Below are 230686 nucleotides of genomic sequence, written 5' to 3' on the forward strand. Positions count from 1 at the left end.
GAGCGATAAGTAATACTTACATATAACAATTGACGCTTAGAATCGAAACATAATTCATGAGGTTCTGTAACTGGAGAATCTATAACCCCTATTCTTTCAAAATTTTTCGTATTGAAGAAATGAATTTGATTACCGCTGGAGCTAACGACCGCCAAAATAGGATTATTTTCTTTAGAACTATTCATTAATTAAACCCTCCTTGTTATTTGTTCCAAATTTCTTAAGTTCCATAGAAATCAGTATATTTAAGTAATTTGTGTTATTACTAAGACAAGTTGTAAACAATTTTCACCTCCTTCTAATTAAATTAGCTTAACTTATAATAAGTTAAGCTAACTTTTATTCTGTAAAAATACGTTGAATTTAATAATCCAACGTATTTATCTACCTTCTCCAACTTTATCTTTTATACTTACATGTATTTTATTTAATAACTTTACTTCTCAATTAATGATGCACAAGAAGCACAGAAAGCAAGTAATTAGCGACATACCATTTCTTTGTCTCGTGCATTATCAGATACTCATAACATAAATAAACCAAGCTTAGCTGCCATTTAATTAGTTTCCCTTCGCTACCGTTTTTTTAAATTCATTCTGCGTACAGCTCTATTCTTTGAGGAATCGCCCTATAGATTAACAAATTTGATTCAGATTCTTGTTTTTTATTGAACTATTCCTGTGTTGAAAATCCAACTATAATTAGTTAGCTTAACTAACTATAATTATAAATACATCCACGTTTTATCGCAAGAGTTTTAAGAATCTTCGAATAAATGAATAGAGAGATAGAATTTCATCATAAGATACATGATCTTAAGTTAATAGTAATGCATAATGAGATTTTCGTACGTTAAGAAAAAACTTGCTACATATGTAGTAAAGTTTTTTAATTGTTTACTTCTCGCTCAGCTATCAGCTTTTTTTAACTAACACTTTAATTGTTTTAACAGCCTTTTGTTTAATTCCCACAAAGCTGTTTTGTTTCTACCTCATTTCAAGAATCTCTTAATCCAATTTAATAAAGTGAAACTTTAATCAGCCCTCACCAATCGGGCTGCGCGGCAAATAGCCGGATAAACAACAATTTCAGTTGGTAGCAGATTTGCTAAATCAGGAAATTGAGACGTATTCTACCATTACTTCTTTTGGAATCATACTCCCTCCTGTTCTTAATACAATATCCCTGTAAAAGCAGGCTCTACGTATTCTCCTAAATTATCAAAATCAACAATATCTAACACAACATCACGGAGTTTGCTCGCGACTTTGACATTGCCATCCACTACAAAAATCGCAATTCGTTTTTCTTCCATCTGTTTCATCCTTTCTACACCCTAGTTTTACAAAATAAGAAGTCATCCAAACTTATATTTATTACTTCCTGTTATCTCCTCACTACTGTTCTATGCATTATGTATATAAATTTTAATTGCCTACTAAAAAAATAACGTATTTGCAGGATGTATAAAAATTATACAAAAGGTAATAATTCATCGTTTACCCAACAATAGATAATATAGATAAAGAAAAGATACTAGAGAATATCACAGTGGAGTAATCTCTAGTATCTTTTCATAGTATTTTAGCGGCTATGCAATACGAAGGGATAAAAAAAAGACCTCTTACGGAAAGATAAGAGGTCATCAAGAAGATAAAAATGTTGTATTTGAAACACGCGAGTTTCTAATTAACATCATAACACAATATATTTATATATTCAATATATACATAAAAGTAAGGGATATATGTTCAAAAAACACACGGAATATTAATTTGGAACAGTATGTTTTATTCTTTTAACCTATTTCTTCTACAATGCCGTAATTGTAACAATGGATGGTCTCCTCTATATACTGATGAGCAATTGTAGCAAGTTTTTCTAAATTCTCTTCCGTTACCTCATGAATAAACAGAACAAAATTACTGTCGGATTCGGAGTCTGTTGAAATGGAACCATCGATCCGTTATGAAATGTTGAGCTTGCATCTCCTAGATTCCATGTAAATATTCGCTAATTCCAATCCCCTTTCGTGTCTATTTTATGTTTAATATAGTCTCGTACCGTACAAACGGGAAATGTTGTTAATTTGAAAAGAGAGAGGAATAAAATTTCTTTATCGCCTCTGTTCTTTCTTCTGTATGATAGAAAAAACGGAGAAAGGTAGAATTTTATCTATTCTCATAATTTGTTAGAAAATTCTAATTTGATTAAATTAAAAGAAAATGATATATTGATTTTATAATAACAATCCAATTAATGGATGACAACCTAATACCTGTAAGTAGACTATGAAAATGTCAGATAAACGGGAGGAATTTAATATGAAAAAATTATGTTCATTTGCTTTAATTGGTGCCTTAACCTTTTCGGGTTTTATCGTTTTAGACAGTACGCTACCTGATAAAGCGCGCGCTGAAGTAAATACGATTAAGCAAGCTTCAGCTGTTGTGGATGATTGGCCATGGCAAACGTATTTCTTATTGCATCACAATGCGGACTATATACAAGAATTAGCCCCTGGTAGGTTAAAACAAGGTGGTATGTTTGATACGACGGTATATATAGGCGGAAAAGATGTGGGTGTTGTAAAGATTTATAGATTGAACGGAGAAGGTGAATTGCAGCGCTACAAAACCATTTCTGCAGGTGAGGCTGGGCACCACTACTATTCTAGGTTCACAACACCTATTACAACAGTTTACACACCAGGTACATATGTAGCAGTACTGAAGATAGACACTTCATATTATTATGGTGGCTCCTTCCAAATTACAAAGTAAAACATATAGGTATATTTGTCTGAAACGCACTGGGTTACGGTGCGTTTTTGTTATCTAACGAATAAATGATCACGCGGGAATTCAAAGCATATTATCGAAACGGAGCTGAATGTGATGAAAATTGTAACAGTTAGTGCGGATGCAACAGTCCATGTTGGTATTTTAAAAGGGATGACAGGAAGTGTTACTAGTTATGATGCGGATACTGGGATGGCCGAAATCTAATTGGATCCATTTACAACGGTTATAATTAGGTCTGTATTTCTAACGCAATAAGGTTTGTATAGGATTCTTTAGAAAATTAATATTTGATTTTTATAGTGACTCAATACATTCTATGATTAAAACTGAGTTACATATTTTAAAATCATCACCAGGAGAATCTGCAAATTTACGGGTTCTTATTTAAAACATAATGCCAGAAAAGCTGAGGTGAATAAAGTGCAAAGTTTAAAATCTTTAAAACGTGACGTATACATTTTTCTTCCATTGTCTATTTATTTTTCCTCCATTTTTATTTCATTCTATATTATAGAGAATACATTCAACTTGCTAAGTTTTTTACCAGCACTTGGAACCCTGTATGTCTGGGTAACTAGTGTGATAGACATTAAAAATAAAAATTACAAAATAAAATAAAAAAGCAACTGAACTAGATGCTTTGCTCTTAATGTTATAGAATATTGACGCCCATGACCATACAGCTACCAAAAACAATACATACCAAACCTAAAAATATTAAAAACCCTGGCAAATCAATATGCTCGAGTAGCGCGCATATTAATAATAAAAAGGGATAGACTAGAATTTCAATCCAGGTAACGCCCCCTGCTTTCTTTATTTCTCGGTATGATACTATGCTGACAAGTAAAATGCCTAATACAATTAGCCCTATCCCTAACATCATCCATCCATTCACCCTTTTTAGAATTTTAAAATTTAGCTCTTCACTTTCATATACTGCTCTTTTACACGCACCAGTAAGTCCCTCAGTTTCTTCTCTACAGGATGTTCTTGATTTTCTGGTACTTCTCTCCCGTATGATGAGAAGCTTTGTGAGCATGCACTAGGTGTGACTTCCAATTTCGCGTATGAGAAAGTATGCTCATTTTCTTCACCGATGTTTTCAGTAGTGCTTCCATTTGAACCAACGCGTATGCAGCTTTCGTCAAGTTTGGTGCGCTTTCCTTCCTTGTTAACCGTGTAATAGGTATCGTTGACTTCCCCATATTTCATATTAGGTGTTGATGTTACTGCGGTCCCGTCTGCAGAAAAAGTAACAACACGAAACCCATCTTCTTCTGGCAACAACTCAGCTCCTGGAACATTGTATAGAACCAAAAGGTCTCCTTCGTATGCTTCTGGAATGAGATAAATGGTATCTGTAGTGTCTTTTCCGAATCGGATACAACCGCTTAAAAGAATCATACTAAAGATCCCACAATACATTATAACTTTTCTCATAGAGTCTCTCCCGTTATGTGTAAGAATGGTATAGTATGTATTATATTCCCTTGGATAGAATAAGTTTCTAGTTTGAAGACGATTTTACTATTGTTATATAAAATATTTATGTCAGTGGATGATTAGCACGAAGAGAAATGGAGTGAATTGATGAGCAGACGTTTTGCATTAACATATGAAAATAAGATTTTGAGAAAGATAATGATTACCGTAAGCATTATCACACTCGTTTTCATTACAACAGGGTGTGATTCAGTCCAAAATGATGCAAAGGATGTAACGGAGATTCCGCTAAACAGCAAACTAGATTCCCTTATTTCAGAAAGTATCATTGCCTGGAATCAAGACAAATTAAATCATACAAAAAAACAATTTGAGACGCATGTAATCTATGGAACTGAAATGAAGGATGAAAAAATGTATGTCTACCTTCATTCCCTCATGCAAGGATACAACCGCGAAACACAGACAGTTTCTCAAGCAGGACATTTACTTCCAGTCCGTGTGACGGTCACAAAAAATGGGGATGATTACCGTGAACCAGGAGATGGTGCTGAAAATGAACCTACTTTGCGCAACATGTTCCCGAAAAAGTATGCGGATCAAGCACTCACTATCTCAAATGAAACGATTCAATCATTAGAATCTCGTATGCAAGAATATGTTTCTAAGCGGCTGGAAGATACAAGTAATAAGAGACAAGATAGATAACAAATAAAATATTCATAATCGAATATTTTACAAAAAAAGGAGAGATATAATCTCTCCTTTTTCTACTTTATACCTAGCATTATTTGTTATATCCACCAAGTTGCTGTTCTGCCATAGCAACGAGACGTTTTGTGATTTCTCCACCTACAGAGCCGTTCGCTCTTGCAGTTGAATCCGCGCCTAATTGTACGCCGAATTCTTGTGCAATTTCATATTTCATTTGATCCAGTGCGCTTTCTGCACCTGCAACCACTAAAGAGTTGTTACGATTGTTTGCCATCACATATCACCTCCTGTACGTTTAATATGCTACGAAACAAAGAAAATATTATTAGTAAATAAATCCATTTATAACGTGTACTTTTCAACCATTTTACTTTCCCATTACAATTTCAGCATAATAACAGTACAAGTTTTCTTTATTTGCATGAGTTTACAGAATGTGAAATATGATTATGAAGAGTTTTATTTTACAAAAAAATTTATCGATGTAGTTGTATTGCAAGTTCTTCTAAAATATTGACAGATAATATGCTGTGTGTTAAATTCAAAATATTTAAATATTAAGGAGATGAGTGACAGATGTCAGTTAATAAGATAGAAGAATATTGGTATATGTACGCTAAAGAAAATGAGTTAAACATGAGTGTTCCAGATGCATGGATGTTTGGAGATGGTTCCAAAGAAATGGGAGATGAATTAGGAAGTTTAGTAGTTAAAGGAATCAAAACAGGAACATGCGCTGCACATTGTGTTTATGAGCTTGAAGGGGAAGAAATTCAAAAAGTTGGTCAGTACGATATTGTATTGGATGGAGACAATAATCCATTAGCAATTATAAAATATACAAAGATCGATTTACTAAAAATGAATGAAGTAACAAGTAATTTTGCAAGATCTGAGGGTGAAGGCGATTTAAGCTATGATTATTGGTATAGTGAGCACGTTAAATTTTTCACTTGGGAATTAAGTCGGTATGGACTTAATTTTACTCCAGACTTAATGCTAGTTTGTCAAACGTTTAAGGTAATGGATGTTTATAAAGATTAAACATGAATGAAAATCAAACATGTTTATTTTATATTATGTTTTTAAGCATTTCGTCATGTAAAAAAACAAAATCCCCTTCAGGAAAGCTGCTAAGCTAGCGTAAGGTGCTAAATTCCCTCAAAGTATCTCAAAAGCTGGATAATCATTTAATATTTCTGTACTCTCCAACTTACAACAAAACACATCGCAAAATATTTTTACGATGTGTTTTAAAAGGGAAATCATCATCAAGTTTTTCACCCATATTTTTATAAGGAGTTTTACCATTGAGGATAAACGCCTTCATTTCAAAACAGTTCTTTTCATTTGTATACGATATGTCTCACACATATAGTATACAAATTATTACACTTACTTTTCTTCACCGCTTGCTTGCATGGAATTAAAAGTCCAATTTAATTTCAACGCATCTCCTTGAAATACATTTTGTTCTTCACCGTTATCTACGAATGTAAACATTACATAAAATGTATCATCATCACCTGGAGCAAGTCCATTTCCTTCTCGATCTACAATACCGTTCTTTACAAGATTAGGAATATTTCCATTTTGCGTAGCTACCTTTAATTCAGATAATGTAGTAGACCAAATTGGAACCTCATTTTTATCCAAGTTCCACAAGAAATCAACACGGATATGATCACCAAAATCAGCATTTCCATTATCCCCTTTCGCATCGATTACACTGTAATCTGTCAGGAGTTTCACATCTCCTATTGCTAAGGTTCCTTTGTTTACTAATTGAAAACCACGTTCCATTTCATCACCTGGTTTCAGATTGTCGACATTAATAACAACTTCTGGATTCACACTCAAATCTAAAGTACCCGCTGCAAACGTGTTTTGTGATACTTCCTTATCACTAAAATATGCATATGTTCCCCCGCCAATTAAGGATAAGCCAAGCATTGCAGTTACAACACCCATACCAAGTTTTTTCTTCATACCCATTTCACAAGTCCCCCTATTGTTAAAGTTTAAACTACAAACCTTATTTCCATCCCACAAACAACAATAATAATTAAGCAACTTCCTTGTCCCATAATGAAAGCAAACTTACTTTAAACTAGTTACTTCATGTACCCAAACGACTATGACTCTTAAAATGACCGGTAATGTTACCGTAAATCATTACCGGTCATTTGTTAACCAATCCATTTCATTTAATATCCATTGTCTGATGCCTTTATTTACTCTAGAAGTTTGTCCACTTATTTTTTTGGTTCTAAACCGATAGAGCGTAAAATTTTCTCTAACGTCACTGGCCCTACATTTTCTTTCGGTTTCGCGTTTCCTTTAGCATCTGGGCCCTTTTTCAAGAAGTTTTTCTCAATTAAACGAACATCCGTTTCATCTACAACACCATCTTGATTTATATCTCCATCTTTTACAGATACTTTTCCTTTTCCATACGATAAAGCTGCTATTCTAGCATCTTGAATATCTACCATTTTATCGCCGTTTACATCACCTGCAAGGTTATCATCCATGTCAGCTCTAAAGTTTTGTCCCACTAATTCTCCATCCTGCATTTTCCCTATTTTTGTTGTTAATTTACTATTTAAATGACCTGGCATTTCTACGAAAATATCATATTCTTTATCGCTTACTGGAACACTATGAATTTCAAATTGTCCGTTATCACCAATCGTTCCTGTATATTTCTTTCCATCCTTGCCAACTGCATACACTTTTGCTCCTAGTTTTGTATAGTCTTTCTTACCTAAATACCCCTCTTCATTCAAGAAAGCTTCCGGGCCAATATATCCTGTAACCGTTGAATGTTTCGAAACAATAGCAAAAGATTTATCTTTAAACGCAGGAATCTCAATGCCTTCTGATGCACCAACTTTTGTATAAGAGAACTTATCTACTCCAAATGCAGTCAAATCATTAAAGTATTCATCGTTCGTCATCTCGAATGTAACATCTAAAAATGGTTTATCTCCATCTAATCCTTTAAATTCTTTTCCTTCCAATGATGCGCCAACTTTCACCTTGTTTTCCCAAGCTCCTGCTTCACTTATCTTCGGATCTTCTAATTTAAGGTTCAATCCATGTTGTTCTACATATTCCGTAAGTGCTGGATTTGGTTTCACATCTGTAAATTTAAATAGCTGCTTGTAATAAGGAATTTCAAATGTACCTGACATAAGCTGTTTTACATTATTAAGATTCAAAGTTAATGTAATTTTCTCTCCTAATTTGATTTTATCTTTGTCATAACTTGGAACAGCGTATTCTGTCCCTTCTTTTACAAAGACGTAATCTTTATATCCAGTTGCCATATTCCCTGCAGTTGCAAGATCATATCCAAATAATTTTAAATTTAACGGCTCATTTATTTCCTCTGGAAGTACTCCAAATTTAAAATCACCATTTGCTTGAATTGTATTCAACCATCCTGATGGGAAGGCTGAGTTTTGATAATATACAATTTGATTCGCTTTTTGATCATATTGCAAGCCTTTTGCCTTTAATGCATCTACTGTAGAATCATAAATATTACCATGCACCCATAATGCACGCTGGCCGTCTTCTTCTTTAAACATAGAATCATTGACTTCGTGTATACCAGGTTGTACATCCTTAAATTTCATTTCAGGTATTACATTATCAATGATAATGCTATCGCCTTTTGTATAAGATTTTCCTTCTTTATCATATCCAACGAAGTTCAATTCGTAATCTCCATCAGGCAACATAACAGGTTTATCCGCAATTGGATGAGCTGGATTTCCTGTGAATGGAAGTACATACCCTCCCATACCAGAAAACATCATATATTCAACATTCGGTGTTAGACTACTTGCATTAAGTGTACCAACGACTCCTAATGCCTTCCCTGTCGTTCGGTCCTTCACAATTGCATCAATGGTTTCGAGAGGACTATTTAATTTAAATGTCAACGGCGAACTTGGTCTTTCCATAAATGGATGGAATTTAGAAGCATCTGTTGCCATTGCATCTCTTAGTAAATCTACAGACGCAATCCCTTTTTCTGTGAATTTAACTGCAAATGGTACTTGATATACTTCTTTTTCATTGTTTTTATTTGAAATATGAATATAGCCCTCATATCTACCAAATTCAGCGTTTTCTGGAATGGTAATTTCAGGGTTAATTTCCTCTGATGCACCAGGAGCTACTTTAATAGAATCTGGTACGTTTAGCTTCACACCATTCTTCGCTGCATCTTGCACACCTACACTTGTAGGTGAAAATTTCACCTCTAATTTAAACTCTTTCCCATCTGTTTTACTGCTGTTCTTAATTAAAACTTTTCGACTATCTTTAATAGGCCCATTTTCAATTTGATTTTTATACCCAAATGCAATAGAACCTGTTTTTTCTTCAATTTCTACTTCTTCATCACCTACAACGTTTGATGTTTTATCAACAACCTCGATAGATGTATCTGCATGAACTGCACGATATGCATCAATTCGTCCTGAGCCCACCTCAAATACAGAACGCTCTTCTTTTAAGTCAACTGCGGTATTCATGAGTGCTTCTTTTACTTCAAATGGACTATAGTTTGGATGTTCTTGTAAAATGAGTGCCGCTACCCCTGTAGTATGAGGAGTTGCCATAGAAGTACCTGACATACGTCCATACGCTATCGGATAATTTTCTCCATCTTTTGGATCATTAATATATTCAGGAACAGTTGAGAAAATAGACACACCTGGTGCTACAATATCTGGCTTAATATCATCTGTCTTAGTTGCAGGACCACGGGAGCTGAAATCAGCTAAGTGATCTCCCTCTGTTTTTATATTACTTAGTTCCCCAAACGCTAACGACACATCTCCTTGTACAGCTTTTGCTTGTAATTTCTCACCATCTACTTTTGTTAAGCGGAACGATGGAATAGATGCAGTACTTTCCCCAAGATAACTTGTAATTTCACCATCTACATTGTTATATACGATTACCGCCTTTGCGCCTGCTTCCTTAGCATGCTTAATTTTCTCATCAAATGTAATCTCACCGCGTTGGATAAGAGCTAATTTTCCTTTTACATCTTTTCCTGTAAAATCATCTGATTTCCCGAGCCCTGCATATACAACTGATACGGATTGACCTTTCAAATCTTCAATCTTATCAGTAAAGCTTTTTCCAAGTAGCATCATCTTATCCACATGTAAATCACCTGCATCGACGGAAAACGTTGGGATTTTCATTGCAGCGTTACTGGCTCCAACTGTAATCGGAAGTGCCGCTGCACTAGGTGATCCAATGGTACCTTCTTCCGGACCACTATTACCTGCTGCTACAACTGTAACAACACCAGCTAACATCGCATTGTTCACTGCGACAGAAGTAGGATATAAAGGATCATTAATAGACGCACCTAGTGATAAATTGATAACATCCATATTGTCTTTCACTGCTTTATCAATCGCAGCAAGAATACCGCTTGTTTGTCCACTTCCATATGGGCCTAATACGCGATATGAATATAAATCTACATCTGGAGCAACACCCTTCACTGCATAATCCACACTATTCTGTTTGTCTGCAGCAATTGTCCCAGCTACATGCGTACCATGGGATGTATAATATGCACTCCCCTCATAAATCTCAGGATATCCTCCAGAATTTTGCCAATCCTTATACGTTGTCTCCATTGGATCAGCATCATTATTAACAAAGTCCCATCCTTTTATGGAGTTCGGATCTATTTTACTTGGATCTTCACCTTGTTTTGCACGATATCCTTTATATGCATCTTTCAAATCCGGGTGGTTGTAATCAATACCTGTGTCCAGTACACCTACCTTAATTCCTTTCCCTGTTATTTTTTCATCATGCAGCTTGTCCACACCAATTTGCGGTACACTATCCGCCATTTTCGGTTCAACAGCAGTCTTAGTTGTTTCTTTCGGCAAATCAATTTTAACCTCATGATCTTCCCATACGCGCTTAACGATACCGGTACGAACTAAGTCTTCGATCATATTTGCTGGTAAAGAAATCGCTACACCATTAAAAGCATTCTTATATTCTCTTGTTATTTTTGCAGATTTTACATTTGTCCCTTTCTCTTTATTCTTTTGAAGTTGCTCAAGCTCTGCTTTAAATCCTTTATGTGATGCCTCTACCTTTTGTTCCGCATTTGAAAGAGCTACTTTTCTCCCTTTAGCCGCTTGTTTTAATACCTCTATTTTGCTAGGCGCTTGCTTAAATTCTATAATCACATTCACATTATTAGGACTTGTTGTATTGATACCTGGCGAAATAACAAAACCTGGTTTTGTATCTAACGTTTTTAAGGCATTACGTTGTTCCTTTGTAAGACCTTTTAAGATAGCATTTGCATCATCAATTCCAGTTAAAGTAGATGTATTTACCTCTTCCGCTAATACATTATATGGAATTCCTTGAGACAATAACATTCCAACTGTTAACGTTCCAATAAGAATCTTTCCAAATTTCCCTCGTTTCATATTACATCTCCCCATTATTAATATTATTTTTTGAAACAAATTGATTCTTAAATTCCCATGTAGCATTGGAAACTCTATTAATCTTAATCTTTTGTATCATGAAAGATTTCCAACACTACTACCATCCCCATACCTCACATAGCTAACCACTCACTTTACTCTTTCTATAAGAGCCCTCCGTCATTTATTTCCAACAAAAGATTTTCACAAAATGAATTATTAACAAGATTAAAATGTAATTCTATTTTTATTATTCCACATTTTGATTATTCTGAAAATTGAACAAAAGGAGTATCTTTTCTCTAAGGATTCTATGCCTACATAGTACAAAAGAACTACCTTGTCCTTTATTCTTTGTAATACAGAATAAAGCGACACGATAGTTCTTTGATAGATTTCTTATTTAATCTAGCGGAACTAATTGATTTCGGACTGCATAAATCACTGCTTGCGATCGACTTTTCACATTTAGCTTTTTAAAAATTTTATTGATGTGAATTTTAACTGTTTTATCACTAATATATAAAACTTCAGCAATTTCTTTATTACTAAGTCCTTTTACTAGTTCAAAGAGAATTTCCTTTTCACGTTCCGTCAGTTCATTTTCATTTGATTCTACTTTCATTTTTTGCTGATGATATGTAATTAATTTTTTAGTCATACGCGGATGAATGACTGAATCGCCTCGATATAACATTCGAATTGCTGCTACTACCTGATCTGATGATGAATCCTTCAATAAATAACCATCAGCACCGGCCTGGAGTGCATCCATTAAATACTCGTCATGTTCATACATTGTAAACACAAGTACACGGCAACTCGGATATTTTTTTTTCACTAACTCTGTAGCTTCAATCCCATTTTTCCCTGGAAGATTAATATCCATCAAAATACAATCTGGTCGGCATTCTTCTACTTTTCCCAATACTCCATCCCCAGAGCTAGCTTCTCCAACCACTTTCATATCAGATTCATCCTCTAGTATGCTCCGAATTGCATCCCGTAAAAAAGCATGATCATCTACTACTAATATTTTAATCATTTTACGCACCCCTTGTTTGTGAATCTGGAATTAACAGTGTAATTTCTGTCCCTTTTCCTACAGAACTATCAATCTGTAAAGTAGCCCCTAATTGGTCAGCTTGTTCATTCATATGTAATATACCATAATGTGGCTCATTCTTCGTTTTAACCATAGACTCAAATAGTGAAAAGCCAACTCCATTATCCTTAACCCTTAAAAGCACGTGTTCACTTTGATAGCTGAGTAAAACATCAGCCTTTTTTGCCTGTGCATGTTTTACAATGTTTTGCAAACTTTCTTGTAATGTATCAAATATAACTCTTTCTTTTGAAAAACTAAGCGCACGTGCATGACCTCTTTCATGATATGTAATGTCTAGTTCATATTCTTGTCTTAAAGATTTTATTTTACTTGCTATCGCCTGCTTAAGTCCCAATTGTTGTGTCGGATATGGTTTTAAAGCATAAATAGAATAGCGAACTTCTCCTAGGCTTCCTCTTAAATCTTTTATGCTTTTCTCTACTACTTGCTGCATATCTTTTGGTTTATCACGGTATTTTTTCTGCGCGGATTCTAGTTGGAATATCACCCCGGCTAATGTTTGCGCAATACCATCGTGAATTTCTCGAGCAATTCTATTTCTTTCTTCTAAAATCATTCTTTTTTCCTGTTCAGAAATTAATATCCTTGTTTTAACTACGTTAGCTAATTGGTTAGAAAATGTAGCTAACGACTGTACATCTTCTGGAAAGAAGCCCGCATTTCTACTTTTCCCTGCAACAAACATTCCGACTAGTTCATCATTAACAATAAGAGGAAAATATACAAGTGAGCGTATGACACTTTCAAATATTTCATCTCCAGGAGCCGTACCAATTTTCCAATCATTAAATACAAGGTTTTTAGAAAGTCCCTCAAATGCATCATAATTTTCTAAATGATCAGAAATATCAAGACGAACTTTCCCATCTTTTAATAGAATATTCCAGTTTCCATCATCTTTTGTCCATATTACATATGCTTGTATGCCAAAAAAACCTTTAAGTGCTTGTTTAATATGCTTCAAGTTTCCTCCGGTTAATCCTCGACTAATTTCGGTCGTAATAAGAAATAACTCATATAATCGTTCTTTCTCCATCCTTATCCGTACAGAAAAAGAACTAATAACGGAAGTTGCTACAAGTGGAAAAAAGAAAAACAGTACTGTAACTTCGTTTACCTCCACACTATATGTACTAATTAGTACATGCATCAGTGCCGCATAAGAGAAACCAAAAGTTTCGCAAAGAAATACCGTAATAGTTTTTTTATACCATTGGTAAATTGAATATGGCTGCGGAAGAAGTATCATTAACAAATCGTAAAAGCGATTGTTGAAAAAACAAAAAAACACGCAAAATAATAACAAAGATATTAAATTCTCATACAGAACTGACATACCTATCTTATTAATTATTAAGGACATACATTTGTCTGAAAACCATTTGGCAAAGATCAAACTAAGTGCATGTTGAGTACTATTAAATAACATTCTTTGTATCGGTGAACGACGATGCAGGTGAATAATTAGCGTGACAAGTACAATAGCAACAATAGTTATATGGATTCCAAACTGCCAACTCATAGCGTAAATTATCGGAAAGGTAAGCGAACTAGTTCCTCTCCAAAATCTTACAGGAAAATACTCTGCAATCCCCATAAAAAGTAACAACAATATTAGTATTGTTAGATGAGAAGGGATTTTAATTTCAAGTAAAGATATAGTTATAGTAACCAAACCAAGAAAAGAAATAAAATAAAGATAAAAACTAGCAATCTTTTCTCTCATAAAGATAGAATTTACATCTTTCAAAACAACCCCTTCTTTCCTTATAAAAACTCCATTTTCTCTATTATCCAACAAAAAACCGGCACTGGCAAAATGGAAGGACATCCACTAGCCAATCACCGGCTGTGTACTACACCTAAAAAGGCAAGACACAATACTAGTATATATCAGTTTGTGAAGTTTACCCATTAGTCAAATGGTGTAATTGTACATACTTTTAGACTTAGGTCTACTAGTACAAAAGATGTATACGCAATTTAAATTTTGATTCACTAAAAAAATTCTAAGAAAAATAGGAAGGCAATCGTAGTAAATACTTATCTATATTAATTTCATCTAAATCTTTAGGTTATGTATGTGTCAAATACTCCCCATCTAATATTTGCAAATAACCCATGAGATAATCTCCTTATATACTATATATGAAGTTTATCACTTAATATTTATTGAAGAAAAGGCGATGCATACAATAATCAAATCTAATTAACATATTATTTGATTATCGGTAGCGAGATTAAAGAGACTCCCTACTCTCAGGAAGGAACCTCCAATTCATATTATTCCCCCTATTTCTATGTTTCTTATTTGATTCTAATTAACTAACTGATTAGGGTTATTGCAAATCAAAATAATAAAACCACATCTCCAATTATTAGATAACTATCTAATACATTGGAGGTGCGGTTCACTTAGGTCATTGATGTTTCAGCTATTCTCTTTATTTGAAAATTACATCTACCATATTAATTTAATATTATATTCCTCAAGCCAACTATTAACTTGAAGTAAATAATCTATTATACCTCGTGCATCATTACCTGAAATTACTTCGTCTTTTCCTTCTGCAATAGCACGAACTCTTTCTACATTAATTAATGGCAAAATAGGTGATTCAGGATTGTTCAACACATGTAACATCCAATCACTAATACCTTGTAGATAAGAGGCATCCTTAGTGCTTGGATATGCACTTTTTTTGCGATAACGTACATCCTCTGGAAGTACATTTTCAAAAGCTCTACGTAAAATACCTTTTTCAATATTGTCTATGCTTTTCATTTCGAATGGGACATTCCATAGGTATTCTACAAGCTGGTAATCGCAAAATGGAACTCGTACTTCAAAGCCATTCATCATACTTGTGCGATCTTTTCGTTCTAGCATAAATGGCAAGAAACGTGTAATAAACATGTAAGACATTTGACGTTGCTTCATTTGCAGATCACTTTCACCTTCTAAAAAGGGAACCTCAGCAACTGCATCTTCAAATTTTTGTTTTTGATATTTTTCAGGGCTAATCTTCGCTTTAAAATCCTCTGATAAAATTTCTGTACTATACCATAAATTAACACTCCAAGGGAATATCTCTGCATCTAGAAACTTCTCTTGATGGAACCATGGATATCCTGAGAATACTTCATCTGCGGATTCGCCTGAAAGTGCAACTGTTGCATCTTTTTTCATTTCCTTAAATAACAAATAAAGAGACGTTTCTAATTCTCCAACTCCAGGTAGATCACGCGCTCGCATTGGAGTTAATAAATGCTCTATTAAACTATCTGATCCTAACTCTATAGAATGATGCTTTGTTCCTACATATTCAGCCACACGTTTCACCCAAGGTTCATCACGATCAAAACGAAGGAAGTCTTGCTCAAAGTCTTTTTCATCATTGATGAAATTCAGGGAATATGTATGAAGACGTTCCCCTTTATTCCCAAATTCGTTTCCTGCTAAACCTGTTAAACCACTGGAATCTAAACCTCCAGAAAGCATAGATACCATTGGTTTATCAGCAATTAACTGACGTTTTACCGTATCTTGTAAAATGGAACGGATTGTCTCAACTGTTGTATCAATATCATCTACATGTTCTTTACTTTCAAGTTTCCAATACTGTGTCGTAGTCGAGCCATTAGAGGTAAACGTCATATAATGGCCAGCACGCACTTCATGTATATCCTTGAAAATAGCATGACCAGGAGTACGTGTTGGTCCAAGACAAAATATTTCAGAAAGTCCTTCTTTATTTACCTCAGCATCTACAAGTTGATGCGAAAGTAAAACTTTTAACTCTGAACCAAAGAGAATTGCGCTTCCCCTTTGAGCGAAAAATAACGGCTTCACGCCTAGATGGTCACGACCAAGCATCAATTTCCCAAATCTTTCATCCCAAATACCAAAAGCAAAAATCCCATTTAAGTGTTGAACACAATCTTCTTGCCATTCTAAGTAAGCGTGTAGTAATACCTCTGTATCCGATTTGGTCTGAAATTCATGACCTTTCTCCTCAAGTTCTTTACGTAATTCTTGATAGTTATAAATTTCTCCATTGAACGTAAGGCCAATCGTATCATTTCCATCTTTATACAGCATAGGTTGAAGGCCACCTTCAGGATCAATGACGATGAGACGTCGATGACCTAATGCCGCTCGTTTTGAAAACCAATGCCCATCTGCGTCAGGTCCTCGGTGAATGATAGCATCTGTCATTTTTTTTAACGTTTCTTGTTCATGAGACAGGTCTTTAGACCAGTCTATCCACCCTGCAATTCCACACATAGTGTCTACCTTCTCTCAAATAGTATAGAAACCGACTAAAATCAAATATCAGTCGGTTTTCCGTAAAAAAATCCGACTAAAAACATCTTTTAGTCATGTTTATATAATAAAATGAATTGAATAAAAAATCAAATAATTCAATCAAGAAAGAAATCACTTTCCCCTTCACTTGAATTCTCATCTTCCGATTAAAAAATTATTACCTCAAACTTTCAACTTTATCCCTAGGTTATAAAGTTGCATTCTATTATAGTTATATAATAGAAATAAGAATGGTGTATGTTATTCTATAAGAAGCAAATAGAGGACTTTCTATTAGGAGTTACAAAATTAAAAATGAACTGATACAGAATGTAAAAACTGAAAACTCGCTAAATATTTCAAGGATAGGGTGTAGACAATGATCAAATTAAAAAAAGAAAATAAAAAAATGAAAATCATTCAATCTGCCACAATACTGTTCTCTACGCGTGGTGTCCGTAACACAACGGTTGATGAAATTGCAAAGACAGCTAAAGTTGGTAAAGGTACTATTTATTATTACTATACAGATAAAACTGAAATATTATGCGACTGCTATATGCGTCATATTCAGCTCAAACGCTCACAATTATTTAATTTATATAAAGAAGAAAAAGATGTTTTACTTCGAATACAAAAAATTCTTCATTATATCAGCCTAGAATATCATCAAGATCCATTTGTTTCTACACTCTTTCAAGAATATAAAGAGTACCATTCACCTGAAATTACAACTTGTTTTAAACAATCTGAAGAAGAAGCAATTAACATGATAAGTAAATTACTCGAAAAAGGTTATCAGCAAGGGGCTTTGCATAAGGTCCCATTACCGCTTACAGCTTTTATGTTAGTACGAATGATTTTTAACTACGAACAGGATTATATAAAAGATGATAAAAGTGATACAGAATTTCTGCAGTTGCTAAAACATATGCTTCTTAAAAACTAGTTTTAACCACATACAAAAAATAAGTGCGGTGCAATTATATGAAGAAGAACGTGAATAATGGCGGTTTTTTATGAGTTCTTTTCACTCTAGACAAACATACGAAATATCCAACGCTTATGTAGAAATGAATGAAAAAATCATATAAATTTTTCTGAAATTAGAAAGCCTATACTTAAACCTACAATAAAATAGTTCAGTAAAAAGAGCGTGTTTTCATCTATCTAAACACGCTCTTACAAATATTTAAACCCTATATGAATTGCTTATTCCATTCTGATTTTCTTTTAACTAATATATCTCTTTATATACGATTATCATGCCAGAAGTTTATTGGAAAATGATTGTTCTCACCATAAGCTTCAAATTCATACCCTTTTTCTCTTAATCCTTTTATAATTGCTGGAACTGCCGCAACAGATTGTGGATGAATATCGTGCATTAAAACAATTTCCTTTGAAGACGTCGCACCTGCTAAGACATTTTGAACAATTTTTGCGGCCGCTACATCCACAGGTAGTTTATTATATTTCCAATCTAGAGAGTCAATTGTCCAATCCCATACTTTTAAATTATTTCTGACTACTTCATTTCGAAGTGATTCATTTAATCCAGGCATTGATCCATATGGTGGGCGTGTTAATTTCGGGGAGTTTCCAATAACATTTCTAATTAAAGATTGATCCTAATTCATTTCCTTCACATATTCCTGATTGGTGTATAAATTTTTAAAATCATGTGTCATACTATGCATACCCACATAATGGTTCTCTACATGCTCTCGTTTCACTAAATCTGGGAACCTTTTCACATTATCGCCAATTAAAAAGAATGTTGCTTTCACATCATTTTTCTTTAATACATCTAATAGGTTAGCTGTATATTTTCCTGGTCCATCATCAAAAGTTAAATATGCAACTTTTCTTTCTTTACCATCAAAACGATTAGGTATTGGTTTTTTTAATTCATTTTTAGGTAGACTGCTCACTTGTTGAACACTGTTTCCCTCTTCCGCATTTACCAGCTTAGGATTTGTAATAGATTGAAACATGTAATACCCTATTGCTACTAATGTAATAGCTAACAATACACTTATAATTCTTTTTTTCTTAAGCTTAATTTTCATATTATAATCTTCTTTCTATCAAATCATTCCACTTTATGTCGTTTAGTTTTACTATCCTATTAGCTTATTAAGTTTTTTAACTTAACCAATCTCAATTTTGGACTAATCATTTTAATAATCTATATAGGTGAAAATTAGTGCCCTGCACTAACGTTCATGGCATTTCCTATAATAGTTAGAACTACTGGAAATAATACTGGTCCTAAGGTAAGGATAATGTTTAAAAGTATAATAAAACTATATAGTAAGCTGTAATTTTTACTATTACCGTTTTCGAATACTAGGATGACTAATGTTATTACAGTAATTAAATGTAGTAATAAAATTATCAGCCAATAATACATCATTATAGTAAGATTCCACTTTCCTAATAGTTGGTATGTTACCCCTATTATTATCCCTAATATAGTAACATTAAAGGAAATAAACAAAGTTCTTTTTAGTATTTTAGGAAATGTTTTGTGATCCACAGTTTTATTATATAAACCGATTAAAATGCCCAAAGATAGATATGCTAGTAATAGCCCTACCCAATTCCAGATCCAATCTTGATCCCCCATTAAATTAAACAAAAGCGAAAGGATCCCTCCTACTGCAAAAATCGAGGAGATCATAATACTATTTAAAGCTGATTTCATACTTTTTTCACTTCCTTAAAAATTTTACAATACAGCATTGAAGTCTACTCTTAAGTTTTCCTTTACTTATTAGAATCCTTTTCATTAAAAATCTTGTATGGGAATCCCATCATATAATCCGGTCATCATACCTATTAGCATATACGAAGAATGGATAGCCCAGCAAAAATTACATGTACATGATCCCATACCATAATTTTTAAACTAAACGAAGCTCCACCAAATCCTACTCCACATGGTAGATATACAAATAGAGGATGCGATCCATCAACTTTTATTTGTATATCAATTATTCAGACGAGTAGCAACTACTGCATTACCTTAAAATACATGCTTTGATTTTTCATCGTTAATAAAATAGCACATTTGATTCTTATTAACTTATGTTCCTCCTTCTTCTACTGCTTTACTATAACCAGCTGTATATTCAAAAATAGTAGCCCCTTTATTTCTAAGTAAATCTTTTTCCCACTTTTTTTTTTTTTTTTCCATATGTACATACGATATTTTAAAATTAATCATAATTTATTATAATTAAGTATATATTAACAATATATTAAGTATAAGTAAATAAAATTAACTAAAATTTAACTTTATTTACTTATTTAAAGGGGATTACATATATGAACAATATTAATGTTGGTCAAAAAATTATGGCATTTAGAAAAGGTGCCGGATTAACCAGTAAACGTTTAGCAGAGTTAGCTGATATAACACCTTCCATGTTAAGTCAAATTGAGAAAGGAATCACAAATCCATCATTACAAACACTAAAATTAATTTCTGTAGCATTAAATATTCCATTGTTTAATTTTTTCTTAGAGGATACCAGTACAGAAGAATTAGTTGTAAGAGCTAACCAAAGAAAAAAAATAACTTTTCCTGAAAGCGGCAATGTTTCGTATGAGCTATTATCTCCTAATTTAGATGGATCACTAGAATTGGCTTTAATGAATCTGTTACCTCAAACTGCTTCATCTATGGAGCCTGTGGCACATAAAGGGGAAGAAATAGCATTTATTATGGAAGGACAAGTAAAACTATATCTAAATGATGAGGTTTTACTTCTCAATACAGGTGATAGTGTTAAAATCCCACCTTATGCAAAGCATAAATGGGAAAACACTTCTTTAAACAAGGTCACTGTTATATTTGGAGTAACTCCACCATCTTTTTAATTTCAAATACTAGCGAAGAAAAGTTAGAGAAAATAATCCTCTAACTTTTCTTGTATACATAACTTTATTTTAAGAAAGTAAAAAAATTGTCTCTCAATTATATGAGATTATAATCTAATCGATTAAAAGTAGTGAAATAGATCTTTTTAATTACATACTTAATTTACTTTTTAATGTCCAGTATTTTTCTCCATTCGCTTCAAAAGAGAATTCTACCCATCCATTTGGATCTTCACGATAAATAAAGATGGTTGTTCCAGAAGTTACTGTACCAACTTTATTCTCCTCGACAGCTACATCTGGTCTACTTTTAATTTTTAAATTAAATGGATAAGGTACCTGATAGTAAGTAGCTGATGATACAACATTTGAGCTTGAACCGTCTGCATACATTTTATATGGAATTTCATTAGATAATGCGTCGACATCTAATGTTTCAGGATTCTTTGGTAATTTTTTTGCATATGTATAGTCTTCTACACGAAACGGTTTAATACGTTCCATAATACCCGCAATTTTCTTAGCCCAACCTTTATCTGATGCATATTTCACGTTCATGCCAGTTAATGTTGGCCCGTTATAATACATACCACTTTCTTCTAAATATCTTTCTCGTACATAATTAGCGTTATAAGCAATGCTATCGCCGTAGCTTGGTAAATATTTCGCATATTTAAACGGATCTCCATCATATGCACGTAGACCGAATAGATTATGTTTTTGATATGCGATTTCTGATTTTCCGTATCCAGATTCTAAAATCGCATGCGCTGCTAAATAATGAGCACTCACGCCATATTGATTTTGCGCATTGATAAAATCTTGCCCATGTCCAACTAAAGGACTATCCGAATGATATTTCGCAATAAAACTATCAATCTCTTGAGCTGTAATTTTCGAAGTCACTGTTAAATTTAAATCTTCATATGAAGTAGCAGTAATAATCTCTTTTTCATCGTTTGAATTTTGTTGTAACATATCTGTTTTTGCAGTAAGTTGAGCAGCTTCAGCACGTGTTATAAATCTATTTGGTTGCCAACCGTTCTCAGTACCATTAGAAATTTTTAAATCTATTAAAATATTGGCATATTTTTCTCCCCAATGCCCTTTTAAATCTTCAAATCTAACCTGCTCGTTATAATTTGGTGTGTTTTGTAGTTTATATGCATTTACTAGCATCGTAGCCATAGCAGCGCGAGTTACTTTTCCGGATGGATTGAAGATTCCATTACCTTCACCTTTAACAATACCAGCTCTTTCAGCAGCAGCAATATAAGGAGTAGCCCAGTGGTTTTGTGAATCTGTAAAAGATGGTTTTGCATTAGGATCAATTTGTATCCCTAAAACTTTTGTCATAATTTTTGTAGCCGAAGCTCTGTCTAATGAGTCATTTGAACCAAAAGTTCCATCTGGATAACCATTCAATACCTGTTTATCAACTAAATAATTAACAGATTTATCAGCCCATACAGGAACATCAGGGAATTTATGAGTATCTGCTAAAATATTAGAAGAATAGGATAATATAGATCCTGCAAGGATACCTGTTGCAATTAATTTGTGCTTCATTAAAATAAACACCTCTACCATTGTATTTATCAAATTGGGATTTTCTATCTTTATATTTACATGTTTGTAATAATAATAAAATCGTATTATCACACATTCAATTTGATGTAACGAGTATAGTTACTTATATACGCAAGTGTCAATGAATGTCTTTTACAAAAATGTATAACATTTACATAATTTTAAATTTACATGATCTTATAATTGACTTATGTATAAATTTTGTAAAGGACCTTTTGATAGATTACTTATTAGCTTACCTGAAGAAATCTCTTTAGTTGTTAATTTGCCAACCTTTCTTGTTTACTATGAATCAATTAAAAAAAGAAGTTTTTTGTTTAAGAGCTACTTTAAAATCTTAAGTTGATGGATGTGTGAACGTACCGCTACTAAAATTCTTGCTTTTAAATCATTATTACTGTATTATGTTTACGTAGCAATATAAGGATTATAGTATGTAAAAAGGAATCAAATCTATAAGTAAGATTTAAATCCTTTTCCAAGTCAAAAAGACTTTGCCAAAATCTAATATAATTTATACTTGTCTTTTTAATATGTATCTAGTAAAAACATATTTTTTATCAATAGAATTCTGTTTTCAATATAAATTGAAACTTTTAAATAGAAGTTTATTTAATTTCAATGATAGGAATTATTGTTCTAAACAAGGAACCATACAAAGTGATCTGAAAAACCTGATAGATATTGTATGTAGTTTGCTCATCTCCAGGTACTACAATAAAAGAGCCTTACCTCTCTAGGTAAGACTCTACTAGTTTCGTTGTATAATATTTACATGATAACTAAGAAACAGAAAGCATATAACACCAAATAACAGCACCCTATTACTCCTCCTACAGCTAATACCTGTTTAATCCAACTCTTAAATTTTTGATTACTGTAAATCGCTTGCACTCTTTCCATATTTCCTCCTATTAAGGAGAACCCTTAAAGACTCTCACCTCGCTATAGTACCATTAAAAAATGAATAATAGAGATCTAATGTATAAATATGCAATATTGCATACGAAAATGTATTGTAATAATTGTAAGCGATTACTATAATGAATTTATAAAGATTTATCATATCTTAATACGAAAAAAGAGGAGAGAATAATATGGAAATCGCAATGGCAGTTTTAAAATTTATAGGTGGAGCAATCCCATTAATTCAAGAACTTCTAAAAGCATTTATGTAAATTCACTATTCAGCAATTATTTACAAAAATTATCATACAAATGATCTGTCTATCAAAAATGAATTGATTTACAGATCATTTGCGTGATCAAGGTCCCTTTAACATGATTAAGGGGACTTTTTTTAATTTCCAAATAATTAAGGTTACGTCACATCACCATCAAGTTAGCAAAATAAAATGAAACTTTAACTTGATGGTACTGGGGTAACAGTTGTGATTTAGAGATAAGATCAGATTATACAAAGATTACCCACTGATATGTGGAAGATAAAGAGATAAAGAATACACTTGCGAAATTTAAACGATTGAATTAAAAAACTTGATATTAGTGCGGTTAACAGAATATGAAAATTACTTAAAAATCGTGATATTAGCTAAAAAACACCAAGCCCCCCTCCCCTTCAGGGCCATCTTGGTATTTTTTACGTTCACATACAAATTATTATTTATATTGTTGCATGGGTTTCCTTTTAAATTATATACGTCTACTTTACCATCGATAAGCAATGACTCATGTCTCCCATTTAATCGTACTGATTATGTTTTAAAAACCATCTTGGCTAAAATGATAAAGTAATCTAGCAACTTAACCACGTATAATACTATCACCGAAACCATATATACGATTTCTATAACCTGCTACGATATTTTTCTCTTTTATGCTTTATATGACCAAATGATGATCAGTAAGAACATCTTTAAAAGTTGTATCTGCCCGTAATATTTGTTGCTGCAAGTACTGAACCTGTTAAAATCATTACTTTCATTTTCATGCTATTTTCCCCTTCTTATCCTAATTATTTTTCATTATTAATAATAAAAACATTAATTTCTCCCAGAATGCTATAGACTTACTAAAAAACTCTTCTTGCCTATAGAAGAGTTTTTACTATGATGTGACTCATACATCAAGGGTACTGTTAATTTTATATGGAAAATAAAAAGACTCCATTTTGAAAAAAGGTTAATCAAAATGGAGTTTTTTATTATAAATCTGAATTTATATATATCCTTCTACCTAAAACATCGTATTATCATTAACTGCTTCACTTGGAATCTCTTGAATTACATCCCAGTGTTCGACAATCTTTCCATCCTTGATACGAAATATATCCACTATAGCAACTCCCTTATCTTGAGAATTAGTACGAGAATGTACATGAAGAGCAACTGTATCCCCTTCAGCTAATTCTTTTTTTCAAAAAACATTTAAATTCTACCCTAACGCTTGCAGAATTCTAGCATCCATTACTTTTCTTCTTGTTCTTAAATTTGTCATTGTCCTTAGTAAATTAATCCCAAAACTTATCATAAACTAACGCTCACTTTTCAATATAAGTAGACATGAGTATACTTATATTGAATTCCTTGAAACTTAATAAGTCCAATATTTTCTCAAAAAAATAGCAATGTAAGCTACCTCCTTTTCTACCATAGTACTAAGACACCTCTTATACGATATATTCAATAGCAAACATTTAAGCATCAAAAAATCACTTAGCGAAATTTGTACTATCTTAGCTATATTTTGTCGCATTACAGAGGGTGGGTAACCACTATATTCCGAATATTCTGTATATTAATGAAAAAAACTCATTGTTAAATTTAATGTATCTAATTCCTGTTATTATCAGAATAAGCCTTTACATAGAAAAGGGGGATATTATGACTGTTCAAGAGAAGAGTAATGAGCAATTGATGGGATTATTACATGAATGGTATGAAGAAATTCGTTTATATCATGTAAAAGAAGCAAAACAAACATACCTAAAAGTAAAAGAAAGTTTAAAAGGACTAGAAGCAGACCACTATGTATCATTCTATTATTCCCTACTGAATTTTAGATATATGGTCTTGGTAGATGCAATGAGTATTACAAAAGATTCTTTTAATCAAATAGAAAAACTCTCTACTATCAAAGATGATTTTTTATTTTTAGCTTACTATTATCATTTCTTTAAGGCAATTCATTCTACAATTTTAGCAAATTATACTGAAGCGAAAACACACTATGAAAAGGCGGAAGAACTTTTAATTGATATACCTGACGCAGTAGAAAAAGCCGAGTTTGAGTATAGATTTTCAACTTACTGTTATCAATCTTATCAACCATTTGAAGCAATTCAACATGTAGTAAAGGCAAAAAAAGTATACCAGAATCATGTAGGCTATGAAATTAATGTTGCCTTATGCGACAATGTATACGGTTTAGCTTGTATAGATCTAAGAGAGTTTGAAAGAGCTGAAGAATGTCTCAATACGGTTATTGATGTTTTTAAAAAGTATAATGAAGAACAATTATTATTAAGAGTACGTCATAATTTGGGCTGGTTATATAATATTCAAGATTTATTTCCATTGGCGATCAGACAGAGTTCTGAAATTATAAATACCCTACCGAATCATTTTAAAGCATTATTTGTCTTAGCAAGAGCATATTATAATTTAGAAGGCATTGAAACAGCAAAATCATATATCGAGCAAGGAATGAAGTATACAAATGAATCAGGAAATGAGGAATATAAGCATCGTTTCGCAGTTTTAAATGAACTAATCACAGAACTACCTAGAATTAAACTAGAAAAAGTAGTTACTGATGCTATTTCTTATTTTGAAAAAGAGGAAATGTGGGATTGTGTAAAAGAATATGCAGGGATTTTAGCAATCCAATTTTATGAGGCAGATAATCATGTTAAGGCAAGCAAATATTTCTATATTAGTAATAATGCTGATAAGAAACATTTGAGAAAAGGAGCGTTAAAATAATGAAAAAGATTAAGAAAATTGTATTAAGTATGGTAGTAGTAAGTGCATTAGCATGTAGCATAATTAGTTTAAATGTATTACAACACTCTTCGTTTAATGGTGGAGATACGCCAGCACCAACAAAACTGATTGTCTCTGGTGGAGTATCTATTGATTAACCTAATACATTTCCTTTATTAAAATCCAGAAAATTCAACTTATTACCTTTTACAAACCGTTGAATGAAAATGGATAAAATCTCGAACCTCTAATCCGAAACATATTTGTTTCGGATTATTCACATTATCTTTTTTATATCCTCCCCTTCAAGCCCAGGAACTCCGTATTTACTAGGTAATGAACTCTATTAAACAATTATTAAATCTCTTTTCATCCAAGTTAAAGTAACTGTAAAGTTCATTTCATTCCTGCCACATTCTTATAAATATATGCATTTACAACAACTATTGATTATTTTTTATTTCATTAATTCTATAATTTCTTTAATACACTTACCATTATCCATTGTTATATCTAATTTCTAATTAAAACCCTTCTTTGTAAGTTTATACCTATATATCGTGTTAAATTGTGTATGGCAAGATAAAACAAGCTGTTAAATTTAAATTATTGTTAGGTAGTTTCTACAGTATGATATTATCACACAATTAGTTATACATATAAAAAAGGTTTCCTGCCTTGTAACAGAAAACCTTTTATGTATTATTAATCTACAAACCTAAAATTTCAACAATCTGACGTGCCTTAGCATTATCTATATAATAATGCATCTCTAACCCTCTTCTTTCTGAACGGAGTACGGTTCCCCTTAATTTTGATAGATGTTGTGAAACAGTAGATTGGGGGATTCTTAATATTTCCGTTAACTGTGTAACATTACACATTTTATGGTGCATTAATTCATTTACAATTTGTAATCGAACAGGATGTGCCATTACTTTTAATACATCTACATCGTCTTCGTGGATTTCAGCTAGATTTTTTCAGATATTAATGTTATCATTTCGCATTCTCCTTTATTATTAATTTCTATTTTCCTTTTATTCTTATAATTAATACTTATAGCTGATTACCATTTGTCCTGTTGAGAAAATATATTCTCTTTTTAAAACAAAAAGGACACTAATTCATTAAAACGTTTTTACTGCTTTAATGAATTGGTGCCCTCTAATTTTTTGAACCAAATATATCTTATTTTAAAGGATATTTTCGATTCTTTTTTCTCACATCTAGTAAAAATTTTGTATTTTCTTTAAAATCCACATTAAGAATATTCTTCAAATTCTGAAAGCATAAGTTTGCGACAAACTTATGCTTTCTATCACATTCCATACCAATCAAGATAGTTAACACTATTAATGTAGTACTAACTATCTTAATTAAATATTAGTAATAGTAAGTCTAAATATTATCAATTCACTTTATATTACATATATGTAAAAATAATAACATGATAAGCTTTTTCAAATTTTTCTCCTGATAAAGATTTGAAATTAGCATTTCATTACTCTCCTTACTGTTAATATGCCTAGAAAAAGAACCCCATAGGGTTCTTTTTCTGTTCATTCCCTAAAGTCCCATATTAATAAAAAAAGAAGAGGGATATATCCTCTCTTCACCAATAAAATCGAACATCTTTACACTTAAGGAAGGGCATACATTCATCAAGAGATGAAATGAACAATAATAGTTCACCTAGTGAATTATAACATAAACCCAATTCCATTAATAGATAATATTAACATTTATGGAATAATTGTGACAGAATTGTTAAATATCTTAATATTAAAAGGCTTTATATGTATGTAAATTGAAAGTGGATAGTGTAAGGATAAAATATAAGGGGGATATATCATGTTTAACAAAAAACAAACATTCGTAACAACGGTAACAGCTTTAACACTAGGATGTGGATTTACATTCGGATTAACACCGGCCTTTGCAGATTTTAACAAGATTTCCGCCAACAATATTCCTGTTCATTCTATTCAGAACCAAGAACAAGAACCTTTTACTGGATATGTCATTTCAGTAGAGAACAATTATTTAGTAGTTGCAGCTACGTCTACAAAAGATGAAGCTCTTGCTTATCAACATGATTGGTGGAATCTAGTTTCTCAAAATAAGATTTTAAGAGTTCCTGTTTCAGATAGTGAAAACTACACATTAGGTGAGAAATTAAATGTATATGCAGCTGCATGGACTAAATCCCTACCACCAATAGCTGTTATGCCCATAATTGAAAAAGTATTTCATTAAATTATATTTAAAATTAAGAAGGGCATCATTCTAATTAGAATGATGCCCTTTATCTCACCAACTTTTTTCTCTTATTAATCAAGCTGTCTAGTGATAAATAAGAAATGGTTACAGTAAGAAAACCCCATCGCGCCTTTTACAAAATAATTTTTTATTTCTCAACATAAAATGATTAGAATTAAATTCCTAATCATAGTACCTACAGTTGTCAATTATCCTCCCTTTTTGAAAGGTCCTATCTTTAATGACAATTCCATTCAAATTTTCCTAACCTAAAATATCCTCTCTATTTCGTTTTCTTTTTAACCCCAATAGTATATATCCTCTTTTAATCTATTATATTCAAGTTACATGCCTTCATTTAGAGATGCTAAATTAACAAATATCTACTAAATGTCTATTAAAAACTCATATTACAATCGTTATCCAGAACCCAAAATACAAACAGATAAAGTACTCTTATTTCCTATTAGTGGCTATATCAGCGTAATTGTCTCTTGTCAGAAGATCCTATAATATTATGTACAACGAAATTAATTTTTCACTAATAAATTGGTGGGTGATATAAGTAAATCCACCTAACGCATCATCAGCAATCTACGTATTAACGGATTTATTCTAAGTAGATTAAAATGAGAGATTGATATCAAATTTACAAAAGGAAAAGAGAACGTTTAATTTGATTAATGTTATAAAACATATAAAGGAGGTTAAAACGTGGTACTCTCAAGACAAGATTCCTGGACGAACGATAACGATTTACTTCTCGCATCCACAGTACTCCAGAATATTCGTAACGGTGGAACACAGTTAACTGCATTCAAGGAAGTAGCAAAGCTACTAAATCGGACACCTGCAGCTTGTGGATTTCGCTGGAATTCATACGTGAGAAAACAATACCAAGAGGAAATACAACAAGCAAAACAAAATCGAGAAGTGGGAAACAATATTTCTCCCTCTCAACAAAAAAAGAAACATACTCTTTATCTATGACATTAGATGATATTATTCTCTTTCTACAAAATTATAAAAAAACATATGAATTTACAAACTTACAAAGTCAAATAAAAACTTTAGAGACAGAAAATCATTCCCTTCTACAACGTGTAACTATGTACGAAGAAGAGTATCGTATGTTACTTAATCATATTGATAAGACAAGAAGTCTAGTTGAAATTAATTAAATAAAGTAGCAAATTACTTTTATACACTTAAGTCGTCACCTAAAAAACTCACTATATATAAATTAAGTTTAAACACTAATAAATAAAGTGCACGTTTACTCTTAATAAACGTGCACTTTATTTAATCCTTAAAACATAAAATTTAATTTTCAACTCATTAACAATATTAAAATTAAGATGTTTGTTTTATAGGTATTTGTTTACTTCTATTCTCAATAAGTCTATCTAATAGTAAGTAAACAAATCCAGAAATAATACAACCCACACCTAAGATTGTAAATAACATATGTCCTAAAAGCTGATCCAGTAATACACCGCCTAGAAGAGGTCCAAATACATTACCTGTAATCCATTGCAGATTAGCCGCCCCCATATAAGTCCCCCTCAAATGTTCTGGAGCTATATTAGCGACGAATGTCATTTGGATAGGTGACATAATCATTTCCCCTACTGTATAAACTGTATAAGCTATTAATAATGAGCCTAGAATAATTAAATCATTTGCGTCTATTACTTGAAACCACTTTGGTAACCATCCTATTGCTAAAAGGCCAACGCCAAAAAGAATAGCACCATATAGCATTGATTTACCAATTGGTTTGTGAGTTAACCACTTTGAAATAGGAAATTGGAAACATACAACCAATAAGCCATTTAAAGTCATTAAATATGGAAATGGATTACTATTTCCAAAAATCATTGTATTCTCATTACTAAAATGAAGTGGTAACATACCTTCCGATTGTGAGAATCCCATAAATATAATGATTCCCGTCACTATATAGAATAGAAATATTCTATCTCTTATAACAACTCTTAACGTAAATCTTATTGACTGTTTATGTGTTTCCTCATGTATCATTATATTTTTAGGCTTTGTTTCCTTTAGAAACAATAACATTAATATTGTATAAAACAGCATGGTTCCAGAAGTAATCAAAAATATGACATCTTTTGATACAACCACAACTGCTGCACCAATTATAGGGCCTATCGCAGCTCCTATATTATGAGCCATTCTAAGTAATCCATATGCCTCAGTTCTTTTTTCAGGTTCTGTTACATCGGTAACCATTGCAGATGCCGCTGGTTCAAAGAAAGAATTACATAGCCCTAAACCAATAGATAAAATGGCATACCCTATAAAACTATCAATAAACAAAAAAACAAGCATTAGTAGCCCATTACTGGCCATAGAGAGTACCATAGTTGGTTTCCGTCCATAAGTATCCGCTATATGCCCTCCAATTAATGAACCAAAACTCGCCGCAATTGGGGATAAAGCTATAACTATACCTACCTCAAGTAGAGAATCCACTTTATCCTTCAAATATAATGCAAAAAATGGCATTAACATCATCATTGCAATACCATTTAAGGCTTCTCCGATAAAGCGGATCCAGACATTAAGATCCATCCCCTTTAATTCTTTCCATGTACTCCTCATATAGTTACCTCGCCTATGCTCAAAGTATATTTTTATCCCAACAAAAGTTTTACTATATTATTATTAAAATCTAAATTTAGTCGGCTATGCTGACCCCCCCCCCCCGAAAAAACCTATCTTTTGATAAAGTAATATAAACTTGTCCCTATAATTTCTAGTGCCTCCTGCATACGTTGAGGAGAAATATTTTCTAAAACGGTATCTTGAGGTGTATGGAATACCTTTTCAACATGATAAATTAGGGGATTCCAACTCTCTACATCCATCCAAATAAATAGTGCTGAGGAAATTCCAGCTTCGTAAAATGGTACATGATCACTAGAATCAAACTTTCCAGTTAATACAACCGATTTCCCTAATGCTTTACTAGTAGCTACTGCGGTATTTGTTACTTCATTTTGAGAGCCATCTAGTGTCATTGCATATAAGTCCTTAGCCTGTTGGTAACTTGTCGCTATCATATCTGCATTAAAAACCCCTAGAATATGTTTCTTATCTGTTGTAGATAACTGATTAACATAATGGTAAGCACCTAAGGATTCATTTTCTTCTGCTCCAAACGCTATGAATTGAATTTCTTTATTAATCTCTATATCTTTAAAATTGTATGCTAACTCTAATAAAAGTCCTACGCCAGAAGCATTGTCATTTGCTCCAGGTGCTCCGATAACACTATCATAATGAGCACTCATTATTGCTACATCCTCATTATCTGTCTTGTATTTGGGCTTTTTTTTCGCAATAACATTTAATGAACTCAAATTCATTTCGTGTTTTGCCTTTAAACTAACTATATTTTTATTATGCACTATTTTATCTTTCATTCTAATTCCCTGATTATAAGCAAGCCCAAATACAGGTATTGATTGTTTCTTTTTTAGAACTGGGTTAAAGGCTTCTCCATAGTTGCCTCTATCCCCAATCGTACTATATAACAATACAGCTTTTGCTCCCTTTTCTGCTGCATACTCAACTTGTTCATTATATTTCTCATACGTATCAGCTTGTTCCAGTAATACTATTTTCCCATGAATTGGCTCAGGTGAATTTTTAATATCGTTCTCTTTTCCTATAGAAACTACCGGCCCTACGACAGGATCTTTAGGTATAGATGCATTAGATGCTGCTCCAACTTGCCATTCTTTTTCTCCATACACACTAAAAGAGATACTCCCAATATATTGATCTGGTACAGGAAAGGCCTGATACTCAACTTCATACCCTAATTTTTTTAATGTATCTCCAATGTATGTAGCTGCTTTATGTTCTTCCTTAGTCCCACTTGGACGTGGACCAATTTTCTCAGACAGAAAACGTGTATGTTCAATAGCTCGACTAGCACGAACCTTATCTGACATGAGAGAACTTTGGTCGTTCTTAGTCATAGCATGTACTAGTATTACATCCTCAGATAAATTACTAATAAGGAAAAGCAACAAAATCCCAAAAGTTACAATAAGCTTCTTTATAAGAGTTAGTTTTTTCATTTGTCCTCCCTATGATTAAAAAAGATTAATAGTAAAACCTTCCCTCCTAACACACTTACTTAGAAGAAAAGGTTCATTAAAATAATCTCTAACTCAAGTTACATGTAAAAATAAATAAACCGATAGTGCCTTTTATATCTCCAAATAATTCATTTTTGTTTGCATACCAGTAATATTTTTATGAAACCAATTAAGAGTCTCCCATGACCTCTTTCTATTCGTATAATCAGTTTCCTGAACCTCAAATACAATTCCTATGTTTTTATCCAAAGTATTGTTCTTCACTTTTAATAAAGTTTCATGTAATAAACTTTCATCAATAGATCCATTAGCCGGATTCTCTCCCTCATAGCAACGTATCTCACTATAAGGAATCGTTAAATGCTTAAAAGAACTAAAATGAAAATGTTTAATATAATCCATTAAGCTTAAATACTTATGAAAATCCTTATATTCAATTTCTTCTTGCCTTAATAATTTAGAAATACCTAAACGTGTAAGATAGGTTATAGACCAATGACATATATCCCATGTTATTCCAACGTTAGATAACTCCAGATTAACCAAATCAGTAAAATCTTCGGGATATATAAATATAGGATCAAAATCATCGCCCAAGTTTCCAATAATGGGTAGGTTTTCAACGCCAATCCATATATCAGTCCCTTTTATTTCCTCATCTAGCATATTAAAGAACTCTATAATCCTTTTTCTATTATCTAGAAGATTATAGTTTTGAAATTCCGCGACATTCATGAATTGATTAGCATGCACTGTTATACCTGATGCATTATACTTTATAGCAAGGTTAATAAATTCATATAGTTGCTTTTTAATAAATTCATCATTGAGATAGTCTGCATTATCAGTAGGAAAATGCAGCGTTAACAAGGATGGATTAAGGGTTTGAACAAAAGACAGGACCTCAGAAAACCTTTTTGTATATGAGTTATCAAATAAAGATGTCCCATCAAAAATATTTGCTTCTAATCCATAGCCTTTTTCAACCCATTTTAAGTCAATCTGTTTACTATCTAAACCAAAGAACGGGACCTGTGGTATTAACATATTCTCTTCACCTACCATGTCCCCCTTACTAACATAAATGCCTCAGCCGCTTGGTATCCAGATTTGGCACCCCATACAAATGCGTTATGTCTCATTGCTTCTATAGAGCGTGGATGAGGAAATTCCCTTAACTCAGATTCATAATGTCTCATCGCACTTAATTTCTCCTCCAAATGATCTTCAATATTCACAAAATAATTAGGAAGAAACTTATCTTTTTCATTATAATTCCACTCTGTAGAAGATAAAGTTTCATATGCAAATACCCATTTGATATTAGTATCTGGCAGAGGGCGTGTCGCTGTCATTACTGCTCTGTAAACAACAGTATGATCAATATTTATATCTCCACCATATTGAGTATAAATAATTGTAGGATTTATTTTTTTAATGTGATTTTCAATCTCTTTCACTACATCAAGTAAGGGTAATGTATCAAGACGATTATCAGGGAAATCTAGTCTTGCAAAACTTTTTACACCAAGTGTAGTACATGCCCCCTCTGTTTCTTTATAAGATAAGTTCTTAACCTCTAAATCTAGCTCTTTATATTCTTTAGCTCTAGAAGATTTTCCCTCTGCAAGTATTACAACATGTACATCATCACCTTGTTTCACATGTTTCGCTATTGTTCCACCAACACCAATTATTTCATCATCCGGATGAGCGGCAAATACAAGTACATTCATAAAATTTTAGACTCCTTTAATTAATTTTTCTGTTTCCTTTGGTCCACAATTTAGTAAAATATCTAAAATAGATAAATGTGGTATAAATTCCCCAAATAATTGCTTGTAGGAATAATCCCTTATTCTTTGGTAGATAATTTCTATATTTTCATTCTCAAAATCATTTTCGTCTAAATAATCTTGCCCTAAACTTCCAGAATAATAAGTACTGGCATTAAATTTCTGACACAACTCTAATACAAAATCACTTTTCTTACCTGTAATCCCCTCTAAATCTGATACATAATATAGTTCCGTATCAATGTTTAATTCACGGATAATAAAATGAATAAAATTCATGTTCATATCATTTAAATTAATCCAATCTTCTGAATAAAAATTTTCTAAATAATCCTTATATACATTAAAGTAAGGTGCATTAGAATAATTAATTCTTATTGCTTTCCAATGCTTCCGTTCCCAATCTTGAGTATTGTCTATCTTTAACTTATTAAATGGAATTTCTTTATAATTCTTCATTTGTATTGGAACAGTTAACCAAGACGCTCCTTGTGAAGTTTTAATACGATTCCTATTTAAAAAACCTTTTTTTTCAAATTGTGCTATATTATGAAATACAAACACATCTGATTTATGAATTTTTTCAAAAAAACCATACCAAGGTAAATAACTTGGTTGGTGGCCACTAATAATCATAGTTTAAATCCTTTCTTTTAAACAAAAACATTTTTTCAAAGCTGCCCCCCAGTATATCTTAGGTCTAGCAATCCCTTTATTATGTGAATATCCTAAATCCGCATACTTTAATTTATTATGAATTGCTAATTCAAACGCATCATTTAGTAGTAAATATGAAGATTGTGAATTTTTCCCTTCGGTATTGTTAATGTTAATCCAATAATATAAAACCTTTTTATCCATTATAAAAATGCTGGAACTAATTAATTCTTCTTCTAAGAATGCCCCTAAGAAAAGGATTTTTTCTTGCAAATTAAGAACTAAATGATAAAAAAACTCTCTACTAAATGAATAACTCGCTCCTATACTTGTATTATGTTCTTGATATAATTGGTAAAACTCATCTAATTCCGCTACAGTTATAGGACGAACTTCAACATTCTGTTTACGTGCATACCTAACACTTGTCCTAGCTTTTCCAGAACACGATGTCCATAAATCCTCAAACCTATTTGGTAGATCTAACATATAAGTTTCTTTATAATCCCACTTTTCTTTACTATAACTTTGAAAAGGATTTATCGTTATAGGTAATAAAAGCTTTTGAATTTTATTTTCAAACTTCTTATTTATTATGGATTCATAAACTGAAAAATCTATTTTATCTTGGCCAATTATTATTGGACCTCCATAACCAATTAAACTTCCCAAAAGCCTACCATCCTGTACATACATAGGAGTTAAAACTACTGTATCTCGTGTTTCTATTAGTACTGGGAAAAATTGAACACCAGGTAATAATTCCATTAACTTTCCCCATTCGTAACTATGAAATACAGAACCATTGTATTCTTCCATACAGGCATCCCAATATTGGGCGTCAGTACATATTTCGATTTCCATATAATCACCTTTTAATTCTTATTCTCTAAATATTTCAGAATTTGACTACATATATACTTAAGGTCCTTATTCACTAAAGGATATTTAAAAGGTATTGATAATACCCTTGGCCATAAATAATCTATATTTTCTGACTCAGTTGCGTATTCGAAAAAATAGGGATCTCACTCAGGGGTAAGTAATTCCAACAAGTTTGTATACCTTTTTCCGCTAAATGTACAGAACACTCATATCTATCAGATGATTCTTTGAATATAATGGTAAAATAGTTTAAATAAACATTCTGAGCTGAAAATATAATCTTAACGCCATACTTTTCTTCAATTTCCTGCAGCATTGTATAACACAGACTAGCGTTGCATATATTTATTTCTAAAATCTTCTTTGTTTTCTGTAGGTGTTTATCAATTAACAATGAACGTACTATAGACATTCTTTTTGGATTTATAACTTCCGTTTTCTCCGGTAAAGAATCTAATTTACTATTATTATAGGAGGGCAGAATCTCTAATTTCCTCCAATAATTAGTAAATAAACTCAGTACTCTACTCTTTTTTATTTTTATAGCTAATTGTGTTTTTAAATGATTCTTATAATCTAAAATTACTTCTTCCTTCTTTTCTTCACCCATGTCACATAATTCACTTATTGTACGATTAAGAAGTAACGCTCCTCCCCCAATACTTGGGATCGGTTTAGTTCCCCCAAAACTTAAAATACCAATGTCGCCTAAACTACCAACTGGCTTTCCATTTTGATAAGAAAACATTGCTTGTGCAGCATCATCGATGATATAAATATTATTTTCTCTAGCCCAGTCAATAATTTCTAAATCGTCATGACATCCATACAAGTGCGTAAGAATAATTGCCTTTGTATTAGCATTCCAATGTTTTTTTATTTTATTAAGAGAAATTGAATGATTAGTGTTTAAATCAATTAATACAGGTTTTGCTCCCACCGTTAATATTGCTTCTATTACATTAGGACAATTAAAGTTTGATAGAATTACTTCATCTCCCTTTGCCACTTTTAAGTACTTTAAACCAACTACTAATGCAGATGTACCGCTATTAGTTAATACAATTTCTGCATCCGGATAAAGAGCTTGAAGACTTTTTTTAAGTTTAGAATCATTAGGTCTATATACACTTTTCAAAAAAAATACATGATCAGATATACTCCAAGGAGAAGAATATATGGAATACTTAATTTTCTTTGGATTCTTAGGATATAGATACTGTGTTTCCATACTTCTCCCCTATTATTATCTCTAGTCCTTTATCTAATGAAATAATTGGTTGATAGTTTAAAAATAATTTAGCTTTCTCTATTGAAGGGATTCTTCTAAAGATTTCAATGCTAGAATTTCGGACTCCCTCTTCACCTAAATCAAGAAATTTAATTTTACTTTTATTGCCCATTAATTCATTAATTTTTATCGCTAGTTCTTCCATAGATATAGGTTTGTTATTGCCAATATTAAAATCTGCAAAGTTTTCTCCTTCATATTCAAAGGCTAGTATAGTTCCGTTAACAATATCACTTATATAACTAAAACATCTAATTTGCTGTCCATCTCCATAAATAGTAATATCTTCACCACTATGAGCTTGTTTTAAAAACTTAGAAATTACAAAGTTATCATTTTGTTGTGAACCGTATACATTAAAATAACGAACCACTCTAATTTTCAAACTATTACTAGCGTATTCTTTCAAATAATCTTCGGACATTAATTTAGCTTTTCCATAAGCTGATTTTGGAATTTTAATATCATTTTCTTTAAACGGAACACTCACTCCATCCCCATATACCTCCGAACTGGAAGAAAACAATAATTTTTCTATGCCATTTTCGTTACAAACCTGTACAATATTTTTCGTGCCTTCAAAGTTCACCCTCACTACATCTTCTTCATTTAAACGGCAATTATCAACACCCACTAATGCAGCTAAATGGATTACCCCATCGACATCAATAAGATTTTCTCTTAATGTTGCAATATCTAAAATATCAATTTCTTTAAAAGGAACATCAATACTTGGTTTAAATTTATCAAATATAACTACTTCATACCCCCTTGCTAGTAACTCCTTTGTAACATGCTTACCAATAAATCCGCTGCCACCAATAACCCCAATTTTCATAAATATTTACCTCCCTATTTTTAATTGATATAGACTTTTTAAAGACGTTATAATATGTTCAACCTCATTGTCTGTAAGAGCACTATACAGTGGTAATGAAATAATTTGATTAAATATCTCTTCCGTTTTAGGTAAATATACGTTAAATCTCTCTTCATAATACGGATGCATGTGAACAGGAATAAAGTGAACACTTAGCCCAATGTTTCTCTTTTTCATTTCTTGAATTACCTGATCTCTACTAACAGGAGAATTAGAATTAATTTTTATAACAAATAAATGCCATGCGTGTTTTACACTTGGATTGTTAGTATAATTAGGTAACGTTATATACTCTTGAACCTCTTTTAATTCCTCTTGGTACCTTTCAGCTATTCTCTTGCGTTTTTCAATCATTTCATCAGCTCTTTTTAACTGACTAATACCCAAACTAGCTTGTAGATCCATCATGTTATATTTAAACCCAGGTAATAGAACATCATAACGCCAGCTTCCTTCTTCACCATAACGATTCCATGCATTTTTGGTGATACCATGCCAACCATATAATCTAGCTTTTTCAGCAATCGATTCATTTTTAGTGACTAACGCTCCACCTTCACCTGTTGTTATATTTTTTGTGGCATAAAAACTGAAACAAATAACATCTCCATGTGTACCAATTAAAGTATTATCATATTTTGTTCCTAATGCATGCGCTGCATCCTCTATCAAAAACAGTCCGTATTCTTTACATAATTTTTGAAGTTCTTTTAATTTAGCCGGATATCCAGCAAAGTGAACTGCAATAATTGCTTTCGTTTTTTTAGTGATTTTTCTTTTAACATCTTGAAGATCAAGACATAAATTCTCTTCATCTATATCTACAAATACAGGTTTTGCACCTACATGCATAATAACGTTTACACTTGAACAAAAAGTAAAACTTGGAACTATTACTTCGTCTTCTAATCCAACTCCCAGAGACAGTAATGCTAAATGTAATGCGGCAGTCCCTGAATTACAACTTACTACATGTTCAGTATTCAGATATTCTTTTAAATTCTCTTCAAACTCTATCACTTTTGGCCCCTTTGAAAGCCATCCAGATTTAAGGGCAGAAACTACCCTATCTATATCTTCATCATTGATTTCCGGTCGATAAAAAGGAATAAACTCTACCATGTAATCACCTACAAACTTATAATATTTTTTTTATATACTGATTCATCTTTAAATATGTTTCTTGTGTCTAAAATTAAACAATTTACCTCGTTAAGCAATTTAAAATTAATGCAATCATGATCCGTATGAACAATAATTAAAGTGTATTTGTCTAATTGACTTAGGTTTAAATCTATAGATTTTTTCAATGTGTTATCGCCCACAATGAGTTCCTCTATAAACGGATCGTAATAATCCACGTTATAGTCTTCTATCATTAAATCATTCATAATATCCAAAGCTGGCGATTCCCTAGCATCATTAACATTCTTTTTATATGCAACACCAACCATAAGAATATCCTTACCATCTTTATCATCTAGTAACTGTAGTGCTCTATTAAGAACGTACTTAGGCATGTTTTCATTAATTTCTCTTGCCACATCAATCATTTTTGTTGCTAAATCCTTATTATTTGCAATCCACTTAAAATAAATAGGATCAATCGGAATACAGTGTCCTCCTACGCCAGGGCCAGGATAGAATTTTTGAAATCCAAATGGCTTAGTTCCTGAGGCATCAATTACTTCCCAAATATTTATGTTTAACTCATTACAAATTTGTGTCATTTCATTAATAAAAGCGATATTTATAAAACGATACGTATTTTCTAATAACTTAGCTGTCTCTGCTACTTCTGGACTGCTTACCTTATGAATATCCTTAATTAAGTTACTATAGAAAGCTGCTGCACAATCGGTACAATTAGATGTAACTCCACCTACGATTTTTATAATATCTTGAATTGAAAACGATTGATTTGCAGGATCGATTCGCTCTGGAGAGTATGCTACAAATATATCTACACCAATTTTAAAATTAGTTTTCTGTTCTAATTTGTATAAAACTTCTTCTCTTGTAGTACCTGGATAAGTAGTACTTTCTAAGATAATTAATGTACCTTTTTTAATATATTTAACTATTTCATCAACTGCTGAATGAATATATGTTAAATCTGGTTGTTTACTAGTTCTTTCTAATGGTGTAGGAACACATATAACTACAACATCACATTCGTTTATATAATCCATTTCTGTACTAACAAAAAATCTATTTGTATGTAAAGCATCTTGGATTTCAGTATCTTGAATATCACTGATATAGCTTATTCCACGTTCTAGTTTTCTTATTTTTACTGAGTTTTTATCAAAACCTCTTACCGCATAACCTACTTCTAAACATTTAAGAGCCGATGGTAGTCCAACATAACCTAGGCCTACATATCCAATACACGCATTTTTATTTGCAATTTTTTCAACTAATAAACTTTTAGTTTCATTATTTAATACTGTGACCATTACTTATCACTTCCCCAAAAGATTTGATATTAAAATGCTTACTAGCAAATAATAACTGTGCGTTCTAAAATCCCATGGATGCATATAAAATACTGAATTAGCAACAAACTACATTTTTGGCACTATCAATCCTCCTAATTTAATAAACATCTAAATTTGTAGAAATTCATGCGAAATATCAAGATGTAATTTATATCTATAATATTCACACGTTATTTTTTGGGATTCAATTGATATTTTTCTATTTTTTTACTTTCTCAATATATAATAATATTTATAATTCAGAAAATTCTTTTTAAAAAAACCAAATATTTTTATATCATTAAAACAATATAATAGTTGTTATATCTACATTTAGTACGATTTTCATCCTTGAATAAAGAAAAAATTATGCTTATAATTATCCAATAAATCCCATTTTTTAGTGATTTAAATGAACATTTAACCATAACTAAAATGGATGAGTTTCATATTTTTTACTTTTCATTAAAATTAATGGAAAAAAATCTATCTGAATTATAAAAAACAATTTGAAATATATTCAAATTGTTGACATAACAGATGAATTTATTAACACTTGTTGATTTTGTAATAATTCTCAAATACATAAACTCCTTAATGCTACCCAAAAATCATAATGACGCTTTACATCAAAAAAATTGCAACCCTCTACATTTAATGGGGGTTGCGATTTTTATGTACAAATAATTTTTATAAATTTTGCGTTAACCTAATCATATCCATACATTGAATACCATTTTCATATATTTCTTCATTATAATTTCGTAAGAAAAAGTCCTTATCCACACTGGTTATTCTAAAACCACATTTTTGATAAAGGCCTAGTTGCATTAAACTAGAATTTCCTGTGCCTATTTCTATAGTTTTATATTCTTCTTTTTTAGCATAGTCTATAGCAAACCTAAGTAAATATTTCCCATATCCTTTTCCTTGCTCTTTTTCGGAAACTGCTATATTTATAATCTCAATCGTTTCTGTTCGGGTAGGAATTAAAATCATAATACCTACAGTAACAGCACCTTTTTTTAAAACAAAACAATCTCCCTTTTTAAGATATCCATTAACTACTTCTGTTGAGGGATCAGCTAGTAACAATAACTCCATTTCTTCCATGTTAATACTTGTACTTTTTTCTATACTAATTCCATCCACATTATTTAATTCCATTTCTAACATCCTCCCAATCAATATTTTCAATTAATATCTTAAATGAATTCCTTCTTATAAGACAATATCAAAAACAATATTAATGTTTTTTAATAGACAGGGTGCTGGGAAATCTTTTTGAATTTTATAGAATGAATATAATGAAATATAATAAAGACTATAAATTTTCCACTTTAAATTCACTTAATCCGTATAATAGGTATGTTATTTTATTTCTGTTTTTTCATTTCTTCTTGCCATGTAGCACCAACACCACCTGATGGTGTATTCCACCGGTCTTCTTGTCGTTTAATACGCTCCATGTCTGCATCGCTCGGCTTAAATCCTTCTACTTCCTTATGTTGCTGTTCCTTATTATGATATTGTTCAACTTCTTTATTATTAGGTTTACAATTGGTAGTAGCTTCTTCGGGCTTATTATCTGCCTTTATACCTGCTGTACTAGATGCGGGCTTATCATTCGTTTCAATATTCTTGCCTTCGTTTATTTGAGGCTTGTAATTATTTGGATTATTCTCATTAGATTGCACGCCTACGTTTTTCTCTTCAGCCCAAAGATTATTTTTTTCACCCCATCCAACAGGAATAACTGAATACATTTTGTTATCTTGACCAACATAATCCGCACCAAGTAACTAATCATTTCATATTTATTTTTTCATTTACTTTTGTTGGAAACTCGTCTATCTTCACATCTTCCCAAGCTATTGCACTTTTTTTCAGTGTAATATACATGTAGAAATACTTCTTTACGAAGATTCAAGTTGTACCGCATGTATCATCTCACTATTTACAAAATAAAGTTAGGCTCAAAATTCTTACACTTGAACAACTGTTTTGTTTTCATACCGTTTATAAGCCTTTGTAGAGGAATAGTATTAGTATGTCCAAGTTTGATAACTTTTTTGCACCAAAACCTACAACTGATCTCATCACTACCATATCTTTATCAGTAATTATCTTCATTGTGGGTTCTTAAATTATACTATTTTCATAACATATGCAGAAGAAATATAACCTACTTGTTTTTAATCTGCCGTTTTAAATAGTGCGTTCTAAAAAACTACTCTTCTTCTAAAATAGCGTAATAATATTCATCCCACCATTCATTCCCATGTGGTATACACTTCCTAAAATAGCCTTCTCTTCTCATTCCAATCTTCTCCATCACTCGATATGATGGAATATTTTGTGGCTGACATGTAGCTATAATCCTATGTAATTTCATTTCCTTAAAGCCATATTTCAATGTAGCTTGTGCTGCTTCAGAAGCATATCCTTTATTGAAGTATTTTGGATTGAACACCCAACCAATCTCATATGTATGCTCACCAAAATATTTATGAAAAACTATATGACCAATCAGAATATCTTTATTAATTAATAATACAGGAAAGTTCTTAGCGTTTTCACCAATGTTTTCATTCACAAAGTTCCTTGTATTTTCTTCAGTAAAAACCCCTTCAGGTATGTATTTCATAACATTGATATCTGATGTATACTCATGAACAGCTTGCCAATCTTTGAACTCAAATTTTCGTATTAATAATCTTTCTGTTTTTATAAACATTTACTTTTCCCCCTCAAAAAATTGCAACTATATTTAAAATCCACTTTTAACCCTTAAAACAAAAAGAACTTGCAGGAATCTCTACAAGTTTTTTTATTTTAAGGTGAAAATACGGGCCAAACAAACAAACTATCTTACAGCTTGACTTTAGAAACTTTAGGGGTAATGCTTTGACAAATATACTATATAACAAATATTGACATCCACGGAATTTATTTTTGAAAATTGTGTGAATTAAGAAAGAAAGTAGTTTTTTTCTTAGATATTATTGTTAATAACTGATGGTATCATTATATTTCATTCTGCAACTTATTTAGAAGAGATATGTACATTTCGAAGAAGTTCTTCAATAAGTTTTGTTTTTTCATTTACCTTTGTGGCATATGTGAAATCACCATAACAATATGGATACCTAAAATTATTTTTATTTCCACCACAAGTATACATCGCTGGATTTTGATCAACCTTCATCTTAGAAAACGTTTTGGCTGAATCCTCCGAGTGTTGTTTAACTTCTTGACTAGCAATAAAATCAATATACCCTGGCCCCATATTATAGCTTTGAATAATTGTATCCATGCTAACATCCTTGTCCGTTCCATATTTGTACATTTTAGCAAAGTGTTTTACCCCTTGTTTAATGCTCAAGCTTGTCTCTTGAATTTCATTTGGTTTTAATCCAAGTGATTCGGATGACTGCATAGGGTCGTTTCCCTCACCTCTACTCTCTTGGTACATAATTCCTAATAAAACTGCAGTTTTCTCTCCTAAATTATATTTTTCTAATTCTTTTTTTAAGGTAGACTCATATTGCAATACACGTTTTTCGGTGGCTAGTGCTTTATTTTGTTGAATATTGGTTTTATGATTAAAATAAAGCATTCCAAGTATTATTCCTAAGCCTAAAATACTAATAAGGAACACTTTTATAATTTGTTTTTTACTTGTATCCTTCATATATTCCTCCTCGTATAAAAAATTCAATTTTTCAAAGGTAATTGGTTATTTACAAACTATGTAATGAACATCTATCTCCCGCCCTTTTTAGACTCAAACATCAATACTTTAAGGTTTCAAGTTTAATATAAAAATTTAAAGATAAGGTAAAGATAAGATAAAGATAAGATAAAGGGCATTTTTTATACGTACTTTAAAAGATATTGGTACAAAGGGATATGTGGGGAAATTTGTTGATACAAAAGGAATTAGTAATAATGGAAAGGTTAACGTACAAATTATTAATTATGGAAATATCATTCCAGAAGATCTACCCTATCTTTTCAATATACTTCATATAAAAAATTACAACATAACATATAATAAAAAACGGCAAACCCTCGACGTAGGAGAATCCACCATCACAAATAAATGATTATTTCACACCTAGTTTTTCTTTTACTTTCTTAGGAAGCTCGTCTTCCTGCACTTCCTCCCAAGCTGTTACACCTTTTTTATCTAAATGATATACACGTAGGAATAGACCTACGCTACCTTCTTTCTTCACCTTCCCATAGAATTTGTTAACATTATCATCTTTCTCCTAACTAACATCTGTTACTTTTACTAATTTCATATGAGAAATCCCCTCCAAATGTACACACTAAGAATGAGATTTGATAGAAGATGCTTGTCTACATTTTGACTTTTCCAAAATACGAATAATATACCATTCGTTAATGGTCTGATTCGACTTTTCCTATTGAAACTGGAATATTTGGTCAAATATATTAAACACGCAAATAACTTGATATCGTATCTCATGATTTTTAAGAATAATTCTGTTTTTCATTGTAGTAGTAAGGTTGTTTATCTCATATTGAATTACCTTTCATTTTTCTTACAAGCTCGCAATGTTTTTGAAAATACAGTTTATAAAGCCGAGAATTATGATTTTTTCAGAGATAGCATTGAGGGGTTTTTCATATGCACTGTACTATACTCCCGTACAGGTTTCATTTACAATTCATTGTATTTTCTTTACCGTTCACCAAGTTAAAATGGAACAAATTTATTACTTAGAGGGTCTATTATGTGTATTCCTAAAAATATGAAAGGACTTATTATTCCCAAAAGTAAAGTGATGTAAAAAAAGTGTGTATTGAAATACTTCATTTAAATGTTACGAGTTTAATACTTTCACAGGTAAACTATTACAAGTGTAAGCAAAAAAGAAACACCCTAAACAGTAACCGTTCATTCATATAAACGCTTTGGTTCTGCTTATCCTGTTAAAATTCAACTTCAGAAGTATTGGTATCCAACACCCACTTTAATTAACATCGGTATTTAAAATACCAAAACAAAATCCATATATTGTTGAAAGAGGTTGAAAATTCATGTACGTTTTAAACAAGTTCTTTACCTACAAAAAGATTGTACCTGTCGTATTACTTTCATGTGTAACACTAATAGGGTGTTCTAATAGTAATACTCCATCTGAATCACCTAAGCAAACAAAACAAATAAAGCAAATTAAACAAGAAAATACAGGTCATGATTCTTTTGCTAAGCTTGAAAAAGAATATAATGCTAAGCTTGGTATCTATGCTCTGGATACAGGTACAAATCAAACTGTTGCTTATCATCCAAATGATCGTTTTGCATTTGCCTCTACATCTAAATCATTAGCAGCGGGAGCTCTTTTACGTCAGAACTCAATAGAAGCTCTTGATGAAAGGATTACGTATACGCGTGAAGACCTTTCTAATTATAATCCAATTACAGAAAAGCATGTGGATACAGGAATGACGTTAAAAGAACTTGCAGATGCTTCTGTTCGATATAGTGACAGTACGGCACATAATTTAATTCTTAAAAAATTAGGTGGTCCATCCGCATTTGAAAAAATCTTGAGAGAAACAGGAGATACGGTTACTAAATCTGAACGATTTGAACCTGAATTAAATGAAGTACATCCTGGAGAAACGCGCGATACCAGTACACCAGAAGCGATCGCTAAGACACTTCAATCATTTACATTAGGATCTGCACTTCCAACAGAGAAACGTGAATTATTAGTAGATTGGATGAAGAGAAATACGACTGGTGATAAGTTGATTCGTGCGGGCGTACCAAAAGGATGGGAAGTAGCTGATAAAACAGGCGCAGGATCTTATGGAACAAGGAATGATATTGCGATTATTTGGCCACCAAACAAAAAGCCAATTGTTCTTGCCATCCTTTCTAATCATGATAAAGAAGATGCAGAATATAATGATAAGCTTATTGCTGACGCGACTAAAGTCGTATTAGATACTTTAAAAGTTACGAATAAAAACTAATAAATTAATAGCTTTCCGTGTTAGGGAGTATATTCTCTGATAAGAGTAACCATACATGAACGTCAAATGATGTTAGAAAACGAAAAAACACGCAGTTCCATTTGGAATTGCGTGTTTTTATTTTGCTAATTTATTGGGGATAACCGCTTGTGTCATCCAGTGCTGATTGGATTGCACATGGTCTTTTCGAACAAATTTCCCTACGGATTTTGAAAAATCATTATAGTGAAACGCATCCGTTAATCTAAGTACATACCCTTCCTGAATCCCTCCAAAGAGTGAAGTACCGTTGTAGCACGAACGAATTACCTTTTCATTATAGGGGCCACGATATAACACTGGAACGTGTGCAAGGCCTAACTTTTTACACCATGCAACTGTTGCATCCCACGATAAACATTCATTTTTCTCATTCCATATTGAAAAGACATAAAAATAGGAAGTCAGTGCTGTGTAGTGAATGCTATGACAAGCATATACATTTTCACCACATATACGCCATCCTTCTGGAATTCTATACCCCATACTTCCTTGTAACGTTTTTACCCATGTTCTCGATGGGTGATGACCACTTGATAACGACCTTGCATGAATAGCATCTTTATAAAGGGATGTATTTTCACCATCTAACTTTTCTAGTACGATTACTTCTTGAGTTTCAAATCCGTCCATATTTTGTAGAACACGGTCATCACTTGTTACCCCTATCGACCAAGGAACGTGCAATGTTCGTGGATATTTACAAGCATTTTTTCCCTTCTTTACTTCGCAAATGCATCTGCATCTCGGAAAAAATATAATTTCGTAAGCATCTCATCACCGCAGTAATGATAGATTTCACGTGCTGCCTCTTCCCCGCCATGTAACATCTTCATATGAAACTCTGTAATCATTAATACTTTCTCAATAAACTCCTATTCGAAACCAAGTTCCATTAAAAAGTGGCAAGCGATGTGAGTACTGACATATTCGTGACCATAATACGAATGGTACCCTTTGAGCTTTTTAAATACACGGCAAAACGGTTTACCTGTATCATGGAATGCTGCAGCACTTTGCAGAAGAAATAAATCTTCCCCTACATAATTCTCTGTTAAATGAGCGTATACCATATATGTGTGCTGACATAATGGTAAGGAATGATAGGGGTTTCCTTGATTATATTGAAACATATCAGAAAAGAACGGGATGTTCTTCATGACAAATTGAACACCACACCCATGCGTCTCCTCCTGTTTCACCATTACAGTTTACTCTAAGTCCCGCTTTACTTGTTCGTTTATGGTTTCTTGTAGTTCGAATAAGACGATGCACAATCCGCTCTGATTTTATGTAATCTATTAGCTTGAATCGTTACTTAAATATAAAGGGTTTCTCGGAAACCTATCTTTTTTTCCTAAGGCAGTGTAAATCGTAACCTCTGAATAACTCATGAATATCTTTATACCAATTGTGATATCTACAATTTTCTCCCCAAGCAGCAATCAACATATTTTCCATTAAAGTTTTTTATTTCCAATATTTCATCTAACTTCGTACGATTAATTACTTCCTGTAGTAGTCTTTCTACTGTATCTATTTTTATCTCATTTGGTTTTCTCAATATTTTTCACTTCTATTTTTTGATTGTTATGACTGGCACCTGCTCGGTGTCGGAAAATTCACTGTAACCATAATAAAGTAGAAAAAACAATAAAATAATTGTCCAAATAAATATAAAAACTTTATAACTATACTTCATATGAAAAACCTCATTTTCCCTATATAAGTGAATGTACATACACCTTATAAATCCAATTACATAAATTATTGGATATTTTAGCAGTAGAGAATCATTAAGTATTAGAAATTGTTATTCATAAACATATCCAAGAAATCTTCTAAAAAATATCATCTAGGCATTTTAACATTTTATCAAAATGCACAGATAATATTTTTACGTTTAGCTAAGTAATGCTTTTTATGTAATAAATCCTTATCTCTATTTCACCTTAATGTTTATATGTACAAGAGTCTGTGTAGCAACTAGACTGTACTTTAAATATGTACTAAATTGTGTGTGGGAAAGGAAGCACATTTTATTTAAAGTTTTTACTTTAAACCCCTTAATTAGTTGGTAGTCTTCTTCATTCAGACAGAAAGGAAATTTAAAGTGTGCACTTATTTTCAACTCAGACTCTTTACTACACACACTCCTATACACATAAAACATCTATAAATTTCGTAACATTACAGAAACAACAAGAAACATTACCGAAACAATAATAACATTAAGTAATAGTTTTGTAACACAAATGTAACACAATGCATTTAATCGTACAATACTTTTTTAGCTAATTATCAACAAAGTTCTGTTAATATCGTTCAAATTTAATAATGTTCCCATAAAGTATTACATATTGCTTGTGAAATGATTTTTCAAAATATAACGAATCATACCATGATGGAGGAATATTAATTCAATTTAAAAATAAATGGATTGATATCTTTCTAGCTTTTGTATCCCAATCATGTTGTAGAGCGGATTATGGTTATCCAATTAATGTAGGTGACCATGCACAAGCTAAGCCTTCTAAATAATTACTGTACCTAAAAAAAACAAGTAATTATACTTGTTTTTTTAGTTTACTTTCCAATATCGAAACAGTTTTATGTGCTTTCTTTTCCTGTCTACATTGGATGCATATCTTACTAAAGATAGCTTCTATTTTTTTTATGATTCTAGTGAAGTAATTAATTGCTGACGTTCTTTATCTCTATAAATTTTCATTTCATGTTTAAACTCGTAATTTCCTACTTCAAATCTAGCCCATTCCTTACTTGTCCAATATACTACATTTACATTTTCTCTTAAGATTGCAGAACACACATCCACTAATTCATCTTCGTAAAATGGAGCCTCTTTTGCTAATTCAAAAGCAAGCACTTTTGGATCCTTAGTTTTAATTTGAAGTTCCCTAGAGGTTTGCCCTAAATACTGCCATGGTGATGGTATTGATTGAACTTGGGCATTTCCCCTATCTTGAAACTGTGATGGAGAATCATTTGTTGAAGCAAATGTAGGTTTACTTACTCCTATTGCTGTTCCTAAAAAAATAGAACCAATAATAAGTTTTTTAATCATTTTTTCAGCTCCTTTAATAATTTTGGATATGCTTCATTTTTATACCACGTTCATGGTCATGTAAATGAAGAAAATTTGACATAATTATGCATTTTTCTCGAAAAATGCATATTAATTACGCACCTTAAATTTACCCAAAACAAAATTATTGGTTTAACGAAACTTTTTTGTCATAAGTATACACTTTTTGTATAAAAATTAGTTTTTAAAATATTTGCATACTTATTGATAAAGCTTCCTGCTATCCGTTATTCGAAGCCAGTTTATCTCCACCTACTCACTTCGCATTCCTTGAAGAAGGAATCCTCTTGACTAAAATGATAAAAAAAGTTGGGGATTCCCCCAACTTTTTAATACGTCTATTGTCTGATTAAACCTGTAGATGTAACCCGATATGTTCTTTTCTTTCCTATATATTCCTGTTTTCCATTCTCAAGGTTAGTTAAAGTCGCTCGTGTTTTTTCCTTCGCCACTTCCCCTTCTATATGAGTAAATTCTATATAATCTCCCTCTTTTACAGGTACTGTTTGGGTTTCAGCATTTTGTTGTCTATTTCCCATAATTTCCTTATTGTACAAAACGCTACCAAATGAATTCTGGACTTTAATACTTGCATATGTGCTATTGAAATAAGAATGCGGCACACCAGCTTCTAATTTGATTTTCAGCTCTTCTGCTGTTTTATTATAATCTACTTTTGCAATTTCTCGATCACTATATCCTTTTAGGGACCATGCAAATTGTTTTCCATCTAGAATTGTTGTCTCTGGCATTTTTTCTACTTTCTTTAATCCCTCTTTTGTAACCTCATACCTTGCTGACTTTCCAATAGTCTCATTTTTATTATTTTCAAGATTCGTTAATGTTGCGCGTGTTTTTTCCTTTGCTGCTTCCCCTTCTATATGAGTGAATTCTAAATAATCTCCTACTTTTACAGGTACTGTTTGGGTTTCAGCATTTTGTTGTCTATTTCCCATAATTTCCTTATTGTACAAAACGCTACCAGATGAGTTCTGGACTTTAATACTTGCATATGTGCTATTGAAATAAGAATGCGGCACACCAGCTTCTAATTTGATTTTCAGCTCTTCTGCTGTTTTATTATAATCTACTTTTGCAATTTCTCGATCACTATATCCTTTTAGGGACCATGCAAATTGGTTCCCTACTAAAATATCAGAATTTCCATTTGTAATTTCTACTTTTTTCTCTACAGTTCGATCAAATATGTCTGTTAATGTAATTTTAGCAAAAGCCGTTTGAGGCAATTGCATAGTTTGACTTACCTCAGTTTTGTAAGACTTAATATTATCGATTACTTTCAAAGGTTGTCCCATTAACTTTTCATTGTCATAGATTTCAATTTTCCCTTTAAACTGTGGAGTACTTTGTTCTTTCAATTTCCATGAAACATTTAATTTTCCATCTTCAAAGCGAGTATTTTGAATATCAAAATCTAAATTTCCCATTTCTGGTTGACTAGGCTGATTTATATTAAAGGTTTTTCCAGTACCAATAGTTGATTGAGTATTTCCTCCTGCCCTAACCCATAGATATTCTGAAGTTGCTCCTCCATCGTATTGATAGGACGTATCATGTTGCCCAGAGATACGCTGATTATTCCAAGAATTCCATTGTTTATCTGAAACTTTTCTGCTGTATCCATTTTTAAGACGTGCTTCTCTTACATCTTGTCCATTACCAGCCCAGTCCTCTTGAAACATCGATAAACCATAGTTAAATGCCACATTTGCAACTGGATGATCCATAATAGCAACTAACTTCCATTGATTTAATTTATTATCTTTTATCCACTGGCCAAACTTTGTATGGCCATCTTCTTGCCAAGAACGTAGAGTCATTCGATACCATTCACTATCTTTCCAATTATAAGTTGTTTGTACCTTTAGACCTGTTCCTTCTCCACCAAATCTACTGGCTTCTGAAGTCGGCGATAAATATTCAGCTTTTATTGCTTGGTTTGATGCTATTGGATCCCAAAGCGCAAAGTGAAGGGTACGTTTACCGAATTGATCAAAACCACTTTGTTGTTGGAAGCCCGCATAACCACCACCTTCTCCTCCCTGATTCCAGTTATGCACAGCCCAATATGTATAAGGTGCTGTTTGGACTGGTGACCAGTCTATGCTAATAATATCTGAAGCAGCAGTATTCTGTGGTGTTACATAAACTGATGGGGCATGAGATCGGGTTGCTGCCTCTGTACTAGAAATTGGTGCTCCATACATTGACAACATGGTACAAGCCGTTGAAACCATAACAATTTCTTTTATTTTTCCCCTTGTTTTTACTTTAAACATAACTTCCTATCTCCTTTTAAATTATTTTAGTTACATTAAATAATAACCCTATATATCCCTTTAAACAAATTACGTAATAAAGTAACATTAGCTTTAAAATCTAGATATATTTAATGTTTTTTTCACTGCTATTACTAATCAAATTATAGTATTTTGTATTAAAATCGTATGATTTAGGACTAAATATAAAGTGAAAATTTTATAAAATTTCATAAATATGTAGTTTTAGATATTTATGATGAAAGACCCACTAAATAACTTAATTGATTTTATGAAAGATTTCCTTACTTTATTGATTACACTATTAAACCTAGAATTGTTTACCAGAAAAATGTTATGTAAACTTTTAATTTGTCGATTAGAAAAAATAGTTTATCTATTTGCTGATATCTTATCATTAGTTAGAAAGAGCCTACTTAAAAACGTAGACTCCTTTAGGTATCCAAACGTTACATATATAACAAACATAAAAAAATAACATCGAATTCTTCTGTTAGTTTATTTAATATTTAATGACGTAGATAATGTATTCCAAGGTGCATTTGTAGATGTATTTTGATATTTAAATTGCCCATTTTGCTGTCCTGAAGCATCCCATTTATATTCCCATCCATCCACTGTTCTATCCCCATTTATATCAATCATCTTAGAATCTACTTTTTTTAGTTTTTGACCACTCATTTGAGCAATTGGATTTCTACCATATCCCATTTCATTTGTATAAATGTATAAATAGCTCCCTCCGTGATCTTTAGCTGTACTTAAATTATTAGGACCAATAAATTCAACCCCGCCTAATTGAGATTCAACTTTTACCACATTTAATGATGTTAATGGTGGTGCAGGTGCTGCGGATACATCAGTCGCTAAGCCAACTGTTGCTCCCACTAATAATGATGAAACTCCTATAATCATTCTTTTTAGCATACTCTCATCCCCTTTCGATTTAATACAAATTGATTCTATCATAATAATTTCATACATTTCCTTCCCTTTAAAAGAGTTAACAAAAAGTACCTATTTACATATGAAATTGTGCATATTCATTGCTTTTTACCATTTATACTTATCATAAATCATACTAAAGCATAATTAGTTCTCTCCCCTGATTGACTTACTACATTTGGCCCCATCTCAAGGTGACTATTCTAAGAACTAAAAAATGGTACATAGTTCACTGGTTTAACAAACAAATAATAGAATTGCAAAGTCAACTTAATTTAAGTTGGCTTTTCCTCTAATATTATAAGCAAGATCCACCACTTGCATCAATTAACTCACCAGTTATCCAACGACTGTCTGATGATGAAAGAAAACCTACAATATCAGCTATATCATTAGGTTCCCCCCACCTATTAAAGGTCGATAAACCTGCAGCATATTTTTGTCCATCTTGGTTGCCCAATGTCTCAGCATTCATTTCTGTGTTAATTATGCCTGGGAGAATTGCATTTACTGTAATACCACGAACACCAAGTTGTTGAGCTAAAGTATGAGTGAGTGTATTTATTGCCCCCTTAGATATACTGTAGGCAAAAACACTTGGGGAGGCTACCCTTGTGACAAAAGACGAAATATTTATAATCCTTCCCCCATCTTTTAAACGTGGCAAAGCCTTCTGAATAATGAAAAATGGAGCTTTCACATTAATATTCATAACCTCATCAAAAGACTCCTCTGTAGATTCCTCTAATGTTAAAACCTGCTCAATTCCAGCGTTGTTTACAAGGATATCAAATGTAGTATTACCTATATATTTTTGAAGAGATTGATCCATCATTGAATACAAGTTATTAATGCCATTAAAAGTACTTAAGTCTGCACGAATCGCAAATGCGGAACCGCCATCTTGTTTAATTTTATCCACTACACTTTCTGCTTCTTCTTTTCTTTTACTATAGTGAACAACGACTAACGCACCAGCATGTGCCAAATGTAATGCAATACTTCGGCCTATTCCTCTACTAGCCCCTGTTACTAATGCAATTTTCCCCTTCAATTTATTCATCTCATCATCCCCTTGTTTAAAAAATTCTACTTAGTTATATCACAAGATACCCTTTGAAATGTTGCTCACTAATTTGATATCCATAAAACCAAAAGGCCCACTCATAATTATAAGAGTCGGCCTTTTCACTTCACATATTCATTTGCTTTACATACAGCCTCTCTAACTGTTGTGTACTTTGTACTAAGTATAATAAGGAATCTTGATGGTATTATAGGTAAAGCCAGCTTAAACTAAAGTTAATTCATGTACATTTTGCTTAGAGTTTCTACCTTTAAACAGTTCGTTTAGGCTTCTATGCATATATTCAACAATATTTCAGCAATGCCTGTATTTTTCATCTTTCATATTTTTGTTTCTTAGGCATGAGCATACTTAGAAAAATCCTAAAAACTAGTTGATAATCTTTTAGAATTTAATTTTCCTATAATACTCTTTGCTATTTCTTCAATATTTTCATTTAGAAAGAAATGACTACCTTCAAAAGAATGAAAAGTACACGTTTTACTTGTATATTGCTTCCATTTTATTACTTGATCATATGTAGTAAATTCATCATTTTTCCCATTAAATATAAGAAAATCAATATCACATGGTTGTATATTATTTTCATGAATATATGTCTCGACAATCTTAAAATCTGCTCTTAAAATAGGGAGAAAAATCTCCATTAATTCTTCTGATTGAAGTACCCCAGATGGTGTACCTCCCATTGCAATAACTTCTCTTTTAAATTGTTCATTAGGAAGATTATATCGGATATTTTTTATTTTACTATTTGGATGGTTTCTACCGGATAAAACAAGAAATTCGGGTAATTCGTTATTAGAACCCTGTATTTTTCTAGCTACTTCATAAGCAATCAAACTCCCCATGCTATGCCCGAATAGAATGTACGGTGAAGCGTCTATTTGCTTAACTATACTAGTGTAGGCATCATTTACGGCCTCTTCCATACCTTGGTACAAGCTTTCTTCAATTCTATATCCTCTACCAGCTAATTCTATCGGGACTACTTCAATATATGGATTAAAGTAATTTTTCCATTTTGCGTAGTTAAACGCAGATCCCCCAGCATGTGGAAAGCAAAAAAGTTTAGTCTTCTGCATTGATTTTCTCCTTACTTTCAAATTTGTATATAGTTTGGCAAATTGTATAAATGTCTTTAATTATTATCTCTTGCGGAAATTCATCTCTTGTTGCACAAGCAGATAACTTATAATTTGGATCAATGTTATATTGTTTAAAGTAAAAGTTTTTAGGTATATTCTTGTATGAAATTGAAGTTCGTGATTCTTTTTTTATAGAGAATGAATTTAATGGGGTATAAAGCCCTTTTCCAATCGTTTTTATATAGCTTTCTTTTAATGTCCATAAATCATAAAAATAATTAATTTTTTCATCAGAATTCATATTAGATATATCATAAAATTCTTCCGCTGAAAAAAATTCTTTTGCTAATTTAAAACCCTCTATTTCTGAAACTTTTTCTATATCAATACCCACGTTAAAATTAGCAGTAGTACAAACCACCCATTCTCCTGAATGAGACACATTAAAATGAAAGTCAGAAATTTTTTCAACAAAAGGTTTTCCATACTTATTATATATAAATCTAATTTCTTTATTATTAATTTTATACTTTTGGCAGATTAGAGATCGGATTAGTAAATCTCCTATTAGAGTTCTATTAATGTCGCATGAATTTAATAAACGCTTCATTCGTTCTTTCTTCTCATTTGAAACTAAGTTACTAAGTTGCTTAAGCAAATGACTTTCAATATTCTTTGGTATTTTCACAGCTTGAATTTGTATAATAAATCACTTCCTTTTTTAAAGAATTACTTCATATATGAACGTTACGGAAATTCAAATTAACTTTATTCTATTGCATATACAATAGAATAGGTGCATATTTACATATCAATGAAAATATGCACCTTTCCTCAGTAATATCATCAGGCATTCGCTTCTATTACAAAGATTTCATAGTATTTACATCATACTATGGGTAACTCATAAAGATTTCTATGTCTCTACCAATTACTTTTTACATTATCCCCTTAAAAAGTAATGCTCTTAATATATTCATTATTCCCTACACTTGATATGCAGGTATTGGTCTACCCTTTTCGTTCATTGCATTGCATCTTTTATACTCTCTACTTTTCCGTTAATAAAATGGATTTCTCTTTTATTCCTTCAAATTCATTTAGTAGATACATAGCTATTTTTTCAACTGCAGGTGAATCCACTATTTCTTCATGTGATCCAGGGACTGAATACCTATTTACTCTACCTTTTAATAAAGGTCCCCAATCTGTAAACAACTCTTTTCCTTCCTCAGCACTAAAGTAGAGAACTTCTCCAGAGTATGGTATTAAATCATGCTCTGCCATTATGTTCAGGCATTTCCTATGCGCATTGATAACTTGCTTCAAATTGATAAGATCTGCATCAGGCGTGAGTACTCCTTCCATAATTAATTGCTCCACAAGCATATCTTGTTTATGGACAAGGTCTCCTTCCTGCTCAGTAAGATCTCTAGGAATGAAATGCTCATATATATATGAGAGCATATCCTCACTTGTTTTATGATCCTGCTTTGAAGGTACTTTAGTATCCATGAGTACCAACAACTCAACTTCCTCACCTTGATTCTTTAATACAGTTGCGATTTCATAAGCAATCGTACCGCCTAAAGACCATCCTCCAAGACGATATGGACCTTCTGGCTGAACACGTTTTATTTCTTCCATGTAAAGTTGAATTACTTCCGGCAAAGTTAACTCGTCAATTTCTTTCTTTTCTATAAGAGGATTCTGTAAACCATAAAATGAACAACGGCTCTTAAGCAATCTTGCTAGTTGAATGTAACAGAATACATTCCCCATAAACGGATGAACGCAGAAGAAAGGTCTTTTCTCTGATTCTTGTAGTGGAACTAGCGCTGCTACTGATTTCGTCATATCATGCTTATCACGAATAAGGCATGCGATTCCTTCCACTGTTGGATTCTTAATCAATGTAGACACCTTAAGCTCTTTTCCAAACTTCTCCCTAATTTTTGAAACTAATTTAATTACAAGGAGAGAGTGTCCTCCTCTATTAAAGAAATCATCATTTACATAGACATCTTCTATCTGTAACACATCCTGCCAGATTTTAATCAACTGATATTCAATTTCATCCCTTGGAATGATTGGTGTAGAAAAGTTATTTTCTCTTAAAATAGTTAAATTGTTCAATGCCTTTCGATCAACTTTTCCATTCGTTGTAAGAGGAATCTCGTCTACCTTAATAAAGTGTGCGGGAACCATATAATTCGGTACTTGTGTCTTGAGATATTCACGCCAATCATGCATACTACCATCTCCAACTACATAAGCAACCAATCTCTGCTTTCCTAATTTATCCTCTGTTACCAAAACTACTGCTTCTTTTACCAATGGATGCCTCTCTAGATTCGCTTCAATCTCTTCAAGTTCAATACGAAAGCCCCTAATTTTTACTTGATTATCAATTCTTCTCAAGTAATCTAAATTACCATCAGGTAAATAACGAACCAAATCTCCCGTACGATATAAACGCTCTTCTTCATTAAATGGATGACGGATGAATCTCTCTGCTGTTAATTCTGGGCGATTCAAGTATCCTCTCGCTATACCTGCACCCCCAATATATAGCTCACCTGTTACACCAACTGGAACAGGTAACAAATTTTTATCTAATACATAAGTTTGAACGTTCGGCAACGGACGGCCAATTGTTACTCTCTTACTATCTTTTTTGATATGATAGCATGTTGCATCAACCGTACATTCTGTAGGACCGTATACGTTATAAAAATCAATTTTTTCTGTCTCTACTAGCTGTTCCCATAATGACGGCATAATTGCTTCACCACCGACTAATATCTTACTTGGTACATGAACATCAGCACTTATTTCTAGCAATCCTCCATCTATAAGTAATTGAAGTAATGAAGGTGTCATATCAAACATTTCCAATTTATTCTCCCTAATATAGGACACAAATTGTTCCGGATTAGTGCGAACTTCACTTGGGATAATATATAAACTTGAACCATAAAGCAACATTTGTAATTGCTGAATAGATACATCAAAGGCAATTGACGCATTCAAACCGACGCGCATATTATTAGGTATTTCATGTGAGAAAACTTCTTTTTGTAAACCATAGGATAGGTTTATTACAGAATGGTGCTGTACTAAAGCCCCCTTTGGATTCCCTGTCGAACCAGAAGTATAGATAACATACGCTAAATTTTCCCCTGTTACCTCACATATTGGTGAAAGTTTGCTTTCTTGAGAAAGCATTGCTTGGTCCCTATCTAGGCAAACTGTCTTGATGTCTTTAGGTATCCAGCCTAGTAATACTTCATTTGTAACTAACACTTTAATTCCTGTGTCTTCTAAAATATATTGTAGGCGGCTTTCCGGATTCGATGGATCTAATGGAACATAGGCTGCTCCAGCCTTCCAAATTCCCATGAGACCAACAACCATCTCAACTGAACGCTCAAAGCAAAGGCCAACTAATGACTCTGTCCCAATTCCACATTTCTGTAAATGATGTGCTAATTGATTAGCTCTTTCATTCAGCTCTCGATATGTTAGTTGCTGTTTTTCATCTACCACTGCCAACGCGTCAGGCGTACGATTTACTTGCTCTTCGAATAGTTGATGAATTACATTTTGACGTGGATAGGATATAGTATTATTATTCCATTCTTCCAATAGCTTTCTTTGTTCAGCTTCCGTAATATATACTAGCTCCGATAGATTTTGATCAATGTTTTTGAGCATTTGCATTAACACTTGGTGTAAATGACCCAGCATTCGTTCAATGGTTACTCTATTAAACTTACTACGGTCATACATTAACTTTAACGATAACTGGATTCCTGGAACTACAGCTAACCCTAATGGGTAGTGGGTTTGTTCTACCCCTTCCAATTCACCAATTTCCAGATTTTCTGAAGACTCCTCTTTCACTGGATAATTTTCAAACACATATAAACTATTGAACAGCGGTATTCCTCTAGGAACTTCACTCCACCCCTGAATCTCTGTCAAAGAAGCATACTCATATTGTCTTCTTTCTATCTCTTCCTCTTGTATCTTCTGCAACCAATCTATTAATTTTATATCATCCATCAATTGAATTCGCGTCGGTGACGTTGTAATGAAAGGACCTACGATGTTTTCAACATCAATAATCTCCGTAGAACGCCCTGAGCTTGTTACACCAAAAACAATGTCATTTTCTCCACTATATCGGCTCATGAGATATGCCCATGCACCTTGAATTACTGTACTCAAAGTAAGTTTATTGCGTTTCGCCCATCCTTGTAACGCTTGAGTCTGCTCTTCTGATAAATACGTAACCTTCTCTGTGTAACCTTTTTCTTCCTCTTTACTTTCTAAGCCCAGTAAAGTTGGTGCAGTAAAACCTTTTAGCTTCTCTCTCCAGAATTGTTCCGCCTGCTCCTTATCTTGTTCTCTGAGCCATTGGATATATTTCTTATATGGTGAGGACTTAGGTAACTTCACAGCTTCTCCATTCATTCTCTTTTGATAGACTGTAAGTAATTCATTAAATACTAATGGTAAACTCCATCCATCCAGTAAAATATGGTGATGGGTCCAAACAATCCGATATTCTTCCTCACCTTCTTGAATGACTGTTACCCGCATCAATGGTGCTTCATCAAATTGGAAGGCTTGTTTTCGATCTAATTCCAAAAAGACTTTTCTTTTTTCCTCTATCTCTTCACTCGTCATTGTACGCCAGTCTTCTTTGTTCACTTTAAATGGGATATTTTCATACACCACTTGTACAGGTTCTTCAATTTCGTCCCATACAAATGCTGTACGAAAAATTTCATGCCGCTGAATTACAGATTTCCACGCCTGCTCAAATGTAGGAATATTCATTTTCCCTCGAATCATAAAACTCAATTGCACTATATACGGTGCAACATGTTCATCCCCTTGGTCATGCAATGTGTGGAAAATCATACCTTCTTGCAAAGGTGATAGTGGATATAAATCAGTAATCTGATTGTTCTTTCCGCGATGCATTTTGTTTAGTACATTTGTCAAACCTTCTTGGCTAAGATTAGCCATTGCAAAATCCGAAATGGTCAGTGCAGATTCTCTATCTGAAAATTGGATCAATGTACTCAGTTGATATAGCATATTCTGTGCAATACTTTGAATCGTTGATTTGGCAAATTGTCCAACATTGTATACCCAAGTGAATTGAAGTTTTCCATCCGTTACAACCCCAATTACATCAATTACATGCGATCGCTTGGAACCGGCAGCATGATCTAAACGCTTAAATTCGTTCTCTGGAATAAACATTGCATCGCTAGAAAACAATTGGTCAAATTGTCCAAGATAGTTAAAACTAATAGACGGTGTATATTGGAAGCTTAATTGCTCACACATTGTTGCGTTCATGTAACACAACACCCCATAATCAACACCCTTATTAGGAATTTTGCGAACTTGTTCTTTAACTGCTTTTAATGCTGCAATTGGCGTATTAGCATTAGTAATATTTAAATGAACTGGGTAAATACTTGTAAACCATCCCACGGTTCTCGATAAATCAACATCTTCAATAATCTCTTCTCGACCATGTCCCTCTAAATCTACGCTTAATATCGGCTGCCCCGTACATGCTGCTGTAGCTTGTACCAATGCTGCTAATAATACTTCATTGATTTGGACACGGTGAGTGCTTAAAGTCTCTTGCAATAACATACGGGTCTCATTCTCGTTTAACACCACAGTAATTTCCTCAGTTACTGCCCTTACTGGATTACTTATAGTACCATCTACTGGCAGTATAACTACGTCTTGTTCAGCCTGCTGCTCCCAGTAATGTAGCACTTCTTTTGATATTCCAGTTTCAGCATAATGTTGTAATTTCTCCGACCATTCTTTAAAAGATGTACTCTTCATAGGTAATTGAATTTTTTGTCCTTGGACTGCTTGCGTATACGCTGTTTGCAAATCTTCCAATAAAATTCGCCAAGAAACACCATCCACGGCTAAGTGATGAATTGTCCAAAATAATCGGCCAGTCTTCTCATCTTCATCAAAATACACCATTCTCATTAAAGGACCATCATGTAAATTCAATCTTTCTTGTGCAACATTAATCTCTTTTTGAATAACTTCATGCCAATCCGCTTCCGGCACTTCGTCTAATGAAATGACAGTCAGCATCAATTGTTCTTTAATTCCTTCATTCCACTGTTCCCAAGTCCCATTAGGTAAACGTTCATATCTTAAACGCAGGGCATCATGATGAAGTAGAAGGCTACGCGCTGCCTTTTCCAGTGATCCTATGTCCAATTTTTCTTTCGTTCTAAAGAACATGGATTGATTCCAATGATGTGGATTAGGATGATTTTGTGCAAAAAACCTTTGCTGAATAGGTGTAAGTATCGTCTCTCCAGTTATAATTCCTTGTTCAGCTTGTACACCTTGTTCTTCTTTGACTACTTGCGCCAACTCAGCAATCGTTTGGTGTTCAAATAGTTGTTTTGGTGTCAACTGTAAACCAGCTTGCTTTGCACGAGAGACAACCTGAATGCTAAGAATTGAATCTCCACCAATTTCAAAAAAGTTATCATAAATACCAATACGTTTTGAACCTAGCACACGTTCCCAAATGATAGAAAGCTTATGTTCACGTTCATTTCTTGGGGCCGCGTAGCCTTCTTGTGTTCCTTGATAATCTGGTATAGGTAACGATTTCCGATCAACCTTTCCATTTATGGTTAGCGGTAATTCTTTCATTTCGACAAAGTAGGAAGGTATCATATGGATTGGCAGTTTTGTTTTAAGATACTCTCGCCATTCTTCTAAACTACCTTCGCCCACTACATAAGCTACTAATCTCTTATCTCCCGACTGATTTTCCCTAACTATTACAACTACCTCTTTTACCAAGTCATGCTCTTGTAAAGTCGACTCAATCTCCCCAAGTTCGATTCGAAATCCTCTAATCTTCACTTGATTATCCATTCTTCCTAAGTAGTCTATATTACCATCTGGAAGATATCTCACAAGATCGCCTGTTCTATATAACCTCTCGCCTTCTTTGAATGGATGAGAAATAAATCGGTCGGATGTTAACTCTGGACGATTCAAGTACCCCCTTGCTAGACCTGCTCCTCCGATATAAAGTTCCCCCATCACACCAACTGGAACTGGTAACCTATTTCTATCTAATACATAAGTTTGGACGTTAGGCAATGGACGCCCAATTGTTACTCTCTTACTATCTTTTTTGATATGATAGCATGTTGCATCAACCGTACATTCTGTAGGACCATATACATTATAAAACTGTATTTTATCAGTCTCTACTAGCTGTTCCCATAATGACGGCATAATTGCTTCACCACCAACCAGTACCTTACTTGGAACATGAATGCCATCGCACGTTTCTAACAATCCGACATCTATAAGTAATTGAAGCAATGAAGGTGTTATATCAAAGATTTCTAACTTGTTCTCCCTAATATAAGCTACAAACTGCTCCGGATCACTTCGTACTTCATTTGGAATAATATACAAACTTGAACCATAAAGCAGCATTTGTAATTGCTGGATAGATGCATCAAAGGCAATTGACGCATTTAAACCGACATGCATGTTAGATGGTATCTCATGTTCGAAAACCTCTTTTTGTAAACCATGTGACAAGTTTAGTACAGAATGATGCTGTATCAAGACACCCTTTGGATTCCCCGTTGATCCTGAAGTATAGATAACATACGCTAAGGTTTCTCCTGTTACTTCACATTTTGGTGAAAGAATGCTTTCTTGTGAAATCATTGCTTGATCCCTATCTAGACAAACTATCTTCATTTCTTTAGGTATCCAGTCTTCCAATGACTCGTTCGTAACTAATACTTGAATTCCAGTGTCCTCCAAAATATATCGTAGGCGACTTTCTGGATATGATGGGTCTAATGGAACATAGGCTGCTCCAGCCTTCCAAATCCCCATAATACTAACAACCATCTCAACTGAACGCTCAAAGCAAAGTCCAACCAATGATTCATTCCCAATTCCGCATTGCTGAAGATAGTGGGCCAATTGATTAGCTTTTTCATTCAGCTCTCGATACGTTAACTGCTGTTTTTCATCTACCACTGCTACCGCATCAGGTGTACGATTTACTTGCTCTTCAAACAGCTGATGAATCGTACTTTCCTGTGGATATGCTACAGCATCATTATTCCACTCTTCCAACTGTTTTTGCTGTAATCCTGATAATATAGGCAACTTAGCTAATGATTTATCAGGATTCTCCACGATTACATTCAACCAGTTCCCAAAGTGTTCAGCCATGGATTCAATAGTTAAGCTGTCAAATAAATCAGTTCTATAAACAAAAGTAAGTAATAAACCCTCTTCCACTTCTGCAGCAGTTAAACTTAAATCAAACTTAGCGATAGGGGCATTACTTTCCATTACTTCTATATTTCTTCCATGTAGTTCTGGTAGCTTCTGTCCCGTATTTTGCAAAGTAAACATGGTTTGGAAAATCGGAGAATGGCTTGTATTTCGTTCAGGTTGGATAACCTCTACAATTTTCTCAAACGGAACATCTTGATACTCATACGCCTTCAATGCTTTTATCCGCACTTGAGACAACAACTCTTGAAATGCCGGTGCATTACTTAAATCAGCTCGATAAACCAATGTATTGACAAAGAAACCAATCAGTCCTTCAATTTCTCGATAATTTCGATTTGCAATTGGGCTACCAACAATAATATCCGTTTGTCCCGTATAACGAGCAAGGAAACTTTGATACGCTGCCAATAAGGTCATGAAAAGTGTGGCCCCTTCTTGACGACTTAGTTCGTTTAATTTATCCAGTAATGAGCGCGATAACAAAACATTATGAGTTAATCCATGGTGGGTTTGCACTGGCGGACGCGGACGATCCATTGGCAACATTAAGACTGGTAACTCACCGGATAATTCTTCCTTCCAATACGCAAGTTGTTGATATAGTAATTCATCTCTCAACCATTCTCTTTGCCACTGAGCAAAATCGGCATATTGAACTGGTAGTGGTTCCAGCTCTGCTTGTTTTTCACCAATCGCATTCTCATAAAATGCCATCCATTCTTGAAGTAAGATTTCCATCGACCATCCATCTGAGATAATATGATGCATATTACACAGAAGAATCCATTCTTCTTCTGAAATTCTTATGAGTTTCCCACGGAACAATGGCCCTTGTTCTAAATCAAATGGAGATTCGACTTCAGTTTGAATCCATTGCTCCAACTTTCTTTCTCGCTCCTCTAATGAAAGCTTAGTTAAGTCCATTTGCAGAAGCGGACGGAAAACGTACGGTTGAATCTGCTGGATAGGATGGCCATCCTCTTCATAAAATACAGTCCGCAAAGATTCATGACGCTCTATCAACTGATTCCATCCCAACTCCAATGCCTCAGGTAACCAATTCCCTGTAAGACGGCATGCCATTGGCATATTATAAAGTGCACTATTAGGTGCAAATTGATCAATAAACCATAAGCGCTGTTGGGCATAAGACAGTGGAATATTTCCCCCTCGTTCTATCGGCATCAATGGTGGAATTTCTCGTTTTTCGCTCCCCTTACGTAACTGATCTATTCGTTTCGATAATGCCTCGACCGTTGAATATTCGAACAGTTCACGTACTGGCAATTTGATTTGAAAGACCTCCTGTAAGCGTGAGACCACTTGTGTAGCAAGTAGAGAGTGACCACCGAGCTCAAAGAAAGAATCCTGAACATCAATGTCTCTTATTCCTAGCACTTGACTCCACACTGAAGCAATAAGTTCTTCCAGCGGAGTTCTTGGGTATACAGTATTTTCAGCGGATTGTTCACTAAGTATAGGCAATACCTTCAAATCAAGTTTTCCATTCGGTGTAAGTGGTAAAAATTCCATCTCAATAAAGTTTGTTGGAACCATGTAATTAGGTAAATGTGTTTGTAGATGTTCTCGCCATTCATGGACACTTCCTTCACCAACTACATAAGCTACTAATCTCTTATCACCTTGATTATCCTCTCGCACCAATACAACAGCTTCTTTCACAGAAGAATGCGCCTGCAAAACAGCTTCTATTTCTCCCAATTCAATCCGGAAACCACGAATTTTCACTTGGTCATCTATACGTCCATGGAACTGGAGATTACCATCAGAAAGATAACTTGCTTTGTCTCCTGTATAATAGAGACGTTCTCCTGACTTGAAAGGATGTGGAATAAATTTTTCCTTTGTAAGATCCGGACGATTAGCATATCCACGTGCAAGACTCTTCCCTCCAATATAGAGATCTCCAATTACACCAATTGGTACTAGCTGAAGATGAGAATCTAACACATAAACTTCTGTATTCGCAATCGGTCGACCAATCGATGGCGTACCTGTTGTCACTCCTACAGGTACATAACAATCTGTGGTAACAACGGTATTTTCCGATGGACCATACTGATTAATTACTGCAAAAGGAATATCGTTAGATGGATACTGTGTTAATTGATCCCCACCAGTAATGATAAAACGAAGATCCGTTTTATCTGGCCAAGATAATTTCAAGAGTCTTTCCAGAATAGGCGTAGGTGCAAAACTAGCTGTTATTCGTGAATCAATGAGCCAGTCCCTTAGTGCTTCTGGATTAATTCTCAGTTCCTCTGTTGACAAGTAGAGTGCTGCACCAGCAGTTAGATACGGCCAAATCTCCTGGACAGCCGAATCAAAAGCAACCCCTGCAATCTGAGTCGCACGATCCTCTGCTGAAATACGATAAACTTCTTGATGCCAAGAAACCATATTCATTAATGAGCGATATTCAACCATAACACCCTTCGGTTTTCCTGTAGAACCAGAGGTATAGACAATATAGGCTAAGTTCTCTGGATTTATTTGACGTGTAGGTGCAATTACGCTTTCCACCGTTAATTCTTCTAACCTCACCATTTCGACGTGTGCGAAATGTCCTTCTTGTCCTTCCGCCGTCACTACAAATTGAATTCCTGCATCTTCAATCATGTATTCTAACCTTGATTTTGGATACAACGGGTCTAAAACAACATAAGCTCCACCAGCTTTTAAAATGCCTAGTAAACTTGCCATTAGCTCTGCTGACCTCGGAAGATAAACTCCCACCACTGATTCTGGGGCTACTCCCTTTCGCTGTAAAACATTTGCCAACTGATTTGCTTGTATATCCAGTTCACCATAAGTCCACTGTTTTGTTTGATCAACTATCGCAATCGCATCAGGACGCATTGCTACTTGCTCCTCAAATCTGCCGCAAATAAGACCCTGATGGGACATTTCCATTACAGTGTCATTCCATGTTTCTAATAACAAATTACGCTCGGGTTCCGATAGCATGCTCAGGTCATGCAACGGATTTTGTGGGCGATGAGAAACTTCATATAGCCATTTCTCAAAGTGTCCTGCCATCCGTTCAATAGTAGTAGCATTGAATAAATCCTTATTGTATTCAAAAGTAAAAAGTAATCCCTCTTCTGTCTCAACTGCCATCACACTTAAATCAAACTTTGCAATTGGACTATGGCTTTCTATCATTTCAATACTTCTACTAGATAACACCGGAAACTCTTGTTTCATATTTTGCAAGATGAACATAGTCTGGAAGATTGGCGAATGACTTGTACTTCGCTCCGGTTGCACAACTTCTACAATTTTTTCAAATGGGATATCTTGATATTCATACGCCTTCAATGCCTTTTGACGAACCTGATACAGTACATCTTGAAATGTCGGTCCACCACTCAAATTAGTTCGATAAACCAGCGTGTTAACGAAGAAACCAATTAGTCCTTCAATTTCTCTATAATTCCGATTCGCAATTGGGCTTCCGACCAAAATATCTTCTTGTCCCGTATAACGAGATAGAAAACTTTGATATGCAGCCAACAGCGTCATGAAGAGTGTAGCCCCTTCTTTTCGGCTAAGTTCATTCAATTTATCATGTAGCGTGCTTGGCAAAACTAGAGTGTATGTCGACCCGTGATGAGTTTGTATTGCAGGACGCGGGCGATCCATAGGAAGTTGGAGTACAGGAAGCTCCCCAGACAATTCTTCCCTCCAATATTGAAGTTGTTGATCAAGCACTTCCTCCTTCAGCCATCCTTTTTGCCACTGAGCAAAGTCGGCATATTGAACCGGTAATGGTTCAAGTTCCGCCACCTTTCCATCCGTTGCTTTCTCATAAAATTCCATCCATTCTTCAAGTAGGATTCCCATTGACCATCCATCTGAAATGATATGATGTAAAGTACAAAGGAGTATCCATTCTTCCTCTCCCACGTGCAAAATACTCGTCCTGATTAATGGACCCTCTGTTAAATCAAATGGCACTTCTGTTTCTTGTTGAATGAAACGTTTAACCTCTTCTTCTCGGTCTTCAGAAGAAAGCATAGTTAAATCCGTTTTCGGAATTGATTGAAAAGCATACGGTTTAATTTGCTGTACGGGTTGACCATTCACTTCTTGAAAGACCGTCCGCAGTGATTCATGACGTTCTATTAGTTGATTCCATCCCGTTTCCAATGCTTCAAGTAGCCAATTCCCTGTAAGACGGCATACCATTGGCATATTGTAAAGGGCACTATTAGGTGTAAATTGATCAATAAACCATAAACGTTGTTGGGCATAAGATAGTGGAATAGCTTCTCCTCGCTCCATCTGTATTAGTGGCGGAATCTCTCGTTTTTTATCTCCTTTACGTAGCTGTTCTAATCGCTTTGCCAGTGACTCCACCGTTGTATATTCAAATAGTTCACGTACTGGTAATTCGATTTGAAAAATTTCCTGTAAACGTGACACTACTTGAGTAGCTAGTAGTGAATGACCACCGATTTCAAAAAAGGAATCCTGCACACTAATATTTTTTATTCCTAACACTTGGCTCCAAACGGAAACAATGAGCTCCTCCACTGGTGTTCGTGATGAAGTAATATCTTCACTTATGAACTGTTCTTCTAATTCCAATAATGCTTTCCGATTCACTTTACCATTTGGAGTGAGTGGCATACCTTCAATTTGGAAAAAGTATGCCGGAACCATATAATGTGGTAATTGCTTCTTGAGATATTCACGCCACTCTCCAGTATCCCCTTCACCCACTACATAAGCTACTAACTGCTTATCTCCTGGTCGATCTTCCTTCACCAACACGACTGCCTCTTTTACAGATGAGTGATCATGTAAAGCTGCTTCAATTTCTCCCAATTCAATTCGGAATCCTCTAATTTTAACTTGGTTATCTATTCTTCCAATATATTCTAAGTTACGATCATTCATATATCTCACCAAGTCACCCGTTCGATATAATCGTTCCCCGTCCTTAAAAGGATGCGGAATAAAACGTTCAGTAGTTAAATCCGGTCGATTGAAGTAGCCACGTGCCAATCCTACTCCTCCAAGGTAAAGTTCCCCTGCCACACCAATCGGGACCACTTGTTGATATTGATCTAACACATACAACTCTGTATTATCAATCGGACGACCAATCGGAATAAGCATTGCCTCTTTTTCTAAATCACAATCGTAATAAGTCACATCCACAGTCGCTTCAGTAGGACCATACAAGTTAATTAACTTTGTTTGCTGAACATTGTAAAAGATCCCCTTAAACCGGCGAACCTGCTCAGTGTTTAACGCTTCTCCACTAGTAAAAACTTGAATTAAAGACGATACATCCCTTTTCGAATTATATAGTTCCATATAATCTAAAAAAGTAGATAACATCGACGGAACAAAGTGCATGGTGGACACACGATATCGTTCAATATACTCATCAATCACCGCAGGATCTTTCTCTCCTCCTGGTGGAAGTAAACAAACACGTGCTCCTACAAATGACCACCAAAATAATTCCCAGACAGAAACATCAAATGAAAACGGTGTCTTTTGTAGGATTGTATCCTCCTCGGACAATGGGTATTTTTTCTGCATCCACTGTAGACGGTTGATAACGGAATGATGTTCAATCATTACCCCCTTTGGATTTCCCGTCGAACCCGAAGTGTATATAATATAGGCTAAGTTATTTGCTGTTACTCCACTCACCGGAGCTAAATTACTCTCTTTAGAAATCATTACTTGATCCCGGTCTAAACAAATTGCTCGAATATCTTTAGGTAACCAGTCCTGTAGTGCCTCTTTTGTTAACAGCACTTGAATTTGTGAATTCTCCAAAATGTATCTCAGGCGGTTTTCGGGATAACTTGGGTCCAGTGGGACATAAGCCCCACCTGCTTTCAAAATCCCAAAGAGACCAATAATCATATCAGGAGAACGTTCAATACATATACCGACTAATGATTCAGGTCCGATACCTCGTTTTTGTAGAAAATGTGCCAATTGATTCGATTTTTCATTCAGTTCTTGATACGTTAGCTTTCCACCCTCATAAACTACCGCCACTGCATTAGGTGTCCGTGCAACTTGCTGCTCAAATAGCTCATGAATCATACAATCATGACCATAAACTACGTCCGTATCATTCCATTCTTCTAAGAGTTGTTTTTGCTCAGTATCCGATAACATTGACAGCTTTATATATGATTCATCTGGATGATACGTGATTTCATTTAGCCAGTTCTCAAAATGTCCTGCCATACGTGCAATGGTACTACTATCAAATAAATCCGTGTTGTATTCAAATGAGGCGAATAGACCTTCTTCCACTTCATAGGCAGTTAAGCTCAAATCAAATTTAGCAATAGACATATTACTTTCTACCATTTCAATACTTCTATCAGGCAAATCTAGTCGTTCTTGTTTTATATTTTGTAGCGTAAACATGGTCTGAAATATAGGGGAATGACTCGTGCTTCGTTCAGGTTGCACAGCTTCTACCACTTTTTCAAATGGTATATCTTGATATTCGTAAGCTTTTAACGCCTTTTTCTTTGTTTGGTTCAAAATCTCTCGAAAAGTAGGGATGCCACTCAAATCTGATCGGTAAACCAACGTATTAACAAAGAAACCAATTAATCCTTCTACTCCCTTATGGTTCCGATTTGCAATCGGACTACCAACTAGAATATCTTTTTGTCCCGTATAACGAGCAAGAAAGCTCTGGTATGCGGCCATTAAAGTCATAAATAAAGTAGATCCTTCTTGTCGACTTATATCCTTCAATTGACTAAGCAATTTATAAGGAAAAATTACGTGATGCGTAGCCCCAGAGTAAGTCTGCTTAACCGGTCGAGGTCGATCCACTGGCAGTTGTAAAATAGGAAGCTCACCAGATAATTCTTCTTGCCAATACGTAAGCTGACGATTTAGCACATCACCTTGCAACCACTCCTTTTGCCACTTCGCAAAGTCTGCATATTGAATGGATAATGAACTTAATTTAGCAGGATTTCCGCCCGTTTCTTCTTCATAGAAAGCAAGTAATTCATTCATGAATATACCAATGGACCAAGCATCAGAAATAATATGATGCATCGTACACAGTAATAACCATTCATCCTTCTCTAATTGAACAAGCTGATTACGAACTAAAGGACCATTCATTAAATTAAATGGTTCTTGCGCTTCTCTCGCAATTAAACTATCTACCTCTTTTTCTTTTACTTCTAGAGGAAGTTGAGAGTAATCTCTTACAGGTAATGCTCTAGGAAGGAATTCGACAATTTGTTGCACAGGTTGTTCTCCTACTTCTTTAAAAACAGTTCGTAATGATTCATGGCGTTCAATGAGTCGATTGAATCCCTTTTCTAATGCTTCAGGTATCCAATTTCCTTTTAGATGCCATACCGTTGGAATATTATATAAAGAACTATTTGGATTAAATCTGTCCATAAACCACAAACGTTGTTGTGCATAAGACAACGGGAGTGCTTCTTTATTCTCCTTTTTTTGCATTTGCTTCTGAAGCCATGCTCTCTTCTCAGGAGAAAGTGAACTCAGCTTTGCAAGTAAATCACTTCTCATTTTTTTACCCCTTCCTCAATCAAATTACTCTCGAATATCCCTTGTGCTTCTTCCTCTGATAGCTCTTCTAATTGCTTAAGTAGTTCCAGTAATTCTTCATCATTACTCACTTCTGCTTCTTTTTGAATATAGTCTTGAAGACTTACATTCTCCTTACTACCATTCTGCATTTCTTGATTTTTGTTATCGAGCAATTGATCAATCTGTTCTGCCAATTGCTCCACCGTATGAAACATAAATAAATCATGCAATGGTATGTCGATTCCAAAAGCCTCTTTAAGATTAGAAACAGCTTGCGTAGCAAGTAATGAATGGCCACCAATTTCAAAAAACGAATCCTGAATTCCGATGTTTTCCATACCTAAAACTTCATGCCATATCGAAACGATTGTTTTTTCCGTAGACGTACGAGGAGCAATATAACCACTTGCTATCTCCTGTTTCTCTGGTGCTGGTAAAGCCTTCCTATCAATTTTCCCATTAGGAGTGAGTGGAAATGCATTTAATCCAACAAAATAGGCTGGGATCATATAATTTGGTAGTTGATCCTTGAGATAATCACGCCACTTTTGAGCATCTCCGTCTCCTACAACATAGGCAATCAAACGTGGGTCGCCAGGATAATCTTCCCGCACCATCACAATAGCTTCGTTAACTAGTGTATGCCTTTGTAATATCGCTTCAATTTCTCCTAGTTCAATCCGGAACCCACGAATTTTCACCTGATGATCGATTCGCCCAACATACTCCAAATTTCCATCCGGCAAATACCTTACTAAATCTCCAGTCCGGTATATTCGCTCTCCTTCTTTAAACGGATGCGGTATAAAACGATTTTTCGTTAAGTCAGGGCGCTTTAAATATCCACGTGCTAATCCTGATCCACCAATGTACAACTCACCAACTACACCAATTGGAACCATTTTTTGTTCAGCACTTAGTACATATACTTCTGTATTGAATATTGGTTTACCAATCGGTGGGACCCTATGCATGACACCCTTTTCTAATTCCATATACGTGGAATACGTAGTATCTTCGGACGGTCCATATAGGTTGTACACCTTTTCAATCGTATTTCTCTCGTATAAATCTTGAACAAGCGAATATGGCAATGGTTCTCCAGCCAAATTCATCACCTTTACCGAAGAAGGTATTGTTTTTGCTCGAACCAGTTCCTTTGCTGCCGATGGCACAGTATTAACCAAAGTCACACCTTTGGAAGACAACTTCTCTAGATGTAGAGCATTTTCAGTGACAATCACCTTACCACCCATCGTTAAGGGAACAAATACTTCAAAAACGGATAAATCAAAAGATAGCGAAGTTGAAGCTAACACTCCCGCTAATTCCTTTCGGGAATACGTGTGGTGCGCCCAATGAATCATTGTTACTGTATTCCTGTGCTCAATCATTACTCCCTTTGGATTTCCAGTGGAACCTGAAGTATAGATAATATAGGCTAAGTTATCGCCCGTCACTTCACTCGTACATACCGTAGTTACTTCTTGTTCTATTTCTGCTCGATTACGATCAATACAAATCACGTTGACGAATTTAGGTATAACCATTTTTTGTTGTAACTTTTCCTGCGTCACCAGTACCTTTATTTGAGCATCTTCTAAAATGTACTGCAGTCGACTTTCCGGATACGCTGGATCAATTGGGACATATGCTCCTCCCGCCTTCATAATTCCTAAAAGACCGACAATCATCTCGGATGAACGTGTAACGCAAACCCCAACTAATGATTCGCATGTTACACCATTTTTTTGTAAATAATGTGCCAACTGATTCGAGCGTTCGTCCAACTCTCGATATGTTAGTTCTTCATCTTCGCACACTACTGCAATTGCTTCTGGTGTTTTTTTCACCTGTTCTTCAAACATTGTATGAATCGTACTTTCTTCCATATCTATAACACGCGATTTATTCCATTCCTCTAGTAGTTGCTTATATTCTACTTTCGATAACATATTCAGTTCTGATAGTACACATTTTGGATGAGAGACAATTTGATTTAACCAATGTTTAAAATGACTTGCCATACGTTCAATGGTTGTATCATTAAACAAATCAGTATTATATTCAAAGGTTAGTGATAATCCTTCTTCCGTCTCAGAAGCAAATAAACTCAAATCAAATTTGGCAACAGAAGCATGGCTTTCCATGAGTTCCATTTGTCTTTCAGATAGCTGAAGAAACTCTTGTTTCGTATTCTGTAAAGTAAACATAGTTTGGAATATTGGTGAATGACTTGTATTCCGTTCAGGTTTTACGGATTCTACCACTTTCTCAAATGGGATGTCCTGATACTCGTATGCTTTTAGCGCTTTTTTTCTTACCTGCGACAAAAGTTCTTGGAACGTCGGATTTTCACTGAAATCAGCTCGATAAACCAACGTGTTTGCAAAGAATCCTATTAATCCCTCAATCTCTTTCACATTTCGATTAGCGATTGGGCTTCCAACTATAATGTCGTCCTGTCCTGTATAACGAGAAAGGAAGCTTTGATACGCTGCCATCAATGTCATAAATAAAGTGCATCCTTCTTGCAGACTTAAATCTTTGAGCTTTTCCTGTAGGGAATTCGCCACTATTAAGGACTGACTTGCACCACGATGGGTTTGAACTGCAGGTCGAGGACGATCCATCGGTAATTGTAAAACCGGTAGTTCCCCAGATAATTCTTCCTTCCAATATTGAAGGTGCTGATTCAAATTCTCCTCTTTTTGCCATTCCTTCTGCCACATGACAAAATCTGCATATTGGATAGATAACTCCTTCAATTCCACTGGTTTTCCGGTTAGTGCTCCTTCATAAAAAGCCATCCATTCTTCAAGTAAGATTCCCATTGACCATCCATCTGAAATAATATGATGCATCGTACAAATGAGAACCCATTCTTCCCTGTCCACTTTCAATATTCTTGTTCGAATCAGAGGACCTTGTCCCAAATGAAATGGTTCCTCCGCCTCGTTTTGAATAAGGCGTTTCATTTCTCTTTCCCTATCTTCCAAAGAAAGATCTGTTAGATTCGTTTGAGGAATATGTCTGAACACATGAGATTGAACCTGTTGAAAAGGTTCATCCTCTTGTTCTAGAATTGTCGTCCTTAATGATTCATGACGCTCCAACAATTGATTCCATCCGACCTCCAATGCTTCAATTGACCATTTACCTGTTAAGCGACACGCTGCATGAATATTGTACATCGCACTATTTGGCATTAATTGATCAATAAACCATAGACGTTTCTGCGCATAGGAAAGTGGGATAACTTCTTCTCGTTTCATAGGTACAAGAGGAGCAACCTCTCGTTCTTTATCTTCTTTTCGTAACTGATCCACTCGTTTCGCCAATGCTTCCACTGTATCGTGCTTGAAAAGTTCACGTAATGGAATTTTAATTTGGAACAGTTCTTGTAACCGAGAGACGATTTGAGTAGCAAGTAGTGAGTGCCCACCACGTTCAAAGAAGGAATCCTGAATACTAATATTTTCTATCCCTAACACTTGACCCCAAACCGAGGCAATAAGCTCTTCCGATGGCGTCCGAGGTAGAACATTTAAATCTCCAATAGCTTGCTCATCAGGTATTGGCAAGGCCTTTCGGTCAATTTTCCCATTCGGAGTAAGCGGGAAGTGTTCTAACTCTACAAAGTGCGCTGGAATCATATGATTCGGTAATTGTTTTTGTAAATACTCTCTCCACTCCTCGGTATTTTCATCGCTTATTACATATGCAACCAATCGTTGATCACCTGGACGATCTTCTCTAACTAATACGACAGCCTCTTTAATAAACGAATATTTTTCTAAAGTGGCTTCAATTTCTCCTAATTCAATCCTAAAACCACGCATTTTGACTTGATGGTCCATTCTACCTATAAATTCTATATTTCCATCAGTTAGATATCTTACTGAATCTCCTGTTCGATATAGTCGTTCCCCCAATTGGAATGGATGCGAAACGAATTTTTCAGCAGTAAGATTCGGACGATTTAAGTATCCACGTGCTAAACCAGCACCACCAATATATAACTCACCCTCAATTCCTATTGATTGCAAGCGTTGATTTTGGTCTAATACATATAATTGCGTGTTCTGTATTGGCTGTCCAATAGAAACAAATTCTTGATTAGGCTGAATATCAAATGCATTCACATAAATAGTGGCTTCAGTTGGTCCATAAAAGTTGGTTAATTTCACTTGTCCACTATAATTCCATTTCTGTTGAAATCGTCTAACTAACCCTGAACTTAGTTCTTCTCCACCAGAAAATACATGGCGTACGGACGAACAATTCATGTTCAATTCAATACGATTGAAGTGATCTAAGAAAACAGATAACATTGAAGGTACAAATTGAACTATAGTAACCTGATGTTGTTTAATCACTTCAGCTATAATAGAAGGATCTTTTTCTCCACCTGGAGGTAAGAAAGATACACTGGCACCAACGTGAATGCCCCAAAACAATTCCCAAACAGAGACATCAAATGAGAATGGCGTTTTCTGCAAGACCACATCCTTTTCAGAAAGCGGATATTTATGTTGCATCCATTCTAGATAATTAATTACTGAATGATGCTCAATCATTACTCCCTTTGGATTCCCTGTAGATCCTGAAGTATACATAACATACGCTAAATTTTCTCCTGTTACACCACTTATACATGGGGTTGATTCTTCTTTTTCAATTGCAGTGTAATCTTTATTCATACAAATCGTTTCTATATTTTCAGATACAAACAAATTTTTAGAATTCTCTTCCGTCACTAGTACTTCGATTCCAGCATCCTCTAATATATATCGAAGCCGACTCTCTGGATAAGTAGGGTCAAGTGGAACATACGCTGCTCCTGATTTTAGAATACCTAATAACGCTATCATCATTTGTAATGAACGTTCCATATATACTCCAACTAGAGACTCTGGGCCTACACCATGCTTTTGTAAATAATGAGCTAGCTGATTTGCACGCTTCTCCAACTCTTTATAGGTAATTTGTTCATTTTCGTAACTAGCCGCGATTGCTTCCGGTGTTTTTTTAACTTGCTCCTCAAACATCGTATGAATCATGCCTTCAGCCGAATAATTAACTTGAGTATGATTCCATTCCTCTAGTAACTGTATCTGTTCTTCTTCTGTTAAATGAGTAATTTCAAATAGTTTTGAATCTAGGCTCTTCGTCATCTGAATTAATATTTGCAATAAGTGATTCTGAATCAGATTTATTGTTTCTTCATTAAAATAGCTTCGATCATACATCAACTTTAAAGTAATTTTCTTACCGGGCATTACAATGAGTGTTAAAGGATAATTTGTTTGTTCCGTGCTTGTAACATCTAGTAATCTTAAATCATCATTTCTCTCACCTTGAATTGGATAATTTTCAAACACATACAAGGTATGAAATAAGGAGCTATTTCGCGGAACCTCACTCCAGCCTTGAATATCTATCAACGAATTATACTCATACTGTCTTCGTTCCATTTCTTTCATTTGTATTTTACGAAGCCAATCTACTACTGATGTATTATCCGTTAATCGAATTCTGGTAGGTAATGTGTTAATAAATAGCCCCACCATATTCTCTGCTCCCATTAAATCAGTAGGACGCCCAGCGCTAGTTACGCCAAATACGACGTCACTGTCACCGCTATACCTACTCATCAAATAAGCCCATGCACCTTGTACTAACGTATTCAACGTTAATCGACTATTTCGTACCCACTCTTGTAAACTCTCAGTAAGTTCCTCAGATACTTGATAAGCACATTCTCCATAACCCTTCTCTTGTCCTTGTTCCTTTCTTTCCATTGCTAATGGAGTAGGTGCATAGAACCCTTTTAATTCTTCTTTCCAAAATTCCTCTGCTTGACTTTGATCTTGTTTATTTATCCATTGAATATATTTTTTATAAGGAAGAGGTTTAGGAAGATTCAACAATTCTCCCTTTATCATCTTGAGATAAACTTCCATCACTTCACTAAAGACCAATGACACACTCCATCCATCTAGCAAAATATGATGATGTGTCCAAATAATTCTCGTTTCCTCTTTTGCCTCTTTAATCGCAGTGACTCTCATCAATGGTGCTTCATCCAATAAAAATCCTTTTCTACGATCTACATTCAAAAACTGTTGTAATTTCTTCGCCCTTTCATCATGTGGATAGGTGCTCCAATCCTCTTGATGAATAGTAAAAGGAAGACGTTGGTAAACCGCTTGTAGTGGTTTTTCTACTTCCTCCCACACAAATACTGAACGTAAAACCTCATGTCGATGAATAACATATTCCCAGGCCTTTTCAAAAGTAGCAATATCCAATTGCCCCCCGAGCAAGAAGCCTACTTGTACAATATAGGAAAATGAATGTTCATCATCTTGATCGTATAAAGTATGAAACAGTATTCCTTTTTGCAAAGGTGATAAACCATATATATCAATAACGTCTCCCATTTTTACACCCTCTTCTTTTTTAATTTAAGTAATACTTTGCTCAAGCTTTCTTCCGTAAGATCCTCTGCATCAGCAAAATCTGATACCGTAAAAGCAGACTCTGTTGTTGGTTTATTTATAAGTTGACGAAGATGCCTCAACATACCATCTGCTATCAATTGAATTTTTAATTTAGAAAACTGTTCTCTACTATACATCCAAACAAAATGTAACTTTTCATCTTTCACCATTCCGATAACATCAATTAGATGAGATGGTTTGGAATCTGGAGCATGATCTAAAAATGTAAATCCTGTCTCTTGCATAAACAAAGATTCCCTTGAGAAAACCTGATCAAATTGGCCCAAATAGTTAAAACTTATTGAAGGCTTTTGCTGATAAAACGGAAGTAATCCTTTATTCAAGTAACGTAAAATACCATAGTCAACTCCGCGATTTGGGATTCGACGCAATTGTTCTTTGACAGACTTTAATCCTTCAATAGGTGTTTGAGTTCCTTGAAAATTGAGATGAACGGGATAAATACTCGTGAACCAGCCCACTGTCCTTGATAAATCAATACCTTCAATTACCTCTTCTCTTCCGTGTCCTTCTAGATGAATAGAAACGGTTTGCTGATTTGTACAATCGACGATAGCTTGTCCTAATGCCGTTAATAGTACCTCATCAATCCTTGTCTTATGAGTTACTGGAACTTCGTGTAACAATTCATGTGTTTCTTCTATTCCTAAAGTCCTCGTCACTTGATCAATCGATTCCTCTGTCGTTTCTTGTATTGGATAGTCCATTGGAATTTTCATCGTTTCTTTTTCTACTTGTTGATTCCAATAATTTTGTACTTCTTTTGAAATACCCGAATCACTGTATGTCTGGAGTCGTTCAGACCACTCTTTAAAAGATGTACTTTTCGCAGGTAAGCGAACTTCTTGACCTTGTTTCATCTGGTTATATACCACCTGTAAATCTTCCAATAGAATCCTCCATGACACTCCATCTACTACTAAATGATGAATCACCCAGAATATTCGATCATTTCCAGTCAAGTTATCTTCAAAGTACACTACTCTCATTAACGGACCAGTAACTAAATTGAAACTAGCTTGATTAATGTTCATTTCTTCTTGTATTATTGTATTCCACTCTTTTTCATTAACTTGATTCCGTTTTACAACATGGAGTACTGACAGCTCATCAGTCTCTTCATTTCTCTGCCTCCACGTTCCGTTCGGTAACTGTTCGTACCGGAAACGTAAAGCATCATGATGTTTGAGTAAATTTAATATCGCTCCCTCTAGTAATTTCACATCCAATCTTTCTTTTACTCTTAAAAGCATTGATTGATTCCAATGCTCTGTATGTGGATGTTCTTGCTCGAAGAACCAGCACTGAATTGGAGTAAGAGGCACATCACCTATCACAATTCCCTGCTCCGCTTGTACTCCCTGCGTTTCTATAGCCACTTGTGCCAGCTCAGCGATAGTTGGGCATTCAAACATTTGCTTTGGAGTAAGTTTTAACCCCACTTGACTTGCTTGAGATATGATTTGAATACTGAGAATCGAGTCGCCACCAATTTCAAAGAAATTATCATAGATTCCCACCTTTTTAACACCTAATACTCGCTTCCAAATGGTAGTCAGTATCTGTTCGTTACTATTCCGAGGGCCAACACATTCACTATTAATCTGCTTTTCCTCCGGCATAGGTAAGGCCTCACGATCAACTTTACCGTTAGCTGTAAGTGGAATAGCTTCCATCGCCACAAATCCCGAAGGAACCATATAACTTGGTAGTTTCGCTTTAAGATACTCTCTCCACCCATCTACATTTCCATCTCCTACAACATATGCTACTAATCTTTTATCGCCCGGCTGATCTTCTCTTACAATTACAACTGCCTCTTTTACATATACATATGTATGTAAAGTAGACTCAATTTCCCCAATTTCAATTCTGAAACCACGTATTTTAACCTGATGATCAATTCTTCCACGATAATCTAAATTCCCATCTGGCAAATACCTCGCTAAGTCTCCTGTCCGGTATAATCTTGCTTTCGGATCACTACTAAATGGATGAGATATAAAACGCTCTGCTGTTAATTCAGGTCTATTTAAATATCCACGTGCCAATCCTGCTCCACCAATATAAAGTTCACCATCAACACCTATAGGAACAGGTTGTTGATAAGCGTCTAGTATATACACTTCTAAATCGAGAATCCGCTTTCCAATATTACTTCTTGAAGCATGCTGCACATCATCTAGAGTAATTGGATAATATGTAACATGAACTGTAGTTTCTGTAATTCCATACATATTAATTAACTGTGGGTTTTTCTCACCATACCTTTGAAACCACGGTAACAAGCTAATAGGTTCTAATGCTTCTCCGCCAAATATTACGTAACGTAGCTGCAAATTTTTATTCTTATCTTCTTGTTCACACACTCGTATTAATTGTCGAAATGCGGAAGGTGTCTGATTTAGAACTGTGACTTCTTCCTCCACTAATAATTGATAAAAATCCTTAGGTGATCGACTAATCCAGTACGGAACAACAACTAATTTTCCACCATATAATAATGCTCCCCAAATTTCCCATACTGAGAAATCAAATGCATACGAATGAAAAAGCGTCCAAGTATCTTTTTCATTAAACTGATACCAACAATCCGTTGATTTAAATAACCGAATGACATTGTGATGCTCTATCATAACGCCCTTTGGATTTCCCGTTGATCCCGAAGTATAGATTACATATGCCAGATTTTTGGGACCGACATCAGAAAGCGGCAAAGTCTTACTTTCTTTCCCAATCTCATCTTGATCACGATCCAGGCAAATCGACTCAACATTTTCTGGTAACCATTTCAATTCTTTTAAACTTTCTTGCGTCACGAATAACTGAATGCTAGCATCTTCTAAAATATATTGAAGTCGCTGCTCTGGATATGTTGGATCGAGTGGAACATAAGCCCCACCAGCCTTCAAAACCCCTAAAATACCTACAATCATTTCGAGGGAACGTTCAACGCATATTCCAACTAAAGTATCAGGTCCTACTCCCTTTTTCTGCAAATAATGAGCTAACTGGTTTGCACGTTCATTAAGCTCCTTATAAGTAATTTTTTCTTGTTCATACGTAACTGCAATAGTATTTGGATAAATCATCGCTTGCTGTTCGAATATTTCATGAATAGTTACTTGAGGTGGGACATTTAGTTTAGGATTGTTGAACTCAACTAAACTTATTCTTTTATCTTCCTCAGAAATGATTTCTATTTCAGCTACCTTCTGCTTTGGTTTTTCAAAAGTGTTTTCCATTATCGCTAACATCACGTTAAAAAACCGTTTTATCTCTTCCTTAGAAAATAGCTCCTCACGATAATCAATATGTACATGTAAAGAGTCAATATCAATTAGATTTTCAATATGCACTGCAAAATCTTGTACCTCTTCATGGTTTGGAATCCATAGTGAGTCACCACTTTCATCGCGATCCCTATAATCAATCGTAGTTCCGAAAAGTCTCACATTACTATTATTCTCTTTATTAATCTGCTTTAACAACAAATCAAATGGATATTTCTGGTGCCTCAATAATTTGCTTTGTTTTCTGGACACCCTGCTAATAAATGAAAGTACTTCTTCTTCTGGATCAATATCCATTCTTAAAGGAACTGTACTCACCATCATTCCAATCAATTTTCGTTCCATTTTAGTCATACGATTGCCGTAAGCCATTCCTAAACCAATATCAAGCGATGAAGTCCACCGATACATGGACAACGAGAAAGCAGCAACAAAAAAAGTGTATAAACTAATTTTGTAATCTTCAGAAAATTTTTCTATCTTTCTCTTCAAATGCTCCGTTAATATAAATGTCTCACGTGATGCTTTAGTGCTAACTTGGTACGTATTATAGGGCTTCAATCCAGTCACAGATGGCAGTGTTTTAAATTCCTCTAACCAGAATTTTTGATCTTTTTGAAAGCGACTACTATTCAAGTATGTTTGTTCATTGGTCAGGAATTGAACATATGAATTTTTAATTTCGCCTTCCTCATTCTCGTTATGCATTTCATAATAATATTTTGCAATTTGCTCAGTAAATATTTGAATTGATAAACCATCCATAATAATATGATGAACATTTCCAAAGACTGCACATTCATTATCGTTTAATTTTATTAAAGCGAAATAGTATAAATCTGAATTAAATAATGTAAACGTGTCTTTTGTTTTCTGCTCAATCCATTCCTCAAGCAAATTTGTATTCTCCACATTACTGAAATCAAAAAACTCAAATTCTTGTTCTTCATGTTTAATAAAATATTGTTTCGGTTCCTGATGCCCATTTTCTTTTAACCTAATGCACAGACCGTCATTTTCACTGATAACGCGATTCACAACTTGGTTTAATTTTGAATAATTCATTTTCCGATGAAGTTTAAATAAAAATCTTAAATTACATATTCCTTTATCAGAATGAATAACTTCTGTATACCATATTCTTCGCTGCGGATGGCTTAATCGATAACATTCCTCATTGGTCATAAAAATCTCCCCTTCAAAAATTATTTGCTCTTATAGGTTCGTGTTTATGTTTAGCCCATAAATATTTCTGCAGTGAAACTCCAATTAATCCAATAATAACAAGCCCAATCCCTCCATAAACATAGAGTTGAGTTACTCCAAACAAATGCACTAATGGGCCACTCATAGCAGGAGAAATAATTAGAACTGCGTTTGTTAAACTGCTTTGTATACCAAATACTCTTCCTACTTGATCTTGGTCGGATTCTATTTGTAAAATGACTTGATTAGATACAAGCATCAGCCCACTTCCGATACCAGCGATAAAACTAATTAAATAGGCTAAAACGAAGACCGTACCGGGCGTTATCAAACCAATCCCCCCAAAACCAATTCCCATTAAAACCATACCTCCACATACTACCCAGCCATATTGAAATTGTTTTAATTTCTGAGTTAGTAGTGCACCAAGTATTCCGCCAAGACCAATAATAGAAATGATATATCCCATTTTACTTTTATCATGTGGGAATAAGCTCTTAAATAAAGTTGGGAATTGTGAGTCGACTAATTGTAATACTGCCATGGCTATTGTAACGAAAATCATGGTTGATAATATTATCCGATTAGATAACACATAACCCCACCCTTGTACCCAAGCGGTCCAAGTACTTTGTTTTTGCTTTTCAACAAATTCTTTCGATATAGTTTCTTTAAATTTTATTGTGGGTATGAGAACTAAGGTAGCTAATAAACAACTTATAGCTCTTATAATGAGGCAGAACTCTGGTTGAAACCAGCTCAGCAACATGCCCCCTATAAGTGGACCTACTATCTTGGTACCCTGCTCTACTATTCCGTTGATACTTACTGCTTTAGTAAGTAAGTCCGGGGATACAATCTGTCTTGTTAGTGTTTGCTGTGCAGGATAATAGAAAACAATAAAAATGGAACGAATCATTAATGCCACTAAGAGCCAGTGGATATCTTGTACAAATAAAAGAGCAATTGTTATTAGACCAACCATTAGATTACAGAACATCATAATTGGAATTTTTCTAAAACGATCTGCAATAACACCTGCCCATGAGCCAAAAATAATTCCAGGAAGTGCATATGCAACAGGGATCAATCCAATCATAGTAGGATCTACTTCCCATTCAAACCCAACTATAGTCATAATCGCTAACATATCAATAAAAACACCAAGCATAAGCAATGAATAAGCAGAGAAAACTTGTAAATAAACCCTATTTCCTAATAGGCCTTTTGAATCAGTAGTTTTCATAAAAGCAAGCTCCTTAGGTTACTAATATAAACGCTTTTGCGTATAAGGTACCCCTTTATTAAACCTAATTAATCATTATAAAGATTTCACCTAGAATGTAACTTCGTCAAAACCTAGACTAATCTCAAGGTTTAGTTTATTTTAAACAGTCAGATAAATTTAGGCGCACCTATTTCTTCGTATTTATATCAACTGTTACAACATAGACCTTTACCTTACACTAAAAAACAGCTAAACATTACCTTAATATAACCATTTATAGTTGTTTGCACATTCAATTCACATCCTTTTTAAAGTTGGCTTTTTTCTATCTCAAATACTATCACACAAATATTTCACCTACTATATTCATAAAGTTGAAATATTTGAATCAGAAAATTCGGATAAAAAAACCAACCCACAAATCATACCAAACAATTATTTAGTTATATTGTCAGTTTATAGATGGCTTTAGCCATAAGGATATCAAAAATTAAGTTTCTTAATTTTATTAACATAATAGTTTAAAGAGACTATAAATCCTACTAAACAAAAAGATAAATATACAATAAAGTATATTTATCTTTTCTTATCCTACATATTTTCTATGCAAATTAATTCCAATAACTAAAATTGATAATAAAAATATAATACTACCAATTACTAATGTACTCATAACAGAATTGAATAATATAGTATTAATACTTCTGCACCTACTACCATTTTATTTATTAGATATTTACACTTCAAAAAAATTACAAATTATTCACAATTAGGATACACACCCAAAATATGATTTGAATATGTTATTATATTTTAAGATAATATAAAATCAGTTTTTCTATAAGAGAACTTAATTTTTATGTAGTACGAAATTGTTAGTACTACAGTATATATTTTAATTTAGTTATAAAAACGTTTAAAGACCACCTATTTCCATAAGTGATCTTTCTTTGTAATTCTACATTTATGCACTACTGTAGAAATATATTGTAGATACGCTTTGTATGCTAAATTTCTAGTTCTCTCCATTTACTAAAAAACATAGCTTAGCACAATTAATATCATATTCGTTAAATTGCAAACTATTATTTTGTCTTCTGTACAGACAAACTACTAAAAATCAAATCAGCAACTTTTACATATCCTTTTGAGTTTGGATGAATTAAATCCTTAGACCAAAGCGTATTGTCATTAACTAAATGATGATTCCAAAAATCAACATGATGAAACTTATATTCTCTGCTCAGTGAACGTATAACTTCATTTGCCTCTAATAATTGTTCTTTTATTACTTGTTTTTTTTCAGAAGCAAAAGGAAGCCTAACTGTAAAATCAGGAAGGTTTGCTATAATAATATCAGCCCCTGCTTTACTTAATGAATCTATCATAAATTCCATATCGTTCTTATATGCATCATGATTCCAACGTCCTTTTAAAACATCGTTTGCCCCTGCAATGAGACTAACCAAATCTGGATTAAAAGTTAACGCCTTTTCCAATTGCTGCGAGCGAATTTCTTTAGTTACTAAGCCACGCTTTGCCAAATTAGCATATTTTATATCGTTTTCACACAGTTGAACAAAATGATCTATCCAGCTTTTTAATGCAATTCCCTCAACTTCATCCCCTATCCCCTCTGTAAAACTATCACCAATTGCTACAAATCGCTTCCACATATGTATTCCCCCTTTATTATTAACCATATCTATACTATACAATAGCTCACACCGTAATTGTTATTTCTAAGTGGTTTTCGATTTCAATTATATTCCACTTTATTATATTTACATTTAGAATCCAAAATTGACCGATTCCTAAGTATACTTAGGAATCGGTCATATTCGTATATTTACTAAAGAAATAAAATTTCTCTAGGAATTATACTTTTTTCAAAAAATTGGTTGTTCTTTGTTTTGCCCAGTTGATACATTTCTTTTCGATTAAATGATATGAAACTATAGAAAAAAGTAGTGTCATTGCAATGCATAAAGTAAGAAGGAAAAAGATAGGTATCTTTGTATACAAAAGTTTAAATAGTACCATCATGATTGGAAAATGACACAAATAGATACTGTATGAAATTTCTCCTAAATATACAAATACACTCTTATTTAAAAATGCTTTTACTTTTAGGTTACTCATAGCCATTATAATAAATATACCAACCCCCATTACGACACCCCAATCTTTTAATAAGAAAGTAGTATCATTACGGGAAAAACCATAAATTAAAATGGAATATAAATACAGAATAATCCCTAATGCAATAAGAAATCCTTTTTTAAATTTTTTCATATTCCTATATGAGTAGATAAGTTTTTCCTGATACTTAAAAAGTAACATTCCAACCATAAACATAGATGTAAAATGCAGTGTATCAGCATAACCATTATAAAATCCTTCAGCTTTCCCAATATACAACACATTAAGAAAAACACTAATTATAGAAAAGCTCAAAGCAAATAGTATCGTTTTCTTCCAATTCAATTTATAAAAAAGAAGGAATAACAAAGGAAACACAATAGATATACGCATTTCTTGAGCCAATGACCAAATAACTGGATTATAATTTTCCGTAAAAAAGTTATTAAGAAGCACAAAGTGGTTTAGAATATCTAATTTTGTTATAGACCCTTGCCACCTATCATAGAACCAATCCCGTAGTCCTACCACTTCATACGACGAAAATAAAATAAATAAAACAAAGGAAACAATTATCCAAAAATAATAAGGAATATAGATTCTTACAAATCTCTTAATTAAATATCCCCAATAATTTGTTTTTGAATGATAAAGTGCCATCGATAACACAAAACCACTTAGTACATAAAAAACGATAACAGCTTCCCCACCCGCCCATAAAAACCTAAGCGGGGAAAATTTAATAGAATTAGGCAACGATGGTAGCATTAAACAAAAATGTCCAAATACCACAGTAAGTGCCGCTAACCCTCGTATGGAATCTAATTCTTTTATTCTCTTACTCATAAAATGTTCTCCTTGTAAATTGTAGATTTTGCTTTTCATAAAGGCCACTATGCGAATGTAGTGAGAGAATTGTACACATCGTTTCTTTAAATTCCTAATATAAGCAGTAAAAAGTTAATTTGACCTCCATTTCTTTATATACATAATTTAAAACAAAATATTTAATACAAAGAAAAGATTTTATTAAATTTTTATAAAGTGAAACTTTAATGGGTGGTTTTTCATCATGTAACTTTATTAAACTAACCTTGCACCAGAATCCTTTAAATCGAAAGATTCATAATAAACGCCATCCCTTCTGTATATTTCTACAAAAAGAATAGCGTTTTTGGAGTATATGGATAAAAATTTATTTTAGCTTAATAGAAATACAAAAAGTTCCGAAGGACCAAATTTGAAAAGTAATACAATCTTTCATTCCAAACTATCCACATAAGAATCTATAATACTTTGAAACCTTTTGTTTCAAACTAATATTTAGTTGTATCCTATAAAATTAGCTTTTTACTATATCAATCGCACTATCCCACATACCACTAAAAAAAGATCCAGTTTTACGTATAAAACGTGTAAACCAATTTGCTTGTTCCACATCAGATTTTGTTACAAGGTCTATTTGTAATGAATTACCTGATAAGAACCCAGGATCGGTATTATCTTTAGGCGAGATAATTATTTTACTAATTGTTACACCTTTTTTAATAGGCGCTTCTGGTTCTTTATTTGATACTTTAAATTCTTTTTTATAACCGTCTTTGTTTCCCTTCCGCATTGGAAGTGAAACAGCTTGCTTCGTTTGAACTACTACATCTTTCTCTTTTGCATTTGCTACTCGTACCGTTTCATGTCCTTTTACTACTGAATCTTTTCCGTAGACATTCTTCACTTCAAAATTCGCAAATCCATAATCGTATAATTTCTTTGTTTCATCAAAGCGTGCCGTATGAGATTTTGCTTTTATCACTACAGAAATTAGGCGCATACCATTTCTTTCTACTGTCCCAGTGAAACAATCTCCCGCTTCTGGAGTCGTTCCTGTTTTCAAACCATCTACACCTTCATATTGCTTAATTAAACCTTTTAACATCCAGTTAAAGTTCGCCATATCAATTGGATATTTACCACCCTCTTGGAATGTTTTTTTAGGAATTTTTGCTGTATTCAATATTTTGGGAAAATCTTGAATAAGACGTTGTGCTAAAATTGCACAATCCCTTGCAGACATTTTATTTTTCTCGTCTAGAGTTGTCCCTTCTAGGTGATATCCTTTTAAATCTTGATTTGTTAAGCCTGTAGAGTTTACAAATTTATAATCTTTCATTCCAAACTCTTTCGACTTATCGTTCATCATTTTTACAAAATTGCCCTCTTTACCAGCAATCTCTTCAACTAAAGCAATTGTTGCACCATTTGCAGAATAAATTGCCATTGCCTCATATAACTCTTTTACCGTATAAGAGCCACCATTTTCTAATGGAACATTTGATAATGAACGATCTTGCGAAATCTTATGTGCATATTCAGAAATTTTAACTTTTTGATCCCATTTAAGTTTTCCTTTATCTACCGCTTCATGAACTAAGTATTCGCTCATCATTTTTGTCATACTAGCAATTGCCAATGATTCATCTGCATTTTTTTGATATAAAATTTTTCCGGAATTTGCTTCTATTAAAATTGCTGATCCTGCTTCAACGTCTATAGCAGAAACTGTTTCCGCTGCTGCTCTTCCAAATGTAACGAACATACTAAAAAATAGTGTAAGCACTGTTACTATTGCAATAAATCTCTTGCAAAACATACCTTTCACTTCTGTTACCTCCAATATCTTTGTACTCAAAAAAGCGTTATTCTAACATAATCTCAAAAAAAATAGACAGTGTTCTCAAATTGTATATACATATTAAACGTTAGGATTGCTTTCATATAGACCATCTCATCTGACACTTTTAGGTGCCCTGATACTTTGTATTCCCACGCATATCCTTATTTTTAATCCCCTTATATTTTTTAAAATGATTCGCACTTTCATATTTTTTAGGATTACAATTAATAGACAATCTACATAATACATTTGTTCCACATTTACAAAAAATAAAGTGAAACTTTAATCAGTGGGGGTTTTGTTCATCCCCACTAATTATTAACCCTCACCAATCGGGATTTTAATTATTCAATTGAGCTATTTGCTAGACTTATATTAGAGATAAATTTTCTTTAGTCTAAACCATTAGTTTTTTGTAATAAAAAAACTACACCCAATACTGAATGTAGTTTTTCTAACTAACTAATTTATTTATTTTTTACTTCATTTTTATAAAAAGCAAATAATGGTTCGATGGATGGACTAGATAACAGCGGAATTGCCTTCTCGATCAATTTCCTATCCCAATCAAACCAACGCATTTCCATTAACATGTTTATTTCTGTATCAGTGAATCGTTTCTTTATTTCCTTAGCAGGATTTCCACCAACTATTGTATACGGCGGAACATCTTTACTTACGACAGATCCTGCAGCAACAATTGCACCTTCACCAATAGTAACGCCAGGCATTATTATAGCATTCATTCCAATCCAAGCATCACTTTTAATGACTGTATCGCCCTTAGTTTCATATGATTGTTCAATTTGCTCAGCGAATGGATATACTGTAATCCATTCTGAGTGATGATTATGGTTACCACCCATTAAAATGACTACTCCACTTGCAATGCAAACATAATTCCCAATAATGAGTTTATCAAGATGCCATCCCATCTGTTCAATTGGATTAAACAGTGCTTGTGACTTAGCATCCCCCCACAAATACCTTACACAACCATCTTCAAAATTTTGATGACCATAATACCCTGAATAATAGGAGTACTCTCCTACTTCAATGAGTGGATTTGTTACTATATCTTTTATATATTTTGTTTCTGACCAATGATTAAATAATGGATGCTTCATAACTTTATTCCTCGCTTCTAAGTATTATATATTTTGCTATTTACTTAGAAGCTTACTACGACTGCTACATTTTTTAGCTTTCTCAAACGACGAATCATTATCTTCAAGCCTTTCTTTTATAATAGAAAAAGCATAACGCAATACATTACACTAGTCAAATTGTGTAATTTTGAACACATCTTAAACAGTGTAATACTGCAATAACAACATGAAAACACTCTAACTTCGATACAAATACTATATTTATTACATTTAGTTCATATTTTGTAAAAAAATCTTAATTGCCATGACAAAGCAAACAATAACCACTATTGGTCGTATTAATGACGTCCCTTTTGTAAGCACCATCTTCGCCCCAATATATGACCCTATAATTTGACCAAGCATCATAATCAATCCAATTGTCCAATCGATTTGGCCAAAAATAATAAAATACAACAAAGCAGCGAAATTACTAGTAAAATTCAAAATCTTAGCATTTGCAGTTGCCCGCGTAGCACTATATCCACATAAAAGAATGAACGCTAAAGCAATCAAGCTACCTGTTCCTGGGCCGAAGAAACCATCATAAAATCCAAGGAATGGAGGCACTGTTAACGCAAACAACAACATACTTATTTTTCTCGGTCGATCTTCGTTTGCTATATTTGGAGATAATAGAAAATAAAGACCAATAATAATAAGTAAAAAAGGTAATATCATGATTAGATATTCTGCCCGTATCTGTAAAACAAGCCATCCACCCAAAACTGATCCAAAAAAGGTCATTAAGATGGACAAACGCATTTCTTTAAGATTAATTTCTTTCTTCTTAATAAAAAACACTGTCGCCATGAGAGTTCCGCTACTCCCTTGCAGTTTATTAGTTGCTATCGCTACAGAAGGAGACATACCTACTAATAACATTATCGGGATAGTTATCATACCACCGCCTCCAGCAATTGTATCTATCCACCCTGCTAATACAGCTACTAAAAATAGTAATATGAGTAATTCAATAGTAAAATCCATACAAAGAATATGGGAAGGCTTGAGCTATTATACCCCAAACCTCCCCATCGTCCCTCCTCTCTTTAAACTAGTTAATAATATCTGTAAAGTAACTTTCTTTCTGATCACGTAATCGGCTGGAAACGTACTGCCTGCAAACAATTCTTCTTCCGTACTTATTATCTCCAATCGGAATTTTATATTCTTCCTCAGATAACCTTTCCCTACCATGAGTTACATTTGTTTGTTTACCATAGTATGAATTTGGAATAATTAATAAATCTTCAGATGTAAGTGGAACCTTATAAGTGGGCGTTGTTCGTAAGAGTTCTAAAAACATGTCAAATTTCAATTTTTCTTCTTCACTTTTTCCCACATAAATCAATCTATTTTCTGCTCCATTCAAACAAGTTGCAATAATATCACCATTATCATCCAAAAATATGATTTGGTTTATTTCCCCTACAAATCCCGATATTTCACCATCCGCCATTCCTGCGATATGAGCAATAGGCATTTTACTTATCGCCAATATATCATCTTTACTGAAGTGATTTTCTTCAAGATGCTTTTGAAGTAATTTTGGCGTTCCAATATGAGTTTGAGTTTTTAAATTTAACACTCCTTTTAATAAAAGAGCATCAACTCTAGTAAATTTTCCACAAGTAATTTCAGACACTATTCGTTCCACGGATTTATTAAGTCTATTTGATACAATTTCTAAATTCGTATTGAATATTTTCAATCTTGCTTCAATATCTGATTGGTCTTTCATGTCTGTATACACTGTGGCATCGTTATGTTGATAAAAGTTCCCGCCACCGGTGCTTGCACCGACATTTCGCAAAACTTCATCGTTGTTCAAAGGGGAAATGAGGTGAAATCTATTTTTCCCTGCATGTTCGGATGGGTGAATTAAAGCATCATAATTAAAAAGTGTGGCAAAAAGCCATGTGACCCATTCTGCATAAAAATATTTTTTCATTCTATCGTCTTCGTCTTCACCATAATTAAAACCTTTGCGATTTTCCCCAGGTAATAGGGTTTCCATAGGATCACATGGAATATTTTTAATAAGAGTAGGTGGTACGTTTCCACCACAATTCGCTACTTTTATCATATGTAGTAGTTTTTTCATATCTGAATTCGAAGTTTTCTTTGAATAATCAATCAAACAATTAAGCCACTCTCTTGAAAAGCTTGCAGCTATTTCTTGATCACAAGTATAAGGATTATGAGTTTTTAATTCATGGTCTATTAGATTCTTGATTTTATCCTTCAATACATTAGGAATGCTAATTTCTTCGATTTCTGTAATCTGCAGTATTCCTTTATTCATTATAAAACCTCCGTTGTTTTATTTTTTCACCATATCTTCTATTAAATAAACTACCTACTTCTTTTTTGCTCCTTTGCTTTTCGTCAGAGCTATTACAGTTACCAAATTACAGAGCATAAACGTGGAGTAAACAAAATTTCTTTTTAGTTACATTAACCCCGTAAATCTCCATTAAATTAGTATATTTAATGGAGATTTCTTTTCATACTTTACTTTCAAACTATGTTTATAGGATTTTCAATTCAAGCACAAATATTCCTTTCCCTAGAATTTTCCTAAGATTGAAATCAGAATTTTCAATACACTAATATTAACAATAAAAATATAACACGAAACCAAAAAATGTAAACGAATAGTTTTTTTATAAAGAATAGTCAGACTATTTTAAGGTAATTTGTATTTCATTGAACTAACTGTAATAAAGTGGAACTTTAATCAGCCCTCACCAATCGGGATTTTACGGGCAACAGGGCCCCCGCCTAACTTCTTTGCTTCCGCTGAATTTTGAGGTGGGGGTCTTATTACCCGGCAAATAGCGGATAAAAAAGCCCCCTAAATGATAGAGGACTTTCTTTACAAGAATATTCTATTTTAAAATCCTTACTTACCTTTTATTTTAAAAGATATTGCTGTAACTTCTTTATTAATAGTTCCGTCCCCTCTGGACTTACAATAATCTTCCCATTCGCTAACGAAATATTGCTGTCTGAAATATCACCTGTAAGTGCACAAGCTCTTGGAGATTGATATTTTCGTAAAATAATCTGATCCTCTTCTATAAACATTTCAAGAGAATCTTTTTCTACAATTCCTAAACTCCGTCTTATTTCCATTGGAATAACAATACGCCCCATGCTATCTGCTTTACGAGTAATCCCTCTTGATTTCATAAAATGCCACCCTTTATTTTCATCTAATATTACGGTACTTATTTTAGCAATAAACAACAATAAGGAATAGTTCGTATTACAGTATTTTTTTTAGGAATAAATACCAATTAAAAATAGCTTATGTTAGGATTGTTTCTTGTTTATTCTTCATTTTTAATATATTTATCCTTGATCATTTTTATATATTGTTTTCTTTCTGTTAGTTCAAATATAAATAATGCCTTTTTTATGTATGTTAAACCAACTTCATTAGAGTGCTGAACTTTCAATAAAATTGCACCTTTTTCAAAAAACAATTCACCTAATAAGTATAAAGTATTCATATTTATGGCTAATTTTATACCTATTTCACTATACTTAATCGCTTCTTCATATTGATTTGCAAGGTGTAGACATTTTGTTAACGTATGAATGAGTCTTAATTTGATTTCTTTTTCTCTAGGAAATTCTATCTTATTAAAATTAATTAAACTTTGTTTTAATATATTTATGCTTTTCTCATACTCTTCATTTTCTGCATGTATTATAGCAATTGAATTCATTATGCTTATTTCTTTTTCTGATAAAAAGTTACTACTACTTAAAGTTTGTTTTAGTGCTCTATTTAAAATGTCAAAAGCATTAATTGTTGCTCCATTTACATAATATATAGCAATCGCTTCATGCCATAATAGAAATTGTTTATCTTCTTTTGATTGGAAATTATTTTCGTTTTTCTCTTTTTTCACTATTTCGTAAAGCTCATTATATTCTTTTTGTTTCACACAATCTCTCATTACACATTTTACATTTTCAATATATTTTATTTTTTTATTTTTGGTCAGTGCAAATATATAATTTGGATCAATACCAAGTCTTTCAGATAGTTGATACAACAATATGCTAGATGGATAAATAATCCCTTTTTCTATCTTACTAATTTGGCTTTGTGAACATATTCCATGACATAATTCAGATTGTGACATATTTTTTTTCTTTCTAAGTTCTTTAATAATAATACCAAGATTGTAGAATTCCATCTTTCCTCCCTCAAATGTAACACTTTATGAGTATAAGAATATTTTCCAACTTTTAATGTAATGTAAAATTAGTATAGTTACAATTACTATTTATATGGATTTATAGTTTTTCACAAACTTGTATCACAATATGAGAAATTATTACAATAAAGTTCACTAATAACCAATGGGAGTTTTATTCATCACCACTGATTATTAGTCCACTCCAAGCAGGCGTTTACAGGTAGTTCGATTTCTTTGTCACAGCTAAATTTTGAGGTGAGAATCTTATTGCCCGCAAATAGCGAAATTAAAAGAAATAAATATGATTTTTGACCTTTATTTCTTTTAATAGTTTCTTTTGATTTTATATAAACAATTTCGAAGGGGCTTATTTTATGAAAAGAATATTAACCGAAAGAGAATTAGAAGTGGCTATTTATGTAGCAAAAGGATATACAGATGCAGAAATTTCCAGAAAAATATATGTTACCCCTAGAAGAATTTCAACGATAATTAATCATATTAAAGAAAAATGGCATATTAATTCTAGAGTGGAATTAGGTATTTTAGTTTATCATTATGGTTTTATAGATGCACCCTTATTTTCTAATAAGGAAATTCAGCTATGCAAAAAGGTTGTACAGTAGATAGCAGAATATAAAAAGGTTAGAGAATTAACTTCTCTAACCTTTTTATATTCAATATTAGCTTTTAAACAGCCCTAATGCTACCATTAATCCTGTTATCTGTTCAACCTTGTATAAACACAAAAAAGAATTAGCCCTTTCTACTTTTCAAAACTAGTTACAATTCTCTCTTTCATTTTCTGTATTACTTCACTGCTCAATACTTTTTGACCAGCAGGAAGTTTTAATATGGCAGCGGCACCTTTGCTAAGGTATATTTCTTGATCATTATTTTGATTTACTACCAATATTCCTTGCCCTTCAAATTCGAAATAACTAATATCTTTTGTTTCATTTGTATTATTTTTTATTGCTTTATATAATCCATATAAATCTTTACTTCTATTTTCTCCGCCCGTTCGAATCGGTTCAGTATCATTCGCAACAATTAGTCCTTCTGGCTGCTCACCCTTCATAATAAACCACAGCTTTTCATTTGTTGGTAATAGTAAATTCTTAAATTCAGAGCTATTTAAAATTTGCTGTGCTGGAATTGTTTCATAGATTGGTAACGAAAATGGAGATGTTGTTATTTTTTCAAAACTTAAATTTTCAGAAGAACTTCCCTTACTATATTGATAATCTTTTAATGCGATCGATTGTACTGATTCACTTTTATTTTTTGATGCATAACTAATTTTACTAGCGAAAATAATAACGGTCATTAAGCACATGCACGGTATCACAAGCTTAAGTAGTTTTCCCATTTATGAACCCCCGCTTTTAATATTATTAGTTTGCATGGATATTATAAACAGTTTCACTCCACCAAAAATTATTATTATTATGGAACGTACTGAAATTATGATTATAATGATCACCATACCAAGGGTCCATGTATGTTATATAATCTGTTCCATTTGTCCCTTTATAAAATCCATCAAGTACTAGAAAGTGTCCGATGTTAGCTCCATTTTGCCACATAATGAGTGCAATCATCGGCTGATTACTATTAATTTGACTTTTGAACCAATCATAAGATTTTGCTCCAGAACTTATAGCTGAGCTAACACCATATCCCGATAATCCATATTGTATTTCACGTGAAGTTGCAGGATTATTATATGATCCACCCTTAACATACCTAACATACTGATCTTGTGAAGGAGTTTTCCCAAAATAATTTAAAACTGAAACCGAAGTGCCTGCCCAACACCAATTTGATCTTTCTTGTAATATGTTAGGTACAGATAATTTACGGTCTGTTGGTGTACTTGGGGGATTTCCATTAATATACGCTGACGTTACATATACTTTTTTTCCATCTTTAAAATAATAAAACCAACGATTATCTAAATTTCCTGTCCAGTAATCTTTAACCGTTTCACCATACTCCCATCCTTTAAAAGATGCTTTTGTATTTCCGGGAATCACATCTACAATATTTGCATTCAAACTTTTTGCCTCTCTAACATTTACATTCAATGGAGCTGTTGTCCCTGAAAATTCAACTTCTTCTGCTATTATTTTCTGAACACCAATAAAACTAAATGTGAAGAACAATAAAACCATACAAACAATAAAATGCTTTCTTCCCTTCATTTCTCCACCCCTTCATCAGTACTAAAAAACATCAACAATTCATCCTTATTAATTGTTCAAGCTTAATATTACATACTAACGAAAAATGAATTCTCATAAAGTAAAACTTTAATCAGTGGGGGTTTTATTCATCCCTCACTGATTATTAGTTAAACTAATCGGGCTTTTACGGGCTGCCCGATCCCCACCTAACTTCTTTGCTCTCGCTGGATTTTGAGGTGGGAGTCTTACTGCCCGGCAAATAGCGAGATAAATTCCAATACAAAAAAGGAGCCTATAAATTTTTATAGGCTCCTTTTTATTTCGTCGTTATTACTTAGCTAATTCTTTCGTACCCTTCATTACATCAACGAAGAATCCCCAGTTATTCACTACAGAAGAGATACTGATATGTTCATCTGGAGTGTGGACGTTAAAGATGTCTGGTCCGAATGAAATTGCATCTAATTCAGGCATCTTTTGAACGAATGCGCTACACTCAATCCCCGCATGTACAGCGAAGATTTCAATTTCTTTATTGTATTTTTCTTGATGTACTTTTTCAAATAAATTACGAATTTGTGAGTTTGGATTGTATGGCCATTCTGGATACTCTGACTCTATTTCAAATGTAGCACCAACTAATTCAGCAATATATTTGATTTCTTCTGCAACATGTTGTTTTAAACTACTTACAGAACTTCGCACTTCGTTACGTAATTTAATTTCATCTTGCAACGTTTCAATAACGCCTAAATTTGTTGAGCTTTCTACAAGACCTTTAATATCCATGCTCATACTTTGAATACCATTCGGAATTAAGAATAATGATGAAATAAGCTGCTTTTGTGTCTCTTTAGCAAATACTTTTTCAACTGTTTCATCCAATTTTGTCAGTGTAACATGAACATCTGAATCAACAGCACGCATTTCTTCTTGTAATACACGTGTCCATGATTCTAGTTTTTCTTCTACTTGCCCTACATCTTCTGTACGAATTAAAATTGTAGCTACACTTTCACGCGGAATTGCATTCGTTTTTAATCCGCCGTGAACTTCACTTATGTTAAACTCCGTATGTGCTGATAAATCACGTAACACTCGTCCTAATACTTTGTTCGCATTACCGCGTTGTTTATCAATTTCCATACCAGAATGTCCGCCTTTTAGACCGCCAACATATAGACGGTATGCATCCATATTCGCTGGTGTTTCATCCCAAATTACGGGAATTGTTTCAACAGCTTTCGCACCACCTGCACTACTTACAAGTAATTTATGATCTTCTTCAGAATCAATATTTATAAATATCTTTCCTTCAAAATGATTTGGATCAATAGCAAAAGCCCCGCCCATTGTCGTTTCTTCTTCAGTAGTGATAACGACTTCAAGTGCTGGATGCGGAATTTCTTTTGAATCTAATAAAGCTAATGCATACGCAACTGCAATACCATTATCCGCACCTAAAGTTGTTTGATTTGCATATAACATGTCCCCAATGATTCGTAATTCAATTGGATCTTTTTCAAAATCATGTACTGTTGCTTGATTTTTTTCGCAAACCATATCCATATGACCTTGAATAATAATAGCTGGTACATTTTCATAACCAGCTGTTGCTTCTTTTTTAATAATGACATTTAATGCTTCATCTTGAATGACTTCTAAGTTACGCTCTTTTGCAAAGCCCACTAAATAATCACTAATTTCCTTTTCATTACCTGATCCTCTAGGAATCTTTGAAATTTCTGCAAAATGATAAAATACAGGGTGCTTTGTTAATTGTTCTAAAGTAGAATACATTTTTCAAGCTCCTCTCAAAATGAAAAAATAGTATGTAAGTCTTTTATCATTATACCATGATTCATTATTTTACCTTTCTTTTAACTTTTATTGTTCATTTTATTTACAACACTCATACAACATTATAAGGGCGTTGTAAGCTATATCGATTTTTCTCATTTAATAATAGTCGTATACTTTTTAAAGAAACACATTAAAGGAGATAAAGAAAATGAAAAAGTTTGCAGCAATTATTACACTATGTTTATTATTTTTTAGTTTTACTATTGGCTGTGAGAGAGCGTCACTAAATAAAATTGGTAAAGATGTATATTACATGCAGATAAAAGGCGAAGGAGCTATCGAAAAAGTAGATGGTAGAAACTTACGAAACTATACGCTGCCCGCATATCATGAAGATGGTGTCAAAAAACAAATTACATTTAGAAGTACAAAAAAAGAAAACGACCATAAATTAAATGAAGACGCGTTTTTACGCCTTTATGTAGATCAAGATGATAATAGCAAAAATGAAATATCATCAATTGAAGTAAAGTCCTATGAAGAGATTCAGAAAACAGATTTACCTAAAAAAGTAAAAGATAAGTTTACTATTAAATAAAAAACAAAAGAAAATGCTCTATGCATTTTCTTTTGTTCTTTTCACTTGTATATATTTTGAACTACTATTATTCATCAGTTTCTCTAACCGATTTATATTCTCCGTTAATGCACCTTTCACAAGAGAGAAATCTGTATTGGATTCTTCTTTTTTTTCTTTAAAAAACGAAGACTTTTGTACATTGACTTCAGCCATCTCTTCTCCCCCTTTTCAAAAAGATACAACCTTTTATTTATATTATATAGCAAATGTAGAAAGAGTGTACACTTATGATTTTCTTTTTAATTCTTCTTCTAATTCTTCTACTTGCTGCAACGCATCCCCTTTTATTAAAGAGAAATCTGTTGTATCTTCGTTATCTTCTTTAAAAAAATCATTGTCATAATCTTTTACCACTACAATCACCTCTACATGCTAGTGTAGGAATGATTGTCCAATTTTATTCAACTTTGTCGGATTTTGTTTTTAATTTATGTATAGAAGAAAAGGACAGAAAAAGATTCTGTCCTTATTTACTAAAATAACTATGATGTATTGTTAAATTATATACATTTTCAAAATCCCGATCTTGCAGGTTATTTTTCTTTCCATCAATAACAATGAAAACATCACTTACTATTTTTGCTGGTATGATCCCGACATTTTCTACTTGCACTGCTTTCTGCTCATTCAATTGCTCGATATGTTCTAACGGAACGATAATACTAAATTGCGAGCGAATACCACGAAAGTTTGTATTTAATTCCTTTGCCGCTTCAAAAACAACAATTTTCGCGCCAATTTTTTCCCCATATGAATCTAAAAATACATTTAAGCTCTTTGTATATTCTTCTTCCGTATGCCATTCCATCGTACCGAATACTGCTGGATTAACATTTTGAATAATTGTGGTGTATATTTCTCCTCTCGCTTTAGATGCAATTAATGATCGTTTTATTGATTGAACTGTCTTGCCAATATCGCTAAATTTCGCACCCCATATTTCTGAAATATTAGGCGTTAAAATGAACGCAATATCAACAAAAATAACCATTGCAGTAAACATTAAAAGATTTTTCCAGAGGGTTAAATCAATTCCTTTTATCATGAAATACACGGTGACAGATATGATAAACAAACCATACCAAGTCTTTCTAATACGTTGCTTTTTCTCCTCGTACAACTCCTCATTTTTCCAATAAAAGAAAACAAGGACTACAAAGACAATCGCTAAAACAAATAAGCCAATTCGAATGTTAGAGATCATTAATCACATCACCCTCCATTCAAAAACTACTCACGATATCATTACATGCGCAAGCTGCTCTCTTTATGACAAAAGACATGGACAAGCTTCTAAATTTAGCTACATCGCATATATATTAGAAAGTACCACGTCTTTTATCCTGCTATTTGTGGGCAGTAAGACCCCCACTGATTAAAATTTTACTTTACCATGAGTCTATATTGTATATGTAGACAAGCATTCATTTCAAATTTTCGTATTAAAAAGAAATATGTTTCGGAATTTCCCCTTCAGGTACTTCTCCATCCATACTTAAATAATAATGACGAATCGGACGTAAGTTTTCGTCTAATTCATAAACAAGCGGAATACTAGTTGGAATATTTAATGAAACTACACCATCACTCGAAAGGTTGTCTAAGTATTTTACTAGCGAGCGAATTGTGTTACCGTGTGATGAAATAATTACTTTATTACCATTTTTTAATATCGGCGCTATTTCTGAGTGCCAATAAGCAAGTACTCTCTTCTCCGTATCCTCTAAACATTCAGTTAATGGAAATTCACCTTTTTTGAGTGTTTTATATCTTGGATCGGTCGCTTCATATCGAGGATCATCTTCAGTAAGAGCCGGTGGTCTTACATCAACACTTCTTCTCCAAATATGAACTTGCTCCTCACCATATTTTTGAGCAGTTTCATCTTTATTCAACCCCTGCAATGCACCATAATGTCTTTCATTTAGCTTCCAAGATTTATGTATTGGGACCCAAGTAAGATCCATCTCATGAAGTACAATCCATAACGTCCGAATTGCGCGTTTTAATACAGATGTATAAGCCACATCAAAAGTATATCTGTTTTTCTTTAATATTGCTCCTGCTTCTCTCGCTTCACTTAATCCATTCTCTGATAGATCAACATCTGTCCATCCAGTAAAGCGATTTTCAAGATTCCATAAACTTTGTCCGTGACGAATAAGTACAAGTTTTATCATTATAATTCCCCTTTCGGAAATGTGAATTTTATTGTTCCATTGCGTACACGTATAAAGTATCTAGTAATGTATCTTTTTATCCATTCACTCTATAACCAAACGATAGTTGCCAAATGTATGGATAAAATTTGTTCTTTTTCAAACTATAAAAACAGAAGTTTTTCATTATTTTTGATCGACTGGTATTTCCCGTTTTGATATCCAAGCATCAAAACCTGATCGACTATTTGCCATTTCATTCATAACTTGATGCCAATTGTCTTCACATGATTCACCAAATTTTGAAAAAATAGCGCCCATTTGTTGTCTTTGTACATCGCTCAATTTTTTCTCTAAATCTGCACCTTGTTCTGTTAAAGACAACTGTTTCACACGGCGGTCATGTGTAGCTTCATTACTCTCAATTAAGCCCTTTTCCACAAGTTGACGTAGTGGCCCATGGAGAGCTTGTTTACTTATTTCTAATAATGATAATAACTCATTTACACTTATCCCTGGAAAACGTGCGATAAAAAATAAAATTCGATGATGTACTCGTTGAATGCCATATTCTTTTATAATTTCATCTGGCTTTTCAGTAAATGTTTTATATGCAAAATAAAATAATGCTAATGCCTCATTCATCTGTTCTTCTTTATGTTGTGTCATCTACTTTCCCCCTGTATGTAAATTATACCACAATCTAGTAATGAATATTTTAATCAACTTATTAGAACCTGTTTAGTCTATTGAAACATTCACTGCATAATTAGGAGATGATTCATTTGAAAAAAATATACTGTAAGTACATATTTATTGGATAGACTACACGAATTAGGAATTGAACATACATTCGGGGTTCCTGGTGATTATAATCTTGCTTTTTTAGATGATGTGGTAGCACATGAAAATTTAAAGTGGATTGGCAATTGTAACGAATTAAATGCTGCATATGCAGCAGATGGGTACGCTCGCATAAAACGAATCGCTGCTCTTATTACTACTTTCGGAGTTGGAGAATTAAGCGCTATTAACGGTATTGCTGGCTCATATGCGGAAAACGTGCCAGTTATAAAAATCACGGGTACGCCACCAACAAAAGTAATGGAAAATGGAGCAATCGTCCATCATACGTTAGGAGATGGAAAGTTCGATCACTTTTCCAATATGTATCGAGAAATCACTGTGGCACAAACAAATGTAAAACCTGAGCATGCTGCTGAGGAAATTGACCGTGTTTTACGTGCATGTTGGAATGAAAAACGCCCGGTTCATATTAATTTGCCGATTGATGTATATAATAAACCAATTAATAAACCTACAGAACCAATTTTATATAAACCGATTTTAAGTAATAAAGAAGCGTTGGATAAAATGCTACTACATGCCACTTCAATAATAAATAACGCCAAAAAACCTGTAATTTTAGCTGATTTTGAAGTAGATCGATTTCACGCTAAAGAAAATTTACATCAATTTGTAGAAAAAACTGGGTTTCCCATCGCGACGTTAAGTATGGGAAAAGGAATATTCCCAGAAAAACACCCTCAATTTATAGGGATTTATACTGGTGATGTAAGTTCTCCGTACTTGAGAAAAAGAATTGATGAATCTGATTGTATTATTAGTATTGGTGTGAAGTTAACTGATACTATTACAGGCGGCTTCACACAAGGTTTTACAAAAGAACAAGTTATAGAAATCCATCCCTACACTGTGAAAATTATAGATAAAAAATACGGTCCAGTTGTAATGCAGGATGTTTTACAACATTTAAGTGATTCAATTGCGCATCGTAATAAAGATACTCTTGAAATTAAGCCATTTATTTCAGCATCATCACCTTTTACTGAAGAGTTCAATCCAAAAGCACAAATGGTCACACAAAAACGTTTTTGGCAGCAAATGTACCATTTCTTACAAGAAAACGACATCTTAATTGTAGAACAAGGAACACCTTTCTTTGGTAGTGCTGCTATCCCTCTACCTAATAACACTGCATATGTAGGACAACCGTTATGGGGATCTATCGGATATACACTGCCCGCTCTACTTGGTACACAGCTCGCCAATTTATCACGGCGCAACATTTTAATTATTGGTGATGGTTCTTTCCAAGTAACTGCCCAAGAGTTATCAACTATACTACGTCAAAATTTAAAACCGATTATATTTTTAATCAATAACAACGGATACACCGTTGAACGTGCCATTCACGGCCAAAACCAACCTTATAATGATATACAAATGTGGGATTACAATAAACTATCAATGGTATTTGGGTCAGAAGAAAAAAGTCTAACATTTAAAGTAGAAAATGAAGCAGAATTAGCAGAAGTCTTAACAAATATAACTTTTAATAAGAATCAACTTATCTTTATTGAAGTTATAATGAGCCAAAGCGATCAACCTGAATTGTTAGCTAAACTCGGGAAAAGATTTGGTCAGCAAAATTCTTAATATAAAAGCATAACCTAATTATACAATTGGTAGTGTAAAACTTGTTTTGAGAATAGTTTCGACACTCAAAATACATAAGGAAAAGGATGGAAAGCACCATCCTTTTCTATTTTAAGAGCATTCTTCGACTAACGCCCCGTATGACAAGCAAAAATTCTTAATCCATCTTTAACTTTATAGCTTTTGTCGCAATAAATGTTTTAATATGCTTATCTAATATCCTTGTCCCACCAAAATCATCCTCATAAAAACCTGTTATAGCAAAACCAGCTTCAATTTGGCCTTGGATTTGGTCTTCTAAAGTATGTGCATATTCTATTGTTTGATTTGAATCGATGTAATCTTGAACTTCATCCTCTGGTAAATAATCCAATGTTGATGAAGGAATTGAATGTTTAACATCAAGAATACCTTTTTGTTCTTGGTTATCATCAAAGATCCATAGTAACGGATTTGTAAATCCAGCAATAAGAATACCTTCATTCTTTAAAACCCTAGAAACTTCATTCCATACAAGATGAACATCTTTTACAAACAAATTAGAAACAGGATTTATAACAATATCAAAATATTCATCCTCAAAATCACCAAGGTCTGACATATCTCCTTGTACGGTTTTCAAAGTCAAACCATCCCGTTTTGCTACCTTTTCATCTTGTTCCAATTGCTTCTTAGATATATCAGTTACTGTTACATCTGCTCCAGCAGCAGCTAGAACAGGTGCTTGTTGTCCACCACCTGATGCTAAGCAAAGTATCTTTAATCCATCTAATGACTTTGGAAACCACTTTCTAGGAACTGATTTTTCCGTAGTGACTGTAATCTCCCATTCACCTGATTTGCTTTTCTCAATAACCTCGCTACTTACAGGCTGCGTGTATCTAGAACCTTCTTCAACCTTCTTATCCCATGCATTACTGTTTTGTTGTGTAGTATCCATTGCGATTAGTCCTCCTAGCGATCTAGTTGTATTCAATGTGTAAGCTTAATGCTTTCCTTTTTCTATTAACCTGCCTAATAGTTCATACATAGTTGTCTATATTTACATTAACAGATAAATGCAAAAATTACTAAAAAAATTCTAAAAAGACAAAAAATTACACATCTATTCCATTCATTTAAACTAATCGTAGAATTGTTAAGTTTTAAACAACTCACTTCCACATAAAAAAAGCATTCCAAACCTGTTGACAGTTGGAACGCTTTTTTATGTTATTTAATTTTTCAAGCTTTTAACTAAATCCATTAAACAAATAAGCTACGATTTTTCTTTTTTATTCAGCAAGAGTTAACTGCCAAGATACACCATACTTATCATTTAACCAGCCAAACTTTTTACTAAACGGATAGGAACCTAAAGGCATAAGAATTGCTCCATCCTGCGCTAGTTTATGAAAGACCGTTTCAATTTCTTCTTCTGTCTCACAAGTTACATAAAGAGATATAGCTGGAGTGAATGTAAAATTATGATTTACATAACTATCAATACACATAAACTCTTGGCCATTTAGCGTAAAAGTTGCATGAATTACAGTTCCCTCTTTACCAGGTCCATTTTCATCGTAGCGAGAAATACTTACAATTTCCGATTGATCAAATAGCGACGTATAAAAATTCATTGCTTCCTCAGCTTTGCCTTCAAACATTAAAAACGTAGTAATTTTTTGATTTGTGTTACTCATATGGAGACAGCCCCTTGTTATATATTTATGTAAAACATAAGTCGGCCAAAAACCGAACGTACATTCCTATGAGTGTATTGTCTATAAAAACGATGAGTTTGTCAATTATCTACTTTCTTATTTCTTCTTAAATAATGCTGTCCAAAGAAATGATTCTCCAAACATTTCATTCGGTTGTTTCATTTGTTCCATCCTTCTAATCTCAATTACCTCAAATTCTTTAAATATCTCTCGTAACTTTTCTTCCGAGTATGCAAGACCACCTTTTAGACTCCATCCTCTATATACGTCCCAATCAGTTATTTCTGACCCATTTCGTTCATCTAAGTCGCCTGCCGCAAAACATGTTAATCCGAAATAACCACCCGATTTTAATGAGTTTTTAATTAAATCCACATAATTTATTCTTCTATGCGGTGGAATGTGATGCAAACAGCCCGAATCGTATACAAAATCAAATTCGTTTTGAACCTCTAAATTAAAAATTGAATCACAAATAAAATGAATTTCTACCCCTTTTGCCAATGCCCTTTCTTTAGCCCAATTAATGCCTTCTACAGATAAATCCACTGCGGTTACATCAAACCCTTGAGTCGCTAAATAAATGGCGTTTCTACCTGGACCACATCCAAGTTCTAATACTTTCCCTTTTGAAACTCTCTCTTTTTGTATATACGAAACTAGGTTCTCATCTGGAACATTTTCAAAAAATGGAACATCCTTTTCTCTATTCTCATAAAATTCATTCCAAAAAGGTTCTGCAGGTCTTAATAATGAATCAAGCATTTTTAAAATGTCTTCTTGTGTGTGTAACGTTTCATTTTTCATTAATACCCCTCCATAAATTAATAGTCAGAAAATTATTATATATCTTTTTGAACTTTCAAACAAAGAAAAAACTCCTACATTTTGAAGTGAACCCCGAAAACGGGACACCTATCAAAACACCTAAACCACCTTTCATTTGGTGCGGATGCATCGAATTGGCGTTCCAATCGATGAGGGGCTACTACTGGCTCCGCATCACTGATATATTTCTTTTTCTTTCGACCAACTTTTGAGAGAATCTGATTTTGCCTCATGATTCATAATACTTTTTTATGATTTACACACAGCCCCATTTTCCGAAGAGTTGCGGTCACTCTTCGATATCCATATCGTAATTTATGCCGAAGACAAACATCCTTTATTTTCTCTTCTATCCCTTAGGTCCACTGTTCGTTATAACCAACGATAAAATGTAGACCGGGGTAATTCTAATACATTACACAATTCTTTTACCGTTAGTTTTTTTTTTAATCGGTCCATAAAGTAACTACAGTTTCCGGGTTCAACTTCTTTCGATTTCCAGATACTTTCCCCATATCAGTAATTTTGTTTTTAACTGTTTATTTTCTAACCGTAGCTGTTCCAATTCATTTAACGCTTTTGGCCCTTTTCCATAAGAATATTGTTCTCCTACAGGTTGTTGAAAATGGTACGTTTGACCGGTACGATACCACTTCATCCACGTCTTAATTTGGGAAACATTTTTAATTCCAAAATTATCCATAATTGTCCGGTTGGAATATCCATCCTTTTTCATTTCAACCACTTTCCACTTTATTTCTTCTGGGTAATGAACTCTTGTCTTCAAACCAAAAACACCTCCAGTGAATTCGCATACTAAGTATGCGAATTCAGGAGGTGTTTTTTTCATGTACCACTATTCGGGTTCACTTCAAAAGTTAACTGCTTTTTAATTACAATAACTATTTTGTTTAAATTCACCTTAATTCATATCAATTTTTCTTAACATTCACATTAATAACTGTACAATATAATTAAACTGTTTGTATGAGGGGTGATTATTATGAACTGGAAACAAAAATACAATCCGAAATATCTCTTTTACCGAATGTATAGTTATATTTATAAAGCCCTTGATGATATATCATGGTCCTTAAAATAACGCTTTTGTTCACTTTTTTGATACATTTACGAAACATGCATGTGTTATCTTCATTAAGTCCTTTTCTTTTTATAATGTCGTGTGAGATATACCAACAGAGGAAGCCCTAGATTCCCTAATCCTAGGGCTTTTTTTATAAGAATTTTATACATTTTATTATTTCCACCAACTTTTCAAATTGTATATACATAATATAAAATTTTCATGTTGTTATATTTTTTGATGGCCTCTTATCTTTCCGTAAAAGGCCCTTTTTTCAAATAACGCTTTTGTTTAATTTATATTTAAAAAGTTCCTTTTCATAAAGACTTCCCTTATATGCTATACTCATTCTTAAATAATTGTATAAGGAATGTTAAAAATGGATGATAGACCGTCAAGACAATGGAAATTGCGACAAAAGTTAAGAGCACTGAAAACCAAAAACAACAATGACACAAACCCTTTGTTTAGTGAATGCCTTGAATCCCTAGGAAACGAAACTCTCATTTTCTCCCAAGAAAAAAGCCAGCAGATTGCTACTATTTTAATGAATTCATTTCCTATAACTATCTCGGGAAGAATAGATTGGGAACAGATAGATAATCAATTCATAGCTTCGAACAAAGAACAACTAATTTCCCTTATTAGAGCAAACCAACTAGATTTTGATGAACAGATTTTTATAATATGGGATAACTATGAAATCCCTGTAGTAAGTACAAATCTTGATAAAGTATTCCAATCACTAGTTGACGTTGATGCAGTCAGTTTTTATTACTGGCTATTAGACAAAGAATATAGCTTCGTAATTGAAATAAATGATGAAGAATTGATTAGGGTTGGGTTTCGCTAATACTCTAAGCATATTTCCTCATTCTACTGATCTGCAAAATTTAAATTGTATTATTTATCAAAGACTTAAAATATACGAATGTCACGTAAAACGATTGGTGTTAATCATGTTTATGTTTATAATTACGTTGATTTGGATAACTTGCATTTATAAAATGTAAATATTTTACAAATGCAAGTTAAACAAACATGTTATATTCTTGATATTAAGACGTTTTTTATGAGCATTTCATATAAGTGTGATTTAACTGATTAAGACTATTTTAAAAAACGACATATCAGCGATAATTTATGTCTATTCTGTATAAGTGTTAGCAAGATCGTTTGCAAACTTTTTAGCACTTTTTTAAAACTTAAACCAGAGGAGATTCATACAATTTAGTAACAATGTAAAATTGAATTTATCAAGGATAAACCATTTAACAAATAGTTTGCAGCACTGAATGATTTACAAAAGACTACCCATCGATACACTACGAATAAAAATAATGAGCTAATCGAGGGAATATAATTATTTTTATTTAATTCGCACTTGTACTTCTTGTTCTTGTATTACTTGAATGATTAACTCCAATACAATATTTTGTATTAACTGATGCTCATTATCATGAAGTGTACTTTGTTCTGATATATATTCAATACATTGATATATATACCCTTCTACCAATAAGCTCCCTTTTTCAACTGTAAGTGTATTTTGCCCATTCTTTTTTACCTTTGGTATTAAAAATTCGGTTTTTGTCAAAATAATCTCCTGTTCAACCTCTTTTATTCCTATGACTTTTTCTTTAAATACAACCTTTTCTCGTAAACTAATTTCACCTTTATATCTTCCTATTTCTATTGGTAGTTTCGCTGTAATAAAATTATTTACGTCTTCCCCATTTTCACTCTCTAATATTATACTGTGAATAGGAATCCATGAAGATGCCTCTACCTTATTCTCTTCTTTATTCCCTTTATTTTTTTGGTTATATAATTCAAAATGAATTCTCTTCTCATGAAGATTTAAAGAAACTAATTTACAATAACTATCCGAATGATATTGTTGCACTGTAGTTAATAACTTACAATCTAATTCACGCCCTTCTACACCTTTTTCATCCCTAAATACAAATGCTTCTTGATTTTTAACATTTATTTTTGGAAATATTTTAAAACTAGTTACTTCTGAAAAAATAGAAAATGGAGTTTTGACCACCAGTGAGCGTATTAAAGGCCCTATTTGTGATCCAGACGCTTTACCTTCTTTCTCTAATTTTGATGCTACATATTCTCCCTTTAATTCAGGTGGTATTTCTTCTTTTCCCCCTCTTTTTTCGTGTAAATTATCTTGTATATTCAGTTTTTTATACTTGTAAATTTCATCCCATATCCCCTTACCAATCCATGGATTTTTCATCACCATCCCCCGTCTGATGAAATTCAAAAAATTTGTTTTTTGTATGTGACCATTTCATCATTATATATGTTGTATAAAAATAAAAAGAAATTGTCTTTGTTAAAAAGACAATTTCTTTTTATTTTTATAGTGCTACTTGTACTTGTTGTACTTGTAAAACTTTTAAAGTAAGATCTAGTACAATTTTTTCACGAAGCGTATCAAATGGTTCGTTTAGGTTTGTAGGACAAGGTGAAAAGTCTAATTCAAAAAATTGAGCGCTTACTAATTCACAATATGGTTGTTCGTTATAAAAAACTGCATTTTCAAAGAAATATTTGTCTAGACGTGGTAAATCACCGTTTTTAGGATTTATAAAATGAGAAGTAGTGTCCGAAGAAGAAGCTACTAAAGCTAATGATAGAAAATCACCTTCTGTCAGATCTGCAAAACCAGAAAATGGAACATTTGCAATACGATCATATAGAACTCCATTACACTCGTCATTTGCATATTCAATATTTTTACGAATATAGCCTTGTACAAATAATTTCGCTCTTGTAACTCTTCGGTAAGGTGTACCTGGTACTGGTACGAATGCTACAGGCACTAACTTACATTGTGTTAAAAATACGTTTTTTAAGATGCGTTTAATTTCGACTGCTGGAGGCTCTAATGAAATATCGGACTCTACAACAATTTGAAGCGTTCTTTCAGCTAATACAACTGGAATCTTTACAATAGGTGCTCCTGGAGTAACAATTGGTGTTGCAGTCTCATCACTTAATGGTGTTTGGGTTTGTCCCGCTACCTGACATGGTACATTAATTGGACATTGTTCGCTCATGTTTTATGCTCCTCTTTTTATAAGATTTTAGAGTTTATGAAATTTTCAAACTCATAATACTTGTATATGTCTTTCTTCTACTAATGTTTGGGTTCTATAGTAGCCTTTTTAATCATTATCATTAAGTTAGTATAATCTAATCATTTTTATTGAAAATTCTGAAAATTAATATTTTTAGAGGGATACAAATTCTGTTTTCAACGTATCTCGCAGATTCGGTAAAATTATGAAGTCTTTATTACATGAGTTATCTTGAATTTAATTTTGAATATCACGATATGAACATGGTTACCAAATGATCATTTTCATTTTTATCAAGCTATATATTCGTAAAAAATCGCTTTACATATACTGAAGTTTTATTTGTTGTTACATAAAATCTTTTACCTATTCAATTTTGAAATATACATTCAAGACAGTATACTCCAAAATAAGAAATTATTTTAAATTAGAATATTTTCTTTGATAAATGTGTGTTGATTAATTTCATAATCAGTAGTTCTATCCACTCTCCCTTAAAAATTAGCATAGTTTTTATGAATTCTATATCTAGTAGAAAGCTCTCTATCATATAAAAGTATAATAATAGGTTAATAAACAAGCAGTTTTTTTACTAAAACATAGAATAATACTAACCCTAATTGAAGGGCGGCATAAAAGTATTTCCTGGAATAATGATTGCTGGAAATCTAAAGACAAGCACCATTGTGATGACGATAAATTTAGATATATTATTTATATAATTTGTGTTATAGTTTCAAATGTTAATTAATTACAATATTTTCCAAAAGGAGTATACATAGTCATATAAATCATGTTATTTTGGATAGTTTGTTCTTTAAATTAGGAATTAAATAAAGAATTATAAAAACGCGCTAGGTACAACTAAGAAAGAAACAGGATAAAGAATAAGTCATATTACCTGTAGTAATAACACTAAGTGAATTGCACCCCTTATAAGTGACTTGTGTATCTCTTACTGCGTTTGAAGTTAATTGCCAATATTTCGTGTCGTTCTTCCACAAGACATTGCGTAAAACCGTTTGGTTACCAATTCCACCAACGTAATCTTCAACATCTTTCATTCACTTCATTAAATTGTCCTGTTGCTTGATTTTGTGCCTCTTGAACTTTTTTATTCAACTCTGTTTTTGTGGTTTCAATATCTTTGTTGACTTGCTCTAAGGTATCTTTCTTTACTTTGTCCACATCAGGAACAACCGACTCCCAATTGCCATTCTTCCATAATTTGAGGATGCCAGGCTTGCCGTTTGAAATATCTAACCATAAGGTTTTTCCATCTTCTAAACCGATTGTCGGTGGTTTTGCGCTTTCAATAATTTTTGTTTGATAATTTTTAAGGTTTTCTTGTACTTTTTCTGCTAACTTTTTTGCTGCTTCTGATTCCTTTTACACAACATCAACTTGTTCATTTGTCTCTTTCACAAGTTCTTCCAACTTATCTAACAAGCCTTTATTTGCTTTTCCAGCTAGACTGCCCATAACTTGGGCATACATGTGATTTAACAGACTTCTCGTATCTTCTACTTCTTTAAAATCACCAAAATACTATTTATCATTTGCTGCATTTGTATCACATTCATCCGCTGCGATAAGACGCGCTTCTAAAAACAAAGGTGGCGTAAATTTTGTATCTTTGATATGGACAATATCGCCCTTATTTACTTTTTCATGAGATAAACCAAATATCTTTTCTAATGCAATTGGAGTTACTTCATACTGTACAGTGCTATTAATACGTTTCTTTAGTTCCGCTTCCGTTAGTTGTTTTAATCTTTCAGCTGACATATTTTGATCTTATGTTTGTGGACTATAGATGTCATATTTGTGTGAACCATCTTCTGTCCAACGTTGTAAGGCATCTGCATCAGCGACGTATAACTTCCCACCGTTAATCTTTTCAAAAGTTAGATACTCACCTGTTTCTTCGTTAAAGGGCCCGACACCAACTAGTGCAGAAATTGCATCTTGTGAATTTTCAATACGGCGTATGCCTTGTAAGTCCTTTCCTAAGACAATTTCTTTTCCGTTATCCCTACCTTCTTTACGTACCATATCTACGTATCTACTAACAATAAACGAACCTTTTACTTCTGTACGGAATCGGATTTCTAACTCAAAGGTACTTGCTATTGTTTTCAATAAATCTAGTAGGTTTGTAAATTCTTTGATATTTATCGTGCGGAAGCTTGCATATTCCGTTACACCACGTTGCCACTTCGTTCCTTCTAAAGCGAAATCCAGCCATTGATTAACTGTGTATCCTTCTAAGGTTTGTGGTTTAATTACTTTTACTTTTTTTAATTTCTTATGTTCACTTAGCGCATATATTTTTTTAGAACGATCTATAGAATCTTGTTCGCTTTCGTTTATCACATATGAAACAAACGATCCATCACGCACACGCTTTAAGATTATGTTTTGTTGCATTAACTTCGCCGCTTTGTGTGTACCATCTGAAACCGTAAATTCGAATTGGTCTACATTGTTTTTTAGTTCCCATTTACGAAGATCATCCCAATAATCTTGTTCTTTAATTACTGCAATGATTTGTTCTGTTTTAAAATCAAAAATGTGTAAATCGTTATTACTCATAAATATCTCTCCCTGTATGCCACTTCCACTTGTCCGATATCAGAAGGTAAAATTTCGATTTGATTCGTTCCTTTTTCTATATTTATAAAGTCACCGAATAAATCTTTCGTATAGATTGCATCTTTTCCATTAATCTTGATACTTGCATCTGCTGTATCGATTTCCACTACATCACCTTTTCGTACGATATAATAAGGCGCTTCGAGAGTGGTTGTTTTATTAAATTTCCAAACTTTTATGTCGTTTATTGAAGCATTTAAATTGGGTGCTTCTTTCCATCCTCCAATATGCACCATAATTTGTGCTAGTTGATTTTTTGAGTATCTTTCATCCACATCAAAATACTCACGGTATGATTCTGAATCGTATCCACCCTTTTCTAAAATACGAGCAATATCAGCCGCCCAAAAGTTTCCGACACGAGTAATTCGTAAACGACCTGTAAAATCATTCCAAGTCCAAGGAGAATCTCCCGTAGTTGAGATAATGTGATGTCCTTCGTCAATTTTTCCGGCGTGTATCTCTCCATAATTAGAAGCTACGTTTACATGTACTTCAGCCATTGACATTTTGCCTATAACATCAGAATTCACATCCAGAAGATATATTTCTACACGCCCCATAGATTTAGCGCTATTTTGATTCCAACATTCTACAATTGCTTCAACAGTAAAATCCTGTAGCGGTTCTTTTAAACTTTTCCTAGCCACTCCGCCATGCCATTTACTACCTGCCCCAAAGTTATCTATAACAAAGCGCTCACTATCTGACTTTAGAGTTCCTGTGTTTTCACCTTCGTCAGTGTTTGGACCATTTTGAGTCCAACCAACCATTGTTTTCATTTCATCGTGCATAACAAGCTGTTCTTTCTCGACTGTTCGTTCTTCCACAGAAACAGGGTATCCCATACGAAAATGTTGAATTTCTTCTTCCTTTTTTCGTGAAATATCAATAAAAGTAGAGGGATTTTCTACCTTAACTGTGAACGTAGGATCAGAATATTCACTCCCATTATTCGATATATTTGTAATTAATCTACTTCCTTGTAATTTGAAATCTATTTTTCTCCTTGGGCCTAGTTTATAAGGCATTGGACAAATGAATTTTAAGGTGCCTTTTCCTAAACTCACAAAATTATCAACATTAAAATCTTCATCAATAACAGCTATATATGTCCTATCTAGTTTTGTATCAAAAGTTAGCTCGGCTGCTTGTTCAGTAATTAACCATGTCGCTATTTCTTCTTTTAACGTTTCTAAATCTGTTCCATCTGGAACGATAATTCCCACAGGGACAGAAAGTCGACGAGGATCTGTTTCCGTTCCTAATAATCTTGCGCCTGGATATCCAGGCGTGTTTAAAAATTTACGTTTTAGAGATGCCCATGTTGGCGGGCTCCATCCTTTTTCTAGTTGGATATATTCTTTTCGTTGATTGTTGAATGTAAAAGAGCTCATTTTGACACTCCGTTTCTTTATAAAATAAAAGAAACCCAAACCTAAAAGGCTGAGTTTCTCTTTTCTTCTCTTTCTTGATACTCGGTTGTATAGCGATAAGTACCGCGTGCCACGTCTCTTCCTTCTAAATTTACGGGTACTTCAATAACTAAATCTCCACCAAGCATTGGAATAACTCCACCGCCAGATGATCCGAAAGAATTATTAATGACTTGATTTGATACACTATTTGTCATGGCTTGTCTACTTACACCACTCATGACGGTCTTTAATCCTCCTAATTGGCTTGCGGAACTAGCCATCATACGGCTCATATTATCCATTAATTGATTTTATAGATTATAAAGGTATATTATGAGTTGTGTTTTCCATCACTTCTCACAATACAAATATATCACGTTAACTCCAAAACGACCGGCACATTTCCTGCCAAAAAAACGGCCATAACCCTGTCACTTTTTATCACCTTATTTACATATAATTACAATAAAAAATACAATTATGCTCAAAAAAGAAGGGATTATTTTTAATCCCTATCTTTTGTGATTGTAGTATTTATGAAATTAGAGCTATCAAAGAGATGTATATAATAAAGGCTGATGTTAGTTTTCATCTTTATCATTTTCTGATTTCGTAGCAGTATCTTTAAAAAAATCACCTGCTAAATTAAGTAGTTTCTTTCCACCTTCACTATTCAAAAGATTCATTAAAAATACCGGATCTTGAACCTTTTGAATAAGAGCTTGCATAAATACGGATTTAGCAACACCTAATATCTCTGTCGAAGTTATTTTTATATTAAAATAAGGAATGTTAATTTGGAATGGCGAATAATCAGATGAATTATTTTTCTGTTTTTTTAATTTTTCATCAGTCGTTCCATTGATTGCTTCATTGGTTGTTTCATTATTCGTTTTGGGAAGTGTAACAGCTTCAGCCGCTATTATTCGACTTTTCTTCTGAGTTACTTCGGTTATTGGAATAGATGAAGTTTGATACGAAACATTTTTATTAAAATATGGGCTAGATCCCATTTTTTTCTCCTTTCATAACGAACACATTATATATTCTAAACATATATTAAACTATATTAATGAAGGATTACTTCACACTACGTGAAGCAACCCTTTATTTATTCTTGGTGATATAAGAAGGTTGTTACTTAAAAACCACCATATCCGCACCAGCTTGCACCAACGATAATAAGCAAGATAAACAATACGATTAGTAATGCAAATCCTCCGCCATAACCACAACCACTTCCATATCCTTTTTCTGCAGCCAAGATACACTCCTCCTCTCTAGAAGTTCATAAACTAGCAAAAACAAGTTGCACCAACGATAATAAGCAAGATAAACAATACGATTAGTAATGCAAATCCTCCGCTATAACCACAACCACTTCCATATCCTTTTTCTGCAGCCAAGATACACTCCTCCTCTCTAGAAGTTCATAAACTAGCAGAAACAAGCAGCGCCAACGATAATAAGCAAGATAAACAATACGACTAGTAATGCAAATCCTCCGCTATAACCACAACCACTTCTATATCCTTTTTCTGCAGCCAAGATATTCCCCCCGATCCTATAACAAAGATGCGTTTCATAATAACTAACAGAAGTTCTATTAATTTAACTCGTAATGAAAACAAGCTAACAGAAAAATGATTTTTCATTGCAGTCATGTTGTACTTGCTTATCACTACACTGACACTATATGTATTGGGCTGTAAACGGTTATGTGCTTTTATATCAACTTTTCCATTTTTGAGGAAAATGTCATTGACCATTTTTAAAATCGTTATATTTATATTAATAATTTTATAACCCACATTTGAATTTAATCATTCGTATCTTTTTCTCTACTTTGACGATTTGAAATCATTATCTTCTTAATCCATACTATTTTCACAAAGTAATTAATATATCATTTCAAGTTCTCTATGACTTACCTATATCTTATATTGTGTGTAACTGCCCCCTTCGCTGAATCCCTTGGTATCATTGAATTTATAATACTTTCTTTTTTGAGTTACATAGTACAAAATTTATGAGTAACTGTAAGGAGTACCACCACATTACTATCAAGCTAAGAATATGAATTTTATTAATCCATCTTTTTCTTTTGCATATTGGCTAGTATAGAACAAAAAGGTTGTCAAATGCCGAGCGAACTCTCAGCAGATGATAACCCTTTGGACTAGCGTATCAATGATTTAATTAGATAACCTCACAAATATATTATTGAACCACTCCAAATACATTAATTTCAGCGGCACTTGTCCATGGATTGTTGTTTACCTCGCTTAATGCACGTAGTTTAATATAACGACCTGTCTTGTTTGCAAAGCTGACCTCTTTCAAGTTAGTATTGTTTGCAAAAGCACCTATGGATACCGCTGTTCCCCAGTTTACTCCATCACTACTGACGTAAAACTCATAGTCCTTAATCGTTCCATTTATTTGGCCGTCTTGCCTTGGCAAGTAGCTGAATTTGGAGAGGTTATAAGTTGCACCTAAATCAATTTGAATCTCGTGTGGCATTGGAGCTACAGGGCTCCAGTTTGTATGCCAAAATGTGTCTTTGTTTCCATCAAAGGCATACGTACCTAAATTGTACCAATTATAGCTATCTACATATTTTAGTGTCCAGTTTGTTTGCGGAATTAAGCTAGCTTCTTTTGTTGTGACTGCTACATTCATAGCAGAATTACTTGTACTTGTCGTTGTAATCGTTACTCCTGTTTTTTCTCCCGTGTAGGTATTACTATTCGGATTAGTGTCTGGACCAAAGGTAGCAGCATGATTTTGATTCGTGTAATAGAATGGGTCTTGGTATTCACTGACTGATTGCTCTATATCAATGAAAGGATGCGGATCACTGGAATTATTATTCATAGATTCATCAATATGCCAAACCGCAATACCACCAGAATTTGTTGGTAAGCTCGCATCATACCCAACCTTTGCGCGATTCTCAACTAAAAAATACGTATTATCCTTTAAAGGAATCTTTAACACATTATAGTTATTTGGGATTGCATTTAGAGTAAAGTTATTAGTGGTATTTACTACAGTTGGTGTTACAAAGCCCAATTTTACCTTTGACCAAGCATCCATATGATCTGGGGTAGTTCCATACTCTTCCCCTTGAAGACTATTCCAAGCTCCATTCCCCATTATACTTAGACTACCTACACGGTTATTGTCACCATATAGATCTGGAAGACCAAAAGAATGCCCTAACTCATGAGCAGGTATACCAATTGTCGCCATATGACCATATTGTTTTTCACCCTGCGCTGTATACATGCCTGATACTGTAACACCATCGTGATTTGTATTAGGAGCATATGACTGATGCGCCCAAATGTTTGGAAGTGGCCCCCCACTAGCCTGTTCATTACCAGCAAGAAAACTTACAATGTAGAAGCCATCTTTAGAGTCAACGACTTGATCATTATTAGTATCAAGACTAGCAAAATTCACTTGAGAATCAGCTTTAGCCAGTGCATCTGTTATAACCGTACCCATACTTTTTCCCGATGTACTCGGATGAGCGTAATCTAATTTCACTTTAACCACTCCATCATTTTGAGTACCATATGTTTCAGGAGCTGGAGTTATCTGTACTTTTCCGTTACTTACTTCATTATAGTAATTCTTAACTGACTTTTGATTTGTAGAAAAGAATTTGTTACTCCAATCGTTATCGTTATATGCAATATCAACATCTGTAAACCCAATTAACAAAACAAGTAATTTTTTGTTTCCTAAAACTGGAGTGACAGTTCCATCAATATTTTTTGGTGATTCTTTTTGTAATTTATTCATGTGCTCCTGTTTTTTCTTTGCTTGAGGGTTGTATTTTTTTATCCACTTATTCAAATTGTACTCATTTATCGCCATTGAAGGCTTCTTATCAATTTTATATTTTGTACCCGTTGATTTCAGTTCATCTGCTTTAAGCTCAGCGTAATTCCAATACCCCTTCTGATCTTGTAAAAGTACGTCACCATCCTTTGTACTTACCCAATGGAACCATTCATCTCCATGTAACGTGCCCTCAAAAGATTCGCCTGAAGGCTGCTTCATTTTGACAACTCCCTCGTATGCTGTTGCGGCAAAAGCATTCGTTTGAACATACAAAACACAAATCAAAGAAAAAACGGACATGAACAGGAATTTTAAAATTCTTTGCATAAACTTTCCCCCTTTTTCAATGGTGTGTGGAATATTCTGTTGATTGCCAGACTAGATTCATACATGGAATAGATCGACAGATACCTTTGTATAACACTAACAGAATACCTTTAATTATAATTACAGGAAATTGAAAAAATGTTAATTTTTTATTAAGATAAATATTTTCTCAAGATTATCGAAGAGGAGTGATGATGATAGTTCTTCAGAGAACTAATATTTTTCTGCCTAAAATGGATCTTAACGTAACCTGCAAATCTTTTGCTGTGGTGATCCCGTCCCAATCAGACTAAGAATTTAAACTATCCTAAAAGAAAAAGCAATGATTAAATTTTAAACCTAGTCATTGCCTTATCCATTGCATCTTGATTTACACCTATATAACGTAACGTGACTTTCTCTGACGAGTGATTAAATATCCCCATGAGCAATGCTATGTTTTTGTTTGCATATACATATGATACCCATATGTCTTTTTCAACGTATGTGTCCCTATTTCATCTAACCCAAACTCTGCCGCTGCTCCGCTTAATATCTTATATGCCATGCTACGACCAATTGGACGATTCTTACCTTGTCTGCTTTGCAATAAATACTCATTATCTTCTCTTTCTTCAATAAACCATTTAAGTTCTCTTTTCAGTGCTGCAGTAATTTGTATTCGTTTCTGTTTCCCTGTTTTCTTTTCCCGCATAGATATATGACTACCTTTGACATCTCCTACCTTCAATTTCAAAATGTCCGAGATTCTCAGGCCTGTATTGATTCCCATAATGAAGAGAATGTAATTACGTAAGCACTTTTCTTTAAAATATTCTTTAAGCTGCTGTATTTGCTCTGGATCACGTATTGGCTGAACAAAATTCATTATTCATTACCTCCAGTTTCTTCTGTCTCGTAAACTTCTAATCTAAGAGCAAAAGCAAGTTTATAAAATACTCTAGCCTTAACACGTCGATAAGTACGCTCGCTCATGCCGATTTCGTTATATACCATATAATCACATACATCTTCATCTTCTAAATAACGCTTAATGATGATGTCTCTTTGATCCTTTCCTGCACGTCCATTACCCAAACGACTAAGAAACTGGTCAATACGAAATGATGTTTGCTTAATCCACTCTTCTCTTTTACTTTGTTGAATATTAGCCATCGCTATATCTTCTAGTAGCTTCCCTACATCATTTGTAGGCCCGTGATATCTAATTTCATAAGAAGAAGTGACTTTCATTTCTTCACGCATCATTCCAAACTGCCTATACAAACGCACACTTTCCAGAACACCTTCTAATTTTTTCTGCGTTGCTACTCTATCAATTTTTGGTAAGAAAGATAATTGTTTATTCATGTAAGACCACTCCTTTTTATTTTTAAATTACTTTTGTCTTATTGCTCCGCATCTTCGTTCATAACAAGGTCTATGCATCCCCATTAAATCCTCAATTTCACGAGTACTTAATTTCTCTTTTTGTTTTTCTTATTTTTCTTCTTTCCTTGCTTGGATTGCTTTTTCCACTCGCGTAATTGTTCTTTTAGTGCCTTCATATTTCTCCATCCCTCTTTTCAAAATAAAAAGGACACCTATTCCTAAAACAGCTTTAATTGCTGCTTTAATGAATTGGTGCCCTCTAGTTTTCTAGCCGGACTATATTCTGTTTGTTTTACTTTAAAAGGATTATTTTGTTAAAAAATTCATTCTAATTTATAAACACTATCTTTTCCTTATATTTTCCATTAAAATTTAATAGAAATATTCCGATAACAAAGGAGCAACCTATGAAACATAATATAAATCTATGGTCCTTTATTTTTTCATTCGTTTGCATTGCTTTTTTTCTTTTATATCTTGAAGTATGTACACCTGAAATAAATGCATCTTTTATAAACGCCGTTTATTTTTCGTACTCATTTTTTCAATAGGAACTTTTTTTGCTGGTATTAAAGGATTCTCTAAAATAGATAATTGGATATCAATGCTTAGAAGCATAGTAACAGTTCTACTAACACTGTTATTATCAGTGTTTTTAACACTAACTTTTATTATGGGCTATGCATTAAGTTAATCGTAGTTCCTCACGAATAAAAACCAATATTCCGTCAATACTGTAGACACATGGCTATCTTTCTCCGATTTCCTTATATGAGCAGTTAGCTTTTGCTAGTTGCTCTTTATTTGTACAAGGTACTCAATTGACTGGCGCACATATAATATCCTGAGTTCCTTTCTTTATAAAATAGTCGTTATAAAATGAGACTCGTCACGAGAGCACTTTACTAAGTGCTCTTTTTATATTCCAACTTAATACAAAATGAAAGTTTGATTAAGCTTATTTTTATTACCGCATAACATGTTTAATTCTGCTTATAATATAGTTGTAACTTAAAGTTACATATCATTTACTTGTAGGGCCTAATTTTCTTTTGTACAACAAGCAGTTAGCTAATTAAGCTGGCTGCTTTGTTGTGCAAAATGAAGTTTTTATACGATTTTAAACACATTTAAAAATAAATTCATATGATATTACGTATTCCTCTCTTTTACAAAATGGATTTTGGTCAGAAGAGCACTTTTACGAAGTGCTCTTTTCCCATGGAATTAACGCTCTACAAAATAGCGTTTTTGTTTAGTTTTATAATGCTCTGTCTTCCTTTATAGAGCACTTGATTTTATTGTTTAATTTCATTAAAATGAGCTGGTATATCAACTAATAAGGAGACTATAATGAAAATAAATTTAGTATTGTTTGTATCATCAATCAAAGAGAAAACTGTCCCTAAATTAATGATAAAAACATTTGAATCTGATATTCTTCCAATTAAAGGCGATATCATAGATGATCCAGGGTTCGACTCAAGTTTTCATAATGGATATGAGGTTGTAAAAGTTTCAATTAATTACGCATCAAATGAATGTTTTGTTTCTCTACATCCTCTTGCTATAGAACTTGAGGACATTAAATTAGATACTTACATAGAAAAACTTGAAGCGTATGGTTGGCTTGCTGTCCCAAAAGAAGAATTACAAAATATATAATGTTTTTTTGATGTTTGAAGGGGTATTTTTATTATTATTTTTTCATTTAAATAACGATTTTGTTTTACTCCTTAACCAACTAAAACTACGCTACAATTAATCCATATTCTGTAAAGAGGTATATAAAATACTCTCACCGTATACATGTGTATCTTGTGATCAACCTCTCATACAACACGATGAACATTCGTTTATCCATTACTGCATCAATCCAAATTGTGAAGAAGCAAAACTGGAATTATCTCTGTTGGAAGAGATGGGGTTGTGAATCCTATCTCTTTTCTTTACAATAAGGATTTTATTAAATAACTGAATAAAATTAAACATTCCGTCAATAACAACCACAATACAATCTGCTTCTTACCCAGGTTGTATCGGATGGAGCAGTTAGCCTATGCTAGCTGCTCTTTTGTATTTAGTTAAAGTTTTAGATTTTAGGGTTTAGGTCTTATTCCTTTTCTACATCATATACTTTTAACCTAAACATCCAGCTCAAAGTGTTATCTCCCATCTTAAAGAGCACTTATGCATGGCGCTCTTTTTTATTTTTTTCTTTCACTTCTGAATAACATTTTTAACCCTGTTCATACTATTTTTGTAACTTAATGTTACAAACTATTTCTGTAAGCGCAGCGTTTCTTTTGTACAACAAGCAGTTAGTTTTATTAACTAGCTGCTTTGTTGTGCAAAAGAAAGATTTTCTTAAACTGCACATTCATTAAGAACATACATAAAATATCATGTGGTATTCTTTTTCAATATTAGTTTTGTTCATGGAGCGCCTTAAAAAGCGCTCTTTGTATTACAAATAACTATTTCGTTCAAACATACACACGATTTATATAAACTAAGCATATATTTATATAGACAAGACATAGCTTTTACTATACATGCACAATTTTTGTGCATGTTTTTTATATAACAAAATAACTATTTTGTTATATTCCTTGCACTTTTAAATGAGACAAGCATATGTTGTAGTATAGTGTTTCATCACTTATATACACTTCCTTTTTTCAAGAGTACATATTCGATATGTACTCTTTTTGCATCACTATAAAATAACGCTTTTGTTTAGTTCTGATTTTTATAGTTAGATTAGATAAATTTGTTTCTTATTATCTCAAAATACAATCACACCCAATTCATATCATGCATCTACTGGATATAATCTGAGATTCTAAGAAAGGATGATATACATATGTCTAGAAAAGACAAATTTAACCGGTCACGTATGTCTAGGAAAGACAGATTCAATTCATCTAAAATAAAATCTGAAATTTCAATTTCTCCCGACCTAGTTGGGCCTACTTTCCCACCAATCCCATCATTTACTCTGCCTACTGGCATTACCGGACCTACTGGCAGCACTGGGCCTACTGGGAACACCGGGCCTACCGGGAACACTGGGCCTACCGGACCCACATTTAACATTAATTTTCGTGCAGAAAAAAATGTTGCACAGTCTTTTACTTCTCCTGCAGATATTCAAGTATCGTATGGTAGTATAATATTTAATAATGGTGGAGGGTATTCTCCAGTAACGAATACATTTACAGCCCCTATAAATGGTATCTATTTATTCAGTGCCAGTATAGGATTTAATCCAACTTTAGGTACGACTTCTACTCTAAGAATAACTATAAGAAAAAATTTAGTATCAATTGCTAGCCAAACAGGAAGAATTACTACTGGTGGTACACCTCAACTTGAAATTACAACTATTATTGATTTATTAGCTGGCCAAACAATAGATATACAATTTTCTGCAGCAGAAAACGGAACTTTAACTGTAGGCAGTAGTAATTTTTTTAGTGGCGCATTATTACCATAATGAAAATCTTAAAATATATTACAATTACATTTGGATGGATAACATTATCATCAATTTTGCATACAGTATTCTTTAATTAATTCCCATTAGATTCATACAGTTAACCTTTGTTAAATTTTCTTTTTCTGTACTATTTATATACAACGTTCATATACTTACACAGACTTTAGTAATCCACATTATAGGTCTTGGCTTAAGAGCACCCCAATCTCTAATGGTGCTCTATTTAATTCAAATAACTATTTTTTTATGTTTCCTAACTTACAGTAATGTCCTAAAAAAAACATTCATATATATTTATCAGATGCACTTTGAAATCCCAGAGTATCAAATATTTTTAAGAATTGACTGACCACCAATATTCAACTTCTCTTTAAAAACTTATTAAAAATAACTTAGATACAAAAAAGCTACGTTTTATATAGGATAAAAAATTATCTTACGTAAAGGAGCTTGATTATTTGTGAATTACCAAAATGATAATAACTCTAACCTTCACAACCCTTGCACTTGTCCATCCCCCACGGCTAACAGTTTAAATGTTGTTCAAACTACCCCATCAATAGTTTCTGTAAATTCTGCAATTCCACTAGATACCGTGGTAAATTCTAATGGTACGGCAATCTCATTCACACCACCAACAACTGTTTTACTTGAAGGTGGAAGAACCTATTTGGCAATCTATGAAGTGCAAGTTATCATTCAACCAGGAGGTAATTCGGCAGGTATCACTATGTACCTTAATAATAATCCAATCATTGGCTCTGGTACTTCTCTGGGATATACTGCAGGATTCACTTCTGTATCAGCACCCGCTATTTTCACTACACCTTCAGGTATAACAAGTACTCTTACTGTTAATGTAGGACCATATTCTAATACATTAAATACATTGGGCTTAACTCTTGCTGTTGTAGCGTTAACATAATAAAATCTAGTTCTTTCTAAAATAATTTTCTTTGTTCTTTAACTATTTTTTGAGGCTAGCCTTTAGGAACTCCACATAACTACATATAGAAAAAGAACATTATTTGTTTCGATAGTACTAGGTGACTCGGCTAGCACAATTGCTGAGTCACCTATTTATCTATAATAAAATAAAGCTCTTTTTTAATTTATTACGTGTTCTTTTTGATACAGAATTCTAATACAATTAATTTTCATATTATAATTACCTACATCGCGTATTTTTAATAGATACAACAAATCTCATACATATAGGAGGACCTTAATGATCCTAACTCAAGAAAAGAACATAAAATTAATTATGTATTTTCTTACCTTATTATCTTTTTTTATTCTTATTTTCTTTAGCATCACAATTTTTTATATACCGTTGATTTTTTATTTTATATACAAATCACAAAACATTCGAAAAAATATCCTTGAGGCTGTGTTTTATCAACTATTTATTTGGATAATTACAGTAATTTTGATAATTACAGTAATTTGGAATCTTTTAATAATAAGAATCTTAATGCTATCCTTGTCTAATTTAGACTTGACTTCAAATAATACTTTGATTATTTCCAGCATAGCTCCTTTATATCTAATACTGTTCCTTTTGTTAATTTTCGGACCGATAAAAGGGATTTTATATGTGCTACAAGAAAAAGAGTTTCATTATCCTATTATTTCTAAATGGATTAACCAATAAAATTACGTGTAAAAGAATTCAGAGTTTTACTGAATTCTTTTTTTATGGATTTTCCAAATTCTTTTACATATTCCTCTATTCCTCCTTTTTAATGAAATTTAAATCACATACCAATTAATTTACTTAAATTGAATTTTTTGGTAATTTATAGTAATATTTACCTATAAAATCATTACCCTTATACAAAGAGCTATGAGCCTTTCCACTCATGGCTCTTTTTTATTACGATTTTCACTTCACATCTACACGATTTTGACTAGCTTCTCGACTAAATCCGCCTGGGTATCTTTTTGCTAATTTAGATATATTCATTTGAGCAATATCTTCTAGGGTATACCCCATTTCGTGAGACATGATTGAAATGTAGTACAAGATGTCTCCTAACTCTAAAGCGATTTTATGCGTATTCCCTTCTTCTTCTCCTGGACAATGAGCCAGATCAAATCCATGACCATGAAAAATTGCTTTTTTTACAACATCAGCAATCTCGCCAGCTTCTCCCGTAAGCCCTAATGCTGCATTTAAAACATGTCCACCGAAATCATTATTTGTATTCCATGTGCATAATGCCGCTTCTTGATATTGATCTAATTCACTGATTTGATTAATATTCATTGCAGCTTTTCCTCCCTTTGATTTACTAACTAATTTAGTTGTTTCATATACACCATTTTCCATAGCTTTCATTTTATTTTCTCCTTCCTATTTAGCAAATTCCTAATCCTATCGGACGATTTTCAATTAAATACTTATCAGCCTGATCTATTACAAGGAGCGCAACCTCAGCATGATGTCTCCTTAGTGCTTCCGCCATTTCTGGTAAACTCATACCTTGATTCCACATTTCACGAAAACGAATTACATCTCTTTCATCCCAAATGAAGTTAGCTTCTTCTAAAGCCATGTATATTTTCAAACGTGATTCCTTCATCTCTTCATGACTTCTTGCTACACTCATAAGCGAACCCACTTTCTAAAATGATTATTTTATCTTTTCAGTAAACTTAGCATCTACACGATCAACTTTACCGTTTATCCAAACTGCGACTTGCTCACCGAATCCGCTGACTCTTTTTAACATTCTCCTAATCATATGAAGCTAATTCCCTTCATTTCTTAATATTTTCTTCATCACCACCGCTATTATTATCATTATGAAACTAATAGCACATATAGGTAAATAATTTTTCGTACTGAATCCTTCAAACATAAAACCATAAACGACTTGCCCAATCGGTGCCATACATTGAGATACCGCTGTTATAATTGCCATCACTTTTCCTAGATTTTCATTTGGTGTTTTCTTTTGGACTACAGTAATCACATAGATGGATACAATTGTCATAATCATTGCGATTAGAAGAGAAGAAAGTATAAAGAGGATAAATGGTGGATAGTATCCTAAATTAAGAATAAACGGTGTAACTGATAGTGCCACTGGCATTACTAATAAAGCTATGATAAGCATCCAATTATATAATGTTTTCATCTGTAACTTTTTAGCAAAGAAACCGATTGACAATGCTCCTAATATGGTTGCAAAATCAATTAATCCCATTCCAATTCCATACATCGTATCGCTACTCTGCATAGTTACTCGTAACATAATAGGTCCTCCAACAACAAATAACGGTGTCAAAATTAAGTTTAGTAAAGCTGCAAGTAACATAGCCTTCAAAATAAAAGGTTGCTTTAAAACATAAAGAAAACCTTTTTTCATATCTTTTACAATTGTCGGTATGATATGGCTTTCTTGCGCTCTTTTTATAAAAGGTATTGTAATAAACATTTCTAAAATTGCAGATAAAAAGAAAGCAAGACAACTTGTTATTACGAGCATTTTCAAACCAATTATGCCATATAATATTCCTCCTAGTACAGGTGCAACTATATTAGATAATGCTTGCACACCATTTATGATACCGTTTGCTTGTTCTAACTTTTTCTCTGGAACTAATTGCGGAATACTTGCCATAACAACTGGTGAGTACATTGCACTAATGACTGCTAGTAAAAACATAATTGCTCCAATCAATAAAATAGATACCGATTCAGTTAATAACAAAAATATAAAACTTAATACAATAGCAGCGTTTATAAAATCCAAAATGACCATTACATTACGGCGGTTGAAACGATCTGCTATCGCTCCGCCAAGAGGAGCTAACAAAAACGGGATACTCGTTATGGCATATAACCCTGCAAATATATCGGCACGTCCTGTTATATCTAGCACATATAAAGACAGTGCAAAACGTAATAGTGTTGAACCTAAAATAGTAATAATTTGACCACTTACCATTAAGTGAAAATCTTTCAAGGAAGATTGAATACTTGCTGGCATCTTCATCACATCCTTCATTTAGTCTAGACCGACTGCCGGTCTATAACACCCAAACAGAAAAAAGCTATTTCTGTTTCATTAAAACCTCGATCATATAATCAAAGGACCCTTCTTTCGCTCCAACAGATACTTCCATCATTTTAATATAAGCCTTAGCTCTTCTCATCATTTCTTCCGGTTTCCACTGGAATAAACCATCATCAAATATGACTTGTGCTGAAGAGAGTAATAATTCAATTGTTTCTTGTGGGTATGGAGTAGAAAATATGCCTTCTTCTATTCCTTGCTCTAAAACTTCCGTTAATACAGGAGATAAATGTATAATGGATTGCACTAAACTTTTCTGATGCATTTCTGCATTATTTGGTTGATGGAATTGTTCAATCATTTTTTCTTTGACATCTCCTGATTTTGGTGATTGTTCCATTAAAATTTTAATTAACTTATCTAAAACGGGGATATCGGGATTGGAGACAATCCTTTTCGCCTTAGTGACATCCTCTTTAATAATCCTCATAATGATTTCATCCATTACTTCCTCCTTCGACTTAAAATAATGATAAAACGTCCCCTTTGCTATACCAATTTCTTTTAAAATATCATTCACGGTTGTTTTCGTATAACCTTTCGTAAGAAACAAACGCTCAGCTGTTTCTAAAATTTCCTTTCTACGCTCCTCATACTCCTTTACAATTCGCATTCAAGTTCTCCTTCCCATCAGACCGACTGTCGGTCTATTAAAATTATATGTTTAGTTTGCAAAAAGTTTCCTATTATCGTACATATACAACACCATACTTTCTATTTCCTTTATAAATTTTTATTTTTTAACGTCCGCTCAATTTGTTTAAAACGTATCTCATGTTTCTTATCGTCACCTTTCATTTTAGGAAAAGAACGATGCCTCCGTTCGATCTATGTACTTATCAATGGAGTATTTTGTTGAGTTCCAATATGTAATATTGCATATTTCGCACTTTTATTTTTTTTACATGTGATAATTTATTTATAAAAATATAAATTATTAATAAGGGTGATTTATATGAGCAAGTTCCGAAAGAAGATGATTAAATATTTGCAAACATTTTGGGGATGCTTAGCATTTGGTGTATTAATGTTTGCTATCTTCTTAATTACGGATTTAACAGATTCATCTTTAAATACATTAGGCTGGAGAGACTGGCTAGGTTCTGTAGCAGGCGCAACCATTTTATCTGTTGGGATATTTACTTTAAATAAATTGAATTTAAAATAAATATTCGGTCAATACTGAATGTGGGCTGTATGCCAACATTCATTTAAAATAGTCTTCTCTGTATCTCCTTGTATTGAGCAGTTAGCTTTTGCTAGCTGCTCTTTTATTTTGTTCCGGTTCTTGCCTCTTAAAGAACTCTTTATCTACTTTTCCCCAATAAGTACACATATCTATTCCCCTTTGCTACAAAATGAAATCTTTATTTTGTTTTACGCGTCGCTTCTTCAATCAGCCAAGATACAATATTAAAATCATTAGCTTCACCCTTTAAAGATGTTCCGTTCCAAAAGCATTCTTTCATCACTTCAAGTAATTTTTCAACAGCTTCAATTCATCTCATATTAATTTTCCCTTTCTCCCAAATAACTATTTTGTTTTATTAATTAACTGATTAATAAAACAAACACCTTTATTAAACATTCCATGTTTCTTCACCCCTTGAATATTTTTCAAATAAAAATACATACTATTTTCAAGCCGCCGTGTCCATGGCTAATACCTCTTTCTTTTGATGTATATTTTTTTAGAAATCGAAAATAATACCAACAAGCAGTTTGAACTAGCAGCTTCACTCTTCTCGCAATGGGGATGCAAATTATCACAATTAGCTAACTCATTGAACTCACTGGCAGACAACCAAAATCGTTGTCTGCTTTTTGTATGAGATTTTTCGTTTTACATATACTACTTTTGAACCTGCAGACCAATACGAGCCATTTTGGTGCTTGGGATTTCCCTTCCGGGGATAAGTATCTTTTACTTATCCCTTTTTTGTATAGACACGTATATTTAGGGTAAAACTAATTACAAGCAGATTTTCTGTTTATGCGTAGTTCTAAACAAGATTACTTTTTCTCCTATTAAAGGACGGCAGGTACGACTGCTAGTCCTTTTTTCTTATTTCGCATATTATCACTACATTACCTTCATCGTCGTAAGCAATTTCCCCATAAGGATGGCAGTGGTGCTTCTCGAGTTCCTCATCGATCAAAACTAACAAATTAGTTTTCCAGTTTCCAACGATCGTACACCAATACGAGTTTAATCCTTCATAAACTTCTCTTGTTCTATTTCAATAATTGCGGAATGTATAATGAAAATACTCGCTCGCTTCAATACCTTTTCTTTTAACCAAAGTGTTCTGCTGAATGATAGTAATACCCTTGCACTAATGGTTTTGGACTATAAAATTCCCTTTATAAATTTCAAATGCGGTGAATGAAATTTTGTTTTTTTCTTGCCATCATCCTTGTTGTATACAAACAAAAAAGAGCCACAATATTTTGCGACTCTTTTACAATTATAACTATTTAACGGCCACGTCTTTGCTGACCTTGCTTTGTACTACCTTTTTTATTACTTGACTTATTAAATGATCGGTTATTTTCATTTCTTGAATCACTTCTCGAGCTATTTCTCGAATCACGTCTTGATTCACTTCTTGAACCTTCGCGGCTATCTCTTTGACGATTTTGACCTGATTTCTTTGGAGCCGGCTTTGGTACCGGTTTTCCATTTTCATCTACACGTTTTATCTTCGGTTGTTCGATTATTTCTCTTTGTATTGGTGCACCAAGCGTTTTTTCAATTTCTTCTAAATGTTTTTCATCTTTCGCTGCAACGAACGTAATTGCAAGACCTGATCCACCTGCACGTCCTGTTCGGCCAATGCGGTGAATATAACTTTCTACATCTTCAGGGATATCAAAGTTAAATACGTGCGTTACACCATCTACATCAAGTCCACGAGCTGCTACATCCGTTGCGATTAAGTACTGAATTTTAGCTTCGCGGAAACTCTTCATAACTCTTTCACGTTTCGCTTGAGGTATATCACCATGAAGTTCAGCACAATTATAACCTAGTCCTTTTAAATTATCATAAAGCTTACTTGCTCTAACCTTTGTACGACAGAAAATAACTGCTAAAAATGGCTGGTCACGATCCATAACAAAACGAAGTGCATCTGGCTTTGCACGATCTGTCGTCTCAATGACACGCTGCTCAATTGTATCTACCGTTACTTCTTCACTTTGTACTTGAATCATTTGCGGCTCATCCATATAACGCTTCGCCAATTTTTTAATATCTTTTGGCATCGTTGCTGAGAATAACATCGTTTGTTTACTACCAGGTGTCTCATCTAAAATATCTTCAATATCATATAAGAAACCGAAATAAAGCATTTGATCCGCTTCATCTAGTACAATCGTTGAAAGATTACTTAAATCAATTGTTTCGCGTCGTATATGATCTAATAATCGTCCTGGTGTTGCAACAACAATATGTGTATTACCTTTTAATTTTCTCAATTGTTGTGCTACATCTTGCCCACCATAAATCGCTAGTACATTAATATCTTCTCTTTGAACAAGCATTTTTTTAATTTCAGTTGTAATTTGCAGAGCTAGTTCCCTTGTTGGTGCAACAATTAAAGCCTGAACATCACTAGACTCTGGATTGATTTTTTCTAAAATCGGTAACACAAATGCTAACGTTTTACCCGTTCCAGTTTTCGCCTGCCCAATAATATCTTTACCTGACAGAATAACTGGAATTGCCTTTTCTTGAATTGGTGTTGCTTCTGTAATTCCATTTTCACGTAATGTATGATTAAAAGTTTCACTAATTCCTAATTCTAAAAAGTTTTTCAAATAGACCACTTCTTTTCCTTATTTTTCACATTAGCTTTCATTGTACCATTTGTTTCGCTAAATATGAAAAATAAAAAAATTCTTATCTTCTTTTTTTATATTCATCCTGTACTAGATGGACAAATTCTTTTTGCTTTTTCTCGGATTTTATTAATGGTTCCATATTTGCAGAAGTCAAAATATACTTTTTAATTTTTCTATTACTCCAAATTAAACTTGTATACTTCGGATCTTCATGTAGATTTCGAAACCACTCTAATTCACTTAATTTTGCAATATGGTGTTTCAATTTCATGTCATTTCGAGGATAAAACAAAATAACATTTGCTATTACATCAAATAACGAACCCATCTTCTCCCTCCTATATCCTTGCTCAAATTATATATATTCTTTTGTACATATACATTTCAATTTTACCGAAATATACTGTTACTGATTTGGTTGAAATCGCAAAATATATGAACTAAAAAACCGATCTTTTTGATTTAGGAAAGACCGGTTTTCATTATTTTATAAAGTCAGCTTTCCTCCATGGTAGCAATAATACTGTGCTGCTTTAAGACTTTTAATCCTATTTAAAGACTTTTCCGCCCTTTCTATATCTAAGCAAAAATCCGGATTAGCTATTACTAACTCACGATTCTCTTGAACCGCTGCATCTCCTGTAATTACACAGTCTAAATTCGGAAAATATAATGAAATATGCCCCGAAGTATGTCCTGGCGTCGCTACTATTTGACATTCATTATTCAAAATCATTTGACCATCATGTACTTTTTCATCGACGGAAATATGTTTTATATTTTTTAACTGTTGAATAAACCATTTACCAAATTCTTTTTCTTCATTTGGCATACGTTCTAACATTTTTTCAGCTTGAGCCAACCTCTCTGATCTTATATCACCACTAATATAGTTAGATTCAATTTCACTAGCAATAACATTAATATTTGGATATTTCATTTTAAAATCATATAAATCCCCTATATGATCGTCATCATAATGGGTAATAATTATATTCTTTAAGTTTTTCATCTCATATCCATGTTTTAATATTGCATTTTCAATTAAAGGTAAAAAACTTGGATATCCTGTATCGACTAACGTTAATTCATTATGTAATATAATTAAACTTGGATAAATACATTGTTTTTGCCCGTTAAATTCGAATTCAATTGGTAGTTCTATTATTTTCATTTTTCTTCCCCCATACCGCTTATAAAATGCATAATAATAACTAAATCATCCACATACATTTTACAATATATATACTATGTAACGGAACACTGTGAATCGTGGCATAATCCACATTATATTATTTTGAACAGGTAATCCCCTATTTTTATGGAAATATATAATAAGAAAAACAATAACATTGATTAATCTCTCACTTCTTTGTCTATCCTTTTAAAAAATCTATGTTTTTGTAAAAGGAGTATTTATATGGAGAAACAGACACTTTGGAAAAAGTTCAAAAAAAGCTCTGTAAACCTCGGTAAATCCAGCGTATATGAAAGTATTATCCTATTCTACACAATGAAAAAGAAAGAATTACCTACTAAAGCGAAATTCATAATATTAGCCGCTTTATCTTATTACGTATTAACAATTGATTTCATTCCAGATATAGCTGCTATTATTGGGATTGGCTTATTAGATGATGTTTTAGCAATCGCTGTAGCGCATAAATACGTTATGAGACACGCAGATGCTGAAATTCGAGAGAAGAGCAAAGTAAAGATGGAATCATTATTTACTTCAGCACAAGCATAATTAAACTATCTAGTCATTTACCATGAGAGCATTGCAGAATAAATTCCTAAACAGTAAAAGAATTTCTCTTAGTCCTCAAACCGTAAACAAATAGGGTGTCAGCACTTGTTCCTAAGTTCTGGCACCCTTTTATTTGTTCTTATTTCTATCTGTTATATAGTTGCATGTGTTCCCTTATACAAAACTGCTATTGCCGCGACTATAAGGATCACACCCATAAAAGCAGGTGCAGCATGACCAAGCGATACATAGATTTGCCCTCCAATAATAGGACCAATCATTCTTGCTAAAGCTTGAATAGATTGGCTTCCACCTTGAATCCTTCCTTGTTCACTAGAACTAACAGACTTTGAAAGCATCCCGTTGAATGAAGGCCCGAAAATTGAATCCCCAAAACCATACATCAGCATTCCAACGATAAGTAGTGGATAGAGTGAAAACAAAGCTGATGCCGCAATAAAACTGTATCCTATAATCTCCGAAACCATCCCAAGAATTGCTATTTGTTTATCACTAAGCTGGATCAAAAGCTTTGGCATGATAAAACTTTGTGAAAAGATGTCTTGAAAGCCCAAAATTGAAAACATAAGTCCGATTAATGCAGGTTTCCAACTGAAAGTATCCATTGTAAATTGCGTGAAAATTGCTTGTAAAGATCCGTTAGGTATCCAAAGTAAAAACGCTGAGACAAGTAACCATGTTAAACTTTTCATGGAAAGTATGTTTGCTAGCTGTGCAAAAGGATTTAACCTTACAAAAGTAATCTCTTTCAACCTATTATTTTTTTCAAGACTCTCAGGCATATATTTGATCCCATATACAACATTTATTAACGTTATGATTGCACCAAAATACATAGGTACAGTATCACCAAACTTGGCAAGTACCCCCCCAATGGTTGGACCAATGATAGTTCCCGCACCTACAACTGCACTCACCCATCCAAAGTATTTCGTTCTCTGCTCTTTTGGAATGATGTCTGCAAAATATGCGAAGATAGTACTTATGCTCCCGCCTGTTATTCCTTCTATTATGCGTCCAGCAAATAGTACCCATAAAGCTCCTCCTATTCCAAAAACTAAGTACCCAATTGCAGAACCAAATAAGCATATTAAAAGTAATGGACGACGGCCATACTTATCGCTTAAAGCCCCGAGTACTGGGGCAGCTAAAAACACGCAAGCCGCATATACGGAAGTTAGTAGTGTTACAACTAACGCTTGTTCTTCCGGATTACTTATATATGGCTGTACTAAGAATGGGACTACAGGCATGATGATACTGAAACCTATACCACAAAGAAATACAGAAATAAGTCCGAATAGTAAAGCATGTTTATCTATGCTTTTTTCAGTTTCCCTTTCATTTTGTGATCTAAATATAGACATTTGACTTCTCTCCTTAAAATACTTTGTTGCTTCGTCAACAAAATAATAACTCCGTTTTGTTGATTATTCAACAAAAATGACATAATAAAAAAGCAGCCTATTCGCATTAGAGTAGGGCTGCCATTTCATTATTAAAATGTATTACGATTTAATATGTATACCTTGTTTCTTTATTTCTGCATCCAAATGTCTACTATACTTTTCCACGAAACTAATTATACTGTCGAATTCTTCTTTAGTTACTTGCTCAAATACAGCTTTATCCCGCTCATGAAACTCTTTGTGCAGATTTTCATGGATTTTATAAATTTCTTTCCCTTCTTCGGTAAGCCTAAAATAAATTTCTTTCTTATTTTCTGACTTTTGGTAGCTTTCAATAAAACCTTTTTGTATGAGCTTCTTAGTCATTCTACTTATAGCACCGCGAGTCACATAAAAAGCCTCTGCGAGTTGTGTCACGTTAGAATCTGCATTGTTTTCAATATATTCAATGCAGTGAACTTCAGAAGACTTAAAACCTTTAAGACCTTCTTCCATCTTATCTTTATTAAGCCAAACCAGCTTATTATATAATTCCCTGAAACCGTTCATGACCTGTTCTTCTTTATTCATGACCTGCCCTCCTCACCGCTCATTAGCACATTAAAACTATTATATTAAATTTCTGCTTATGTTTCGACAATATTGAAATAATTATTGTAACATTCAAGATATGTGTAAAAATTGGTGCTTAAATTAAACCATTCATTAAACAGCAAATTTATTGCTACTTACAGTAAACGGTAGACAAAAAGTAAGAGCTAAGATCATTTCTCTTAGCTCTTCTTTTATAAAACTATTTCACTTCATTAGCGACAAAAAAGTGCTCACATACACTTGATATGCGCTGTAAGTCCACGTTCCCACCGGATATAACAGCTACTACTTTTTTCCCTTTTATATAACTATCAACTTTTCTTGCAAGAAGTGCAGCAGTTGCTAATGCACCTGCACCTTCTACAACAGCTTTCCCACGTTGTAATAAATCTTTCATCGCTACTTCAAGTTCTTTTTCTGATACAGTTACAATATCATCTACTAATTCTTTTACAATTTCAAATGTTAATTCCCCAGGTATTTTAACAGCGCAACCATCTGCAATAGTAGGCGCCTCATAATGTTCTACGATTGCTCCTTTATCGTAAGATGCCTTCATTCCATGAACATTATCTGCTTGGACACCAATTATATTAATCGATGGATTAAAAGATTTTAATGCTACAGAAATACCAGAAATAATTCCGCCTCCACCTATTGGTACAATGACAGTATCTACATCCCACATATCATCAAGAATATCTAATCCAATTGTACCTTGACCAGCCATTACCTCTACATCATCATATGGATGTAAGTATGTCTCACCTGTTTCCCTTATAATTTCTTCACATTTTGCCTTTGCATCATCAAAGGTTTCACCATGTAAAATCACTTCAGATCCATATCCTTTTGTTGCTTCAACTTTTGCCTGAGGTGCAGAAATTGGCATAACAATTTTACTCTTAATACCGAGTAAATGAGCAGATAATGCAACTCCTTGTGCATGATTACCTGCTGAACATGCAATTACACCTCTTTCTTTTTCTTGATCCGTGAGCCGCGACATTTTATTAAATGCGCCACGAAATTTAAAAGAACTCGTTAATTGCATATTTTCTAATTTCAAATGAATTTCTCCGCCCGTTTTACTAATGGCGTTTTACGAGCATTTCTATCTAGAATCTTGTGAGCTTTTTTAATATCGTCTATATGTAATGGTAGTTTTCTAGTTATCATACTTACACCTCTTCCACTGTTCTATTCCTAAGTTTTCGTAAGTCGTAGCTCCTTTATACGAAAAGAAAAAGTCTTTATATATGTACCCCACTCTGAAATAAACACATTTGCAAACAATTTAACATCCTCTTCATATCACGTTCTTTATAATGATTTAAACATGCAATTTGGATCCAATTATTCTTTTGTAAATAAGATGACTCATAATGAACGATGTATCCTTGTAATGCTAATGCATCGCCTACTACTTTAGAAGAATGATCTTCGCTCAATACAATAGTAAGTATAATTGGCGCGGCATGTTCTTTAGGTGAAACAAGCTTTAACCCCATATCAGTAATAACTTCTTCAATATACTCGTATGTCTCTTTAATTTTTACAAATACCTTTTCATCTTCAAATCTCTTCAACGCTTCTTGCAATGCATAAATTAAATTCCATGATTGTGAGTATGGAATGCTTTCATTTTCTTCATACATACCAATGTCCATATAGGCCGGCACAGCCTCGTTTATTTTTACAATGTGGTTATGAAAAACGAAAGAAATTCCTGTATATGATTTAATCGCTTTACCGCTAACACCACTTGCAAAATACACATCCTTTAAGTCTAATGGTATTGCTCCAATTGAGCTTATGCAATCTACACATAGTTTCATTTGATTCTCGTTACAAAGAGTATTTAGCTCGTTTAAATCGTTTAACATTCCAGTAGATGTTTCATGATGAACAAACCAAAGCCATTCATAATTTCCAGTTGTCATTATTTCTTCTAATTCTGTATAAATAAACGGCTCTCTCATTTCCTTTTTATACGTATCAAAATGTAACTGTGCTCGTTTTGCATGCCCAACTAATCTATTTCCAAATTCTCCATTTGTTAATACTAGTCCTTTCCCTTTTAAAGAACGTAACTGTAAAGCAATCGCATCATTGGCTAACGTCCCTGTTCCTAACATAAGTTGTACATGTTTTGCTTTTGTCATGTGAAGTAACCGTTTTTTCACATTGTCCATTGTCACTTGAAATGACTTAGAGCGATGCGAAATAGGCTTAGTACAAAATGCCTTTCGAACGTTCTCTTCAATGTCTACTGGACCAGGTAAAAACGTGTATTCTTTCGTCATAATACTTCCAACACTCGATTCTTCAAACATAGCAGGGGTAACATACATTGGCTGGTAGGTTGCTGCTTCTGTACCAACTAACGTATGGAAATCTTTGAATCCCATCTGCTCATATAAAGCTAGTTCACGTGTTGTTGCAGAAATGAGTGCTAATTCATATCCGTTTAGAAGCAAATAACGATGTAGAAAACGGATTAATCCTAACAACGCTCTTCCATTCCTATATTCACGTTCTACTGAAAGTAAACGAATTTCATACACTTTTTCTCCATGCTCTTGCAAATAAACATCTAAATTTGAAATTTTATAATCTAACGAGAATGGTCGTTTTCCCCGCACCGCGACCATACCTACTAATCTATCCTCATCTAAACAAATTAAATATGTATTTTCTTCATGAAACCTATCTATACGAAACTGATCTTTCGTTTCTTCATGTTGTGGAATCTCTTCCACAAAAGTTTTATAATTTAATTTATGTATACTTTCAAATTCCCAATCTTGATCAGCAACTTTATAAATTAACCCCATGCCTTATCTCCTTTATCTATTTAATAAAAAATGATAAGTGGAGATTATCCCCACTTATTAAACATTCATTTTATTCTCGATTTACATATAGAATAAGTACAATAATCATTCCACTTAAAATAGTCGTAACAATAGAATAAGAATAAAGAATCATACAAATTGGTAAACAAGCAATCGTAATTAGTCCTGGCTTCGTAAATCCTTTAAATATTAAATAAAATACAATAAAAATGCCTATGAGGGTAAGCGCTATCAAATAATCAAATGCGATTAATCCTCCAATAAATGTTGAAATACCTTTACCGCCCTTACCTTTAAATAAAACTGGGTAAATATGTCCAATAATAACGGCCAATAATGTTAACATTACGAATGTAGGATCTTCAAAAAGATATTTTGCAACAGTAACAACGATTGCTCCTTTAATTGCATCACCTAAAAATGTAGCGATGAAATACCCTTTTCCATATACGCGCCCCATATTTCTTGCACCAGGATTTCCGCTTCCTTCACCCCTAATATCAACGTTATGTCTCAATTTTGTTACTATATAAGCGGTCAAGATGTTTCCAATTAAATAAGAAGCCACCAAATATAAAAACTGCATACTATTAATCATGTAATCATTCACTTTCTACATGGGATTACATATACAATATTCAATTACTACGTATATTGTACGTTTTAATATACATCCCTTTATACATTTTAACATCATATTTTTACAAATCATACAAAAATTCTCATACGCTATTTTTAAAAATATATATCCCTCATTAAATAATATGTTCCTTTCACTGCCATTTCTGCTTGTGATACAAATATAATTTCTTTCATACTTTCTTCACAGCATTTCTTAAATACAGCAAATATTTCAGGAACTAAACGCAATATACTGCCACTTACTGCAATTGGCGTTGAGTGCTTAAAGTTTAACTTGTTATAAACATTTACTGTAATCCTTGCTAATTCCTTTCCAGCTTGCATTATAATTTCATGTGCATCATCATTTCCATTTCTCGCTTCCTGAATAACTAATGGCGCGATTGCTGCAATTTTATCTTTAGAAGAAGTATATACTAAGCTTTTTATATGAGACGGTGTCAAAAGTTGAAACTGCCTTTGAATATTCAAACTCAATGGACAAAGACTGATTCCTTGATCAAATTGAATTGCCATTTTCTTTAAAGATTGTAATGCAATCCAATATCCACTTCCTTCATCACCTAAAATATGTCCCCATCCACCGCTATACTCATACGCTTCTCCTTTCTTTCCAAGACAAATCGCACCTGTACCACCAATTGTTAAAATTCCGTCATTCCCTTTTAAAGTAGCTGCATGTGCGATCATTGCGTCATTGAATACTTCAATTGGTGTTCCATACTTCTTTTTTAGACGTAATGTTAATTCATTTGTATTTGCTCCACTTACACCCGCTAATCCTAAACAAATACAAACGCAATCCCCCTTTAATAACCCTTTCTGGCATTGATCAATCACTTCCATAATATGCACAAGAGCTTCTTCAAAATCTATTAATATATTTCCAAATCCACTTGTAGCTCTTGCAAATTCGTTACCGTCTTTATCAAATGCAATTGCTTCTGTCTTCGTTCCCCCGCCATCTACTCCAATCATATACTTCATATATTCGCCTCATTCTCTTCAAATTGGAAGGAATGTTATATTCCCTAAAACTACAGATTGCTTTGCACCTGTTGCGCTCGGCACATTACTCGGATTACGATGATACGTTTCGTTTGCTAAAATCGCAAAGGCGATCGCTTCTTTCGCCGCTGAGGAATAGCCTAAATCTTCTTGAGTAAATATTTTGCATTTTTCTTCCTTTAATCCAAATCGTATCATTTCAACAAGTGTACGATTATAACTTCCGCCCCCGCCTAAAATTACTTCATCGATTTCATAATACGGAAAAATAAATTCCTGATAATGATGAACAATTGAACTTGCTGTAAACATTGTGACAGTTGCCAATATATTTTCTCTACTATGCTTTTCAAATCGATTCAATAATTCAGTCACAAACGCTTCTCCAAACTGTTCTCTACCTGTTGATTTTGGTGGTTTCACGTTCAAAAATGGATGGTTCATACAATAAGTCAAAATTTCATCTACAACTACTCCCTGTTTTGCAATCTTACCATTTTGATCATATGACAACTGAAATAACCTTTGACATACTTCATCAATTATCATATTCCCTGGTCCAGTATCAAAAGCAATAACACTCTCATTACTTCGTTTACTTGGAACCACTGTAACATTACCAATCCCGCCAATATTTTGTAGTAGTCTATTTTTAGTTTGATGCCGATATAAAATAATCTCTGAATATGGTACAAGTGGTGCACCTTGTCCCCCTGCCGCCATGTCCATCGTTCGGAAATTCGAGATAACTGTCGTGTTCGTTTCATATGCTATTACTGCTGGTTCCCCAATTTGCAATGTTGAAGAAATAATATTTCCTTCTTGCTTTGGCTGATGATAAATCGTTTGTCCGTGAGAGCCTATTAAATCTAATTGTCTCAAAGGAAAATTGGCCTCTTTACAAACTTCCTTTACAGCATTGGCGAAGCATAAACCAAGTTTAAAATTCAAACTACATATAAGTTGGACATTCGAAGTTTCAATTGATAACGCTTGTTGGATCTCATTTTTCATATCATTACAAAATGGAACAGTAGTAAAATGGATGAGTTCGATTTTAGAATCTACATCACTTCCTTCTATATGAACGAGCGCTACATCTATTCCATCTAATGAAGTACCAGACATTACCCCTGCAATATACATAACGTGCATGACCTCCTATTTACTAAAAAACAATCATGTAAGTAACGAACGTACAACCAATCGAAAACAATATAAATCTAAAAAACAACTGAGCTTTCGATGCAAACGATCCATCAATGAAAGAAACAACTACCGTAAGCAAAACGCTTGCCGCAATACTTGTAACGAGCCAGATACTATGCATTTGTGATAGATTTAGCATGCCTAATAAAGGGACAAAAAGTAAATTTGCACAAATCACTCCAAATAATAATAAAAATACGCCTTTATAACTAAATTTTATATTCATTCTATTTCCCCCTTTCTAGTTTTAATGTGAAAGAAGTGATAGACAAAAAGTCTATCACTCAAAATAACAGCATGCAGATTAAGGATTAACAGATTCCCCGTCACCATTCTTTTCAATTTCAAGCATATTTTTGTCGTACATTTTAAAGAATGGTAAATAAATAAGGAACGATATTGCTACATTTATAAAAACTAATACAATCGCACGCCAATCTCCACCTGTTGCTAAATAAGCACCAATTGGAGCAGGTAATGTCCATGGCGGCATAATATGCGTTGGTGTTACAAATCCCATCGCTGTTGCAGCATAAGCTATAGTAGCTGTTACTAACGGTGTAATGACGAAAGGAATAATTAAAATTGGATTTAATACAATCGGCAAACCGAATATAACCGGTTCATTTATATTAAAAATCCCCGGAACAATACACGTTCTCGATAATGCTTTCGAATATTTTGATCGACCAAATACGATCATAGCTAACACAAGCCCTAACGTTGCGCCCGAACCACCAATCCAAATAAACCATTGATAAAACGGTTCTGGTGCAATAAACGGAAAATGACTCGCTCCACTTGCTACAGCTTCACCGTTCTTTCCTAAATACACATCCCAAAGCGGCCTTGCCACAGTACCTACAACTGATACTCCGTGTATCCCGAAAGACCAGAAAAACGTAATTAAAAATACAGGTATAATAACGCCAAAGTAACTATCACCAGCTTTTACTAACGGTGCGGCTAGTTTATCTACAACGTAATGTAAATCAACTTTAAAAACGACTGTAATAAGACTCATAATAATAATAACGAATGCTGCAGGTATAAGTGCTTCAAATGAACGTGATACTGACGGTGGTACTTGTTCTGGCATTTTTATCGTTACGTTATTCTTCTTACAAAATCTTAAAATCTCAACTGATAAAATAGAGACAATCATCGTCACAAATAATCCATGACCTCCGAGGTTTGTCATTGGAAGCATAAATCCTTTTTTATCAATTAACTCAGGCGTTAATGTTAAAAGTAGTGAACATACCGCAAGCTGTGCTCCTGATAAAGCATCTAATTTATAACTTTTCGCTAAATTATATCCTATTCCAAATGCTATATATAAGGACATAATAAACATAGTTAAACGATATGGTATTAATATACTTGTTTGATTCTTTAATGCCCAAACCGATATGAAACTATCTTTCGGCAGTGGTGGAAATGCTACTATTAAAAAGAAGCTTCCTACTATAATAAATGGTAACGCCGAAATAACTCCATCACGGATTGCTTGTAGATGCCTCTGCTCAGAAAGCCTTGCCATCGGGCCAGATAAGTTTTTATCAAGAAACGTGACAAACTTATTCATAACGCTTCCCCCTAACTGATTAATTCATTTACAGTTTTTAATAAAGTCGGGCCTCCAAGCGGCGTGTATGCTTGCGGTGGAATGATGCCACACGGAATAGATTCCTCCTCTGCAAATTTTTTTACAGAGTCAAATCGGTGTCTTATTTGAGGTGCCACCATTACGACATCCCAGCCATTCTTTACTTCTTCCTCTACCTCATTCGTTCCAATTGCATACACTTCCATGTTCAAACCATTTTTCTCCGCTTCTTTTTTTAAAGCGTTTACAACAATTGCACTGGACATTCCTCCAGAACAGACAAACAAAACCTTCATTTATTAATCCTCCTATACTTATAATTTATTACCCTTCAAATGAAAGGAAGTTTCACTTTACTAACAAGCATATGAAGTAGTAAATGAATTTAGTTATAATGAAAGTAAATTTCATTAAAAATATTTTTCCTATTAAATTAATGTTTCAATGTGTAATTTTCTCTATTGCAAGGCCAACCTCACCTCAGATATTATTTTAAATAATCATATGATAGGGAGGCGTATAAATGATCGTTAAACGTTTATTAATGATATGTTGTATCGTCATCTTGTTCATCCCTTTCTCTTTCATTTCCCCTCACTCTACTTATGCTGAAGTAAATACTACGTACAAAAAACATGAATTACGTGCTGTATGGATCGCATCAGTTCTGAATATTGATTGGCCCACAAAAACTGGCTTACCTATTGAAAAGCAGAAACAAGAATTTATAAGATTATTAGACGATGTAAAAAGCACTGGTATGAATGCAGTTGTTGTACAAATTAAACCAACAGCTGATGCTTTCTATCCCTCAAATTACGGCCCTTGGTCTGAATACATTACGGGTACACAAGGAAAAGACCCCGGATACGATCCACTTGCATTTATGATTGAAGAAGCACACAAAAGAAATATAGAATTCCACGCATGGATTAATCCATACCGAATAACGATGAATCACACTGATATAAATCGATTATCAAATAATCACCCTGCAAGGCAACACCCCAATTGGGTTGTACCTTATGGCGGAAAGTTATATTACAATCCCGGTATTCCAGAAGTGAAAAAATTTATAACAGAAGGTGCTTTAGAAATCGTACAAAATTACGATATTGATGCGCTGCATATGGATGATTATTTTTACCCATATAAAGTAGCCGGTGAAGAATTTCCAGATCAGAAAACATACGAAACATATAATAACGGTAAATTTACAAATATAGAAGATTGGCGACGTAACAATGTAAATGAACTTGTAAAAGATTTAAATACTGCTATAAAACAAGAAAAATCATATGTAAAGTTTGGCATTAGTCCGTTCGGCGTATGGCGAAATATAGCTGACGATCCGACTGGCTCTAACACAACCGCAGGCCAAAGAAACTATGATGACCTTTATGCTGACACACGTGAGTGGATACAAAAAGGATATATTGACTACATTACACCGCAAATATATTGGAATATAGGTTTCACCCCAGCTGCATATGACATATTAGTAGATTGGTGGGTTAAAGAAACAAATAACAAACCGCTTCACCTATACATCGGTCAAGCGGCCTATAAAATTAATAATAACTCCGTCCCTGCTTGGTCTGATCCAGAAGAATATCCAAAACAAATTGCATTAAACCGGCTATATCCTGATATAAAAGGTAGTATGCATTTTAGCTTAAAAGATATTAATAACAATCCACTCGGAGTTAAAGATAGACTTTCAAAAAACATATATAAACATCCTGCATTAATCCCGCCTATGCCTTGGCTTGATCATGATCCACCAAAACAACCGACTTTAAAAGGCGCCATTCCAAGAGATGAAGGTATTGCAATCGGTATCATTGACAATAGAGATAATGATTCTGCTTATTACGCTATTTACCGCGTGAATGGGAAAAATGAAGTGGATATACAAAACCCCCAAAATTTACTTACTACTGTAAGAAAAACAAAACTTGGAGAAATTTATGTAGATAAAACCGCTATTTCCGGAGAAACGTATACCTATGTCGTAACTGCAGTTGATCGATTGCATAATGAAAGTGTGGCTTCTAGTAAATCTACTATTCAAGCAAGATAAAAGTAAGAGCCCCCATTTTTTTGAATGCGGGCTCTTATTTTTATTTTCGTAGTTCACTATATTGAATATGAATTCTATTCTCAGGGTTTTTATCTACTGTGTAAAGTACAAATAAGAAGAACCATTCTAGTGGCTTCATTAAAATATAAACAGAATCAGCCGACCATTTCGTATTAATATGTTTACTAATCGGATAACCGTATTTATCATAAAAATTACGAATAACTTTATGACATTTTGGTACCCGCTCCTCAATTACATTTTCAAAAGCGTTCGCAATTAATAACTGTCGATTAACTGTAATTCTTTCCCCATGCCTAATTCCTGCTCGTAATGGCTTAACGATGTTTTTATGGCCTTTCACAGAAACTGTACATAAATAATGCCCATCCCCGGAGACAATTTGAGGACTTGGGGCAGGAATCTTAGAATAATTAAAACTACTTGTTTCCATAAACACTCTTATAAAACTATCTGGTTTTTGGCCAAACAGTATTAAAATAAATTGAACAATTAACAAGACAGGAAATAAACTTATCATCCAGACTGTAGCCATTTTTTGATATCCAAAAGAAATACGATACAGCAATAATATAATTCTGTTGCTCTGCGTATAATCTTTCTCATTCTGAGATTGTATGAAATAACCTAATGTATTTCTTAATTTAGCTAAGAATAATAGACTAAAGGCAAGCATTCCAACTTGAATACAAAAGACTGGAATGTATCTCAATCCTCCTAATTCCGTATAAAAGGCAAAGCCTGTATGGGTAATATAGATGAATGTATATACAATGTTTACTATCATTAAAGTACTATAAAAAATATAAAATATTGGTGAAAGTTTTATTAAGCCTGTTGTTAATTTCCAATACGAAACTCCACCTAAAATAACTAAGAGAACTACTATCGTAATGTGGTCATGGGCTAAAGAAGCATATTGATCAGACATCATTCCGTTCTTTTCAAATTTATGTAATGGTATTCCTGCTCTTACATCATTTGCATTCCTCATAATACCTAAACCAAAGATAAAATAACTCAAACCCAGTGATAATATTTCCTGTGGCTCGAACTTTAGTATACTTGAGGAATTCTCCTCCTTCGATTGGAAACTATCCCAAGCTTTACTAATAGGGTAGCCAAGAAATATAAATAGAATTACAAATAGTATAACTAACTCAAATAGCACAATATCATACCCCTTTTATAATAATTGTTTACACAAAGTATAAAAAAACACTCTATATTTTACCATTTATTAACGTTTGTATATATAATTTCACAAAAGATTGCACTCTCTAAATTCACAAAAAAAAAAAAGCCTAAAAGCTGAAACATTCAACTTTTTAGGCGATCTCTTCTATTTATTCTTAAACTTCTCAGTCGCTGCCCTCATCTTCACATTTAAATCGTGATCAATCGAGTCGCGAATATCTCGCTCTACTACTTCCATTTCTTTTTTGAAATTTTCCAAGTAGATCTTCAGTTCTTCTTCCTTCTCTGGTCTTTGTGAAGGTGGTAATTGTACTACCAACGATAACATGGCCGTTAAATCTTTCATTAAGAATGTTTCAAGTTTATGTTGTTGTTCAAACATGCGTTGCTCTTGATAGTACGGAAGTGCATTTAATACCGAAATTGTAATATCATCAACCGTTCTTTGTAATGAAGGATTTATTGAGCGTTTATACGCTTGAATTGTATTTAATGCGTCTGGATAACGGTCATAAAAATACAATTTGTAAAATGATAAGTCTGTCGGTTTTACAGTTTGCTGCGTTTCTTGTCTTAAGAAATCTTTCACTTTCATCGCAGCCACATCGATATCTTCACTTGTGAGCTTTTTCGTAGTTTTTGCCATTACATGCACTTTTTTCTGCTTTTCTTTCGGTAACATCGAGAAGACTTGTTCTCTCGTACGTTGACCTGATGCACAGAATAGAGTATTTAGTATATTTTGTTCTTTCTTTCCTTCGGTGCGAATCCAGCGATAAAACAGTGGGTGTTGTGTAAATTCTTGTAGAAACGGTATTGATTTGTTTGATAACTTATCTAAAGAATCTTGCGCTTTTTTATATGGCTTCGTCCATGAAAAATACAGTTTCCGTCCGAAATATACGACTAAAACAACGACAGTAAATGCTATTAAAAGCAATGTACCGAGTAGTAATAGTACTGTTTGAATGAAACTCATTTGTTCACCTCCTCTAATAATCCGTTATTTCCTTGGACGCTGAATGAGTTTCTGCTTCATCTCATCATTAAATGTGTCTAGTTCAATAACAAACTTCTTACTTGACTCAATAATACGTTCTGACGATTTTTCAGATGCCTCAATTGCAGCGAACACATTTTGGAATGATTCGCGTAATTTATCCATGCTAATAGCAGGATTCTCAAGCAATTTCGTCGTTTCTTCTGTATTTTGTTTTAACGCTTGAGAATTACTTAACACCATCGATTCAATTGCTTCATTCGTCGCATTTACGGCATCAATTGTTTTACGTTGATTCGTTAATGCTAGCTGAATAGCAGCTGAAACTGTTACAACGTTTTGCGTCATCGTAATCGCATTACGTATTGCCTCTGTTAATTTTTCATTGTTTTTCTTAATGATGTCTACAGAAGCTATAGATTGTAATAATACACTTTTCGCTTGCTGCATATTACGTGTACGTACAAGTATCTTTTCTAATGCATCGTTAATTAACGGAATATCCCTTTGACGCTCTGGGTTTTGTTTTTCAGCTTCAAGCATGCCAGCAAGCTTTTTCCCTAAGTATACTTGTTTATCAAGAGCATGAATTTTATCGTGCGATTGTTCTTTTAACATTTCAAGACCAACTGTATCCTCTTGTAGGTTATCACGACCAATTAGGAGGGATCTAATAATTTCCTCGATTTGTTTATCTATAGATTGGTATTTATGCACGTATGTTTCAAGTGGATTTTTCTTGAATACTTTAAACATTATTTTCTTCATACCACTTGCTTTAAGTGAATTGGGATCAAGCTCTGATACCACTTTTCGTAATTCTAACAATGTATTTGGAATTTCTTCATTTTTCCCATTCATCATCGCTGTTACAGGGCGTTTTAAAGCTGATAACGTTTGTCCTGCTGCTTGTTGCTCTTTATCCCCTAAATCTCCTAGCTGAGACAATACTTTTGATAAATCTGTATTTTGCTCGCTATTTAACTTTTGTACATAAAGATCAGCTTCTTTATTTAGTTCCTCTAATTCTGCATCTTTTATAACTGTATCAACTACTACTTCTACATTATTATCTTTCACAATGGATACAGGTTCTTTTTTCTCGAGTTCAGTCAACAAAATCGCTCCTTTATTTATATGTGCGAATTCATATGCACTATATTTCATCAATTATATCGTATTTCATATACATTCTGCCTGCTTGAAATCGATTTTTTAGAAATGTCTGTTTATGCAGTCATTCCCTGTTTCTTACTATAAGTATACCTGTAATCAACATAATTTTCCTCAGACTTAAGACCTAGAGAACTACATGCTGAAGGCGGATTCTTCATATATTTCCTAAATAATTTACGTTCTTTCAATCGTGCTACACTCAATCTTTTGACATTCACCCTTTTTCAATGTGATAATTCTATTACGCTCACTTTTATTTATTTTTGCGAGCTACAAATGCTCCCTTTTGAAACGCTAATAACACCGTTTCAAACGTATCATCTTCTTCAATCATTTTTATAAACTCACCTAATTCACTCGCATGAGAAGTTGCATTATCAACAACAAGAAAACCTTTTGGTTGTAACATACGTTTTATATGCTCAAACCACCACATGTATTGCGTACGCTCTGAATCTAGGAAAATAAAATCAAATGAATGATTTAATTGCGAATCTAAAAATGCCCCGGCTTCTTGATTATGAATATCGATTCTTTGTAACAGGTTTGCCTTTTCAAAATTGACAAGTGCCTCTCCAACTCGTTCTGAAGAAAGCTCTACAGTCGTTACATTTCCATTCGTTTCTTCTACCGCATTAGCTAACCACAATGTAGAATAACCATTAGAAGTTCCAATTTCTAAGATGTTTTTTGCATTACACCCTTTTACTAAAATTGATAAAAATTGCCCCATCTCACGAGAAACATTCCGTAATTTTTCTTCCCTTGTTTTTTTATTTCGATCATGCTCTTCTCCATATTGTTCAAGTTGCAATAATAATGAATCTACTGTATCCATTCTTTTCATCGCCTTTCCAAGCAATATGATGAAAAAGCTCTTGCTGCCCGTCTACTTTTTATTATATGCGAAACAAAAACCTTTTTCCTGTTATATGACAAAGATTTATAATTTTTTATAGCATATTGTTTCGTTTTTTGGTAAAGTTAATTTCTACGTGCAATTATTCCATTCATATTATTTCATATTAAAATTGCAGTTATTAAATTATATAAACCCCATTTAAATGAATCGGTATTTCAAATTCAATTAAGCGCCCTTTTCGGACGCATTTTCTTTGTTTATATATTTCCAGAAGAAAGGATGCTTACAAATGAACGTGATTAGCTTAGATGCTGCTCGAAAACGAAAGCAGCATAAAAAATTAATGATTACTATACCGATTATTACACGTATTTATGAAGAAGACGGGGAAATTAAATTTGAGGTAGCTGGCGAAAAAGATGTACCTCTTGAAATGTTAGAAAAATAATAAAAAACGCATTTCTGAAGAAATGCGCTTTTTTATATTTTTACATTTAAATGCATAAGTTTTTCAGGATTAACCATCATATAAATATTTGAAATTTTCTCATCCTCAAATGCAAACGAAAGAACATACGTTACTTTATTATTTATTGTAACTATAACTCCTGGCATACCATTTACCATTTTGAAATCAACAGTGTACTCTTCTGTCAATCGTTGTGCAATCCCAAAGAACAAGCGCATAATTCGATCCGCAGAATAAATCGGATTAATCGCAGTCGTAACTTTACCACCACCATCAGCTTTGAGTATAGCATCTGTTTTTAATACTTCTAACATACCTTCCTCATCCCCACACTGTAATGATGATACAAACTTTTCAACATAAGAAGCCATTTTCTCCGTGCTTAATTTTGATTGCTTCGGTTTCTCCAAAATGCTTTTTCGTGCACGTTGAAAGATCTTCCTGCAGTTCACACTACTCTTATCAACAATTGAAGCTATTTCTTCGTATTCATAACTGAAAACCTCTCTTAATATGAAAACAATCCTTTCTACCTCAGATAGTTGTTGTAAAAGTAATAAATATGCGGTGGAAAGGGATTCTTTCATTATAAATGACTTTGATGGCTCATCACTCTCTTCTACAAGTGGCTCTGGTAACCACATCCCTACATACACGTTACGTTTATGCGCTACCGATCGTAATTTATCAATTGAACGATTTGTCGCCATCTTACATAAATATGCTTTCATATTTTCTATAGATTGAGGATCTTCTATATTATTTAGCGAGATAAATACATCCTGAACGATATCCTCAGCATCCATAACGCTCCCAAGAATTCTGTATGCTAACGAAAATAATAATGGTTGATACGCTTCATATAACTGCTCCGTTTCCATGATGAACTACCTCACTTTCATATTGCTTTAAAATGTGTAACGCTGCACGTTTCCCGCTTGCTACCGCAGCATCAGCTAATATTTCATCATGCCCTGCCCAATCTCCTGCAACATAAATACCTGGCATTTCAGGTATATTTGGGCCCGGTTTTTCAACACGGTCAATATGAGGAAAATCATGTACTACTGTTATTTTCGGTAAATATTGCTGTGCAACAACTTCTCTTTTCCAATTTGGATGTAACAACTCCATCGTACTTTCCAACTGTTCTTTATCTTCATGAATATGATTCATCGCTAGCACAGGATTATGGTACTTAATTAGACTCACTGCAATTGATCCATCTTCACTTAATTTAGCTGCTCTCGATTGATTTGTGAAAAATATAGGTTGATCTAATCCTAATACAAATTGATGTGTAGGATTGGGTAATTGTCTCAAGCCAATATCTAATGCAGCAACAGTAACCGGTACCGATTGTTCACTCCACCTATGCAAACTTGTTCCTTCTGCACCTTTTATTATTTTACAAGCTTCTTTCGGCGGAGTCGTCACGATGACTGTACCTACTTCAAAAACCTCATCATCAACACAATGTATTCTTTGTTTATCTTCGTAATGCTCTATTTCCAAAACATGCTTTTTAGCCAAAAATTGCACGCCGGCATCGTTCGCTATAGCTCTTAATTTTGTTATTATCGTTTCCCAACCACCATCTACATAAAGCACTCCTTCTTTTATAGAAAGCTGTATTTGCTTTAGTACAGATGATGCTAATTGTATTGTAGGAGCAAACGTATATGTTGTCGTCCGGCATAGCGCATAAAATATATTGCGAACCATTGGATCTTTTATTTCATTTTCTGCCCATGTAGTTAGACTCATTTTTGGAATTTCTCCTACATCTAAATTTCCTAAACGAATCATAAGACGTGAGAATTGTACTTTTGCAGACCACGAAAGTAGTGGTGTTGATAAAATTGAGCGAAAATCTGTTGGGATGGTGAATATATCCCCTTTCCATATTCCATGTGCTTTTGTAGATGGTATTCCACCTGGAAGATTCATACCGAGCTCATTAAAAGTTATAAACGCTGCCCCGCCTCTATATAAAGCATGTGCACCAAGATTCATGCAGATTCCATTTTTATTTATAGTCATCCCTCGGCCACCGAATTGACTGGACTTTTCTAATACAATCACTTTCCTTCCAGCTTTCGCTAAATATATAGATGCTGTTAATCCAGCAAGCCCACCGCCAACAATTGCTATATCAAATGTATTCATAATAAAATCCCTCCTTATCGTTCTACATACAAGACGAACGATTAAGGAGGGATGTGACATAAAAATAAATTTTTATTATCCTACTTTATTTCATTACTTTTTAATTCGGTCATATTGCATACGAAATAACTCAATTGCAAATGGAATATCCTCTTCACTCTTTATATAATAACTGATCCATCCTGATTCAGGTAATACGTGATGTGGTTTTACCAATCCCTGCTTCACTAATTCATCTCGCTTTAACTTCGGAAATGGTAAATCAGCTAATTTATCACCATGAAGATGGCCAAGTTCTTTCTTGCCATAATTTATTTCAATACCACCAAATCGATGCGGTTTTTCAGAAACACCCGCCCAGCTGAGTACTTCATTTCTAATCATTTCACTAAATGACATGAACATTCACTCCTTATAAATGATTGATGTAATTTTAAGTTAACATTTTCATTACTTTTTTCCATCAATCCAAAGTATGAATGGGAATACGAATATAGTTTAATCTTAATACCTTATTCTTTATGGAATAAGTGAATTTATTAAGTTATCGACAACAGCACAAAACAAAGACTAGACACATATCCTAATTTTGTAACCTAACTTACCTATAGAAAGGCGGGTAATACAATTGACTGCCAACATCGACTATACCTCCCCCTCAACTAATTTTACTTATGATGTAAATAAAAGTAATTTTTTTCAGAAAGATGCCCAAAATTATATAAATGTACTTGGCATTAAACAATTAAATACTTTAGAAAATACTTCTTTATTAGATATTTATTTAAGTACAGGAAATGTTGTAGAACCACATATTCATCAAAATGCAGCTGAACTTGTTTATTGTATTTCAGGGTCTGCTGTTGTTTCTTTACTTAATCCATTTACGAATCAAATATTAAACTTACCGATAAAACCGGGGCAAGTTGCCAACATTCCACAAGCGTGGTGGCATTATGAAATTGCTACAGCAGATAATACTCATTTATTAGCTATTTTCAATGCCCCAGCGCCAGAAGTTATTTTCGGTTCTGACATTTTAAGATTAACTCCGGCTCATATGATGGCCCATACTTACTGCCTCAATGAACAACAATGGAAACAAGCGATTTCTCCTATTCAATCAACTACTGTAATTGGTCCTCCGGCAAACTGCAATCAAAACCGTGAAATGAAAAATTATCCAACCCACCCCCTTACTCAACAGCCTAATCCCTATCGCCAAGATTCTTATTACTTTCCTCTGTACTGGGGTTATTAATTTGTAAATTTTCAAAATAATCATCATTTATCTCCTAGGAAAATACCGAGGAGATTTTTTATTGTATCTTCTCTTCCTAGTAATAATAGTAACAATTGATAGTATACATACATATAATATTTATATATTAAATTGGAGGTGATAGTACTATGAGTAATTATAACTATCGAAAAAACTACTCTTATAATAAAAATAGTAGCTCTTCAGCATCCTCTCAATCTTCCAATTCCCAATCTTCCAATTCCCAATCGCAAAGAGACTTAACTCAGCAAGGCTATGTAAAGAAAAAAGGATGTAACTGTAATAAAAATAAATAGTTTATTTTATGGATGAATTCTTTTGTAAAAGAATTCATCTTTTTTTGCTGACCGGAATTTTTTTATGTTACATAACTTATTCCTTAAATAGGAAAGGATAAATTATACTTTTTATACGAACTTAACAAAGAGTGATTATTCAATTGATTTATTACCTATTCCCCCAAAAAATATAGTCCTTCCTAAATTTAGGAAGGACTATATACAAACCTCTGTTTAATTTCCTACTAAACGTTGTAACAAATTAAACGATATTAATACCTGCACTTACAAATCCAGCAACTGCAGCTATTGGACTTGCTGCTGTTAATGAAACATATAACAGTATTTTATCCCCAGCCGCTACTGGAATAGCTTCAGCTATGATTCCTGATGCTGTAGAACCAATCGCTATTGCGGCAAATGCTGGTGTTAATAATAGAGGTGCGCCTTGTACTGTAAACGTATTGCTTGCTGCAGGTGCAGTTAATATTTGTATCTGCACTTGAACTGGTGATAGTGGAGCTAATGCAGCTGTTGCACTAAAGAAACCTGCTAATGACGTAATAGTTCCTGCGCGCGGTGCTACAAATGCATAATCACCTACACCTAATGCTAATGTGATACTTGTTCCACCAGTTAAAGCTACACCAGGCTGACTAAATCCAAATCCAAGAAGAGTTCCTGTATTAGCTATTAACGCGTTAACTAACGCAGATGGAGTTGTACCTGAAGCAAATGGAATAATAGCTCCGCCACCAGTTGCACCTGTTGCTCCTGTTAAACCTGTTGCTCCTGTTGGACCTGTTGCTCCTGTTGCTCCTGTTGCTCCTGTTGGACCTGTTGCTCCTGTTAAGCCTGTTGGACCTGTTGGACCTGTTGCTCCTGTTAAGCCTGTTGCTCCTGTTAAGCCTGTTGCTCCTGTTGGACCTGTTGGGCCTGTTGGACCTGTTGCACCAGTTGCTCCTGTTAAGCCTGTTGCTCCTGTTGCTCCTGTTGCTCCCGTTGGACCTGTTGCTCCACCTCCAGGACCTGTTGGGCCTGTTGGACCTGTTACTCCACCTCCAGGACCTGTTGGACCTGTTGGGCCTGTTGGACCTGTTGCACCTGGAGTAGCATTGATTAATTGAATTAATAAATTAAAAAGAACTTGTAAAGTTGCAGGATCGACATTTGAGTCGCAGGATACAGGGATAAGATCTAAAGCGAAGAAGAATTGTGCAAGTGCGCTATAAAATTGTTGCAATAATGTTGACAATTGACCTAAATTAGGAGCTGGAGATTGTAATAAAACTAAAATACTTTGAGTTAATTGTTTCAAAAAATTAACTTCTGGGGAAGGTAATAAGGAATTTAAGAAAATTAAAAATTGATTAAACAAATTGAATAACGCTACTCTGTTTGCATCACTTGGATTTGCAAAAAATGCTGAAATAGCTGATACTAATGAGTTTAGTAAAGTAATTAATTGACTTAATTGTTCCCTAGTAATAGGAACTGACTGTGGATTTTTACAACAATCTGGAGTGAAAACAATCGGATTATTGCAGTTGTTATGACCAAAACAATTATTACTTGTCATTTATGTCCTCCTTACTTGTTTTATATTTGAGTTTTTCCTATTATAAGGATCATAAAGTTGTAAAAGAGTATGTGTTATACATTGACTTAAAATAGGAAACATGAAATATAATTAAACTTGCAAACGCTATTTAATTATGTTCATGACTCACATATTAATTATATGTTTTTAATAATTGACTGCTTAGATTAAATACCTAAACTTAAGAGTTTATTTTATTTTTCCACGTTTATCTCTTAGGTTCAAATACACATATTAATTTGAATATACTCAACAATTAACGGTGCCATTTTTTACATATAAATTCACATTATTTCTTTACTAAAATTGTGGTCTCTTTTTAAACATGAAGCCGTTTGTATCATAGAGAACTCTCATATAATATATTGAAAAATTCATTCTATATTTTATTCCAATACACAATGAAAAGGATTGAAAGTAAATTTCCTATCATTCAACCATTTATAACATCTAGAAATTGAATGTACCTTCACTTAATTTTAACTATTTAAATATGAAACAAAAAGGACAGATTCCTTTTCATTAAGGATCTGTCCTTTTAATTAATAATGATAAATTGTAATATAATTGAAGATCCTTGCGATGGAGGTTGAGTATCCAATAAAGTTAATTTACCAGTACTCACCTCATATAATGGCTGTGGTTGCATTATTCCATTAATAAATAAATTAATATATGAAACTTCACTAGGCGATAATATATTCGTTGTACCATATTGAGGTATCCCATCGGCATCTGTATATATAAGTTTCTCTCCATCTGCAAAAGTATAATATAACAAATTGGTTGTTGTTATAGGGCCAATACCCCCAGTAGGACCTGTTGCTCCAGTTACTCCGGTTGGTCCGGTTGGTCCGGTTGGTCCGGTTGGTCCTGTTGCTCCGGTCGGTCCCGTTATTCCGATTGGTCCCGTTATTCCGATTGGTCCCGTTTCTCCGGTTAGCCCGGTTACTCCGGTCAGTCCCGTTATTCCCGTTGAACCTGTTATTCCGGTCGGTCCCGTTTCTCCGGTCGGACCTGTTATTCCGATCGGTCCCGTTTCTCCGGTTGCTCCCGTTATTCCGATCGGTCCCGTTATTCCGGTCGATCCCGTTATTCCGGTCGGTCCCGTTATTCCGGTCGGTCCCGTTATTCCGGTCGGTCCCGTTTCTCCGGTTGCTCCCGTTATTCCGGTCGGTCCCGTTATTCCGGTCGGACCTGTTTCTCCTGTTGGAATATAAATTGGTGGAAGAATCGGAAATGTAGGTCCAATATTTTCTGGCCCTATCATCCCCTTATTCAATGATAAATTGTCATTGCGTTTCAATTTAATACCTCATTCCACATGTTTTTTAATTCATACACATCATTATGATCCTATTATTAAAGAATGACTTTATAACTATTCTCTTTTTCTTCCCAAAGAATTATTACATATATTAAACATTTTACCGTTGCTATAACCGCTTTAATTAATATAATAAATAAATCATTCTATTTAAAAAGTACTAAATCTATAACATTCTTATTTAAAAAGATGAGGTGATTTATATTCAAGATAATAATGAAATTAGAAAAAAAGAAATAATGTCAATGGCCCTTGACATTATTTTCCCTTACAGGCTTACTGGACCTACCGGAAATACTGGGCCTACCGGAAGTACTGGACCTACCGGAAGTACTGGGCACTGGTTTAATCGTTACAACAAACTCTATGTTCGCTAATAATACATTAGGTGGTCCCATCTCTGTGATATTAGGTGGCACTAATATTCCTCTTTCTAATAACCAAAGCCTCGGTAATTTTACAGTTAACGCCTCAAACGATATATTTACAATTCCTGTAACTGGAAGATATCATTTAACCTATCAAGTTAATACGACAACCTCTCTACTTGCTGGAACAAGACTACTATTAAACGCTTCTACGCCAATTCCTGGCTCTATTTTTTCTCCCGCGTTATCAACTTCAAATTATAGTAATAATTTAATTACTAATTTAAATGCTGGTAATACAATTTCACTACAATTATTTGGTATATTATCCGTCGTGAATTTAGTTGGAGGCGGATCAACAGGTGCCTCTCTTACAATTATACGAATTGATTAAAAAATGATTCATTCTTTTTATAATAAACAATCTAAATACTCACTTAGTAAATGTTACTATAGTGATTAAGTAATAAAAACAAATTATACTATATCCATAGTAGAAAACATCTATACTAAATTTTCCGTATATATATTATCAATTTACACTTCCCCCAAGTCGATGTTACATTAAAGATGAAGATTGTTTCTCCTTTACAGACCATCTCAATATGTATTTGAGAAACATCTCCAATCCTATACGCGAGAGCAATACTATATTGACACTCAATTGAGTGTCTTTTTTTATTCAAAAAAATAAAACCATCTCTTATAGATGGTTTTAACAATACACATTTACTTTTACTCTTTATATTATTGCCAGCTTATAAAGCTGGATAATAAATAGTCATACTTAACCGAGTTAATGTTCTTCCTGAATTAGTATAAGTATGCGGTCTATCCGCCTTAAAGCGAATTGAGTCTCCATTATTTAACGTATATTGACAATCATTTATATCAATTTTCAATTCCCCTTCAAATACCGTTATAAATTCCTCAGTACCCTCTTTATGTGCTTCTGAACTTAAATTCCCTTCTGTTTCAATTTCAACCGTATAGATTTCGAAGTTTCTATCATCTTGGAAAGGAAATGAGGGATACACTTTATATCTCCCATTGTCTTCAGACAATGCTTGAACATCATTTCGTAAAATCACTTTCGTATCAGGCTGTGGATTATTAATTAAAGAGGTAAAGGATACTTTCAAACCATTAGCAATTTTCCATATTGTTGTTAGTGTCGGGCTTGAATCTCCTCTTTCAATTTGTCCAATCATCGTTTTACTTACACCTGTTAATTGAGAGACCTTTTCTAAACTTAATTTTTCTTTTTCACGTATTGATTTTAAATTTTTTGCCAGAATAAGTTGAATTTCTTCCATAAAAAACACTCCTACATTGTATACAATATAACGTCCGTTATGTATAATAAAAAGCACACGTTATATTGTTCTTTTTGATCATTATAACATACAAAATAATTAGGGGGTTTTAAAATGCCAATATTTTCTTTTTTGTTATTTGTTTTTATAAGCAGCTTCACACCTGGCCCTAACAATTTCTTAGCTATGACATACGCAAATCAACACGGATTAAAGAGAAGTATAAACTTTTGCTTTGGAGTAGCATTCGGTTTTTTCATCCTCACTTCTTTATGTAGTTTCTTTAATATTGTATTAATTAATATTGTACCTATAATTGAATTGCCTTTAAAGATTTTAGGTGTCGCGTATATGCTATATTTAGCCTTTAAAATAATCGCTAGTAAAGGCAGTGCAGAACCCGATGAAAAAAATAATAAAAACTTATTTACAGTGGGTATTTTTCTTCAATTTGTTAACCCAAAAGGAATATTATTTGGACTCACCGTAGTCTCTACTTTTATACTCCCTTACTACAACTCATATTCAATTTTTCTACTTTTCTCATTATTCCTAGGTATAGTTGGTTTACTGAGTACATTTAGTTGGAGCCTTTTTGGTTCCATGTTCCAAAAAATTTTATTAAAACATAATCAATTATTTAACATCATTATGGCTGTTTTATTGATTTTCAGTGCTATTTCAATTGTTATTCACTAGCTATTAACTCATTCTGGATGCTTTTTATCCTCTTTTCTGTATACATCACATCAATATTATAATAATCTTAAAATGTTTTTATTAATAATCTATTTCGTAGTTTCACAATTTATGGATTGGGACTACGAAGTAAACTAGAATGTTTCTCACTAGATAATATTAATTTTGTTGTGTGCCGCTAGCTTAATAAAGTTCTTCAACATTATTCGCTTTAGTATTATACGATTGTAGGCAAAATGAAAACAATAAGTCTACAACATAGGTATTTTAAAATCTTTTTATAATTATAGAGAAAAAATACCGTATAATATAAATTACTGCTCTTTAGGAGGATCACAATGGCTGATAAGTATAAATTTTTAATTCTCATTGTTACCGCATTTTTTTCATTCTTTTCTTTAATAAAAGATTTCCGCAACACTTCAAAAAGTTTCTTTTGGGGTAGTTTTTTAATTCTTACAAGCTTCATGATACTATTAATACATGCTCTAGATTTAACTCAAATACTTATTTATCCAAAGCAAATTGCGCTTGAATTTATTACAATACCACGTAAATTATTTTTGCCATCTGTCACTGAGGCCGCCAGTTTCCCTACAACACTAAGATAATAATTTGATTAAGAGCTCTTTTTTAACCTAAACATACCATATACAAAATCCAACCTTAATCACTTAATTACTGATAAGAACCTAACTTATAAAACGCATAATAATTATACTCATTTACTAGTATACAAGCCGTATCTCTTAGTAGAAGCACAGCATAGAATACGATACAGGACAAAACCTTCAAAAAACTTGTCTGAGTTAATTCTCAAAAAGGGTGAATATAAATGCCTATCGTTAAACCTTTTATAGCTGGAAGACGATTTGTAAGTACAGCAGCAACAGGAACTGCTGCTGGAGCAGATTTAACTTTTGCTAACACAGACTTCACTGATGACACTGGCGCTGTAACAACATTCCCTGCTTCTTATGCCTTTTTAACACTTTATATTAATGGTGTTATTCAAACAGGTGATACTATTACTGGTGTGACTACTACAGCTGCTACTATTGTAGGAGGAGCAGTCCTAGATGGAGGCACTCCTATTGCAATTGAATTTACTATAACGTAACTTGATTTATCTTTTTAGAGGTTTCATTAAAAGAAACCTCTAATTTTAAAAATTCACATCAATTTTAGTAGCAACTACATATAGTACAGTGCATATACTAGATAGAATGATAGGAACTTATACTCACTCACAAAAAGAGCACTTATCTATAGTGACCTTTTATATGGCACAATAATTCTTCTCCTATTTGCTCTTAGAGAACCTACTAAGCAGTTAGCTAATTTAGCTAACTGCTTTTTCCATATATTATTTATAGCTTTATCCGTAATAGTAACGCTTGTGCACTATCTACTATAAATTTTCATATATTGTATTATGATTGTCCAAAACGTGAATTTAATACTCACGCAATCTAAATACAAGAAAGGAGTGAAAATATGCGCTCATCAATTCGTAAATTCGCTAATTTTAATTGTGAAGCACAAGCACCTAGTACACTACCTGCCCTAGGTTTTGCCTTCAATGCTACTTCACCTCAATTTGCAACATTATTTACACCACTACTATTACCTAGTACAGGCCCAAATCCTAACATTACTGTCCCTGTAATCAATGATACAATTAGTACTGGAACTGGTATTAAAATTCAGATAGCTGGTATTTATCAAATTAGCTATACATTAACAATTAGCCTTGATAACGTTCCGGTAGCCCCGGAAGCAGCGCGCTTTTTCTTGACATTAAATTCATCGACTAATGTTATTGCAGGATCCGGAACCGCAGTCCGTTCTAATATTATCGGAACTGGTGAAGTCGATGTATCAAGTGGTGTCATTCTAATTAACTTAAACCCTGGTGATGTAATTCAAATTGTCCCCGTTGAAGTAATAGGTACAGTAGATATTCGTTCTGCAGCGTTAACAGTTGCGCAAATTCGTTAATAAAGTGAAACTTTAATCAGCCCTCACCTAACTTCTTTGCTTCCACTGAATTTTGAGGTGGGGGCCTTACTGCCCGGCAAATAGCGGGATAAAAACAAAAGACTTGGCTAACTAACATTTAATGTTCCTTATACACACTAAAATATATTTTTATAGATTTGACACACATTTATATTAAACAAGCATATTTTATTGTATGTTGACTATATAGTCATACAAATCTAAAGCGTTCATAAAAGCACACTTATATGTGTGCTTTATTTTTAATTAAAACCTACAACATTCTCAAACAATATCCATATATTATCTTGATTTCTCTCTAAATATATAGTTTGTCTCAGAGCGCTATACTGCGCTCTTTTTATTTAAATCCCAATTTTTAAAGTTCGATTTTATGATTTACGTTATACACATGGTCCGCTACTTTTGAAACAAGGTATACATCTAGAACACTTCAGTCATAAAGATATGTTCATAACATTAAATCGCTATTCACATGTTTTGCCTGGAATGCAGGAGGATGCTGTTAAAATATGTAGTGAAAGACCATTAGAATAATAATATTTTCAAATATAAAAAAATGCGGTTTCTCCTCTCAAGAGAAACCGCAACATATCAATGCTTTTACTATATTTTAAACTGACTCGTATACAAATCAAAATAGAATCCTTTATCTTCCATGAGAGATTCATGATTCCCTCTTTCTAAAATATTTCCATCTTTTATAACAAGGATTTGATCTGCCTTTTCAATTGTTTTAAGTCGATGAGCGATCACAAAACTTGTGCGACCTCTCATTAAATTATTTAGTCCTGCTTGTATTTGTAATTCTGTTCTTGTGTCAATATTAGATGTCGCTTCGTCGAGAATTAATATATCTGCATCTGCTAAAATTGCTCGTGCAATCGCAAGAAGTTGTTTTTGTCCTTGACTTAAATTCGATCCTTCTGAAGCAATTTCTGTTTCATATTGATTTGGCAAATGCTTAATAAAAGAATGTGCAGATGCTGCCTTAGCTGCAGTGATGACTTCTTCATCAGTAGCATCTAAGCGTCCATAACGGATATTATCCATAATCGAACCAGCAAATAAATACGTATCCTGTAAAACTACTCCTATTTTACTTCGTAAAGAATTAATATCATAATCTTTTATATCTTTTCCATCAATATGAATTTGTCCTTGCTGTATATCGTAAAAACGAGTTAACAAATTAATGATTGTTGTTTTCCCTGATCCAGTCGGACCAACTAAAGCAATTGTCTCTCCTGGCTGCGCTTTAAGACTTACTTCTTTTAAAATCGTTTTATTTTCTGCGTAGCCAAATGAAACATTCTCAAGTACAACATGCCCTTGTAAATTTTGTACAACAAATGCGTCTTTTTTATTTTGAATTTCTGGTACCTCATCCATAATCTCAAAAACACGTTCTCCACCAGCAACTGCTGCTTGAATTGTATTCATTAAAGTCGCAAATTGACTTAACGGTCTTGAGAATTGACGAGAATAATTAATAAAAGCCGCAATAACACCTACTGTTGTCATTCCGTTTAAGACCATAACTGATCCAGTCCCAATGACAAGCCCCATACCTAAGTTATTAATAAAGTTCATACTTGGAAAAATAAAAGCTGAAAATGTATCAGCCTTCGTAGCTGAAACTCTTAGCTGTTCATTAATTTTATTGAAATTTTGTACAGTTTCTTTTTCTTTTCCGTACAACGTTGTAACATCCGCACCTGTAATTGCTTCCTCAATAAATCCATTTAATTCACCTAAATCTTTTTGACGCTTCGCAAAGTTTTTACCACTATATGCAACTAGTTTTTTTGTAACGTAAAACATAATAGGTACTGTAATTAAAGTTACAATTGCTAAAATCCAATTTAAGGCGAACATCGCAATCGTTACACCTATAAAAGTTAACGCTGATGAAATAATTTGTACAACACTTTGTGTCAAAGCTTGGTTCAAATTATCTATATCATTTGTCACACGGCTCATTAAATCACCTTGAGAACGTACATCAAAGAACCGTAAAGAAAGCGTTTGAATTTTCTCAAAAATATCTTGTCGTATTTTTTGAATTGTTTTTAATGCAACGTTAATCATGACAAACGTTTGTAACCATGTTAAAAGTACCGTTACACCATAAATCGCGATAAGTAACATACACATTCTTGCTGTACCACTTAAATCTTTCGGTACAATATATTGATCTATAATGACTCCCATAAAATATGGACCTAATAATCCAAGTAATGTAGTAACAACTACTAGAAATATAACAAACATAAGAGCAGCTTTTTGATAGCCCATATAATTCCATATCCGCATTACAGTTCCTTGAGCATTTTTAGCTTTTCGCATCTTTGGCGTGTTTCTTCTACCTTTATTAGCAAATTGTCCTTGAAAATTACGCATGTTCTTCCCCACCTTCTTTATACAAATTACCACCTTGGGAAAGATAAATTTCCTGATAAACCTCACTTTGTTCTAACAATTGTTCATGTGTACCATTACCAACTAATTCACCATTATCTAATACAAGTATTTTATCCGCATCCATTATGGAAGAAATTTTGGACGCAATTAATAAAGTCGTTGTGCCTTTATATTTTGTTTTTAAAGCTGTTTGAATAGTAGCCTCTGATTTCGCATCAACTGCTGATGTAGAATCATCTAATATTAGAATCGGTGGTTTTCTCACAAGTGCTCTTGCAATTGATACACGTTGTTTTTGTCCACCTGATAGATTTGTTGCACCTTGTGTTAAATTATATTGATAAGATTCTTCCAGCTTATTGATAAACTCAGTCGCACAAGCTGATGCGGTTGCTACTTCCAGCTCATCGTGTGTTGCATCTTCTTTACCATAACGTAAATTCTCTTCTATACTACCTGAGAACAATAACGCCTTCTGAGGTACAAAGCCTATTGAAGCACGGAGTTTTTGCAAATCATATGTTTTAACATCTATTCCATCTATACATATTTCACCTTGATCCACATCATATAGACGTGGTAACAGTTTCGCTAAGGTTGATTTACCACTTCCAGTCGATCCAATAATCCCTACTTTTTCACCTTTTTGTATGCTAAACGAAATATCTTTTAAAACATATTCATTATTTTTCGTATAGCTATAACTAACATTTTTAAATTCTATATTCCCCTCGATTTTCTCAGGTTCAATCGCATTCGCTTCGCTTATAATATCAACTTCAGTATTTAACACTTGCTTTACACGATCCGCAGATGGAAAAGCTCGCGCAATTTGAATAAATACCATGCTAATCGACATAAGTGACATTAAAATGATATTCAAGTAATTAATAAATGCCAAAATCGCTCCTACTTGAAGTGTTCCACTGAATACTTTTTCTCCACCAATCCATAATGTTGCAACAATCCCGCCACTTACAACTAGCATAATGATTGGCATCATTAAAGAAATAAGTTGCACAGCTCGAATATTTATCTTCGTTAAATTTGTATTTACATTTCCAAATTGAGCGATTTCATATTTTTGTCTTACATACGCTTTTATAACACGCACACCAGATAAATTTTCTTGTAACTTTGTATTCACTTTATCTAATGCCTCTTGCACCTTTTTAAATGTACCACTTGCTTTACTTGCAATTAAAATAATTGCAAGTAATAAAATTGGAACAACTACAAGTAATATTGGAAATAACTCTCGCGCTGTTACAAAAACAATAATTATACTTCCGATAAATAACAGTGGGCCACGAACGAGAACACGTAATGTCATCGTCATTGCCGATTGAATAGAAGTGATATCATTCGTCACAATCGTTAATAATTTACCTGTTCCAAATGAATCACGATTATTACTAGAAAATGTTTCTATTTTCGCAAACACATCTTTTCTTATGTCTGTAGCGAAATTAACAGCTGCTTTTGTAGAATACATCATACACCCAAGCCCTCCAACTAAACCGAGTGCTGCTGCCCCTATCATAAGAAGCCCCATTTTTATTACATAATTTAAATCCCGATTTGCAATCCCAACATCAATGATATGTTGCATAATAGTCGGTTGAATTAAGTCCATCGCAACCTCAAGTACCATAAATAGCGGTCCAATAATAGCGAAGAACATGTATGGTTTTAAATACTGTAATAACTTACGAAATGATTTCATACATAATCTCCTTTTCCCATGAAATTACCACTGAATAATTCATATCCCTCCTTATTTAAGCGATATATTTTGTAATTTCTTCATTACTTCTATTATATTATGTAAATTAATATTTAACATTATTAAATGATAAGCATTAATGACTTTCTGGTCAATAAATGTGCTTTATATTATGTAAATACAAAAACCGCATTCTTACTGAAAAGAATACGGTTTTTCATCTATATTTCTTCAATTGTAAAATTTAAAAACTCAGTCTCAAATCCCTTATTTTTAGAAGGACTACACGTGTAAAAACCTATTTTAATAGGCTCATTCCCTATATCCTCCATTAAATGAGTGATTCTTATTTGTTCCCATTGATGGCTCTTTTTCACATATATTGTATAATCACCACGTTTTCGAATAATTCGAAAACGAATTTGTTGCTTAGCTTCTTCAGTTGGATAATCTTGCGTTGACCAGTCAGAATATCCATTATTCGTTACGACAGCACCTAAGTGAGATGGCCCTTCAGGGATATATTCTAAAGATGTTTTTAGCCAACAGTTCTCCGAAATCATAACAAAAAGACCTGCTTGATCGAATTTTGAATTTGGATTCATACGTAACTGAACTTCAGCTTGAAAGTCTGTCATCATCTCATTATAAAATACATGACCATTCATTACTTCAAAACCATAATGTGTTTTAAGCCAAAAATCAGTTTCTGCTTTCGAACGGACAATAAACGCATGATTGTCATTAATCTTATAGTATTCAGGTACATTCATTATAGTGAGTTGCTCAATACGTTCTGGTATATACGATATATAAAGCATTTATATAGACATTTAAAACTCCGCTAATACTGGGAATTTATAACCTTTAAAATCTAACTCTTTATCACTTCGAACCATTAAATACTTACTAGACTGTAATTCTGTAAACTGTACATCCTCAATCCCTAATTGATCTGGAGAAAAATAAAATTCGATTTCCGTAAACCTTTCATTGATTTCTCCACATATTTCATCTAAAACCGGAAGTACTGGCGCAAATACTCCAAATAATTTCAACTTTTCATTGTCTACTTCATAAACGATTAAAGCATCTAGTTTCTCTGAATAATACAATTTCTCATTCCATTCCGAGTCATACATATTCAAATAAAATGAAGGACGGAAATTTAAAGTTGAAAAATTATTTGAAAGTCTTTGGCCACTATCAATAGTTTCATGTATTAACTGTCTATTCTCTACATTATAGTAATCTAATTTTTTAAGTAGTGAATCGTTATTATTGTTTTTATCGTATGGTATAGTCATCAAATATTCCTGCACAACTTTAAATCCAAACGCTGTATATAGTTCAGGTTTTTCCGTAAACAATAATGTACATTCACATTTCTTATCGATTTCTTCTATCATTTTACCCATTAATTGTTTCATTAGCCCTTGTCTACGGAAATTAGGATGTGTCATTACTGATTGAATACCCGCCGCATTTATTTTTTCTCCATTAATTAATAATGGGAGTGAAAATGCCGCAACATTTGCAATCACTTTATCTTCTTGTAAAAATGATAAAGCTTTATATGTATCATCCCAATACCCTTTATCCGAAAAATCATTCAATGTTTGAGTTGTAATTTCAAACACTTCTTCAAATAAAGGAAATAACTGCTCTCTTTTCGGTTCTTCTATTAGAAGACTTGCCATTTTTTCAACATTCCCCATGTTGTACCTCCAAATGTTAAATTCCATTAAATTAGATATACTTATATGACCTACTCTTAAAAATAGAGGTCTTACCAATCAATATACTATCATAAAACATAAAAAAAAGTCTAATTAATTTTATGTTTTGACTATTTGAAAATAAGTCGAATAAAACAATATTAAGATTTTTGGATATTAATTAGTTTATTATATAAAAATAGCGCTTTCTAATTAGCTTTTACTAATAGAAATACACTATTTATAATAAAATATTTTTAGTCTTTTATCCCTTCAAGTCTTTCCTTCGTATTAATTTCTTCTCCACTTATACGCTTTTCAAAAGACTTTCTCCAACTACTTGAAAGTGCATTTACTTCTAATATCCTTTTTATCCCTTCAATATTTTGTTTTTCCTTGTGCATGATACGGTTAGCAAACGCTACTGAAACACCTTTTGGATCAGACTGTAGTCTTTTTAATGTATCGACTGATGATACCCATCCTTCTTTTAATACGCGAAAATAGAATCCTGTATATCCTGTTTCTTGAAAATATAGTGGTAACTTTGGAATATTATATTTTTTTGCTAATTTAAAACAAGGTTGCCTTGGTTGTGTTACCTGTACGATTGCCTGTCCTAGCTCAAACGTATCACCAATACAAACATCCTCTTCGCGCATACCACTAACTGTTATATTTTCTCCAAAAGCCCCATATACAAGATCTTGATTCAATTCTTGTTCCCAGTATGGATAGTGATCACCAGTATAAACACAAACTGCTTTATCTACTCCTCCATGATGAACTAAGTCCGCCTGTCCATCTCCATTAAACTTTACAAAGGATAAATATACCGGTTCCTTTACTTGTTTCTTATTTATGCCTGTATGAATTACTTTTCCGCCGTATGTAACCTCTTTTGGTAATCCTATATTTAAAGATAATAATCGATATTCATTAGCCATTCTATTTCCTCCTTTAAAGGTGTTACATGTATTTTCTCTCGATTAATTTTTACAACCCTCTCTGCTATATAAAGATGATTATAAAACCTCTAAAATCATTGTTCAATTCAATTATTTATATAATAATGATAGGTATAACCTATTATTATACTTGAGGTGATTTCAATCGAATTACGACAACTTGAATACTTTTTAGCTGTTTCAAAAGAATTACATTTCACAAAAGCAGCTGAGAAATTAAATATTTCACAGCCTTCACTAAGTCAACAAATACGTGCATTAGAGCATGAAGTAGGAATGCCACTTTTCGATCGAATTGGTAAAAAAATATCTTTAACTGAAGCAGGGAAGATTTTATTATCACATTGTAAAACCATTTTTCATGAAGTCGAACAAGCTCGTTCAGCCCTTCAAGACCTAAACGGATTACAGCAAGGTTCCTTAACAATAGGGGCTTTGTTAACCGTCGTAAATTATTTACTACCACCAGCTATTTTAAATTTCAATAATTTATATCCCAATATAGAGCTTTCTGTATTAGGGCTTCGTACAGGAGATATTCGTGAAAAATTATTACAAAACGAACTAGATATCGGCATTACATTTCTCCCGGTGCAAGATAAAGAAATTATCTCCATCCCTCTATACAAAAGCGACCTTACATTGGTCGTGCCAACTGGTCATCGATTAGCTAAACGTAATCATGTATCTATTACTGAACTACAGAACTACCCTTTAATTCTTTTACCTAAAAATTTCTTTTTAACCGAACTAATTACATCTCATTGTCAAAAATTCAACTTTAGACCAAGACCAATTTTAGAAATTAGTACGATGGAATCTTTAATCCAAATGGTTTCTAAAGGAATGGGAATTACAGTGTTACCACAACCATATATAGACTTTTTACAAAATAAAAACATTCAAGCTATTAAAATAGAAAACCCTACTCCAATAATTGAAATAGGGCTTATTTATAGAAAAGATAAATATATGTGTGCTGCCACTCGAGAATTTATTGAGCAACTACAAATCACAGTACGTTCTTTCCAAAACTAAACAAAAGAGATTGTCCTATGAAATCGTTTCACAACGATCTAGTAGAATAATCTCTTTTCAAAAAAGTAAACATTGCATGTAAACTCTTATAAATTTTAATGTACCTTTTTAGATATTGGAATATATTTTGTAAAATATGCACCAACTAGCAATAATACAATTGAAAATAACCAAGTAAAAACACCGCCAAAATGAAACCAATATGCAAACATATTTAATATTGCGAGTGAAAAGAAACAAATAGAAGTTAGCGCACTTTTCAATCCTTTTATCTCGGATTTTTTTCTCTTTTGATAAGCAATATACATCGCAATAACAAGAAAAAAGATAAGAACAAATGGTAACATAACTTTTAGCATTGGTAATCCCTCCAGTGTATATGCACTCTTTATATTACCATCTTATCCCATTTATCTTTTAGGCATCAATTTATTCTTATCTTCCCTCCAAAAGTCAGTATAAGTTTTTATTTTTAAAGTTCACATTCACCTCAGAAAACGGCATACTTCCTCCAACTTTCAATGAGTAAAAACCGGGAAATCATTAACGATTCCCCAATTTTTCAAACTATATTAAAGTATCCCCCTTTCCACTAAAGTCTCTGCGATTTGAACTGAATTCCAAGCCGCACCTTTCAATAAATTATCGGAAACAATCCAGAGGTGGAATCCGTTTGGCGTATCAGGATCTTTACGTATTCTTCCGACAAATGTATCTATTTTCCCTTCTGCATATAATGGCATTGGATACAGCTGTTCACTAGGGTTATCCTGCAAAATAACACCTGGTGCATCCATTAATACTTCCTTAATTTCCGCAACGGTTGCTTCTTTTTCCAGTTCTATATAAACCGATTCTGAATGCCCTGATACGACTGGAACACGTACACAAGTAGCTGCCATTTTCAAGTTTTCATCTTCTAATATTTTCTTCGTTTCTTGAATCATCTTTACTTCTTCAAAAGTAAAATCATTGTCTGTAAATATATCTACTTGAGGCAGTACATTAAACGCTATTGGATAATGTTTTTTATCTTTTTTCGCCGGTAATATATCACTTTTCACTTCTTTACCAGCAAGCATAGACTTAGCCTGCTCTTGTAATTCATGAATCGCATGAATGCCAGAACCCGATACAGCTTGATATGTTGAAACGATAATTCTTTCTAAACCGAATGATTTTCGAATCGGCTGAAGTGCAGTTACCATCTGTAATGCTGAACAATTTGGAACTGCAATAATACCTTTATGCCGCTCTAAAGTATGCGCATTCACTTCCGGAACAACGAGCGGTACACCTTGTGCCATTCGGTACTCACTTGTGTTATCAATTACAATCGCACCACTAGAAACTGCATGAGTTACAAATTGTCTAGATACTTCTCCCCCAGCACTAAAAAAGGCAATATCTACACCTTCAAAGCTAGTTGTTTTTGCCTCTTGTATAATTATCTCTCGTCCTTTGAATCTTACTTTCTTACCGGCGGATCGTTTTGATGAAAGCAATGTAACTTCAACTATATTAAACTTCATTTCATTCTCTAACAGTTCAATAATTTTTTGCCCTACCGCACCTGTAGCCCCAACAACAGCTACATGATAGCCCTTTTTGATCATCTTTTCTCCTCCAATATCACTTGAATGAATATTTCCACAATTTTATTTTATACGGAATTTAATCATTTGGAAAATTAAAATACATGATATAATCATTCACAAATCATGATAATAAAAGAGGGATCGCTTATGGAAATGAGACATGTTAAAACATTTTGCGCCATTGTGAAGTATGGTAATTTTTCTAAAGCTGCTCATGCGCTAGGTTATGCGCAATCTACTGTTACAGCACATATGAAAGCTTTAGAGAACGATTTACATATTCCTCTTTTCGATCGGTTAGGGAAAAAAGTGCTACTTACAAAAGCAGGTCATCAATTTCATCCTTATGCATTAGAATTACTTGCAATATATGAAAAAGCGCAAGAAATCCCCCAAAATACAGATTATTTAGAAGGTACATTAAGTATTACATCTAATGAATCATTAGCGGTATACCGATTACCACAATTATTACGTACTTACAAACAGAAAAATCCGAAAGTAAATATCGTACTTGAAACAAACACAAATGAACAAGCATTACAAAAATTACGTGAAGGAGAAACAGACGTTGTCTTCATAATTGGAGAAAGTATAGAACATAATGATTTTATTACGCGTACTTTTAGTAATGAAACATTTGGATGGATTTTACCAGCTTATTCCGCTGCACACGCAAATCCATTCCAGTTATTACAGGACACCCAGTTCATTTTTACAGAACAAAGCTGCGGCTATAGGCCAATGGTAGATCGTTTTTTACGTCAAAGTGGAAATATTCCAGCTAAAACATTTGAAACTTCCAATGTTGAAGTCATTAAACAATCCGTTATGTGTGAATTAGGCATTTCAATTCTTCCTTATATCGTTGTACAAGAAAGTTGCCAAAAAGAACAACTATGTTTTCAGCCTATCGAAACTCCAACCATTATTCAAAGTCATGTAATCTATCATAAATCCAGATGGATTTCCCCGGTATTACAGTCGTTTCTTTCCTTACTTGAACGAGACTAAAATATTAAGACGTACATATAAAAAGAGTAATTGCCTAATAAGCAATTACTCTTTTTCATTAATTAGTATACTATTTATTAGTCTGTCCCCCGCCTGCAATTAATTTACTACCTGAATATGTACCTTTGTTCATAAACACTTGATTAATTAATTCTTTTTGCTCAGCTTCCGACATTACTCCTTTTCCTTCTCCTAAATTCCCGCTTTGTAATTTCCAAATCTTATTGTGATCTGCATCAACTTTTTCATATTTTCCTTGTTTCCATCGTTCTAAAATTTCTACATATGTACTTCCCTGTACAAGATCATTACTCTTTACAATATCAATTAAGCTTTCAATCCGCTCTTGTGTAATAAAAATATAGCCCCACTTTTGATCAGCTTTCGCTTTTTGATGTGCCATTTCATGTAATGCTGTCTGTATGTTCTCATCTGTCCATTTAAAATTTTTATTAAAACCACTATTCGGCAATGAATAATTGCCATTTTCTAAAAGCTTTGCATCTTCTGCTTTTACATTACTATCAGCTAATACTTCTACTGCTGAAGCAGCTGGTGATGCCTTTTTCGCAGCTGGTTTACTATTATTTAAATAATACAGCATACCATATGTTAAACCTACTCCAATTACCGCCATACCAGCTAGAATACCTATTATTTTAAATAGTGTTTTCATCGCGCTTGTTTCCTCCCAAATATCTCTGTTCTTACTACCTAATTACTTCTTATATAAAAACTGTTCCTTCATTCAAAATATCGCATCCCATCCCCTATCATATTATTTATATATACTTCCTCATATTGTATTTCTTTTCCTTTAAAATTGAAAGATTATTCTGTTAAATAATGAAAATATTCTACAAATTTTCCCATTATATTTATAAAGAAACAAAAAACAACGAGCGCGATAAATAACACTCGTTGTTTTTACTTTATGCACGATTTTCTTTTAACCACTTCGTAATAGCATCTAACCTCGAAACATCAAAACGTCTTTCTTCACAAACATTTAAACTGTTTAAATTCTTTACAATTTCTATTTCATTCGATTTTACACTTTTCGCCTCAATTAATTTACAATACCCATCTGTAACAGAATTTAAATTTTCATAATAACACTGAAACGATTTTGATATATGTAAATGTTTTTCAAAGTTTCTCCTTCTTTTCGTTTCATCAGATACTTTCCGCTTTCTAAGTTCTTCATCGTTCGTATATAAATAAAAATATTGATCCGGAAAACCAATTTCCCTATTTATCATCTTTTCTTTATAAAAATTTTCTATTACAGATAATGGCTGATTAAATAGATCAAAATGAAAACACCAATTATAACTAAGTGGCTGATATATATCGCCATCGAGTATTACTAATTCATATTGCTCTGACTTCTGAACAGCTATATTCCAGCGCTCAACTTGTTTTTCAAAATACCATGTTCTATGTTCATTTTTTGGCCTTTCAAATAAAGAATTCACTTCAGGTATTATATAAGCACCATAATTCTTTTCTAATTCACGGCACGTGGTACTTTTACCAACAGCGCTTGCTCCCTCAAATGCTATTATCCCCATAGTTTCTCCCCCTTTCATTAACTAAAACTTCGTTGTTTCACTTTTCTTCCCCATAACTTTCTCCATAAAACAATTGAAGCAATAGCGAGCATGATTGTTGTAATGATACTACCTTCAATTCCGAACGAACCTCCATGAAGGAATTCGGGGCCATTTGTTGTAGGTTTAAATAGCGGCGTTGAATATATGGTCATCCCGCTAACTGCAAAACCGTAGACGTTATATTGTGCCCAATTCCAAATGGAATGCCATGCGCAAATCCCCCACAGACTACTGTCTTTTAAAACGTAAACAGCTGCAAATACACCAACTAATATTATATTCGATATTGAAAGAATTGTAATACCTGGATTAAGTAAATGAAGAAAACCAAATAAGAAAGACGTCACAACAATCCCAACCCATATACGACTTCTAACAGAAAGAACCGGGAATAACCAACCTCGTACAATAATTTCTTCCGTTGCCCCTTGTATTAAAAATGCAACTAAAGAACCTACAATACCCAACATAGCGGTTACTGTAATTTGTTGTATTTGTAGTGTCACAACTCCTGCCAATAGGAGTAAAATTACTGGTATTGAAATGAAAACAAATCCTATTAATGCACCTCTCAAATATTTTCTTATCCATTGATTTCTCCAAAAACCAATGGATGAAAATGATCTTTTCTCTACAAATCTAATCCATAAAAACACAAAAAATATTGCGCCGCCAAACGTTAATATCATCTCAATGTCGTTATAAATCGCCTTCATAAAAGTTGTTTCTGCTTTCGGTAAAATCAGCATAAACAAAATAAATAACTCACCTAAAGTTAAAAATATAATCGCGAGTATGACAGCAAAAACAGGATGAACTTTTCTTCTTCCTTCTTTTACTGCTTCAATTATTTTAAATTGTTTATTTTGCAATATTCTATCCTCCTAATTATGTTACTCATTAGCAATATTAAAATAATATTTAGCCTTTTATTTAAACTTATTTTTTCATATAAATTATTTTTGTTTGGAATAAATCCAAATTAGGAATAATATATAAATAAAAGAGGTGCCTTTGTGCCTTTACTATTATCACCCAGTTTACTCAGTGGTATTACCAGCACTTGCTATTTCCCACCATTTGTTGTAAGATAGTAATTAAGGTCAATTTAACACTATATTTTCTTTGCATATTATCAAGTATCAATCAGGAACATTTTGTACTCCTTATGGGTTTTTGATAATATGTGAACTTTTATTTTCATTCAAATAAGGCCGATCATATTGTAATTTTTCTACTTTTAGGAGGCATTACCATGACATTAACAGGTAAAGTAAAATGGTTTAACAGCGAAAAAGGTTTCGGTTTCATCGAAGTTGCAGACGGTAACGACGTATTCGTTCACTTCTCAGCTATCACTGGCGACGGCTTCAAGTCTCTTGACGAAGGTCAAGAAGTTAGCTTCGAAGTTGAAGAAGGTAACCGCGGACCTCAAGCTAAAAACGTTGTAAAGCTATAATTCAAACAATAAAAAGGTTGTTACCAGCAAGGTTAACAACCTTTTTAATATATAACTAAAATTTTTACATAAAAGGAGTGGTTACATGTATCGCAATCGAAAGAACGATGTAGCAGAAGTACCACCAGAACAAACCCCTGTTTGGGAATGTGAAGCAGAGGATTGTTTAGGATGGATGAGAAAGAACTTTTCATTTGAAGAAGAGCCTAAATGCCCTTTATGTAAAAGTAGCATGAAAAGCGGAGAACGTTTATTACCTAAATTAGGTTAATTTATAATAAAAAAAACCTCTTTTAATTAAGAGGTTTTTTTATTATAAATTTATGTCCTCCACATCAGTTCGCACTATAGAATACAATAATGCATTGTGTTGCTTATTTCCTTGATGAATATATCCGCGCAATAAACCTTCCTTTTGAAAGCCAATTTTAGATAACATTCTACAAGAAGTAAGATTTTCAGGATATGTAATAGCTCCAATTCTAAACAAACCTAAATCTTTAAACCCATAATCAATAATTTCTCGAGCTGCTTCTGAAGCATAACCATTTCCCCAATAACGAGGATGCAGGTCATATCCAATCTCAGATCGTTTACTCCATAATTGTAAATTGTTTAGTCCAATTGTTCCTATTAAAACGTTCGTTTCTTTTAACACAATTCCCCATCGTATTGCCTTTTTCTCAAAGTAATTTTTTGAAAAAGATTCGATCATACGTGAAGCTTGTCCAAACTCCGTAAAAGAATTCATACCGTAATAACACGTTACTTCATCCAATGAAAAGATTTCATATATTTTTTGACAATAAGATTGTTCTATTTCAACTAAACGTAAGCGTTCTGTTTCTAATATAGGAAATGTCATAGGATCACTCCTTTCTCTCTACTCATTCATTATATCAGAAAAAATATTTATAATTAGTAAAGTCCTTATTGTTCCATAAATCAAACATTTCTAATGACGCATTCCCTCTTTATTCTATATACACGAATTAGATACCTCTAATTGCAACTCAATCACCACTCTATAATTTCCATAAATCAATTTTAAATTATCAAGAACTGTAAAGAAATTGTTTTTTATTTTCTCCTTCTAAACAAACGCCCTATTCCATACATTTATGGTAAAATATAGTTAATATATTATTTTATTGTGGAGGTGTAAATTTCCTATGTATATATTCATCGGCTTATCCCTCTTACTCATATTACTTATTTTTTTATTCGCAAAAAAATTCACACCAAACTCATTCATGATGACTAGCTTTAAAGGCAATAGCTTTAAGACATTTTCAATCGGTATTTTAATCGCTGCCATACTCTCACTTTCATATGGAACTTATCATGTAGTAACATTTCAACCTAGTTATTTAGATATTAAATTTAAAAATCAAAACTACACTATTTTCGGTAATGTAGGCGAATTCGGTTATTTCTCCGAAGAATTATTAAAAAAAGATACAGAAGTTCAACTATATTTCGTCTCTTGGAAAACAAGGCAGTTAAAAAATCCGGTAATACTTATAGAATATCCTTCAGGAAAACAAGAAACATGGGAGCCAAATATCGTATCAATACCGATAAATAAGTTACAAGAAAAACATGATATAAAAGATATTTATCAACTATCACCGTATTCATTTAAAGAGTCTGGAGAAATAACATTAACAATAAAAGAAAACAATGTAAAAAACAATACAATTTCCATTCAAATAAAATAAATAAAAACTGTTCCTCCATTTTGCTGAAGGGACAGTTTTTATTTATTCTACAATATTATTTATGTAATGTAGCCATTATTTCATTGGCTATATTCTTTCCATTTCCAATACATGCACCAATTCCGACACCGTAATATGAGGCACCAGCTACATATACATTTGGATAAAGATTCTTCATTTTTTCTTGCAATGCTTGAACCGCTTGATTATGTTCTAAATGATATTTCGGCATTAAATCTTTCCAATTTGTAACTTCGACTACTTCTGGTTCACCTTTAATTCCGAGACTCTTTTCAATATCATATAAAGCAACTCGTACTAATTCTTCTTCACTATAATTTTTGATTGTTTCATATACCGGATTGGTACTCTTATAAAACATTCTTACTAATAATTTTTGTTTACCCGATGTATGTTTCCACTTTCGACTTGTCCATGTACAAGCATCACAATGTAAATCACTGTTTTCCGTTACAATAAACCCTGTACCGTCAGCTGGTAGTTGTTCATCTAGTATGTCAAATCCTAAGTAAATACTTATAAGAGATGAGTTTTTAAATGTATTAAACTGCTCATTTAACTCATTAGACTGTAATAAAGTTTGTGCAATATCATGTGGAACTGCTAAAACAACATAATCAGCTTGTATTGTTTCATGATTTGAAAAAGAAATCTCATATCGATCTTCTTGTTTACTTACAGCCGTCGTTATAGCACCTTTTTTTACGACAGTTTCAGTCAGCACTTCTTCTAAGCGATTAATTATCGTAGATAGTCCACCTTTAAATGATACGAATTTTTTATTTCCTGCTGATTGAAATTGTTTTTTATTCTCTTCAAAACCTTTAATAATACTTCCATACTTATTTTTATAATCCAGTAAATACGGTAATGTAGATGCCATTGTAAGCTCATTCAATTTACCAGAATATACGCCTGAAAGTACAGGAGCAATTTGTCTTTCCACTAACTCTTTCCCTAAGAAACTTTCTAAAAATAGAGCAAGTGATGTATCTTTCGTAAACTCTTTATTTTTCGTTATGAAATCTTTTAAAGCTACGATTTTCCCTTTCGTTGAGACTAGCGTACTGCTAAACAAAGACTGGGCGCTCATCGGTATCCCAAATATAGTATCAGAAGGAATCGGATGTAACATGTTTTCAGAATATATGTAAGAAATACCCGTTTCATTATATACCATTTCATCTTCTAAATTTAAATCTTTTACAAGTGGCATAACATATTCATTACGAGCAACGATTGAATCCGCTCCTGACTCCATAATGAAATCCTTTTCTTCCACACTATGGATTTTACCACCTAAATACTCTTCTTTCTCAATAAGAATTAAATTTAAATCGATATTATAATCCTTTTTTAATTTTTCTAAATAAAACATAGTAGAAAGTCCCGTTATACCTCCACCGATAACAACAACTGTTTTCATATGTGCTGCGCTCCTAACCGATACAATTAATAATTCCTTTTTATTATAACCAAAAGTCCTTATATTCGACTAGCAAGTTGCGCATTCTGTAAGAAATTAGACAATATATTTGAATATATTTTCAAATTACCTAATAAAAAAGAACTATAACATATACAAACCACGTCATAGTTCTCTTTATTTTAAAAACATAAAGTAATTGATTAATTTGTCTAGTTCTTGACTCAATGCCAATACTTTTTCATGTTGAATTCCATAATCCGATACTAAATATAAAAGTTCTTCTTTTTTTATTTCAATTACTTTTTCTAATTTCGCTAGTTCCATGTCGTTTTACATCTCTCCAAAAATAAAATGTATGTATTTCAGTATAGCCTACTTACATAATTAGTAAAAGTAAAATACGCATGTAAAATCTTACAAATTTGAAAAAATAATATACTACTAACAAAAAAGAAACTAGATTAAGCTCCCTCTTACAGATTATTGACGTTCATTAAGAATTAATAACATACCGGAATTTTTCTAATGTTATATCTTTATAATCTGGAGCTCTCTTTATATGATTAAAATAACTATATGAGAATTTAAATACATGACCAAAATCCCAATCGAATTCACTATAGTCTTTTATCCAAAATATATTTTCAGTTGGTAAAATATTTGCACGTTTAGATTGAATTAAAGGTAATCGATCTATAGGTGAGTGTAAAGTTATTCCCGTATTCAGCTTGAGCTTTTGGCTAGCTCGTAGTACGTATACTAGTTTTAAAAGCGGGCGTATCCCTCGTTGAAATATATCTATATGCCCTAAATCGTACATTATATTAATTGCGTGGGAGTAAGTAAGCAAATGCCCAATTAAATCATGATGCGATTCCGCTCGATAAATACTATTAAATTTCGATAACTCATTTAAAATGAACTGAGATACTTGTGTTGGATTACTCAATTCACTTTTTATCTCATCTTCAAAACTTAATTGTTTTACTTCTTTCGTCGTATAACCAATCCACGATCTACCTGGAATTGTTTTTCGAAATGATAAAATAAGAGTAGTAATCCCTTCAATTGCTTGATTATCGCCCCATTTTTGTAGCTCTTTCATAGCCAATAAACTTAATGACGCATAAATGACGTTATGCCCCACCCAATGAAGTTCATCAATCGTTTGTTCTAAAGATTTTATAATCATATTCTCCGCAATTTGAAAATCTATTTCTTTTTTATCATCAATCATCTCACCAATTTTTTTCTTGTTCAGCATCATCCTTGTTTGCGAATACATATTACGAGCTGTTTCTTCATCAATATTATTATCTTTCATAAAAAAATAACTAGCAATTGCAGCTGCTCCAAAATGCGCATGCCAAATATCATTTGTTTCTTTTTTGCATTGAGAAATAATTGAAAGGCCGCCTTTTAAAATACTTTTGTTTTCCATTTTCTATCTCCCCTAATAAAGTGAAACTTTAATCAGCCCTTACCAATCGGGCATTTATGGGCAGTTAATCCCCCACCTAACTTCTTTACTTTCGCTGAATTTTGAGGGAGGTCTTACTGCCCGTTAATGCGGGATAAAAATCACTATATTTTCACCCTAAAGATGGTGTCAGTACAAATAAAATGTGATTCGATTCATCACTTTTATTCAAAAATCGATGCTTCACATTCGGTGGAATACGTACAACATCGCCTTCTTCTAAAAAATATTCTTTTCCCTCCAATTCCACATACACTTCCCCTTTCATAACAACAGCAATCTCTTCCTTATCTTCATGGGAATAATGGCTTTCTGTTGTGTTTGCTTGTTTATTTAAATCCATCATTAGCATTTCAATACGTGCTTTCATAAAATCAGGTGTTAATACATCATATACAATGTGATTATTGTTTTCCCGATATACTTTTTTTCGATCTTTTTTCTTAGAAATGAGCGAATCTGTATCAATTTCGTTAATAAAAAGTGTAAACAGCGGTACATTTAATGCTTTTGCAATTAATTCCAAAACATTTAAAGAAGGATTAGCATGCCCTCTTTCAATTTGGCTAATTAACGATGTACTAATCCCTGCATAATCAGCGAATTCACGAATTGTCATGTTATTTTTCTTACGGTAACTTAATACCGTTTGTCCAAGCCTATCATGTATCATAGTAAAAATTCCTTTCGTCCATCATAATGCATGTTTCTTTGTCTTTGTGCTGACATACTAAACAAAGGCAAATAATCCTTCCCTATCATCTCTGGGACTTATATACTTACTTTTGTGCATTATATCGTATTAAGTTTATTATAATAAACATTCTATCGGAGGGACAAACTTTGAAATCACCTATTCTTTCATATTGCATCTTATTTTTTGGTGTATTCGCCTTATCAACTTCTGCAATTTTTGTAAAATTGGCAGATGCTCCTGCTACAATCATTGCTTTTTACCGATTATTCTTTGCCACACTGATTCTGTTACCGTTATTACTATTTAATAAAAATAGTCGAAATGAGCTAAAAACTTTAACGAAAAAACAATGGGGATTCGGATCCATATCTGGGCTATTTTTAGCTGCACATTATGTACTTTGGTTTGAATCATTACAATATACTTCTGTAGCAAGCTCTACAGTTATCGTAACGCTACAACCTTTGTTCTCAATGATTGGTGTTTATTTTTTATTTAAGGAGAGATTTACGAAAGGAGCGGTTATTGGTTGCCTCATCGCTATTTCAGGTAGTATCGTTATTGGCTGGCAAGATTTCCAAATTAGTGGAGCAGCTTTATATGGAGATATTTTAGCATTTATCGCTGCCGGTATCATTACTGCTTATTTTTTCATTAGCCAACACGTTCGTAAAGATTTGGCACTTATACCATATTCGGTAATTAGTTATGGAAGTAGTGCTGGCTTTCTTGGCATATTTGCTTTCACGCAACAAGAATCTTTCATCCATTATTCTACACAAACTTGGTTGTGCTTTATTGGATTAGCTTTCATTGCTACAATTTTAGGACAAACCATTTTTAATTGGTTATTAAAATGGATGAGTGCTACTTTAATTTCCATGAGCATTTTAGGAGAAACAATTGGAACTTGTATACTAGCGTACTTTATATTACATGAGACCATTTCTTTACAACAAGGACTAGGAATTACCGTTATTTTTATTGGTTTAGTATTATTTTTATTACAGCCAAATTCTAATAAAAAAGCATGACAGTATACTGTCATGCTTTTAACTATTAATTATGTACAATTAAACCATCCGGTCTAAAACGACTCATCATAATTTCATTAATAAACTTTCCTTGAGCTTTCAAATTCCCTATCTTTACTCCCTCTTCTACAAATCCAAATTTTTCATATAAAGCTTTTGCTTTTGAATTCGTTTCTAACACACCTAGTTCTACTCTCTCTAACATTAACCAATTATCAGCCAGATCAAGCATCTTCGTAAGAAGTACTTTCCCAATCCCTTTATTATGATATTCACTATCGACCCCAATGAATAAATCGCCTGAATGAGATCTTCGTCCCGGACTTTGTGTTAAACCTACAAACCCAACAATTTCTCCATCATATTCTGCAACAAATTCAAATTGATTTGGTGCTAAATTTCGAATTCTATTTTCCATAGCGTCTACACGCATGCTAGGTAAGAAAACCATATACGGTAAAACTTCATCTTGTATACATATACGATGAATTGCTCTAGCATCTTGTATTTCTACTGCTCTAACGTTGATCCCCATCTTTCTCTCCTCCATATAAATAACAATATATTTGTTTGTGTGTATTCTAGAAACGTGTATGAATGACCTTCTCACTCGTATTTCTTTATGTCATTTTCACATAATTATTTCGATATAATACTTATTTTCCTAAAAGATTAACAACTATATGGATATGGTTAACTTTTCACCTTGTTATATAAATTAAGCAAATTTTCAATCAGAATACCATTTAGTTTCATGCCGACTATATCACAATTTTCTATTTCAATATTTTTCAGATTACTATTACTTATGGTGCTACCTTCCAAATCACATTTATCGAATACAATAGGTTCCTTCTCATCTCCGAGACTTGTATTTTTAAATTGCACTCCACCTAAAGTCACCAAATTAAATTTACTGCCAGAAAGATTTAAATCTGCATATGATGACCTTCTAAAATTTATATTCCTAAACTTTGATTGACTTACATTACAATTACTCATATTCGTATTCATTATATTGCTACCAACAAATGAACTGTTTTTTAAATTCACTTGATAATACTCTGTATTTGCTAAATTACAGTTTTCGTATTGACTATTTTTCATATCTTTATTTGTAACTACACTCTCTTTGTTTGAGCTTGTTTTTATTCTTTTCACGTAACAATACTCATCTTCCGATTCAAAAATCATTTGGTAACCTATCTTTTTATAAAAGTGATGATTGTTAATTTGTCTACTAGATGTTTCGAGATCCCAAATCTTTATGTTCGGATATTCCTTTTCTATTAATTTCATAACATGTGATCCAATTCCTTTTCCTTGATAAACAGGATCTACAAAAATACGATCAATTCGACCGTACGACTTACCAGAAATCGTAACTATTATCCCTCCGATTATTTCTTTATCCATGACAACTTTGAAAGAATCCAATTCTTCAATGGAATATTCCATCATTTCAACTGAAGAATATCCTGGCGGTTGAATGTTATAATCAATGACATTATCTTGGCCGTATAGCCATTGTTTTGCTTCTGCATCAAATGTTCTTTTCATTATTTCTGTTAATTTCTCAGCATCTAAAATTGTAGCTTTTTCTATAGATAGCATTGTTGTTTTCCCTTTCATTATTACAAACCAACAACTATTGTGAATTCCATAATTATCAATTCACTTTTATTTTTAATGCTTTTCCCATTATTATATATGGAACATCATTTTTACTTGGATGAAATGGCTCTAATACATTTACCCAATCTAATCTTTCATATAACGAACGTGCTTTTTCATTGTTTATTTGTGTTGTTAAAACACTTGTTCTATTTGAAAGCCCTTCTAGTAATTTATTATGTAATTTCGTTCCAAGACCTTCATTTTGGTATTGTGGGTGAACTGCTAACTCTACAAATTCAAAACAATCTTGTAACCATTCGTCTACTTGCTCTAGATGTAACGCTTCTCTCATTAATTGATTATAGTACTGTCCCTCCATTGAGCGATAACCATAAGTAAAGCCAACTACTTCATTTTCATCATTTATTGCTACTATACCTTTAAAACCTGTATATTCTATATGCCTATTCATTCGCTCGATCATTTCATTGAAATTTGTTTTCTCAAATACTTTACAATACAATTTTGCCATATTCCCAATTAAGATTTCATCTTTTTCAATGCTTAAGAATTTCACTTTATTCCCCCCTATTAAAACATTTATATCCTTAAATTTTTAAAAACAAAGAAAATTAATACTAATCACTCTCTTTACTATTAAACTACAAATCACCCTATATTTTCCACAATTACTTAGTATTAATGAATAAAAGAAGAGACCATGTAATATCAACATGTTCTCTTCTTTTATTCATTTTCAATTTTATCCCGCTATTTGCCGGACAGTAAGACCCCCACCTCAAAATTCAGCAAAAGCAAAGAAGTTAGGTGGGGCCCTGCTGCCCGTGAACGCCCGATTGGTGAGGGCTGAACCCCCCCACTGATTAAAGTTTCACTTTATATAATTAAAAATTAGATATTACTTAAGCCACTCGTTGCAAGTATTACTTAACTGCTGTAAATCTTCTATAAATTGACTCGCATCATATCCATCACAAACCGAATGATGTACTTGCAATGAAACTGGTAGCATAACCTTATTTCCTTCGTTAAAATATTTCCCACAAGTTATAATTGGCAATAGAAATTTTTCATCATTATTAATATTAAGATTAAATCCAGTAAAACTAGTCCAAGGTATGCTAGAAATCGGAAATACATTAGGCGGAATATTTTCTTTCGTGAAAAGACCATGAACATTAGCATAGCATCTCATATCGTCTTCATAATTTTTATAGAAAGTGCGGAAATCACTTGAATAATCCGTCCATATACTTGAAAAAGACTTATCATCTTTATGAAAGATTGTATAATTCGGTATCATTTCCTCCCAATAGCCTAAAACTCCTTCATCGTTAAAACATGTTCGAAATTTTTTATGATTATTTACTACTCTAGAAATTAAATATATAAAAACGGGATAAAATTTTATTCCCTTTTGATATACTTCCTCTAATAACATCGTGATATCAACATTCACAGTCATACTAAATGTACATTTCAACTTTAAATAATGCTCAAAATACTGCTCTCTATTCCAATCTTCTCTATCAATTACATGGAACTTCATTCTAATAGCCTCCTAAAATTTTCTTTTTATTTTAGAAGGCTAATTCCCTTGCTTTCACCATAATTGTTCACTCCTAACAGTGTACATTTCACCATAATTATTTATTTAATTATATAACATATGTAAGAATCAATTCACATATTTCTGGAAATCCATCCACATACTATAGATAAATCAAATGAAATTTGGAGGATACATACATGAATAACAAAAATATGAATAAAAAAGAAAATGTTACTGAAAACACTACATCTATTCAAAATAATAATACTGCAAACCTTACTATCGAAGAACAAGCAATGAACGGCTTATACGGAATGCCCGAAACAACAATTGAAGATGCTGATCACGCTGCAGCTGATGATTTGACTTCAAAAAATTAATTAACTACATTGAAAAAGCCAAGGAAAATATCCTTGGCTTTTTTAACTATGCATCCACCTTTTGTATTTCTTCACTCTTTCTTGAAAGTTTACCTGGCCAAAAAGCAAATCGGCCTAACACAACTGTAATTGCGGGTACAAGTAACGGTCTTACGATAAACGTATCTAGTAATACGCCAATTGCAGTTACAATACCAAATTGAACTAATACTTGAATTGGAAGTGTACCTAACACTGCAAAAGTTCCTGCTAAAATTAAACCTGCCGATGTAATAACACTACCTGTTTGTATTACACCATTTTTTACTGCATCCAAGTGATTTTGTGTCTTTCTGTTTTTCCATATTTCTGAAACCATAAAGATATTATAATCTTCACCTAAAGCAACTAAAAATACGAATGCGTACAACGGTATCGCACCTTGAATGGCCGGCGCTCCCATACCGTAATGAAGCAATATCCATCCTGCTCCTAACGCTGAGAAGAATGATAAAACGACAGTTACAATTAAATAAATCATCGCAACAACCGATCGTAAGTAGACAAGTAATAGTAAAGCGATAATGCTAATCATTACTGGAATAATTACTGATTCATCACGTTCAGTAATTTGCTTTGTATCATATAATGAAGCTGTTTCTCCACCAATCCACAATTGATCTTCAGTATTACGAATCCCAGCATCTTTTAATACTTTTTCTACATTACTTTTCAATTTAGGAATTTGATCTAACGCTTCAATTGAGTATGGATTTTCCGCTAAAGAAACTTCATACATTTGTATTTGCTTATTTTCTTTTCCCTCTTTTGGCTCTTTCACTGTATTTACGAAAGAAAATTTCTCTAGTTCTTGTTTAATAGGGAGCTCTTTTCCTTTCGTATCAACAACCACTTTTACTGGTGCTAGTTCACCAGCTGAGAAATGATCACTAATTAACGTAAACCCTTCACGAGAAGGCATATCCTTTGGAAACGATTCTAATAAGTCATATGTGTATTGAATACGTGGTACGAACGAAGCCAATCCACCTAATACAAACACAGTTAGCATAATTATTGTCCACGGTCTTCGTACTACTACATCTCCAAGTTTTTTACTAAAGGAGCCTTTTGATTTTTCAACTTTTACAGCCCTCTTTTTCTTTCTTGCAAACTCCTCATTCATTGAAGTTGTTCTCGGTATAAACGGGAAAAATGCAATCCTACCGAAAATTAATAATAGTGCTGGTAAAATGGTTAAAGCCGCGATTCCCATTATAAATACAGCAACACTAAATGGTACTGCAAATCGATGAAAGGCACCATAATGAGCAAGTAGTAATGTTCCTAATCCAAGTACAACAGTTAACGCACTCATTATTATTGCACCGCCAGAAGCTTTAATCGCAAGTTGTAATGCTTTATATTTACTTTCTTCTTCTAACAAGTACTCTCTATATCTCGAAATTAAAAATAGACAATAGTCCGTTCCAGCACCAAACAATAATACTGTCATAATTGATATTGCTTGGGCATCTACTCTAATCCATCCGTGATCAGCTAAAAAACCGAGTGTAGGACTAATGATACCGTATGCAAAGCCAACAACAAGTATAGGTAAAATTGCTAAAATTGGCGAACGGTAAAGCAAAATTAATAGGACCAAGACTAATAATACAGTAGCCACTAACAATTTCACATCTGCTTGACTAAATAAACTAACTGCATCCGTTTGAATACCTACAGGCCCAGATAATCGAACATGTAAACCAGATTCACTTATTTTTTGTTTAAATGGATCTTCATCCACCTTACCATTCACTATTTTTCCAATTTTTTCCAGATTCCCTTTTAATATATCCGTACCAGCAGATTTATTAAAGAATACCGGTGTAACAAATGATGTACCATCTTTTGATGCACTTTTTGATAATACTTGCTCTGGAATTGTATCAAATGGCGGTAACGTTGATTGTTCTTTTAAAGGACTAGCTTTTAACTCTTTATAAACGTCTTGTATGAGTTTATAATCCTGTGACTGTAATCCACCATCTCTATACCATACTACTAACAACGGATTCCCTGCATTATTCGGAAACTCTTTTTTCATAAGCGCTTCCGCTTGCTGTGACATAGCTGTTTCAGGTAAATTTTTTGGATTCGGTTCTTTCGTACTGTTTACTTGTGGTAACGTAAATGAAAGTAATAATGTAATAAGAACCCACACCGATAAAGTGATCCATTGCGTATTTTTCCCTGCTACAAGCCTCCCTAACATATGTAACGGGTGCTTTTTCATAAAAACCCACCTTCCTTTTTTCCTCCATTATTAATTATATATACTGGTCGGTTAATTAATCAAGAATGATTGAAAATTATGTTATAATTATCTCAATCATAAATGTCAGGAGCGAATGTATTTGGAACAAAAACAACGTCCTCTCGGAAGGCCGCGTCAAAATAAAAATACAAAATCTACAAAAGAAACCATTTTAGAAGTGGCAACCCGCTTATTTCTTACACAAAATTATCAAGTCGTTTCTATGGATGAGGTCGCAAAAGTTTGTGGTGTTACGAAAGCAACTGTCTACTATTACTATTCAACAAAAGCCGATTTATTTACCGCTACTATGACCGAAATGATGGTACGTATACGCGAAAATATGTCTCAAATACTCTCTACAAACAAAACGTTAGAAGAAAGATTATTAGACTTCGCTAAAGTTTACTTACACGCAACGATGGATATTGATATGAAAAATTTTATGAAAGATGCAAAACTGTCGTTATCTGAAAAACAATTGAAAGAATTAAAAAATGCTGAAGATAATATGTATGAAGTACTAGAAAAAGCACTCGATACTGCGATGCACATCGGAGAAATTCCGAAAGGAAACGCTACATTTGCGGCTCATGCTTTCGTATCTTTATTATCAATTGGGAATTTTAAAGATGAGAATCACAATCCTATTCTTGCAAATATAGATGAATTAGCACAAAAAATCGTTTCTTTTTATTGGAATGGGTTAGGTCATTCATATTAAACTGATTTACTTTAATAAAAGAGCATGTTTAATTTTTTCAAACATGCTCTTTTATAATTTATTTATATACTAATAATCAGATTATACTTCAACGTCACTTAACAAAAAACTCCATTTTAACTTTACAAATTTTGAAGTTGAACATTTATATTCTCCTTACTTAATCCCCCATGGTAACAAACTACAGATTCAATATGTAAATTTAAATACTTCTTCAAAGACTGCTTTGCTTCCTTAATATTTATAGTTGTTGGGGCGTGAATTCCTCCTAACATCCCATTCACACTATACATAGAGTCTCCTGCAATAAGAATTTTACTTCGTTTCAAATATAAACTAATATGACCCGGAGTATGCCCTGGAGTATGAAGAATTAGTATTCCACCGCAATACGGAAGTTCTTGCCCGTCAATCACAGTATCACTCACTTTTCCTTTTGGTCGGTTCTCTACATTTCCATCCTTCAATAAAGGCAAATCCCCCTCAATATATGGCTTATCTAATTCGTGCGCATAAACCTTAATATTATTTCCACAGCGCTGCAACAACTCCGGAAGACTACCTATATGATCAATATCCTGATGCGTCAAAATCACGACTTTTAACTTATCAAATGATACCCCAACCTTTTCCATCTCTACTTGTATATCTTCAATTTGTCCTGGGAAACCCGTATCTATTAATACTGCCATTTCATCATCCCATAAAAGAATTGGATGAATAACAAATTCTTGAAATTCAAGTTGTAACATTTCTATCTCTTTAGCAATCTCCATACAGCCATTCTCCTTTATACTGAAGTTTGAAAATATGTACGAGTAAACTGAAAATATAAAGTGAAACTTTAATCCGTGGGGGTTTTACTGCCCGGCAAATAGCGGGATAAAGCACCTCTATCTTATAATATGTTTTGTCATCCCAATAGAGAATGCTTCAAACCCTATAGATTCATAGTAAGATTGCAATTTTTCTACACACATAAGTTGTGGAATAACCTTGTTTTGTTCACAGTGCTGGATTAATCGTTTCACTATTTCTTTTCCGATGCCACTAGACTGATATTTTGGCAATACACCAACTCCACAAATAATGCCTGTTATGACTCCATCTGATATGACACGCCCCATCCCTACTAACCTCTTATCATCAAAAACATAAATTGCATACCAACTTTGCTTACACATTTGTTCTAACTCGTTAACCTTTAATTTAAGAGAATTCCATCCTAAAGATTCGTATAAGGATAATAATCCATTAAAATCTGTAGGATGTTCACTTGTGTGGCGTATACTATTTTCCATGTAAATACTCCCTATTCTCTGGCTTGTTTATATTTCATAAAATTCCCTTTACACAAATCTGATCGATGTAAAAATAACTAGAACAAACTTCAATAAGAAAGATAGAATTCCTTCTCAATATAAAATAAAAAGAAGTTATCTCACTTAAGATAACTTCTTTTATATAAGACTCTCATTATATTATCAACCAAAAAATATACAACTGCATACGATTAGCACAAACAAAACTAATAAACCATTTGAGAAATAACCCATTGAAAACTACCCCTTTATTAAATTATGTAAAAGATTTTATCATAAAATGATTTACAACTTAATAACTGAAAAAGACATTGCATTCATTAGTTATATATGTTAAGTAATATTTTATTTTCGGGCATATTCTTCTTAACTTAAACCACTTCCCATTCCCTTATACTTAAGTTCTGATAACTTCAGAACAATACATAAAGAAGACCTTAACTTATTGACGTCTTCTTTTCAACTACACTAATAGCTAATTCACGTTTTTTATCGAATATATATAGACCCTTCACTAACAGAGACATATATAAAATGTATTCCCACTACATAAACATCTATAATCTGATTATCAACATCCTTATAACCTTTAAATCTCATCCTCGGTTATTCTAATAGCTTTCTTATTCAAAAATAGATTTTTAAAAATTCCTACTCCCACAATTAATAAACCTATACCAACTAATTTATTTAATTGTAATGGAATACTCTCCATTCCAAATAATCCGAATGTATCAATGCATAACGCAACGACCAATTGAGTAATAAGACTAATTAGCACCGTATATGCTGGACCTAAGCTCTTTATTGCACCCATTATACAAATAATTAACCCGATGCCAAACAGTCCACTTACATAAAACAAATAATTTGTAGTATACACTTTAATGTTAATACTGTTTTCTGTAATGATATAAAATAGAATAGAACTAATGAGACCTATTCCAAGGACACATGTAGTCGTTAACCACTGTCCTACATTTTCATTTACTTTTACATTAAAAACAGATTGTAAGCTAATTAATATTCCTGCTAATATAGCTAAACTAAATCCAATCAAAATCTTCCTCTCCCTTTCATTGCTCATATATATTATCTTTAGCGACTTCCTTCATTCTAGAAAAATCTTTAATGACAATAACTCCATTACTCTTTTCAATTAATTTATCATTATAAAATCTTTGTAATACCCGAATTACGTGCCTATAACTTACCCCTATAAAGTCTGCAATACTCGTTACTGAAGTTGCATCCAAATCCCCTTTATACATATTCCCGTTACTATCTGTTGAAATTGAAAGCAAATAACTAGCTACACGTACTTCTACAGGATAAAGTAAATTAAGAGCAGTAAAACGAGTCGATATTTTTAACGTGTTGGCAATGTTTTCAAGTAAGAACTTCATAAATATAAGATCATGTAATAACTTGTTTCTAATAACCGTATTAGAAATAGAGATTGCTACAACATCTGAACAAGCTTCAACGACATTATGTGCTTTGCTATTTTGAATTAATTCAATATCACCAATAATGGCCAATGGATTGATAAAGCGAAGGATTAGTTTCTTCCCTTCAGGTGTAATCGTGTAAACTTTTACTTTACCTTTAACAACAAAATATAAACGATCCATTTCGTCATCTATATTGCAAATAAGCTCGCCTTTTTCAAAGTGATTTAATTGAAAATAAACTGTATCTATTTCTGAAAAAATCTCGAGCGTTTTATTGGTTCTCAAATAATGCGTAATTAAACCTGATTTATCCTCCATATTCATTTCTCCTTTCATTTACATATTAAATACAACAATACCTATAATCATTACTATTGTTCCCACAATATGATATCTCTCCATCTGTATCTTTTTTATATGAAACAGTCCTTTCATTTCAATAACTGTTGCCGTTAACAATTGAGCAACCATTAGTGTGCCAGCTGTCAATGTAACTCCTAGTGAATATATCGCCATCGTTTCTGCACAAATAATGAATCCACCAAATGCACCCGCTGCTAAATATACTTTTTTCACACTCTTTAAATCTGTTACTTTCTCTTCTTTCTTTAACCAAAATACAGTTGTTACAATAAGGAATCCAATTAAATGGGTTATAATACTTGTCGACCATATACCGATATGTGAACTAAGTTTCGCATTAAAGGTTCCTTGAAGTGTTATAAATATCCCCGCAAAAACAGCAAATATAATACCTTTCAAAAAATCATCTCCTCATCTTTTATTTCTGACTTAATTAAAAGCTATAATCCTATAATGGCAAAAGGACAAATGTCACATCACTATGAAAATAACTTGGAATGAACAAAAAACACACCTCAAAAATGCGAGATGTGTTTATCTTTATTATTTATATATAAAATTTTATAAATTTGAATTACGCTACATTAAAAGATTTCTTTTTCATAACAAACTTTGCAAATAAGAAACGTACAAGCGGTCCCATAATAATTAATTGTAATGGATATGCCATTATGAAATTTTTAATAAAAATCGAAAAATAAATTGAAACAAATGAAGCTCCTTGTAGTCCACCATGTAAATGCATCATAGCCATACCGAAAAATGACATAAAGAACACCATTCCGATTACCATAGTTGTCGCCATCGCAACGATAATATTTATTTTCTTAGATTTATCAAATGGCAACATGAATACAATTTTTTTCGCACAAGGTCCAACGATACATATTTCAATTAATAGCGCAATAATAAAGCCAATTAATAGTTCTAATGCAATCTCTTTAGTATAAATTGGTCCTCCTGTTTCATTCATTAGTAAATTGTAAAACGTCATTACGATAACCATCCCAAGGCACATCATCATACCAAATTGGAGGTTTTCTTTTCTTGTTGTTGGCAAAATTCATCATCCTTTCTCTTTGAGTCTTTGTCATTATATCGATATTGAAACCCCCTTCGTAAGTGAACATTTTGTGAACAAATTTAAAACGTTTTCATGTATTTTCTTTACTTTCAACTCAAATTCTCACTTTTACTTATAAAGGTTTTATATATTTCAATGTTGAATTACTAAATTTAACATTGCATTACATTATTACTAGGAGGATAACCATGAATGAACAAGGATTTTTCGTATATCATATCGTAACAAAGAAAAAAATGCATATCGGACAAATCATTCCTTTTAACAAAAATCAACACAATACTCTATATCACTTCTTTTTTGAAAGAGAACAATTAAATGCTAATGGTGAAGATGGCATACAAATTTTAAATAAACACTATAAAAATAACGAATTACATATAAATAATGAAAATGCTAAAGTAGTCATGAGTTATATGGATCAAACAATTAGAGCAGCTAGAGAAACAATTGTAGAAATGGTTAGACTACAAGAATTCCCTGAATATCCTTCCAGATTATCTTGTTTATACGCTGCAAAAAGCTATGAAGATGCTTTAAAATGGAAAGCATTATTTGATTCTTACAATCGAGAAGTTTTACAGATTGTTAAACTACAAGTAATCGGAAGTTCTTTTGAAGGTGACGGGAATCTTTTACCAAAAGAAGATGGTATTCCTTTTTCTCAAAAAATCGAACAAGCTAGAGAGTATTGGAAAGGAAATATTAGAAATGAACTTCCTGAGCTACTGATTAATGGAGAAATTGAAGTGGTGGAAATTATTGATGACTTCTCCTCAATTCATATTTAATTTCTAACTAAATCATATAGGATGGAGATTACAATGAAGAAAAAAGTGTACTTCAATCATGATGGCGGCGTAGATGATTTAATTTCATTATTTTTATTACTTCAAATGGAAAACGTTGAGCTTACCGGTGTATCTGTTATCCCAGCAGACTGCTATTTAGAACCCGCAATGTCTGCCAGTCGTAAAATTATCGATCGCTTCGGCAAAGGTAATATTGCAGTAGCCGCTTCAAACTCTCGCGGGCAAAACCCGTTTCCAAAAGACTGGCGGATGCATGCATTTTATGTAGATGCTCTACCAATTTTAAATGAGTCTGGAAAAGTTGTAACACCCGTGGTGACAAAACCCGCGCATCATCATTTAATAGAAACGCTTCTACAAACGGAAGGAAAAACAACTTTATTATTTACTGGGCCCCTAACTGACCTTGCTCGTGCATTATATGAAGCTCCCATAATCGAAGATAAAATTGAACGTCTCGTTTGGATGGGTGGTACATTTCTTACAGCAGGCAATGTACATGAACCAGAGCATGATGGAACAGCTGAGTGGAATTCGTTTTGGGACCCTGAAGCAGTGGCTCGTGTATGGGATGCAAAAATTAAAATCGACTTAGTGACACTAGAAAGTACAAACCAAGTTCCGTTAACTATAAACATACGTGAACAGTGGGCAAAAGAACGAAAGTATATTGGTATGGATTTCCTTGGTCAATGCTATGCAATGGTCCCCCCTCTCGTTCACTTCTCAACGAACTCTACTTATTATTTATGGGATGTACTAACTACCGCGCTTGTCGGAAACACTAGCCTTGCAAAAACTGAAACGATTAATAGTATCGTTCATACATATGGACCAAGCCAGGGGCGTACAGAGGAAACTGCTGATGGACGACCTGTAAATGTCGTTTATGATGTAAAACGTGATGTATTCTTTGAATATATTACTGAATTAGCAAAGAAAGCTTCTACTTGAACCACTATCTATACGAAAAATAAATAGAATAAAATCACTTCAGACGATGAACCCCTATATTTAGAATTTAGTTGAAACTACATATTTAACTATTGAAAAGAGTATTGAATTAAATTTCAATACTCTTTTTGTGCAATTTAATTATATTGGATTAATGTAGTGTCTTATTGATTATTCATTTCATAACCATTGACAAAATACGTTATTGTTTCTAACTCATCTTCATTTAATTCTCTATCTAGTTCTTGTTTATACACTGCCTTTATCTTCTCTTCATCGCCTTTATGAATTTCTGTATAAGTTCCTACTGTTTTTAACATACGAATCTCTTGTAAAAACTCCTCTCGATTTATCGCTTCCCCATGAGAAAGAATATATGTCTCAGCATCAAATTTCTCTAATTCATCTATCAATTTAAACGTTCTTTTCGTCGTATAGTTCCACTTCGAAGAAAAAATATCTGCATATATACAGTCTCCTAAAAACAATATCTTTTCTTCTTTTATGTACATAACAACAGAATCATGTGCATGATCTCCGCCCACATGTTTTAACACGCAGGTCACTTCACCAAGGTCTAATTCCATTTGATCCTGGAACGTTAAGGTTGGAGGAATAATGTTAATATTTCTCGCTTTTTCTTCAAACTCTTTCTTGATGCAATCCGCACAAAATTCAATTTCAGTACCCTCTTTTACGCGTGCGTCCAACGCTTCATCTGTCCATTCATAAGATACTATTGCCTGCATTTCTTTTTTCGTTTCAGCGTGCGAAATAGTTAATGCATTCCGTAATACAGATAATCCAAAAATATGATCCCAATGCCAATGCGTTAGTGCTACAAAATCAGGATTCGATACATTTTGTTCTTTTAACATTTCTAAAAATAATTGTGCATGTTCTTCTGAATTCCCTGCATCAATTATTAAAGTTTTTTCTTTTCCAACAACCATTCCTAATATAGGTCTATCCGTTTCAGAAACTGGTGTCATATACCAAAATGAGTTTCCTATTTTTTTAATTTGTTGCATAACCAATTCCCCTTTTCATTTTCTCACTTAAATTTAATATATAAATTATAACGAATCACTACTTTTTTCTCTATACTCAAACACAATTACTTGGACTAATCCAACTTAATTTTTCGTAAGCTAAAAATAAGGGAATAGAATCGGAGTGTGATACTATGGAACGTTTATGGATCCCAATGATTGTAACATTTTTTTCGTTCGGTGGATTACTGTTAGGTGGTGCTGTTGGAGTAGCAACACGCCAACTCATTGAAGAAAAGATGCATCGTTTATACGCATTATGTGGTGGTATTTTATTCGGGTTATTATCACTTGAAATTATCCCTGAAACATTTTCAAGCTATGAAATAATTGGGCCTATACTTGGTATAGCCATCGGTATTTTAGTTATGAGCTTATTAGATAACTATTGTCATCATCCAATGATACATAAAAAAGATCAACAAGCATGGCAAACCTTCCTTTTTCTCTCTTTCGCTATATTTATTCATAATATACCTAGTGGATTTGCGTTAGGTACAGCTTTTATAAATCATAATGACTCTGCCATTCCCTTTTTAATAGCAATCGTCGTGCACCATATTCCAGAAGGATTAGCTTTAATTATTCCATTTCTTTTTACAAAGCATAAATATATTTCCTTTTTATTAACGACTTTATTACTTTCTCTTATTCTCGGTACTGGTACGGTTTTTGGAATTTTGATGGAAGGAAAAGCTCTTCACCTGCAAGGCCTCATTATGGGAAGTGCTATTGGTTCACTTGGATATGTCACAATTCATGAAATGCTTTGGAAAGCTAAGAAACAGCTCTCTTTCCTTACATTTCTAATGTGGGCAACTAGTGGTTTTCTCCTAATAATAGCGTTTACTCTACTAGCTGGACATCACTAAATTAAACAAAAAAGATAGCTGAAAACAATTTGTCTTCAGCTATCTTTTTTATTCTTTCTATCTCTCTATAGAAAGAATAATTCCAGCAATCATAGAACTAAGTCGCTCTAAAATATTCCCTAGAAAAAACGTGCATACACTTTGTTTCGAAATAACTGTAGCATTTCTTTCATACTTCGGGTCGTTTCTCTTAATAAAACATTATCATTTTAGTAATTTATTGGAAATAACATTATGTTTTTCGACCATTATCAATCTTTTCCTTCTTTATAAAAAACATAAAAAGAGCCCTATTTTCAAAACAAGGACTCTTTTCATAAACTATTTAGCTACCTCTTCTTTCGGCATTACCATCCCTTTATAAAGTTGAACAGTTATCCAGTAATAGATGAAATAAATGACTAAGAAGATTCCTATTGGCACCCACACTTTTACAAACGGATCAACTAATATAAAGCTGAATAAGTTAAGCCCCACTAAAACGTGAGAGATGCCAATGATTGCTGGGAAGATAAATAAATATGAAATTTCTTTATATATACTTTTCGTTAACATACTACGTCTTACGCCGATTTTTCGTAACATTTCATAACGGCGTACATCACGAGAAGCACCTGTTAATATTTTGAACATAAGGGAACTCGCCATCATTGCTAAAAAGGCAATTCCGAGGAAAAATCCCATAAACATTGTTCCGCTCATGAAGCTGTTCATAAACTGATAAATTGTCATTTTCGTAAATAAGTCTACCTTTGCACCTGTTGCTTTTTCAATTTGTTCTTTTTGTCTCTTGTCTATTTCGATCAATAACGGTTTATATTTTTTCATATCATCTACTTTTGCTAATGTTACAGTGTGTTCTGTTCCTTGAATCCCTTTATAATGCTCTTCGTCTGCAATTCTTACTGGTTTTCCGCTAAATTGATTATGCGTAATTTGTATCTCTCTTACAACTGCGTCTTCCCAATCCTTTGGCATTTGAGGGAATTTTGCTAATTCAGGAGCCTCTAAAGCTGAATATACAGGTTCAGTTAAAGGTTCAGTCACACGTTTACGAACAGGCTCTTTTAAAGTTTTTGTATCAAAATGGTCTGAAACAAGTGGTGGTTTCGCAGTTAAGTCGTTACGTAAATAATAAACCGCTTCTCCATCTACTTTATATTTGTAATTGCTCTCTTCAACAATTTCCATTTCTTTCAAGGCCGCTTTGTCTTGATCATTCGGATCATGAATTACAACATCATATACACGAGAAAAGTCTGTCATAATACCTACATTTTTTTGGAACGCCATACCTGCAGTCATCGCACCTGCTCCTAATGCAATTAACATCGCTACAGTACCTAATACTCTCGATAAACTATTTACTCGAAAGCGTAGCTGTGCATATGTAAAACTATTTAGACCAATTTCATTTCGTTTTTTATTCCCTTTAATTTTCATCACAAAAAATGGGAGTAATGAACTAAAGATAAAATATGTGCCAAGTGTTGTAACGATGGTTGCTATAATAAAACCTAATTCAGCATATATTTTTACATTGATTATAAAATAGTACCCTGTACTTACCAGTAATACACCAAGTACTGTCATTATAATAATGCGAGTTTTACTTTTCTTCACTTCATCTAGTGTTTCATCTTCACGAATTAACTCTAGTTCAGTTTTACGTAACAATCGGACGCTGTTCATTAAGCCAGTAATGAAAAATAGTATTAAGAAGAAAATAGCTGTAACTAAAATTGCTGGTGTGTATACAGATGCGTAACTACCTTTTGCTGAAATTTCCATTCCATTCATTAAAAAGTTTCCTGCTACACTTGCAAGTAACATCCCTACTACAATACCGATAATAATACTTACAATCCCCATACCGAATGTTTCAATAAATAATAACTGTGCTACTTTTTTCTTTTTCGCACCAAGCATCATGTACATACCGAGTTCTTTTCTTCTTAACGTGAGCAAGAAAGAGTTGGCATATATAATATAAAATACAGTAATGAAAGATAATAGTATTGCACCTACCCAAAAGACGAGTCTAATACTACTAATTAGGCTATTATCTTTCGTAAATTCACTATTCATCGCCATCGTTTGGAACATGTAGAAAATACTAATACTAATAACGAGACCAATAAGTAAAACCATATAATCTTTTAACATCTTTTTCATACTATGACGTGATAATTTAAATAACATAGTTTCGCCCCCTACTTAGACTCAGCAGCTGAGCCCATATGAGCGAGCACACCTAAAATGTCTTGATAGAAATTCTCTCGAGTGCCTTGACGATTTAATTCTTTATAAAGAAGACCATCTTGAATAAATAAAATACGCTCACAATAACTTGCACTAAATGCATCGTGTGTAACCATTAAAATACTTACATTGTGATTTTCATGTAAATCTTGCATCGCTTCTAATAAACTTTTTGCGTTTTTACTATCAAGCGCTCCTGTCGGTTCATCTGCTAATACAATTGCCGGATTATGTACTAAAGCTCTTGCCGCCGCTGTTCTTTGTTTTTGTCCTCCAGAAACAGCAGTCGGATATTTTGTTAAAATTTCAGTGATGCCTAATTTTTTTGCAACGTCATTTACCTTTCCAGTAATCTCACTGGACGGTACGCCTTGCAAAGAAAGTGGTAAAGCGATATTTTCATAAATTGATAAATTTTCTAGTAAGTTAAAATCTTGAAAGATAAAACCTAATTTTTGAGATCGAAAATCTGATAATGCATTACCTTTCATAGAAGTAATATTTGTTCCAGCTATCGTCACACTACCACCTGTCGCCTGGTCAAGTGTACTTATCACATTAAGTAAAGTCGTTTTTCCAGATCCAGAAGGCCCCATAATCCCGACAAATTCTCCTTCTTTAATACTTAACGATACGCCCCTTAATGCTTTTGACTGATTCTCATTTCTTTTCCCATACGTTTTTTCTACACTTTCTACAGTAACTACATTTGTTGACATCTCTTTCACTCCATCCCTTTTGTATAAAATCAATTTCTCACATATTTCTTATTATTTTGTCATCTGAATTCTTAAGAATTTTTTAATTATGCATTCAATAAGAGTTACATCCGTAACATGAACCTATTTCCTACTTCATATTCTCATTTTTCTACAACTCGTTCCCTCGATTTCGCTTACATTTACCTTACATTTTTGTAAGATAAAAAAGAAAACACACTAATTTTTAATAGTGTGTTTTCTTTACAATCAATATTCTCTATTCTTTATTTCCTCTTCAATCCTTGCCACAAATACATCTAGCGCAACAACTTCTGACTTCTCTTCCCCATATTTACGTACATTTACAGCTCCGCTTTCCATTTCCTTATCCCCAATAACAAGAAAATACGGTACTTTTTGCATTTGTGCTTCTCTTATTTTATATCCTAATTTTTCATCTCGTGCATCCTGTTCAACACGAACTCCAGCTTTTGCTAATTTATGTGCAACCTCACTGCAATATTGTTCATGTACTGCATTTGAAACCGGAACTACTTTCACTTGAACTGGTGCCACCCATGCCGGGAACGCACCTCCAAAGTGCTCAATTAATATTGCTAAGAAGCGATCTAATGACCCTAAAACTGCCCTGTGAATAACAACTGGTCTTTTCTTATCATTATTTTCATCTATATAATTTAAATCAAATTTCTCTGGCATTTGGAAATCAAGCTGGATTGTTCCGCACTGGTGACTTCTATTTAAAGCATCTTTAATATGAAAATCAATTTTCGGCCCGTAAAATGCACCGTCACCTTCATTTAGTCTATATTTATAATTTAGCGATTGTAATACATTTTCTAATGCTGCTTCTGCTTGCTCCCATAATTTATCATCACCCATTGAATCTTCTGGACGAGTAGAAAGCTCTACTTCATATTCGAATCCAAAAGTTTTATATACGTAATCAATTTGCGCCATTACGGATTTAATTTCATCTTCAATTTGTTTTGGAGTTACAAATAAATGTGCATCATCTTGGCAGAAAGTACGTACTCTTAATAATCCGTTTAACGCACCACTAAATTCATGACGATGTACTTGACCAAATTCACACATACGAATCGGTAATTCACGATAAGAATGCAATTTATTTTTAAACATAAGCATGTGCCCTGGGCAGTTCATCGGTTTTAATGCAAAACTTTTATTATCTACTTCAGAGAAATACATATTATCTTTATAATGTCCCCAGTGCCCTGATCTCTCCCATACTTCTTGGTTCATCATGAACGGAGTGCGTACTTCTTGATAATTGTACTCTTTTTGAATTTCTCTTAAAAATGCTTCCAATTCGTTTCGAATAATTTGTCCTTTCGGTAAATAAAACGGCATTCCCGGAGCCTCTTCAGAAAACATAAATAACTCAAGCTCACTTCCCAACTTACGATGATTTCTTTTTGCTGCTTCTTCAACGAAATGTAAATACTCTTCTAATTCTTTTTGAGAAGAGAATGCAACACCATATATACGCTGAAGCACTTGGTTATTACTATCACCTCGCCAATATGCACCGGAAACGTGAGTTAATTGAAATGCTTTCAAATAACCTGTAGATGGTAAATGTGGTCCTCTACATAAATCTACAAATTCACCTTGTTTATATAGTGTTACACTTTCTCCACTAGGAATTGCTTCTAAAAGTTCTAATTTCAAACTATCATCTATTTCTTGAAACAGCTTAGCTGCTTCTTCTCGAGAAACCTCAACTCGTTCTATCTTTATATTTTCATTTATAATCTTTTTCATTTCTTTTTCGATTTTTCGTAAATCTTCTATGTTTACACTACTTGGAAGATCCATATCATAATAAAATCCATTTTCAATAACAGGCCCTACTCCAAGATTTATATCACCATACAATCTTTTTACAGCTTGCGCTAAAATATGTGCCGCAGAGTGTCTTGCAATTTCTACACCTTCATTTGAATCTATAGTAATGATTTCCACTTCCGCATTTTCTTCAATATTTCGGCGTAAATCATATAATCCATCATTTACTTTCCCCGCGACTGCTTTCTTTTTCAAACTACTGCTAATGGATCCAGCAATTTCTTCTAAAGTAACTCCATTTACAAATTCTTTCACGCTACCATCTGGAAATTTAATTTCAATCATTTGTTCTTTCATTTTTCATCTCTCCATTTCATAATAAAAAGCACACTCATCCCTAAAATAGGGACGAGCGTGCTTATACCCGTGGTTCCACCCAGATTCCCATTGTAAACATACAATGGCTTCTTTTACGGTAACGTCGTTTATACGGCACTAGATACTTAATTTCCCCAGTGCAGCTCTAAGGTGGTAAGTTATTTTTCTGCGTTAGGAAGTTCTCAGCTTTCCTTCCTTCTCTGTATAACCGGGTAAAATAACTCGTGTCCTTTTCTTCGCTTATTATGAAATTGAATGCAAAAAAGCATATTCATCCCTAAATATAGGGACGAATATGCTTATATCCGTGGTTCCACCCAGATTCCCATCACAAAAAACATAATGGCTTCTTTTGCGATAACGTCGCATACACGGCACTAGATACTTAATTTCCCTAGTGCAGCTCTAAGGTGGTAAGTTATTTTTCTGCGTTAGGAAGTTCTCAGCTTTCCTTCCTTCTCTGTATAACCGGGTAAAATAACTCGTGTCCTTTTCTTTGCTTTTTGTAAAACATCCATTTATTGTTATTTAATATATCTTATTCATTTTATTTTTGCAAGTGTTTAAAAAATTATTTATTTAATTTAAAAAGTGAAACCAAATTTTTTTGGTTTCACTTCACAATTTTACCAATCTTGTGGTTCGTAATTTAAGTCTGCAAATAGACGTCTTTTCTCTTTCTTCGTTAAATCTCTCCACTGTCCAACTGGTAAATTATTCAATTCAATATTCATAATTCTCGTACGTTTTAACGTGTATACTTGATAACCTAAAGCTTCACACATACGGCGAATTTGGCGATTTAGCCCTTGGGTTAAAATAATTTGGAACTCATATTTTGATAGCTGTGTAATCTCACAAGGAAGCGTTTTTGTTCCTAAAATTTTAACACCCGCTGCCATTTTCTCTAAGAAATCAGGAGTAATTGGCTTATCTACTGAAACGATATATTCTTTCTCATGTTTGTTTTCAGCACGTAAAATTTCATTAACGATATCACCATCATTCGTTAACAAAATTAAACCGTCTGAGTCTTTATCAAGACGTCCAATGTGACTAATTCGTAAAGGATGGTTCACTAAATCGATAATGTTACCTTTTACAGCTTTTTCACTCGTACATGTAATACCTACTGGTTTATTTAAAGCGATATATACGTGATCTCGAGCAATTCGAAGCTGCTCTCCATTTACTCGTACATCATCACCTGGATTTACTTGGTCACCAATTTTTGCAACCTTACCGTTAATAATTACTCTTCTCTCATTAATTAGTTTATCCGCTCCACGTCGAGACGCTTTTCCAGCTTCACTAATAAATTTATTGATACGCAAATTAGGCACATCCTTTTCTAAAAAAAATTTCAAGCTCACACTGCTTCTACCGTACAATACAAAAGGGTAAGCCTCCTATTATAACTTAAATATATTAACATGAAAGGGTATATAACGTCTTCTATTAATTACTTGTTTATAAGAAAATATCGTTATTATACAATCATTTATGCACTTTTTCAGCGTTTAATATACAAGCCATTCTTCCTTACATACAGCTTGTTTTCCTTTTATCTCTTCTATATCTTCATGAATATTAGCTAATTTATATAAATCTGGGAAAATCTCTTCCACATAATGTTGGTGCGCTATTTCATCTTTCCAATACGTTAACACTATGTAACGATTTTCATTTTTTAAAGACTTCCCAACTACTCCACCTAGCATTCCTTTTGCTTTTTCCATTCCTTTATTCCAAATTGTTTCTTGCTTATGTAAAAAATGCTTTTCCTTTTCCAACTTTACATCACATATAGCAACTCTTACGAACGCTCCCTCTATTACAATATCTTCCAAATGCATATCAGTTATATCATACAACGTTTGAAATAATTCAATTTCACATGAAAGAAACGTATCCTCTTGATTACTATTTAAATAAATTGTATCGTGAGAAGCATTCATAAATGATTGATATACACTTCTATCTTCCCATAAAGTAAATACACATGCCTCATCTTCATTCCATCCACCAAATTGTCCATGAAAACCATCTAGGTGCTGTATATCACGCCATTTTTCTTGCGCACTGGAAAATAATTCTTTTTTCTCTTCTTCCACTTTACAGTAGATTGTTTTTAGTAACATTTTTAATTCCCCCCTATGATCCGATCCATTTCCCACTCGCCATACTTTCTATTTTTCCATATACACAAACGTTAATTTTTTTGTTATCAACTCCATTACTTACTCGAAATTTGATGCCCTCCGTAAATGTTGTAAGTTAATTACCGGAATACTTACCGGGTAAAAATACATCTAAAATATAAAAATTAAAATCCCTTGCTTTGCTTTCTTATCCCGCTTATAGTTTACATAACATAATTATATATTACTGATTATCTATATCATTCAATAAAACATCCTATTTTTTATACTTGGTAAACTATCCACTCATTTTCATAAGAAATACTATTTTATTCTATACGCATAATAATTTTAATTCCAACAATTCAGAATTAAAATCCAAAAAAGATAGGAAGTAAACAATCCTACATTATCATCTACTCCCTATCTCTTTTATCATCAATTATTTTTCAAATATAGAATACGTAATTTCTCCTGGATAATGTAATACAGTTACCTTCCGCTCCCCCTTTTTAAAACTAACAGTATGCCCGTTTTCCCCTAAGTTCTCCCATCCACTCGCCTTTGTAATTGGCATTACACTTATATATTGATAATCCTCTTCCTTATCATCGTTAATATGAATTGCTGACATTGGTACTGGAAAACCTTTAATTTTAGATTCTTTATTCATAAATATGAATGCAATTACACCAACTAATAACATAGCCATTGAAATACTTGAAACTAGTTTTCTTCTATTCATTTTCACTAAAAACCCTCTTTTCTCACATATAACTTTCATCATTTTACTAAATTTAATTATTTATGTATAGAAAAGACATAATTTAAATCATTTCCAACCTATTTTCTCTACTCCAAACAACATTATTGTTATATATTATAATTATAAGTTTTTAAATTTTGGAGGCGTTACATATTGCAGAAATTACTTTTTACTAAATGGACAGTTATTATTTCTATTTTCATCATTTTCGGTACAATTTTCTACGTTACTAATGTTAAAAATAACAACGAAAAAGCACCTGTAGAAACAGCGGATACAAAAACTTTCAAAACGAAATTACAACCTAAAATTAATGAATTGACTACTAATTATAATGAAATCATTGAAAAAGATTGGTTGCCTGCCTGGGAAGAGATTAACACGAATGGAGATTCAGTAGATCGAAATAAACTATTAGTTACAATGAATGCCGTTTCCAAGCAGTATGAAACAATTATGAACGAAATAGACACACTTAAAATTGAAGAAAACATAACAGATATAGATATACAAAAACAACTACTTCAATTCACAACTCAGTTTAAATCCGCATCAAATTTCATGAAAAATGCAGCAAATTTGATTATAGACGGAGCAAATAACTCTACTCCAACCAATGAAACTATTGAAAAAACAAAACAAGCTTTAGGACTTGCGGATCAACATATTGTCATCGCTTTATCTACTTTAAATGAAGTTGAAGATAAATTAGGACTTACAAAAAAATAAAACTATTTACTATTTTAAAATAAAAAATGATTGCAATTTACAATTTGTCTGTCTATAATATTTTTATTGATTTACAATCAATGTGTTTGTAAATTTTATAATTCGGATGAACCATTCAGGAGAAGGTCTATTGATCTACCGACGGGGCAAAAAGTTGTTATACCAACTTTGAAACTCTCAGGTCTTGGTTACAAGTAGAACTGCATGGGGACGAATCTCTGGAGAGACTCCCTTTCGCTTTATATAGCGCAGAGGAAAACGAGCACCGAAGGAGCAAATCCGCTACTATAGCGGATAATCTCTCAGGTAAAAGGACAGAGACAAGCGAAAGAAAATGCCGATTTGTATCGGTTTATTTTTCTATCCCTTGTTTCTCCAGAGACCATTTCATTTACTTGAAGTGGTTTTTATTTTTTTCTAAAAAAGGAGAATACAGATGGAGACAGTAAGTAAAGTGTTAGAACAAATCAATCACTATGTGTGGGGACTACCAACGTTGTTGTTACTCGTTGGTACTGGTATCATTCTCACAGTGCGTTTAAAAGGTTTACAGTTTAGTAAACTATTATACGCTCACAAACTAGCTTTTAAAAAATCAGAAGATACATCTTCTTCTGGAGATATTAGCCACTTCCAAGCGCTTATGACAGCTATGGCGGCAACGATTGGTATGGGAAATATCGCTGGTGTTGCAACAGCTGTGACAATCGGTGGTCCCGGTGCAATCTTTTGGATGTGGATTACTGCTTTGTTCGGGATGGCAACAAAGTATGCCGAAGCAATTCTTGCGGTGAAATACCGTGTTAGTAATGAAAATGGCGAATATTCGGGTGGACCAATGTACTATTTAGAACGTGGTTTAGGAAAGAAATGGCTTGCTGTTTTATTCGCCATATTCGGTACAACTGCTTCTTTCGGTATCGGTAATATGGTGCAATCTAACTCAGTTGCAGAGGCAATGCGAATTAATTTCTCTTTCCCCCCTGCTCTAACTGGTATATTGATGTCGTTTTTAATCGCTATTGTTATTTTAGGCGGAGTTAAAAAAATCGGGAAAGTGACAGGATATATCGTTCCTATTAAAGCTTTCTTTTATATCATTGCTGGCCTTATTATTATTTTCTATCACTACGATCAAATTCCAGAAGCATTTTCACTTATTTTTTCTGGTGCATTTACTGGTACTGCAGCTGCTGGTGGTTTTATCGGAACAACAGTTGCATCAGCTATTCAAATCGGAATGGCGCGCGGTGTATTTGCGAACGAGGCTGGTTTAGGGAGTGCCCCTATTGCCGCGGCGGCTGCAAAAACAGATTCACCTGCAAAGCAAGCATTAGTTTCTATGACCGGTACTTTTCTAGATACGTTTATTGTATGTACAATTACAGGACTTGTATTAATTACAACAGGTGCATGGAAATCAGGTAAAACTGGCGTTGAAGCTACAACACTTGCATTCCAATCTGTATTCGGTACTGCTGGTAGTATGATTCTCGGTATCGCAATTATTTTATTTGCCTACTCTACTATTTTAGGCTGGTCGTATTATGGAGAAAAATGTGTAGCTTATTTATTCGGAGAAAGTGCTGTTAAATATTATAAAGCAATCTTTATCATCATGATTGCTATTGGTGCGAATTTAAAATTAGGCATCGTATGGACATTTGCGGATATTGCAAATGGACTTATGGCAATTCCAAACTTAATTGGTCTAATTGGATTAAGTAGTATTGTTGTCGCTGAAACGAATCGCTTTTTACAAGCAGAGAAATTAAAAGAAAGTCATAAAAAACAGGCAAGTTAATCAATAATAAAGGAATGACTCATACATAATGAGCATTCCTTTTTTTGTTTTCTTACTCAGTAAATATCATTAAAAATATATTTATATCAATCTTTCCCTTTTTTATTCCACTAAAAGTTTTTCACATAAATGACATAAATCGTATGGTCTAACTATATAGTTGAAAAGGAATGCGACATTAAGCGTCGCTGAAAAACTTATCCAAGAAAAGGGAGGAAAAATCTTTTGAAAAACAAAATCATTGTTTTCCTATCTGTTTTATCATTTATTATTGGTGGTTTCTTCTTTAACACGAATACTTCAAGCGCTGAAACATCATCTACTGATTACGTTCCTAACCAATTAATCGTTAAGTTCAAGCAAAATGCATCTTTAAGTAACGTGCAATCTTTTCATAAATCTGTCGGAGCTAATGTCTTATCTAAAGATGATAAGTTAGGTTTTGAAGTCGTTCAATTTTCGAAAGGTACTGTAAAAGAAAAAATAAAGAGTTATAAAAATAATCCAGATGTAGAATATGCAGAACCGAATTATTACGTTCACGCCTTTTGGACTCCGAACGACCCATATTTTAAAAATCAATATGGATTGCAAAAGATTCAAGCTCCACAAGCTTGGGATAGCCAACGAAGTGATCCTGGTGTAAAAGTAGCTATTATTGATACAGGAGTTCAAGGCTCACACCCTGATTTGGCTTCGAAAGTAATTTACGGGCATGATTATGTTGATAACGACAATACATCTGATGATGGTAATGGTCATGGTACACATTGCGCTGGAATTACTGGAGCCCTTACGAATAACAGTGTCGGAATTGCTGGTGTTGCCCCACAAACTTCAATTTATGCTGTCCGCGTATTAGATAATCAAGGAAGTGGTACACTTGATGCTGTAGCGCAAGGTATTCGAGAAGCTGCTGATTCGGGAGCAAAAGTAATTAGTTTAAGTTTAGGAGCTCCAAATGGTGGTACTGCATTACAACAAGCCGTTCAATATGCATGGAATAAAGGCTCTGTTATAGTTGCAGCTGCTGGAAATGCTGGAAATACAAAAGCTAATTACCCTGCTTATTACAGCGAAGTAATTGCAGTTGCTTCTACAGATCAAGCAGATAAGAAATCTTCATTTTCTACTTATGGTAGCTGGGTAGATGTTGCAGCACCAGGTTCAAATATATACTCCACTTATAAAGGAAGCTCGTATCAATCATTAAGTGGTACTTCTATGGCAACACCTCATGTTGCAGGAGTCGCTGCTCTTTTAGCAAATCAAGGATATAGCAATACACAAATTCGCCAAATTATTGAGTCAACTTCTGATAAAATTAGTGGTACAGGTACGTACTGGAAAAATGGTAGAGTCAATGCATTTAAGGCTGTACAATACGCTAAGCAATTACAAGAAAATAAAGCTTCTTAAGAAAACTTTAATCAGTCGATCTACCATGAATGCGGAATAAAATAGAAGGAGAGACTTCTATAATTAAAGCCTCTCCTTCTTACAAACTATATTACTCTCCCTGCTTTTTAACCATATGTAAATACAGTACAAAATCCATCATTGTCGACGAATGACCAAGTTGACGAATCATCGCTGTTATATTTCCTCTATGATATGTACCATGATTTACGACATGTTGTACTAACTCTAAAATTGAAGTTTCTAATGCCCCTGCATATGGGTTCTCAATAACAAATACAGCATTCACGTCTTGTATTGTAATTAAAAAGTCTTTATATTGATTTGCCATGTTTTCAAACATTTTTTCTAATTCATGTAACGATTTAGTTTCAATTTGTTTTCGTAAATCTTCTCGGTCTTGTATTGCTTCATTCATACTTTTACCATGCAATATGTGTAACCACACTTGATCTGTAATATAAATATGCACAAAAGTATCCTTAATGGATGGGAATACACTCTGTATCTGCTCATTAAAAATTGTCTCATAGTTTGGTAACTCTTTTAATCGATTGAATAATCTAGTATTAGCCCAAGCATGGTAATCACACTGTTTTAATATATAATCTTTCAATTTATATTACCTCCTTATTGTATGAAACGAATGGTTTGTTTCTTCATTTCCGATTCTCTATCAGCCTTTGCAATCCCTTTTCCTTTCATTTCATGTTTATTTATCGTTTTATATTTTACATACGTATGAAATTCCGTTTGAAATGGAAATGGTGTAATCCGAATTGTTTCCTCGTCCACCCATTCAGCTTGAATAAGTTTCTCCTCCTTACTATTAAACATTTCTGTTCCTTCAAAACCATCTTTAAATAAATCAATTTCATCTTTCTTTTTTACACCAGGCTTATTCATACATACGTATAAAGAAAGTTCATCACAAAACTTTAATAATCTATAATATTTATCAAACATCGCAAACTGTTCCTTTGTTAACGTTTTCAAAATTCTTTTTTGTCGTTCTAATTCATGTTTATAAAATGACATCATCTCTTCATCTTCCTCGTTTAGTGGAAATGATAAAAAATGTTTACTGCAAAGCAATGCCCCGTATGGATTAGAATTTTCAATTTCATTCAAACCAATCGTATAAAAAACAAAACGTAATGGGCTTGGACAATCCATAAATGTATATGGAATATTTTTAGCATCATTCAAAATTGGTACTTTATCAAGCTCTATCCATCCTCTGTCATGCTCATATATTGCATCAACTGTTTCTTTTAAATATGTTTTACCTTCAAAAAAGTCCTCTTTTATATGCTTTGCAATCTCTCCAGCTAAAAAACCATGATCATGTTGACGAATTAATATACTTTCCTTCTCATTTTTTTCACGAAAAATCATTCCTATACTCCCCCTCATCCTCATACTTAAGCTTTTTATATGCATCGATTCTTAATTAATCCCTAAATAATAGAAGGGATTCAGTCTCTTGCAACGAAATTAACATAATTATATAGTATTCTTTCTAATCATAGTGATAGCTTTATCTTTACTATCTATTATACTAAAACATTCATTCCAAAAATTTTTTTATGAGGTGAAAACATGAACAAAACAGAATTAATTAAAAACGTAGCACAATCAGCTGATATTTCTCAAAAGGACGCTTCTGCAGCTGTACAATCCGTATTTGACACAATTGCTAACGCATTACAATCTGGCGATAAAGTTCAATTAATCGGATTTGGAACTTTTGAAGTGCGCGAAAGATCTGCTCGTACAGGACGTAATCCGCAAACTGGCGAAGAAATTCAAATCGCAGCTGGTAAAGTTCCTGCATTTAAAGCAGGTAAAGAATTAAAAGAAGCTGTTAAATAAACAAGAAACCAGCCATTTTATAGGCTGGTTTCTTGTTTTCATTTAAGCAATTGCTTTATATTCTCTGCATGGTACACTTCACAAATATAAAATACACATTTGCAGTTACTTACAATTTGATACTTTCTAGTTGGATACACATTCGCTGTAACAGAACATCCATCAAACAATTCGATAATATTTCCAGATGGCTGATATCCTTCATATAATACGTTTCTTCTTACTTCCATCTTTTCTATAAGCTTTTCAACAGGAATATTTCCACTCTCTAATTCACTCTTTATTGCGTCCGGTAAAAACGAAGTGTCTGCAAAAATTAGATTTTCAGATAAAACCTTACCTTTATAACTAACATTAGATACACGGTAAAGAAATGTTCCATCTTTATCAAAGAAATTCTTTGCTTCTTTCGGAATGTACTGTCTACCAAGTGCCTCTTGTTCAAGAACATCAAACTGAACTGTATCATTTAAAAGCTTTTCTAAAGCGTGAATGGATGATGTATCTCCAGAAAATAAAATATTTTTAATTGCTTGTATATTATAAGTGAATTCATTCTTTCTATTTTCCGCCACTAACATGAGGAACACCTCTTCTATAATTTTTTATTTAAGATTTAAAAGTGCTACCGCGTCTAATTGCGTAATTTCAGTCACTTCCTTACTGAATATTGCAACAGAAGCCATATAATCTAAACTAGGCCTTACATCTTCCATCATTGTATTATTTGCCAACTCTTGCTTATCCTTAAAAACTAACAATCTTGGAGGATTATTTGGAGCTGATACTGTAATATGTACTGGTGGAATCATTAGTCCTTCACCTGTCGCTTTCAACACCGCTTCTTTTCGAGTCCAATATGTTAAAAAACCTTCTATTTTCTGTTCATTTGGCAGTTTCATAACTTGTGCTATTTCAATCTCTGTTAATACACCTTCTGCCATTTTCATAACATCTACATTTGGATTCATTTGTTCTACATCTATGCCAACAGGTGCAGATTTTGTAAATGCAACGACAACCCACTCACCTGAATGCGAAACAGATAATTGCGGCATACCTTCTGGTAATTGTGGTCTTCCATGCTGCAATTTACATACGGAACACATTCGATCAATTGGTACTTGGACTGGTGACATAGAAAGTATCTTGCCGAGAACTAATCTACTAATTACGCAACCTATTATAAAACGAGCTCGATCTGCCGAATGATGATACGAATTTGCTTTCTCTCGCTCTATATTATTTAGTAAATTGTAATGCCATGATTGTAAATCTGAAATTCTTGCCCACCATATTTGACAATCATTCTCATTCAAAGTTGGAATAGAATCTACAACTTTACTTTCTATCATGTAAACTCTCCTTTATTCAACGAATATCAATTTTCATAAAAAAGCATACGTATATTGTTACTCATTGACAAGTACTTTCTCTTTTTCTGATACTGATAATGTTTTTTCTTTCTTCTTTGACATTACCTCTTTATCGGAAATACGTAAAGAAAATAGTAGTGCTATAAGCAAAAATATTGCTGATCCAATTAATGCTGCTTGATATGGTAAAAAATCGGATTGAACGTTATTACTTCCAAAACCAGCTAGTATACTAGCTAAAACAGCTACTCCTATTGCTGAACCTAATCGATTTTGCACATTGAATATAGTAGTCGCTCTCCCCATAGAAGGCGGCGTGATATTGTTAAAGGCAGAAAATTGAACCGCACCGACAGATTGACCTAAGAAAATACCAATGCCAAACAATAATGCCCGGATTTGCCACGGATTCGTATCGTGATTTACAAAACTCAATAAAACAAATATAACCGCCGTACATATTAATCCAATAGAAATTACCTTTCGAGCTCCTAATTTCTTATATGACCATGGCACAATTTGTGAAGAAATCATTAATCCAATCGCCTCTGGAAATGTCGTAAGTCCTGATTCTAGCGCGGAAACTCCTATCACATTTTGATACATAAGTGGAAAAACAAATAACATTCCTAATAAACCAGCTGATGAAAATAATGATATAATGCTCATCTTTCTAAATACTGGTTCTTTTAATAAGCGTAAATCTAACATCGGTTGCTTTACTTTCAGTTCTACGATTATAAACAACGCAATGAATACAAGCCCAGCTACCCCGGTACTCATAATTTCTGGAGAAATCCACCCTTTTGATGGTCCCTGGCTGAGTGCATATATGAGCATCGCAAATCCTGGTGCTGATAAAATAAAGCCAAGAGAATCAAAGCGACCAGCTGATTTTTCAACATGCTCTGCTAAAAATAGAAGTCCAAATAGCAATGCAACGATTCCAAACGGTACATTAATATAAAATGCCCAACGCCAAGACATTTGATCTACAAAGAAACCACCGATGATAGGCCCAACTGCTGGCGCTACAGCAATTGGAAGTACAATGAACCGGGAAATCTTCGGTCTTTCCTTTGGTGAAAATGTTCGAAATAACATCGCCATTCCGACCGGTGTTAAAAGCCCTCCACCAGCACCTTGAATGATACGAAAAATATTCAATGAAGTAATATCGTTAGCCATTCCGCATAAAGCAGAAGCGATTGTAAATACGAAAAGAGCAATTAAAAATACTCTTTTCGTCCCAAAACGATCTCCTAACCAACCAGAAATCGGAAGGAAAACAGCTAAACTAACTAAATACCCAACATTAACCGTCCCCATTGCAGATGCAGGTACTTGTAGTTCTCTACTTATCGTTTGCAGTGCTACATTTACAATCGTTGCGTCCATCGCAGCCATAAACATCGCAGTTATATACACGATACTTACAACTACTTTTGGATTTAGTTTTGCTTTCATTATCGTTTTCCTGCTAATGTTTTTTCGCGAACTTGATTACTTTTCGGATTCAAATCTTTCCAGTTATATTCAACATATTCTAAGCAGCTCTGCCTACTAGCTTCTTCATATACGACATTCCAGCCAATAGGTACATCGAGAAAAGCAGGCCAGAGAGAATACTGGCCCTCCTCATTTATTAATACTTTATATGTGTAATTATCATTTTCAAATGGATTCGTCATACTCTACTTACCCCTTTCTTATTCTGCAAATATTTCGCTAATACTTGTCCAATTTCCGTGAGTGGACCTGGCTGACATAGATCTTTATGTCTACAATCAATATCGTGCTGCACAATTTGCCCGTCTAAATAATTTAGCCACGTATTTGGAGAAATAGGATCAAACCAATCTGGTATAACAGTAGATCTAAAGAATAAGATATCTCCGTTATAAACTTTCGGTACATACTTCCCTAACAACCCTACTGAATTTACATATGTTTCTTTCAAATTCAATATAGTCTCTTCTTCAAGACTTGCTAATGCACTTCCATCTTTACGAAGGATTTCAACTGCACTTTCCATTGTAAGTGGTTTACCATCCATGTTATCTGGGTCATATCCGCCTAAAGCAAGTAATGCTATTAACGCTTCCTCTTCAGTAGGCGCTTCCGTATTCGGTAAGAAGTGTCCAGGATAAGAATCAAGCATAACGAGTAATTCTACTTCTTCCCCTCCATTTTGTAGTTGCGCCGCCATTGCATGCACAACATTTCCTCCAAGCGACCAGCCTAGTAAACGATATGGTCCATGAGGCTGTACTTCACGAACGTGTTTCAAGTAATCCGCCGCCATCTCCTCTAAAGTTTTTGGAAGTTCTTCATTTTTAGCAATACCACGTGCTTGTACACCATAGATTGGATAATCTGTTCCTAAAGATTTCATAAGTCCTGCATAGCACCAACTTAATCCACCTGCTGGATGTACACAAAATAGTGGTAATTGATCCCCGCTTGCTCGTAATGGAAGCAACACATCAAGTGCACTTTGACCATTCCCCATCTCAAGTCTTTCAGCTAACCCTGCAACAGTCGGTGCTGCAAATAAAGTGCCAATGTTTAGTTCCACTCCAAGCGCCTCTTTAATGCGGCTCATAAGCTGTACTGCAAGGAGTGAATGCCCACCAAGATCAAAAAATCCGTCATCAATTCCAATTTGAGGTACACTTAGCACTTCTGTAAACAAGTCACATAACATTTCTTCTTGCGGTGTTCTTGGACCACGACTAGAAGATGATGCGATAAATTCTGGAGCTGGCAATGCCTTTCTATCTAATTTACCGTTTGGAGTTAAAGGTAACTCATTTACTACTACAAAAGCGTATGGAACCATATAATCTGGTAAACTACCACTAGCAAACTGACGCATTTCATTCGTATCAATCTCTTCATCATTTGATGCGACGATATAAGAAACTAACCGTTTATCCCCTGGTTGATCTTCCCGTACAATAACGGCTACTTGCTCAACTTTAGGGTGCTTCATTATGACTGCTTCTATTTCTCCTAATTCAATTCGGAATCCACGAATTTTTATTTGATGATCTGCACGTCCTATATAATCTAGCGTCCCATCTTTACGCCAGCGAGCTAAGTCTCCTGTACGATACATTCTTGTACCTGGCTTGCCAAATGGATCTGCGATAAAGCGTTCTGCCGTTAATCCTGCTCTTCCTAAATATCCACGCGCAAGCCCTGCACCTGCAACATACATTTCTCCAACTACTCCAGGTGGCACTGGTTGTAAATAGTTGTCTAACACATACACTTTAAGGTCAGGTATACTGCACCCAATTAAACTATTTGCTCGTAAAGAGACGATAGTTTCATCTAATTCAATATAACTAACATGCACTGTCGTCTCCGTAATACCGTACATATTAATAAGCTTTGGTGCATTATGAGGATGTCGACTATACCAATCTTCTAAGCGACTTAGCTCAAGTGCTTCTCCTCCAAAAACAACATATCGTAAAGATAATTTTTGGCCAATCTCTTCATTTTCACGATCTGCTTGCATCAATTGATAGAACGCTGATGGAGTTTGATTTAAAACCGTAACCTTTTCTTTAACAAGAAGCTGTAAAAATTCTTTCGGCGAGCGACTTACAGTATGTGGCACTACAACTAAACGCCCTCCGTATAATAAAGGTCCCCAAATTTCCCAAACCGAGAAATCAAAAGCGTATGAATGGAACATCGTCCAAACATCGTTTCCGTCAAACTGGAACCAATGATCAGTTGCCCCTAAAAGTCTTACTACATTTTGATGAGGTATCATAACGCCTTTCGGTCTACCCGTTGAGCCTGATGTATAAATAACGTAAGCAATATGTGATGGAGATAATGGCTTAATTCGTTCCACTTCATCAATATTGTCTTCACTATATTTCTCAACTTCTGCTATTACTTTCACATCATCAACTAAAACTTTTAGTGCCTCGTCACATTCAATTTCCACTTCTGAATTCGTTAAAACACATGATGGTTTCGCATCGTGTAGCATAAATGAAATACGATCTGCTGGGTAATCTGGATCTAACGGAAGGTATCCAGCACCCGCTTTAAGAACAGCTAATAAGCTTACCACCATGTTTAATGATCTTGGCATCGCTAAAGCAACGAGTTGATCAGGACCAATCCCTTTTGCTATTAGGAATCGAGCTATTTTATTTGCTTTTCTATTTAACTCTTCATAAGTTAATTTCTTATCTTCAAAGACAACAGCAATAGAATTTGGATTTATATGAGACTGTTTTTCAAATAATTGTGGCAATGTCATTTCTGGTGCAATTTGAAAACCACCATTCCACTTTTCTAATACTGTATTTTTCTCTGCTAAAGTTAATATTTCTAATCTGCCAATGGATTGATCCGGATTTGTCGCCGCATCATCTAATAACAAAATGAATCGTTCTATTAGTTTTTGAACCGTTTCACGTTTATATAAATCGGTACTAAACTCTAGTAATCCATGTAAACCGTTCGGAGTACCATCATCCCCGTTACTCTCACTAATTTCAAATGTTAAATCAAATTTTGCAGAACCGACGCTTTGAATTTCAAGGCTCGCTTCTAAACCTGGTACATGAAACGTTGCTTCTGGTGTATTTTGAAAAGCTAACATAACCTGAAACAACGGGTGGCTGTTTCGAGTACGTACTGGATTTAACACTTCAACAAGCCTTTCAAATGGAACATCTTGATTTTCATAAGCTGCAAGATTTACCTGCTTCACTCTATTTAATAATTCTTTAAAACTTGGATCTCCTGAAGTATTTGTACGTAACACTAATGTATTTACAAATAAACCAACAATATCTGAAAGTACATCATCATTTCTTCCAGCAATGGGACTTCCAATTGGTATATCAGTGCCTGCACCTAATCTTGTAAATAGTGCACTAAGCCCTGCTTGTAACACCATAAACAAACTAACTCCATTTTTACGTGCAAGCTCTACTAACCTACTATGCATACCTTCATCTATATGAAAATGAATTGTTTCCCCGCGGTAACTCGTCTCAATTGGACGCTGGAAATCTGTAGGTAACTCCATTTGATCTGGTAAACCTTTAAGTTCTTCTTTCCAAAAATCTAATTGTGTTGAAATAAGACTCTCTGGTGTCGTTTCATCACCTAGCAATTGTTGTTGCCAAAGTGCATAATCTGCGTATTGAACTGGAAGTGTCTCCAGCTGAACTCTGTCACCTTGACATCGTGCTTTATACGCCGCTGTAAAATCTCTCGTTAACGGCTGTAATGACCAGCCATCACCTACAATATGATGTAATAAAATTAATAATACATGTTCGTTTTCACTCACTGTAAAAAGTTGCAAACGAACTGCCGGCTCAATATCGAGGTTAAAACTATATCTTACCGCCTCTGAAAGTACACTTTCTAATTCATCTTTACATGTTTTTGTTATAATCATTTCTAGATTTAAGTTTTCCATATCTAAAATTTTCTGATAGGAACTACCTAATACGTTAGGGAAAATTGTTCTAAGTGTTTCATGTTTCTCAACTACATCATAAAAAGCACCTTGTAATGCTTCCTCATTCAATATTCCATTCATACGAATGACTAGCGGAATATTATAAGTGGGACTTGGACCTTCTAAACAATTTAAGAACCATAACCTGCGCTGTGCAAATGAAAGTGGAACTTCATTTGGCCTACTTGCTTTCTGAATAGCTGGTCTTGCACTTTTTGCATGGTTTAATTGTTTCGCCAGTTCGGCAACAGTTGGTGATTCAAATAGTTTCCCGATACCTAATTCCACACTTAACGTTTCACGAATTCTTGCCATTAAACGAGATGCAAGAAGGGAATGTCCACCCATTTCAAAGAAATTATCATCAATACTAATTCGAGAAACACCAAGTACTTCTGCAAATAAATCACATAATATTTCTTCTTTCGGATTTCTAGCAACCCTCTCATTGTTCATTCCATTAAAATTAGGCGCAGGTAATTTCTTTCTGTCAACCTTACCATTTGGCGTTAATGGTAATTCTTCTAGCACAACAAATGCCGATGGTATCATATAATTCGCTAAACTTTCTGAAACATAAGAACGAATTTCTGAAAGATTAATCGGTTCCTTTTCTTCTGCAATGATATATGCAATGATGCGTTTATCATTTGGACGATCTTCTCGTACCATTACTACCGCTTGTTGAATATTTTCATGTCGTTGTAATACCGTTTCAATTTCAGCTAATTCAATTCGGAATCCACGAATTTTAATTTGATGATCTGCGCGACTAATGTACTCTAACGCACCATCACTACGCCATTTCACAAGATCTCCTGTACGGTACATGCGCTTCCCTGATTCTCCATAAGGATTTGCAACAAACCGTTCAGCTGTTAACTCAGGTTTTCCTAAATATCCGCTTGCAAGTCCTTCCCCTGCAATATATAATTCACCAATAACTCCAGGTGGAACTGGTTGTAACCCTGCATCCAATACATACACTTCTGTATTGGAAATTGGCTTTCCAATAGGAGGTATACCCTTTTCACTTTCATCAATGTTCATGAAAGTAGACCAAATCGTCGTTTCAGTTGGTCCATATAAATTAGTTATTGAGCAACCTAATTCTTTTAATTTATTTGCTAAATGCGCTGGAAGAGCTTCACCACCAACAAGTATGTTTAGCCCTTGTAGCTTCTCTGGATAATCAGTTACTAACGCCTGCCAAAGCGTCGGTGTAGCCTGCATAACGGTCACTCTTTCTTCTTGTAAAAGTGTCGTTAATGCAGAAGGCTCTTGTATGTCTTCTTTTTGCGCAATTGTTAAACTTGCACCACTAATAAGAGGTAAATAAATTTCTAGAGCAGAAATATCAAACGCAAAAGTTGTAACTGCTAATAAATGATCATTTTCATTTAACGAAAACTTTTGTTGCATAGCCATTAAAAAGTTACTTAAACCTCTCATAGGAACAATTACACCTTTTGGGTTTCCTGTTGAGCCTGAAGTATATATTGTATAGGCTGGGTTTAAAAGTAATACATCATTCTTACATGCTATATTCATACGAGAATATGTATGTAACGCTAGTTTCGTTTCTTCGCCATCTAATACAATTTTTTTCATACCATTTTCTATAACTAACTTAGATGAAACAGATGAATGTGTTATGATACAAACTGGTTTTGCATCATCTACTATATAATTAACTCTTTCTGCTGGGTATTCTGGATCTATTGGTAAATATGCTGCACCAGCCTTTAAGACTGCTAGCATACTAACTACCATTTCTATTGATCTAGGGAATACTAAAGCTACAAACTGATTTGGTCGTATTCCTTCTTCTACTAAATAATGTGCTAGTTCATTCGCTCGTTCATTTAGCTCTTTATACGTAAGGTTTATACCGTCACAAGTAATCGCTAGTTTATTTGGATTTTTTTGCACTTGTTTTTCAAATGATATAGGTAGACTGATTAACTCATCATCTTCCTTCGTTTCATTCCATTCCAATAAAACCTTATGATTTTCTTCAGGCAGAGTAATATTTATTTTTCCAATCGACTCGTTTTTCTCATAATTCTTTATTACTAATTCAAATAGATTCATAAATCTTTCTTTATGCAATGCTAGCTCCGCGCCATTATATACTTCGGGATTCGCATCAAAATGAATCATTAGCTCATTTTGATCAAAACGTTTATATACATTTATCGATAAATCATCTACAGGTCCTGCTGATAAGTTATGCGTAATACCACGATTTCCAGCAAAATTAAGCCCGTAATCAAAAGGCATAACATTCACTAACGGTCCAAACAACCTTTGATTTTCACCTAGTAACTTTAAGTCTCTTCTTAATTCCTCGTGACGGTATTTATGATGACGACGTACATCTCGGATTTCTTTAGAAACTTGCTGCAATAATTCCGCAAGAGTTATATTTGGAGTTACAGTGAGACGCAGTGGTACTAAATTCATTACCATACTTGGTGTATGAATAGATACAGAACCTAGACGCCCCATCATCGGTAAACCTAAAACAATATCATTTTCACCTGTTAATTTATGCATATAAATACTTGTTACAGCGACAATGAATTCCGGCCAACTTGTTAACGAAATATTGATATCTTCTAGTAAAGTTTTCGTGCTAGAACTAGATAAATAAGCTGTTTCTCGTGAAAATCCATTTGATGTTCTCGGTGCTCGTTCTGCCAAGCTTACAACTTCTGGTTCATCAGCAAACTTTTCTAACCAAAAAGTACGATCTTCCTGAAATTGTTTAGACTCACGATACTCAATATCTTCTTGTACAACTTTTGTAAGAGAACCAAATGGCTTTTCATTCTTGTTTGTTTCTTCTATAAGTGATGTATACTCATTCGCTACCTTTTGGCTAAGAAGTGAAAATCCATAGCCATCCATCACAATGTGATGGATGCGCTGATACCAAAAGAAACGATTATTTTCAACTTGAATAAGTGCTTCCGTAAATAAAATATCTTTTTTCAAATCGACGGGCATAGATAAATCATTTTTCATCCATACTTTAGCAGCTTCTTCAGGGTTTTCTTCTTTACGAACGTCAATAAAATGCATATAAAACTGTGATTCTTCAATAACTTGCCATGGGCCAATTTCATCCTCTTCGAAGCGAACATGAAGTGCTTCTGCTTCTATTACAACTTTACGTACAGCTAATTCGAAAATTTCTTGATGAATATTTCCGTTTATTTCTACATATTCCCCAGTATTATAAATTGGGTTAAGCGGATCTAATTGTTGCGCAAACCACATACCAGACTGCGCAGATGATAACGAATGACGAATCTTTTGACTGTTAGGCATTCTTTACTACCCCTTTATTATGTAGTCTATTTGTTACAGCACCTGTGCTGTTTGTGAAGATAGTAAACTGTACCAACCTGCAACAGTTGGATGTTCTGCTAAATCTGCAAAAGTGATTTCTTTCCCTTCACGACGCCACTTCTCTACTAAACTCATAATTCTGACCGAATCAAGTCCTCTATTTAATAAGTCCTCATCAAAATCAATACTTTCTATTGGCTCACGAAGTAGTTGTGCAACTAGTTCATGCACTTCCTGTATAGTGATTCCTTCACTCTCATCACCTTTTACACTTTGCAAATCGTTTAACAGTAGGTTTGTTGATGTCGTTACTGCACATCTATTAGATGCATACTCCAATGCTTGTTTATGATGCTCTAGTGAAAAATCAGCAACTGCATCTGCTACAAAGAAGGGCTCTATACCATCCATAAATGCTTCACAAGCTGTTAAAAGACAGCCAATATGCGCATAAATACCGCAAATAATAAGTTGATCTCTTCCTTGTTCATTTAAAATTTCTAATAGATTTGTCTTTTTAAATGCACTATATCTCCATTTTGTTAGGAATATATCATCTTCATCAGGAGTAAGTTCATCAACAATTTTCTTTTTATCCGGTCCAGCAGGAATACCGTCACCCCAAAAGTCTTGTAATAAACCTCGTTGTTCTAACGTTTGCCCACCAGGTTGTGCTGTATAAACAACTGGTATACCAAGTTCCTTACATTTTTCTCTTATCATTTTAATATTTGAAATAAGTTCTACTTTTGGTGATTCTTTATCGCTATATGCATCAAGAAAATATTCTTGCATGTCATGAATTAAAAGTACTGCACGTTTCGGATCTGGTGTCCAATTCACTTTATTTTTTGGTAGTTCTGATTCAATTGGCATTTTATATACTGAAATAGATGGGATAGCCATCTAATCACTTCCTTCCGGTTTTTATTATTGTTTTACTGTAATAAGTTTTTCAGCAATGACTTTACGTAGTTCTTTTTTGCTGACTTTTCCGACTCCTGTTTGCGGGAATGATTCAATAAATTCAATTCGATCTGGAATTTTATAAGCCGCTATACCACGTTCTCTTAAAAACATTTTTAATTCACTTACAGTTGGAACTTGTCCGCGAGCTATAACAAAAGCACAGGTGCGTTCACCTAAATAATCGTCAGGCATAGATACAATTGCTACGTCATGAACCGCATCGTGTGCTAATAGATGATTTTCAACTTCTTCCGCAGCAACTTTCTCACCACCACGGTTAATTTGATCTTTATCTCTTCCTTCTACAATGATGTATCCTTGTTCATTTACTTTTACAAGATCTCCTGTGCGATAAAATCCATCCTTTGTAAATGATCGTGCATTATGCTCTTCGGCTTTATAGTAACCACGAATTGTATATGGACCTCGTGTTAATAAACTACCTACTTCGCCAGGTTTTACATCGTTGTCATTTTCATCAACAACTCGTACTTCATCGTGTGCAGACATTGGTCTACCTTGTGTATGAATAATAATTTCTTCCGGATCGTCTAATCTTGTATAGTTCACTAATCCTTCCGCCATACCGAATACTTGCTGTAACGTACATCCAAATGTAGGGCGTATACGTTTTGCAACCTCAGCACTAAACTTAGCACCACCTACTTGAATAACCTCTAGGCTCGATAAATCGGCATTACGAGAAAATGCAGCATCAAGCCAAATCATTGCTAATGGCGGAACGAGCGCTGTAATTGTAACTTTTTCTTCTTCGATAAGAGCAAATGCCTCATCTGGGCTACCACCAGTTGCCAATACCACTTTTCCACCCGCATAGAAAGTTCCAAATGTTCCTGGAGAACTCATTGGATAATTGTGTGCTACTGGAAGAACTGTCATATAGACGCTTTCTGCATTCAAATTACAAATTTCAGCGCTAACACGTAAACTATAAATATAGTCATCATGTGTTCTAGGAATTAATTTAGAAAGACCTGTTGTCCCTCCTGATAATTGGAGAAATGCAACATCACTGGGCTGAACTTCTGGCAATGAGATAGGATCCATATACAGATCATTTATGTTCACAAACTCTTCCTCTTCTCCCACTACAATTACATGTTGTAAAGTTGGCACTTTCTCTTTCACTTCTCTTGCTAGTTTTCGATAATCAAAACCGAGGGCCTTATCTGAAATAACGTAAGCGCTCGCCTCACCAAACTCACAAAAATAACTAATTTCACTACTTCGATGTGAAGGCAGTGCAAAGACAGGAAGCGCTCCAATTCGAAATAGTGCAAAACATATTTCGAAAAACTCGATAATGTTAGGTAACTGGATTACAACTCTGTCCTCTTTCTTTATTCCTAAATTCAGTAAACCTGCTGCTAAACGATCTACCTTTTTATCAAGTTCACTGTACGTTACATGCGTCTTACCGCTTACAACCGCGATTTGATCTCCATATTTCTCAGCTCGCTCTCTTAACACTCCTCCAAATGTTTCACCAAGCCAACATCCTGCTTCTCGATAACGATCGGCAAATTCTTTTGGCCATTCTGTATAACCTACTAGCATTCTTTCTTCCCCCTATTTTTCATTAAGTGAACTATCTCTTAACCCTAAAGCTTTTAGCATTGTTTGGAACTTAGCTGATGTTTCTGCTAACTCATCTTCTGGTTTTGACTCAGCAACAACTCCAGCTCCTGCATATAAACGAAGTGTATTTTCTTGTACTTCAGCACAACGAATTGTAACAATCCATTCTCCATCTCCATTTAAATCGCTCCATCCTAGCATTCCTGTAAAGAACTCGCGGTCAAATGGCTCAATATGCTGTATAGCCTCTCTTGCTTTTTCCATCGGAGTTCCGCAAACTGCTGGCGTAGGATGAAGGGCAATTGCTAATTGTAAAGAAGAAGTATTTGGATCCTTAAGTTCACCTTTCACTTCTGTAGACAAATGCCACATCGCTTCACTATGAATAACTGATGGCTTTTCTGGAACATGTAATGTATGACAATACGGACGAAGTGCAGCGGCAACCGCTTCAACTACTACCGCATGTTCATGTAAATCTTTTGGCGAAGAAAGTAATTCCTCTGCTCTTCTTTTATCTTCTACTGGGTCCTCACTACGTGGCCTTGAACCAGCTAACGGGTTAGAAATAACTTGCATACCATTACGTGAAACAAGTAATTCAGGGCTTGCTCCAATTAGCGTCTTACTGTTCTCTTTTTCATCTTTCGGTAAATTTACAGCAAATGTATAACCATGCTTATTATGCTCTGCTAATTCTCGCAAAAGTTTTTGCTTATCAATCTTTTCGGAAGATTTAACATCTAACGATCTAGATAGAACGATTTTCTTCAAATCACCGTCCTGTATTTTTTTAATTCCTTGCTTCACACCATTCATATAAACTTCAGGTTCTGGTACTGGCGTCATTTCAAATGTTACGTTCTCATTTGTTTCAAGCTGATTGGTTGTATCCAATTGTAAACGCTCAGAAATTCTACTATATTCTGGTACGATAAGTTGGACTTCTTTTCTACGATCAAATGGCAAAGCACCCATAACAATAGGATTTGGATTTCCAGCTTGTTTCGCATTACTTAATGTCGCTTGCACAAGCTCTGGGAAACTTTCAATTTCACGATGCTTTACTGTAGTAAACTCTCCTTCTGCTAATATCGTTCGAGTTGGTGAAGCAAAAAAGAACGAAGATTCAGTCTTATAATCTTCTAAAAGTTTTTCTGACAATTCCTTTACAGCTGTATGTTCACTCATAATATAATAACCTCCTGAATTTTTATTAAACTCCTAACGTAGCACCGCCATCGACACATAAATTGTGCATTGTAATATGACTTGCTCTATCTGAAGCTAAAAATAACACTGCTTCAGCAACTTCTGAAGGTTGTGCAATTTTTTGTAATGGAATTCCGAGTCTATATGTATTTTGAGAACCAGCAATTATATTTTTAGCTCCATTCTCATCAGCCCATAGTAATCTTTGCATCTCAGTTTCAGTAGAACCTGGAGAAACTAAGTTGCAGCGTATATTGTATGCTGCAAGCTCTAATCCTAAACACTTCATAAACATCGTTGTTGCAGCCTTTGACGCAGCATACGCAGCCATCTCCATTCTCGGCGTATTTGCCGCATTTGAACCGACTGTAACAATTGCCCCTGATTTTCTTAACATCATATTTTTACTTACCGCTCGGGACATATTGAAAACCCCTGTAGTATTTACAGAGAATGTTTTATTCCAATCTTCATCACTTAACGAATGAATTGCTCCCATACGTAAAACCCCTGCAACGTTTACTAAAATATCTATTGGCGCTATTTCATTTGCAATATGATTTACAATGTCTTCAACAGCAGTGCTATCACTCACATCTAAACGAAACGTTTTCATACGTGTTTTATTTAATTCATTTTGATTTAAGAGTACATTTAACCCCTCTTCATTTTGATCAACCGCAATAACTGTGGCTCCTCTTTCTAAAAACATTTCGGCAACGACACTGCCTATGCCTTGTGCTGCACCTGTTACTAAAACTGTTTTCCCATCAAATTCCCCTAAGTTCATTTTCTCTATCCTTTCACATAAACATTAATTTCATTAAGTAACACTAATAATAATGATATTGATTTTCATTATCATCAGCGTTGTAAAAAATAATACACTTACTAAACTAATTGGTCAAGTGCGCATTACTTTAAAATCTATTTTATTGATAATGTTTTTCATTTACTATCTTACACCTAAATGATAATGTTTCTCAATAAACTTGTCAATCTTTTTTTATTTTTCAGATAAAGCATTTTAATGTTTCTTAATAAAATCATATGTAAACGCATTAAAAGTACTTATATTATAAATAAAATTCAAACTTCTCTTTTTAAAATTGAAGAAGATAAACTAGAGCTACGTTCATTTACAACGCTTTATGAAAAACTCAAGTATATATTTTCTCAATATTTTTCTGAAAACAAATCTTGCAAATACTAATGAATGTCTTCTTTATTATTTAAGATTTAATATATATTTTGAATGCGATGTATTAATTTATTATATTCCAATATAATCCAAATAAGTACTTCACTCACTTTTACATCTATAAAAATCCAAAAAGTAATTTAACCTTGTTAAAATAACTCATAAAAAAAGCATCCTAATTAATAGAATAGGATGCTTTTTCGTAATCATAGTGTTATAGAAGATTTATATACTTATGCTACGCTGCGATACTCTTCTTCTTGTTCTTTTTTATGTTTAGGTGCTTGAATTAAAATTGCGATAATGAATGACACGACACATAATACACCAATCACCATGAACGTTGGTTTGAATCCACCCAGAAGTGCACCGATAAAGGAACCTGCAAGCGCCCCAAATCCAAATCCTTGATACACAATTCCATAGTTCTTACTATGGTTTTTCATACCGAAGAAATCACCAACAATAGCTGGGAAAATAGTGATATTTCCACCAAAGCAAAACGCTACACTTGCTACACATACGAAGTAAATACCATAATTTAAATCTACAAAACTTAGAACTAAAACTGAACTCGCCATAACAACAAAAGTACCAGTAACGATTTTTAAACGACCAATTTTATCCGATAACGGTCCTAAAATAATACGACCTAATGTATTAAAGATTGCAACCATAGCCACCGCATTAGCTGCTGTTGCTGCGCTAAGTCCCACAAGTTGAACACCAATGTCTTTTACCATACCAATTAAGTATAAGCCACTCATACATGATGTAAATAACATTATAAATAATAAGTATACTTGTTTTGTGCCTAACATTTCTTTCGTTGTGTATTCCTTAGTTTTTGTTTCATGAACTGCTCCTTGATCTGCGGCTTGATGGATTAAACAAGCACCAATTACAATCATAGCTGTAACAATTAAACCCCAGTATATAAATGCTTGCGATACACCAACTGATTCAATCAACTGTGCGTTAACATATTTAAAAATTAAGCTACCTGAACCATATGCAGAGACAGAAATACCAGCAATTAAACCTTTACGCTCCGGAAACCACTTTATTAAATTTGATAGTGAAGTGATATATGCTGTACCATCTGCATAACCTACAACAACTCCTGCTAGTACATAAAGCAATATTAATGAGGACGCTTGTGAACTAAGTATTAATCCTAGTCCTAATGCTAATCCAGCTATCATAATAAGTTTACGAAGTCCCCATTTTTCTTGCAATTTACTCGCAAATAAAGTTGAAAATGCTAAAGAAAGACTAGTAATTGAGAAAGTTATCGCAACAGCGTTAAGACTCCAACCATATTTACTAACTAAAGGCTGATTGAATAAACTCCATGTATATATCGTTCCAAGCCCCATCTGTACTATAACTGTGCCAAGAACAACAAACCATGGATTAACAGTTGATTTTTTCATACCTTTCCGCCTCCTCTTTCTATTTCAATGCTATTCGCTAAATTTACTTTTTTTATGTTCATTTTGGTCACCTCTTTTGATTTAACACCTTCATTGTATAAGATGTTTCCGCCTATGTAAGCACTTACAAGATAGAGCGTCAAAAACATGGAATCAGTTACAGAAAACGAAGGACGAAATACAAAAAACTACTGATTAAATACATAAGTAGCTTTTATAATGTTTAGCTTCAATACAACTTACAACTGTTTTATCATCTTCTTTTATAAAAATTATGTCTCATGTTATACAATTGCTAAATTAAAATTTCCCTTTACAAGTAGAAAAAATTTTTATACTTCGATGTACCTTATTTTTTATAAAATCACAAATTTTTTTCCAATAAATAAAACTAAATATTCACTAATATATCTATCCGTGGTTTAATATATATAATAAAAAATATTTCTGTCTTTAAGGAGGTACTATGAAAGCAAACGTAGGGGATACTATACTTTTTCAACGAAACAATTTAAAGATTACAGGATCTGTACTAAAACTTTATACTGAATCGGTCTTAGTTGAAATTACAAATGTAAGCGGTGGTACTTTTGAATTTGATCGAACAATTGTAAATCATAAAAACTATAAAGTTTTAAATACAAATACATAAAACAATACAAAATAGCCCCTGCTCAACAGCAGGGGCTATTTTATATAAAAATATTTCACTAGTTTATATACCCTAAAACATTAACAATCTTACTCGCTTTTAAATTGTTAATATGATAATAAATTTCTAAACCTCTTCTCTCTGCTCGTAACACTTTACCCTTCATTTTTGATAAATGTTGTGAAACAGTAGATTGCGGAATATTCAGTAACTCTGTTAATTGTGTTACATTACAAGTTTTTCTCGTACTTAATTCATTTACAATTTGCAGGCGGATTGGATGCGCCATAATTTTTAAAATATCTACATCTTCTTCTGAAACTAAAGTTTTTCTCATTTCACTCGTATATGTTGTCATAAGACATTCCCCTTTTATATGAATTCCATATTCATAAGATCTATTTCCAAATTTTTTAAAACCCTTGATTAAAACTTTCATATAGAAATAAAAGGATTTTAAATTTTTGAAAACAGAACTTACATTCACTTTATTTATTTATTTGGTACATATACATAATACAATGTTAATATGTGCTCTATGTGAAGTTCGCATAAATTTGTGATGAAGATTTATTTAGCCACTCGCATCCTACTCATCTAATTACCCACTGCATAAAATCATCAGTTATTTTAACACATTTTAGGCGTTTGTATATACTATTTATAAAACAACTTTTATAAAGGGGAATTCATATGCCTACAGCGTTACAAGAAGAAGTCGAAGAAGCACGGGAAACATATGTCAGTCGTATCATCTTAGTTGGAGGATCCGCTTTATTTTTAGTAGGCGGAGTTATCTCGGCAATTTCAGCCTTTAAAACTTATAATCGTTTAGAGAATACGCCGCCTTCTACAGATAATTCATAGATATTTTATAAAATAAAACGTCGTCTCCAATGAAGAGACGACGTTTTATTATTCATACATATGACACTAAAAGTATCGGTAGGTTCCCTACTCCATTTTCTAGGCTTACTTCACCACAAACCTAGTCTGACTACACCCATCCTTCTGCTTCGTTACTTCTAATACAGCCGGCATTGCGTTTTTCAGCTCTTGTACGTGTGAAATGACACCGATAAATCGGCCTGATTTTTGTAAGTCAATTAAGGCATCTACTGCTTTCGTTAATGATTCTTCATCTAATGAACCGAACCCTTCATCGATGAACATCGTTTCGATGGAAATACCACCTTCATATGCCTGAATTACATCTGCCATTCCTAGCGCTAAGCAAAGTGATGCGTTAAATTTCTCTCCGCCAGATAATGTTTTTACATCACGTGTTTGACCAGTGTATGCATCGTACACATCTAATCCTAATCCACTTTGACGGTTTCTCTTTTCAACTCGCTCACTTCGTTTTAAATAAAATTGTCCATTTGATAATTTACGTAGTCGTTCGTTTGCGATTTGAACAATTTGTTCTAAATACTCAATTAGGATGTAACGTTCAAATGATATACGACTTTCGTTATCACCTTTCATTACTTCATATAAATCAACAAGTTCTTGGAAGGCTTTTTCTTCCTCGTGAATTTGTTCGTCAATACGTCTAATGTTTTCATGTAAATCAGAAATATATGTTACCGCATTTTGCGCACGTTGACGTTTTTCTTTAATGATATCGAGATTAATTTCTAGTTCTTTTATGTGTTCACCTAAAGATGTAATATCCATATACTCTTTATCTTTTAATTCTGAGTTTAACTCTTCGATTTGTTTTGCAAGCACTTCAAGCGATGAATAATAACCTTGAATTTCTTTTTGTAACATCTCCATCTCGGCATCGCTTAATTTGGCTTCTTTATACGTGAATTGATCTGTAAACCCACTTTGTTCTAGCTCTTTCATAAAGCGTGCGAAAGTCTCTTCTTTCTTTAATTTTGCACTTTCAAATTGATTAGAAGCACCTTTTTGTTCAGCTTGAATACGTATATTTTCATTTTGCCAATGCTGATACGCTTCCTGCACTTTCTTCCATTCGTCCTCCAGTAACCTAAGTTCCTGCATAGCTTGGTCAAACTGTACTTTCCAAGCTTGTACTGTTTGTAAGCTTTCTGGAATATTTCGTTTATCATGTTCATATGACGTACGAAGTTGCATACACTCCATTTCTGTACGGTGCTGCATTGTTTCCATTTCTCGTTTTTGTTTCTGAAGTTCTTCTATTTTTTCTTCTACGCTTTTCATGTTCGCAGCAATCTGCTTACGTGTTTCTTCACTTGCTTTTAACGTATTCACGTCTGCAGCTAATTGTTTTCCTTTTTGAACAAGTGCACTATATGTTTCAGCTAATTTTTCCGAATTGTAGCCGCGCTTCACAACTTCTTCTATCACTTGTTCATATTGTAGTCGATAGAAATTCCATTTCTCCTCTACTTGCACATGTAATTTTTCAGCAATGTTCTTCTTATCTCTTAAATCGTTTAACTCTTTTTCATCGATCGCATTACTTTGCTCTGTAGCTTTTTGTGGATGATTCGTACTACCACATACCGGACAAGATTCACCGTCATGTAAATGAAGAGCTAATATACCAGCTTGTTCACTTAACCAGCGGCGCTCCATGTTTTCATATGCACGAACTGCCACTTGCATTTTATTAGTTGCCGCTTCTTTTTCTTGCTCGAATTTTTGTTTTTCTTGCCAAACATCATATGCTTGCTTTAAAACTTTTGCATCTTCTCGCATATTCGTTAGTTCTTCTACTTTAGCTACATATTGCTCAAGTGCTTGTTCTAATTGCTGCAATTCATCAGACATTCTCTGTTTTTGGTTTGTATGCTCTTCTAGTTGTTGATCTAACTTTTGCATACTTTCTTTTAATTTCCCTATTTGAATTTCGGCATTTTGTAAATTCAGCTTTCTCTCAGCTAATGATTCAATGATTGCTTGTAACTCTTCTAATCTTTGAACAAGTTTTTTAGCCTCTTCTCGTTCAGCTTCTTTATTCTTTACTACTTCATACTTCTCCTTAGCAAGTTCAAAGCTGTTCATTATCTGTTCTTGTTTGACAATTATCTGTTTTAACAAACTTTCAACTTTCTGCTCATTTTCCATCGCTTCTTCATACCATTGTTCAAATGGTAATAAGCGCTTTGCTTGTTCCGCACGTTTAAAGGATTTTTCTTTCCTTTCAATTGCTGCACGGTTCTCTTGTAAAGTGTTATATTTCTCATTCTTTTGTTGTAAATCTATAAATTTCTCATTTATAGATTTTGCTGCATGAAAACGTGTTTCTGCATCCTTTAATTGCTTCGTTTGAACATCTTGTTCTACTTGTAATTGCTCAACCTCTGCTTTATACACGGTTGTTTCTTGTTCTAACGCTTCTACTACTTGATGCGTATTTACATGTTCTTGTGCCACTAATGTCTCTAATAATGCTCCATCACGGATTGGTAATTTAAAAACATTACGGAAATAGAGCTCTCTCTCTTTTTGTTTTTCTTGCAAGACATCTTTCCATTGTTTTCTCTTTTGATCAAGTAACTCACGCATTAATTTATAACGATCCGTTTTAAAAATACGACGTAAAATCTCTTCTTTGTTTTCCGTCTCAGATGTTAATAGTTTTCGGAATTCCCCTTGGGGTAACATAACAATTTGGCTAAATTGATGTTTACTTAACCCAATTAAATCTTCCACTTTTTTGTTTACGTCTGTTACATGAAAACGATCGACGGCTGGAACGTTTTCTCCATCAATAACTTCATATAATTCTACTGCATGTCCTGTGATCGTCTTGTTCCCTTGTTTTTTATGTCCAAGTTGTCGTTTTATTTCATAGCGTTTCCCTTTTAACTGAAAGGTTAGTTCAACACTTGTATAAACATTATCATCAGCAAATTGACTTCGAAGCATGCTCGTATCACTACGTTCTTCTCCACTAGCCTCACCATATAACACATAACAAATCGCATCAAAAATCGTTGTTTTTCCAGCTCCTGTATTCCCAGAAATAGCGAAAATACGATGTTCTCCAAGATCTTCAAAATCGATTACTTCTTTCTGTTTATATGGCCCGAATGCTGTCATAATAAGCTGAATCGGTCTCATCCTCGTTCACCTTCCCGTTCTTGCACTGTTTGTAATACATCTATAAATAGGCGTTCTTTCTCTTCTGATAAATCTAACCCTTTCATTTCTTTATAGAAAGCCTTTAAAAGAGATAAATCATCCGTTTTATGTCTTGAAACAGTTACTTCATTTGTATCTGTGAGTTCTCGCCTTTGCATCGCTCTTTCAACGTGCATTGCATTTGGATATACAGATCGTATTTTCTCCATCGGCTGTAAGACAGGGTTTTCGTCTAATAATTTTACAAATACGTAATCTTCACTTACTGGGTGCTGTAATAATTCATCTATTTTCGCTTCTACTGTTCGCATTTTACGACGTGGTGAAAGTAATCTTTTTTCAATTGCTACTTCACCAGTTTCATTCAGTTCTACAATGTAATAACCTTTTTTATGTTTCTCTTCAGAAATTGAATAGGCAAGTGGTGAACCTGAATATCGAATCGTCTCATTACGTACGAAATGCGCTTGATGTAAATGTCCAAGCGCTGTGTAATGAAACTTATCAAAATAATGACTATTTACATATTCAGCACCACCAATTGAAAGTGGTCGTTCTGCATCACTTGTATTCTCCTCCGCTTCTCCTGAAGAAGTTACAAATGCATGTCCAACAAATACATGTCTAGCTTCTTTATCCATCGTTTCAGAGAGCTCATTCATAAAAATGCGCATCGCATCATCATGAGAACGTACGTCTTCATTTTTCAACACGTGCCTCACTATGCTTGGATCTGCATACGGTATTAGATGGAAGTGAACCTCTCCATGTTCATCATTTAGTACAACAGGTTCATACGGGAATTGAAATTGACCTGCAATATGTAATCCTTGTTTTTTCATTAAACTACTTCCAAAATGGATACGATCCGGACTATCATGATTACCAGCTACCGCAATAACTGGTGTTTGCAAATCAATAACTATTTTTTGCAGCACATCATTTAATAAGTCTACTGCTTCTGTAGGTGGAATTGCTCGATCATATAAATCCCCTGCAATAATTACAGCATCTGGTTTTTCTTCTTCAACAGCCTGTACAAACTGATCTAATACAATCTTTTGGTCTTCAGTCATATACACGCCATGAACAAGCTTACCTAAATGCCAATCCGCTGTATGAAATAACTTCATATTTTTCTACTCCTTTTAATTTACTGATTTTAGTGAAACGAGTTGATAGTTTATTGTAGTTTTTCCGTTCTCCCACTCTAGCTTCAATATCGTTGCACTTCCAATTCTTTCTTCATTTGATTTATAT

Annotated in this window: 184 protein-coding genes, 19 pseudogenes, 1 riboswitch and 2 other annotated features (2 of these 206 cut by a window edge); of the genes and pseudogenes, 48 read left to right on the top strand and 155 right to left on the bottom strand. The window is 33.5% G+C overall.

Annotation, left to right across the window (positions count from 1 at the left end):
• Together N2V92_RS22635 and N2V92_RS22640 are read right to left on the bottom strand one after the other, a co-directional pair.
• A protein-coding gene (locus N2V92_RS22635; protein ID WP_016077683.1) for a hypothetical protein crosses the window boundary here: on the bottom strand, nucleotides 1–185 show its start. It extends 871 nt beyond the left edge of the window; 185 of the gene's 1056 nt are visible here — the first part of the coding sequence; the start codon lies at nucleotides 183–185; its stop codon lies off the left edge, out of view.
• 986 nt (nucleotides 186–1171) lie between these two features.
• A complete protein-coding gene (locus N2V92_RS22640) occupies nucleotides 1172–1324 on the bottom strand; it encodes a hypothetical protein (RefSeq protein WP_000812115.1) in 153 nt (50 codons plus the stop codon).
• A 1000-nt stretch (nucleotides 1325–2324) separates the two neighbouring features.
• Here N2V92_RS22640 and N2V92_RS22645 point away from each other — a divergent pair.
• Nucleotides 2325–2783 carry a DUF5065 family protein gene (locus tag N2V92_RS22645; RefSeq protein WP_016077685.1) on the top strand — a complete coding sequence of 153 codons (459 nt, stop codon included), beginning with the start codon at nucleotides 2325–2327 and terminating at the stop codon, nucleotides 2781–2783.
• Nucleotides 2784–3456: 673 nt separating this feature from the next.
• Here N2V92_RS22645 and N2V92_RS22650 read toward each other — a convergent pair.
• Nucleotides 3457–3690, bottom strand: a complete 234-nt coding sequence (locus tag N2V92_RS22650) for a hypothetical protein (RefSeq protein WP_000979114.1) — start codon at nucleotides 3688–3690, stop codon at nucleotides 3457–3459.
• A gap of 32 nt (nucleotides 3691–3722) precedes the next feature.
• The gene (locus N2V92_RS22655; RefSeq protein WP_001233342.1) at nucleotides 3723–4247 is read right to left on the bottom strand and encodes a DUF6843 domain-containing protein; all 525 of its coding nucleotides are present in this window, start codon (nucleotides 4245–4247) and stop codon (nucleotides 3723–3725) included.
• Nucleotides 4248–4397: 150 nt separating this feature from the next.
• On the opposite strand from N2V92_RS22655, the gene N2V92_RS22660 reads away from it, so the two are divergent.
• Entirely contained in the window at nucleotides 4398–4958 is a 561-nt protein-coding gene (locus N2V92_RS22660; RefSeq protein ID WP_016077686.1) for a hypothetical protein, read from the top strand.
• Nucleotides 4959–5037: 79 nt separating this feature from the next.
• On the opposite strand, the gene N2V92_RS22665 is transcribed toward N2V92_RS22660, so the two are convergent.
• Nucleotides 5038–5238, bottom strand: a complete 201-nt coding sequence (locus N2V92_RS22665) for an alpha/beta-type small acid-soluble spore protein (protein ID WP_000002881.1) — start codon at nucleotides 5236–5238, stop codon at nucleotides 5038–5040.
• A 302-nt stretch (nucleotides 5239–5540) separates the two neighbouring features.
• On the opposite strand from N2V92_RS22665, the gene N2V92_RS22670 reads away from it, so the two are divergent.
• Nucleotides 5541–6008: an ASCH domain-containing protein gene (locus tag N2V92_RS22670; protein WP_016077687.1), complete on the top strand. Its 468-nt coding sequence runs from the start codon at nucleotides 5541–5543 to the stop codon at nucleotides 6006–6008.
• Nucleotides 6009–6359: 351 nt separating this feature from the next.
• On the opposite strand, the gene N2V92_RS22675 is transcribed toward N2V92_RS22670, so the two are convergent.
• The 5 genes from N2V92_RS22675 to asnB form a co-directional block, all read right to left on the bottom strand.
• On the bottom strand, nucleotides 6360–6959 hold the full coding sequence (locus N2V92_RS22675) for a TasA family protein (RefSeq protein ID WP_016077688.1): 600 nt from the start codon (nucleotides 6957–6959) through the stop codon (nucleotides 6360–6362).
• A 260-nt stretch (nucleotides 6960–7219) separates the two neighbouring features.
• On the bottom strand, nucleotides 7220–11461 hold the full coding sequence (locus N2V92_RS22680; RefSeq protein WP_042598025.1) for a S8 family serine peptidase: 4242 nt from the start codon (nucleotides 11459–11461) through the stop codon (nucleotides 7220–7222).
• Between the two features lie 403 nt (nucleotides 11462–11864).
• Nucleotides 11865–12506 (bottom strand): response regulator, encoded by a 642-nt coding sequence (locus tag N2V92_RS22685; protein ID WP_016100091.1) that lies wholly within the window; start codon nucleotides 12504–12506, stop codon nucleotides 11865–11867.
• Between the two features lies 1 nt (nucleotide 12507).
• Complete coding sequence (locus N2V92_RS22690; protein ID WP_042598023.1) at nucleotides 12508–14340, bottom strand: GAF domain-containing sensor histidine kinase; 1833 nt, start codon at nucleotides 14338–14340, stop codon at nucleotides 12508–12510.
• A 711-nt stretch (nucleotides 14341–15051) separates the two neighbouring features.
• Nucleotides 15052–16878, bottom strand: coding sequence for an asparagine synthase (glutamine-hydrolyzing) (gene asnB / locus N2V92_RS22695; RefSeq protein ID WP_044797966.1), 1827 nt, complete (start codon nucleotides 16876–16878; stop codon nucleotides 15052–15054).
• A gap of 400 nt (nucleotides 16879–17278) precedes the next feature.
• Here asnB and N2V92_RS22700 point away from each other — a divergent pair, with 400 nt between their 5' ends.
• The gene (locus N2V92_RS22700) at nucleotides 17279–17848 is read left to right on the top strand and encodes a TetR/AcrR family transcriptional regulator (protein ID WP_016077693.1); all 570 of its coding nucleotides are present in this window, start codon (nucleotides 17279–17281) and stop codon (nucleotides 17846–17848) included.
• Between the two features lie 301 nt (nucleotides 17849–18149).
• On the opposite strand, the pseudogene N2V92_RS22705 reads toward N2V92_RS22700, so the two are convergent.
• The 3 genes and pseudogenes from N2V92_RS22705 to N2V92_RS22715 form a co-directional block, all read right to left on the bottom strand.
• A pseudogene (locus N2V92_RS22705) lies at nucleotides 18150–18971 on the bottom strand (peptidoglycan-N-acetylglucosamine deacetylase).
• A 134-nt stretch (nucleotides 18972–19105) separates the two neighbouring features.
• Nucleotides 19106–19609, bottom strand: a complete 504-nt coding sequence (locus N2V92_RS22710) for a DUF3902 family protein (protein WP_016077695.1) — start codon at nucleotides 19607–19609, stop codon at nucleotides 19106–19108.
• Between the two features lie 381 nt (nucleotides 19610–19990).
• Nucleotides 19991–20101 carry a serine dehydratase gene (locus N2V92_RS22715; RefSeq protein ID WP_340864521.1) on the bottom strand — a complete coding sequence of 37 codons (111 nt, stop codon included), beginning with the start codon at nucleotides 20099–20101 and terminating at the stop codon, nucleotides 19991–19993.
• A gap of 131 nt (nucleotides 20102–20232) precedes the next feature.
• On the opposite strand from N2V92_RS22715, the gene N2V92_RS22720 reads away from it, so the two are divergent.
• Nucleotides 20233–20787 (top strand): helix-turn-helix domain-containing protein, encoded by a 555-nt coding sequence (locus tag N2V92_RS22720; protein WP_001059815.1) that lies wholly within the window; start codon nucleotides 20233–20235, stop codon nucleotides 20785–20787.
• A gap of 150 nt (nucleotides 20788–20937) precedes the next feature.
• Here N2V92_RS22720 and N2V92_RS22725 read toward each other — a convergent pair whose 3' ends face one another.
• Entirely contained in the window at nucleotides 20938–22356 is a 1419-nt protein-coding gene (locus N2V92_RS22725) for an S-layer homology domain-containing protein (RefSeq protein WP_000680993.1), read from the bottom strand.
• A 1012-nt stretch (nucleotides 22357–23368) separates the two neighbouring features.
• On the opposite strand from N2V92_RS22725, the pseudogene N2V92_RS22730 reads away from it, so the two are divergent.
• Nucleotides 23369–23555: pseudogene (locus tag N2V92_RS22730) on the top strand (hypothetical protein).
• Nucleotides 23556–24573: 1018 nt separating this feature from the next.
• Here N2V92_RS22730 and N2V92_RS22735 read toward each other — a convergent pair.
• Nucleotides 24574–24753, bottom strand: a pseudogene (locus tag N2V92_RS22735) (nuclear transport factor 2 family protein); the annotation flags it as partial.
• Nucleotides 24754–25220: 467 nt separating this feature from the next.
• Here N2V92_RS22735 and N2V92_RS22740 point away from each other — a divergent pair.
• Both N2V92_RS22740 and N2V92_RS22745 read left to right on the top strand, forming a co-directional pair.
• Nucleotides 25221–26321 (top strand): response regulator aspartate phosphatase, encoded by a 1101-nt coding sequence (locus tag N2V92_RS22740; protein ID WP_000217976.1) that lies wholly within the window; start codon nucleotides 25221–25223, stop codon nucleotides 26319–26321.
• The gene (locus N2V92_RS22745; protein ID WP_000721352.1) at nucleotides 26321–26479 is read left to right on the top strand and encodes a Phr family secreted Rap phosphatase inhibitor; all 159 of its coding nucleotides are present in this window, start codon (nucleotides 26321–26323) and stop codon (nucleotides 26477–26479) included. The genes N2V92_RS22740 and N2V92_RS22745 overlap by 1 nt, the downstream gene beginning before the upstream one ends.
• Before the next feature lie 552 nt (nucleotides 26480–27031).
• Here N2V92_RS22745 and N2V92_RS22750 read toward each other — a convergent pair.
• Nucleotides 27032–27324, bottom strand: a pseudogene (locus N2V92_RS22750) (ArsR/SmtB family transcription factor).
• Nucleotides 27325–28175: 851 nt separating this feature from the next.
• Here N2V92_RS22750 and N2V92_RS22755 point away from each other — a divergent pair.
• Both N2V92_RS22755 and N2V92_RS22760 read left to right on the top strand, forming a co-directional pair.
• Nucleotides 28176–28580, top strand: a complete 405-nt coding sequence (locus N2V92_RS22755) for a DUF3221 domain-containing protein (protein ID WP_016077696.1) — start codon at nucleotides 28176–28178, stop codon at nucleotides 28578–28580.
• A 717-nt stretch (nucleotides 28581–29297) separates the two neighbouring features.
• Nucleotides 29298–29764 (top strand): annotated as a pseudogene (locus tag N2V92_RS22760) (RsfA family transcriptional regulator).
• Nucleotides 29765–29936: 172 nt separating this feature from the next.
• Here the strand turns inward: N2V92_RS22760 and N2V92_RS22765 are convergent.
• From N2V92_RS22765 to N2V92_RS22835, 15 genes and pseudogenes are all read right to left on the bottom strand, one after another.
• Nucleotides 29937–31211, bottom strand: a complete 1275-nt coding sequence (locus N2V92_RS22765) for an MDR family MFS transporter (RefSeq protein WP_016077697.1) — start codon at nucleotides 31209–31211, stop codon at nucleotides 29937–29939.
• Nucleotides 31212–31324: 113 nt separating this feature from the next.
• Nucleotides 31325–32698 carry a M28 family metallopeptidase gene (locus tag N2V92_RS22770; RefSeq protein WP_052497253.1) on the bottom strand — a complete coding sequence of 458 codons (1374 nt, stop codon included), beginning with the start codon at nucleotides 32696–32698 and terminating at the stop codon, nucleotides 31325–31327.
• Between the two features lie 132 nt (nucleotides 32699–32830).
• Complete coding sequence (locus tag N2V92_RS22775) at nucleotides 32831–33766, bottom strand: endonuclease (RefSeq protein WP_003281342.1); 936 nt, start codon at nucleotides 33764–33766, stop codon at nucleotides 32831–32833.
• 11 nt (nucleotides 33767–33777) lie between these two features.
• The gene (locus N2V92_RS22780) at nucleotides 33778–34455 is read right to left on the bottom strand and encodes a PIG-L deacetylase family protein (RefSeq protein ID WP_001101895.1); all 678 of its coding nucleotides are present in this window, start codon (nucleotides 34453–34455) and stop codon (nucleotides 33778–33780) included.
• 6 nt (nucleotides 34456–34461) lie between these two features.
• Nucleotides 34462–35151, bottom strand: coding sequence for a WbqC family protein (locus tag N2V92_RS22785; protein ID WP_016077700.1), 690 nt, complete (start codon nucleotides 35149–35151; stop codon nucleotides 34462–34464).
• A 3-nt stretch (nucleotides 35152–35154) separates the two neighbouring features.
• On the bottom strand, nucleotides 35155–36036 hold the full coding sequence (locus tag N2V92_RS22790) for a GNAT family N-acetyltransferase (RefSeq protein WP_000401946.1): 882 nt from the start codon (nucleotides 36034–36036) through the stop codon (nucleotides 35155–35157).
• A gap of 11 nt (nucleotides 36037–36047) precedes the next feature.
• Nucleotides 36048–37288: pseudogene (locus N2V92_RS22795) on the bottom strand (aminotransferase class V-fold PLP-dependent enzyme).
• Nucleotides 37263–38186, bottom strand: coding sequence for an NAD-dependent epimerase/dehydratase family protein (locus tag N2V92_RS22800; protein WP_000690425.1), 924 nt, complete (start codon nucleotides 38184–38186; stop codon nucleotides 37263–37265). The pseudogene N2V92_RS22795 and the gene N2V92_RS22800 overlap by 26 nt, the downstream one beginning before the upstream one ends.
• 6 nt (nucleotides 38187–38192) lie before the next feature.
• A complete protein-coding gene (locus N2V92_RS22805; protein WP_000229112.1) occupies nucleotides 38193–39350 on the bottom strand; it encodes a DegT/DnrJ/EryC1/StrS family aminotransferase in 1158 nt (385 codons plus the stop codon).
• Between the two features lie 8 nt (nucleotides 39351–39358).
• Nucleotides 39359–40687 (bottom strand): nucleotide sugar dehydrogenase, encoded by a 1329-nt coding sequence (locus N2V92_RS22810; protein WP_000259078.1) that lies wholly within the window; start codon nucleotides 40685–40687, stop codon nucleotides 39359–39361.
• Nucleotides 40688–41398: 711 nt separating this feature from the next.
• The gene (locus tag N2V92_RS22815; RefSeq protein ID WP_016077702.1) at nucleotides 41399–41875 is read right to left on the bottom strand and encodes a GNAT family N-acetyltransferase; all 477 of its coding nucleotides are present in this window, start codon (nucleotides 41873–41875) and stop codon (nucleotides 41399–41401) included.
• Nucleotides 41876–42084: 209 nt separating this feature from the next.
• Nucleotides 42085–42510 (bottom strand): annotated as a pseudogene (locus tag N2V92_RS22820) (hypothetical protein); the annotation flags it as partial.
• A gap of 428 nt (nucleotides 42511–42938) precedes the next feature.
• Nucleotides 42939–43445, bottom strand: coding sequence for a GNAT family N-acetyltransferase (locus tag N2V92_RS22825; RefSeq protein ID WP_016077703.1), 507 nt, complete (start codon nucleotides 43443–43445; stop codon nucleotides 42939–42941).
• 309 nt (nucleotides 43446–43754) lie between these two features.
• The gene (locus N2V92_RS22830) at nucleotides 43755–44402 is read right to left on the bottom strand and encodes a lysozyme family protein (protein ID WP_000655722.1); all 648 of its coding nucleotides are present in this window, start codon (nucleotides 44400–44402) and stop codon (nucleotides 43755–43757) included.
• Between the two features lie 415 nt (nucleotides 44403–44817).
• Nucleotides 44818–44922 (bottom strand): annotated as a pseudogene (locus tag N2V92_RS22835) (YxeA family protein); the annotation flags it as partial.
• An 859-nt stretch (nucleotides 44923–45781) separates the two neighbouring features.
• Here N2V92_RS22835 and blaIII point away from each other — a divergent pair.
• Nucleotides 45782–46726, top strand: a complete 945-nt coding sequence (gene blaIII / locus N2V92_RS22840) for a class A beta-lactamase BlaIII (protein ID WP_016077704.1) — start codon at nucleotides 45782–45784, stop codon at nucleotides 46724–46726.
• Nucleotides 46727–46843: 117 nt separating this feature from the next.
• Here the strand turns inward: blaIII and N2V92_RS22845 are convergent, their stop codons facing one another.
• The 3 genes from N2V92_RS22845 to N2V92_RS22855 all read right to left on the bottom strand — a co-directional run bounded on the left by N2V92_RS22845 (nucleotide 46844) and on the right by N2V92_RS22855 (nucleotide 47970).
• Nucleotides 46844–47398 (bottom strand): RNA ligase family protein, encoded by a 555-nt coding sequence (locus N2V92_RS22845; protein WP_000348600.1) that lies wholly within the window; start codon nucleotides 47396–47398, stop codon nucleotides 46844–46846.
• 89 nt (nucleotides 47399–47487) lie between these two features.
• Nucleotides 47488–47619, bottom strand: coding sequence for a hypothetical protein (locus N2V92_RS22850; protein WP_000627209.1), 132 nt, complete (start codon nucleotides 47617–47619; stop codon nucleotides 47488–47490).
• Between the two features lie 21 nt (nucleotides 47620–47640).
• Nucleotides 47641–47970 carry a hypothetical protein gene (locus N2V92_RS22855; RefSeq protein ID WP_000240601.1) on the bottom strand — a complete coding sequence of 110 codons (330 nt, stop codon included), beginning with the start codon at nucleotides 47968–47970 and terminating at the stop codon, nucleotides 47641–47643.
• A 1180-nt stretch (nucleotides 47971–49150) separates the two neighbouring features.
• Between N2V92_RS22855 and N2V92_RS22860 the strand changes: the two are divergent.
• Nucleotides 49151–49306 (top strand): annotated as a pseudogene (locus tag N2V92_RS22860) (DUF2278 family protein); the annotation flags it as partial.
• Between the two features lie 133 nt (nucleotides 49307–49439).
• On the opposite strand, the gene N2V92_RS22865 reads toward N2V92_RS22860, so the two are convergent.
• The 18 genes from N2V92_RS22865 to N2V92_RS22950 all read right to left on the bottom strand — a co-directional run bounded on the left by N2V92_RS22865 (nucleotide 49440) and on the right by N2V92_RS22950 (nucleotide 93677).
• Nucleotides 49440–49850, bottom strand: coding sequence for a hypothetical protein (locus tag N2V92_RS22865; RefSeq protein WP_000592185.1), 411 nt, complete (start codon nucleotides 49848–49850; stop codon nucleotides 49440–49442).
• Nucleotides 49851–50209: 359 nt separating this feature from the next.
• Entirely contained in the window at nucleotides 50210–52171 is a 1962-nt protein-coding gene (locus tag N2V92_RS22870) for a DUF3472 domain-containing protein (protein WP_042598010.1), read from the bottom strand.
• Between the two features lie 498 nt (nucleotides 52172–52669).
• The gene (locus tag N2V92_RS22875; RefSeq protein WP_000272949.1) at nucleotides 52670–53155 is read right to left on the bottom strand and encodes a DUF4879 domain-containing protein; all 486 of its coding nucleotides are present in this window, start codon (nucleotides 53153–53155) and stop codon (nucleotides 52670–52672) included.
• 259 nt (nucleotides 53156–53414) lie between these two features.
• Nucleotides 53415–54179 (bottom strand): SDR family oxidoreductase, encoded by a 765-nt coding sequence (locus N2V92_RS22880; RefSeq protein WP_016077705.1) that lies wholly within the window; start codon nucleotides 54177–54179, stop codon nucleotides 53415–53417.
• 386 nt (nucleotides 54180–54565) lie between these two features.
• Nucleotides 54566–55288 carry a thioesterase II family protein gene (locus tag N2V92_RS22885; RefSeq protein WP_001172926.1) on the bottom strand — a complete coding sequence of 241 codons (723 nt, stop codon included), beginning with the start codon at nucleotides 55286–55288 and terminating at the stop codon, nucleotides 54566–54568.
• A complete protein-coding gene (locus tag N2V92_RS22890) occupies nucleotides 55275–55979 on the bottom strand; it encodes a 4'-phosphopantetheinyl transferase family protein (protein WP_033668848.1) in 705 nt (234 codons plus the stop codon). The genes N2V92_RS22885 and N2V92_RS22890 overlap by 14 nt, the downstream gene beginning before the upstream one ends.
• 362 nt (nucleotides 55980–56341) lie before the next feature.
• Nucleotides 56342–71224 carry a non-ribosomal peptide synthetase gene (locus N2V92_RS22895; RefSeq protein ID WP_044797958.1) on the bottom strand — a complete coding sequence of 4961 codons (14883 nt, stop codon included), beginning with the start codon at nucleotides 71222–71224 and terminating at the stop codon, nucleotides 56342–56344.
• The gene (locus N2V92_RS22900) at nucleotides 71221–77691 is read right to left on the bottom strand and encodes a non-ribosomal peptide synthetase (protein WP_016077708.1); all 6471 of its coding nucleotides are present in this window, start codon (nucleotides 77689–77691) and stop codon (nucleotides 71221–71223) included. The genes N2V92_RS22895 and N2V92_RS22900 overlap by 4 nt, the downstream gene beginning before the upstream one ends.
• 2 nt (nucleotides 77692–77693) lie before the next feature.
• Nucleotides 77694–82250 carry a non-ribosomal peptide synthetase gene (locus N2V92_RS22905; RefSeq protein WP_000180454.1) on the bottom strand — a complete coding sequence of 1519 codons (4557 nt, stop codon included), beginning with the start codon at nucleotides 82248–82250 and terminating at the stop codon, nucleotides 77694–77696.
• Nucleotides 82251–82263: 13 nt separating this feature from the next.
• Nucleotides 82264–83517, bottom strand: coding sequence for an MFS transporter (locus N2V92_RS22910; RefSeq protein WP_000858612.1), 1254 nt, complete (start codon nucleotides 83515–83517; stop codon nucleotides 82264–82266).
• A gap of 1067 nt (nucleotides 83518–84584) precedes the next feature.
• Nucleotides 84585–85175, bottom strand: coding sequence for an SGNH/GDSL hydrolase family protein (locus N2V92_RS22915; protein ID WP_000265867.1), 591 nt, complete (start codon nucleotides 85173–85175; stop codon nucleotides 84585–84587).
• 202 nt (nucleotides 85176–85377) lie between these two features.
• Nucleotides 85378–86526, bottom strand: a complete 1149-nt coding sequence (locus N2V92_RS22920; protein WP_080117657.1) for an acyltransferase family protein — start codon at nucleotides 86524–86526, stop codon at nucleotides 85378–85380.
• Nucleotides 86527–86983: 457 nt separating this feature from the next.
• Nucleotides 86984–88297 carry a D-alanyl-D-alanine carboxypeptidase family protein gene (locus N2V92_RS22925; RefSeq protein WP_000677655.1) on the bottom strand — a complete coding sequence of 438 codons (1314 nt, stop codon included), beginning with the start codon at nucleotides 88295–88297 and terminating at the stop codon, nucleotides 86984–86986.
• A 482-nt stretch (nucleotides 88298–88779) separates the two neighbouring features.
• Nucleotides 88780–89439, bottom strand: a complete 660-nt coding sequence (locus N2V92_RS22930; RefSeq protein WP_000682536.1) for a CatB-related O-acetyltransferase — start codon at nucleotides 89437–89439, stop codon at nucleotides 88780–88782.
• A 252-nt stretch (nucleotides 89440–89691) separates the two neighbouring features.
• Nucleotides 89692–90450 (bottom strand): TSUP family transporter, encoded by a 759-nt coding sequence (locus N2V92_RS22935; protein WP_042598004.1) that lies wholly within the window; start codon nucleotides 90448–90450, stop codon nucleotides 89692–89694.
• 67 nt (nucleotides 90451–90517) lie between these two features.
• On the bottom strand, nucleotides 90518–91768 hold the full coding sequence (locus tag N2V92_RS22940; protein WP_001032355.1) for a hypothetical protein: 1251 nt from the start codon (nucleotides 91766–91768) through the stop codon (nucleotides 90518–90520).
• A 611-nt stretch (nucleotides 91769–92379) separates the two neighbouring features.
• The gene (locus tag N2V92_RS22945) at nucleotides 92380–92658 is read right to left on the bottom strand and encodes an AbrB/MazE/SpoVT family DNA-binding domain-containing protein (protein WP_000842214.1); all 279 of its coding nucleotides are present in this window, start codon (nucleotides 92656–92658) and stop codon (nucleotides 92380–92382) included.
• 140 nt (nucleotides 92659–92798) lie between these two features.
• Nucleotides 92799–93677 carry a helix-turn-helix domain-containing protein gene (locus N2V92_RS22950; protein ID WP_000397974.1) on the bottom strand — a complete coding sequence of 293 codons (879 nt, stop codon included), beginning with the start codon at nucleotides 93675–93677 and terminating at the stop codon, nucleotides 92799–92801.
• 377 nt (nucleotides 93678–94054) lie between these two features.
• Between N2V92_RS22950 and N2V92_RS22955 the strand changes: the two genes are divergently transcribed.
• Nucleotides 94055–94306: a response regulator transcription factor gene (locus tag N2V92_RS22955; protein WP_000821942.1), complete on the top strand. Its 252-nt coding sequence runs from the start codon at nucleotides 94055–94057 to the stop codon at nucleotides 94304–94306.
• Between the two features lie 140 nt (nucleotides 94307–94446).
• On the opposite strand, the gene N2V92_RS22960 is transcribed toward N2V92_RS22955, so the two are convergent.
• The 3 genes from N2V92_RS22960 to pepD form a co-directional block, all read right to left on the bottom strand.
• Nucleotides 94447–95052, bottom strand: a complete 606-nt coding sequence (locus N2V92_RS22960; RefSeq protein WP_000517276.1) for a hypothetical protein — start codon at nucleotides 95050–95052, stop codon at nucleotides 94447–94449.
• Between the two features lie 25 nt (nucleotides 95053–95077).
• Nucleotides 95078–95887: a papain-like cysteine protease family protein gene (locus tag N2V92_RS22965; RefSeq protein ID WP_016077711.1), complete on the bottom strand. Its 810-nt coding sequence runs from the start codon at nucleotides 95885–95887 to the stop codon at nucleotides 95078–95080.
• A gap of 312 nt (nucleotides 95888–96199) precedes the next feature.
• Entirely contained in the window at nucleotides 96200–97669 is a 1470-nt protein-coding gene (gene pepD / locus N2V92_RS22970) for a beta-Ala-His dipeptidase (RefSeq protein WP_000287540.1), read from the bottom strand.
• Nucleotides 97670–97880: 211 nt separating this feature from the next.
• On the opposite strand from pepD, the gene N2V92_RS22975 reads away from it, so the two are divergent.
• Nucleotides 97881–98270, top strand: a complete 390-nt coding sequence (locus N2V92_RS22975) for a YxeA family protein (protein WP_000712655.1) — start codon at nucleotides 97881–97883, stop codon at nucleotides 98268–98270.
• A gap of 18 nt (nucleotides 98271–98288) precedes the next feature.
• On the opposite strand, the gene spoIISB is transcribed toward N2V92_RS22975, so the two are convergent.
• The 5 genes from spoIISB to N2V92_RS23000 all read right to left on the bottom strand — a co-directional run bounded on the left by spoIISB (nucleotide 98289) and on the right by N2V92_RS23000 (nucleotide 101140).
• On the bottom strand, nucleotides 98289–98465 hold the full coding sequence (gene spoIISB / locus N2V92_RS22980) for a stage II sporulation protein SB (protein WP_000852629.1): 177 nt from the start codon (nucleotides 98463–98465) through the stop codon (nucleotides 98289–98291).
• Nucleotides 98466–98537: 72 nt separating this feature from the next.
• On the bottom strand, nucleotides 98538–98666 hold the full coding sequence (locus N2V92_RS22985) for a hypothetical protein (protein WP_000237817.1): 129 nt from the start codon (nucleotides 98664–98666) through the stop codon (nucleotides 98538–98540).
• 112 nt (nucleotides 98667–98778) lie between these two features.
• The gene (locus tag N2V92_RS22990; RefSeq protein WP_000624981.1) at nucleotides 98779–99516 is read right to left on the bottom strand and encodes a type II toxin-antitoxin system SpoIISA family toxin; all 738 of its coding nucleotides are present in this window, start codon (nucleotides 99514–99516) and stop codon (nucleotides 98779–98781) included.
• A 238-nt stretch (nucleotides 99517–99754) separates the two neighbouring features.
• Complete coding sequence (gpmA, locus tag N2V92_RS22995) at nucleotides 99755–100492, bottom strand: 2,3-diphosphoglycerate-dependent phosphoglycerate mutase (protein ID WP_000594159.1); 738 nt, start codon at nucleotides 100490–100492, stop codon at nucleotides 99755–99757.
• Nucleotides 100493–100657: 165 nt separating this feature from the next.
• Entirely contained in the window at nucleotides 100658–101140 is a 483-nt protein-coding gene (locus N2V92_RS23000) for a MarR family winged helix-turn-helix transcriptional regulator (protein WP_000191905.1), read from the bottom strand.
• Nucleotides 101141–101287: 147 nt separating this feature from the next.
• Here N2V92_RS23000 and N2V92_RS23005 point away from each other — a divergent pair, with 147 nt between their 5' ends.
• Nucleotides 101288–102931 carry an alpha-keto acid decarboxylase family protein gene (locus N2V92_RS23005; RefSeq protein ID WP_016077712.1) on the top strand — a complete coding sequence of 548 codons (1644 nt, stop codon included), beginning with the start codon at nucleotides 101288–101290 and terminating at the stop codon, nucleotides 102929–102931.
• A gap of 157 nt (nucleotides 102932–103088) precedes the next feature.
• Here the strand turns inward: N2V92_RS23005 and N2V92_RS23010 are convergent, their stop codons facing one another.
• The 4 genes and pseudogenes from N2V92_RS23010 to N2V92_RS23025 form a co-directional block, all read right to left on the bottom strand.
• Nucleotides 103089–103871, bottom strand: a complete 783-nt coding sequence (locus N2V92_RS23010; RefSeq protein ID WP_016077713.1) for a class I SAM-dependent methyltransferase — start codon at nucleotides 103869–103871, stop codon at nucleotides 103089–103091.
• Between the two features lie 334 nt (nucleotides 103872–104205).
• The gene (locus N2V92_RS23015; RefSeq protein WP_000072492.1) at nucleotides 104206–104613 is read right to left on the bottom strand and encodes a VOC family protein; all 408 of its coding nucleotides are present in this window, start codon (nucleotides 104611–104613) and stop codon (nucleotides 104206–104208) included.
• A gap of 117 nt (nucleotides 104614–104730) precedes the next feature.
• On the bottom strand, nucleotides 104731–105441 hold the full coding sequence (locus tag N2V92_RS23020; RefSeq protein WP_000787496.1) for a class I SAM-dependent methyltransferase: 711 nt from the start codon (nucleotides 105439–105441) through the stop codon (nucleotides 104731–104733).
• A 122-nt stretch (nucleotides 105442–105563) separates the two neighbouring features.
• Nucleotides 105564–106249, bottom strand: a pseudogene (locus N2V92_RS23025) (IS3 family transposase); the annotation flags it as partial.
• Nucleotides 106250–106925: 676 nt separating this feature from the next.
• Between N2V92_RS23025 and N2V92_RS23030 the strand changes: the two are divergent.
• Nucleotides 106926–107399 (top strand): CDI toxin immunity protein, encoded by a 474-nt coding sequence (locus N2V92_RS23030; RefSeq protein ID WP_000342709.1) that lies wholly within the window; start codon nucleotides 106926–106928, stop codon nucleotides 107397–107399.
• 516 nt (nucleotides 107400–107915) lie between these two features.
• Here the strand turns inward: N2V92_RS23030 and N2V92_RS23035 are convergent.
• The 12 genes and pseudogenes from N2V92_RS23035 to N2V92_RS23090 all read right to left on the bottom strand — a co-directional run bounded on the left by N2V92_RS23035 (nucleotide 107916) and on the right by N2V92_RS23090 (nucleotide 119252).
• Nucleotides 107916–108800 (bottom strand): BC_2427 family protein, encoded by an 885-nt coding sequence (locus N2V92_RS23035; RefSeq protein ID WP_016077715.1) that lies wholly within the window; start codon nucleotides 108798–108800, stop codon nucleotides 107916–107918.
• A gap of 124 nt (nucleotides 108801–108924) precedes the next feature.
• Complete coding sequence (locus N2V92_RS23040; RefSeq protein ID WP_001294982.1) at nucleotides 108925–109626, bottom strand: CsxC family protein; 702 nt, start codon at nucleotides 109624–109626, stop codon at nucleotides 108925–108927.
• A gap of 1071 nt (nucleotides 109627–110697) precedes the next feature.
• A pseudogene (locus N2V92_RS23045) lies at nucleotides 110698–112242 on the bottom strand (phage tail spike protein).
• On the bottom strand, nucleotides 112239–113699 hold the full coding sequence (locus tag N2V92_RS23050; RefSeq protein WP_016077718.1) for a distal tail protein Dit: 1461 nt from the start codon (nucleotides 113697–113699) through the stop codon (nucleotides 112239–112241). The pseudogene N2V92_RS23045 and the gene N2V92_RS23050 overlap by 4 nt, the downstream one beginning before the upstream one ends.
• A 41-nt stretch (nucleotides 113700–113740) precedes the next feature.
• Nucleotides 113741–114031 (bottom strand): annotated as a pseudogene (locus tag N2V92_RS23055) (hypothetical protein); the annotation flags it as partial.
• 270 nt (nucleotides 114032–114301) lie between these two features.
• Complete coding sequence (locus tag N2V92_RS23060; protein ID WP_000535862.1) at nucleotides 114302–114733, bottom strand: hypothetical protein; 432 nt, start codon at nucleotides 114731–114733, stop codon at nucleotides 114302–114304.
• 128 nt (nucleotides 114734–114861) lie between these two features.
• Nucleotides 114862–114984, bottom strand: a complete 123-nt coding sequence (locus N2V92_RS23065) for a YjcZ family sporulation protein (protein ID WP_071740201.1) — start codon at nucleotides 114982–114984, stop codon at nucleotides 114862–114864.
• Between the two features lie 31 nt (nucleotides 114985–115015).
• On the bottom strand, nucleotides 115016–115126 hold the full coding sequence (locus N2V92_RS23070; protein WP_071740200.1) for a YjcZ family sporulation protein: 111 nt from the start codon (nucleotides 115124–115126) through the stop codon (nucleotides 115016–115018).
• A 31-nt stretch (nucleotides 115127–115157) separates the two neighbouring features.
• Nucleotides 115158–115268 carry a YjcZ family sporulation protein gene (locus N2V92_RS23075; protein ID WP_080117658.1) on the bottom strand — a complete coding sequence of 37 codons (111 nt, stop codon included), beginning with the start codon at nucleotides 115266–115268 and terminating at the stop codon, nucleotides 115158–115160.
• Between the two features lie 672 nt (nucleotides 115269–115940).
• Complete coding sequence (locus N2V92_RS23080; protein ID WP_016077720.1) at nucleotides 115941–117902, bottom strand: M6 family metalloprotease domain-containing protein; 1962 nt, start codon at nucleotides 117900–117902, stop codon at nucleotides 115941–115943.
• A 326-nt stretch (nucleotides 117903–118228) separates the two neighbouring features.
• Nucleotides 118229–118770, bottom strand: a pseudogene (locus N2V92_RS23085) (site-specific integrase).
• The gene (locus N2V92_RS23090) at nucleotides 118770–119252 is read right to left on the bottom strand and encodes an ArpU family phage packaging/lysis transcriptional regulator (protein WP_016077722.1); all 483 of its coding nucleotides are present in this window, start codon (nucleotides 119250–119252) and stop codon (nucleotides 118770–118772) included. The pseudogene N2V92_RS23085 and the gene N2V92_RS23090 overlap by 1 nt, the downstream one beginning before the upstream one ends.
• Before the next feature lie 428 nt (nucleotides 119253–119680).
• Here N2V92_RS23090 and N2V92_RS23095 point away from each other — a divergent pair.
• From N2V92_RS23095 to N2V92_RS23115, 5 genes and pseudogenes are all read left to right on the top strand, one after another.
• Nucleotides 119681–119967: pseudogene (locus tag N2V92_RS23095) on the top strand (hypothetical protein).
• 659 nt (nucleotides 119968–120626) lie between these two features.
• Nucleotides 120627–120938 carry a hypothetical protein gene (locus N2V92_RS23100; protein ID WP_016077723.1) on the top strand — a complete coding sequence of 104 codons (312 nt, stop codon included), beginning with the start codon at nucleotides 120627–120629 and terminating at the stop codon, nucleotides 120936–120938.
• Between the two features lie 1234 nt (nucleotides 120939–122172).
• Complete coding sequence (locus N2V92_RS23105) at nucleotides 122173–122772, top strand: exosporium leader peptide-containing protein (RefSeq protein WP_044798219.1); 600 nt, start codon at nucleotides 122173–122175, stop codon at nucleotides 122770–122772.
• A 463-nt stretch (nucleotides 122773–123235) separates the two neighbouring features.
• Complete coding sequence (locus N2V92_RS23110; RefSeq protein ID WP_016077725.1) at nucleotides 123236–123700, top strand: hypothetical protein; 465 nt, start codon at nucleotides 123236–123238, stop codon at nucleotides 123698–123700.
• A 303-nt stretch (nucleotides 123701–124003) separates the two neighbouring features.
• The gene (locus N2V92_RS23115; RefSeq protein WP_044797956.1) at nucleotides 124004–124429 is read left to right on the top strand and encodes a DUF4870 domain-containing protein; all 426 of its coding nucleotides are present in this window, start codon (nucleotides 124004–124006) and stop codon (nucleotides 124427–124429) included.
• Nucleotides 124430–124660: 231 nt separating this feature from the next.
• On the opposite strand, the gene N2V92_RS23120 is transcribed toward N2V92_RS23115, so the two are convergent.
• The 5 genes and pseudogenes from N2V92_RS23120 to N2V92_RS23140 all read right to left on the bottom strand — a co-directional run bounded on the left by N2V92_RS23120 (nucleotide 124661) and on the right by N2V92_RS23140 (nucleotide 127473).
• Entirely contained in the window at nucleotides 124661–125116 is a 456-nt protein-coding gene (locus N2V92_RS23120) for a nucleoside triphosphate pyrophosphohydrolase family protein (protein ID WP_000646384.1), read from the bottom strand.
• 19 nt (nucleotides 125117–125135) lie between these two features.
• Nucleotides 125136–125387 carry a hypothetical protein gene (locus N2V92_RS23125; protein ID WP_000109540.1) on the bottom strand — a complete coding sequence of 84 codons (252 nt, stop codon included), beginning with the start codon at nucleotides 125385–125387 and terminating at the stop codon, nucleotides 125136–125138.
• Nucleotides 125388–125411: 24 nt separating this feature from the next.
• Nucleotides 125412–125498 (bottom strand): annotated as a pseudogene (locus tag N2V92_RS23130) (DUF3954 domain-containing protein); the annotation flags it as partial.
• A gap of 30 nt (nucleotides 125499–125528) precedes the next feature.
• Complete coding sequence (locus tag N2V92_RS23135; RefSeq protein WP_016077728.1) at nucleotides 125529–126773, bottom strand: MFS transporter; 1245 nt, start codon at nucleotides 126771–126773, stop codon at nucleotides 125529–125531.
• 64 nt (nucleotides 126774–126837) lie between these two features.
• Nucleotides 126838–127473 (bottom strand): TetR/AcrR family transcriptional regulator, encoded by a 636-nt coding sequence (locus tag N2V92_RS23140; RefSeq protein WP_016077729.1) that lies wholly within the window; start codon nucleotides 127471–127473, stop codon nucleotides 126838–126840.
• Between the two features lie 342 nt (nucleotides 127474–127815).
• On the opposite strand from N2V92_RS23140, the gene N2V92_RS23145 reads away from it, so the two are divergent.
• Nucleotides 127816–128028, top strand: coding sequence for a hypothetical protein (locus N2V92_RS23145; protein WP_016077730.1), 213 nt, complete (start codon nucleotides 127816–127818; stop codon nucleotides 128026–128028).
• 1310 nt (nucleotides 128029–129338) lie between these two features.
• On the opposite strand, the gene N2V92_RS23150 is transcribed toward N2V92_RS23145, so the two are convergent.
• The 3 genes from N2V92_RS23150 to N2V92_RS23160 all read right to left on the bottom strand — a co-directional run bounded on the left by N2V92_RS23150 (nucleotide 129339) and on the right by N2V92_RS23160 (nucleotide 131880).
• The gene (locus N2V92_RS23150) at nucleotides 129339–130691 is read right to left on the bottom strand and encodes a DEAD/DEAH box helicase (RefSeq protein WP_002082792.1); all 1353 of its coding nucleotides are present in this window, start codon (nucleotides 130689–130691) and stop codon (nucleotides 129339–129341) included.
• Between the two features lie 73 nt (nucleotides 130692–130764).
• Nucleotides 130765–131034 (bottom strand): hypothetical protein, encoded by a 270-nt coding sequence (locus N2V92_RS23155; protein ID WP_000535041.1) that lies wholly within the window; start codon nucleotides 131032–131034, stop codon nucleotides 130765–130767.
• A gap of 159 nt (nucleotides 131035–131193) precedes the next feature.
• Nucleotides 131194–131880 (bottom strand): MBL fold metallo-hydrolase, encoded by a 687-nt coding sequence (locus N2V92_RS23160; RefSeq protein WP_000691159.1) that lies wholly within the window; start codon nucleotides 131878–131880, stop codon nucleotides 131194–131196.
• 246 nt (nucleotides 131881–132126) lie between these two features.
• Here N2V92_RS23160 and N2V92_RS23165 point away from each other — a divergent pair, with 246 nt between their 5' ends.
• Nucleotides 132127–132456, top strand: a complete 330-nt coding sequence (locus tag N2V92_RS23165) for a YkvA family protein (protein ID WP_000415089.1) — start codon at nucleotides 132127–132129, stop codon at nucleotides 132454–132456.
• A 152-nt stretch (nucleotides 132457–132608) separates the two neighbouring features.
• On the opposite strand, the gene N2V92_RS23170 is transcribed toward N2V92_RS23165, so the two are convergent.
• The 10 genes and pseudogenes from N2V92_RS23170 to N2V92_RS23215 form a co-directional block, all read right to left on the bottom strand.
• A complete protein-coding gene (locus N2V92_RS23170; RefSeq protein ID WP_016077731.1) occupies nucleotides 132609–133844 on the bottom strand; it encodes an MFS transporter in 1236 nt (411 codons plus the stop codon).
• Between the two features lie 141 nt (nucleotides 133845–133985).
• Nucleotides 133986–134456 carry a MarR family transcriptional regulator gene (locus N2V92_RS23175; RefSeq protein WP_016077732.1) on the bottom strand — a complete coding sequence of 157 codons (471 nt, stop codon included), beginning with the start codon at nucleotides 134454–134456 and terminating at the stop codon, nucleotides 133986–133988.
• A gap of 223 nt (nucleotides 134457–134679) precedes the next feature.
• Nucleotides 134680–135659 (bottom strand): annotated as a pseudogene (tdcB, locus tag N2V92_RS23180) (bifunctional threonine ammonia-lyase/L-serine ammonia-lyase TdcB).
• A gap of 74 nt (nucleotides 135660–135733) precedes the next feature.
• Entirely contained in the window at nucleotides 135734–137317 is a 1584-nt protein-coding gene (locus N2V92_RS23185; RefSeq protein WP_016077735.1) for an aminotransferase class V-fold PLP-dependent enzyme, read from the bottom strand.
• Nucleotides 137318–137387: 70 nt separating this feature from the next.
• On the bottom strand, nucleotides 137388–137936 hold the full coding sequence (gene plsY / locus N2V92_RS23190; protein WP_000610879.1) for a glycerol-3-phosphate 1-O-acyltransferase PlsY: 549 nt from the start codon (nucleotides 137934–137936) through the stop codon (nucleotides 137388–137390).
• Between the two features lie 137 nt (nucleotides 137937–138073).
• Nucleotides 138074–138967 carry a BadF/BadG/BcrA/BcrD ATPase family protein gene (locus tag N2V92_RS23195; RefSeq protein WP_000876580.1) on the bottom strand — a complete coding sequence of 298 codons (894 nt, stop codon included), beginning with the start codon at nucleotides 138965–138967 and terminating at the stop codon, nucleotides 138074–138076.
• Nucleotides 138968–138985: 18 nt separating this feature from the next.
• Nucleotides 138986–140134: an anhydro-N-acetylmuramic acid kinase AnmK gene (anmK, locus tag N2V92_RS23200; protein ID WP_016077736.1), complete on the bottom strand. Its 1149-nt coding sequence runs from the start codon at nucleotides 140132–140134 to the stop codon at nucleotides 138986–138988.
• Between the two features lie 22 nt (nucleotides 140135–140156).
• The gene (locus tag N2V92_RS23205; protein ID WP_001021963.1) at nucleotides 140157–140423 is read right to left on the bottom strand and encodes a hypothetical protein; all 267 of its coding nucleotides are present in this window, start codon (nucleotides 140421–140423) and stop codon (nucleotides 140157–140159) included.
• Nucleotides 140424–140501: 78 nt separating this feature from the next.
• Nucleotides 140502–141785 (bottom strand): PTS sugar transporter subunit IIC, encoded by a 1284-nt coding sequence (locus N2V92_RS23210; protein ID WP_016077737.1) that lies wholly within the window; start codon nucleotides 141783–141785, stop codon nucleotides 140502–140504.
• Between the two features lie 11 nt (nucleotides 141786–141796).
• On the bottom strand, nucleotides 141797–142102 hold the full coding sequence (locus N2V92_RS23215) for a PTS sugar transporter subunit IIB (protein ID WP_000865904.1): 306 nt from the start codon (nucleotides 142100–142102) through the stop codon (nucleotides 141797–141799).
• Nucleotides 142103–142329: 227 nt separating this feature from the next.
• Here N2V92_RS23215 and N2V92_RS23220 point away from each other — a divergent pair, with 227 nt between their 5' ends.
• Nucleotides 142330–143889, top strand: a complete 1560-nt coding sequence (locus tag N2V92_RS23220; protein WP_000636026.1) for a glycoside hydrolase family 10 protein — start codon at nucleotides 142330–142332, stop codon at nucleotides 143887–143889.
• Between the two features lie 40 nt (nucleotides 143890–143929).
• On the opposite strand, the gene N2V92_RS23225 is transcribed toward N2V92_RS23220, so the two are convergent.
• From N2V92_RS23225 to N2V92_RS23240, 4 genes are all read right to left on the bottom strand, one after another.
• Nucleotides 143930–145081, bottom strand: coding sequence for a DUF6688 domain-containing protein (locus N2V92_RS23225; RefSeq protein WP_016077738.1), 1152 nt, complete (start codon nucleotides 145079–145081; stop codon nucleotides 143930–143932).
• A gap of 171 nt (nucleotides 145082–145252) precedes the next feature.
• A complete protein-coding gene (locus N2V92_RS23230) occupies nucleotides 145253–146086 on the bottom strand; it encodes a DUF3974 domain-containing protein (RefSeq protein WP_000008362.1) in 834 nt (277 codons plus the stop codon).
• 24 nt (nucleotides 146087–146110) lie between these two features.
• Entirely contained in the window at nucleotides 146111–147223 is a 1113-nt protein-coding gene (locus N2V92_RS23235; RefSeq protein ID WP_000137396.1) for a toxic anion resistance protein, read from the bottom strand.
• A gap of 313 nt (nucleotides 147224–147536) precedes the next feature.
• Complete coding sequence (locus tag N2V92_RS23240; protein WP_002082794.1) at nucleotides 147537–148130, bottom strand: O-methyltransferase; 594 nt, start codon at nucleotides 148128–148130, stop codon at nucleotides 147537–147539.
• A 304-nt stretch (nucleotides 148131–148434) separates the two neighbouring features.
• On the opposite strand from N2V92_RS23240, the gene N2V92_RS23245 reads away from it, so the two are divergent.
• Nucleotides 148435–148593, top strand: coding sequence for a hypothetical protein (locus tag N2V92_RS23245; RefSeq protein WP_001100984.1), 159 nt, complete (start codon nucleotides 148435–148437; stop codon nucleotides 148591–148593).
• Between the two features lie 32 nt (nucleotides 148594–148625).
• On the opposite strand, the gene N2V92_RS23250 is transcribed toward N2V92_RS23245, so the two are convergent.
• From N2V92_RS23250 to N2V92_RS23260, 3 genes are all read right to left on the bottom strand, one after another.
• Complete coding sequence (locus N2V92_RS23250; protein WP_000447150.1) at nucleotides 148626–149495, bottom strand: sigma-70 family RNA polymerase sigma factor; 870 nt, start codon at nucleotides 149493–149495, stop codon at nucleotides 148626–148628.
• Nucleotides 149473–150783 carry a phytoene desaturase family protein gene (locus N2V92_RS23255; protein ID WP_001091191.1) on the bottom strand — a complete coding sequence of 437 codons (1311 nt, stop codon included), beginning with the start codon at nucleotides 150781–150783 and terminating at the stop codon, nucleotides 149473–149475. The genes N2V92_RS23250 and N2V92_RS23255 overlap by 23 nt, the downstream gene beginning before the upstream one ends.
• Before the next feature lie 93 nt (nucleotides 150784–150876).
• Nucleotides 150877–151182, bottom strand: a complete 306-nt coding sequence (locus tag N2V92_RS23260) for a luciferase domain-containing protein (RefSeq protein WP_000010317.1) — start codon at nucleotides 151180–151182, stop codon at nucleotides 150877–150879.
• A 229-nt stretch (nucleotides 151183–151411) separates the two neighbouring features.
• Here N2V92_RS23260 and N2V92_RS23265 point away from each other — a divergent pair, with 229 nt between their 5' ends.
• Complete coding sequence (locus N2V92_RS23265) at nucleotides 151412–152044, top strand: cupin domain-containing protein (protein ID WP_016077739.1); 633 nt, start codon at nucleotides 151412–151414, stop codon at nucleotides 152042–152044.
• Nucleotides 152045–152605: 561 nt separating this feature from the next.
• Here N2V92_RS23265 and N2V92_RS23270 read toward each other — a convergent pair.
• Together N2V92_RS23270 and N2V92_RS23275 are read right to left on the bottom strand one after the other, a co-directional pair.
• The gene (locus N2V92_RS23270; RefSeq protein WP_340864537.1) at nucleotides 152606–153922 is read right to left on the bottom strand and encodes an exosporium glycoprotein BclB-related protein; all 1317 of its coding nucleotides are present in this window, start codon (nucleotides 153920–153922) and stop codon (nucleotides 152606–152608) included.
• A gap of 559 nt (nucleotides 153923–154481) precedes the next feature.
• Nucleotides 154482–155249 (bottom strand): DUF4183 domain-containing protein, encoded by a 768-nt coding sequence (locus N2V92_RS23275; protein WP_042597984.1) that lies wholly within the window; start codon nucleotides 155247–155249, stop codon nucleotides 154482–154484.
• A gap of 215 nt (nucleotides 155250–155464) precedes the next feature.
• Here N2V92_RS23275 and N2V92_RS23280 point away from each other — a divergent pair.
• A pseudogene (locus N2V92_RS23280) lies at nucleotides 155465–156032 on the top strand (BclA C-terminal domain-containing protein).
• 364 nt (nucleotides 156033–156396) lie between these two features.
• Here N2V92_RS23280 and N2V92_RS23285 read toward each other — a convergent pair.
• Entirely contained in the window at nucleotides 156397–156954 is a 558-nt protein-coding gene (locus N2V92_RS23285; protein ID WP_000391292.1) for a helix-turn-helix domain-containing protein, read from the bottom strand.
• Nucleotides 156955–157068: 114 nt separating this feature from the next.
• Between N2V92_RS23285 and N2V92_RS23290 the strand changes: the two genes are divergently transcribed.
• The 4 genes from N2V92_RS23290 to exsF all read left to right on the top strand — a co-directional run bounded on the left by N2V92_RS23290 (nucleotide 157069) and on the right by exsF (nucleotide 159654).
• Nucleotides 157069–157653, top strand: a complete 585-nt coding sequence (locus N2V92_RS23290; protein WP_016077744.1) for a LysE family translocator — start codon at nucleotides 157069–157071, stop codon at nucleotides 157651–157653.
• A 338-nt stretch (nucleotides 157654–157991) separates the two neighbouring features.
• The gene (locus N2V92_RS23295) at nucleotides 157992–158264 is read left to right on the top strand and encodes a hypothetical protein (RefSeq protein ID WP_000774122.1); all 273 of its coding nucleotides are present in this window, start codon (nucleotides 157992–157994) and stop codon (nucleotides 158262–158264) included.
• Between the two features lie 224 nt (nucleotides 158265–158488).
• The gene (locus tag N2V92_RS23300) at nucleotides 158489–158773 is read left to right on the top strand and encodes a DUF4183 domain-containing protein (protein ID WP_001123247.1); all 285 of its coding nucleotides are present in this window, start codon (nucleotides 158489–158491) and stop codon (nucleotides 158771–158773) included.
• Between the two features lie 377 nt (nucleotides 158774–159150).
• A complete protein-coding gene (exsF, locus tag N2V92_RS23305) occupies nucleotides 159151–159654 on the top strand; it encodes an exosporium protein ExsF (RefSeq protein ID WP_001257874.1) in 504 nt (167 codons plus the stop codon).
• A 627-nt stretch (nucleotides 159655–160281) separates the two neighbouring features.
• Here exsF and N2V92_RS23310 read toward each other — a convergent pair.
• From N2V92_RS23310 to N2V92_RS23330, 5 genes are all read right to left on the bottom strand, one after another.
• A complete protein-coding gene (locus N2V92_RS23310; protein ID WP_016077745.1) occupies nucleotides 160282–162078 on the bottom strand; it encodes an ABC transporter ATP-binding protein in 1797 nt (598 codons plus the stop codon).
• The gene (locus N2V92_RS23315) at nucleotides 162071–163825 is read right to left on the bottom strand and encodes an ABC transporter ATP-binding protein (RefSeq protein WP_000834778.1); all 1755 of its coding nucleotides are present in this window, start codon (nucleotides 163823–163825) and stop codon (nucleotides 162071–162073) included. Before N2V92_RS23315 ends, N2V92_RS23310 begins: the two co-directional genes overlap by 8 nt.
• Nucleotides 163826–164046: 221 nt before the next feature.
• A complete protein-coding gene (locus N2V92_RS23320; protein WP_000965798.1) occupies nucleotides 164047–164646 on the bottom strand; it encodes a DUF1349 domain-containing protein in 600 nt (199 codons plus the stop codon).
• A 12-nt stretch (nucleotides 164647–164658) separates the two neighbouring features.
• Nucleotides 164659–165543 carry a GNAT family N-acetyltransferase gene (locus tag N2V92_RS23325; RefSeq protein WP_000528682.1) on the bottom strand — a complete coding sequence of 295 codons (885 nt, stop codon included), beginning with the start codon at nucleotides 165541–165543 and terminating at the stop codon, nucleotides 164659–164661.
• 257 nt (nucleotides 165544–165800) lie between these two features.
• The gene (locus tag N2V92_RS23330) at nucleotides 165801–166490 is read right to left on the bottom strand and encodes an MOSC domain-containing protein (protein ID WP_001263005.1); all 690 of its coding nucleotides are present in this window, start codon (nucleotides 166488–166490) and stop codon (nucleotides 165801–165803) included.
• Nucleotides 166491–166646: 156 nt separating this feature from the next.
• On the opposite strand from N2V92_RS23330, the gene N2V92_RS23335 reads away from it, so the two are divergent.
• Entirely contained in the window at nucleotides 166647–167549 is a 903-nt protein-coding gene (locus N2V92_RS23335) for a LysR family transcriptional regulator (protein ID WP_000623400.1), read from the top strand.
• Nucleotides 167550–167644: 95 nt separating this feature from the next.
• Here the strand turns inward: N2V92_RS23335 and N2V92_RS23340 are convergent, their stop codons facing one another.
• The 3 genes and pseudogenes from N2V92_RS23340 to N2V92_RS23350 form a co-directional block, all read right to left on the bottom strand.
• Nucleotides 167645–167908, bottom strand: a complete 264-nt coding sequence (locus N2V92_RS23340) for a hypothetical protein (protein ID WP_000921855.1) — start codon at nucleotides 167906–167908, stop codon at nucleotides 167645–167647.
• A 51-nt stretch (nucleotides 167909–167959) separates the two neighbouring features.
• A pseudogene (locus tag N2V92_RS23345) lies at nucleotides 167960–168080 on the bottom strand (C45 family autoproteolytic acyltransferase/hydolase); the annotation flags it as partial.
• Nucleotides 168081–168121: 41 nt separating this feature from the next.
• Complete coding sequence (locus tag N2V92_RS23350) at nucleotides 168122–169165, bottom strand: aspartate-semialdehyde dehydrogenase (RefSeq protein WP_000591707.1); 1044 nt, start codon at nucleotides 169163–169165, stop codon at nucleotides 168122–168124.
• A 129-nt stretch (nucleotides 169166–169294) separates the two neighbouring features.
• Between N2V92_RS23350 and N2V92_RS23355 the strand changes: the two genes are divergently transcribed.
• Nucleotides 169295–170161, top strand: coding sequence for a LysR family transcriptional regulator (locus N2V92_RS23355; RefSeq protein WP_000425889.1), 867 nt, complete (start codon nucleotides 169295–169297; stop codon nucleotides 170159–170161).
• Nucleotides 170162–170231: 70 nt separating this feature from the next.
• Here N2V92_RS23355 and N2V92_RS23360 read toward each other — a convergent pair whose 3' ends face one another.
• The 3 genes from N2V92_RS23360 to N2V92_RS23370 form a co-directional block, all read right to left on the bottom strand.
• Entirely contained in the window at nucleotides 170232–170837 is a 606-nt protein-coding gene (locus N2V92_RS23360; protein WP_016077746.1) for a PRK06770 family protein, read from the bottom strand.
• Between the two features lie 256 nt (nucleotides 170838–171093).
• The gene (locus tag N2V92_RS23365; RefSeq protein ID WP_003278212.1) at nucleotides 171094–171753 is read right to left on the bottom strand and encodes an AAA family ATPase; all 660 of its coding nucleotides are present in this window, start codon (nucleotides 171751–171753) and stop codon (nucleotides 171094–171096) included.
• Nucleotides 171753–172649 carry a CPBP family intramembrane glutamic endopeptidase gene (locus tag N2V92_RS23370; RefSeq protein ID WP_016077747.1) on the bottom strand — a complete coding sequence of 299 codons (897 nt, stop codon included), beginning with the start codon at nucleotides 172647–172649 and terminating at the stop codon, nucleotides 171753–171755. The genes N2V92_RS23365 and N2V92_RS23370 overlap by 1 nt, the downstream gene beginning before the upstream one ends.
• A 383-nt stretch (nucleotides 172650–173032) precedes the next feature.
• Between N2V92_RS23370 and cspD the strand changes: the two genes are divergently transcribed.
• Both cspD and N2V92_RS23380 read left to right on the top strand, forming a co-directional pair.
• Nucleotides 173033–173236, top strand: a complete 204-nt coding sequence (cspD, locus tag N2V92_RS23375; protein WP_000176366.1) for a cold-shock protein CspD — start codon at nucleotides 173033–173035, stop codon at nucleotides 173234–173236.
• Nucleotides 173237–173321: 85 nt separating this feature from the next.
• Nucleotides 173322–173507, top strand: coding sequence for a cold-shock protein (locus N2V92_RS23380; protein ID WP_000286198.1), 186 nt, complete (start codon nucleotides 173322–173324; stop codon nucleotides 173505–173507).
• 42 nt (nucleotides 173508–173549) lie between these two features.
• Here the strand turns inward: N2V92_RS23380 and N2V92_RS23385 are convergent, their stop codons facing one another.
• Nucleotides 173550–174101 carry a GNAT family N-acetyltransferase gene (locus tag N2V92_RS23385; RefSeq protein ID WP_000143817.1) on the bottom strand — a complete coding sequence of 184 codons (552 nt, stop codon included), beginning with the start codon at nucleotides 174099–174101 and terminating at the stop codon, nucleotides 173550–173552.
• Nucleotides 174102–174408: 307 nt separating this feature from the next.
• On the opposite strand from N2V92_RS23385, the gene N2V92_RS23390 reads away from it, so the two are divergent.
• Nucleotides 174409–174957 (top strand): hypothetical protein, encoded by a 549-nt coding sequence (locus N2V92_RS23390; RefSeq protein WP_000275242.1) that lies wholly within the window; start codon nucleotides 174409–174411, stop codon nucleotides 174955–174957.
• 55 nt (nucleotides 174958–175012) lie between these two features.
• Here N2V92_RS23390 and N2V92_RS23395 read toward each other — a convergent pair whose 3' ends face one another.
• From N2V92_RS23395 to N2V92_RS23410, 4 genes are all read right to left on the bottom strand, one after another.
• Complete coding sequence (locus tag N2V92_RS23395) at nucleotides 175013–176404, bottom strand: protoporphyrinogen oxidase (RefSeq protein ID WP_016077748.1); 1392 nt, start codon at nucleotides 176402–176404, stop codon at nucleotides 175013–175015.
• Between the two features lie 177 nt (nucleotides 176405–176581).
• Entirely contained in the window at nucleotides 176582–176731 is a 150-nt protein-coding gene (locus N2V92_RS23400) for an aspartyl-phosphate phosphatase Spo0E family protein (protein WP_000417698.1), read from the bottom strand.
• A gap of 169 nt (nucleotides 176732–176900) precedes the next feature.
• Nucleotides 176901–177848, bottom strand: coding sequence for a hypothetical protein (locus tag N2V92_RS23405; RefSeq protein WP_000428900.1), 948 nt, complete (start codon nucleotides 177846–177848; stop codon nucleotides 176901–176903).
• A gap of 151 nt (nucleotides 177849–177999) precedes the next feature.
• A complete protein-coding gene (locus tag N2V92_RS23410) occupies nucleotides 178000–178560 on the bottom strand; it encodes a helix-turn-helix domain-containing protein (RefSeq protein ID WP_000581034.1) in 561 nt (186 codons plus the stop codon).
• Between the two features lie 170 nt (nucleotides 178561–178730).
• On the opposite strand from N2V92_RS23410, the gene N2V92_RS23415 reads away from it, so the two are divergent.
• Nucleotides 178731–179618: a DMT family transporter gene (locus tag N2V92_RS23415; protein WP_000841798.1), complete on the top strand. Its 888-nt coding sequence runs from the start codon at nucleotides 178731–178733 to the stop codon at nucleotides 179616–179618.
• A gap of 25 nt (nucleotides 179619–179643) precedes the next feature.
• On the opposite strand, the gene N2V92_RS23420 is transcribed toward N2V92_RS23415, so the two are convergent.
• The 4 genes from N2V92_RS23420 to catA all read right to left on the bottom strand — a co-directional run bounded on the left by N2V92_RS23420 (nucleotide 179644) and on the right by catA (nucleotide 182805).
• The gene (locus N2V92_RS23420) at nucleotides 179644–180153 is read right to left on the bottom strand and encodes a GNAT family N-acetyltransferase (protein ID WP_016077749.1); all 510 of its coding nucleotides are present in this window, start codon (nucleotides 180151–180153) and stop codon (nucleotides 179644–179646) included.
• Between the two features lie 158 nt (nucleotides 180154–180311).
• Entirely contained in the window at nucleotides 180312–181250 is a 939-nt protein-coding gene (locus N2V92_RS23425) for a GNAT family N-acetyltransferase (protein WP_003309472.1), read from the bottom strand.
• A 37-nt stretch (nucleotides 181251–181287) separates the two neighbouring features.
• Entirely contained in the window at nucleotides 181288–181812 is a 525-nt protein-coding gene (locus N2V92_RS23430) for a GNAT family N-acetyltransferase (RefSeq protein WP_000670761.1), read from the bottom strand.
• A gap of 342 nt (nucleotides 181813–182154) precedes the next feature.
• Entirely contained in the window at nucleotides 182155–182805 is a 651-nt protein-coding gene (gene catA, locus N2V92_RS23435) for a type A chloramphenicol O-acetyltransferase (RefSeq protein WP_000668530.1), read from the bottom strand.
• A 200-nt stretch (nucleotides 182806–183005) separates the two neighbouring features.
• Here catA and N2V92_RS23440 point away from each other — a divergent pair, with 200 nt between their 5' ends.
• A complete protein-coding gene (locus tag N2V92_RS23440; RefSeq protein ID WP_001060657.1) occupies nucleotides 183006–183188 on the top strand; it encodes a DUF4021 domain-containing protein in 183 nt (60 codons plus the stop codon).
• 46 nt (nucleotides 183189–183234) lie between these two features.
• On the opposite strand, the gene N2V92_RS23445 is transcribed toward N2V92_RS23440, so the two are convergent.
• The gene (locus N2V92_RS23445) at nucleotides 183235–185466 is read right to left on the bottom strand and encodes an MMPL family transporter (protein ID WP_042597975.1); all 2232 of its coding nucleotides are present in this window, start codon (nucleotides 185464–185466) and stop codon (nucleotides 183235–183237) included.
• A gap of 121 nt (nucleotides 185467–185587) precedes the next feature.
• On the opposite strand from N2V92_RS23445, the gene N2V92_RS23450 reads away from it, so the two are divergent.
• Nucleotides 185588–186211 carry a TetR/AcrR family transcriptional regulator gene (locus tag N2V92_RS23450; RefSeq protein ID WP_016077751.1) on the top strand — a complete coding sequence of 208 codons (624 nt, stop codon included), beginning with the start codon at nucleotides 185588–185590 and terminating at the stop codon, nucleotides 186209–186211.
• 122 nt (nucleotides 186212–186333) lie between these two features.
• On the opposite strand, the gene N2V92_RS23455 is transcribed toward N2V92_RS23450, so the two are convergent.
• The 6 genes from N2V92_RS23455 to N2V92_RS23480 all read right to left on the bottom strand — a co-directional run bounded on the left by N2V92_RS23455 (nucleotide 186334) and on the right by N2V92_RS23480 (nucleotide 190410).
• On the bottom strand, nucleotides 186334–186987 hold the full coding sequence (locus N2V92_RS23455; protein ID WP_000401466.1) for an MBL fold metallo-hydrolase: 654 nt from the start codon (nucleotides 186985–186987) through the stop codon (nucleotides 186334–186336).
• A gap of 117 nt (nucleotides 186988–187104) precedes the next feature.
• The gene (locus N2V92_RS23460) at nucleotides 187105–187512 is read right to left on the bottom strand and encodes a GNAT family N-acetyltransferase (RefSeq protein ID WP_000431723.1); all 408 of its coding nucleotides are present in this window, start codon (nucleotides 187510–187512) and stop codon (nucleotides 187105–187107) included.
• 610 nt (nucleotides 187513–188122) lie between these two features.
• Nucleotides 188123–188593 carry a DMT family transporter gene (locus tag N2V92_RS23465; protein ID WP_016077752.1) on the bottom strand — a complete coding sequence of 157 codons (471 nt, stop codon included), beginning with the start codon at nucleotides 188591–188593 and terminating at the stop codon, nucleotides 188123–188125.
• A gap of 16 nt (nucleotides 188594–188609) precedes the next feature.
• A complete protein-coding gene (locus N2V92_RS23470) occupies nucleotides 188610–189305 on the bottom strand; it encodes a Crp/Fnr family transcriptional regulator (protein ID WP_016077753.1) in 696 nt (231 codons plus the stop codon).
• Nucleotides 189306–189323: 18 nt separating this feature from the next.
• Nucleotides 189324–189749 (bottom strand): DMT family transporter, encoded by a 426-nt coding sequence (locus N2V92_RS23475; protein ID WP_016077754.1) that lies wholly within the window; start codon nucleotides 189747–189749, stop codon nucleotides 189324–189326.
• A gap of 175 nt (nucleotides 189750–189924) precedes the next feature.
• Nucleotides 189925–190410, bottom strand: coding sequence for a hypothetical protein (locus N2V92_RS23480; RefSeq protein ID WP_016077755.1), 486 nt, complete (start codon nucleotides 190408–190410; stop codon nucleotides 189925–189927).
• 212 nt (nucleotides 190411–190622) lie between these two features.
• On the opposite strand from N2V92_RS23480, the gene N2V92_RS23485 reads away from it, so the two are divergent.
• A complete protein-coding gene (locus N2V92_RS23485; protein ID WP_001005235.1) occupies nucleotides 190623–191225 on the top strand; it encodes a DUF2441 domain-containing protein in 603 nt (200 codons plus the stop codon).
• A gap of 21 nt (nucleotides 191226–191246) precedes the next feature.
• Nucleotides 191247–192200 carry a nucleoside hydrolase gene (locus tag N2V92_RS23490; protein ID WP_074789562.1) on the top strand — a complete coding sequence of 318 codons (954 nt, stop codon included), beginning with the start codon at nucleotides 191247–191249 and terminating at the stop codon, nucleotides 192198–192200.
• Nucleotides 192201–192364: 164 nt separating this feature from the next.
• On the opposite strand, the gene N2V92_RS23495 is transcribed toward N2V92_RS23490, so the two are convergent.
• The gene (locus N2V92_RS23495; RefSeq protein WP_016077757.1) at nucleotides 192365–193231 is read right to left on the bottom strand and encodes an MBL fold metallo-hydrolase; all 867 of its coding nucleotides are present in this window, start codon (nucleotides 193229–193231) and stop codon (nucleotides 192365–192367) included.
• A gap of 155 nt (nucleotides 193232–193386) precedes the next feature.
• Here N2V92_RS23495 and N2V92_RS23500 point away from each other — a divergent pair, with 155 nt between their 5' ends.
• Entirely contained in the window at nucleotides 193387–194124 is a 738-nt protein-coding gene (locus tag N2V92_RS23500) for a ZIP family metal transporter (RefSeq protein ID WP_000440612.1), read from the top strand.
• A gap of 72 nt (nucleotides 194125–194196) precedes the next feature.
• On the opposite strand, the pseudogene N2V92_RS23505 reads toward N2V92_RS23500, so the two are convergent.
• The 7 genes and pseudogenes from N2V92_RS23505 to N2V92_RS23535 all read right to left on the bottom strand — a co-directional run.
• Nucleotides 194197–194297, bottom strand: a pseudogene (locus tag N2V92_RS23505) (MFS transporter); the annotation flags it as partial.
• 148 nt (nucleotides 194298–194445) lie between these two features.
• The gene (locus tag N2V92_RS23510; RefSeq protein WP_016077758.1) at nucleotides 194446–196326 is read right to left on the bottom strand and encodes an FtsX-like permease family protein; all 1881 of its coding nucleotides are present in this window, start codon (nucleotides 196324–196326) and stop codon (nucleotides 194446–194448) included.
• 11 nt (nucleotides 196327–196337) lie between these two features.
• On the bottom strand, nucleotides 196338–197105 hold the full coding sequence (locus tag N2V92_RS23515; RefSeq protein ID WP_000106426.1) for an ABC transporter ATP-binding protein: 768 nt from the start codon (nucleotides 197103–197105) through the stop codon (nucleotides 196338–196340).
• A gap of 249 nt (nucleotides 197106–197354) precedes the next feature.
• Entirely contained in the window at nucleotides 197355–199277 is a 1923-nt protein-coding gene (gene thrS / locus N2V92_RS23520) for a threonine--tRNA ligase (RefSeq protein ID WP_000663092.1), read from the bottom strand.
• 44 nt (nucleotides 199278–199321) lie between these two features.
• Nucleotides 199322–199544: a binding site (T-box leader), on the bottom strand.
• 36 nt (nucleotides 199545–199580) lie between these two features.
• Nucleotides 199581–199804 (bottom strand) — a binding site (T-box leader).
• Nucleotides 199805–199924: 120 nt separating this feature from the next.
• Nucleotides 199925–200632, bottom strand: coding sequence for a 23S rRNA pseudouridine(2604) synthase RluF (gene rluF, locus N2V92_RS23525; RefSeq protein ID WP_001222160.1), 708 nt, complete (start codon nucleotides 200630–200632; stop codon nucleotides 199925–199927).
• 186 nt (nucleotides 200633–200818) lie between these two features.
• Nucleotides 200819–201439 carry a YdbC family protein gene (locus N2V92_RS23530; RefSeq protein WP_000925175.1) on the bottom strand — a complete coding sequence of 207 codons (621 nt, stop codon included), beginning with the start codon at nucleotides 201437–201439 and terminating at the stop codon, nucleotides 200819–200821.
• Nucleotides 201440–201881: 442 nt separating this feature from the next.
• A complete protein-coding gene (locus N2V92_RS23535) occupies nucleotides 201882–202226 on the bottom strand; it encodes a hypothetical protein (RefSeq protein WP_042597971.1) in 345 nt (114 codons plus the stop codon).
• Between the two features lie 132 nt (nucleotides 202227–202358).
• On the opposite strand from N2V92_RS23535, the gene N2V92_RS23540 reads away from it, so the two are divergent.
• From N2V92_RS23540 to N2V92_RS23550, 3 genes are all read left to right on the top strand, one after another.
• Nucleotides 202359–202934 carry a hypothetical protein gene (locus N2V92_RS23540; protein WP_001170866.1) on the top strand — a complete coding sequence of 192 codons (576 nt, stop codon included), beginning with the start codon at nucleotides 202359–202361 and terminating at the stop codon, nucleotides 202932–202934.
• 208 nt (nucleotides 202935–203142) lie between these two features.
• Nucleotides 203143–203262, top strand: a riboswitch (glycine riboswitch).
• 108 nt (nucleotides 203263–203370) lie between these two features.
• The gene (locus tag N2V92_RS23545) at nucleotides 203371–204738 is read left to right on the top strand and encodes an alanine/glycine:cation symporter family protein (RefSeq protein ID WP_016077761.1); all 1368 of its coding nucleotides are present in this window, start codon (nucleotides 203371–203373) and stop codon (nucleotides 204736–204738) included.
• Nucleotides 204739–204963: 225 nt separating this feature from the next.
• Entirely contained in the window at nucleotides 204964–206157 is a 1194-nt protein-coding gene (locus N2V92_RS23550; protein WP_000790929.1) for a S8 family peptidase, read from the top strand.
• Nucleotides 206158–206248: 91 nt separating this feature from the next.
• Here the strand turns inward: N2V92_RS23550 and N2V92_RS23555 are convergent, their stop codons facing one another.
• Nucleotides 206249–206773, bottom strand: a complete 525-nt coding sequence (locus N2V92_RS23555) for a DinB family protein (RefSeq protein WP_000656265.1) — start codon at nucleotides 206771–206773, stop codon at nucleotides 206249–206251.
• 14 nt (nucleotides 206774–206787) lie between these two features.
• On the bottom strand, nucleotides 206788–207555 hold the full coding sequence (locus tag N2V92_RS23560) for a DUF3891 family protein (RefSeq protein WP_000577287.1): 768 nt from the start codon (nucleotides 207553–207555) through the stop codon (nucleotides 206788–206790).
• Nucleotides 207556–207759: 204 nt separating this feature from the next.
• Here N2V92_RS23560 and N2V92_RS23565 point away from each other — a divergent pair, with 204 nt between their 5' ends.
• The gene (locus tag N2V92_RS23565; RefSeq protein WP_001043905.1) at nucleotides 207760–208032 is read left to right on the top strand and encodes an HU family DNA-binding protein; all 273 of its coding nucleotides are present in this window, start codon (nucleotides 207760–207762) and stop codon (nucleotides 208030–208032) included.
• Between the two features lie 38 nt (nucleotides 208033–208070).
• Here N2V92_RS23565 and N2V92_RS23570 read toward each other — a convergent pair whose 3' ends face one another.
• The 10 genes from N2V92_RS23570 to N2V92_RS23615 all read right to left on the bottom strand — a co-directional run bounded on the left by N2V92_RS23570 (nucleotide 208071) and on the right by N2V92_RS23615 (nucleotide 224691).
• Nucleotides 208071–208613 carry a hypothetical protein gene (locus N2V92_RS23570; protein ID WP_000959120.1) on the bottom strand — a complete coding sequence of 181 codons (543 nt, stop codon included), beginning with the start codon at nucleotides 208611–208613 and terminating at the stop codon, nucleotides 208071–208073.
• A 24-nt stretch (nucleotides 208614–208637) separates the two neighbouring features.
• Nucleotides 208638–209387, bottom strand: coding sequence for a 4'-phosphopantetheinyl transferase Sfp (gene sfp, locus N2V92_RS23575; RefSeq protein WP_000573015.1), 750 nt, complete (start codon nucleotides 209385–209387; stop codon nucleotides 208638–208640).
• A 57-nt stretch (nucleotides 209388–209444) separates the two neighbouring features.
• On the bottom strand, nucleotides 209445–210875 hold the full coding sequence (locus N2V92_RS23580) for an MDR family MFS transporter (RefSeq protein ID WP_000644938.1): 1431 nt from the start codon (nucleotides 210873–210875) through the stop codon (nucleotides 209445–209447).
• A complete protein-coding gene (locus tag N2V92_RS23585) occupies nucleotides 210875–211099 on the bottom strand; it encodes an MbtH family protein (protein WP_000184057.1) in 225 nt (74 codons plus the stop codon). The genes N2V92_RS23580 and N2V92_RS23585 overlap by 1 nt, the downstream gene beginning before the upstream one ends.
• Entirely contained in the window at nucleotides 211096–218253 is a 7158-nt protein-coding gene (locus tag N2V92_RS23590) for an amino acid adenylation domain-containing protein (RefSeq protein ID WP_001133919.1), read from the bottom strand. The genes N2V92_RS23585 and N2V92_RS23590 overlap by 4 nt, the downstream gene beginning before the upstream one ends.
• Nucleotides 218254–218286: 33 nt before the next feature.
• On the bottom strand, nucleotides 218287–219180 hold the full coding sequence (locus tag N2V92_RS23595; RefSeq protein WP_001007261.1) for an isochorismatase family protein: 894 nt from the start codon (nucleotides 219178–219180) through the stop codon (nucleotides 218287–218289).
• Between the two features lie 24 nt (nucleotides 219181–219204).
• Complete coding sequence (locus tag N2V92_RS23600; protein WP_042597969.1) at nucleotides 219205–220821, bottom strand: (2,3-dihydroxybenzoyl)adenylate synthase; 1617 nt, start codon at nucleotides 220819–220821, stop codon at nucleotides 219205–219207.
• A gap of 12 nt (nucleotides 220822–220833) precedes the next feature.
• On the bottom strand, nucleotides 220834–222033 hold the full coding sequence (dhbC, locus tag N2V92_RS23605) for an isochorismate synthase DhbC (protein ID WP_001289294.1): 1200 nt from the start codon (nucleotides 222031–222033) through the stop codon (nucleotides 220834–220836).
• Nucleotides 222034–222058: 25 nt separating this feature from the next.
• On the bottom strand, nucleotides 222059–222844 hold the full coding sequence (dhbA, locus tag N2V92_RS23610; protein WP_001048419.1) for a 2,3-dihydro-2,3-dihydroxybenzoate dehydrogenase: 786 nt from the start codon (nucleotides 222842–222844) through the stop codon (nucleotides 222059–222061).
• 644 nt (nucleotides 222845–223488) lie between these two features.
• Nucleotides 223489–224691, bottom strand: a complete 1203-nt coding sequence (locus tag N2V92_RS23615; RefSeq protein WP_000750108.1) for an L-lactate MFS transporter — start codon at nucleotides 224689–224691, stop codon at nucleotides 223489–223491.
• A gap of 466 nt (nucleotides 224692–225157) precedes the next feature.
• On the opposite strand from N2V92_RS23615, the gene N2V92_RS23620 reads away from it, so the two are divergent.
• Nucleotides 225158–225343 (top strand): YkvS family protein, encoded by a 186-nt coding sequence (locus tag N2V92_RS23620; protein WP_000646793.1) that lies wholly within the window; start codon nucleotides 225158–225160, stop codon nucleotides 225341–225343.
• A 58-nt stretch (nucleotides 225344–225401) separates the two neighbouring features.
• Here the strand turns inward: N2V92_RS23620 and N2V92_RS23625 are convergent, their stop codons facing one another.
• The gene (locus N2V92_RS23625; protein WP_000214801.1) at nucleotides 225402–225701 is read right to left on the bottom strand and encodes an ArsR/SmtB family transcription factor; all 300 of its coding nucleotides are present in this window, start codon (nucleotides 225699–225701) and stop codon (nucleotides 225402–225404) included.
• Nucleotides 225702–226036: 335 nt separating this feature from the next.
• Between N2V92_RS23625 and N2V92_RS23630 the strand changes: the two genes are divergently transcribed.
• The gene (locus N2V92_RS23630) at nucleotides 226037–226210 is read left to right on the top strand and encodes a hypothetical protein (protein WP_001141667.1); all 174 of its coding nucleotides are present in this window, start codon (nucleotides 226037–226039) and stop codon (nucleotides 226208–226210) included.
• Between the two features lie 105 nt (nucleotides 226211–226315).
• Here N2V92_RS23630 and N2V92_RS23635 read toward each other — a convergent pair whose 3' ends face one another.
• The 3 genes in view from N2V92_RS23635 to N2V92_RS23645 are tightly spaced (at most 15 nt apart) and all read right to left on the bottom strand, a layout consistent with a single transcriptional unit that may run on beyond the window.
• A complete protein-coding gene (locus tag N2V92_RS23635; protein ID WP_001247460.1) occupies nucleotides 226316–229405 on the bottom strand; it encodes an AAA family ATPase in 3090 nt (1029 codons plus the stop codon).
• Nucleotides 229402–230559: an exonuclease SbcCD subunit D gene (locus N2V92_RS23640; RefSeq protein ID WP_000765144.1), complete on the bottom strand. Its 1158-nt coding sequence runs from the start codon at nucleotides 230557–230559 to the stop codon at nucleotides 229402–229404. The genes N2V92_RS23635 and N2V92_RS23640 overlap by 4 nt, the downstream gene beginning before the upstream one ends.
• 15 nt (nucleotides 230560–230574) lie before the next feature.
• Nucleotides 230575–230686, bottom strand: the end of a protein-coding gene (locus tag N2V92_RS23645; protein WP_000667346.1) for a DUF2584 family protein. Its footprint extends 128 nt past the window's final position; only the last 112 of its 240 coding nucleotides appear in the window; its start codon lies beyond the right edge, outside the window — the gene reads right to left on this strand; its stop codon occupies nucleotides 230575–230577.

Origin of the sequence: Bacillus sp. CH_48 (genome assembly GCF_038008465.1) — a bacterium.
Classification (GTDB): Bacteria; Bacillota; Bacilli; order Bacillales; family Bacillaceae_G; genus Bacillus_A; species Bacillus_A thuringiensis_S.

Bases quoted from the DNA above. Each gene is read 5' to 3' on its own strand.
- N2V92_RS22640 (WP_000812115.1), bottom strand. From the start codon at position 1,324: ATGAAACAGATGGAAGAAAAACGAATTGCGATTTTTGTAGTGGATGGC.
- N2V92_RS22645 (WP_016077685.1), top strand. From the start codon at position 2,325: ATGAAAAAATTATGTTCATTTGCTTTAATTGGTGCCTTAACCTTTTCG.
- N2V92_RS22650 (WP_000979114.1), bottom strand. From the start codon at position 3,690: ATGATGTTAGGGATAGGGCTAATTGTATTAGGCATTTTACTTGTCAGC.
- N2V92_RS22655 (WP_001233342.1), bottom strand. From the start codon at position 4,247: ATGAGAAAAGTTATAATGTATTGTGGGATCTTTAGTATGATTCTTTTA.
- N2V92_RS22660 (WP_016077686.1), top strand. From the start codon at position 4,398: ATGAGCAGACGTTTTGCATTAACATATGAAAATAAGATTTTGAGAAAG.
- N2V92_RS22665 (WP_000002881.1), bottom strand. From the start codon at position 5,238: ATGGCAAACAATCGTAACAACTCTTTAGTGGTTGCAGGTGCAGAAAGC.
- N2V92_RS22670 (WP_016077687.1), top strand. From the start codon at position 5,541: ATGTCAGTTAATAAGATAGAAGAATATTGGTATATGTACGCTAAAGAA.
- N2V92_RS22675 (WP_016077688.1), bottom strand. From the start codon at position 6,959: ATGGGTATGAAGAAAAAACTTGGTATGGGTGTTGTAACTGCAATGCTT.
- N2V92_RS22680 (WP_042598025.1), bottom strand. From the start codon at position 11,461: ATGAAACGAGGGAAATTTGGAAAGATTCTTATTGGAACGTTAACAGTT.
- N2V92_RS22685 (WP_016100091.1), bottom strand. From the start codon at position 12,506: ATGATTAAAATATTAGTAGTAGATGATCATGCTTTTTTACGGGATGCA.
- asnB (WP_044797966.1), bottom strand. From the start codon at position 16,878: ATGTGTGGAATTGCAGGGTGGATAGACTGGTCTAAAGACCTGTCTCAT.
- N2V92_RS22700 (WP_016077693.1), top strand. From the start codon at position 17,279: ATGATCAAATTAAAAAAAGAAAATAAAAAAATGAAAATCATTCAATCT.
- N2V92_RS22710 (WP_016077695.1), bottom strand. From the start codon at position 19,609: ATGAAATCAGCTTTAAATAGTATTATGATCTCCTCGATTTTTGCAGTA.
- N2V92_RS22715 (WP_340864521.1), bottom strand. From the start codon at position 20,101: ATGGAAAAAAAAAAAAAAAAGTGGGAAAAAGATTTACTTAGAAATAAA.
- N2V92_RS22720 (WP_001059815.1), top strand. From the start codon at position 20,233: ATGAACAATATTAATGTTGGTCAAAAAATTATGGCATTTAGAAAAGGT.
- N2V92_RS22725 (WP_000680993.1), bottom strand. From the start codon at position 22,356: ATGAAGCACAAATTAATTGCAACAGGTATCCTTGCAGGATCTATATTA.
- N2V92_RS22740 (WP_000217976.1), top strand. From the start codon at position 25,221: ATGACTGTTCAAGAGAAGAGTAATGAGCAATTGATGGGATTATTACAT.
- N2V92_RS22745 (WP_000721352.1), top strand. From the start codon at position 26,321: ATGAAAAAGATTAAGAAAATTGTATTAAGTATGGTAGTAGTAAGTGCA.
- N2V92_RS22755 (WP_016077696.1), top strand. From the start codon at position 28,176: ATGTTTAACAAAAAACAAACATTCGTAACAACGGTAACAGCTTTAACA.
- N2V92_RS22765 (WP_016077697.1), bottom strand. From the start codon at position 31,211: ATGAGGAGTACATGGAAAGAATTAAAGGGGATGGATCTTAATGTCTGG.
- N2V92_RS22770 (WP_052497253.1), bottom strand. From the start codon at position 32,698: ATGAAAAAACTAACTCTTATAAAGAAGCTTATTGTAACTTTTGGGATT.
- N2V92_RS22775 (WP_003281342.1), bottom strand. From the start codon at position 33,766: ATGTTAATACCACAGGTCCCGTTCTTTGGTTTAGATAGTAAACAGATT.
- N2V92_RS22780 (WP_001101895.1), bottom strand. From the start codon at position 34,455: ATGAATGTACTTGTATTTGCCGCTCATCCGGATGATGAAATAATTGGT.
- N2V92_RS22785 (WP_016077700.1), bottom strand. From the start codon at position 35,151: ATGATTATTAGTGGCCACCAACCAAGTTATTTACCTTGGTATGGTTTT.
- N2V92_RS22790 (WP_000401946.1), bottom strand. From the start codon at position 36,036: ATGGAAATCGAAATATGTACTGACGCCCAATATTGGGATGCCTGTATG.
- N2V92_RS22800 (WP_000690425.1), bottom strand. From the start codon at position 38,186: ATGAAAATTGGGGTTATTGGTGGCAGCGGATTTATTGGTAAGCATGTT.
- N2V92_RS22805 (WP_000229112.1), bottom strand. From the start codon at position 39,350: ATGGTAGAGTTTATTCCTTTTTATCGACCGGAAATCAATGATGAAGAT.
- N2V92_RS22810 (WP_000259078.1), bottom strand. From the start codon at position 40,687: ATGGTCACAGTATTAAATAATGAAACTAAAAGTTTATTAGTTGAAAAA.
- N2V92_RS22815 (WP_016077702.1), bottom strand. From the start codon at position 41,875: ATGGAATTAAATAATGTGGATGGAATTAGTATAGAAAAAAGTACAAGT.
- N2V92_RS22825 (WP_016077703.1), bottom strand. From the start codon at position 43,445: ATGTTTATAAAAACAGAAAGATTATTAATACGAAAATTTGAGTTCAAA.
- N2V92_RS22830 (WP_000655722.1), bottom strand. From the start codon at position 44,402: ATGAAGGATACAAGTAAAAAACAAATTATAAAAGTGTTCCTTATTAGT.
- blaIII (WP_016077704.1), top strand. From the start codon at position 45,782: ATGTACGTTTTAAACAAGTTCTTTACCTACAAAAAGATTGTACCTGTC.
- N2V92_RS22845 (WP_000348600.1), bottom strand. From the start codon at position 47,398: ATGGACGGATTTGAAACTCAAGAAGTAATCGTACTAGAAAAGTTAGAT.
- N2V92_RS22850 (WP_000627209.1), bottom strand. From the start codon at position 47,619: ATGATTACAGAGTTTCATATGAAGATGTTACATGGCGGGGAAGAGGCA.
- N2V92_RS22855 (WP_000240601.1), bottom strand. From the start codon at position 47,970: ATGGTGAAACAGGAGGAGACGCATGGGTGTGGTGTTCAATTTGTCATG.
- N2V92_RS22865 (WP_000592185.1), bottom strand. From the start codon at position 49,850: ATGATTAAAAAACTTATTATTGGTTCTATTTTTTTAGGAACAGCAATA.
- N2V92_RS22870 (WP_042598010.1), bottom strand. From the start codon at position 52,171: ATGTTTAAAGTAAAAACAAGGGGAAAAATAAAAGAAATTGTTATGGTT.
- N2V92_RS22875 (WP_000272949.1), bottom strand. From the start codon at position 53,155: ATGTATGAAATTATTATGATAGAATCAATTTGTATTAAATCGAAAGGG.
- N2V92_RS22880 (WP_016077705.1), bottom strand. From the start codon at position 54,179: ATGAATAAATTGAAGGGGAAAATTGCATTAGTAACAGGGGCTAGTAGA.
- N2V92_RS22885 (WP_001172926.1), bottom strand. From the start codon at position 55,288: ATGCAGAAGACTAAACTTTTTTGCTTTCCACATGCTGGGGGATCTGCG.
- N2V92_RS22895 (WP_044797958.1), bottom strand. From the start codon at position 71,224: ATGAGAAGTGATTTACTTGCAAAGCTGAGTTCACTTTCTCCTGAGAAG.
- N2V92_RS22900 (WP_016077708.1), bottom strand. From the start codon at position 77,691: ATGGGAGACGTTATTGATATATATGGTTTATCACCTTTGCAAAAAGGA.
- N2V92_RS22905 (WP_000180454.1), bottom strand. From the start codon at position 82,250: ATGACCAATGAGGAATGTTATCGATTAAGCCATCCGCAGCGAAGAATA.
- N2V92_RS22910 (WP_000858612.1), bottom strand. From the start codon at position 83,517: ATGAAAACTACTGATTCAAAAGGCCTATTAGGAAATAGGGTTTATTTA.
- N2V92_RS22915 (WP_000265867.1), bottom strand. From the start codon at position 85,175: ATGTGGAAGCGATTTGTAGCAATTGGTGATAGTTTTACAGAGGGGATA.
- N2V92_RS22920 (WP_080117657.1), bottom strand. From the start codon at position 86,526: ATGAAAAGCAAAATCTACAATTTACAAGGAGAACATTTTATGAGTAAG.
- N2V92_RS22930 (WP_000682536.1), bottom strand. From the start codon at position 89,439: ATGAAGCATCCATTATTTAATCATTGGTCAGAAACAAAATATATAAAA.
- N2V92_RS22935 (WP_042598004.1), bottom strand. From the start codon at position 90,450: ATGGATTTTACTATTGAATTACTCATATTACTATTTTTAGTAGCTGTA.
- N2V92_RS22940 (WP_001032355.1), bottom strand. From the start codon at position 91,768: ATGAATAAAGGAATACTGCAGATTACAGAAATCGAAGAAATTAGCATT.
- N2V92_RS22945 (WP_000842214.1), bottom strand. From the start codon at position 92,658: ATGAAATCAAGAGGGATTACTCGTAAAGCAGATAGCATGGGGCGTATT.
- N2V92_RS22950 (WP_000397974.1), bottom strand. From the start codon at position 93,677: ATGGAATTCTACAATCTTGGTATTATTATTAAAGAACTTAGAAAGAAA.
- N2V92_RS22955 (WP_000821942.1), top strand. From the start codon at position 94,055: ATGAAAAGAATATTAACCGAAAGAGAATTAGAAGTGGCTATTTATGTA.
- N2V92_RS22960 (WP_000517276.1), bottom strand. From the start codon at position 95,052: ATGGGAAAACTACTTAAGCTTGTGATACCGTGCATGTGCTTAATGACC.
- N2V92_RS22965 (WP_016077711.1), bottom strand. From the start codon at position 95,887: ATGAAGGGAAGAAAGCATTTTATTGTTTGTATGGTTTTATTGTTCTTC.
- pepD (WP_000287540.1), bottom strand. From the start codon at position 97,669: ATGTATTCTACTTTAGAACAATTAACAAAGCACCCTGTATTTTATCAT.
- N2V92_RS22975 (WP_000712655.1), top strand. From the start codon at position 97,881: ATGAAAAAGTTTGCAGCAATTATTACACTATGTTTATTATTTTTTAGT.
- spoIISB (WP_000852629.1), bottom strand. From the start codon at position 98,465: ATGGCTGAAGTCAATGTACAAAAGTCTTCGTTTTTTAAAGAAAAAAAA.
- N2V92_RS22990 (WP_000624981.1), bottom strand. From the start codon at position 99,516: ATGATCTCTAACATTCGAATTGGCTTATTTGTTTTAGCGATTGTCTTT.
- gpmA (WP_000594159.1), bottom strand. From the start codon at position 100,492: ATGATAAAACTTGTACTTATTCGTCACGGACAAAGTTTATGGAATCTT.
- N2V92_RS23000 (WP_000191905.1), bottom strand. From the start codon at position 101,140: ATGACACAACATAAAGAAGAACAGATGAATGAGGCATTAGCATTATTT.
- N2V92_RS23010 (WP_016077713.1), bottom strand. From the start codon at position 103,871: ATGGATACTACACAACAAAACAGTAATGCATGGGATAAGAAGGTTGAA.
- N2V92_RS23015 (WP_000072492.1), bottom strand. From the start codon at position 104,613: ATGAGTAACACAAATCAAAAAATTACTACGTTTTTAATGTTTGAAGGC.
- N2V92_RS23020 (WP_000787496.1), bottom strand. From the start codon at position 105,441: ATGAAAAATGAAACGTTACACACACAAGAAGACATTTTAAAAATGCTT.
- N2V92_RS23030 (WP_000342709.1), top strand. From the start codon at position 106,926: ATGGATGATAGACCGTCAAGACAATGGAAATTGCGACAAAAGTTAAGA.
- N2V92_RS23035 (WP_016077715.1), bottom strand. From the start codon at position 108,800: ATGAAAAATCCATGGATTGGTAAGGGGATATGGGATGAAATTTACAAG.
- N2V92_RS23040 (WP_001294982.1), bottom strand. From the start codon at position 109,626: ATGAGCGAACAATGTCCAATTAATGTACCATGTCAGGTAGCGGGACAA.
- N2V92_RS23050 (WP_016077718.1), bottom strand. From the start codon at position 113,699: ATGAGCTCTTTTACATTCAACAATCAACGAAAAGAATATATCCAACTA.
- N2V92_RS23060 (WP_000535862.1), bottom strand. From the start codon at position 114,733: ATGGGATCTAGCCCATATTTTAATAAAAATGTTTCGTATCAAACTTCA.
- N2V92_RS23080 (WP_016077720.1), bottom strand. From the start codon at position 117,902: ATGCAAAGAATTTTAAAATTCCTGTTCATGTCCGTTTTTTCTTTGATT.
- N2V92_RS23090 (WP_016077722.1), bottom strand. From the start codon at position 119,252: ATGAATAAACAATTATCTTTCTTACCAAAAATTGATAGAGTAGCAACG.
- N2V92_RS23100 (WP_016077723.1), top strand. From the start codon at position 120,627: ATGAAAATAAATTTAGTATTGTTTGTATCATCAATCAAAGAGAAAACT.
- N2V92_RS23105 (WP_044798219.1), top strand. From the start codon at position 122,173: ATGTCTAGGAAAGACAGATTCAATTCATCTAAAATAAAATCTGAAATT.
- N2V92_RS23115 (WP_044797956.1), top strand. From the start codon at position 124,004: ATGATCCTAACTCAAGAAAAGAACATAAAATTAATTATGTATTTTCTT.
- N2V92_RS23120 (WP_000646384.1), bottom strand. From the start codon at position 125,116: ATGAAAGCTATGGAAAATGGTGTATATGAAACAACTAAATTAGTTAGT.
- N2V92_RS23125 (WP_000109540.1), bottom strand. From the start codon at position 125,387: ATGAGTGTAGCAAGAAGTCATGAAGAGATGAAGGAATCACGTTTGAAA.
- N2V92_RS23135 (WP_016077728.1), bottom strand. From the start codon at position 126,773: ATGCCAGCAAGTATTCAATCTTCCTTGAAAGATTTTCACTTAATGGTA.
- N2V92_RS23140 (WP_016077729.1), bottom strand. From the start codon at position 127,473: ATGCGAATTGTAAAGGAGTATGAGGAGCGTAGAAAGGAAATTTTAGAA.
- N2V92_RS23145 (WP_016077730.1), top strand. From the start codon at position 127,816: ATGAGCAAGTTCCGAAAGAAGATGATTAAATATTTGCAAACATTTTGG.
- N2V92_RS23155 (WP_000535041.1), bottom strand. From the start codon at position 131,034: ATGGGTTCGTTATTTGATGTAATAGCAAATGTTATTTTGTTTTATCCT.
- N2V92_RS23160 (WP_000691159.1), bottom strand. From the start codon at position 131,880: ATGAAAATAATAGAACTACCAATTGAATTCGAATTTAACGGGCAAAAA.
- N2V92_RS23165 (WP_000415089.1), top strand. From the start codon at position 132,127: ATGGAGAAACAGACACTTTGGAAAAAGTTCAAAAAAAGCTCTGTAAAC.
- N2V92_RS23170 (WP_016077731.1), bottom strand. From the start codon at position 133,844: ATGTCTATATTTAGATCACAAAATGAAAGGGAAACTGAAAAAAGCATA.
- N2V92_RS23175 (WP_016077732.1), bottom strand. From the start codon at position 134,456: ATGAATAAAGAAGAACAGGTCATGAACGGTTTCAGGGAATTATATAAT.
- N2V92_RS23185 (WP_016077735.1), bottom strand. From the start codon at position 137,317: ATGGGGTTAATTTATAAAGTTGCTGATCAAGATTGGGAATTTGAAAGT.
- plsY (WP_000610879.1), bottom strand. From the start codon at position 137,936: ATGATTAATAGTATGCAGTTTTTATATTTGGTGGCTTCTTATTTAATT.
- N2V92_RS23195 (WP_000876580.1), bottom strand. From the start codon at position 138,967: ATGAAGTATATGATTGGAGTAGATGGCGGGGGAACGAAGACAGAAGCA.
- anmK (WP_016077736.1), bottom strand. From the start codon at position 140,134: ATGTATATTGCAGGGGTAATGTCTGGTACTTCATTAGATGGAATAGAT.
- N2V92_RS23205 (WP_001021963.1), bottom strand. From the start codon at position 140,423: ATGAATATAAAATTTAGTTATAAAGGCGTATTTTTATTATTATTTGGA.
- N2V92_RS23210 (WP_016077737.1), bottom strand. From the start codon at position 141,785: ATGAATAAGTTTGTCACGTTTCTTGATAAAAACTTATCTGGCCCGATG.
- N2V92_RS23215 (WP_000865904.1), bottom strand. From the start codon at position 142,102: ATGAAGGTTTTGTTTGTCTGTTCTGGAGGAATGTCCAGTGCAATTGTT.
- N2V92_RS23220 (WP_000636026.1), top strand. From the start codon at position 142,330: ATGATCGTTAAACGTTTATTAATGATATGTTGTATCGTCATCTTGTTC.
- N2V92_RS23230 (WP_000008362.1), bottom strand. From the start codon at position 146,086: ATGAGTTTCATTCAAACAGTACTATTACTACTCGGTACATTGCTTTTA.
- N2V92_RS23240 (WP_002082794.1), bottom strand. From the start codon at position 148,130: ATGAAAAGAATGGATACAGTAGATTCATTATTATTGCAACTTGAACAA.
- N2V92_RS23245 (WP_001100984.1), top strand. From the start codon at position 148,435: ATGAACGTGATTAGCTTAGATGCTGCTCGAAAACGAAAGCAGCATAAA.
- N2V92_RS23250 (WP_000447150.1), bottom strand. From the start codon at position 149,495: ATGGAAACGGAGCAGTTATATGAAGCGTATCAACCATTATTATTTTCG.
- N2V92_RS23255 (WP_001091191.1), bottom strand. From the start codon at position 150,783: ATGAATACATTTGATATAGCAATTGTTGGCGGTGGGCTTGCTGGATTA.
- N2V92_RS23260 (WP_000010317.1), bottom strand. From the start codon at position 151,182: ATGTCATTTAGTGAAATGATTAGAAATGAAGTACTCAGCTGGGCGGGT.
- N2V92_RS23270 (WP_340864537.1), bottom strand. From the start codon at position 153,922: ATGACAAGTAATAATTGTTTTGGTCATAACAACTGCAATAATCCGATT.
- N2V92_RS23285 (WP_000391292.1), bottom strand. From the start codon at position 156,954: ATGGAAGAAATTCAACTTATTCTGGCAAAAAATTTAAAATCAATACGT.
- N2V92_RS23290 (WP_016077744.1), top strand. From the start codon at position 157,069: ATGCCAATATTTTCTTTTTTGTTATTTGTTTTTATAAGCAGCTTCACA.
- N2V92_RS23295 (WP_000774122.1), top strand. From the start codon at position 157,992: ATGGCTGATAAGTATAAATTTTTAATTCTCATTGTTACCGCATTTTTT.
- N2V92_RS23300 (WP_001123247.1), top strand. From the start codon at position 158,489: ATGCCTATCGTTAAACCTTTTATAGCTGGAAGACGATTTGTAAGTACA.
- exsF (WP_001257874.1), top strand. From the start codon at position 159,151: ATGCGCTCATCAATTCGTAAATTCGCTAATTTTAATTGTGAAGCACAA.
- N2V92_RS23310 (WP_016077745.1), bottom strand. From the start codon at position 162,078: ATGCGTAATTTTCAAGGACAATTTGCTAATAAAGGTAGAAGAAACACG.
- N2V92_RS23315 (WP_000834778.1), bottom strand. From the start codon at position 163,825: ATGAAATCATTTCGTAAGTTATTACAGTATTTAAAACCATACATGTTC.
- N2V92_RS23320 (WP_000965798.1), bottom strand. From the start codon at position 164,646: ATGCTTTATATATCGTATATACCAGAACGTATTGAGCAACTCACTATA.
- N2V92_RS23325 (WP_000528682.1), bottom strand. From the start codon at position 165,543: ATGGGGAATGTTGAAAAAATGGCAAGTCTTCTAATAGAAGAACCGAAA.
- N2V92_RS23330 (WP_001263005.1), bottom strand. From the start codon at position 166,490: ATGGCTAATGAATATCGATTATTATCTTTAAATATAGGATTACCAAAA.
- N2V92_RS23340 (WP_000921855.1), bottom strand. From the start codon at position 167,908: ATGCTAAAAGTTATGTTACCATTTGTTCTTATCTTTTTTCTTGTTATT.
- N2V92_RS23350 (WP_000591707.1), bottom strand. From the start codon at position 169,165: ATGATCAAAAAGGGCTATCATGTAGCTGTTGTTGGGGCTACAGGTGCG.
- N2V92_RS23355 (WP_000425889.1), top strand. From the start codon at position 169,295: ATGGAAATGAGACATGTTAAAACATTTTGCGCCATTGTGAAGTATGGT.
- N2V92_RS23360 (WP_016077746.1), bottom strand. From the start codon at position 170,837: ATGAAAACACTATTTAAAATAATAGGTATTCTAGCTGGTATGGCGGTA.
- N2V92_RS23365 (WP_003278212.1), bottom strand. From the start codon at position 171,753: ATGAAAGGGGGAGAAACTATGGGGATAATAGCATTTGAGGGAGCAAGC.
- cspD (WP_000176366.1), top strand. From the start codon at position 173,033: ATGACATTAACAGGTAAAGTAAAATGGTTTAACAGCGAAAAAGGTTTC.
- N2V92_RS23380 (WP_000286198.1), top strand. From the start codon at position 173,322: ATGTATCGCAATCGAAAGAACGATGTAGCAGAAGTACCACCAGAACAA.
- N2V92_RS23385 (WP_000143817.1), bottom strand. From the start codon at position 174,101: ATGACATTTCCTATATTAGAAACAGAACGCTTACGTTTAGTTGAAATA.
- N2V92_RS23390 (WP_000275242.1), top strand. From the start codon at position 174,409: ATGTATATATTCATCGGCTTATCCCTCTTACTCATATTACTTATTTTT.
- N2V92_RS23395 (WP_016077748.1), bottom strand. From the start codon at position 176,404: ATGAAAACAGTTGTTGTTATCGGTGGAGGTATAACGGGACTTTCTACT.
- N2V92_RS23400 (WP_000417698.1), bottom strand. From the start codon at position 176,731: ATGGAACTAGCGAAATTAGAAAAAGTAATTGAAATAAAAAAAGAAGAA.
- N2V92_RS23405 (WP_000428900.1), bottom strand. From the start codon at position 177,848: ATGGAAAACAAAAGTATTTTAAAAGGCGGCCTTTCAATTATTTCTCAA.
- N2V92_RS23410 (WP_000581034.1), bottom strand. From the start codon at position 178,560: ATGATACATGATAGGCTTGGACAAACGGTATTAAGTTACCGTAAGAAA.
- N2V92_RS23420 (WP_016077749.1), bottom strand. From the start codon at position 180,153: ATGGGGATCAACGTTAGAGCAGTAGAAATACAAGATGCTAGAGCAATT.
- N2V92_RS23425 (WP_003309472.1), bottom strand. From the start codon at position 181,250: ATGAAAGGGAAAACAACAATGCTATCTATAGAAAAAGCTACAATTTTA.
- catA (WP_000668530.1), bottom strand. From the start codon at position 182,805: ATGAAGTTCCATGTAATTGATAGAGAAGATTGGAATAGAGAGCAGTAT.
- N2V92_RS23440 (WP_001060657.1), top strand. From the start codon at position 183,006: ATGAATAACAAAAATATGAATAAAAAAGAAAATGTTACTGAAAACACT.
- N2V92_RS23445 (WP_042597975.1), bottom strand. From the start codon at position 185,466: ATGAAAAAGCACCCGTTACATATGTTAGGGAGGCTTGTAGCAGGGAAA.
- N2V92_RS23455 (WP_000401466.1), bottom strand. From the start codon at position 186,987: ATGGAGATTGCTAAAGAGATAGAAATGTTACAACTTGAATTTCAAGAA.
- N2V92_RS23460 (WP_000431723.1), bottom strand. From the start codon at position 187,512: ATGGAAAATAGTATACGCCACACAAGTGAACATCCTACAGATTTTAAT.
- N2V92_RS23470 (WP_016077753.1), bottom strand. From the start codon at position 189,305: ATGGAGGATAAATCAGGTTTAATTACGCATTATTTGAGAACCAATAAA.
- N2V92_RS23485 (WP_001005235.1), top strand. From the start codon at position 190,623: ATGAATGAACAAGGATTTTTCGTATATCATATCGTAACAAAGAAAAAA.
- N2V92_RS23490 (WP_074789562.1), top strand. From the start codon at position 191,247: ATGGAGATTACAATGAAGAAAAAAGTGTACTTCAATCATGATGGCGGC.
- N2V92_RS23495 (WP_016077757.1), bottom strand. From the start codon at position 193,231: ATGCAACAAATTAAAAAAATAGGAAACTCATTTTGGTATATGACACCA.
- N2V92_RS23500 (WP_000440612.1), top strand. From the start codon at position 193,387: ATGGAACGTTTATGGATCCCAATGATTGTAACATTTTTTTCGTTCGGT.
- N2V92_RS23510 (WP_016077758.1), bottom strand. From the start codon at position 196,326: ATGTTATTTAAATTATCACGTCATAGTATGAAAAAGATGTTAAAAGAT.
- N2V92_RS23515 (WP_000106426.1), bottom strand. From the start codon at position 197,105: ATGTCAACAAATGTAGTTACTGTAGAAAGTGTAGAAAAAACGTATGGG.
- thrS (WP_000663092.1), bottom strand. From the start codon at position 199,277: ATGAAAGAACAAATGATTGAAATTAAATTTCCAGATGGTAGCGTGAAA.
- N2V92_RS23530 (WP_000925175.1), bottom strand. From the start codon at position 201,439: ATGTTACTAAAAACAATCTACTGTAAAGTGGAAGAAGAGAAAAAAGAA.
- N2V92_RS23535 (WP_042597971.1), bottom strand. From the start codon at position 202,226: ATGATGAAAGTTATATGTGAGAAAAGAGGGTTTTTAGTGAAAATGAAT.
- N2V92_RS23545 (WP_016077761.1), top strand. From the start codon at position 203,371: ATGGAGACAGTAAGTAAAGTGTTAGAACAAATCAATCACTATGTGTGG.
- N2V92_RS23560 (WP_000577287.1), bottom strand. From the start codon at position 207,555: ATGATTTTTCGTGAAAAAAATGAGAAGGAAAGTATATTAATTCGTCAA.
- N2V92_RS23565 (WP_001043905.1), top strand. From the start codon at position 207,760: ATGAACAAAACAGAATTAATTAAAAACGTAGCACAATCAGCTGATATT.
- N2V92_RS23570 (WP_000959120.1), bottom strand. From the start codon at position 208,613: ATGTTAGTGGCGGAAAATAGAAAGAATGAATTCACTTATAATATACAA.
- sfp (WP_000573015.1), bottom strand. From the start codon at position 209,387: ATGATAGAAAGTAAAGTTGTAGATTCTATTCCAACTTTGAATGAGAAT.
- N2V92_RS23580 (WP_000644938.1), bottom strand. From the start codon at position 210,875: ATGAAAGCAAAACTAAATCCAAAAGTAGTTGTAAGTATCGTGTATATA.
- N2V92_RS23585 (WP_000184057.1), bottom strand. From the start codon at position 211,099: ATGACGAATCCATTTGAAAATGATAATTACACATATAAAGTATTAATA.
- N2V92_RS23590 (WP_001133919.1), bottom strand. From the start codon at position 218,253: ATGCCTAACAGTCAAAAGATTCGTCATTCGTTATCATCTGCGCAGTCT.
- N2V92_RS23595 (WP_001007261.1), bottom strand. From the start codon at position 219,180: ATGGCTATCCCATCTATTTCAGTATATAAAATGCCAATTGAATCAGAA.
- N2V92_RS23600 (WP_042597969.1), bottom strand. From the start codon at position 220,821: ATGCTAGTAGGTTATACAGAATGGCCAAAAGAATTTGCCGATCGTTAT.
- dhbC (WP_001289294.1), bottom strand. From the start codon at position 222,033: ATGAGTGAACATACAGCTGTAAAGGAATTGTCAGAAAAACTTTTAGAA.
- dhbA (WP_001048419.1), bottom strand. From the start codon at position 222,844: ATGAACTTAGGGGAATTTGATGGGAAAACAGTTTTAGTAACAGGTGCA.
- N2V92_RS23615 (WP_000750108.1), bottom strand. From the start codon at position 224,691: ATGAAAAAATCAACTGTTAATCCATGGTTTGTTGTTCTTGGCACAGTT.
- N2V92_RS23620 (WP_000646793.1), top strand. From the start codon at position 225,158: ATGAAAGCAAACGTAGGGGATACTATACTTTTTCAACGAAACAATTTA.
- N2V92_RS23625 (WP_000214801.1), bottom strand. From the start codon at position 225,701: ATGACAACATATACGAGTGAAATGAGAAAAACTTTAGTTTCAGAAGAA.
- N2V92_RS23630 (WP_001141667.1), top strand. From the start codon at position 226,037: ATGCCTACAGCGTTACAAGAAGAAGTCGAAGAAGCACGGGAAACATAT.
- N2V92_RS23635 (WP_001247460.1), bottom strand. From the start codon at position 229,405: ATGAGACCGATTCAGCTTATTATGACAGCATTCGGGCCATATAAACAG.
- N2V92_RS23640 (WP_000765144.1), bottom strand. From the start codon at position 230,559: ATGAAGTTATTTCATACAGCGGATTGGCATTTAGGTAAGCTTGTTCAT.